Here is a 222,323-nt window from a genome sequence, read left to right as displayed (position 1 = left end):
GTCCGCGGGCGCATTGCCCAGCCAGATGCCCATCAGCGCGTTGAAGAATTCGGGCTCCTTGAAAGGCTCGCCCTGCGGCTCGCCCTTGACGGTGATCACGGTGCCGGTGCCCGGAATCCAGTCGATCATGAACTGGTCGCCCGCGCGCAGCTTCTTGTGCTCCGAGAAGATCTGGCTCATGCGCAGCACGCCCGGGATGAGCTTGGAGAACGCGGCCTTGTCCATGTTGTCCTCCATGCCGCGCGAGAACAGCTTGCCCAGCTCGGTGGAGTCGATCTCGCGCAGCATGGTGATGCTCACGCGCTTGGGGCCCTTGAGGGCTGCGACTTCCTGCGGCGACTGCGCCTTCTTCTCCAGGTACAGGCCCGCGGTGTACACCTTGAACACGGCCTTGTAGCGCACGCCTGCGCCATTGAGCTGCAGCGTGCTGCCACTCACGGTCGCGGTCTCCGCGTACTTCACGTCGGCCACGGTCACGGGCTGGGCGATCGCGCTGGCCGCCAGTACCCAGGCAGCCAATGTCACCGCGCAACGCTTGCAGAACTTCATGCGCAACTCCTAAAAAAGAACGGTCGTTCGTTTCAAATTGTTGCTGTGCTCGGCTTTTGCCGCAACAGGGTTTTCGATTGGTTGCGGCGTTGTAGGGAGGCCCGTCGAAAATGGATCGGCAAAAAACCTTTGCTACACTTTGGCCCATGTTCATTCACCACGTGTTCATCACAGGTTGCAGCGACCGGGGAGCCTGGCCCTGGCGTCCGCCTGTCTGCCTGAACGCCTGATGGCACCTGGGCTCTTGCCCCAGCGTGCACCCGTGGCCCTCGCCCTGCAGCCTGCAGCGGCAGGCCGACCGAATGGACCGTAGCGCCCCGTTGACCTATTTGCTTGCTCACAAAGCCGGGACACGCGCTGCGAAATGCTGGGAGCTCTCCCCGTGATCACAGAACTTGAATTCAAAAGCCTGGCCGGCGAAGGCTACAACCGCATTCCGCTCATGGCCGAAGCCTTTGCGGACCTCGAAACCCCTCTTTCCCTGTACCTGAAGCTCGCGCACAGCAAGGACGGCGGCAAGCACAGCTTCCTGCTCGAATCCGTGGTGGGCGGCGAGCGCTTCGGGCGCTACAGCTTCATCGGCCTGCCGGCGCGCACGCTGCTGCGCGCCAGCGGCTTCGGCGCCAATGCCAAGACCGAGGTCGTGACCGACGGACAGGTGGTGGAGTCCGCCGCGGGCAACCCGCTCGACTTCATCGAGGCCTACCAAAAGCGCTTCAAGGTGGCCCTGCGCCCCGGCCTGCCGCGCTTTTGCGGCGGCCTGGCCGGCTACTTCGGCTACGACGCGGTGCGCTACATCGAAAAGAAGCTCGAAGACACCTGCCCGCCCGACACGCTGGGCTGCCCCGACATCCTGCTGCTGCAGTGCGAAGAACTCGCCGTCATCGACAACCTGTCGGGCAAGCTCTACCTCATCGTCTACGCCGACCCGGCCCAGCCGGAGGCGTATTCCAAGGCCAAGAAGCGCCTGCGCGACCTCAAGGAGCAGCTCAAGTATTCGGTGAGCGCGCCCATCGTCAAGCCCACCGAAAGCCACCCCGCGCAGCGCGACTTCTCCAAGGCCGACTACCTCGCCGCCGTGGACCGTGCCAAGGAGCTGATCGCCGCGGGCGATTTCATGCAGGTGCAAGTCGGCCAACGCATCCACAAGCGCTACACCGAAAGCCCGCTCTCCCTGTACCGCGCGCTGCGTTCGCTGAACCCGTCGCCGTACATGTACTTCTACGACTTCGGCGACTTCCATGTGGTGGGCGCCAGCCCCGAGATCCTGGTGCGCCAGGAGAACACGCCCGACGGCCAGAAGGTCACCATCCGCCCGCTGGCCGGCACCCGGCCCCGCGGTGCCACGCTGGAGAAGGACAAGGCTGCCGAGGTCGAGCTCATCAACGACCCCAAGGAGCGCGCCGAGCATGTGATGCTGATCGACCTGGCGCGCAACGACATCGGCCGCATCGCCAAGACCGGCACCGTGAAGGTGACCGAGGCTTTTGCCATCGAGCGCTACAGCCATGTGATGCACATCGTGAGCAACGTGGAAGGCATCCTCAACGACGGCATGACGGCCATCGACGTGCTCAAGGCCACCTTCCCGGCCGGCACGCTCACCGGCGCGCCCAAGGTGCATGCGATGGAACTCATCGACCAGCTCGAGCCCACCAAGCGCGGCCTGTACGGCGGCGCCTGCGGCTACCTGAGCTACGCGGGCGACATGGACGTGGCCATCGCGATCCGCACCGGCATCATCAAGAACGGCACGCTCTACGTGCAGGCGGCGGCCGGCGTGGTGGCCGACTCGGTGCCCGAGCTGGAATGGAAGGAAACCGAGCACAAGGCCCGCGCCCTGCTGCGCGCGGCAGAACTCGTCGAGGAGGGGCTGGAATGAGCAACGCGACCCATACCGCCGACGCAGGCACCGACGTCACGGCGCAGGCCATCGGCAAGGTGCAGCACTGCACCACCATGGCCGAGGTGCGTGCGCGCATCGACGCGCTCGACGACGTGCTCGTGCCCTTGCTCGTGGAGCGCAGCGGCTACATGACGCAGGCCGCGCGCATCAAGCAGAGCGACGCCCAGGTGCGCGACGTGGCCCGCATCGAGGCCATCGTGCGCCGCGTGCGCGCCGCGGCCCAGGCCGAAGGCGGCCAACCCGACCTGATCGAAGCCATCTACCGCGGCATCATGGAAGCCTCCATTGCCTACGAACACCGCGAGTTCGCGCGCCTGCGCGCCGGGCACGCCAGCGACGCGGCCGCACCACAGACCGCAGGGAGCGCAGCATGAAACTCTTGATGGTCGACAACTACGACAGCTTCACCTACAACATCGTGCAGTATTTCGGCGAACTGGGTGCCGAGGTCGAGGTGTTCCGCAACGACGAGATCACCCTCGAAGGCATCGCGCAGCGCGCCCCCGACCGCCTGGTGATCTCCCCCGGCCCGTGCTCGCCCGCCGAGGCCGGCATCTCGGTGGCGGCGATCCAGCACTTCGCGGGCAAGCTGCCCATCCTGGGTGTGTGCCTGGGCCACCAGAGCATCGGCGCAGCGTTCGGCGGCACCATCGTCCGTGCGCAAGAGCTGATGCACGGCAAGACCAGCGTCATCACCACCACGCAGCAGGGCGTGTTCGCGGGCCTGCCCGAAAAATTCACGGTCAACCGCTACCACTCGCTGGCCATCGAGCGCGCCGCGTGCCCCGACGTGCTGCAGGTCACTGCCTGGACGGATGACGGCGAGATCATGGGCGTGCGCCACAAGGAGCTGGCCATCCAGGGCGTGCAGTTCCACCCCGAGAGCATCCTCACCGAACACGGCCACGCGATGCTGAAGAACTTCCTGGAGCAGCGCGCATGATCATCGAAACGCACCAGTTGCTCATGTTCATCGCGGCCGGCTGGCTGCTCAACCTCACGCCCGGCCCCGACGTGCTCTACATCGTCTCCAACGCGCTGCGCTCCGGCACACGTGCTGGCATCGTGGCGGGCCTGGGGATCACCGCCGGGTGCTTCGTGCACATCTTTGCCGCTGCGGTGGGCGTGGGCGCGCTGCTGGCCGCATCGGCCACGGCGTTCACCGTGCTCAAGTGGGTGGGTGCGGCTTACCTGCTGTGGATGGGCGTGCGCATGCTGTTCTCCAAGGCATCGGGCGACGGCGGCAGCGGTGCGGCGATTGCCGCAGCCCAGGCGGCCCCGGCTGTTCCAGTCTCGCTGCGCAGCATTTTCATGGGCGGCTTCTGGACCAACGTGCTCAACCCCAAGGTCGCCATCTTCTTCCTGGCTTTCGTGCCACAGTTCATTGCGCCGGGCACGGACAACAAGGCGCTGGCCTTCGTGCTGCTGGGGGTGCTGTTCAACGTGAATGCCATCCCTGTGAACACGGCCTGGGCGCTGGCGGCGGGCTGGATGGCGCGCCGCGTGGGCGCGGTGCAGCGCGGCATGCACTGGCTCGACCGCGTCGCGGGTGCGATGTTCATCGGCTTCGGCCTCAAGCTGGCGTTCTCAGACCGCCCGGCGCCCTGAAAACCTAGAGACGGAGACCTCTTCCCATGTCCATCACCCCTCAGGAAGCGCTGCAGCGCACCATCGAGCACCGCGAAATCTTCCATGACGAGATGCTGCACCTGATGCGCATGATCATGAGCGGCGAGCTGTCGCCCGTCATGACCGCGGCCATCGTCACCGGCCTGCGCGTGAAGAAGGAAACCATCGGCGAGATCACGGCGGCCGCGCAGGTCATGCGCGAGTTCTCCTCCAAGGTCCACGTGCCGGACAGCAAGCACCTGGTGGACATTGTGGGCACGGGCGGTGACGGCGCCAACACCTTCAACATCTCCACCTGCTCCATGTTCGTGGCGGCGGCGGCCGGTGCCAAGGTCAGCAAGCACGGCGGGCGTGGCGTCTCCAGCAAGAGCGGCAGTGCCGACGTGATGGAGGCGCTGGGCATCCACATCAACCTCAAGCCCGAGCAGATCGCGCAGTGCATCGCAGAGGTGGGCATCGGCTTCATGTTCGCACCCAATCACCACCCGGCCATGAAGAACGTGGCCCCGGTGCGCAAGGAGCTGGGCGTGCGCACCATCTTCAACATCCTGGGCCCGCTGACCAACCCGGCGGGCGCGCCCAACATCCTGATGGGCGTGTTCCACCCCGACCTCGTGGGCATCCAGGTGCGCGCGCTGCAGCGCCTGGGCGCCGAACACGCCATGGTGGTCTACGGCCGCGACGGCATGGACGAAGTCAGCCTGGGCGCGGCCACCCTGGTGGGCGAGCTGAAGAACGGCCAGATCACCGAGTACGAAATCCACCCCGAGGACTTCGGCATGTCGATGTCCAGCAACCGCGCCTTGAAGGTCGAATCCCCCGAGCAGTCGCGCGAGATGCTGATCGGCGTGCTCAAGGGCGAACCCGGCGCCGCGCAGGACATCGTCTGCCTGAACGCGGGCGTGGCGCTGTATGCGGCCAACGTGGTCGACTCGGTGCCCGCAGGTCTGGCCAAAGCGCGGGCCGCGGTCGCCTCCGGCGCAGCGCTGGCCAAGCTTGAGCAGATGGTCACGCGCACGCATGCGCTTGCGATGTAAACGCGTCGGTTTTCTGATCGATAGTGGTGAATGAGCGCGGTTGAACGACCCTTGCCCCGCCAACGCACTTTTGAGGCGTGGGCGACTGCTGTGCAACAGCAATCCCGGGTGTGGCTGCCTCTTGAGCTTCCAGGTCAGAACCGGGCTTTGGTTGTGTTTTCCGCCTTGGTCCCTTTGGGCTCGTCACTCTGGCTCTTGATGCTCATGTCGGTAGAGGTGCCGTGGAAATGGGCGCTAGTGTCGGGACTGGTCGTTGGATGCGTATTTGGCGGTGCATTTTTTGCGTCGAGACGTGCTCAGCGGCGCCGTGAAAGCTGCGGATGGGCGGTCGATTTTCAACAGCGCAAGTTCAACCCGGTTGGGCTGCCGGAGTTGTCCCCGATCGAGGTCGGGCCTGACTACAGTCTGGGTTGCTACCCAGGTGGCGGTGGCGATGATCAGGGAATGTCTTTCCAGTTGGAACTTCGTCATGCGCGTAAAGGGCCTGTGGCTTCACTCACCGTGATCCACATGCGCCGCTGTGGTCCGGCAGAACTGAGAGTTCTTGATCGGTGCTTGAGCCACATGGCAGAGAGGCTTGGCATACGGCGATCGGGCGCGCCGCTGTCGGTGCAACACCACCCCACGCGAACCGTTCGCAAATGACCATGCACCGGCGCGCCTCAAAACTCTGCTTGCGGATCGCCGCTCTTGTTTCTTAAATTTTTGAAGGTTCAATTCATGTCCGACATCCTCAACAAGATCGTGGCCGTCAAGCACGAAGAAGTCGCCGCGGCCAAGAAGCGCATGCCGCTGGACGCCGTGCGCGCCGATGCCGAGAGCCGTGTGCTCACGCGCGACTTCGAAGGCGCGCTGCGCGCCAAGATCGCCAAGGGCCAGGCGGCGGTGATTGCCGAGGTCAAGAAGGCCAGCCCCAGCAAGGGCGTGCTGCGCGCCGACTTCATCCCCGCCGACATCGCGCAGAGCTATGCCGACGGCGACGGCCAGGTGAGCGCGGCCTGCCTGTCGGTGCTGACGGACAAGCAGTTCTTTCAGGGCAGCGTGGATTACTTGAAGCAGGCGCGTGCCAGTTGCCAGCTGCCGGTGCTGCGCAAGGACTTCATGGTCGATGCGTACCAGATCTACGAGTCGCGGGCGATGGGCGCCGACGCCATCTTGCTGATCGCGGCCAGCCTGGACGACGCCCAGATGGCCGATTTCGAGGCCATCGCGCGCAGCCTGGACATGGCGGTGCTGGTGGAGGTGCATGACGGCGCCGAGCTGCAGCGCGCGCTCAAGCTCAAGACGCCGCTGGTGGGCATCAACAACCGCAACCTGCGCACCTTCGAAGTCACGCTGGACACCACCCTGGGCCTGCTCAAGGACGTGCCTGCGGACCGGCTGCTGGTCACCGAGTCCGGCATCCTGAAGCCCGACGACGTGAAGCGCATGCGCGATGCCGGCGTGCACGCGTTTTTGGTGGGCGAGGCGTTCATGCGCGCGCCGGAGCCGGGTGAAGCGCTGGCACGGCTGTTCGCCTGATTCTACGTTTGCTCCAGATTTGATAGCTTGTTGCGCTTGTCCATCAAGCGGTAGAGGCCTTTTTGACCATGAATGACGCCGCTGCGAACCCCACCCAACTGCAGACCGCCGACCCCGCGGACTGGCCTGTAGCACCCGGCTGGCAGCCGCTGGTCGATGACTTCTTTGCCGGCGCGCGCGGCCAGTCGCTGCTGGCGTTTCTGCAGTCGCGGCTTGATGCGGGTGCGGTGATCTTCCCACCCCGCCCGCTGCGCGCGCTGGAGCTCACACCGCCGGACGAGGTGCGCGTGGTCATCCTGGGCCAGGACCCGTACCACGGCCGCGGACAGGCCGAGGGGCTCGCGTTCTCGGTGGCGCCGGGCGTGCGCCTGCCGCCCTCTCTGCAGAACATCTTCAAGGAAATGCAGCGCGACCTGGGCGTGGCCTTCCCACCGTTCCCGCAGCCCGGCGGCAGCCTGGTGAAGTGGGCAAAAAACGGCGTGCTGCTGCTCAACACCGGCCTCACGGTGGAAGAGGGCCAGCCCGCTAGCCACGCCGGCAAGGGCTGGGAAGCGCTGACCGACGCAGTCATCCGCCACGTGGCCGAGGGCGAGCGGCCGGTGGTGTTCATGCTCTGGGGCTCGCACGCGCAATCCAAGCGCGCCCTGATCCCCCAGGACCGCGGGCACCTGCTGCTCATGTCCAACCACCCCTCGCCGCTGTCCGCCCTGCGCCCGCCCGTGCCCTTCATCGGCAATGGGCACTTCGGCCAGGCGCGGGACTTCCGGGCGCAGCACGGCTATTGAGGGGCCGGGCAGCGCACCGCCCTCAAAGGCCCCGCGCACGGGTTTGTGCGGGCGACTCGCCGTAGCGCTCGCGATAGAACGCCGAGAAACTGCTGGCCGTGGCAAAACCGCAGCCCAGCGCAATCTGCGCGATGCTTTGCGCGCTGCCCTGCAGCAGCAGCCTGCGGGCATGGTCCAGCCGCTGATCGCGCAGCCACTGCATCGGCGACTGGCCGAAGCGGCTCTGAAACGCGTACTGCAGGGCCCTGACCGACAGGCCCCCCAGCTCGGCCAGCCCGCCGATGGTGAACCGGGCCCCCGGGTCGGCCAGCATGGCATCGCACACCCTGTCGATGGCGCGCCGCTCCCGCAGGCTGCCCGCGCGCGGCAGCGGGGGGGCGGCGGTCAGCCAGTCGGGCCTGAACAGCAGGACCAGCTGGCGGTACACGAAGTCCTGGAACCCGAGCTGGTGCAGAAGGTGGATGTGGTCCGCGTGCAGGTTGATGGTGGCGCCGATGTGGCGCGCCAGCGCCTCCAGGGACGGCCCGGTCGCCGCGGTGAGAAAGCGCGCGTGGCCGCAGTCCAGGTCCACCGGGTGGTCGGGCTCCAGCCCCCGCAGCGCCCGCGCCGCCGCGTGCAGCGCCTGCGGATCGATCTGCATCATGAGCACGTTCTGGTCCTGGCCGACAGCCTCCTGCGGGCCGGAGCCCACCGGAACGAACAGGCACCGGGTGCCGTTCAACTCCAGCGTGCGGTTCTGGATGCGCAGCCGGTTGTTCCCTTGCAGCTGGAAGGCGACGGACGTGCGCGTGTTGTCGGACACGGACACCCGCAGCGATGTGAACGACGCAGCCATCACCGACATGCCGGGCAGCAGGATGGACGCGGTCCGCCCCGCAAAGCTCCCGTCGCGCGGCTTGGCATCGCAGTCCTGCAGCCGGGGCCACAGCGGCAGCACGGCGGCTCCGAATGCGGCCGGGGCGGAGAACGTCACGCAACGGTCGTCGCCGAAGAGCAAGGGGGTGGTACTGGCGTGTGAGGCAGGGAGCAATACCGCTGAATGCAAGAGGGTCGGTGCGTGAAGAGGCAGTGCCTGGGGTGTCAGGCCCGGTCCTCGGGCTTCGCAGTGTACCGCCGAGCTGCGCAGTCAACAGCGCCCAACGCACACGCATGATCACACTTTTGCGTTAAACGCGCAGGCAATTGCGCGAATCGTGTATACGCACGGGTAACCCCTTACGGACAATCCCGCAAGGCCGGGGGCACCGGCAGCCCCCGCGCAGCGCGCAGAGCACCCCCGCTGCGCTGCCGTCAACCCGGAAAAGGAAACGTCGTCGTGCAATGGTTCAAGAAACTCACGGTGGGAAGCAAGCTGATCGGAGGCTTCCTCACTGTCGCGGCCATCGGCGCGCTGATCGGTGGCAACGGCATCCAGAAGTCTTCGCAGATCAATGACCTCGCCCAGCTGATGTACGAGCGCGAGATCGCCGGCATGCTGCACGCCACCGAAGCCAACATCAGCCTCATCGCCGCGGGGCGGTCCATGCGCAGTGCGGTGCTGTCGGCCACCGAGCAGGAGCGCGCAAGGCACCTGCAGTCCGTCACGCGCCGCCTGACGCTCGCGCAGAGCGAGCTGGAGAGTTCCACCCAGTATTTCGTGAGCGACGCCGGGAAGGCGCTGGCGCGTGATGCCGGCACGGCGCTGCGTGCCTATGCCAGCGGACTGGACCAGGTGGCCGTGCTGCTGCAAGGCGAGGAGCTGAACAGCACCCGCGCCTCCATCGACAAGATGCAGGCCGTTCGCCCCCTGGCGGACCAGGCCGACGATCTGCTGGGCCAGCTGGTCGAGCGCAAGCGCGGCGACGCGAAGGCGTTGAACCAGGAAACCGATGCGATCTACGGCCACATCCGCGTGCTGCTGATCACGCTGACGGCCGGTGGTGTGCTGGTGGGCTTGTTCGTGGGCATTGCCCTGACCCGCAGCCTCACGCGGTCCCTGGGGGGCGAACCCGCGGATGTGGCGCACGCCGCCAACGCGATTGCCGCCGGCAATCTGTCGCTGCCGATCGATACCTCGCGCGCCGGTGCCGGCAGCGTGGTGGCGGCGATGCACGGCATGCAGCGCTCCCTGCGCGAGGTGGTCGGAACCGTGCGCGAGGCCAGCGACAGCATCGCCACGGGCGCGAGCCAGATTGCGGTGGGCAACACCGACCTGTCCCAGCGCACCGAAGAGCAGGCCAGCAACCTGGAAGAAACCGCCGCGTCGATGGAAGAGCTGACCAGCACGGTGCAAAGCAGCGCCGACGCTTCCCGCCAGGCGGCCGACCTGGCGCGCACCGCCAGCGCTGCGGCCCAGGACGGCGGCCGGGTGGTGGGGCAGGTCGTGACCACGATGCAGGAGATCAACGCCTCCTCCCAGCGCATCTCCGACATCATCGGCGTCATCGACGGCATCGCGTTCCAGACCAACATCCTTGCGCTCAACGCCGCGGTGGAAGCGGCCCGGGCCGGCGAGCAGGGGCGCGGCTTCGCCGTGGTGGCGGGGGAAGTGCGCAGCCTGGCGCAAAAGAGCGCGCTGGCGGCCAAGGAGATCAAGGGCCTGATCCACGACAGCGTGGGCCGGGTGGAGAAAGGCAGCCAGCTGGTCAACGATGCCGGCCAGGTGATGGGCACGCTGGTCACCCAGGTGCGCAGCGTGGCCGACCTGATCGGCGAGATCACCTCGGCGACGCAGGAGCAGACCGCGGGCATTGGCCAGATCAACGAAGCGGTGATCCAGCTGGACACCGTGACGCAGCAGAACGCCGCCCTGGTGGAAGAAGCCGCCGCGGCCGCGGACAGCCTGAACCACCAGGCACAGCAACTGGTGCAGGCCGTCGCCGTCTTCGACCTGGGCGATGGCGCGCCACGCGCCGCCGCCACGTCAGGGCACACGGTGCCTGCGGCGCCGCTGCGCACGGCTGCGGCCCTGCCGCGCACGCAGCAGCGCGAGGCCTCGCAGCCCGCGGTGGGCGCCGGCAGTGGGCGGGTCGCGCTGGCGGGAGACGCCTGGAAGCAGTTCTGATGGAGCTGGAGGGCTCGGTGGCGCGCGTGCCGGCTGGGTGCCGCTGCGCACCGCGGGCATGGAGACGGAAAGCGGCCCCATGCTGAAAAGGATTTCCGTGGAGCAGGCCGCGCCTGGCATGTTCGTTCACGCACTGGATGCGCCCTGGGTCTCCCATCCGTTCTGGTGCAGCCGGTTCACCCTGCACAGCGCAGACGACGTGCGGTCCCTGCGCCAGAGCGGCGTCGCGCATTGCTGGATCGATGTGTCGCGGGGCGCGGATGTCGCCGCCGGTGCTGCGCCCGGGGCTGAACTGCCCAGCACCCCCGCACAGCCCGGCCCGGTCGCCGTGCCGGTGGACAGGCCGCGCGCCGCACGGCCTGCCGGGGCCTCGGCCGGCGCCGACCCCCGGCGCGCCGAGCGGTTGGCGGCGCAGGCGCGCGATGCGGTCCGGGCGCTGTTCGTGCAGGCCCGCGCAGGGCAGGCGATCTGCCTGGACCACAGCCTGGCCATCGTGGACGAACTGGCGGCCCTGGTGGCCAGCCAGCCGGGCGCCCTGGTCGGCCTGGCGCGGTTGAAGAGCAAGGACGACTACACGTTCGCCCATTCCGTGGCCGTGTGCACGCTGATGATCGCCCTGGCCCGGCAGATCGGCATGGGGCCGGACCAGGTGAGGGAGGCCGGCATGTGCGGCCTGCTGCACGACGTGGGCAAGCTGCTGGTGCCCCGGCACATCCTGGACAAGCCGGGCAAGCTTACGCCTGAAGAATTCGGTGTGATGCAAAGGCATCCCCAGCAGGGCGTCGACATCCTGCGGCGCGGCGGCCATGTGCCGGACACGGTGATCGACGTCTGCCTGCACCACCACGAGAAGCTCGACGGCAGCGGCTACCCGCACGGCCTTGCCCGAGGGCAGATCAGCCTGCTGGCACGCATGGCGGCCGTTTGCGACGTGTACGACGCGGTCACCTCCGAGCGGGCCTACAAGAACGCCTGGGACCCGGCGATGGCCCTGGCCCGGATGGCGCAGTGGGAGGGGCACTTCGACCCCTCGGTGCTGCATGCCTTCGTGCGGGTCGTCGGCATCTATCCGGTGGGCTCGCTCGTGCGCCTGGCGTCCGACCGCCTGGCCGTCGTGGTCGAGCACAACCCGGGCGCGCTGACCGCCCCCAAGGTGAAAGTGTTCTTTTCGCTGCGCTCCCGACTGCACACCGAGCAGCGGGTGGTGGACCTGTCCCGGCCTGGCGAGGCGGACCACATCGTCGCGCGGGAAGACCCGCACGCCAGCGGGTTCCCGCGGCTGGCGCATCTGTGGCAGCCGCACTGACGCGGCGGCGCGCCGGGCGCCCGGCGGATGCCTCTTGCGGCCCTCACCAGCGCCCCGGCAGCCGCTCCTTGAGCAGATCCAGAAACGCCTGCACGGCCACCGGCAGGCTGCGGCCGGCCAGGGTCTGCACCTCCAGGTCGCGCAGGTCCATGCCGGCGTCGCTGATGGGCACGGCCACCACGGCGCCGGCGGCCACCAGGTGGCGCGCAGCGATCTCGCTGGCCACCGACAGCCCGCCGCCGTGTGCCACGAAGTTGAGCACCGTCTTGGCGTGGTTGCTGATGAGCACCGCTTCGAGCTGCAGGCCCTGGCGGCTGCAGACGATGTCGATCATCTGGCGCACCGTGGTCTCGGCCGGTGGCAGGGCCAGGGGGTAGGCGGCCATCTGCGCCAGCGTGACGCTGGCCGCGCCCGCCAGCGCATGGCCGGGCGGCACGAGCGCCAGCACCGGGGCGTTTTGCCGGTAGGCCACCTCGATGTCCTTGTGCGGCGCGCGGCTGAAGCACAGGCCGATGTCGGCCGCGCCGCTGCGCACGGCGTCGGGCACCTGGGCGGTGGGCAGCGAGATCACGCTGAACTGGATGCCGGTGTGCGTGCGCTGGAACTCCACGCACAGGCGCGGCACGAGCTCGTTGGCAAACGCGTCCGATGTGGCCAGGCGCACCTGCCCCGCACGCAGGCCCTGCAGCGCACCGATCTCGCCCAGCGCGCGCTCGGCGTCCAGCACCGTGCGCCGGGCGTGCACGGCCAAGATCTCGCCCGCGGCGGTCAGTACCATGCCGCGCGGGTGCCGGTCGAACAGCGGCGTGCCCAGCTGCGCCTCCAGCCCTGCGATCTGGCGGCTCAACGCCGAGGCGGCCACGTGCAGGCGGGCCGATGCCTCGGTGAGCGAGCCGCTGTGCGCCACCTCCAGGAAGTAGCGCAGGGCGGTGTCTTGCAGAAGCTGGGGGCGCATGGGGCAACGAGCGGGTATGGGGTTTGCAGTGTTTTGCCGTTGGGCAGCCCAAAGTATGAAGTGGTTTGCCGCCGCGGCAAAGCTGCTTGCCTATTTGGCGTTGGTACTGCGGGCGCGGGCTTTCTAAGATGGTTGGCAGGTCATCAATGCGTGTGCTGTGCAGCCGCCGGTCTTGCCTGGGTGCCTGCCATCTGCCACCTGAGACCTGTGTGTGCGGCACTGTGCGCCTTCCCCCTTTCTTCTGGAGTACCTGTATGCGTCTTTTTCCGTGGAGCCGTCGTGTTCTGTGCCTGGCCGGGCTGATGGTGTGGGGCGCAAGCGCACAGGCGCAGGCCGCGTGGCCCGACAAGCCCGTGCGCGTGATCGTGCCGTTTCCGGCCAGCGGGGCGACCGACCTGGTCGCGCGCGTGGTCACCCAGCGCGTGGCGGCCGACCTGGGCCAGCAGATGGTGGTGGACAACAAGCCCGGCGCGGGCGGCACCATCGGCACGGCCGAAGCCGCCAAGGCCGCGCCGGACGGCTACACGCTGCTGCTCACCACCAGCAGCACGCACGCCATCTCGCCCCACCTGATGCCGCGCCTGGCATACGACCCGCGCAAGGACTTCACGCCGGTGGTCCACGTGGCCGACGCGCCCAGCGTGCTGCTGGTGACCAACTCCCTGCCCGTCAAGAACGTGGCCGAGCTGATCGCCTACGGCAAGGCCCATCCCGGCAAGCTCAACTACGCCACCAGCGGCAACGGCACCATCGTGCACCTGAACACGGCGGCCTTCAGCGCGCAGGCTGGCGTGGAGATGACGCACATCCCCTACAAGGGCACGGCGCTGGCCATTCCGGACCTGATCGCCGGGCAGACCCATGTGCTGTTCGATTCGCTGCCCACGGGCATGCCGCACGCCAAGGCCGGCCGCCTGCGCGCCCTGGCCGTGACCAGCGAAAAGCGCAGCACGCTGGCGCCGGAGCTGCCCACGCTGGCCGAGTCCGGCCTGCCCGGGTATTCGTCGGTGACCTGGTTCGGCGTGTACCTGCCCGCAGGCGCACCACCCGCGCTGGTCGACAAGGTGCACAAGGCCTTTGCCAAGGCCGTGCAGGCGCCCGAAGTGGCCGAGAGCCTGGCCAAGCTGGGCGTGGAGCCCGCTGCGCCGCGCACGCCCGCGCAGTTCGGTGCGATGGTGCAGGCCGACAGCAACCGCTGGGCGACGGTGATTCGGCAGCACAAAATCACGGTGGAGTGACATCTCCCCGATACCCGTTTGCCGTCAAACAACGACAGAACCGTTCACGCCGAGCCTGTCGAAGCACCGCGCACGGCTTCGACAGGCTCAGCCCGAACTGCTTGGGCAGGAGCCGCCTTCGGCCCCTCGCCCGAGAGAACGACACCCTCGGTGCGGGGCGGGCCCTCCTCGGTGCCTCTCGCTTTGCGCCGCGCCAGTTTCAAGCGCCGCGAACCCTTGCGGGCAACCCATTCAGAACGCCATGAATAACCCAACCCTCGACTGGTCTCTTCCCTACGCCTCCCACCGCAGCGCCGTGATGGGACGCAATGTGGTCTCCACCTCGCAGCCGCTGGCCGCGCAGGCGGGGCTGCGCATGCTGCTGGCGGGCGGCAACGCGGTGGATGCCGCCATCGCCGCCGCCATGGCGCTCACCGTGGTCGAGCCCACGGGTTGCGGCATCGGCAGCGACGGCTTTGCCATCGTGTGGGACGGCAAGGAACTGCACGGCCTCAATGCCTCGGGCCGCTCGCCGGCCGCGTGGTCGCCGGAGTATTTTGAGAAGCTGGGCGGCATCCCCGAGACGGGGTGGAACGCGGTCACCGTGCCGGGCGCCGTCTCGGCCTGGGTGGCATTGTCCAGGCGCCTGGGCAAGCTGCCCTTCGCACAGCTGGCGCAACCCGCCATCGACTACGCGCGCCATGGTTTTCCGGTGTCGCCCACCATCGCCCGCCTGTGGGCGCTGGGCGGTGCCAAGCTGGGCGCGCAGCCCGGTTTCGCCGAATGCTTTCTGCCAGGTGGCCGTGCGCCGCAGGCGGGCGAGATCTTCCGCAGCGAGGCGCATGCCCGCACGCTGGAGCTGATCGCCGAGACGCAGGGCGAGGCCTTCTACCGCGGCGTCATCGCCGAGCGCATGGTGGCCCATGCGCAGGCCCACGGCGGCGCGATGACGCTCGAAGACCTGGCCTCCCACCAGGCGGACTGGGTGGGCACCATCGAGCAGCGCTTCGGCGACTCGGTGATCCACGAGATCCCGCCCAACGGCCAGGGCATTGCTGCGCTGATGGCGCTGGGCATGCTCGACGCGCACGGTGTCGGCAAGCATCCGCTCGACAGCGTCGAGACCGTGCACGCGAGCATCGAGGCCATGAAGCTCGCGCTGGCCGACCTGGACCAGTACAACGCCGACATCGATGCGATGCCGGTCACTCCCCGCGACCTGCTGCAGGCCGACTACCTGCGCAGCCGCGCGGCTCTCATCGACCCCGAGCGTGCCGGCGACCCCGGCCACGGCGCGCCGCGGCCGGGCGGCACGGTGTACCTGGCCGCGGCCGATGCGTCCGGCATGATGGTCTCGTTCATCCAGTCCAACTACATGGGGTTCGGCTCGGGCGTGGTGGTGCCGGGCACGGGCATCAGCCTGCAGAACCGGGGCCACGGCTTCAACCTCAGGCCCGGCCACGCCAACGAAGTGGGCCCGCGCAAGCGCCCTTCGCACACCATCATCCCGGCGTTTGCGATGCACGCGGACGGCACGCCGCAGATGGCCTTTGGCGTGATGGGCGGCCCCATGCAGAGCCAGGGCCACACCCAGATGGCGCTGCGCGTGCTGCGCTACGGCCAGAACCCCCAGGCCGCCGCCGACGCGCCCCGCTGGCGCGTGACCGGCGGCAAGGGCGTGGCCGTGGAGCCCGCGTTCGACCCCGCTGTGGTGGCCGCGCTGCGCGCGCGGGGCCACGAGGTCACGGTGGAAGAGGGCAACGGCGTGTTCGCCTTCGGCGGCGCGCAACTCGTGCTGCGCGAGGGCGGGCACTACATCGCCGGCTCCGACCCGCGCAAGGACGGGCACGCGGTCGCTTTCTGACCACCGGCCCTGGCGCGCAGGCGGCGGGGGCGCAGGCCGTCCACGGCCGCGGCGCGCGGGTCAGCCCGCTGCGCAGTCCGGAAAGCGCTTTTGCAACTCGGCCGCCGGCATGGTCTCGGCCACGTCGATGTTGCGCACGAGGGGGATGTACTCGCCCGGGTCGGTGAAGCGCATCAGGGTGCTCACCACCTGGTTCCTCGGGCCGTTCTTCATCTGGCAGCCGGCCAGCTCCAGGCCCAGGCTCAGTTCCCGCGGCCCGTCGTCGGCGGCCTTCCAGGCCAGCGCCTTGTCGCGCAGCGCCTGCAGGCGCGGCAGGGCGGCAGGCTCGATGCGCCAGACCTGCACCACGGTATGGATGGACTCGTACGGCGCCAGCGGGCTGCGTTCCGCGGTGCTGCGCAGTTCCTGCAGCGGCAGCTTTTCTTCCAGGCGTTCCACCGTGTCGCGGCCACCGGGCAGGCGCACCTTGCGCGACACGCCCACCGACAGCACCAGCGACTGACCGTGCAGCCGCAGGCTCGGGCTGTGCACCACGGCTGCGCGCAGCGCCGCGGGGTCCAGGGTTTCGATCTGCAGCTGGCGCAGCTTCCAGAGCGACGACACCGGCACGCTGCCGCATGCGGCGAGCAGCCCCGCGGCGCACACAGCCAGCAGCAAGGGTCTGCTCCACAGTGCCCGGCGGCTGCCGGAAAAAGCTGAGTGGGCAGCGCGCAGCAGTGCGGGTGCGGGCTCAGGGTTGCTCGGGGAAGACAGGGATCCGGGTTGCATGGGGCAATAATTACTGTAAAACGGCATGTTATTATTGTTTTACAGAAAACTCCAGGTGCCCAGATGCCTCATTCCTTTGCTTTGCAGCGCTCATCGGTCCACAGCACCGCCTTTCGGCGGCTGGCCTGGGGGCTGCTCGTGGCCAGCTGGGCCTGTGCGCTGGTGTCCATCGGGCTATCGTTGGCGCGCTGGGCCGCCATCGGGCACGCGATGGATTGGGGGCGCTGGCTGCCTGTGACCGTGGTGCCTGCGCAGGCCATGGTGGCGGGCGTGGTCGCCCCGGCAACGATGGACACGGCCTGGCGCTGGCTGGGCGTGGCGCTGGAGTGCATACCCGGCCTGGCCCTGTTGTACACCGTGCTGTGCGTGCACCGCATCTGCCGCGCCTTCTTGCGCGGCGAGGTGTTCGGCCCGGAGGTCGTGCGCGGTTTCAGGGGCGTGGGCTGGGGCTTTCTGGCGATGTTCGTGGCGTCGCTGGTCTACCAGGTCGGCGTCTCGGCGCTGCTGTCGTGGCTCGCGTCGGGGCAAAAGGGCGGTATGGTCGTGCTGGGCGTGAGCTCGTTCGAGATGAGTGTGGTGGTGGTCGGGCTGATGATGCTGCTGCTGGCCCACGTGCTCGCCGAGGGCAGCCGCCTGAAGGCCGAATCCGATGCGTTTGTCTGAAAACAGGTTCCGAGAGCGACTGCCACACCATGACGATTGTTGTCACCCTGGATGAGATGCTGGTACGCCGCAAGGTCAAGTCGCGCGATCTGGCGGCCCACGTGGGCATCACCGAGGCCAACCTGTCCTTGCTCAAGAGCGGCAAGGTCAAGGGCGTGCGCTTCGAGACACTGTCGGCCATCTGCGAGTACCTGCAGTGTCAGCCCGGCGACCTGCTGGCGTGGGTGGACAGCGGCGGCGATGGCGCCGACGACGGCGCGGTGCAAGAAGGCGTGTAAGTGCGCCAGTGGGGCTGGGGTGCCGCTCCCGTCAGCCGGCGCAGGCGCGTGGCGGTGGCCGTGCTGGCCTCCGTGCTGCTGCACGGCGTCATCCTGACCGCGTGGAATCTGCCAAGCAGCCGCATCTTCCCGTCGCCACCAGCGCCGCCATCCGCATCACCGCGACAGGCGATGGAGGTGCAGTGGATCACGCCTGCCGAGGTGCTGCAGCCCGCCACGGCGGTGCGCGAGCCGGAGCGTGCGCAGGCTCGCCCCCAGGGTTCCGTTCCCGCATCTGCATCGCGGCCGGTGCGTGCGGCAGAGCGCCCCCGCAGCGCCAACGCGCCCGCCGAGGCAGTGACCGGCACGGTCATCGGCAGCCCGCCACCCGCCGTGCAGCAGCCCCCTGCACAGGCCGCGACTGCCGCAGCGCCAGCGCCGCAGCTGCCTGCGTCCGACAGCCGGATGGCCGATGCCCCGCTGCGCTGGAGCCCCGACGCCGTGGGCCGTGCCGACCGCCAGGAGCGCGAATGGCAGCGTCGCCACGGTGAGGTTCCGGCGGCGCAACGGGCGGCCGGCGCAGGCGCAGGTGCTGCCATGCCTTGGGGTGGCGCGGTTGCGACCCGTGAATGGCGTGGGGGCGATGGGTCGCGCGTGGCGCAGGTGCAGGGCCTGGGCGGCAGCAGTTACTGCGTGCGGTTGCCATCGGCCAATCGCCTGCCCGATGTGGGCGCCGCACCGCGCGTGGCGCCCGTCACCAACTGCCCTTGATCCCGCCGATTGCCCTGGGGCCGCCGGGCCGCATCGCCGGTCAGCGCGCAGGCGTGCGCTCCAGCAGCATCGCGTCGCCGTAGCTGAAGAAGCGGTACTTCTGTGCGATGGCGTGGCGGTACAGGCCCATCACATGCGCGTAGCCGGCAAAGGCGCTCACCAGCATCATCAGCGTGCTCTTGGGCAGGTGGAAGTTGGTGATCAGCACGTCCACCACCTGAAAGGCAAACCCCGGCGTGATGAAGATGCTGGTGTCGCCCGACGCCTGGCCCGAGCGGGCCCATGATTCGAGCGTGCGCACCGTGGTCGTGCCCACCGCCACCACGCGGCCGCCGCGCTGGCGGCAGCGCTCCAGCGCGGCCAGCGTGGCGTGCGGCACCTCGTACCACTCGCTGTGCATCTGGTGCTCGGCCAGGTTCTCGGTCTTTACCGGCTGGAAGGTGCCGGCGCCCACGTGCAGCGTGACGCTGGCGCGCTCGATGCCGCGCGCCGCCAGGTCGTCCAGCACGCCGTCGTCGAAGTGCAGCGCGGCCGTGGGCGCGGCCACGGCGCCGGGGTTGCGGGCGAACACGGTCTGGTAGCGCTGGGTGTCCTCGGCTTCGTCGGGGTCGTGGTCGGCGTTCTGCTGGCGCTCGATGTAGGGCGGCAGCGGCAGGTGGCCGTGGCGCTCCATCAGCTCCCAGGGCGATTCGCCCGCGGGGCCCTGCAGCGCAAAGCGGAACAGCGGGCCGTCATCATGGGGCCAGCGCGACAGCAGCGTGGCGTCGAAGCCGCCGCCGTGGCGCCCGCCGGCCATGTGCACGGTGCTGCCGGGCAGGGGCTTCTTGCTGACCTTCATGTGGGCGACGACTTCATTGCCCGGGTTGTCGGCTTCGGCGGGCAGCACGCGCTCTATCAGCAGCTCCAGCTTGCCGCCGCTGGCCTTCTCGCCAAAGATGCGCGCCTTGACCACGCGCGTGTCGTTGAACACCAGCAGGTCGCCCGCGCGCAGCAGGCCGGGCAGGTCGCGGAAGATGCGGTCGGCAGGCTCGATGGCGCGGCCGTCGAGCAGGCGCGATGCGCTGCGCTCTGCGGCGGGGTGCTGGGCGATAAGTTCGGGGGGCAGCGAGAAGTCGAAGTCGCTGAGGGTGTAGGCGCGCGGCGCGCCGGGGTCGATGTCGGTCATGGTGCTTGAGGGCCGGACGGGCCCGTGCCAAGAAAGGCGGAGGTCAGGGGAAGAAAGGGTGCGATTGTCCCACGCGGCCTCCTGCATTACGCGCCACGGGCCGTGCCGGAGCGCGATGCGCCCGAGCGGGCCTGGCGGCCCGGGACCGGGGAAAAGACGCCCGCCTTCAGGCGCTGGCCACGGTAACCGTGGTAGCCTTTTTGATTCGATTGCTTCGTTCGCACCACCCCGCTCCATGCCTGCCGCTGCCCCCCGCGTTCCCCTGAGCCCCAAAGCCGCTGCAGCGCCTGCTGGCGCGGCCAAAGGCGGCGCGTCGGTAGCGCAGAAGGCGATGCACAAGCTGGGCCTCCAGCGCGACATCGACCTGGCGCTGCACCTGCCCCTGCGCTACGAGGACGAGACCCGCATCACCCCGCTGGCCAACGCGCGCGACGGCCAGATGGTGCAGGTCGAAGCCACCGTGATCGCCAGCGAGGTACAGCTGCGGCCGCGCCGCCAGCTGCTGGTGCAGGTCGAGGACGACACCGGCACCTGCGAACTGCGCTTCTTCAGCTTCTACCCCTCGCACCAGAAGACCCTGTCGGTGGGCGCGCGCCTGCGCATCCGCGGCGAGGTCAAGGGCGGCTTCTGGGGCCGGCAGATGCTGCACCCGGCGTTTCGGCTGGCGGGCGGCGAGCTGCCAGCCGCGCTCACGCCCGTCTACCCCACCACGGCCGGCCTGCCGCAGCCCTACCTGCGCCGCGCGGTGGTCGGTGCGCTGGCCCGGGTGGACCTGTCGGACACGCTGCCCCCTGGCACCGAGCCGCCGTATGCGCGGTTCAATAGCCAAAATGGCCTCCCGCGCTTGTTCAGCCTGCGCGAGGCGCTCACTTTTTTGCATCACCCCACGCCGGACGTGGCGATGTCCACGCTGGAAGACCACAGCCACCCGGCCTGGCAGCGGCTCAAGGTGGAGGAGCTGCTGGCCCAGCAGCTGTCGCAGCAGCAATCGCGCCGCGCGCGGGACATGCTGCGTGCGCCCGTGCTGCACGTGCGTCGGCCCACCGATGGTGCGCTGCCGCTGCACGAGCAACTGATGGCCGTGCTGCCCTTCAGCCTGACCGCCGCGCAGCGCCGCGTGGGCGAGGAGATCGCGGCCGACCTGGCGCGCCAGGTGCCCATGCACCGGCTGCTGCAGGGCGACGTGGGCTCGGGCAAGACCGTGGTCTCCGCCTTGGCCGCGTGCCTGGCCATGGACGCGGGCTGGCAGTGCGCGCTGATGGCGCCCACCGAAATTCTGGCCGAGCAGCATTTCGCCAAGATGATCGGCTGGCTCGAACCGCTGCTGGCCGCGCGCGGCCGCAAGGTGGCCTGGCTGGTGGGCGGGCAAAAGAAGAAGGACCGCACCGCCATGCTCGCGCTGGTCGAGAGCGGCGAGGCCGCGCTGGTGGTGGGCACCCACGCCGTGATCCAGGATCAGGTGCGGTTCAAGAACCTGGCGCTGGCCATCATCGACGAGCAGCACCGCTTTGGCGTCGCGCAGCGGCTGGCGCTGCGGCAAAAGCTGGCCGAGCACGGCATGGAGCCGCACATGCTGATGATGAGCGCCACGCCCATCCCGCGCACGCTGGCCATGAGCTACTACGCCGACCTCGACGTCTCGGTGATCGACGAGCTGCCTCCGGGCCGCACGCCCATCGTCACCAAGCTGATTGCCGACAGCCGCAAGGACGAAGTCATCGAGCGCATCGGCGCCCAGGTGCAGGCCGGCCGGCAGGTGTACTGGGTGTGCCCGCTGATCGAGGAAAGCGAGGCGCTGGACCTGAGTAACGCCACGGCCACGCACGCCGACCTGAGCGAAGCCTTGCCAGGCTGCATGGTCGGCCTGCTGCACTCGCGCATGCCCACCGCCGAGAAAAAGGCGGTGATGGCGCTGTTCACCAGCGGCCAGATGGGCGTGCTGGTCAGCACCACCGTGATCGAGGTGGGGGTGGACGTGCCCAATGCCTCGCTCATGGTCATCGAGCATGCCGAGCGTTTCGGCCTGTCGCAACTGCACCAGCTGCGCGGCCGCGTGGGCCGCGGCGCGGCGGCGTCCGCCTGCGTGCTGCTGTATGCCACCAACGACAGCGGCCGCGTGGGCGAGACCGCCAAGGAGCGCCTGCGCGCCATGGCCGAGACCAACGACGGCTTCGAGATCGCCCGCCGCGACCTGGAGATCCGCGGCCCCGGCGAGTTCCTGGGCGCGCGCCAGTCGGGCGACGCGCTGCTGCGCTTTGCCGACCTGGCCACCGACACCGTGCTGCTCGACTGGGCCCGCGAGCTGGCGCCGGTCATGCTGGACCGCTACCCGGACCTGGCGGCGAAACACGTGGCGCGCTGGTTGGGTGGAAAATCGGACTATCTGAAGGCATGAAGATGGCATTCCCCCGAAGCCGCCACGGGCAGGGGACTGCCATTCACCCCCAGCCCAGGAACAGACCATGACCCTGACCGAACTCAAATACATCGTCGCCGTGGCGCGCGAGAAGCACTTTGGCCATGCGGCCGATGCCTGCTATGTCTCGCAGCCCACGCTGTCGGTGGCGATCAAGAAGCTGGAGGAAGAGCTCGATGTGAAGCTCTTCGAGCGCAGCGCGGGCGAGGTATCGGTCACGCCGCTGGGCGAGGAGATCGTGCGCCAAGCGCAGAGCGTGCTGGAGCAGGCCGCGGCCATCAAGGAGATCGCCAAGCGCGGCAAGGACCCGCTGGCGGGCCCGCTGACCCTGGGCGTGATCTACACCATCGGGCCCTACCTGCTGCCCGACCTGGTGCGCCAGGCCATCGGCCGCTCGCCCCAGATGCCGCTGATGCTGCAGGAGAACTTCACCGTCAAGCTGCTGGAGATGCTGCGCACCGGCGAGATCGACTGCGCCATCCTCGCCGAGCCGTTCCCCGACACCGGGCTGGCCATGGCGCCGCTGTACGACGAGCCCTTCATGGCGGCCGTACCCAGTTCGCACCCGCTGGCGGCCAAGAAGTCCGTCACCGCCGCCGAGCTCAAGAGCGAGACCATGCTGCTGCTGGGCTCGGGCCACTGCTTTCGCGACCATGTGCTCGAGGTCTGCCCCGAGTTCGCGCGCTTTTCCAGCAACGCCGAGGGCATCCGCAAGTCGTTCGAGGGCTCGTCGCTCGAGACCATCAAGCACATGGTGGCGGCAGGCATGGGCGTGACGCTGGTGCCGCGCCTGTCGGTGCCGCGCGATGCGCTGCTCACGGTGTCGCGCCGCCGCAAGAGCGACGAAACCTACGTGCGCTACCTGCCCATCCGCGAGGAGGACGGCGGCCCGCCGCCCATGCGCCGCGTGGTGCTGGCCTGGCGGCGCAGCTTCACCCGCTACGAGGCGATTGCCGCGCTGCGCAACGCGGTGTACGCGTGCGAGTTGCCGGGCGTCAAGCGGCTGTCCTGAACATCGCTTCGACGGCTGTTTCGATCGCCGCCTGAGCAGGGCGGCAAGGGCTACACTTTCGCCCCGCATGGCGTGCAGTCTTTCAGGGGCCCGCCACGGGCGGCGACAACGCGCTGCCCGGACTGCAGGCCGAGCGACAGGCGGCCCGCAGGCGCCGTGCGCACTCCACAACCCAAGGAAAACAAGCAATGAAGAAGATTCTGATGGCCGCCAGCCTGGCCGTGGGCCTGGCCGCGTGCACCAGCATGCCCACCAACGCACCCTCGGCGGGCACGGTCAAGAAGGCCGACATGGACCGCCTGGTGGCCGTGCTGCCCGCTGCAGCGCAAGGCAGCTTCACCGAGTTCCTGGCCCAGGCCGCGCGCGAGAACGCGCTGCTGCGCGCCAGCGTGGCGGCCTATGCGGCCAAACAGCCGCTGGCGGGCGATGACCTGGTCAACATCAGCCGGCTGCTGGGCCTGTACAACCGCCTGCACAACCAGGCCGCGGTGATCGACGCCACGGCGAAGATGGTGGCCATCCCCACGGTGCGCGCCGACAAGGTGCCGCCGCACGAGGACAAGAACATCATCGCCTTCGGCGCGCTGGTCGAGGGCATGGCCCGCGACTTCGGCCTGGTGTACCGCAACGTGGACAACCGCATCTTCGAAGTGAAGCTGCCCGGCAGCAGCAGTGAGGAGTTCGGCATCCTCACCCACGCCGACGTGGTGCCCGTGGTGGCCGACGAATGGGTGCTGGACGACGGCACGCGCCTGGACCCCTTCAAGCTCACCCGCGTGGGCGGCAACCTGTACGGCCGCGGCTCCATCGACGACAAGGGCTCCATCGCTGCCGTGCTGTACGCCATGAAGGCCGTGAAGGAAAGCGGCCTGCCGCTGTCGCGCACCATCCGCCTCATGATCGAGACGACCGAAGAGACCGGTGGCGACGCGATGAAGTACTACCGCGCCAAGACCGCGCTGCCCGAGTACAACATCGTGCTGGACAGCAAGTACCCCGCCGTGGTGGCCGAAAAGGGCTCCGGCGCGCTGCGCGCCTCGTTCGCGCTGGGGCCGGCGGCCGGTGCCGGTGCCACCGCCATCACCGCCATGGCAGGGGCCGCATCGACCAATGCCGTGCCGCAGACCGCCACGGCCAGGCTGCAAGGCGGCAACACCGCCGATGTGGCGGCGCGCCTGAACGCTGCCAAGGCTGCGTTCGTCGAGAAGTACAAGCCGCAGGGTGGCCCCTTCAGCATCGACGTCACGCAGGACGGCGCCGCCGTGCAGGTCAAGGTCACCGGCGCATCGGCCCACGGCTCGCGCCCTGAAGAAGGCGTGAACCCGCTGCCGCGCCTGGCGCTGTTCCTCAAGGAGTCCGGCGTCGCGCTGGCCCCCAACGGTTACGCGCAGGCCGTGCGCTACCTCACCGACCTGTATGGCACCGACTACCTGGGCCGCACGCTGGGCCTGGCGTATGCCGACGACTTCATGGGCCCACTCACCATGTCGCCCAACCTCGTGCGCGAGAAGGATGGCCAGGTCGATGTGCTCGTGAACGTGCGCATGCCCCGCGGCAGCACGCCCGAGGCGCTCTCGCAGGCCACCTCGGCCAGGATCAAGGCCTGGGGCACCCAGGCCGGCGTGGCGGTGGAGGTGGACCACCAACAGGGCAACTGGATGGCCCGCGACCCCAAGGGCGCCTGGCTCTCCACGTTGCTCAACACCTTCGGCGACACCACGGGCCTCGAAGCCAAGCCCGTGCCCACGGCCGGCAGCACCACGGCCAAGCTCATGCCCAACGCCATCAACTTCGGCCCCGCCATGCCCGGCAAGAAGTACACGGCGCACAACGCCAAGGAGTTCAAGGAAGTGGTGGACCTGGACGCGGACATGCAGATGTTCACCGAGATGCTCGTGCGCATCGGGAATTTGAGCCAGATGCAGTGATGGCTTTGGCGCCTGCGCTAAAGTGATCCGTCAGCCGCCGTGCGCTGCAGCTCCGGGCCCACCGGGGCCGCAGCGCACGGCGGATTCCATCGATTGACCCTCATCCAACGAAGGAGCTCCCCATGGCCAAGGCCCCCAAGACCGCCACACCTGCCACCACCGCCCCCCGCATCAATATCGGCATCAGCGACAAGGACCGCGCCGCCATCGCGCAGGGCCTCTCGCGCCTGCTGGCGGACACCTACACGCTGTACCTGACCACGCACAACTTCCACTGGAACGTGACGGGCCCGATGTTCAACACGCTGCACACCATGTTCATGGCGCAGTACACCGAGCTGTGGAACGCGGTCGACCCGGTCGCCGAGCGCATCCGCTCGCTGGGCCACGTGGCCCCCGGCTCGTACGCCGAATTCGGCAAGCTGGCCACCGTGCCCGACGCGCCCAGCCAGCCGCCCAAGGCGCTGGAGATGGTGCGCATCCTGGTCGAAGGCCATGAGGCTGTGGCCCGCACCGCGCGCAGCCTGTTCCCGCTGGCCGACAAGGCCAGCGACGAGCCCACCGCCGACCTGCTGACCCAGCGCCTCACGGTGCACGAGCAGACCGCGTGGATGCTGCGCTCGCTGCTGGAAGAATGAGAGCCGGGTAAGTAAGCCACCGCTTCGGTGGCAGCCCAGGGCCGCCGCTCCGGTGCACCGGAGCGGCCATCCCGCCTGCCGGGGGACGTCTGCAAAGTGCGTTTTGTCCTACAGAACGTGTGAGCAGTTGTACGGATGATGCGAGTTTTGATCATGCTGCCCATCGCGGCGGTGTGGCGGCTGGACCAACCCGGTGATCTATGCGAATCCTGTACGTTGAAGACAACCCCGAGCTGCGCGAAACCATCGGCATGCTGATGGAAGGCGACGGCCAGACGGTGACCTCGTGCGCCACGGCCGAAGAGGCGCTGGCGCTTGATGCCGAGGACCCCTTCGACCTGCTCGTCTCCGACGTCAGCCTGCCCGGCATGTCGGGCACGGACCTGGCCCGCAAGGTGCTGGCCGTGGACCCGCAGCGCTGGGTGGTGCTGTGCACCGGCTACGAGCTGGGCGACTATGCCTCCGCCTGGGGCCCGAACGTGCGCACGCTGCTCAAGCCCTTCGAGCTGGAAGACCTGGAGAGCCTGCTGGACTCCATCCGCGCTGCAGTCCACCGCACCGCGGCCTGACAGGCACTTCGGCGCCGCCCGCCGCCCGGACCCCGCGCCTTCGCTCTGAGCCCTGTCCCCGAGCCTTCGCCCTGAGCCGGCCTGTACCGCAGCAGTACAGGCCACCCCGACCCCCACACCTTCCCGTCCCTGTCGAGCCCCCGCCGGGTTGGCCTTGGGCCTGCGCCCGCGCTACGCCAGCCTGTCTCCCGGCCTGTCCGCCCGCCGGTCGGCGGCAGGGCAGGGCGCCACCCGCGGCAGCTCCACCCGAAAGCGCGTGGTGCCGTCCTGCGAGGACGCATGGATATGCCCGCCGTGCGCCCGCACGATCTGGTGGGCGATGAACAGGCCCAGGCCCAGCCCCTGATGGCGCCCGGGCGCGCGCTCCCGCCCGCGGAACGGGTCGAACAGATGGGGCAGGAGGTCGGGCGCGATGGTGCCGCCGTTGGCCACCTCCAGCACCAGCGTGTCGGCCAGGCGACCGTCCAGCAGCACCTGCACCGGCTCGCCTTCCGCCCCGTGGTGCACGGCATTGCCGACCAGGTTGGTCACCACCTGGCACAGCCGCTCGCCGTCCCACGTGCCTGACAGGTCCCCCTGCAGCGTGGACGCGATGGTGCGGTCCGGGTGGCCGGTCTGGATTTCACCCAGGACGCGCTGCACCAGCACCTGCATGTCGGTCGGGCCGGGCTGAAGGCCCAGCCCGCCGGCTTGGCGGATGCGGGTGACGTCCAGCAGGTCCTCGATCATGCCGGCCATGCGCTGGCTGCTGCCGAGCACGCGGTCCGCCATGGCTTCGATCTTGTCCGGCTCGGGTTGGCGCTTGAGCAGGGTGGCCGCCGCCGTGATCGACATCAGCGGGGTGCGCAGGTCGTGGCTCAGCACGGCCATGAACATCTCGTTGATGCGCAGCGCCTGGGTGCGTTCGTGCAGCTCGTGGGCCAGCGCCTGCTTGCGCCGGTGCAGGTCGAAGAACACCTGGGCCTTGGTGGCGAGCATGTGCGGGTCGATGGGCTTGTACAGAAAGTCCACCGCCCCGGTTTCGTAGCCCCGGAACTGCCAGTTCTGCTCGCGCGAACCGGCGGTCATGAAGATCAGCGGGATGTGCCGCGTGCGTTCGCTGCCGCGCATCAGCTCGGCCAGTTCGAACCCGTTCATCTCGGGCATCTGCACGTCCAGCAGCGCCAGGGCCACGTCGCTGTGGCTGAGCAGCAGCTCCAGCGCCTCGGGGCCCGACTGGGCCTTCAGGATCTCGATGCCTTCGCGCTGCTGCAGCAGGGCTTCGAGCGCGATCAGGTTCTCCTGCACGTCATCGACCAGCAGGCACTTGATGCGCTCGGTGGGCGCAGGCGGGGGGGGCGATGTCAGGGGGTTCATCGGGCGGTCCGGGTACATCATCGTCACAGCAGGCTTTGTTGGTGCAGTTGCGCAAGCAATGCTGCGATGCCCGCGGGGGGCAGGGTGTGGTCTACGGGCGTGCTGGCCAGCGCGGCCAGGGGCATCGCCGGCATGGGGGCGCTGGCCGGGTCCTGCACGATGGCCAGGCCGCCGGCCGAGCGGATGGCCGCCAGGCCCCGCGCGCCGTCTTCGTTGGCGCCCGACAGCAGGATGCCCACCAGGCGCGGGCCGTACAGGTCGGCGGCGGACTCGAACAGCACATCGATGGAGGGCCGCGAGAAGTGCACCGGTGCATCCACCGACAGCGACAGGCGTGGCCCCTCGTCCAGCAGCAGATGGTAGTCCGGCGGCGCGAAGTACACGTTGCCGGGCTGCAGCTCGTCCTTGTCCCCGGCCTCCTGCAATGGCAGGGCGCAGCGCTGGCGGAAGATGTCCGCCAGCAGGCTGCGCCGGTCGCGCGGCAGGTGCAGCACCACCACCAGGGGGGCCTGCAGCGTGGCCGGCAGGGCCGGCAGCAGGGCCACGAGGGCTTCGACGCCACCCGAGGAGCCGCCCACCACGATGGCGTCGTAGGCGGGGCGGGGGGCGGCCGCCGCAGCGGTGGTCGCGGCGCTCACAGGCCGGCCTTCTTGCGGTAGATGCGGTCTTCGAGCACGAAGTCGTCGAACGCCGGGGCCTCCGCCGAAAAGCGCAGCGACTCCTTGGAGCCCAGGCCCAGAAAGCCCCGGTGGCACAACGCCTCGCGAAACAGCCCGAGCGCGCGGTTTTGCAGGTCGCGCTCGAAGTAGATCAGCACGTTGCGGCAGGACACCAGGTGCACCTCGGCGAACACGCTGTCGGTGGCCAGGCTGTGGTCCGAGAACACCACATGTTCGCGCAGCGACTTGTCGAACACCACGCGGCCATAGCGCGCGGTGTAGTAGTCCGACAGCGAGCTGCGCGCGCCCGAGCGTGCGTGGTTCTCGGTGAACGCCGCCACACGCGCGAGGTCGAACACGCCGGATTCGGCCAGGCGCAGCGCGTGCGGGTTGATGTCGGTGGCGTAGATCAGGGTGCGGTCCAGCAGGCCTTCTTCCTGCAGCAGGATGGCCAGCGAGTACACCTCTTCGCCCGCGCTGCAGCCGGCCACCCAGACCTTGAGCGAGGGGTAGGTGCGCAGCAGCGGCACCACTTCTTCGCGCAGCGAGCGGAAGTACGTGGGGTCGCGGAACATGTCGCTCACCTGCACGGTGAGGTACTCCAGCAGCGCCGGGAACACGTGGGGCTCGTGCAGCACGCGGTCCTGCAGCTGCGACAGGGTCTTGCACTGGAACTCGATCAGCGCCGTGGTCAGCCGGCGCTTGAGCGATGCCGGCGAGTACCCCCGGAAGTCGTAGTGGTAGCGGTGGTAGATCGCATCGATCAGCAGGTGCTGCTCGATGTCTGCGGTCTTCGCTTTCTTCAAGAGGGACATGGGCCGGGCTGGGGTGCTCGCTGGGTGGGTTACTTGGGCATCCAGACGCGCACGAGCGACAGGAGTTTTTCCACATCCAGCGGCTTGGCGATGTAGTCGTTGGCGCCGGCGGCCAGGCACTTTTCCTGATCGTCCTTCATGGCCTTGGCGGTCAGCGCGATGATGGGCAGGCGGCGCCATGCGGGGCGGTTGCGGATCTCGCGCATGGCGGTGTAGCCGTCCATCTCCGGCATCATGATGTCCATCAGCACCAGGTCCACCGCAGGGCCGCTGGCGTCGGCGCGTTCCAGCGCCTCCAGTGCCTCGATGCCGTTGCGGGCAATCTGCAGCTTGATGCCCGTGGGCTCCAGGATGCTCGAGAGCGCGAACACGTTGCGCACGTCGTCTTCCACCACCAGCACATTGCGGCCTTCCAGCGCCGTCTCGCGGCTGCGCGCGGACTGCAGCATCTGGCGGTGCTCCGCCGACAGCTCGGACTCGACCTGGTGCAGGAACAGCGTGACCTCGTCGAGCAGCCGCTCGGGCGAGCGGGCGTCCTTGACGATGATGGATTTGGAGAAGCGCCGCAGCTGCTGCTCCTCGTCGCGCGACAGTGCGCGGCCGGTGTAGACGATGACGGGCGGGAACGACACGCCGTCCTGCTCGGTCATCTGCTGCAGCAGCTCGAAGCCGGTGAGGTCGGGCAGGTTCAGGTCCATCACCATGCAGTCGAAGGTGGAGCCGCGCAGGTGGTCCAGCGCCACCCCGGCGGTGCCGGCGCAGACGATCTCCACGTCGTCGCGGCTCAAGAGGTGGCGCACGCTCTCGCGCTGGCGCTCGTCGTCTTCCACCACCAGCACGCGGCGCAGGTTCTGGGTGAACTTGGCCTCCAGGCGCTGCAGGGCCTGCACGAGCTCGTCGCGCTTGACGGGCTTGAGCGCGTAGCCCACGGCGCCGCGGCCCATGGCCTCCTGCGAATAGTCCGCCACCGACACCACGTGCACGGGGATGTGCCGCGTGACCGGGTTGCGCTTGAGCTGGTCGAGCACGCCCAGGCCGGAGAAGTCGGGCAGGTTCACGTCCAGCACGATGGCGCTGGGCAGCAGCTGCGCGGCCATGGCCAGGCCGTCCGCCGCGTTGAAGGCCATGTGGCTCTCGAAGTCCATTTCACGGGCCAGGTCGCACAGGATGTTGGCGAAGCGCTCGTCGTCTTCCACGACGAGGATGCTGCGGGCACTCGCGCGCAGGGGCGCTGCGGCGCCGGTGGCGGCCGCCTGAGGCGCTGCGATGGCGCCCAGCGCCTGGGCCACGCCCGCCAGTTGGGGCGCGGTCGGTGCCAGGGCCGCGGGCGTCGCCATGGGGGCGGTGTGTGCGGCATGGGCGGGTTGTGCGGTGTACGGAGTGCCCGCAGCCGCTGCCGCATCTGCCTGCAGCGCTGCCAGCCGCGCCGGCAGCGTCAATGTGAACACGCTGCCTTCGCCAGGCGTGCTCTCGACCGAGATCGCGCCGCCCAGCAGCTGCGCCAGGTCGCGCGAGATCGACAGGCCCAGCCCCGTGCCGCCGTACTTGCGGTGGGTGCTGCCGTCGGCCTGGCGGAAGGCTTCGAAAATCAGCTCCTGCTGGTGCGCGGGGATGCCGATGCCCGTGTCCCGCACCGCAAACACCACCGTATCCCCCGTGCCGCGCGACACCTGCAGGGTGATGGAGCCTTTTTCGGTGAACTTGAGCGCGTTGGACAGCAGGTTCTTGAGCACCTGGCCCAGGCGCAGCGGGTCGGTCTCCATCGTGGGCACGTCCGCGGCCACGGTGGCCGACAGTGCCAGGCCCTTCTCCTGGGCCAGCAGGCGCAGCGGCTCCACCAGCGCCTGCACCGCCTTGCCCACCTGCACGGTCTCGACCGACACGGTGGCCTGGCCGGCCTCGATCTTGGCCAGGTCGAGGATGTCGTTGATCAGCGCCAGCAGGTCGTTGCCCGCGGAGTAGATGGTCTGGGCGTACTTCACCTGGTCGCCGGAGAGGTTGCCGGGCTTGTTGTCGGCCAAGAGCTTGGCGAGGATGAGCGTGGAGTTCAGCGGGGTGCGCAGCTCGTGGCTCATGTTGGCCAGGAACTCGCTCTTGTACTGGCTGGCCGTTTCCAGCTCGCGCGCCTTGTCGGTCAGGGCGCTCTGGGCGCGCAGCATCTGTTCGCGCTGGTATTCCAGCTGCTGGGTCTGCTCTTCCAGGTGGGCGTTGGTCTGCTCCAGCTCGGTCTGCTGCACCTCCATCTGCGCCTGCGACTCCTGCAGGATGCGGCTTTGCTGCTCCAGCTCTTCGTTGTTCACGCGCAGCTCTTCCTGCTGCGTCTGCAGTTCCTCGGACTGGCGCTGTGTTTCCTCCAGCAGCGCTTCCAGCCGGGTGCGGTCCGCGCCGGAGCGGATGGCGATGGCCAGCATCTCGGAGGCACGCTCCATCAGGCTGCGCTCGGCATCGTCCAGCGCGCGGTAGAAGCCCAGCTCGATCACGGCATACACCTTGCCGTTTTCCACCGCGGGGGCCACCAGCAGCTCGGCCGGGCTCGATTGGCCCGTGCTGGACGACACCAGCAAGTGGGTGGAAGGCACGTCGCGCACGTGCAGCAGTGTGCGGGTGCGCGCTGCCTCGCCCACCAGGCCTTCGTTGGCCAGCAGCGTCTGGGTGAGCCGCTCGCGCGGCAGCGCATAGCCGCCGAACAGCGAGAACCCGCCGCCGGACTCGGCCACGTAGCCTGCGCCCACGTTGGCCTTGAGGTAGCCGGCCAGGTACTCCAGGGCCAGCTTGCCGATGTCTTCCAGCCGGTGGTCGCCCTGCAGGCGCTGGCCCAGGCCGGTCAGGCCGGCGGACACCCACGACTGCCGCGACTTGGAGCGGTATTCCCGCGAGGTCATGGCGGCCGAGGCGCAGATCAGCGCCAGCAGCACGATCGAGCCGCCCCACGAGTAGTAGGCCGACATCGTCGCAGCATCCACCCAGGCCTGGCGGCGGGATTCCAGTTGCTGGCTCTGCAGGGTGAACAGGTCGGACGAGAGGTCGCGCACCCGGTCCATCAGATTCTTGCCCGCGTCGGTGCGCACCAGGGCCATGGCGGCGTCCCGGTTGCCGCCTTTGTACAGTTCGACGGTTTCGTTCAGCTCGCGCAGCTTCTGCCGCGTGAGGTCGTCGATCTGCGTCACCATGCGGCGGTGGATCGGGTCGTCGTTGGTGCTGGCCTTGAGGGCCGTCATCTGCCGGTCCAGCGACGTCAATGCCAGTTGGTAGGGCTGCAGGTAGCTCACCTCGCCTGTCAGCAGGAAGCCGCGCTGGCCGGTTTCGGCGTCCTTGAGCGCGGAGTTGAACAAATTGAGCTGGCGCATCGCCAGCGTGGTGCGGTCCATGGCCGCCACGGCGTCGCCGCGCATTTCGGACGCGCGGAAGTTGACCAGGGCAATGACCAGGGTGGCCAGTGCGGCCACGACGAAGCCCGCCATCAGCGTGCGGGGGATGGCAAAGCGTGTGGTGGCCTGTGTACTGGAGGATCTGGGCATGCGGTGCAGGTCCTTAGGGGTGGTGTGACCCGGGGACTTTACCGGGTTTGCAACGCTTGTTACAGGGAGAGCCCTGCCGGGGTGCGGCCAATCGGCGCTCACCGCTCAGGCCCGGACCCGGGTGCGGCCGGCCAGCCGGCTGCTACATTCGCACAGCCCGCGCCCCCGGCAGGCTGATCCTGCCCCCGTTGTGCCCCCGCTGTGCCGCCTGGTGCCGCGTTCCAGCCCTTTCTTTCGCATCTGCCTGCCGCATGTCCACCGTCGCCCCCCGCAGCCGCTTCGCCCTGTACCTCGACCTCATCCGCTGGGACCGCCCCGCCGGCTGGCTGGTGTGCCTGTGGCCCACGCTGTCCGCGTTGTGGATCGCGGCCGACGGCTTTCCGGGCTGGCACCTGCTTGCGGTGTTCGTGCTGGGCACCATCCTCATGCGCAGCGCTGGCTGCTGCGTGAACGATGTGGCCGACCGCGACTTCGACAAGCACGTCAAGCGCACCGCGCAGCGCCCCGTGACCACCGGCGCCGTGTCGGTGAAGGAGGCCCTGGGGCTGGGCGCCGTGCTGGCGCTGCTGGCGTTCGGCCTGGTGCTCACCACCAACGCGGCGGCCATTGCCTGGTCGGTGCCCGCGCTGCTGGTGGCCATCGCCTACCCTTTCACCAAGCGCATCATCTCCATGCCGCAGGCGGTGCTGGGCATCGCCTTCAACTTCGGCATCGTGATCGCTTTCGCCGCCGTGCAGGGCACCGTGCCCGCCGTGGCATGGTGGATGTGGCTGGGCAACCTGTGCTGGGTGCTGGCCTACGACACCGAATACGCCATGGTCGATCGCGACGACGACCTCAAGATCGGCATCAAGACATCGGCCATCACCCTGGGCCGACGGGATGTGCCGGCGATCGTGGCCTTCTACCTGGCTTTCCTGGCTATTTGGGTCCTGGCGCTGGCCCCGTATGCGCTAGGTGCTATTTTTTATATAGCAATCGCCGCCGCGCTCGCCCAGGTGGCCTGGCACTGGAGCCTGATCCGCCACCGCACCCGCGAGGGCTGCTTCAAGGCCTTTCGGGTGAACCACTGGCTGGGCGCCACGGTGTTTGCAGGCATCGCGGGCAGCTACCTGGTGCGCCAGTAAACTGGCGTCCGCCGATCCATCCCCCTGTCCCCAGATCCAACATGAGATACGCATGGCCACCTCTCCCTTGACTGCGACTGTGATTGGCGGCAACGCGGTGGTACCGCAGGCTGCCGCGGCCTGGCCCGCGACCGGGCCAGATGCCACCGGAGCGCTGGTGCTCCCCGCCCACTTTCCCGTCGCCCTGAATGCCGAGCAGCAGCAACAGGTGCAGCAAAGCCTGTCGCAGGTGGACTTTCTGGCCATGCCCACCCGCGAGGTCGTCACGCTGGGGGCGGACATCGAGACGGCCCTGCACCGCACGCTCGACGGCTTTCTGGCGCGCATCGACCAGGGCAGCGACCCGAAGATCTTCAAGCTCATCGCCAGCCTCAAGGAGGCGGTCGACAAGGAAGACCTGCCGGCCCTGGCCCGCAAGATCACCCACCCCGAGCCCAGCCTGCTCTCACGCATCGGCGGCCTGTTCAGCAAGGCCGCGGCGGCCAAGGCGCTGGCCGCCGTGTGGGAGGAAACCCGCCGCCTGGCCCAGGGCAAGACGAAGACGCTGGTCGACGTGGTGCAGAAGATGGATGTCGAACTGCGCCAGGAGCAGCAAAAGCTCGACGGCGAGATCCGCGCGCTGGAGCGGCTCAAGGACGCCTACCGGGGCCGCTACAGCGACTTCGCCGTGGTGGTGGCCTTCCTGTCCGTGTTCCTGGTGCGCTCGCGCGAGCTGGTGGCGCAGGCGGAGCAGGCCGTGCAGCCGGGCGATGCGCAAGCATCCGTGCGCCTGAGCGAGCTCAAGGACAAGCTGCAGGCGCTGGAGTCGCGCGCGCTGGCGCTGGAGGGCACGCTGAGCCGCCTGCCGGCCGACCAGCTCGTGATCCGCCAGCTGCAGAACGCCGCCATCGCCACGCTGCAAGAGACCACCACCACCGCATCGAGCCGCTTCGCCAGCATCAAGATGACGCTGCTGACCCTGCACGGCGCGCTGGTCACCCAGTCGGTACAGCAGCTGGCCGACCACGGCGCGGCGCTGGACCAGAACCTTGCGGGTGTGCGCTCGGTGCTGATGAAGGACGTGGTGACCAAGGCCGCCAACGCCCCGGGCGACAACCGCCTGGCCCAGGCGCAGCAGCTGCAGGCGATCGTCGCCGATACCGCCCAACTGGTGGGCGTGGTGGAGCAGGCCCGCGCCGACAACCAGCAGAAATTCGCGCAGGCCCGCGAGATGTTCGCCCAGGCCCGCCAGGACATGCTGGCCGTGGGCCAGCAGCTGCGCCCCGACCAGCCCCTGAAGTATTGACCCGGCGCAGCTGACCCTTCAACAGATCCAACGTCCAAAAACCCGACATGGCCCTCGAACTCAAACTCTCCAAACCCGGCGACGCCGCCCCCAAACTGTCGCTGAACCTCGCCAAGCCCGCGCGCTTCACCGTGGAGCTGTACTGGGATTCCGCGCACGACCTGGACACCCACGCGCTGCTGGCCACCAATGGCGGCGGCGGTGCCAAGGTGACCAGCTTCGACCAGGTGCTGAGCACCTACAACGCCAAGAAGACCAACCCCCAAGGCGTGCTGACCACGCACGCCGACGGCTCGTTCTCCACCCCGGAAGGCGGCATCACCCATTCGGGCGACGCGCGCACGGGCGTGAACCTGGACGTGGACGAAACCCTGTCCATCGACGGCAGCAAGATCCCGGCCGGCGTGAACGAGATCCCGATCTTCGTGACCATCCACGCTGCCGGGGCGGCCAATTTCTCGTCGGTGAAGAATGCCGGCATCCGCATCAAGAACGACCAGGGGCTGGTGCTGGGCGAGTACCTGCTGTCCAATGAGTTCGGCCCCTTCAATGCCGTGCAGATGGGCAGCCTGCTGCTGGAAGGCAGCGGTTGGCACTACCTGGCCGCGGGCAGCGGCTTCAACGGCGATTTCAACTTCATCCTGTCGCACTTTTCCTGACATGCCGTGAGTGGCCCTCGCCAGGCCCGCCACCGCCGCGTTGCCTGCACTGGATGAAGCCCAAGGTCATCACCCACACGCCCGCCACCCCGCCACCCGGCGCCCCGTCTGCCCAGGGGCCGCAGGATGCGGGCGGCGGCCGCGTGCTGCGCGCCACGGTGATCGCGTCCGGCGCACCCGGCGCACCCGCTGCAGCGCCGGCAATGCCTGCACCGGGGGGGCTCTCCGCAGCGCCCACCACCGTCGTGTCCCCGCCAGGCAGTGCCGCCGTGGGCCGCAGGGCGCCGCCTTCGGTGGTGCCCGGCACCATCCGGCGGGGGGTGGATGTCAGCCTGCGCCAGTTGTCCGAGCGGTTTCCCGGCGCGCGGCCCGAAGTGCTGCAGCAGGCCGAGCGCCTGCTGCAGGACACGGTCATCGATACCTTGAGCGCAGCGCAGGCCGCGCGCTGGGGCGACGAGGCGCAGCGCCACTATGGCGCGCTGGTCGATGCGTCCTTGCAGATCATCCATTCCGACACGCTGCAGGCCAGCCTGCGCCACATGGCCCGGCTGCACGCCCTGCTGGAGGTGGTGGCCGAAAAATGGCAGGCCCCCGCCAAATCCTCGTTGCGCTTTTGGAAGAGCGATGCCGGACCCGGCCAGGTGCTGCAGGCCAGCCAGGGCGAGCTGGCGCAGCTGCGGCAGCACCTGTCGCAGGCCCTGCCGGCCTTGCGCACGCTGCAGTCCGAGCTGCAAGCCATCTCGGGGGAGCTCGCCCCCTTGGCGCTGCGGCTCGATGCGCTGAGCCTGGCGGCGCACTACCTGGCCGATGCGGTGAGCGCCGGGCCGGGCACCGACGCCGACCCGCGCGCCTACGCCCTGGTGCAACGCGCCAGCGCGTTGGCGCAGACGGTGCTGCACATCCACAGCGGCATGGTGCTGCGCCAGGGCAGCCAGCACCACCTGGACGCATTGATCCACCGCATTCAGGACACCGTACTGATGGCCTTGCCCGCCTGGATGGAAAAGGTGACGCTGGCCACCCAGTCGCGCCCATTGAACGACACCGAGCGCTACGCGCTCGCCCAACAGCTGCAAGGCCTTCTGGGCCTGCTTCACATCTCCTGACTTCACGGACCCCACACATGGCGTTGACCCTGGACCTGAACAAATCGCAGCAAGCCCTCGTGCTGAACCTGGCCAAAGCGGGCGTGAGCGACCCACCCAAGGTGGACGTCGCCTTCGTGATGGACGTGTCCGGGTCCTTCGACGATGAACACCGCCAGGGCGTCACCAACGACCTGCTCACGCGGCTGATCCCCTGGGCTGCGCTGTTCGACCCCGACCAGAAGATGGAGGTCTACACCTTCTCCAACGGCCCCCGCAACGTGCACCACGCGGCCGACGTGAGCGCCCGCAACTACGCGGGCTACGTGCAGCGCGAAATCATCGGCTGCCCGGGCTACCAGGGCGGCACCGACTATTCGTACGTGCTGGAGCGCGTGCTGGCCGACTTTGGCTGGGCGCCCGCTGCGGCCCGGCCCCAAGGCTTCTTCGCCAGGCTGCTGGGCGCCAGCGCTGCCGCGGCGCCCGCCGTCGCGCCGCGCCAGACGCTGATCTTCTTCGTGACCGACGGCGAAAGCTCCGACGAAGCCAAGACCACCGCGCTGCTCAAGGCCTCGCAAGCCCGGGGTGATGGCGTGTACTTCCACTTCCTGGGGGTGAGCAACCAGTCGGCGAAGTTTCCGTACATCGAGCGCCTGGGCGAGCAGTTCGGCAACGTGGGCTTCACCGCCGTCAACCAGGTGCGCAGCTGGGTGAAGCAGCCGGACGACGCCATCAACCAGGCGCTCATCAGCGACGAACTGGTGGCCTGGCTGAAGGGCGGCCGCGCCTGAGCGTCCGGTGCCCCTGAGCGCGCGGGCCGGTGTGCGATGGCCTGCGGACTGACGACCACGCTGGGTCGCCGCGGTGGAAAGTGTTGCATCCCGGCCGACGGGGTTGTAAGAGTTGTGACAGGGCTGGCCCATGGCCTGGGCGCTCCTGAGAATCTGGCCCGGGCCGGTTCAGGCCCCGCCACCCGAAGGCGAGGAACCAGGCCCTGAAATGCCTGGCGGCCAAGGGGTGGTGAATCTCTGCGCTGCGGGCCTGTGCCTGCGGCGTGTCACTCCAAAGACTCCAGGCTTGCATGAAGAATAAAACACACACTTTGCGCGCTCTGCGTTTCCTGTCGGCCGGTGCGGCCCTGTCGTGCCTTGTCGCGCCAGTGCTCGCGGCGGACTACAGCCCTTACCCCAAGGCCGGGGTGTACGAGGCAAGCGACGGCAGCTTCGAACGCCTGCTCACCGTCAAGCCCAACGGCAAATTCACGCTGGAGGTGGCTGAAAAAGGCAAACCCGGCAACCTGCGCAGTGGCTCGGGCGAAGGCAGGCTGGCCGATGCGCCGGGCGGCTGGACCTTCAGCGAAGGCCGCTGCACCATGACCTTGAAACGTGCCGCCGGCGGCATGCAGATGCGGGTGGAGGCCTGCGCCAGCGCCTGGGGCGATGTGCCGTTCGATGGCAAATACGCTTACCAGGGCGAGGAAGCCTCGGCACCAGTGGCCAAGGCAGGCCCGGCCCGCAGCGCACCGCCTGCCGCGGCGCCTGCCATGGCTGCGGCCCCTGCTGCGGCGCCCGCAACCCCGGGTGCCGCCGGCGCACCGGCGGCACCCAGCGCGGGCCTGCCGTCGCGCAAGGCGCTGAGCCAGCAGTGGACCCAGCTGTCGTCCGACACCGTGGCCGGAGGCAAAAGCGCCCGGTTCTGGGCCCAGCCCGCGCCCGGCGCTGCGGCCGGCCCGGGGCTCGAGCATTTCACCGCCGCCGGTTTTGTGATCGATGTCGGCACCGCGTACGACCGCCTGTCCGCCGCAGACATGGCCAAGCCGCCGCTCCAGCTGGTGCAGGTTCCGCTGCCGCCCGTCACGGCCAAGGAAGGGCTGGAGTTCGAGGTGGAGTGCCGCTACGGCAAGGCCGACAAGGCGGTGGCCATCAACGTCAGCAGCGTGGGCAAGGGCCAGCAGGTGACGCGCAAGCGTGCCAGCGCCTGGATGCTGGACGCCAATCTGCAGGCGGTGGAGATCAAGCCTGCGAGCAAGGCCAAGTGCCCGCAGGCCCAGGCCGGCTACTGAGGCTTCACGCGGGTTCGTATTTAGTCATCCATATCCGACACCGTTCGGGCTGAGCCCTTCGATGTGCTCAGGACAGGCTTGTCGAAGCCTTGCGCAGCGCTTCGACAGGCTCAGCGTGAACGGTCTTGTATGGATGAAAGCTGTAGGTATCAGTCCCGGCTTGGGAGCCAGGCGGCAGCGCCTGCCGCCCCAGCGCTCAGCCGCCGAACTCGTTGCCCAGCTCGTCCGCCCGCTGGCGGGCCGCTTCCATCGCGCGCTCGAACGCGGGGCCGACGCCAGCCGCTTCCATCGACTGCAGCGCCGCATAGGTGGTGCCGCCCTTGGAGGTGACGCGCTGGCGCAGCACGGCCGGGGGCTCGTCGGACCGGCGGGCGAGCTCTGACGCGCCGACGAAGGTGCCCACGGCCAGCTGGTGCGCCTGCGCTTCGCTCAGGCCCATGGCGGTGCCGGCGCGGGTCATGGCTTCGAGGAAGTAAAAGACGTAGGCGGGGCCCGAACCCGACAGGGCGGTGACGGCGTCGAGCTGCTTTTCGTTATCGACCCACAGGAACTCGCCGGTGGAGGCCATGATGGCTTCGACCTGGGCGCGCTCGTCGGCACTGACGGCGGCGCGGGCGTACAGCGCGCTCATGCCTTTGCCCACCAGCGCGGGCGTGTTGGGCATGGTGCGCACGATGCGCTCGCTGGAGAGCCACTGGGCGATGCTGTCCGAGCGGATGCCGGCGGCCACGCTCAGGTGCAGGGCACTCTGCGTGTGGGCCTTGGCCTCGCCTGCGGCGTCCTTGAAGGTCTGCGGCTTGACGGCCCACACCACGATGCTGGCGCGCTGCAGGGCCGGGCCCGATGCAGGCTGCGCGGCCAGGCCGTAGTTCTGCAGCAGCGCCGCGCGCGTGGGTTCGAAGGGCTCCACCACCTCGATCTGGCCGACCGGGTGGCCCTGGCGGATCAGCCCGCCGATGATGGCGCTGGCCATGTTGCCGCCGCCGATGAAGGCGATGGTGGGCAGGGCGGTGGAGGAGGGGGAGGGCGCGGCGGTGTTCAGGCTCATGGTGGTAGCAAGGTGGCTGCAAGGTGGCGACAACTGGGGCGATGATGGTAGCGCCCGCCCGGCTGCACCCTGCAGGTTTTAGCAAAATGGGGCGCTACCGCTTGCCCTGTCTCATAGTTTGCTATTGTTTTTGTAGTATTGCTGCGCAGGGGGATGTTCCGGGCTCATTCAGCGGTCGTCTGGCGCACCGCGTGCTCCCACTTCGCCATCAGTTCTTGCGCGCGGGCATTGCCCAGCGTGGGCACGAAGCGCCGGTCGGCGCGCCACAGCTTCGACAGCTCCGCCGTGCTGCTGTAGACCCCGCAGGACAGGCCCGCCAGGTACGCGGCACCCAGCGCCGTGGTCTCGATGACGGCAGGGCGCACCACCGGTATGCCCAGCAGGTCGGCCTGGAACTGCATCAGCAAGTCGTTCACGCAGGCGCCGCCGTCCACGCGCAGCTCGCTCACCGGCGCGCCGCCGGCGGCGGTGGCGTCGCGGCTCATGCCCTGCAGCAGGGCGGCGCTCTGGTAGGCGATGCTCTCCAGCGCCGCGCGGGCGATGTGGGCGATGGTGGTGCCGCGGGTGAGGCCGGTGATGGTGCCGCGCGCCTCGGGCTTCCAATAGGGCGCGCCCAGGCCGGTGAAGGCCGGCACCATCATCACGCCGCCCGAGTCGGGAACGCTCTCGGCCAGGGACTGCACCTCGCTGCTCGACGGAATGGCGCGCAGGCCGTCACGCAGCCACTGCACCACAGCGCCGCCGACGAAGACGCTGCCTTCCATCGCGAACTCGGGCGTGGCCGATGCCTGCGCTGCACTGGTGGTGAGCAGTCCGTTCTGGCTGGTCTGGAATTTCTGGCCGGTGTGCATCAGCATGAAGCAGCCCGTGCCGTAGGTGTTCTTGGCCATGCCCGCCGTGAAGCACGCCTGGCCGAACAGCGCGCTTTGCTGGTCGCCCGCCACGCCACCGATGCGGATGCCGTGGCCCAGCAGGTCGGGCGCGATGTCGCCGAAGTGCGAGCTCGATGGCTGCACCTGCGGCATCAAGGATTTGGGGATGCGCAGCAGGGCCAGCAGCTCATCGTCCCACTGATTGGTGTGCACGTTGAACAGCATGGTGCGCGAGGCGTTGCTCACGTCCGTCACATGCACCTGGCCGTGGGTCAGCTGCCAGATCAGCCAGCTGTCCACCGTGCCGAAGGCCAGCTCGCCGCGCTCGGCCGCATCGCGCGCGCCGGGCACGTGGTCCAGCAGCCACTGCAGCTTGGTGCCCGAGAAGTACGCATCGACGAGCAGGCCGGTCTTGGCCTGGATGGTGCCCGCGTGGCCCTGTTCGCGCAGTTGCGCGCAGGCCGGTTCGGCGCGGCGGTCCTGCCACACGATGGCGTGGTGCACGGGCTTGCCGGTTTGGCGGTTCCACAGCACCGTGGTCTCGCGCTGGTTGGTGATGCCCACGGCGCGCACGGCGTCGGCCGCGATGCCCGCCTTGGCCAGCGCGTCCCGCGCGGTGGCCAGCTGCGTGCGCCAGATCTCCAGCGGGTCGTGTTCCACCCAGCCGGGCTGCGGGTAGATCTGCGGCAGCTCCACCTGCGCCTGCGCCACGATGTGGCCGCCTTCGTCGAAGACGATGCTGCGGGAGCTGGAGGTGCCTTGGTCGAGTGCGAGCAGGTAGGTCATGGCGGGCAAGGATAAGTCAGCAGCGCACTGCCGCAAAGGGGTGGCGGGGGCTTGCGTTCAACTCATGAAGACCGTTCGGACTGAGCCTGCCGAAGCCTTGCGCAGCGTTTCGACAGGCTCAGCGTGAACGGTTGGTTGCTGGGTTGAAAGCAATGGGTGAGACCGGGTCAGGCCGCGACCGTGCACAGCACCTCTGCATCCTGCAGCAGTGCCGGAAACGGCTCCGGCGGCGGCGCGTCGGTGAACAGGCGGTCGATCTGGTTCAGCGTGGCCAGTTGCACCATGGCCGGGCGGTTGAACTTGCTCTGGTCGGCCGCCAGCCAGACCTCGCGCGACTGGGCAATGATGGTCTGCGCCACCTTCACCTCGCGGTAGTCGAAGTCGCGCAGCGAGCCGTCGGGCTCCACGCCCGAGATGCCGATGAGCGCGATGTCCACCCGGAACTGGCGGATGAAGTCCACCGCCGCCTCGCCCACGATGCCGCGGTCGCGGGTGCGCACCACGCCGCCGGCCACGATGACCTCGCACTCGGGGTTGCCGCTCAGGATGGCCGCCACGTTCAGGTTGTTGGTGATCACGCGCAGGCCGCGGTGGTGCAGCAGCGCCTTGGCGATGGCTTCGGTCGTGGTGCCGATGTTCAGGATCAGCGAGCAGTCGTTGGGCACCTGGGCTGCCACGGCGCGCGCGATGCGTGCCTTGCCCTCGGCGTGCAGGGTCTCGCGCTGGGTGTGGGCCAGGTTCTCCACGGTGGAGCTGGGCACGCGCACGCCGCCATGAAAGCGCGTGAGCAGGCCCGATTCGGCCAGGCGCTGCACGTCGCGGCGCACCGTCTGCAGCGTCACGCCCAGGGTGTCGGCCAGTTGTTCCACGGTGGCGGACTTGCGCGCGCGGACTTCTTCGAGGAGCAGCAGTTGTCGGGGGTTCGTATTCACGCGGTTGGGGCGGGCAGAGTGTGTGGATACTTTAAATCGAACAAAAAGGAACCTGTTAAGGGTAAACCTTGATTCAATACGATCATAAAAGAACAAAAATGAACACAATCGAAACCGAGAGGGCTTGCTGTGGCTGGTGCGCAGCGGCACAGGATTTCCGCAGAACAAAGGCCCTGGAGGCCACTACAACAGAAAGGTTGCGTGATGCAGCTGGCACTGGACAGCATCAGCAAGAAGGTAGGACCGCAGACCTGGCTGTATGACATGAGCCTGGCGCTGCACAGCGGCGCCGTCACGGTGCTGCTGGGCGCCACGCAGGCAGGCAAGACGAGCCTGATGCGCATCATGGCGGGCCTGGACACGCCCACCGCCGGCCGCGTGACGGTCGATGGCGTGGACGTGACGGGCACCCCGGTGCGCGAGCGCAATGTCGCCATGGTTTATCAGCAGTTCATCAACTACCCGTCGATGAAGGTGGCCGCCAACATCGCCTCGCCGCTCAAGCTGCGCGGCGAAAAGAACATCGATGCCCGGGTGCGCGAGATTGCCAGCCGCCTGCACATCGACATGTTCTTGGACCGCTACCCGGCCGAGCTGTCGGGCGGCCAGCAGCAGCGCGTGGCGCTGGCGCGTGCCCTGGCCAAGGGCGCGCCCCTGATGCTGCTGGACGAGCCCTTGGTCAACCTGGATTACAAACTGCGCGAGGAACTGCGTGAAGAGCTGACCCAGTTGTTCGCCGCCGGCCAGTCCACCGTGGTCTATGCCACCACCGAGCCGGGCGAGGCGCTGCTGCTGGGCGGCTACACCGCCGTGCTGGACGAGGGCGAGCTGCTGCAGTACGGCCCCACGGCCGAGGTGTTCCACGCGCCCAACTCGCTGCGCGTGGCCCGTGCCTTCAGCGACCCGCCGATGAACCTCATGGCCGCGTCGGCCACGGCCCAGGGCGTGCGCCTGCAGGGCGGTGCCGAGTTCGCCGTGCCGCTGCCGCAGGGCCTGGCCGCTGCCGGCCTCACGGTGGGCGTGCGGGCCAGCGCGCTGCGTGTGCACGCCCGGCCCGGCGATGTGAGCGTGGGCGGCGTGGTGGAGCTGGCCGAGATTTCAGGCTCCGACACCTTTGTGCATGCGTCCACCCCGTGGGGTGACCTGGTGGCGCAGCTCACCGGCGTGCATTACTTTGAATTGGGCGCGGCCGTCACCCTGCACCTGGACCCTGCGCAGGTCTACGTGTTCGGTGCCGACGGCCGGCTGGCCTGGGCGCCTGCGGCGCGGCACTTGGCACAAGGAGGCCGCTGACATGGCACGCATCAGTCTGGACCTGGCGCATTCGTACAAGCCCCACCCGCAGCAGGACAGCGACTACGCGCTGATGCCGCTCAAGATGGAGTTCGAGGACGGTGGCGCCTACGCGCTGCTCGGCCCCTCGGGCTGCGGTAAGACCACCATGCTCAACATCATGTCGGGCCTGCTGGTGCCGTCGCACGGCAAGGTGCTGTTCGACGGCCGCGACGTGACGCGCGCCAGCCCGCAAGAGCGCAACATCGCCCAGGTGTTCCAGTTCCCCGTCATCTACGACACCATGACGGTGGCCGAGAACCTGGCCTTCCCGCTGCGCAACCGCAAGGTGCCCGAGGCGCAGATCCAGCAGCGCGTGGGCGCGATCGCCGAGATGCTGGAGATGAGCGGCCAGCTCAACCAGCGCGCGGCGGGCCTCGCGGCGGACGCCAAGCAGAAGATCTCCCTGGGCCGCGGCCTGGTGCGCTCGGACGTGGCGGCCGTGCTGTTCGACGAGCCGCTCACGGTGATCGACCCGCACCTCAAATGGCAGCTGCGGCGCAAGCTCAAGCAGATTCACCACGAGCTCAAGCTCACGCTGATCTACGTGACGCACGACCAGGTCGAGGCGCTCACGTTTGCCGACCAGGTGGTGGTGATGACGCGCGGCAAGGCGGTGCAGGTGGGCTCGGCCGATGCGCTGTTCGAGCGGCCTGCGCACGTGTTCGTGGGCCACTTCATCGGCTCGCCGGGCATGAACTTCTTGCCGGCGCACAGCGACGGCGCCAACCTGTCGGTGGCTGGGCACGCCCTGGCGGGCGCCGCGGGCCGCACGCTGCCCGAAGGCGCCTTGCAGGTCGGCATTCGGCCCGAGTACCTGGCACTGGCCCAGCCGCTGCAGGCCGGCGCGCTGCCCTGCACCGTGGTGCAGGTGCAGGACATCGGCACCTACCTGATGCTGACCGCCAAGGTGGGCGAGCACACGCTCAAGGCGCGCTTTGCGCCCGAGGCCCGGCTGCCATCGGCCGGCGACGCAGTGTGGCTGCAGGTGCTGGGTGCACACACTTGCTTCTATCAGAACGAACAGCTGCTGACCGCGGAGGTCGCTCCATGAGCGCCGCCCGGCCGCCCGAAGGCGCTCAGCACCGCAGTGCGCAGCGCGGAGGTTTCCAATGAGCAATACCACCAAACCCGTGAACCAGAAGGCCTGGTTCCTGATCCTGCCGGTGATCTTGTGCGTGGCCTTCTCGGCCATCCTGCCGCTGATGACGGTGGTGAACTACTCGGTGCAGGACATCATCTCGCCCGAGCGCCGCGTCTTCGTGGGCACGGAGTGGTTCGTGCAGGTGATGCGCGACGAAGAGCTGCACGCCGCGCTGCTGCGCCAGCTGACCTTCTCGCTGGCGGTGCTGGCGGTGGAGATTCCGCTCGGGATCATGCTGGCGCTGTCCATGCCCGCGCAGGGCTGGAAGTCGTCCGCCGTGCTGGTGGTGGTGGCGCTGTCGCTGCTGATCCCCTGGAACGTGGTGGGCACCATCTGGCAGATCTATGGCCGTGCCGACATCGGGCTCATGGGTCGCCTGCTGCAACAGGCGGGCATCGAGTACAGCTACACCGGCAACGCCACCCACGCCTGGCTCACCGTGCTGCTGATGGACGTGTGGCACTGGACGCCGCTGGTGGCGCTGCTGGCCTTTGCCGGGCTGCGCTCCATACCGGATGCGTACTACCAGGCCGCGCGCATCGACGGCGCGAGCAAGTTCGCGGTGTTCCGCTACATCCAGCTGCCCAAGATGCGGGGCGTGCTCATGATCGCGGTGCTGCTGCGCTTCATGGACAGCTTCATGATCTACACCGAGCCCTTCGTGCTGACGGGCGGCGGGCCGGGCAATGCGACCACGTTCCTGAGCCAGTACCTCACGACCAAGGCCGTGGGCCAGTTCGACCTGGGGCCTGCCGCAGCGTTCTCGCTGATCTATTTCTTCATCATCCTGCTGCTGTGCTTCATCCTCTACAACTGGATGCAGCGCGTCGGCACCGCCAGCAACGAAGGAGCCGGCCATGAATGAAAAGCGCTTTCAGAAGCGGTCGGTCTTCCTGGTCCTGTACCTGGCGTTCGCGGTGCTGCCCATCTACTGGATGGTCAACATGAGCTTCAAGACGAACGCGGAGATCCTCTCGACGTTCTCGTTCTTCCCGCAGCACTTCACGTGGGACAACTACAAGACCATCTTCACCGACGAGTCCTGGTACTCGGGCTACATCAACAGCCTGATCTACGTGGCCATCAACACGGTGATCTCGCTCACCGTGGCGCTGCCGGCGGCCTATGCGTTCAGCCGCTACCAGTTCCTGGGCGACAAGCATGTGTTCTTCTGGCTGCTGACCAACCGCATGACGCCGCCCGCGGTGTTTCTGCTGCCGTTCTTTCAGCTGTACACCACGGTAGGGCTCATGGACACGCACCTGGCCGTGGCCCTGGCGCACCTGTTGTTCAACGTGCCGCTGGCGGTGTGGATCCTGGAGGGCTTCATGAGCGGCATCCCGCGCGAGATTGACGAGACGGCGTACATCGACGGCTACAGCTTTCCGCGCTTCTTCATGACGGTGTTCCTGCCGCTGATCAAGGCCGGCGTGGGCGTGGCGGCGTTCTTCTGCTTCATGTTCAGCTGGGTGGAGCTGCTGCTGGCCCGCACGCTGACCAGCGTGAACGCCAAGCCCATCGTGGCCACCATGACGCGCACCGTGAGCGCCAGTGGCATGGACTGGGCGACGCTCGCCGCCGCCGGCGTGCTGACCATCGTGCCCGGCGCCATCGTGATCTGGTTCGTGCGCCACTACATCGCCAAGGGCTTTGCGATGGGCCGCGTTTGACGAGAGAGGGAGCAAAACGATGAACCACACCAATTCGCCGCAGAGTGCGCAGACTGCCCCAGACCAGCAGCAGCGGTGGAACGGGCTTCGCCCGGCCACCCGCTGCGTCCCCCTGGGGGGAAGCGCCGCAGGCGCTCAGGGGGGTGCCCATGTTTGACTGGATGGCCTGGACGCTGCCCGTGGCAGTGTTCTTTACATGCATCGTGCTGATGCTGGTGGGCATGACGGTGTGGGAGCTCAAGTCGCCCACGTCGATGCGCAAAGGTTTTTTGCCGCTGGAAACCACGCGCGGCGACCGGCTCTTCATCGGGCTGCTGTCGGCGGCCTACGTGAACCTGATCTTTGTCGGCATCAGCGGCAAGCTTGTCCAGTGGTTCAGCCTGTCGGCCGAACCGTCGGTGTGGATCAGCTTCGTGCTGTCGATGGCGCTGCTGGCGCTGATCCTGCGCAAGGGCTGAGCCGCCGACACGGCCACCCATCCGTAGATTCCCGTTGCGCGGCTCAACCCTTCCCCGGAGCTGCGCGACCCTTGCATCCAAAGGGGAGATGACTATGAGGAGACAGGCACTATGAAGACGCGGTACACAGCGCTGGCACTGGCAGTGGCGGTCATGACGGGGCAGTCCGCCCTGGCGGGTGAGGCGGAAGCCAAGAAATGGATCGACAGCGAGTTCCAGCCGTCCACGCTGAGCAAAGACCAGCAGATGGCCGAGATGAAGTGGTTCATCGAAGCCGCCAAGAAGCTGCAGGCCAAGGGCGTGAAGGAAATCTCGGTGGTGTCCGAGACCATCACCACCCACGAGTACGAATCCAAGACGCTGGCCAAGGCGTTCGAGGAAATCACCGGCATCAAGGTCAAGCACGACCTGATCCAGGAAGGCGACGTGGTCGAGAAGCTGCAGACTTCGATGCAGTCCGGCAAGTCGATCTATGACGGCTGGATCTCGGACTCGGACCTGATCGGCACGCACTACCGCTACGGCAAGATGATGAACCTGACCGACTACATGGCCGGTACGGGCAAGGAATGGACCAACCCGGGCCTGGATCTCAAGGACTTCATCGGCACCAAGTTCACCACGGCGCCCGACGGCAAGCTCTACCAGCTGCCCGACCAGCAGTTCGCCAACCTGTACTGGTTCCGTGCTGACCTGTTCGACCGCAAGGACATCAAGGACAAATTCAAGGCCAAGTACGGCTACGACCTGGGCGTGCCGCTCAACTGGAGCGCGTATGAGGACATCGCCGAGTTCTTCACCAACGACGTGAAGAACATCGACGGCAAGGCCATCTACGGCCACATGGACTACGGCAAGAAGGACCCGTCCCTCGGCTGGCGCTTCACGGATGCCTGGCTGTCCATGGCCGGCACGGCCGACATCGGCGCGCCCAACGGCCTGCCGATCGACGAGTGGGGCATCCGCGTGGCCGACGACAAGTGCACCCCGGTGGGCGCCTCGGTGGCCCGCGGCGGCGCGACCAACTCGCCCGCCGCCGTCTACGCGCTGGCCAAGTATGTGGACTGGATGAAGAAGTACGCGCCCAAGGAAGCCACGGGCATGACCTTCGGCGAAGCCGGCCCCGTGCCCGCCCAGGGCCAGATCGCGCAGCAGATCTTCTGGTACACCGCCTTCACGGCCGACATGGTCAAGCCCGGCCTGCCCGTGGTGAACGCCGACGGCACGCCCAAGTGGCGCATGGCCCCCGGCCCGAACGGCCCGTACTGGAAGCAGGGCATGCAAAACGGCTACCAGGACGTGGGTTCGTGGTCGTTCTTCAACGGCCATGACGCCAACAAGACGGCGGCGGCCTGGCTGTACGCCCAGTTCGTGACGGCCAAGACCACCTCGCTCAAGAAGACCCTGGTGGGCCTGACCCCGATCCGCGAGTCCGACATCCAGTCCAAGGCCATGACCGACGCCGCCCCCAAGCTGGGTGGCCTGGTGGAGTTCTACCGCAGCCCCGCCCGCGTGGCATGGTCGCCCACCGGCACCAACGTGCCCGACTACCCCAAGCTGGCCCAGCTGTGGTGGAAGAACGTGGCCCAGGCCGTCACGGGTGAAAAGACGCCCCAGGGCGCCATGGACACGCTGGCCGACGAGATGGACCAGGTGATGGCACGCCTGGAGCGCGCGGGCATGGCCCATTGCGCGCCCAAGCTCAACCCCAAGGGTGACCCCAACAAGTGGCTGAGCGACAAGCAGGCCCCCTGGAAGAAGCTGGCGAACGAAAAGCCCAAGGGCGAAACCATCGCCTACGACAAGCTGCTGCAGGCCTGGAAGGACGGCAAGGCCCGCTGATCCGGCTCTCCTGCCGCCGCACTGCGCTGTAGTGCGGCGGTCTTCACCGGCAGCCGGAGCCCACAAGGCCCCCGGCTGCCCTTTTTACTGGCGCGGGAGCATTCCGGCCGCCTCGCGGTGCGCTGTGAATCTCTCCCCGATACGTCAAGAATTTAAGGGTTAACCCTTAAATTTTGTCCCACCCATGGACAATCGCCCTATGACCACCGCTTCTGCTTCCGCTCCCCTTGCTACCCGGCGTGCCGATCTTCTGGCGCGCCTCGCCCAGCCCCATCAATATGACCTGGCCGTGATCGGCGGGGGGGCGACGGGCCTGGGGGTGGCGCTGGATGCGGCAGCGCGGGGTTTCAGCGTGGTCCTGGTGGACTCGCACGACTTTGCCAAAGGCACGTCGTCGCGCGCGACCAAGCTGGTGCACGGCGGCGTCCGCTACCTGGCGCAGGGCAACATCGCCCTGGTGCGCGAGGCCCTGCACGAGCGCACCACGCTCTTGAACAATGCGCCGCACCTGGCGCAGCCGCTGCCGTTCGTGATGCCGTCCTACCGTTTCTGGGAGACGCCGTTCTATGGCATCGGCCTCATGATGTACGACGCCCTGGCCGGCAAGGCGGGCCTGGGCGCCACGCAGTTCCTGGGGCGCGACCGCACGCTGGCGTGCCTTCCGACCGCCCGCACCGAGGGGCTCAAGGGCGGCGTGAAATACTGGGACGGGCAGTTCGACGACGCCCGGCTCGCGCTGGCGCTGGCGCGCACGGCCGCCAGCCGCGGGGCTCTGCTGGTCAACTACTGCCCGGCGCGTTCGCTGATCCACGAAGACGGCAAGGTGGCTGGCTTCGTCTGCGAAGACTCCGAGTCGGGCCAGCCATTCACGGTGCGCGCGCGCGCGGTGGTCAACGCCACGGGTGTGTGGGTGGACGCCCTGCGCCAGATGGACGGCGAGGCCATCGGCCGGCCGGTCAAGCCCATCGTCGCCCCCAGCCAGGGTGTGCACATCGTGGTGGACCGGGAGTTCCTGCCGTCCGACCACGCCCTGATGGTGCCCAAGACCGCAGACGGGCGCGTGCTGTTCGCCGTGCCGTGGCTGGGTAAGCTCATCCTGGGCACCACCGACAGCCCCCGCCAGGACATCGTGCGCGAGCCCCTGCCTTTCCGGGAGGAAGTCCAGTTCATCCTGCAGGAATCGGCCCGCTACCTGACCCGTGCCCCCCAACTGGCCGACATCCGGAGCATCTGGGTCGGCCTGCGCCCGTTGGTCAAACCCCAGGACGACGACGGCGACAACACCAAGAGCCTGAGCCGCGAGCACACGGTGTTGACCAGCCGCACCGGCCTGGTGACGGTGACCGGTGGCAAATGGACGACCTACCGCGCCATGGCGGAAGATGTGTTGCAAAAATGCTTCACCGCCGGGCTGCTGGCGGAAAAGCCCGCCGGGGTGACCAACCACCTGCCGCTGGTGGGCACGCCGACCACGCCCGTGCGGCACCGGATCAGCGACGCGCAAGGCCTGCACTCCTATGGCAGCGATGCGGCCGCCGTGCAGGCGCTGCCCGGCGCCGACGTGGACCTGGGCCAGGGCCTCACCGCCGCGATGGTGCGGTTTGCCGCCCGCAACGAATACGCGCGCACGGTCGAGGACGTGCTGGCCCGGCGCTCGCGCCTTTTGTTCCTGGACGCGCGCCGCGCCATCGAGCTCGCGCCTGCCGTGGCGCAGATCCTGCGCGAAGAGCTGGGCACCGATCCGGGGCTGGACGCCTTTGTGGCGCTGGCGCAGCAGTATCTGCATGCGCCGGTGTGATAGGGCCCTTGACTCCCTGGAATTGTTTTGCAATAATCGAGGGCTTCGCGTTTCCTACGTGAAGTTTCTGCCCAGCGGGAAGTGCTGCAAATGGTTTGCGGTGCGGACGACGGGCCCAAGACTGACTGGCTGATCTGCAGCCCTTGAGAAGTTCTCTGGGGCCGTGGTCTTCTGGTGCAAGTTGGGAATATTGAAATGATCCAGACAGAATCTCGGTTAGAGGTTGCCGACAATACCGGCGCCAAGTCCGTCCTTTGCATCAAGGTGCTGGGTGGCTCGAAGCGTCGCTATGCAAGCGTTGGCGACATCATCAAGGTGAGCATCAAGGAAGCCGCTCCGCGTGGCCGCGTCAAAAAAGGCGAGGTTTACAGCGCAGTGGTGGTTCGTACCGCAAAGGGCATCCGCCGCGGTGATGGCTCGCTCGTCAAATTCGACGGCAACGCAGCAGTGTTGCTGAATGCAAAGTTGGAGCCTATCGGCACCCGCATCTTTGGACCCGTGACGCGTGAACTGCGTACCGAAAAGTTCATGAAGATCGTGTCCCTGGCTCCTGAAGTTCTCTAAGGACGCGCCATGAACAAGATTCGCAAGGGCGACGAAGTCATCGTGCTGACCGGGCGCGACAAGGGCAAGCGCGGCACTGTGTCGCTGCGCAAGGACGACTCGTATCTCGTCATCGACGGCATCAACCTCGTCAAGAAGCACGCCAAGCCGAACCCCATGAAGGGTACGACGGGCGGCATCGTTGAAAAGGCCATGCCGATTCACCAGTCCAACGTGGCCATCTTCAATGCTGCCACCGGCAAGGCTGATCGCGTGGGCATCAAGTTGCAAGCTGACGGTTCGCGCGTTCGCGTGTTCAAGTCCAGCGGCGCTGAAATCAAGGCGGCCTAAGGGGTAAACATGGCACGACTCCAAGAAATCTACCGCGACAAGATCGCTCCCGAACTGACCAAGCAGTTCGGTTACACCTCGCCGATGCAGGTTCCCCGTCTGACCAAGATCACGCTCAACATGGGTGTGAGCGAGGCAGTCTCGGACAAGAAGGTGATGGACAACGCTGTGGCTGACCTGACCAAGATTGCTGGTCAAAAGCCCGTCGTCACCAAGGCCAAGAAGGCTATCGCCGGTTTCAAGATCCGCGAAGGCCAGGCCATCGGTTGCATGGTCACGTTGCGTGGCGTGCAGATGTATGAGTTCCTGGACCGTTTCGTGACCGTGGCTCTGCCCCGCGTCCGTGACTTCCGTGGTATCTCCGGTCGCGCTTTCGACGGCCGTGGCAACTACAACATCGGCGTCAAGGAACAGATCATTTTCCCTGAAATCGAGTACGACAAGGTGGATGCCTTGCGTGGTCTCAATATCAGCATCACCACGACGGCCAAGTCCGACGAAGAAGCCAAGGCGCTTCTCGCTGGTTTCCGTTTCCCGTTCAAGAACTGAGGCGAAGCATGGCTAAAGTAGCTTTGATCCAGCGCGAACTGAAGCGCGAAAAATTGGCTGCCAAGTACGCAACCAAGTATGCGGAACTGAAGGCAATCGCCGGCGATTCCAAGCGTAGCGACGAAGAGCGCGATGCAGCCCGTCTGGGCCTGCAAAAGCTCCCCCGCAACGCCAACCCCACGCGCCAGCGCAACCGTTGCGAAATCACCGGTCGTCCACGTGGAACCTTCCGTCAATTCGGTCTGGCTCGCGCCAAGATCCGCGAACTGGCTTTTGCAGGCGACATCCCCGGTGTCACCAAGGCCAGCTGGTAAGCAGGCAGGAGAGATACAACATGAGCATGAGTGATCCCATCGCTGACTTGCTGACCCGCATCCGCAATGCACAAATGGTCTCCAAGGCCACGGTGCTGGTACCTTCTTCCAAAGTGAAGGTTGCCATCGCCCAGGTGCTGAAGGACGAAGGTTACATCGACGGCTTCCAGGTCAAGACCGAAGCCGGCAAGTCGGAACTCGAAATTGCCCTGAAGTACTACGCAGGCCGTCCAGTGATTGAGCGCATCGAGCGCGTCAGCCGCCCTGGTCTGCGTGTCTATAAAGGCCGTGATTCCATTCCACAAGTCATGAACGGTCTGGGTGTGGCAATTGTCACGACGCCCAAGGGCGTGATGACCGATCGCAAGGCGCGCGCTACCGGTGTCGGTGGCGAAGTGCTCTGCTACGTGGCCTAACCCGCGGCATTGAGGAGAAAACTGAAATGTCCCGAGTAGGAAAAATGCCCGTGACCATCCCCGCTGGCGTGGATGTGTCCGTGAAAGAAGACCAGATCTCTGTCAAGGGTTCTGGCGGTACCCTGTCGCTTGCACAAAACGTGCTGGTGAAGGTGTCGAACAACGAAGGCAAGCTCAGCTTCGAGCCCGCCAACGATTCCCGCGAAGCCAATGCCATGAGCGGCACGATTCGCCAGTTGGTCAACAACATGGTGGTCGGCGTCAGCAAGGGCTTTGAAAAGAAGCTCAGCCTGATCGGCGTGGGCTACAAGGCTGCAGCGTCCGGTTCCAAGCTGAACCTGGCTGTGGGCTATTCGCATCCGGTCAACATCGAAATGCCCGCCGGCATCACGGTGGCTACCCCGACTCCCACGGAAGTGGTGATCAAGGGTGCCGACCGCCAGCGCGTCGGCCAGATCGCTGCTGAGATCCGTGCTGTTCGTCCACCCGAGCCCTACAAGGGCAAGGGCATCCGCTATGCGGACGAAAAAGTCACGATCAAAGAGACCAAGAAGAAATAAGGAGCTGCAACATGTTGACCAAGAAAGAGCAGCGTCTTCGTCGTTCGCGTCAGACCCGCATCCGCATTGCACAGCAAGGCGTGGCGCGTCTCACGGTGAACCGCACGAACCTCCATATCTATGCCAGCGTCATCTCTGGCGACGGCAGCAAGGTGTTGGCCAGCGCCTCCACCGCAGAAGCCGATGTGCGCAAGGAACTCGGTGGTTCGGGCAAGGGTGGCAATGCCGCCGCAGCCACGGCCATCGGCAAGCGCATTGCTGAAAAAGCAAAGGCAGCTGGCGTCGAGAAGGTTGCATTTGATCGCTCAGGCTTTGCCTACCACGGTCGCGTCAAGGCTTTGGCCGACGCAGCCCGTGAAGCCGGCCTGCAGTTCTAAGCGGAGCGGAATACAAAATGGCTAAATTTCAACCCAAGGTGCAGAGCGAAGGCCAGGACGACGGTCTGCGCGAGAAGATGATCGCGGTCAACCGCGTGACCAAAGTCGTGAAGGGTGGCCGTATTCTCGGTTTCGCTGCACTGACTGTGGTCGGCGACGGTGACGGCCGCGTCGGCATGGGCAAGGGCAAGTCCAAGGAAGTGCCTGCTGCCGTGCAAAAGGCGATGGAAGAGTGCCGCCGCAACCTGATGAAGGTTGCACTCAAGAGCGGCACCATTCACCACTCGGTGAAGGGCCATCACGGCGCAGCGTCGGTGGAACTCCACCCAGCACCCAAGGGTACCGGCATCATCGCTGGCGGCCCCATGCGCGCTGTTTTCGAAGTTGTGGGCATCACCGACATCGTGGCCAAGAGCCATGGTTCGTCGAACCCCTACAACATGGTTCGCGCCACCTTTGATGCGCTCGTCAAGTCGACCACCCCGTCGAGCGTGGCGGCCAAGCGCGGCAAAACGGTCGAAGACATCTTCGCCTGATAGGAAGCTGGAAATGACTACGCAACAAACCGTCAAGATTCAACTGGTGCGCAGCCCTATTGGCACCAAGGAATCGCACCGCGCCACCGTCCGTGGCCTGGGCCTGCGCAAGCTCAACAGCGTGAGCGAACTGCAGGACTCGCCCGAAGTGCGCGGCATGATTAACAAGATCAGCTATCTGGTCAAAGTCCTCTGAGAGATAGATCATGGAACTCAATAGCATCAAGCCCGCAGACGGCGCCAAGCATGCCAAGCGCCGCGTAGGCCGTGGTATCGGCTCCGGCCTGGGCAAGACCGCTGGCCGTGGTCACAAGGGTCAAAAGTCGCGCTCCGGTGGCTACCACAAGGTTGGCTTCGAAGGCGGTCAAATGCCTCTGCAACGTCGCTTGCCCAAGCGCGGCTTCAAGTCGCACCTGCTCAAGTTCAATGCAGAAGTCACGCTGACGGCGCTCGACCAACTCGGCCTGGCCGAAGTGGACGTGCTGGCCCTCAAGCAAGCTGGCCTGATCGGCGAGCTGGCCAAGGTGGTCAAGGTCATCAAGAGCGGTTCGCTCACGAAGGCTGTCAAGCTCAATGGCGTCGGCGCCACGGCAGGTGCCAAGGCAGCTATCGAAGCTGCCGGCGGCAGCGTCGCCTGAGTTTGACTTCGAAGGAAGGCATCTGTGGCTACTAGCGCGGCTCAAATCGCAAAGACCGGCAAGTTCGGCGACCTGCGTCGTCGTCTGGTTTTTCTGTTGATGGCGCTGGTCGTGTACCGCATCGGGGCTCATATCCCGGTGCCTGGTATCGATCCAGCCCAACTCCAGCAGCTGTTCAGTGGCCAGCAAGGCGGGATCCTGAACCTGTTCAACATGTTCTCGGGTGGCGCGCTGTCGCGTTTCACGGTCTTTGCTCTGGGGATCATGCCGTACATCTCGGCGTCGATCATCATGCAGCTGATGGGCTACGTGGTGCCAGCCTTCGAGCAGTTGAAGAAGGAAGGCGAAGCAGGTCGCCGCAAGATCACGCAGTACACCCGTTACGGCACGCTGGGTCTGGCTCTGTTCCAGTCGCTCGGTATTGCTGTGGCGCTGGAAAGCTCTGCTGGCCTGGTGATCAGCCCTGGCTTCGGCTTTCGCCTGACGGCGGTGGTCAGCCTGACAGCTGGAACGATGTTCCTGATGTGGCTGGGTGAGCAGATCACCGAGCGTGGTCTTGGCAACGGGATCTCGATCCTGATCTTCGCCGGCATCGCTGCCGGGCTGCCAAGCTCCATCGGTGGTCTTCTGGAACTGGTCCGTACGGGTGCGATGAGCATCCTGGCTGCGATCTTCATCGTCATCGTCGTGGGTCTCGTGACTTACTTCGTGGTGTTTGTGGAGCGTGGTCAACGCAAGATCCTCGTGAACTATGCGCGCCGGCAAGTGGGGAACAAGGTGTATGGCGGTCAGTCGTCGCACCTGCCCCTGAAGCTGAACATGGCGGGTGTGATTCCTCCGATCTTCGCGTCGTCGATCATCCTGCTGCCCGCCACGGTGGTGAACTGGTTCAGTGCTGGTGAGTCGATGCGCTGGCTGAAGGACATTTCTGGTGCGCTGACCCCTGGCCAGCCCATCTATGTGATGTTCTACGCCGCGGCCATCGTCTTCTTCTGCTTCTTCTACACGGCCCTGGTGTTCAACAGCCGCGAGACTGCAGACAACCTGAAGAAGAGCGGTGCGTTCATTCCAGGCATTCGCCCGGGTGAGCAGACTGCGCGCTACATCGACAAGATCCTGGTTCGCCTGACGCTGGCGGGTGCGGTGTACATCACCTTCGTGTGCCTGCTGCCGGAGTTCCTGATCTTGAAGTACAACGTGCCGTTCTATTTCGGTGGAACGTCGCTGCTGATCATCGTGGTGGTGACCATGGATTTCATGGCCCAGGTACAGAACTACATGATGTCGCAGCAATATGAATCACTGCTCAAGAAAGCCAATTTCAAAGGCAACGCGGGCGGTTGAGGATGAGGAAGGCAGGGATCGCACCGCGATGCACTGCCTGCAAGCTGGATATCGGTTACGTCGACGCCCCACGATTTTGCGGGCACAAATTGTGTTCCGTGCAAAGCAGCCGGGACGGATGGAAAAGTTTTAGGAGAATGCAATGAGAGTTTCGGCTTCGGTCAAAAAAATCTGCCGCAACTGCAAGATCATCCGCCGCAAGGGTGTGGTGCGCGTGATCTGCACGGACCTGCGTCACAAGCAGCGCCAAGGTTGATTGGAAAGTATTAGAGGACGCATATGGCACGTATCGCTGGCATTAACATTCCGCCGCACAAGCACGCGGAAATCGGTTTGACCTCCATTTTTGGTATCGGTCGCACCCGCGCTCGCAAGATCTGCGAAGCAACTGGTATCGCTTACTCCAAGAAGATCAAAGATCTGACGGACAGCGATCTGGAAAAAATTCGTGAGCAAATCGAACAGTTCACCATCGAAGGTGACCTGCGCCGCGAAACGACGATGAACATCAAGCGTTTGATGGACATCGGCTGCTATCGTGGCTTCCGCCACCGCCGCGGTCTGCCAATGCGTGGTCAGCGCACCCGTACCAATGCCCGCACCCGCAAGGGTCCGCGCAAGGGCGCAGCTGCACTGAAGAAATAAAGAGATTGAAAGATCATCATGGCTAAGTCTCCTGCCAATAACGCAGCCCAGCGCGTCCGCAAGAAGGTTCGCAAGAACGTTTCCGACGGCATTGCCCACGTGCACGCTTCGTTCAACAACACCATCATCACGATCACCGATCGCCAGGGCAATGCCCTGTCGTGGGCATCGTCCGGTGGCCAAGGTTTCAAGGGCTCGCGCAAGTCCACCCCGTTCGCTGCCCAGGTGGCATCGGAAGTGGCCGGCCGCGCTGCCATCGACCAAGGCATCAAGAACCTCGACGTCGAAATCAAGGGTCCTGGTCCTGGTCGTGAATCCTCGGTGCGCGCTCTGGGCGCACTGGGCATCCGCATCACGTCGATCTCCGACGTGACCCCGGTGCCCCACAACGGTTGCCGCCCTCAAAAGCGTCGCCGTATCTAATCTCTCTAAGCCCACCGCCGCCTGTGAACGCGCAAGCGCCTCAGGCGGCTCCCGCAATGGTTTGCGGTAGATGACACAAAGGAAGCTCAAGTGGCACGTTACCTCGGCCCCAAGGCCAAACTCTCCCGCCGTGAAGGCACGGACCTGTTCCTCAAGAGCGCACGCCGCTCGATCGCCGACAAGTCCAAGTTCGACTCCAAGCCAGGTCAGCACGGCCGTACCTCCGGTGCGCGCACGTCCGACTACGGCCTGCAACTGCGTGAAAAGCAGAAGGTCAAGCGCATGTACGGCGTGCTGGAAAAGCAATTCCGCCGCTACTTCGAAGCCGCTGACGGCAAGAAGGGCAACACCGGCGCCAACCTGCTGTTCCTCCTGGAATCGCGTCTGGACAATGTGGTGTACCGCATGGGTTTCGGCTCGACCCGCGCTGAAGCGCGTCAGCTGGTGTCCCACAAGGCGATCACCGTGAACGGCAAGTCCGTGAACATCGCGTCCTACCTCGTGAAGGCTGGCGACGTGGTGGCCGTGCGTGAAAAGTCCAAGAAGCAAGCGCGTATCGTCGAAGCCCTGCAACTGGCGGCCCAAGTCGGCATGCCTGCATGGGTGGAAGTGAATGCCGACAAGGCAGAAGGCATCTTCAAGAAGGCGCCTGACCGTGATGAGTTCGGTGCCGACATCAACGAATCGCTGATCGTTGAGTTGTACTCGCGCTAATCGGTCGAGTCAGTAATTCAAGAAAACCGTCCCTGAACCGCGAGGCATCGCGGTTTAGGCGCTTCACCAGCCTTACCGGTGTAACGAGCTGGGGGTATTGAGAGGAAGTCTGAATGCAAACCAATTTGCTGAAACCCAAGGCTATCAATGTCGAGCAGCTTGGCCACAACCGTGCCAAGGTCGCGCTGGAGCCGTTCGAGCGTGGCTACGGCCACACGCTGGGCAACGCCATCCGGCGCGTCCTGCTCTCGTCCATGGTGGGTTACGCAGCGACGGAAGTCACCATTGCAGGCGTTCTGCACGAGTACTCGTCCATCGATGGCGTTCAGGAAGATGTGGTCAACATCCTCTTGAACCTCAAGGGCGTGGTGTTCAAGCTGCACAACCGCGATGAAGTCACGCTGAGCCTGCGCAAGGACGGCGAGGGCGTCGTGACGGCCCGTGATATCCAGACCCCCCACGACGTCGAAATCGTGAACCCTGACCATGTCATCGCCAACCTGTCGCAAGGCGGCAAGCTGGACATGCAGATCAAGGTGGAAAAGGGCCGTGGCTACGTTCCCGGCAGCCTGCGCCGCTATGCGGACGAGTCGACCAAGTCGATCGGCCGCATCGTGCTGGATGCTTCGTTCTCGCCCGTCAAGCGCGTGAGCTACACCGTGGAAAGCGCTCGCGTGGAGCAGCGTACCGACCTGGACAAGCTGGTCGTCGAGATCGAAACCAATGGTGCCATCACTGCCGAAGACGCAGTGCGCGCATCGGCCAAGATCCTGGTGGAACAGCTGGCTGTGTTCGCACAGCTGGAAGGTGGCGAGCTGGCTGCGTTCGACGCACCTGCAGGCCCACGCGGCAATGCCACGTTCGATCCGATCCTGCTGCGCCCTGTGGACGAGCTGGAACTGACCGTGCGTTCTGCCAACTGCCTGAAGGCCGAGAACATCTACTACATCGGTGACCTGATCCAGCGCACCGAGAACGAGCTGCTCAAGACGCCTAACCTGGGTCGCAAGTCGCTGAACGAAATCAAGGAAGTGCTGGCCTCCCGCGGCCTGACGCTCGGCATGAAGCTTGAGAACTGGCCACCAGCCGGTCTGGACAAGCGCTGATCAGCCGCTATAATCCTGGGTTCCCCGAACAGGGGAGCCCGGTTTCCAAGTCCTCCGCAAGGGGGACTTTTTGTTCCCTGACAGGCAAGCGGCCAAGCGGCTGAACTGCCAAAAAGGGAACAGTGCCTCGGGAAGTACCTGACACGGCTGCCCGATTTAATTACATAGACAGTAGAAGGAAAGCACCATGCGCCACGGACACGGACTCCGCAAACTCAATCGCACCAGCTCGCACCGCCTTGCGATGCTGCAGAACATGATGAACTCGATCATCGAGCACGAGGCCATCAAGACCACGGTGCCCAAGGCCAAGGAACTGCGCCGCGTGATCGAGCCCATGATCACCCTGGCCAAGGTCGACACCGTCGCCAACCGCCGCCTGGCGTTCAACCGCCTGCGCGACCGTGACAGCGTCACCAAGCTGTTCAACGAACTGGGCCCCCGCTTCAACGCACGTCCCGGTGGCTACACCCGCATTCTGAAGATGGGCTTCCGCGTGGGCGACAATGCGCCCATGGCCCTGGTCGAATTGGTCGACCGCGCAGCAGAAACCGAAAATAATTCGGCAGCAGCTGAATAATAGGGTATAATTTATTTCTTACCGCGCGATGGAGCAGTCTGGTAGCTCGTTGGGCTCATAACCCAAAGGTCGGAGGTTCAAATCCTTCTCGCGCAACCAAATATTGGCTGATTCAGTCAGTCAAAGCAAAACGCCCACAGCAATGTGGGCGTTTTTGTTTTTGGGCTTGCTATCGGTGCCCGGTTGGCTGCGCAACGTTGGCGCAGGAAGTGCCTGGCTGCTGAGCTGGCTTGAGCGATTCCTTCCTGGCTGACGGTGTAGCGGGTAGCTGGCTGGCTGGCTGGCTGACTGTGCGGTCAATTGTTGGGTTGGCCGCGCTTGCAAGCCACACCCAGCCTCGCGGGTCGCTGAGATACGTCGCGGCCACTTTGTGTGGTCTACATGCGGCGCGGCGCCGTAGCTTGGCAGCGCTGCCAAGCTCACCAAGACGGTGTTTCCGACCTGCGTACGGTTCCCAGCGACGCGCCCACCCGCATTTCATTTCCCAAACAGATCCGCCTTCGCCGCCTTGGTGATGGCCGCCACGCAGGGGTGCGTGATGCGCCGCTCCACCGAGATCGCAAAGAATTCCTCCACCAGTTCGCTCGATCGGCCGATCACCTCGACGCCGAATTGCGCCGTGGTCTCGTCGTCCAGCACGGTGGGGGAGGTGAACACGCCACGGCCTTCGCGGCCGAACGCGTTCATGAGGGCGCTGTCGTCGAACTCGCCCACCAGGCGCGGCTGCAGCTGGTATTTGTTGAACCAGTGGTCCAGCTGCTGGCGCACCGAGGACATGGGGCCCTGGATCAGCATGGGCGCGCCCTGCAGGCATTGCGGGAAGTCGCCCTGCAGTTCTGCCCGCAGGCCCGGAGCGCACAGAAAACTCATGCCGCTGGTGCCCAACGGGTGGTTGAACGCCTTCACGCCGATCTTCCTGGACACAGGTTCGTCGGCCAGAACCAGGTCGAGCTTGTGCAGGCTCAACTGGGCGATCAGCTCCGGGAACTTGCCCTCCTGACAGGTCATGTGCACCTGCTGCGGCATGCCGAGCGCCGGCTCCAGCAGGTGATAAGCCACCGACTTGGCGATGGAGTCGGCCACGCCCACCCGAAACTCCAGCGGCTTGGCCTGGCCGCGGGACAGTCGCACCGATTTTTCCAGCTCTTCGCCCAGTGCAAAGATCTGCTCGGCGTAGCCCAGCGCCACGCGCCCTTCGCTGGTGAGCTCCAGCCCGCGGCCGCGCTTGCGGAACAGGTCGTGCCCCAGCCATTCCTCCAGCTGCTTGATCTGCCCCGATAGCGTCTGCGGGGTGGTGTGCAGCTGCTCGCCGGCGCGCATCACACCGCCCGCCTTGGCCACCGTCCAGAAGTAGCGCAGGTGCTTTAAGTTCATGTGGCGTCCTATGCTTCGAAAAAACCGATGTATTTGAATCGATAAAACGAATATACGCGAAGTGTCAAACTGACTACATTGAACGCTTGGCCCCATTCCGTGGCGACTGCCCGGCTTGGAACTGTCGTGTTCACACAAGGAGTACAACGATGCGAATCACTACCCGAGGACAACTTGCGGTGTCGGCGATGACCGACCTCGCGCTGCGCCAGAAGATTCGCCCGGTGGCGCTGTCGACGATCAGCGCCCGCCAGGGCACCTCGCTGTCGTACCTGGAGCAACTGTTCAGCGCCCTGCGCCGCGCGGGGCTGGTGGACAGCACGCGCGGTCCCGGTGGCGGCTACACGCTGGCCCGGCGCGCCGACCAGGTGTCCGTGGCCGAGATCATCCTGGCGGTCGAGAACCTCAAGGCCGATGACCTGCAGAACCTCGGTGCCGGCCAGGCGGCGCAGGTGAAGTCGATGACGGGCGACCTGTGGTCCACCTTCAACGCACGGGTGATGGACTATCTGCAGTCCGTGACCTTGCAGGACCTGGTGGCCCAGCAGATCGAAAAGGGTGTGGTGGCGGAAGAGGCCGCAGTCCCCGCGGCCGCTCCCCGCCCCAAGCTGAGTGCCAAGCCGCGCCCGCTGATGGCACGGGTGGGTGTGCCCAACTCGGTGTTCGCGCTCGGGACCATCCCGCTGCTGCAGCGCCGCTGACCTCACGGCCCTGTCGACAATGCAGCCTGACGGCGTGCGCCGTCAGCAGGGCATGCGGGCAGGGGAGGGGTCCCCAAGGCTGGCAGGGCGTCGAGGCAGCAGGCAGCTGCTGCCGGGACGGCCGTACCCGCCGGAAGGCAGTTGCAGTACCCCTGGGGAGCGCCGCGCCGTGCGCAGCGTGGTGCCCGCGCTGGCCCCTGCGAGCGCCAGCAAGCGCCAACGAGCGCCGAGCGGTGCGAAGGACGCGCGGGCGGCAAAGAGGGGATTGGGAGCGCTGGCGCGCAGGACGTGCCGGCAGCACGCTCCCGGCCGGGGCAGCGTGCGACTCAGGCCGCGTAGACCTCGTCCAGCGACCGGAACCCCTTCATCTCGATGGGATTGCCGCTGGGGTCGTGAAAGAACATCGTCCACTGCTCGCCGGGCTGGCCTTCGAACCGCACCTGGGGCTCCAGCGTGAAGGCGGTGCCTGCGGCCTTCAGCCGGCCGGCCAGCGCATGCCAGTCGGGCAGCTCCAGGATGGCGCCGAAGTGCGGCATGGGCACCAGGTGGTCGCCCACATGGCCGGTGCGGGCGCTGGTGAACGGCTCGCCCAGGTGCAGGGAGATCTGGTGCCCGAAGAAATCGAAGTCCACCCAGGTGTCGGTGCTTCGGCCTTCCTGGCACCCCAGCACACCACCGTAAAAGCGGCGTGCGGCGTCGAGGTCGGTGACGTGAAAAGCAAGATGAAAAAGGCTGCGCATGACGGCAGGATAGCAGCGCGGCAGCACAGGGAGCGGACACAGCGGCGCACCGGCACGGCCTGATCCGGCTGCTTCTCGGCGCCCCAACTGGTCCGGGCCTGCGCGGGGCACCGCAGTTCGCCTCCTGCGACCCACCGCGTGCCACGGCATGCCACCACGCCACAATGCTCCATCTTCCCCACCGCACTTTGCTGCGCCCACTGCCATGCCCAACGCATCGCCCGACTATCAGCGTTATGAAACCCTGCGCATCACGCGCCGCGGCCAGGACGGCGCCGTGCTGGACATTCAAATGCGTGCGCTCAATGGCAAGCTGCCCACCGCAGGGCATGTGGGCCACCGGGAGCTGTGCGAGATCTGGCGCGATGTGAACGACGACGACAGCGTGCGCTGCGCGGTTTTGCGTGGCGAGGGCGCGGGCTTTTCGGGCGGCGGCGACCTGGCCATGGTGCAGGACATGACCGAGGACTTCGGGGTGCGCTGCCGCATCTGGAAGGAGGCGCGCGACCTCGTCTACAACATCGTGCACTGCGACAAGCCCATCGTCTCGGCCATCCACGGGCCTGCCGTGGGCGCGGGCCTGGTGGCAGGCCTGCTGGCCGATATCTCCATCGCGGCCAAGGGCGCGAAGATCGTGGACGGCCACACCCGGCTGGGCGTGGCGGCCGGCGACCATGCGGCGATCGTGTGGCCTCTGCTGTGCAGCATGGCCAAGGCCAAGTACTACCTGCTGCTGTGCGACCCGGTGAGCGGCGAGGAGGCCGAGCGCATCGGCCTCGTCTCGCTGGCCGTGGACGAGCCCGACCTACTGCCGCGCGCCTACGAGGTGGCCGACCGCCTGGCCGCGGGCTCGCAGACCGCCATCCGCTGGACCAAGCACGCGCTCAACCAGTGGCTGCGCCAGGCGGGCCCGATGTTCGAAACCTCGCTGGCCCTGGAGTTCATTGGCTTCGGCGGCCCCGACGCCCGCGAAGGCGTCGCTGCCCTGCGCGAAAAGCGCGCTCCCAAGTTCTGACCCACCAGCTGCGCGCGGCGCCCAGTGCCCGCGCCCCTGCCGTCCCGTCCGGCTCATTGCCTGGGCCCCGTGCGACTGGCGCAGCCCCATGCCAGTGTCACCGTGGAACCGGCTTTGCCGGGCCACCGGTGGCGTCCCCTCCGGGGGAAGCCGCGCAGCGGCTCAGGGGGGCTTCACTTCCTCGCGAGCATCTCCGCCGTGTTGGTCTTGCGATCGGCGTTGACGCGCTGCACGTGCGGGCGCTCGGCCATGCGGGTGAGGTACTCGCGCACCGGCAGGTCGGCCAGGTAGTCGCGGCCGTAGATGATCTTGGTGGCCGAGCTCACCAGCGGCAGGTGCACGATGGCGGCGCAGTCGGCCAGGGTGAAGGTGTCGCCGCCCACGTAGGGGCTGAACTGGGCCAGCTGGGCAAACGCGGCGATGTTCTTCGTGAGCTGCGCACCGACCTTTTCGCGCGCGGCCTCGCTCACGGTGCCGCCGAAAAAGGCCTGCGGATACAGGTTGCGCGCCACCAGCTCCAGGTGCAGCTCCAGAAAGGTGATCAGCTCGCGCACCTTGGCAGCGGCCAGCGGGTCGGCCGGGATCAGCGGGTGTTCGGGGTGGGCCGACTCGATGTAGTCTGCGATCACCGCCGATTCGCACAGCGTGCCGTGCGGCGTGCGCAGGTAGGGCACCTTGCCCAGGGGCGACGCGCTCCGGTCGGTCTCGCCGACCCAGGCCAGCTCCTCGGTGAAGGGCAGGCCTTTTTCGAGCAGGGCGAGTTTGACCTTGTTGTAGTAGTTGCTGGCCGAAAAGCCGCAGAGCGTGAGCATGGTGGTGTCTCCGTTGTTGTCGTTGAAGGGGGCGGCAGGCAGGCGCCAGGCCGGATCGTAGGCCCCGCCCGCCAGGGCGCCCGTCGCCCAGATGACCTCCGTCAAGGCCGCGGCAGGTGCGGCATCTACAATCGGGCCTCCATGGTGCCGTCCCTGCAAACCCTCCGCAGCCTTCGCTGGCTCGCCCGCTGTGTGCTGGCGTGGTTTGTGGTGTCCATCGGGGTGGCGGTGGCGTCGCCGCTGGTCAGCCCGCAGGCCATGGAGCTGATCTGCTCGGGCTCGGGCGCGATCAAGCTGCTGGTCAAGACCGACGACGGCGTGCAGGAAGTGACGAGCCACGCGCTCGACTGCCCGCTGTGCGCCCATGTCGGTGCACCGCCGCCCGCCACGCAGGCCCCGCTGCCGGTCGTTCATCCTCTGGCGCACGCCCTGCGCCCCATCCCCGCCGCGCACATCGCTGCGCGCACCGCCGCGCCGCTGCCGCCGCGCGGGCCGCCTGCATTCTCCTGATTTGCTATTAATTCAATAGCTGCTGGCGCTTGTCCATCAAGCGGTAGCAGCCTGTTTGGCTTGTATTTCAGGAGTTTCCATGCGCAAAAGCCGCAGGGTGCTGGCCGTGGCCGGTGCCTTTCCTCTCGCCCTGTTCGGGGCTGCGCCCGCGCAGGCCCAGGCCGCCGACGGCGCGCCCGTCAAGGAGTTGGGCGTCGTCACCATCACCGGCGGCCAGCCCACTTCGCTGCCCACGCAGATCCCCACCACCATCGAAGGCGTGACGCGCGAGCAGATCGAGCATTCGATCAACGCCACCGACAGCGAAGACGCGCTCAAGTACCTGCCCAGCCTGCTGGTGCGCAAGCGCTACATCGGCGACTACAACCACGCCGTGCTGTCCACGCGCGCCTCGGGCACGGGCAACCCGGCGCGGTCCATGGTGTTTGCCGACGGCATCCTGCTCAGCAACTACCTGGGCAACGGCCCCACCAACGCGCCGCGCTGGATGCTGGTCACGCCCGAGGAGATCGAGCGGGTGGACGTGCTCTACGGTCCGTTTTCCGCCGCGTATGCCGGCAACTCGGTGGGCGCGGTGGTGGACTACGTGACGCGCATGCCCACCCGGTTCGAGGCGCACGGCAAGGTCAGCGTGCAGCACCAGCCGTTCGACCTGTACAACACCAGCGCCAGCTACGGCGGCCAGCAGGCCAGTGCCTCGGTGGGCAACAAGAACGGCGACTGGTCGTGGTTCCTCAACTTCAGCAAGACCGACAGCGAAGGCCAGCCGCTCACCTTCCCCACGCGCCTGGTCTCTGCAGGCGCGCCGGGCAATGCGGGCACACCGGTCACCGGCGCCGTATCGGGCAACAACCGCAGCAACCAGCCGTGGTACCTGCTGGGCACCGCCACGCAGTACCGCACGCAGCAGGACCACATCAAGGCCAAGCTCGCCTACGACCTCTCGCCCACGGTGCGCGCGGCCTACACCTTCGGCTGGTGGCACAACGAGTCCGAAGGCCGCCCCGCCAGCTACCTGCGCGATGCGGGCGGCAACGCGGTCTACAGCGGCAGCGTGAACATCAACGGCCGCTCGTTCATGCTCATGCCGAGCGACTTCAATGTGTCCAACGAGGCGCTCACGCACTTCATGCACGGCCTGTCGGTCAAGAGCCGCACGCAGGGCGTGTTCGACTGGGAGGTCGCCGCCAGCCGCTACGACTACCACCAGGACACGCTGCGCGCAGCCACCGTGGCCCTGCCCGCCGCACTGAACGGCGGCGCGGGCCGCATCGTCGACGGCAAGGGCACCGGCTGGACCACGCTGGCCGCCAAGGGCACGTGGCGGCCCGACGGCGTGCAGGGCGCGCACATCGTGGACTTCGGCCTGCAGCGCGACAGCTACCAGTTGCGCAGCGTCGAGAACGCGACCACGGACTGGATCAGCGGCACCGCCGGTGCGCGCAACCAGGCGTTCAACGGCGACACGCAGCTGATCGGCCTGTGGGCGCAGGACACCTGGAAGATCGCGCCCCGGTGGAAGGCCGTGCTGGGCGCGCGCGCCGAGCGCTGGAGCGCCAGCCACGGGCAGACGGCCAATGCCAGCACGGTGCTGGGCCACCCCGAGCGCACCGAGAACTACCTCTCGCCCAAGGCCGCCGTGGCCTACCAGGCCAGCGCGCAGTGGGTGCTCAAGGCCTCCACCGGCCGCGCGGTGCGCATGCCCACGGTGTCCGAGCTCTACCAGGGCGGCATCAGCGGCAGCGGGGTGCTGGTCAACAACGACCCGAACCTCAGGCCCGAAAAGTCCTGGACCACCGAGCTGACCGCCGAGCGCGACCTGGCCGGCTGGGGCGGCGAGGGCCTGCTGCGCCTCACCGCGTTCTTCGAGCGCACGCGCGACGCGCTGTACTCGCAGACCAACGTGCTCGTCACCCCCAACGTGACCAACGTGCAGAACGTGGACGCCATCCGCACCAAAGGCCTGGAAGCGTCCTACCAGGCCGCCAACGTGTTCGTGCGCGGGCTGGACATCGGCAGCAGCCTGACCTGGACCGACTCCAAGATCACCCGCAACGACAAGTTCCCGGCCAGCGTCGGCAAGTGGCAACCGCGCATCCCCGCGTGGCGCGCCAGCGCCGTGGCCACCTACCGGCCAGACGCCACCTGGTCGTACACCCTGGGCGCGCGCTACAGCGGCAAGCAGTACGGCACGCTGGACAACACCGACACCAACGGCTTTGCCTACCAGGGCACCAGCCGCTACTTCACCACCGATGTGCGCGTGCGCTACCAGGTCAGCCACCAGGTGAGCGTGGCGGTGGGCATCGACAACCTCAACAACTACCGGTACTGGAACTTCCACCCGTATCCGCAGCGGACGTACATGGCTGAACTGAAGGTCACCCCCTGAGAAAGAAAGGTTACGGAAATGAATGTGAATACTATGAAAAAAATAGCTGCTGGCGCTTTATGGATCAGCGGTAGCGCCCTTTTTGTGCCTGCATCCGCCCACGTGGTGCTCGAATACCAGGTGGCCCCGGCCGCCAGCAGCTACAAGGCGACCTTCAAGGTGGGCCATGGCTGCGGCGCGGCGCCCACGCGGCAGATCGTGGTGGACATTCCGGCCGGCATGCGCAGCGCGCGGCCCATGCCCAAGCCGGGCTGGGCGCTGGACGTGCAGCGTGACAAGCTGGCCCAGCCCTACACCAGCCACGGCCGCAGCGTCACCGAAGACGTGGTGCGCATCACCTGGACCGCGAAGACGCCGGACGACGTGCTGCCAAGCGCGCACTACGACGAGTTCGTGCTGGTCGCCACCACGCCCGAGCAGGCGGGCACCGTGTACTGGCCCGTGCGCCAGGTCTGCACCGAAGGCCGCAGCGACTGGACCGAGGTGCCAAAGCTCGGCCAGAAGCTGTCGGACCTGAAGTCCCCTGCGGCCGCACTGGAGATTCTTCCCGGCGGCAGCGCGGGTGGCCACAATCACTGACAGTGGCCGCGTTCCTCATCTTTGCCTCTAGCAATCTCTCTTCTTGCCACGCCGCACCGCGCGTGGCGCTGCACCTTTTCTGAACTGAAGGACAACACACCATGACATCCACACGCTTTCACACCGCCGCCCGGGCCTGCATCCTGGCTGCCACGCTCGCTGGCGCCCATGCCTGGGCGCAGACCGCTGCCGCCGTCAAGGTCGAGGGTGCCTGGGCCCGCGCCAGCGTGCAGGGCCAAAAGGGCACCGGCGCCTTCATGCAGCTGACCGCCAAGGACGGCGCCCGCCTGGTGCGCGCCGAGTCGCCCGCCGCGGGCGTGACCGAAGTGCACGAAATGAAGATGGAGGGCGACGTGATGAAGATGCGCGCCGTCCCGTCGCTCGACCTGCCCGCAGGCAAGACGGTGGAGCTCAAGCCCGGCGGCTACCACGTCATGCTGCTCGACCTGAAGGCCCCGCTGGCCAAGGACAGCACCGTGCCCATCACCCTGGTGTTCCAGGACGCCAAGGGCGCCGAAAGCCAGCTGAACCTGAGCGTGCCCGTGGGCACGTCGGCACCGGGCGCCGCGCCTGCGGCGCACGGGCACAAGCACTGACCGGCGCAACGCACCGCGGCCGCCCATCGTGCGGCGGCTTCAGGCCGCGCACGCGGCGCGATAGCCCGGCGCGCCCCCCGGAAAAGACCGTACGCCCGCAGGGCAGGCATTGGAGTAAGCTGTGCCTCCACCACAGAATCACCCAGTCCCCACCTCTTGCGGAGCGGCCATGAGCGACACATCCAACTTCGGTTTCGGCAAATTCGTCCCCGGTTTCGACTTTCTGCAAAGCCTGGCCAAGGGCGCGTCGAGCAGCATTCCCCAACTGCCCAACCTCTCCAACTGGGTGGCCCCCACCATCAGCGTGGAAGAGCTGGAAAAGCGCATCGATGAACTCAAGGCGGTGCAGTTCTGGCTGGAGCAGAACTCGCGCGCGCTGGCCGCCACCATCCAGGCGCTGGAAGTGCAGAAGATGACCCTGGCCACGCTCAAGGGCATGAACTTCAGCATGGGCGACGTGGCCAATGCCTTCAAGCTCAAGACCGCCGACACCGTGATGAGCGGCGTGCAGAAGGCCGCCGGCACCGTGAGCGGCGCAGCCGACGCCGTGGCAGGTGCCGCAGCCCGCGTGGCCAGCCGTGCTGCCGAAGCGCAGGCCGATGAGGCCGATGACGCCGAAGAAGCCCAAGAGGAAGACGACGCCCCCGCCGCGGCCTCCAAGTCCAAGGCTGGCAAGGCTGACAAATCCAAGCCCGCAAGCGCCGAGCCCAATGTGGTCGACCCCATGCAATGGTGGGGCGCGCTTACCAGCCAGTTCCAGCAGATCGCCACCAACGCGATGAAGGATGCGGCCAAGCAGACCGCCATCGACACCACCAAGAACATGGCCACCGGCCTGGCCAAGGAGGCGTTCAAGACGGCCTCCGGCATGGCCAGCCAATTCGCGGCCAAGGGCATGCAGACGGTGCAGGGGGCGGGTAAGCGCGCGTCTGCCCCGCGTGCCGCCAAGAAGAAGGCCGCTGCCCCCGCCAAATCCGCGCCGCGCAAGGCCGCTGCCAAGCCCGCCGCCAAGAAATCCACCGCCCGCGCCAGCGCCTCGCCGCGCAAGCGCGCGGGCTGACGGGGCCGGGCGCGGCGGGTGCAACGAACCCGCTCGCCGGCTGGCCTGCCCCCAGAGAGACCATGATGAAACTATTTCCCTCCGGCCATGCCACACACCCGCAGTGGCGCATGGCCGCCGCGCTGGTGCTGGCCCAGCTGCGCGCCCAGATGGCGCTGCCCGGCTACGCGCCGGCACCCACGCTGGGCCTGCTGTACATCACCGACCACTACGCCGACGAGGCGCAGGCGCTGCTCGACTACCTGAGCGGCGAGCTGCCCGAGGTCACCGACTGGAGCGGCACGGTGGGCGTGGGCGTGTCGGCCAACAACGCCGAATACTTCGACGAGCCTGCGCTGTCGGTCATGCTGCTGGACGTGCCGGCAGACCAGTACCGCGTGTTCTCGGGCGTGGCGCCCCTGCCCACGCACCCGCCGCATGCGGCCGGCGGATTCACCGCGCACACGGCCCTGGTCCACGCCGACGGCCACACGCCCGAGCTGGCCGAGCTGATCCACGAGGTGGCCGAGCGCACCGACACGGGCTACCTCTTTGGCGGGCTGACTGCCAGCCGCAGCGCCAGCGTGCAGTTCGCGGTCGGCGGCAACGGCAACCTGGCGGGGCAGGGCGCGGCCACGGGCGTGTTCGACGGCGGCTTGTCGGGCGTGGCCTTCGGGCCCGGCGTGGCGCTGGTCTCGCGCGTCACCCAGGGCTGCCAGCCGGTGGGTGCGCTGCGCGCGGTCACTGCTGCGCAGGAGAACGTGGTGCTCGAGCTCGACGGCGAGCCCGCGCTCGACGTGCTGCTGGACACGCTGGAAGTCTCGCTGGAGGGCGACCCGCAGCCCGCGCTGCGCAAGGTGCGCGCCACGCTGGCCGGCCTGGTCAACGCGGGCGAGCAGCCGCAGGGCCAGCGCCGCACGGGCCACTTCGGCACCGACACGCGCGTGCGCCACATCGTGGGGCTCGACGGCTCGCGCCGGGGCGTGGCCCTGGCCGACCGCGTGGAGACGGGCATGCACCTGGCGTTCTGCCAGCGCAATGTGGCCGCCGCCCGCGCCGACCTCATGCGCATCTGCGCCGAGATCCGCGAAGAGCTGGAGCCCGAGGAACTGGAGCCGCTGCACGTGGTGTCGGACGCCGACAGCGACACGCAGCCCGCGTCGCTGGCGCCCAGCGCGGCCACGGGCCCGGCGCCCAAGCCCGGCCAGCGCATCTGCGGCGCCGTCTACGTGAGCTGCTCGGGCCGCGGAGGTCCGCATTTCGGCGGGCCCAGCGCCGAGCTGCAGATCGTGCGCCACGCGCTGGGCGACGTGCCGCTGGTGGGCTTTTTTGCCGGCGGCGAGATCGCGCACCACCACCTGTATGGCTACACCGGTGTGCTGACGGTGTTCGTGGGGGACTAGGGCGGCAGGCGCGCCGGGCGCAAGCTCCGCAGGCCCCAAAGAAAAAGGCGACCCTCGGGTCGCCTTCGCCATGGCTACGCGCTGCGGCGCATCAACCCGCGGGCAGGCCTTCGGGTTCGTCCCGCTCTTCGTCGGTGAGCTTGGTGGCCAGGATCTTGTCGATGGTCTTGCCGTCCATGTCCACCACCTCGAGCTTCCAGTTCTCCCACTGCACCGTGTCGGTCACCTTGGGCAGGCGGCCCGTGAGCAGCATGATCATGCCGCTCAGCGTGTGGTAGCGGCCGCGCTCTTCTTCGGGCACGGTGTCCAGGTTCAGGCGGTCCTTGAGCTCGGGCACGGGGATGTGGCCGTCCAGCAGCCAGCTGCCGTCGTCGCGCTGCAGCGCCCAGGACGTTTCCGGGTCGCGCGGCTGGAACTCGCCGGTGATGGCCTCGATCAGGTCCTGCAGCGTGACGATGCCCTGCACCTCGCCGTACTCGTCGATCACGAACGCCATGTGCACGTCCTGCAGCCGGAAGTTGTCCAGCAGCTCCATGCCGGTGATGGTCTCGGGCACGTACAGCGCCGTCTGCAGCGGCTGGTCGGCCAGGCTCTGCTGGCGGTCACGCAGCGCGCGCGACAGCCACTGGCGCGCGTTGATCACGCCCACGATGTTGTCCATGCCGCCACGCACCACCGGGAAGCGCGCGTGGTCCGATTCCTCGATGCGCGCCAGGTTCTCCTCGAACGTCGCTTCGATGTCCAGGCACACCACATCGCCGCGCGGCAGCATCAGCGAGCCGATCTGGCGGTCGTCCAGCCGGAACACGTTGCGCACCATGGTGTGCTCGTGCGACTCGATCACACCGGCCGTCGTGCCCTCCACCAGCATGGCGTGGATCTCTTCCTCGGTCACCGGGCTGCCGCTGGTTTCCTTCACGCCCAACAGGCGCAGCAGCGTGCGCGTGGAAGTGGACAGCAGCAGCACGAACGGCTTGGTCGCCAGCGCCAGGAAGTTGATGGGCCGCGCCACCAGGCGGGCAAAGGTCTCGGGGTAAGACTGGCCGATGCGCTTGGGCACCAGTTCACCCACCACGATCGAGAAGTACGTGATCAGCACCACCACCAGGCCGGTGGCGGCATAGTTGCCGTAGGGCTGGGGCATGCCCAGCGAATACAGCCACGACGCCAGCGGCGCGGCCAGCGCGGCCTCGCCCACGATACCGTTGAGCACGCCGATGGACGTGATGCCGATCTGGATGGTGGAGAGAAAACGCGTGGGGTCTTCACCCAGCTTCACGGCGGCGGCGGCGCCGCTATCGCCCTCGTCTATCAGCTTTTGCAGCCGGGCCTTGCGTGCGGTGACCAGGGCGATCTCCGACATGGCAAACAGGCCGTTGAGAAAGATGAGGGCGAACAGTATTGCTATTTCCATACAAAGGGCGCCTTGCGCGCCCTTGGGTGTTGAGAAGCTGACGATTGTAGGGACACAACCGGTGACACCCCGGAGATGGTGGGGCAGGGCCGTGGGGAATTGGCCCGGTGCTTGGTGTGCCGGCGCCGGTGCAGCGGCTCGCAGCCAAGGGTTCGAGGCGCTGCGCCGGGGCTAGCCGCCCTCGGTGGGCAGCCCGTTTTCATCCCACTCCGGCAGGCCGCCGCGCAGCCAGTACACCGAGGTGAAGCCCTTGCCCGCCGCCACCTTGGCGGCCTTGTACGACTTCCAGCACTCGGCGCCGTTGCAGGCAAAGATCACCGGTTTGCCCTTGTCCAGCTGCGGGACCTTGTCCAGTGCGGCAAAGTCGTCCTGCGCGGCGTTGAAGGCCACGTCCTTGAGGCTTTTTTCCACATAGGCTGCAAACACCGCGCCGCGGATGCGCTTGGCCTTGTATTCCTTTTCGGTGCGGGTGTCGACCAGCGTGGCACCGCGCGCCAGCAGGTCGCGCGCCTCCTTGGCGCTCACGCGGTTCACGCCCGGCAGGCTGCTGGGCGTGAACAGGCCCAGCTCGGCCAGGCGCTTGTATTCGGTGCCCTCGGGCCGCACCGCCACGGCCGGCAGGCCTGCGGTGGTGGACGAGGTGCCGAACCACTGCGCCAGCTTGTTGCGCGTCTCGGCGGGCAGGTCCTTCTTCACGACCACCGAGAAGCCGCCGGGCACCGGCTGCGAGGTGGCGAGCACGCGGGCCGTCTTGGGGTGGGCGGCCGACCATTCGGCCCATTCGTCCTCGCGCACCACGGTCGCGTCGGCGGAGCCCAGGGTCAGCGCGGTCAGGCCCGCCTGCGGGAATTTTTCGTACTGCACGCTGCGCAGGTCCTGGAACGACAAGCCCGCCTCGTTGAGCATGCCGCGCGCCATGTAGGTGTAGACCGAGTCCTGCTGCGGCAGGTACAGGCGGCGGCCCTTCATGGCCGCCACGGCGTCGACCTGCTGCACGCCCACCAGCAGGTACTTGTCGGATTTTTGCGTGGCACCCACCAGCTCGTAGCCGCGCTGCAGCGCCGACGCGGCCACCTGGGGCGGCCCGATGAAGATGTCGAAGCCCGCACTGCGCGTGGCGCGCATCACATCGGACAGGTCTTCGCTGGTGGTCACCGTGACGGCCTGGCCGGCGGCCTTGGCCAGCCCGGACTCGGCCGCGCTGCGCAGGATGGTGTTCGCCGCCTTCTTGGCGGTGGGCTCCACGGCCACCAGTGCCGTGAGCTGCGCCTGGGCGCCGAATGCAGCGGTGGCCAGCAGCCAGGCCGCACAGAGCTTGCTGGTCCCGATCGATCTTCGCCCGTGGTTCATGGCGCCCTCTCCTTTCCTTGGAAAGGCCAATATGCCTCAGGCCATCTTGGGATGCACGAATGTTTCCATATGCTTATTACTATTACATCTTTTGACAATGTATCGGATGGCTGGGGTGGGGTTTCGGCGCACAGAATGCGGCTTCCATCCGCAAAGGCCCGCAGCAGGAGGCGTGCGCTCCCCGCCATGTGTGTTGCTGTTTGTGTTGTTCGACTTACAACTTCCCGGAGACCGAACCCATGAAAGATTCCATGACCCTTCCGCGCCGGCACCTGCTGGCCGGGAGTGCCGCCGCCTTGAGTGCACTGGGCCTTGCCGGCTGGAGCGGGCGTGCCGCGGCCCAGGCTGCGGCCCCCAAGCCCTTGCCGGCTTACGCGGGGTGGAAGTCTTCCGACGCGTTGATCGTACACAGCAGCAGCACGCTGGAGACCAAGCGCTCCGCGTTCGGCACCAGCGTGATCACGCCGTCGAACCAGCTGTACGTGCGCAACAACCTGCCCGCGCCCGACGCGGCCATCCTGAACGACCGCGACGCCTGGACCGTGGCCTTTGAAGGGGTGAAGAACCCGCGCAGCCTCACGCTGGCCGAGCTCAAGACCCTGGGCGTGGAGACCGTGGCCACCGTGCTGCAGTGCTCGGGCAACGGGCGCGGCTTCTTCCCCAGTAAGCCCAGCGGCACGCCCTGGGCCGTGGGCGCTGCAGGCTGCGTGGTGTGGAGCGGCGTGCCGCTGCGCAACGTGGTGGCCGCCCTGGGCGGGCTGGCCGATGGCGCGGTGTACCTCACCGGCACGGGCGGCGAGAAGCTGCCCGAGGGCGTGGACCCGCTGTCGGTGGTGGTGGAGCGATCGGTGCCCGTCAAGGCGACCGAAGACGCGCTGCTGGCCTGGGAGATGAACGGAGAGCCCATCTCGCTGGCCCACGGCGGCCCGCTGCGGCTGGTGGTGCCGGGCTACCAGGGCGTGAACAACATCAAGTACGTGCAGCGCGTGGCGTTCACCAGCGCCCAGTCGCAGGCACGCATCATGTCGCACGGCTACCGCATGTCGCCCCCCGGCACCAAGGCCGCGCCCGACCAGCCCTCGGTGTGGGAGATGGGCGTGAAGTCCTGGATCAACGGCCCGCTGCCCGAGAAGGGCACGCTCAAGGCCGGGCTGGTGCAGGTGCACGGCGTGGCCTTCGGCGGCACGCAGGCCGTCAAGGGCGTGGAAGTGTCGGTGGACGGCGGCAAGACCTGGCAGGCCGCGCGCCTCATCGGCCCCGACCTGGGCAAGTTCGCCTGGCGCCAGTTCGTGCTGCCCGTGCAACTGGGCGCGGGCACCCATGTGCTGGCCAGCCGCGCCACCGACGCGGCGGGCACGGTGCAGGCCGAGCAGCGCGACGAGAACGTGGGCGGCTACAACAACGCCAGCTGGCGCGACCACGCCGTGACCATCACGGCAGCATGATGGGGCGCCTGTTTGCGACGCTGGCTGTAGCCTTGCCCTTAGGGCTGGGGGCGGGCGCCGGCTGGGCCGCCGATGCCGCCGAGCTGGCGCGCGGCAAGGAGCTCTTCACCAAGATCCAGCCCGCCTGCGCCGTGTGTCACACGCTGCAGGCCGCGGGTGCCGAAGGCCAGGTGGGCCCGGTGCTCGACGAGCTCAAGCCCGATGCGCCGCGGGTGCTGCGGGCCTTGAAGGCGGGCATCGGTGTCATGCCTTCGTATGCCGAGCGCATGAGCGAGAAGGACATGAAGGCGGTGGCGAGCTTCGTGGCGCACGCCACCGGGGCTGCCAAGTAGACGAGGCGCGTTGGCATTCGGTTGCCGCCCTCGGTGCTTCTTCGCCGCCGTGCAGGACTGCCGCGCGGCCTGAACGGGCCGCGCGCCGTGGTGATCCTGTGCTCAGGCCGTGGTGCGCGACGGCAGCAGCGCCGCAGGGCGCGGGCTGCGCTCCAGTCCCTGAAAGTCGAAGTCCACCTGCGGCACCCGCCCGCTCACGATGTCGGCCAGCGCCTGGCCCGAGCCGCAGGCGTGCGTCCAGCCCAGCGTGCCGTGGCCGGTGTTGAGGAACAGGTTGGCGAGCTTCGTCTTGCCGATCAGCGGCACGTTGCTCGGCGTGGCGGGGCGCAGGCCGGTCCAGAACTGCGCCTGGCTGGCGTCGCCCGCACCGGGAAAAAGCTGCTCCACGCGCCGCACGATGGCGTCGCAGCGAACTTGGTTCAGGTGGCGGTCGTAGCCGTTCAACTCCGCCGTGCCTGCGATGCGCAGCCGGTCGCCCTGCGCGCTGGTGTAGCGCGAGAACACGAGCTTGAACTCGTCGTCCGTCAGGCTCACCTGGTGGGCCCGGGCCGCGTCCTTCACCGGCATGGTCACCGAATAGCCCTTGGCCGGGTAGATCGGCAGGCGAATGCCCAGCGGCTGCGCGAGCAGCGGGCTGAACGAGCCCATGGCCAGCACGAAGGCATCGCCCTGCACGCGCTCGAAGCGGCCCTCGGGCGTGGTCACCTCCACATGGTCGATGCGCCCCCCGGCCTCGCGCAGCGCGGTGATGTGGTGGCCCAGCCGGAACTGCACGCCCGCCGCCTCGCAGAGGGCGGCCAGCGCGCGCGTGAACTGGTTCGCGTCGCCCGATTCATCCTCGGCGGTGAAGGTGGCGCCCGCCAGCTGTGGGCGGATATGGGCCAGGGCCGGCTCGATGCGCACCGCCTCGTCGGCGCTGATGACCTGGCGCTCGCAGCCCAGGGCGCGCATCTGCTCGGCGGGGGCCAGGGCGCCGTCGAACTCCTTGGCATTGGTATAGAAGTGCAGGATGCCCTGCGTGCGCTGGTCGTACTGGAGTCCGGTGGCCGCGCGCAGTTGCTGCAGCACGCTGCGGCTGTAGGTGCCCAGGCTCACGATCTGCTCGATGTTGTGGCGCGTGCGCGCCGGCGTGCAGTTGCGCAGAAAGGCCAGGCCCCAGAGCCACTGGCGCATGTCGGCGCGCAGGCGGAACAGCAGCGGCGCGTCTTCCTGGCCCAGCCACTGCAGCACCTTGAGCGGTGCGCTCGGGTTGGCCCAGGGCTCGGCGTGGCTCACCGAGATCTGCCCGCCGTTGGCAAAGCTGGTCTCGGCGCCGGGCGCGCCCTGGCGGTCGATGACGGTCACGTCGTGGCCGAGTTGCGAGAGGAAGTAAGCCGAAGTCACGCCGAGCAAGCCGGCGCCAAGAACGATCACGCGCATGGTTCAGAACCTTTTGAAGGTCTACCGCCTGCCAGGCGTGCGCTACCAGCTATGAATTCAATAGCAATGCAGCTGGCGCACGTCTGCCAGGCTGCCGCTCCCCCTGTCCTTGGTACCTGAGAGATTCACCGCCGCGCCCACATGGCGTGCGGTTTGCTCCTTCGGTGCGCCACCACGCCGATAAGGGGTGGGGCGGCTCTCCAGACGGCTTTGATGAATGTGCAGTACGGGACCTGAGCGTGTATGGGAGTTTGCGCCTTCGGTGCAGCAGCGGGTGGTGCCCGCCGTGCTCTCCTGCTGGGCGGATTCTAGGGGGCGTACTGCACCCGTGGCCGCGCCGCAAGCGCTAATGCACCGCAACGTTTGCTGATGCAACGGGCCGCTGAAGCCGGCCCGCAGCGGTTCAGACGCCCTGCGGGAAGACGGCCTCGCCCAGGTTGAGCATGAGGCGGTTGGCCCAGGCGAACAGGGCGCTCGCGTGCAGCGCATCCAGGATCTCCAGGTCCGACAAGCCCGCCGCACGCAGTGGCTGCAGGTGCTGTGCTCCAAAGCTGCCGGGGCTGCGGGTGAGCGCCAGCGCGGCCTGCACGATGGCGCGCTCGCGGGCGTTGGTGCCGGCCTGGTCGGGGTCGGCAAAGATCTGCGCCATCACGTCGTTGCGCCGCGCCAGCTGCTCGAAGCGCTGGGCGTGCACCGAGGCGCAGTACACGCAGCCATTGGCGCGAGACACCGCCGTGCTGGCCACCTCGCGCTCAGCGCGGGAGAGGCCGCCAGGCGCGTACATGATGGCGTTGAAGGCCTGCGAGCGCTCCGACAGCACACGGGCGTGGTGCACCAGCAGCAGGTAGAAGTCCGAGCTGCGCGCCTTGGGGTGGCTCAGGTCCAGCACGGCCTGCTGCTCGGGCGTGGCGGTGGCGGGGTCCACCACGGGCAGCCAGGCGGCCCAGCCCAGCGTCTCGCTGGTGTAGCCGTTCAGGCGCAGCGGCTCGCCGGGGGCGGGCAGGTTGGCGGGGTGTACGAAAGGGGCTGCGTCAGCGGCTGCAGATGGGGCCGGCGCTGCAGGCGCATCGCCTTCGCCACCGAGCGCGTCCAGGGCCGCCACGCCCGCCACCAAGCGCAGCTGGTACGTGACGAAGCCGATGAGCTGCGCCAGCAGCACCGTGTCCGGCACCGACAGGCCGGCGGCGGGCAGGGCCAGCAGGGCGGCGCGGTCGCTGCGGTCCGGGTGGGTGGCGAGCGTGCGGGTGAACTGCGCCACCGCCTGCAGGCGCGCATCGGTGGGGGTGCTGCCGGGGTGCTGCAGCAATTCCTGCAGTGGCTGCGAGAGCACGGTGTGGGCGGTGCTTTTCAGCACCTGGTCGCGGTAGTGCGCTGCCAGCAGGGGCATGCCGCTGGCCTCGGCGATATCGCTGGCTACCCACAGGCGCTCGGTATGGCTCAGCGTGCCGGACAGGTCGGCGCTGAACAGGGCGTCGTAGCAGCCCTGCGTGGCCACGGCCACCTTGTCGCGCGCATGGCGCGTGGCGAACGCGGGCCGCTCGGGGGAGAGGGCAAGCAGGGTGTCGATGGTGTCTTGGCTGGACGTGGTTGGATTGGTGTCAGAGGTGGTGGTCATGGGGTGTGCAATCCAGAAGAGGAGGCCGCGCGCAGGCGGCCGGGCGCGTCAGGCGCGGTCGGGTTGGGGCAGGGGCTGAGCGTTCAGCGCGACGTGGGGCTGGGCCTGCAGCTGCTCGACGCGCTGCGCCGTATCAGCCACCGTCCATTCGTCGCCCACCAGTTCGGGCTCGGCATAGGCCTGCAGGTTGGCAAAGTGCTGCTCGATGTCTTCGCGGTAGAACAGGCTGGCCAGCCCCTGCGCCAGCCGCCGCGCGCCGTCGCTGATGGCCGGTATGTCGCCCGACACGGTGCCGTGCGACAGCGCCGCGGGGTAGCAAAAGCAGTGGATGCGTTCCAGGCCCGGGCAGTTGCCAGGCTGCTTTTGCTGGAACTCGAACACCGGGCCCAGGTCGGGCGAGTCGGCCAGCTCCTGGTCTTCATCGCCCGGTGCGGGCTGGTAGCGGGCGCTCCAGGCGCGCACGTGCGGCGCGATGTGCGCGAACTCGGGCTTTTGCAGCCAGTCGATGGCAAAGCCGGTGGAGACGATGAGGAAGTCGAGCACGAAGGTGCCGCGGGGCGTGGCCACGCGCAGGGTGCTGCCCTGCTGCTCCACACGCTCTACCGGGCAGCCCAGGTGGAAGTGCGCATTGGGGTGGCGCGACACACGCAGCGTGCTGCCGTGCGGCGGCGGCACCTGCTGCACGTTGATGTAGTGGCGCAGGCGCCATTTCCAGGCATCGGGCAGGTCGTAGTGGCCGTGGGTGAGCCCCGGCACGCCCGAGCCCTTGGACTTGTTGATGCGGGGCAGATGGGTGCGGCGCACCAGCAGGTCGACGCTGGCGGCGCCGCTCTCGAGCGCCGTGGCCGCGCTGTCCATGGCGGATGAACCCGCGCCCACCACACCCACGCGCAGGCCGCGCAGCGTGGCGTAATCGAGCACGTCCGACGAATGCGCCCAGCGGCTGCGGTCCACGCCCTGCATGAAGGCCGGGATCTGCGGGCCGCCCAGGCCGTCGCGGCCGGTGGCCAGCACCACGCGGCGCGCCAGCCAGGTGGCGGCGCCCTCGGGGCTGTGCACATCCACCTCGACCAGCGCATCGGCCCGCGGGCGCAGGGCGGTGACGGCGTGCTCGTTGCGCACGTCGGCCCCGGTCACGCGGCGGTACCAGCGCAGGTAGTCCATCCACTGCAGGCGCGGGATCTTGTCGAGTGCAGCCCAGGCGGCACGCCCCCATTGCGCTTCGAACCAGGCACGAAAGGTCAGGCTGGGCAGGCCCAGCGCGGGGCCCGTCAGCTCCTTGGGCGAGCGCAGGGTTTCCATGCGCGCGGTGGTGGCCCAGGGGCCTTCATGGTCGCGCGGCGCGCGGTCGAGCAGCACGGCGCGGATGCCCAGCTGCGCCAGCGCGGCAGAGGCCGCCAGGCCCGCCTGGCCCGCGCCGATGATGAGCACATCGACCACGGCCTGGCGCGCGTGGCTGCGCGGCGGCACCCAGCTGCGCGCGGGCCAGCCCAGTGTGGAGAGGTCGTCCTTCAGGCGCTGCTCCAGCGCAGCCAGGCCGGTGCTGGCTGGGGAGGGGTGGTTGGTTTCTTCGTTCAGTGGCATGGAGTCAAAGGTTTGCCAGCGGCGGTGGTGCCGCGGTGCGAAGCCAGCAGTTCAGTCGATGCTGATTTTCGCGTCCTTCACCACCTGCGCCCATTTGTTGCGGTCGGCGTGCACCGTCTGGCGGAACTGCTCGGGTGTTTCGATGCGCACCGTGTTGCCGTTGGCCTCGAAGCGGGCGCGCACGTCGGGCAGCTCCAGCACTTCGCGCACGGCGGTGTTGAGCTTCTTCACGATGGCCGCGTCCGTGCCCTTGGGCGCGAAGATGCCGAACCAGATCGAGCTGTCGAAGCCCTTGGTGCCCGGCAGCCCGCTCGATGCGATGGTCGGCACCTCCTTCACGGCGTTCACCGGCTTGGCGGTGGTCACGCCCAGCAGGCGCACCTTGTCGGCCTTGTAGTGTGGCAGCACCGTCTGCACCTGGTTCATGATGCAGCAGGTCTCGCCCCGCACCACCGACGCGATGGCCTCGGGCCCACCCTTGTAGGGCACGTGCACCATGTTCAGGCCCAGGCGGGCGTTGAACTCGGCAAACGCCATGTGCGTGCCCGCGCCGTTGCCGGTGGACGCAAAGTTGTACTTGCCCGGGTTGGCCTTGACCAGGTCCACGAACTCCTTGAGCGTCTTCACGTCGATGACCGTGGGGTTGATGGTCAGCACGTTCGACACGTCGATCAACGGCGCCACGGGCACGAAGTCCTCTTCCACGTCGAACGGCAGCTTCTTGTACAGCGCGGCGTTGCTGCCGTGCGTGGCCGCGGTGCCAAAGGCGAAGGTGTAGCCGTCGGGCTTGGCGCGGGCCACGTATTCGCTGGCGATGTTGCCGGCCGCGCCGGACTTGTAGTCGATGATGACCGGCTGGCCCAGGCGCTGGGCCAGGGGCTCCTGCACGGAGCGGGCGATCACGTCCACGCCCGAGCCGGCCGGGAAGCCGAGGATCAGCGTGATGGGTTGCTGGGGCCAGGTGGCGGGGCCGGCGGCGTGCACTGCCGTGGCGGCGAGCCACGAAGCGCAGGCGAGCGCGACGGCTGGAATCCAGCGGAGAGAGGGCAGGGCGCGCATGGAGAAATCCTTCAATGGGTGTGCAGCAGGGATGCGCTATTGTGGGAAATCCAACATGTGCGACGTCGTATATGCATATGGCCGCCCCGTGCAGGGCCGCGTTGCCGTGCCGTTGAAAACGCAACAGCGCGGCGTGCCAGGCACGCCGCGCTGCGGAGGCTGCGATCAGCCGGTCGGTGGATCAGCGGATCAGCGGATCAACGATCCGTCGTCCATCAATTGCGGCGCGGGTTGTCGGGCTGCTGGTCGCGGCGGTTGGAGACGCCGTCTCCATCACGGTCGCGATCATGGCGGTTGGAGACGCCGTCGCCGTCCCGGTCCCAGCCACCGCGCTGGAATTCCCAGCGGCCATCGCGTTCAGCCCAGTGCGGCTGGCGGTATTGGTGGCCGGCGCGGGCCTGGACCCAGTGGCCCCGCACCCATTGGTAGCGGTTGCCGCGCCACTCCCAGTGGCCTTCTTCCCAGACCTGGCCACGGCGAGGGCGTGGCACGGCTTCACGGCGTGGGGGCGGTGGCGCTGGGATGACCTGGTAGGTCTGCGTGGGCGTGTACCCGCGGTCTGTCTGCACGATGACGGTGCCCGGCTGCGCAGCCTGTGCAAAGGCAAGGGGCATCAGCGCTGCGAAGGCCAGCGATGCGGCGGTCAAGGTGTGGCGATGGTTCATTGTCTACTCCTGGTGGCTGGCGTGCCCGCTGCTGCACGGTGGCAGCTTGAAAACGGGGCACGCAGCATTCGGCATGAAGCCGGAGGCCGGGCCGGGGTGGCGCATGGCGCTAGCCCCGGGCCGGTTCGTGGTGCAGATCAGTTGCGGTACGGGTTGTCAGGGCGGCGGTCGTGGCGGTTCGGGACGCCGTCACCGTCGCGGTCCCAGCCGCCGCGGCGCATTTCCCAACGGCCGTCGCGCTCCACCCAGCGGGGTTCACGGTAGGCGTAGCCGGGGCGGGCCTTCACCCAGTAACCCTGCATCCACACGTGGCGGTTGCCACGCCATTCCCAGTGGCCGGGCACCCATGCCATGCCGCGGCGGGGGTGCGGTACGGCTTCGTGGCGGGGTGGTGGTGGGGGGCCGTACTGGACCAGGACGGGCGCGCCTTGGACCACGACGGGCGCACCTGAGTGGTACTGGTGCTGCCCCGATTGAATGACAACGGTGGCACTGTTTTGTGCTTGCGCCACCGTTGCGGCGCCCAGCGACAGCAGGGCGATGGAAACAGCGGCGAGTGCATGACGGGCCATGACGATCTCCTCAAAATGATTCTTTGCAGAACCGAGGACTCGATGGTGATCATCCTGCGTCAAGCCGGTGTAGGGGATTTGCGAAGTCTTGTGAAGTTGTGTTTCCTGCCCGGCTGTACGCCCCCGCAAATGTGAACTCCGTCACGGTTCACCCTGGGTGCAGTGCAGCAAACGGCCCCCTGCACCTGTCTTCACCTGTCTTGACCCCTCAGCGCCACCACACGAGCGCGGACACCGCCATCAACGGCACCCATGCCGGATGCCTGCCGCGCGTGGCGTAGAACACCAGCAATCCGCTGGCCAGCGTGGCCACGCCCGCCACATCGGCCACCCATGCGGCCAGTGCGGCATCGGTCCACGGCATGCTGCCCAGGCGCCAGAGCAGCGCGCTCAGGGCCAGGCCCAGCACGGTGGTCAGGTGCCAGGTGGCCCACAGGATCCGGACCTGCGGCTCGCGCAGCACCGGCCGGCCCGCGGTGGGCACCACGCCCTGCGTGCGCAGCCCGCGGAACACCAGGATTTCGCCCAGCACAGCGTGGGCCAGTGCCACCACGGCCAGCACCGCGGCGGCAAGCAGGAAGAGGGGGTTCATGGCGCGGCCTTTCCTGAATCTCGGCGGTCCGGCGTGAAAGCGGTGGGCCGCGCTGCGCACAGCGCCAACGCGGGCGGCAGCACCAGCCAGAAGCCCGACGGCGGCATCAGCACGATGCCCAGCACCGCCAGCGCCAGCAAGCCCACGCCCAGCGGGCGCTGCGTGGCGGCGGCGGCTGCGCCGCCATGGCGTTCCAGTTGCAGCACGACCCAGGCCAGCAGTGCGAACAGAAGGCCGAACAGCACGAACCACACCACGGCGCCGATCTGCGGGTCGTGGCGGACGCTGGCCAGCACGCCGCGCCGCACGATTTCGCGCAGGGGCTCGGTGAACACCACGAGCGCATAGCCCATGTGCAGGGCCGCCACGGCCAGCAGCCATGGGCCCTTCCAGCGGTCGCGCAGCGGGGTTGGCAGGGGGCGGTCAGCGGCGAGGTGTGTCATGGGCGTGGCGGGTGGTGAGGGCGTGGCGGTGAACCCAGGGGTTGGTGGTGCAAACCTGCGCGCCCAGGCGCGTGAGCAGGTGCATCAGCCCCATCCACAGGCGCTCGAACGACGGCATCTCGGGCGGCACGCCCGCCATGTGGCGGCCGAGCACGCGTTGCTGTTCGGCGTTGGGCAGGGGCGGCGGCTGCTTGTGGCGGAAGTCGAAGACCTCGGCAGTGAAGGGCTCCAGCTGCCAGTCCTGCATCCCTGCGAGCAGCGGCATGGTGGTGCTGAACTCCTGTGCACTCAGGCCACTGCCGACCAGCCCCAGCGACTGGTAGGCCTGCAGCGCCTGCAGGTCCCGCGCGGCGCTGGCAGGCTGCAGCAGCGCCGACCAGGCCTGCAGCACGCCGGCGCGAAATGCGGGTGACAGCGCGCGTGTGCAGCCGAAGTCCAGCACGCCCAGGTGGCAGTCGCCATCGCCCACCGGCAGGAAGAGAAAGTTGCCCGGGTGCGGGTCGGCGTGCACGCGGCCCAGCGCAAAGATGCAGTGCAGGTACCAGTCCCACAGCCGCTGCCCGGCCTGGTTGCGCTGCGCCTGCGTGGGGCCGGTGGCCAGCCAGGCATCGAGGTGCAGGCCGGGCAGATGCTGCTGCGTGAGCACCTGGGCGCGCGTGTGCGACGCGATGGGCCGCGCCATCGCCACGCCGGGCCACGCGGCGTGCTCGGCGAACCAGGCCAGCTCTTCGGCCTCCTGGAGGTAGTCGACCTCGCGCAGCAGCGTGGCCTCGATCTCGTCCATCACGCTGTCCACGATGGGCGCAGCGGGCAGGGGCATGTCGGTGTGCGCCAGTGCCCTGAGCGCGGTGCGCATCAGCTGCATGTCGCTGGCAATGGTGGCGGCGATGCCCGGGTACTGCACCTTCACCGCCACCGCCCCGTGGCCCGCCAGCTGGGCGTGGTGCACCTGGCCCAGGCTGGCCGCGGCAAACGCCGTGGGCTCGAATTGGTCGAACAGCGCCTCGGGCTCCTGCCCGAACGCCTGGCGGAACACGCGGCCCACCAGCGCGCGGTTCAGCGGCAGCGCCTGGTGCTGGCCGCGCGCCAGCTCGCGGCGCACGCCGTCGGGCAGCAGGCCCGGGTGCATGCTCAGCATCTGCGACACCTTGAGGGCGGTGCCGCGCAGCTGGCCCAGCGCGCCGAAGAGGATGCGGCCCAGCGCGGCCTCGTGGTCGGCCTGCACCTGCTCGGACGGCGTGCGCACGCTGTGCCCGATGCGCGCCAGGCCGATGCGCGCCGCCGCCACGCTGGTGATGGCGCCGCGCGCCAGGCGGCTGGTGCGGGGCGGGGTGTTGCGGGCCATGTCAGTGCCCGGTGTGTGTGGGTACGGCCGCCACGCGACGCAGCATGCTCCGCACGATGGCGCAGTGGAACGGCGTGATGACCGCCATGTAGGCATGGCCCAGCGTGTTGTGGATGTGCACCACGGTGCTGAGCACCAGCATGGGCTGCCCGGCCACGAGCCGCTTGCACAGCGACACCTGCACATCGAGGTGCTTGTCGTCCTGGCCCATCACCACCTCGCGCTCGCCCAGGTGGCGCAGGATGAAGATGCCCACGCGGTCGCCCTGGCGGTAGCTGGCGGCGTTGTGGGGATCGGCGTGCGGGTCGCTGCGCTGGTTGTGCACATCGTGCAGCTGGCCCACGTCTTTGAGGCCGACCAGCCGCACCAGCCGGTTGCGCAGCGCCATGAGCGCGCGCGTCCAGTGGGGCGTGCGCGCCACCACATCGAGCCAGGCCTGCAGTGCGCTGGCGTCGGGGTGCGGGTCGGCGGTCTGGTACGCGTCGGCGTATTGCGCACCGGGCAGGGTGGTGTGGATCACGGTGCCCTCGGGCAGGGGCACCGCGTGCACGGTTCGCAGGATGGCGGCGCTCATGGCGCGGCCTTGCGGGTGCGGCGGACTGGGGCGGCGGCGGTTGCTGGGGCAGCATCTGCCGGGGTGGCTGCCGCGGATGACGGGCCACCGGCCTTTGTGCGCGCCTTGCGGGGCTTCGGCCCGGCAGCCGCCCCGGGTGGGGGCGGCGCTGCAGGGGCCGTGGCAGGTGCGCGGCGCACGGGCACGGTCCCCATGTCGTCGAGTGTCTGCTGCGCGGCGCGCAGCACGCCCACCAGCCCGCTGCCGCGCTGCATGAAGCGCGCCATCTGGCTGCGCAGCACGAAGCCGCCCAGCTGCAGCGCGCGGCTGACCAGGCCCGTGCGCAGCGTGAGCACCAGCACGCCCAGCGACAGGTCCACCAGCTGCGTGGTGTCGGCAAAGCCGTCGGACTCGTCGGCCAGCCAGTAGGCCACCACACCGCCCAGGTAGTCGGTGTACAACCCGCCCGCCAGGCCCTTGAAGTCGCAGGGCTCGATCTCGCCGCTGGCCTCCGCGGCCTCGAGGAAGCTCGCCACCGCATCGCGCAGCGCGGCACGGGCCGGCAGGGGCTCGGCCATCAGCGCCAGCGGCGAGCGCCGGGCCACCTTGTGCATCTCGGCCACGAACTCGCGGTCGGCCAGCAGGCGCTCCAGCACCGCGTCCGTCAGGCGCTGCAGCTTTTCCTGCAGGCTGTAGCTCGCGAACCCGGGCGCTTGCAGCGTGTCGGCCAGCGACGCATGCACCACCTCGTCCAGGTACCCCAGCACGATGCGGTCCTTGGTGGGGAAGTACTTGTAGATCGTGGCGTCGCCAATGCCGGCAGCGCGGGCGATGTCCTTCATCGTCGTGCCGTCGAACCCCTGGCGGGTCATCAGGTCCACCGCGCTGGCCACGATCTGGCGGCGCGTGGCGTCTTGCTGCTGGCGGGTGGTTTTCATTTGCTATCTTTAAATTTGTCAAATTGACGATTTAAAGAATAGTGGATTCACATTAAAGAGTCAACAGCGCCAGAAATGGGCATCCAGTGCTGTCAGAACCAGCGTTTTGAGCATCGTTTTGCCCTCTACCGCCGACTGGTAAAGCGCAAGAAGCTATTAAAAATATAGCAAACGTAGTGTCTGACCCGTGCTCCCCGCCGTGCGACGCTCACTACCCCCAGAAACCGGTGCGCCCCCACGCCAATCCACCCGTGGAACCGGCTTTGCCGGGCCACCGGGTGCGTCCCCCCTCGGGGCAAGCGGCGCAGCCGCTCAGGGGGACTACCAATCCTTCCCGTGGAACCGGCTTCGCCGGGCCACCGGGTGCGTCCCCCTTTGGGGAAAGACGCGCAGCGGCTCAGGGGGCAACCCTTCACGGGGGCAGCCGCCTCATGCTCGTGAACGCCTCGAACTCCCAGCTGCGCATCGCCAGCAGCAGCGTGTAGCCCTCCAGCTCGCGCGGCGGCAGCTTCTGGTCGGCCAGGTGCTGCTGCGCAAAGTCCTGCGCCACGCGCTGCATGCGCTCCATGAACGCGGGCGCCAGGCCCCGGCTGATGGTGCCGTGCACCAGCAGCACGCCTTCGCCCGAGCCGTCGAAGCCGCCCGCGAAGTAGTCGAGCAGCGCGTGCTCGCGAAAGTAGTTCATCACCGGGCCGTGGGGCCGCCAGCGGAAGGTCTTGGCGAGCTTGAGGCGGTAGCGGTTCAGCGGCCGCAGCTCGATGATGCCGATGCGGTCGAGCTGCGCCAGGTACTTGATGCCATCGGCTTCCGACAGGCGGTAGGTGGTGGTCACCTGCTCCAGCGTCCACTGGCTGAGCACGCAGATCGCCATCAGCAGCAGCTTCTTGTCGGCCACCACGGCGCGCTCCTGCTCCTGCGTCAGTTCCTTGAGCAGGGGCTGGCTCTCGGCCACGCGGCGCGCCAGGTCGGCAAAGTCCAGCGCCAGCGCGCGGCAGATGGCGTCGATGCGCGACAGGGGCATGTCGCCCTTGGCCAGCATGCGCTTGACGCTGGATTCGGCCATGCCCAGGGCCACGGCCAGGTCGGCGTAGGTCATCTGGGCGCTCTTGAGTTCTTTCTTCAGGGCGGTGACGAGGTCGGCAGTGGTGCTCATGGGTGGGGTCCTCCGGGGTATCGATTATCAATACCCGCGGTGGTCGAAGTGGCGCCTTGCGCGACTTTGGGGTGGGTAACGAGGGCCGGGCTCCCGACACTGCGCTCCATCTCGTTCATCCAACCCCTGAAAGACGGTCCCGCATGTCCCCCTCCTACCTGTCATCCCCCGCGCGCAGGCCCGGCCTGTCGCGCACCGAAGCGGCCCTGCTAGGGCTTGCCATGCTGCTGGCGGCGCTGGCGCTGTTCGGCCCGGTGCTGCCCGCCAGCGTGCACCAGCACGACTTTGCCGACCAGCGCCTGCTGTGGGGCATCCCTTGCGCGCTCGATGTGCTGAGCAACCTGCCGTTCGCCGCCGCCGGCGTGTGGGGCCTGTGGTGGCTGCGCGGTGTGGAGCGGCGCGCCATCGACGGCGCCTCCCGCGCTGGTGCGCACCTGTTCTTCGCCGGCCTGGGGTTCACCGCCATCGGCTCCACGCTGTACCACCTGTGGCCCAACGATGCGGGCCTGCTGTGGGACCGGCTGGGCATGGTGCTGCCGTTCGCGGGGCTGCTGGGCCTGGCCGCTGCGGGCCGGGTGAGCGGCCGCGCTGGCTGGGCCGCGATGGGCGCCGTGCTGCTGGCGGGGCCCGCGGCGGTGCTGTGGTGGGCGCACACCGCCAACCTGCTGCCCTGGGCCGTGGTGCAGTTGGGCGGCATGCTGGTCGTGCTGGTGCTGGCCGTGCTGCCCCGGCGCGCGGGCACGCTGCCGGTGCACCTGGGGGCCGTGATCGCGATGTACGGGCTGGCCAAGCTCTTCGAAGCGGCAGACCACGCGGTGTTCGACGCCACGGCGCAGTGGGTGTCGGGCCACAGCCTCAAGCACGTGCTGGCGGCAGGCGCCGCGTGGCCGGTGCTGATGGCGGTGGAGGCTTTGCGCCACAAAGCAACGCCCGACACCATGTTCATCATCCGCACCGGGCAGAATGGCGCCCACACCGTGGGTGTCGCGCGCATTGTGCGCGCCGGTCCCTACCAGAACACGGCCACTGCCCCTGTCGCCGCGACAGGCGCAGCGGCCACCGCCGATCCATCGGCTACGAGGAGAAACGCATGACCCCCGCCGAGACCACCGCATCGAGCGTGCCCGCCGCGCAGGCCCCAGGCCACGCCGCCCACGGGCAACATGGTCATGAGGACCCGAACCAGTTCGCGCTGCTGCGCCAGCGGCGTTTCGCCCCGTTCTTCTGGACGCAGTTCTCCGGCGCGGCCAACGACAACCTCTTCAAGTTCGCCTTCACCGTGATGGTGACCTACCAGCTCAGCGTGGGCTGGCTGCCGCCGGCGATGGCGGGGCTGGTGATCGGCGCGTTGTTCATCCTGCCGTTCCTGCTGTTCTCGGCCACGTCGGGCCAGCTGACCGACAAGTACGACAAGACGAAGATGATCCGCTTCGTGAAGAACCTGGAGATCGCCATCATGCTCGTGGCGGCCGCCGGGTTCGTCGCGGGCAACGTGCCCATCCTGCTGCTGTGCACCTTCCTGATGGGCGTGCACTCCACGCTGTTCGGGCCGGTCAAGTTCGCCTACATGCCCCAGGTGCTGAGCGAGCGCGAGCTCACCGGCGGCAACGGCATGGTCGAAATGGGCACCTTCGTGGCCATCTTGCTGGGCAACGTGGCGGGCGGCCTGCTGGTGGCGCTGCCCGGCATCGGCCACACCACGGTGGCCATCGCCTGTGTGGCGCTGGCGCTGGTGGGGCGGGTGGTGGCGCAGTTCATCCCGTCGGTGCCGGCCACCGACCCGGGCCTCACCATCAACTGGAACCCTTTCACCGAAACCTGGCGCAACCTGCAGCTGGCGCGGCAGAACGTCGTGGTGTTCCGCTCGCTCTTGGGCATCAGCTGGATGTGGTTCTTCGGTGCGGTGTTCCTGAGCCAATTTCCGAGCCTGGCCAAGGAGGTGCTGCACGGCAACGAGCAGGTGGCATCGCTGCTCTTGGTGGTGTTCTCCATCGGCATCGGCATCGGCTCGCTGCTGTGCGAGGTGCTCTCGCGCCGCCATGTCGAGATCGGCCTGGTGCCGCTCGGGGCCATCGGCATGAGCGTGTTCTCCATCGACCTGTACTTCGCGTCGCGCAGCCTGCCTGCGTCCGAGATCATGGGCCTGGCCACCTTCCTGTCGCAAAGCCAGCACTGGCGCGTGATGATCGACCTGGCGCTGCTGAGCCTGTTCGCCGGCCTGTACAGCGTGCCCATGTACGCGCTGATCCAGATGCGCAGCCAGCCCACGCACCGCGCGCGCATCATCGCGGCCAACAACATCCTGAATGCGCTGTTCATGATCGGCAGCTCGCTGATCGCCGGGGCCCTGCTGGGCGCGGGCTTCACGGTGCCGCAGATCTTCCTCTTCACCGGCCTGGCCAACGCGGTGGTGGCGTTCTACATCTTCATGCTGGTGCCCGAGTACCTGCTGCGCTTCGTGGCCTGGGTCTCGTCGCGCTTCGTGTACCGCTTCAAGGTGCAGGGCGACCAGCACCTGCCCACCACCGGCGCGGCCATCCTGGCGTGCAACCACGTAAGCTTCATCGACGCGGTGCTGCTCATGGCCGCCAGCCCGCGCCCCATCTATTTCGTGATGGACCACCGCATCTTCCGCGTGCCGGTGCTGGGCTGGCTGTTCCGCCTGGCCAAGGCGATCCCGATCGCGCCGTACAAGGAAGACCCCGCGACCTACGACGCGGCCTTCGAGCGCGCGGCCCAGGTGCTGCGCGAGGGCGACTTGCTGGCCATCTTCCCCGAAGGCGGCATCACCAAGGACGGCCAGCTGCAGGAGTTCAAGGGCGGCATCATGAAGATCATCGAACGTGCGCGCGAAGAAGGCGTCGAGGCGCCCGTGATCCCCATGGCGCTGATCAACCTGTGGGGCTCGTACTTCAGCCGCATCGAAAAAGGCGGCGCCATGGTGCGGCCGTTCCGCCGCGGGTTCTACAGCCGCGTGGGCTTGAATGTCGGCGCGCCGATTGCTGCGCGCGACGTGCAGCCGGCCACGCTGCGCGAGCAGGTGGCGCGCCTGCTCTGAGCCTGGTTTGCTGTCAACGGCCCGCGCCCACGGTGGGTACGCGCGCCGCGGTCCCGCTCACTCCGCCTTGATGTTCGCGCGCTGAGCAATCGCCCGCATGCGCGGCAGCTCGTCCTCGATCTGCGCCTGCACCGCGTCGCCGCTGGCATAGGCCTGCTCCAGCCCGCTGGCGATGAGCTTGCTGCGGATCTCGGCATCGGCCATGGTCTCGGCCAGCGCCTTGCCCAGCTTGGCCTTGGCATCGGCAGGCAGGCCGCGCGGCGCCACCACCGCCAGCCACGAATCCGCAGCAAAGCCCGCAAAGCCGCTTTCGGCCACCGTGGGCACATCGGGCAGCTGCGTGGCCCGCGTGGCGCCCGTGACCACGATGGGCTTGATCTTGCCGCCCTTGAGCTGCGGCAATGCGGCGGCCACCGTGTCGATGGTGAACGGGATCTGCCCGCCGATCAAATCGCTCATGGCGGGCGCGCTGCCGCGGTAGGGCACGTGCATCAGCTTCACGCCGGTGGCCGACCACATCAGCTCGGCTGCGAAATGGCCGGTGGTGCCGCTGCCGAACGAGCCGTACGAGAACTTGTCCGGCGCGCGGTTCACCGCGGCGACCAGCTGCTTCAGGTTGATCACCGGTACATCGCGGTGGGCCAGCAGGATGAGCGGCACGCGCGCCACCATGCCGATGGGCTCGAAGCTCTTGACCGGGTCGTAGGGCAGCTTGTTGTTGAGGGCGGGGTTGACGGTGAAGGTGGAGCCCGAGCTGATCAGCAGCGTGTAGCCGTCCGCCGGGGCATTGGCCACGAACGATGCGCCCACGATGGTGCCCGCGCCCGCCTTGTTCTCGATCACCACCGCCTGGCCCAGGCGTTCGCCCAGCTTCTTGCTGATGAGCCGGCCCACGATGTCCACCGCGCCGCCGGGCGGGAAGGGCACGATGAGCTGGACGGGTTTGGCGGGGTAGCCGTCGGCGCGGGCCAGCGGCGATAGACCCAGGCCTGCGGTGGCTGCGATCGCAGCAAGGGACAGGGCGACGCCAGTGCGTCGCGTCAGAGGCAAGCGGTTCATTCGGCGATCCTTCGGATGAGGGCTGGTTGTGTTCAGCCGTTGCTACCTGCGGACAGGGTCCAGGATGCGCCAGTCTTCGTTTCGCTCTGGCGGCCCGCCAGGGCCTGTCGCTACCACGGAAGTTCGGTCAGCCGCCATGGACCCGGGAAGGCCCGATGCCATGGCGGCGGGACCCGGCGGCGTGCACGGGTCTGAGGAAACGCAAAGGAAAAAAGGCGGAGGTGCTCAGATCACGGAGAGCCCGGCCAGCCGGCACAGGCGCTGCTGGTCGGTCTCCTCGCGCGGCGCGTCAGCCGTTGCGAAAAAGAAAGCTGTAGGCGTTGAGCGCCGGCACCCCTCCCAGGTGCGCGTACAGAACGCGAGAGCCTTCGGGGAATTCGCCCTTGCGCACCATGTCGATCATGCCGTGCATGGACTTGCCTTCGTACACCGGGTCGGTGAGCATGCCTTCCTGGCGAGCGCACAGGCGGATGGCTTCGAGCGTGCCCTCGTTGGGCAGGCCGTATTCCGGGCCGCCGTAGCGCGTGTCCAGCACCACGTCCTCGGCTGTGATCTCCTGGCCCAGCTCCACCAGCTTGGCCGTGTTCTGCGCGATGCGCAGCACCTGGGCATGGGTCTTTTCGGGCTTGGCCGATGCGTCGATGCCGATCACCTTGCGCGCCCGGCCGTCGGCCGCAAAGCCCACCACCATGCCGGCCTGCGTGCTGCCCGTGACCGAGCACACGACGATGTAGTCGAACTGGAAGCCCAGCTCTTTTTCCTGCTGGCGCACTTCTTCGGCAAAGCCCACGAAGCCCAGGCCGCCGTACGGGTGCTCGGAGCAGCCGGCCGGGATGGGGAAGGGCTTGCCGCCGGCCTTCTTCACGTCTTCCATGGCCTGCTCCCAGCTGGGGCGGATGCCGATGTCGAAGCCCGCGGCATCCAGGCGCACGTCGGCGCCCATGATGCGGCTCATCTCGATGTTGCCCACGCGGTCGTACACCGCGTCGGAGTAGTTGACCCAGTTCTCCTGCACCAGCACGCACTTCATGCCCAGGTGCGCGGCCACGGCGGCCACCTGGCGCGTCTGGTTGGACTGGATGCCGCCGATGGAGACCAGCGTGTCGTAGCCGCCCGCAATCGCCTCGGGGATGAGGTATTCGAGCTTGCGCGTCTTGTTGCCGCCGAAGGCCAGGCCCGAGTTGCAGTCCTCGCGCTTGGCATACAGGTGCACCTTGCCGCCCAGGTGGGCCGACAGGCGCGGCAGCGCGGTGATGGGCGAGGGCCCGAAGGTGAGCGGATGGCGGGCGAATTTCTGCAGGTTCATGGCGGTTTCCTCAAGCGGTGATGGGGCGCAGACCGGGGCGTCTGCCGTGCATCCATCGTAGGAAAACACGCACCTAACGGGGTTGTGAACTCTGCGTGAAATTTGGCGTTTCGATGCTGGTCAATGAATAATGGATGATGGAAATTTTGGTGATGAGCAAATGAGCGCAACAAAAGTTCGTGCAAAGAATGTGGATGCCACGGAGGAAACGCTGGAGGCCCTGGACCGCACCGACAAGGCCATCCTGCGGCTGCTGCAGCGCGACGCATCGCTGTCGAACGTGGCGCTGGCCGCCAAGGTGCACCTGAGCCCGCCCGCCTGCCTGCGCCGTGTGGAGCGGCTCAAGCGCCTGGGGCTCATCGACAAGGTCGTGGCGCTGCTCAGCCCGCGCGCGGTGGGCGCGGGCATGCTGGTGATGATCGGCGTGGTGCTGGACCGCTCCACGCCCGACTCGTTCGCGGCGTTCGAGAAGGCCGCGGCCAAGGTGTCCGGCTGCATGGAATGCCATGTGGTCACCGGCGAGTTCGACTACTTCATGCTGGTGCGCACGCGCGACAACGACAGCTTCAACCGCCTGCACGCCGAGCAGTTGCTGTACCTGCCGGGCGTGCGCCAGGTGCGCTCGTTCATGGTGCTGCGCAATGTGCTGTCGACGACGGAGTTACCGCTGGCGGTGTGATTCGCCAACTCGCGCTGCCAGAGTGCTCCCCCCAAAAAGCAATACCGTTCGGGCTGAGCCTGTCGAAACCTAGCGCGGCGCTTCGACAGGCTCAGCGTGAACGGGTAGTGGTGTTCTGGGATTTTTGCGGCAATCGGAAGGCCTCAGCGCGCTGACTCCCGCGCACGCCCCGTCAGCCGGTCCCACACCGCCCCACCGAACACATTCACCGCCAGCCCGGCCATCAGCAGCCCCGCGCCCGCAAAGTGCACGGGTTGCAGCGCCTCGCCAAACACCAGCCAGCCCGTGGTCAGCCCCACCACCGGCACCAGCAGCGTGAAGGGTGCCACGCGGTTCACGGGGTAGCGCGACATGAGGTACGTCCACAGCCCGAAGCCCAGCAGCGTGGAGATCCACGCGATGTACGCCACTGCGGCCATCGACTTCCAAGACAGGTGCTGCACGGCCGCCAGCACCGCGCCGGGCCCGTCGATCCACAGCGACAGCGCCACGAAGGGCAGGGGCGCCACCAGGCTGGACCACACGATGAAGGCGAACTGGTTCATCGGCCCATGCCGGCCCACGGCGCGCGTCACGATATTGCCGCAGCCCCACATCGCCGCCGCCGCCACGGTGAGCGCAAACCCCGCCAGTGGCATGGACGCGCCGTGCGCGCTGCCGATCAGCACCAGCCCCACGGCCGCCAGCGCCAGGCCCGCCACCTGGTTGCCGTGCCACGGCTCGCGCAGCCACCATGCGGCCAGCAGCAGGGTGAAGAACGACTGCGCCTGCAGCACCAGCGACGCCAGGCCTGAGGGCATGCCGATGTGGATGGCGGTGAACAGCAGCGCGAACTGGGCCACGGCCATCGTCATGCCGTACAGCAGGTACAGGCGCAGCGGCACCTTGGGCGGCCGCACGAACAGCAACGCCGGGAAGGCCGCCAGCAGGTAGCGCAATGCGCCCAGCAGCATGGGCGGGATGTCGGCCACGCCCACCTTGATGACGGCGAAGTTGAGGCCCCAGACCACGATGACGAGCAGTGCGAGGCAGAGGTCGCGGGGGCGCAGGGTGGAGGTGTTCATGGTGGCGAAGCAGCGGCAGCAGGACTGGCCGGAATTGTCGGCCAGCCGCAGGGCGCGCGCCGGGCGTGGCGGGCCGGGCTTCGGTCAGAAACGGACAGCCGGTGCCACTGCGCCGGCGGCGCAATCCATCAGCCGGCTTCGACCTCGAAGCTCAGCCCCGCGTTCGCCTGCAGCCGCTTCATCAGCGCATCGCCCATGGCCGGGGCTGTGGTCCAGATGCCGCCGGGGGTGCCTGTGGCGTCCTGCAGCAGGCACACGGCGGCCTCGGCGATCATCTTGGAGGTGGAGCCGTAGCCCGGGTCGCGGTCGCCCTTCACGCCCACGCGCAGGGTGTTGCCTGCCGCGTCGGTGCCGAGGAACAGCACGTCGTAGAAGCCCGCATCGCGCTCTTCGCGCGAGGGGCCTTCGCCGGGCTTGGGGCCCTTGTCGGAGCCGAGCGACTTGTCGCTCGCCACGGCGTTGGCGATGGCTTCGCCCTGCTCGCCGGTGCCGGTGATCAGCATCTCGTCGTAGACAAAGTCGGCGCCATAGGCGTGCTGCAGCAGGAAGTTGGAGCGGTGCACGTTGCGCGTGTTGATCGCGGCCATCACGAAGGGGGCGACCCACACCCCCTCACCGCCCGGGCCTGCCAGGGCCTCGTCCACCATGGGCTTGTGGCCGGTGGGCTGGCGCGGGCCTTCGAAGCCGGGCGTGAGCGAGAACGGGTTCTTGAGCAGGTCCAGCACGGCGGGGTTGCCGGCGGCGGCGGCCATGGTCGCCTTCAGGCTGGCGGCGGTGCCGCCCGAGAACGTGCCCTTCATCTTGCGCACCCGGCCGCGCACGCGCGGTGCGGGGTGGCCGAAGCGCTGGCCGAATTCCTTTTGCAGCAGGAACACGCCCAGGTCGAACGGGATGGAGTCGAACCCGCACGAGAACACGATGCGCGCGCCGCTGGCTTGGGCGGCGGCTTCGTGCGCGTCGATCATCTGGCGCATCCAGGCGGGCTCGCCACACAGGTCCACATAGTCCACGCCGGCCGCGGCGCAGGCGGCCACGAGTTCGTTGCCGTACAGCTGGTAGGGGCCCACGGTGGTCAGCACCAGGCGGGTCTGGGCCATCAGGGCCTGCAGGCTGGCGGGGTCGGTGCTGTCGGTCACGATCAGCGGGGTGTCCGCAGGGGCGCCGACTTCGTCGCGCACGGCGGCCAGCTTGTCGGCGCTGCGCCCGCCCATGGCCCAGCGCAGGCCGCTGCCGGCGGGGTAGCGCTGCAGCAGGTATTCGACGACGAGGCGGCCGGTGAAGCCGGTGGCGCCGTGGACGACGATGTCAAAGGGTTTGGCGGTGGTCATGGGGCGGTCTCCGTGCGGGCGTTGCAGCAGTCAAAGGCTGCGATTGTCAAAGACAAGCCGGTGCAATCCTGTCGCCCAGGTGCCCCGGTCCATGCGATGAAAGTATCGCCATTCGATACCGACGAGCCGGGCAGCCGCCACTGGCGCAACCCGTTGGCGGCGGTGGCGGGCCGGCGCGGCACTATCCGCTGCGTGTTCAACCACGGCCCTTTCAGGCCACCCCACTTGTATGTCGTCTTCTTCCACCCTCATCCAGCGTGACACCCGTGCATGGCAGCTCCAGGTGTGGGTCTCGTTCGGCATCGCCGTGTTCCTGTGCGCCGTGGGGCTGGCCTGGCTGCCGGGCGAGCAGCTGGAGCAGGCGTTCATGGTGATGGGCTATGTGTTCTGCCTCTCGGCCGCGTTCGTGCTGGCCAAGTTCGTGCGGGACAACGAGAGCGCCGCGCGGCGCGGCGCGGGCGACACACCGATGTGGAAGCTGGTGGTCTGGGGCGGCTTCGTGGTGGCCATGGGCCTCACCGGATGGGGCCTGTTCGGCATGGAGATCAACGTGACCTACAAGGCCTTTCTGGGCGTGAGCTGGCTGTACCTGATCACCACCGCGTTCACGCTGGCCAAGATGCTGCGCGACCGCCACGAGGCGGACCTGCTCGAAGCGCGCCTGCAAGGCCGCCGCGAAGCGGCCGCAGCACATCCTGCTACGTCTGGTAACAACGCCAGCTGAGTTTCCGGCGTCCGCCATGAAGCCATGGCGGATGCTCGGAGGTTGCCCTGAAAAATCCGGTGCTGCCGCGCTACTGCGCAGCACCTTCCGCAAGGAGTGAAACCATGAAGATATTGCCCAAGATCCTGACCCTTGCCCTGGCCGCCGGCCTGCTGTGCACGCTGGCTGCCCTGCCCGCACGGGCGCAGAGCGAGGCCTCGGCCGCGCTGTCGCTGCTGCCCATCGCGTCGGTGGTGGGCACGGCCTCGGTGGCGTCTGCCGCCGCTGGCGCGGTCGTGACGGTGCCCGCGGCCCTGTCGGTCGCCGGTGCGGTGCTGACGGTGAAGACGGTGGAGGCATCGGCCACCGGCACGGTGTACCTGCTGGAGCGCGCATCGGACGGCGCCCGGGTCAGCGTCGAGGTGGCGGGCCGCGGCGTGGGCGCATCCGCGCACGCCGTGGGCACCGTGGTGACCTGCAGCGTGATCGGCACGGGTGTGGTGCTGTCGGTGGCGGGCGAGGCGATCGCCTTCGTGCCCAACGCCATCGGCCGTGCGCTGCTGCACAACGAGCGTCTGTAAGGGCTCCGCCATGAATATGCAGCTGATGACCGTGACGACCCCTGCGCAGGCCCGCGTGCGCTCTTCTTTCAACCCCGCCGTGCTCGGCCTGGCCCTGGTGGCGGGCGCGGCCTTGCTGGCTGCGCCTGCGGCCCACGCAGGCCGCTCCTGCGAGGCCGCCAAGCCCGTGCCGGCCAAGGTGATCGAGCGCGGCATGCAGCTGGCCCAGCAGACCTCGGCCGCGCTGGATGCGGAGCATGCGAAGTCCGGCGCGCAGGTGGTGGTGCTCGGCCGCGCGGGGCAGGACCTCTCCAAGTACGGCCTGCGCTATTCGCACCTGGGCTGGGCCTACAAGACGCCCGAGGGCCCCTGGCGCGTGGCCCACAAGCTCAACGAATGCGGCACGGCCGTGGGTTATCTGTACCGCCAGGGGCTGGGCGAGTTCTTCCTGGACGACCTGTGGCGCTACGAGGCCGTCTACGCCGTGCCCACGCCCGAGGTGCAGCAGCGCCTGCTGGCCGTGCTGCTGGACACCGCCCGCACCAAGACGCTGCAGCACCCGCCCTACAGCATGGTCAGCTACGCGTGGGGCCGCAAGTACCAGCAGTCCAACCAGTGGGCGCTGGAGACCCTGGCCGTGGCCATGGAGCCCGCCACGGTGCGCAGCCGCGAGCAGGCGCAGGCCTGGCTGCAGTTCAAGGGCTACGAGCCCACCACGCTCAAGCTGGGGCCGCTCACCCGCATGGGCGGGCGCGTGGGCTCGGCCAACATCGCGTTCGACGACCACCCCAGCGACAAGCGCTTCTCGGACCGCATCGAGACCGTCACTGTCGATTCGGTGCTGGCGTGGCTGCAGCGTGCGCAGCTGGCATCGGCCCCGGTGACCATCAAGAATTGAATGAAAAGTGCTGCTACCGCTTGATGGTAAAGCGCTGGCAGCTATCAAAAAAGAAGCATTGCGCTTCAGGCACCCGTGAGGAGCAAACGACCATGAGCAAATCCCTGCGACTGTCGGAGAAGTGGTTTCGCCGCGGACTGTGGCTGGTGGCGGTGGTGTTCGCCAGCTTCCTGATCGGGCTGGGCGGCACCATCGTGGGCGACCTGCCCAAGGTCGAGACGCCGCTGCTGGTGGACGACTTCCTCGACCGCGCCGCCGCCGAGAAGCTGCGCGCGCAGGTCAAGGAGGCGCGCCAGGCCGAGCAGGATGCGCAGACCGCGCTGGAGCAGGCGCAGCTGCAGCGCAGCAAGGCCCGCAGCGAGACCCAGGCCGCGCGCGAGACGTTCAACAACTGGCTCGCCACCCGCTCCGCCACGCAGCGCGCCGACCAGGACCCCGAGGTCATCGCCCGCACCCAGGCGCTCGTTGGGCTCAAGCTCGCAGAACGCACCACGCAGCAGGCCGTGGAGCGGCAACAGCAGGCCGCGCTGGATGCGCGCCAGGGGGCCGCAGCCACGCAGGAGCGCCTGAACGCGATGGAGGCCGAGGGCTACGTGAAGCTCGAGGCCGAGCGCCGCAAGGTCGACTTGCGCGTGTTCCTGTACCGCCTGGCGCTCACCTTGCCGCTGCTGGTGATTGCCGGCTGGCTGTTCGCCAAAAAGCGCAAGGGCACCTACTGGCCGTTCGTGTGGGGCTTCATTTTCTTCGCGCTGTTCGCGTTCTTCGTGGAGCTGGTGCCCTACCTGCCGAGCTACGGCGGCTATGTGCGCTACGTGGTGGGCATCGGCGTGACGGCGCTGGTGGGGCGCTACGCCATCCTGGCGCTCAACCGCTACCTGGAGCGCCAGAAGCTGGCCGAGGCCCTGCCCGACCAGGAGCGCCGCAAGGAGCTGAGCTACGACGTCGCCCTGGCCCGCCTGGCCAAGAGCGTGTGCCCCGGCTGCGAGCGGCCGGTGGACCTGAAGAACGAGACGATCGATTTCTGCCCCCACTGCGGCATCGGCCTGTTCGACCGCTGCGGCACCTGCAGCACGCGCAAGAGTGCGTTTGCGAGGTTCTGCCACGCGTGCGGGACAGGGGCAGGGGTCAAGCTGGCGCGCGATGACTGAGCGGGCCCCCGCGTGACCGCCGTGCAGGGGCTGCGCCGCCGACAACTGCTGGGCACGCTGGGCGCACTGGCCGCCGCAGGCCTTGGCAGTGCTGCGTGGCCAGTGGCGCCCCACAGCGCGCCCGGTGTGCTGGTGGAGAACGTGAGCCGCCTGTACGCCGTGCGCGTGTCGCGGGTGGTGGTACCCACAGGCTTGCAGGACGTGGTGCGGGCAGTGAGGCAATGGCCCGGCGCAGTGGCCGTGGGGGGCGCGCGCTACAGCATGGGCGGGCAGGTGGGTGTCGAGGGCGGGCTGCATGTCGACATGCGGCGCATGAATGCGCTGGTGTGGCTCGACACCAGCGCCCGCAAGGTGCGTGTGCAGGCCGGCATGCGCTGGCGCGATGTACAGGACCACCTGGACCCCCACGACCTGGCGGTGCGCACCATGCAGAGCTACGCGAACTTCACGGTGGGCGGGTCGGTGTCGGTGAACGTGCATGGCCGCTATGTGGGGCATGGGCCGATCGGCGCGTCCGTGCGGGCCCTGCAGATCGTGCTGGCCAGCGGCGAGGTGCGCGAGGCCAGCCGCCTGCAGCACCCCGACCTGTTCCGCGCTGCCCTGGGCGGATACGGTGGGCTGGGCGTGATCACCGAAGTGGAGCTGGACCTGGATGCCAATACCGCCATGGAGCGCACCGTGGCCCACGTGGCCCTGGAGGACTACCGAGGCTTCTTTGCCGCCAAGGTGGCCGCGAACCCGCAGGCCGTGATGCACAACGCAGACCTGCTGCCCCCGGCCTTCGACCGCGCCACCGCCGTGACCTGGGCCCGCACCGACAAGCCCGTGACCGTGCCCGACCGGCTGGTGCCGCGCGGGCTGCCCTACACGCTGGACAAAAGCGTGATCTGGGCGGTGACGGAGCTGCCGGGAGGCCACCAGCTGCAGCACAAGGTGGTGCGCCCGGCGCTGCTGCGTGGGCAGCCGGTGGTGTGGCGCAACCATGAGGCGAGCCTGGATGCCGCCTCGCTCGAGCCCGCGAGCCGCGCGCAGTCCACCTACGTGCTGCAGGAGTACTTCGTGCCCGTGGCCCAGTTCGCCACCTTCACGCGGGGCCTGGCCCGCATCCTGGCGCAGCACGGGGCGCAGGTGCTCAACATCTCGGTGCGCCACGCGCCGCCCGACCCCGATGCCGTCATGGCCTGGGCGCGCGAGGAAGTGTTTTCATGGGTGCTGTACTACAAGCAGGGCACCAGCCCCGAGGCCTGTGAAGCAGTGGCCGTGTGGACGCGTGCGCTGATCGACTGGGCGCTGCAGCACGGCGGCACCTACTACCTGCCCTACCAGCGCCATGCCACACAGGCACAGTTCGCGGCAGCGTACCCGCAGGCCGACCGGTTTCGCGCCATCAAGGCGTTGTGGGACCCGGAAGGGCGGATGACCAACATGCTGTGGAAGCAGTATCTGTAGCCTGAGGCCGCGCGGTTGCCGTTGCCGTTGTCCGAAGTGTCTGGAGTGTCTGGAGTGGTCGTCAGCGTGGCGGCCGCCCAGCCTGCATGCCCCGCACAGCAACCGGGCGCAGGCGCTCTGGACCTAGCCGACCGCCACCCGGTTGCGCCCCTCGGCCTTGGCCCGGTACAGCGCCGTGTCTGCCGCCAGCAGCAGCACCTCCAGGTCGGCGTCCCCGCCCATGGTGGAGCTGTGCACCAGCCCGATGCTGACCGTGGCGTGCGGCTGCGTTCCGGGGCCGGTGCCGAAGTGCTGCTGCTGCACCGCAGAGCGCATACGCTCGGCCATGGCCTGCGCCTCGCCGGGCGATACGCCGGGCAGCACCACCGCGAACTCCTCGCCGCCCATGCGGCCCAGCAGGTCCTGGGGGCGCAGTGTGTCCGCCAGGGTCCTGGCGATGCCGATGAGCAGCTGGTCCCCGGCGCCGTGTCCGTGCTGGTCGTTGACCTGCTTGAAGTGGTCGACGTCGAGCATCATCACGGCTGCACCGGCGCACCCGCGCTGGTGGCGTGCCAGCAGGCGCTCGCCCTGCTTGAGCAGCGCGCGGCGCGCCAGCACGCCCGTGAGGTCGTCGTGGCGCACGGCGTGGTCCAGCCGGCGCAAGGCCTGGGCGCGGGCCGCGCTGGCGCAGGCCACGGCCAGTGGCCCCAGGGCCAGCAGCGTGACGCCCACGCGCAGCGAGAACACATCGCTGGCGTGCGCCGGCGTGAAGTTGAGCACCCCGGTCGCGACACCCGCCATGGTCCACAGGCACACCACCAGCGACAGCAGGCTGGCGGTGAAGGTGCTGTAGCTCAGGGCGCACCACAGCAGCCCGGGCACCACGAAGGCCAGCATGCCGGGCCCGCCGATCACGGTGCGGACGCCCTCGGCCAGCAGCAGCGAGCTCACCGGCGCCACGCGCCAGAACAGCGAGCCGCCCGATGCACCCTGGGGGGGTGGGGGCGGGTCGTCGGCGCGCGGGGCTGCCAGCACCACGGGGAGGATGAGCATGTAGTTCATGAGCTCGGTGCTGAACCACAGCGACAGCAGGTCGTACCACGGAGCGTTGAAGTACACCGGCGCGGCGCCGCAGCCCGCCAGGGCGCCCACGGTGCTGGCCGCCAGGGCCGCCAGCAGCAGGTACAGGGCCGACACGGTGCGCCGCAGGCGCAGGGTGTTCTCGTCCAGCCGGCGCAGCACCAGCCAGCCGGCGGTGGCACTGAGCAGGTTGGCCGCGTTGAGCCACAGCGCCATGCCCCACTGGCTTCCCGTGATCAGGTCGGCCGCGACATAGCCCAGCCCGGCGGCGATCCACGCGGGTGGCCGCGCCAGGGTGGGGTAGCGCACCAGCAGGCCCAGCAGCAGGGCATTGGCGGGCCAGAAGGCCGACAGGAAGCCGATGGGCCGCGCGAAGATGCCCACCAGGCAGGCCGCAAACACCAGCATGCCCAGGCCGGACCAGACAAGCGGCGGTGCCAGGGGCCGGTAGGGGGCAAGGGTGCGGAGCATGCGTGGAGTGGGAGGGGCCGGCAAGGACGACAGCGTCCCCTCGATTGTCTCTGTCGGCGGCCTCGCAGGCCATTTCGCTGCACCTATCAGAAACTTCTGTTGACATTCTCCAACAAAATGTAACGAAGGCGGTGGGAGCCCGCAGGCCGTCGCTGGGCTGTGCTAAGCGCACTGCCCAGCGACGCTGTCAGCGGGTCTTGGGTGTTGGAGGCCGTGCCGTGCCAGGGACGTCCCGGCCCTGGGCGCGCGCGGTGCTACCGCCTGCGCCAGCGCTGCACCCAGTGGCGCCGCACCACCCGCGCCATGCGCCAGGCCCAGGATGCGCGGGCGCGCTCCAGCACACGGTGCTTGAAGCTGATCCAGTGCGTGTACGCCCAGGCAAACCACCGCAGCTGCATGAGCGCAGGCTGGGTGAGCGTGAACAGGCGCGCGACCACGGCCGTGCCCACCACCTTGGCCAGCGCGATCACCAGCATGCCCAGCACCACATGCCCGCGCCCCATGGCCCAGAGCGCGAGCAGCTTGACGGGCAGCAGCAGCGCCGTGGGCAGTGCGAACAGCGCCACCGCCGCCCAGGGCGGCAGGGAGCGCACCCAGCCTTCGATCCAGCGCAGCCCCGGCCAGCGGCCGATGCGCGCCAGCAGTTGCTGCAGCGGCACCCAGCCCCATTCCTCGAACAGGATGATCAGCGCCAGCAGGCCGCTGGCAAGGCCCGCCATCGCGCGGCCGGGCCAGCGCAGCAGTTGGTGCAGCAGGTTGTGAATGATGTGGCCTCCAGCCTGGGCGCTTCGACCCTGGCAGCGATGGTGGGTGATGGATCGCGAATGGGCGCATCAGCGGCCAGTGGCCGCCTTGACGCCCCCGGACCCGCGGACGGTCTCTGGACAGGCAGCATACCGCTCTGTGTGCGGTGCGGATGGCGCGGTGGGCGTGGGCCGCTGCCGGCGCTGAAGTATCCGTCGGCGATACCCGAGGGCCCGTGCCACGCCACCGCCCCTGGAATGTCGCTCGCCCGCCGTGCGGTGCGCGAATCATCGGCGCCACAAGCATGTGCTTGGGTCTCAAGGAGCCTTATGGGCTTGCTGTCTTTGCCTTCGATCCGCCGCCGCGCCCTGACCGGCCTGGTCCTGTCCGCGTCCGTGGCGGCCCTCAGTGGTTGCTACGTGGCGCCCATGCAGCCCGCGCCGGTCCCTGTGGTGGTGCAGGCACCGGCACCACCGGCGCCTCTCACGCTGGCCGTGCGTCTGTATCCCGCCAACGATCAGGCGACCGCACTCGGTGTGGTGCACGCGGTGGTGACCAACGATCTGCATGGCCGGGGGACCTTCCAGGCCACGATCCAGGGGGAGTCGTTCATGGGTGAAGCCACGCGCAAGGCCGGCTCCTCCCGCGAGGGGCTTGCCAGCGGCGCGGGCAGCCGGGGCAGTTACCTCAGTTGCCAGTACGCGATGAACTCGTCCACGCTGGGCATGGGCTCGTGCCGCCTGTCCAGCGGCGCGCTGTTCACCATGCACGTGGGCGGCTGACGCCGCACGCGCTCAAGGGGCGGGCTGCCCGGCGGCTGCGACGTCGGTGTCTCGCTCGCCCCCTTTGAGATGCCCCACGTACTGCAGCGCCTGCTTGATCTGCACCGACGGCACATCGCCTTCGCGCATGTGCAGCAGATCGGCAGGGCTCACCATCAGCGCAGAGGCATCGGTCAGCGGCAGCCGGGCCGCGCGGTAGGCCTCCAGCACGAGCTGCGAGCAGAAGAAGCGGTCGTTGCGGGCCGCTCCCAGCTGGATGGCCGCCATGCCGCGCAGGCACGCGTCGCGCACCACGCCCGGCACCAGCGGCAGTTCGCAGTAGGCGCGTTGCAGCGTGAAAGGCGCCTGCAGCACGATGCCGGCGGTGTTGTACTTCTTGCCGTCCTGTGCCTGGGCAAAAGACCGGAGAGCATCGGCGTGCGCATCGGTCATGCCGGGGTGGCGGAAGGCGACGATGGTGGCTTCGTCGGCGATGAAATCGGCCGTGCTGCGGATGCGGATGCCCGAGCCCACGGCTTCGATGACCTGGTCGTCGCCCAGGTACAGCGCCGCATGGCTCACCGGCGACAGCGTGGCCATGCGGATGCCCAGCGAACTGATGCCGTGGGTGGCCGACAGGATGATGTCGCCCGCCCGCAAATCGCTGCCGCCGATGGCCTGTCCGCCATTGGCGGGCGTGAGGAGCAGGCGGTTTTGCACCTGAAGCGTCGGCAGGCCGTTGTCGGGATCACGGTCGATGCGCGTGGCGCAGCCGCCCAGGACCAGGACGACCGCGAGCGCAGCACCCAGCCGACAGCCTGCGAAGGCGCTGCGGCCGGGGTGCGGGCGCGCCGTGGCGCCGTTTGTGCTGTCGCGTGTGGGGAGGGTCGTCATGGGTGGAGGCGGTCGGTGGTGGGGCTCAGACGCCCCGCGCCCGCTCGGTCTTGAACAGCGCACGGAACTGCGCGAAGGCGCCGGCGTCCAGCGACTCGCGCACTTCGCGCATGAGGTTCAGGTAGTAGTGCAGGTTGTGCACGGTGGTGAGCATGGGGCCGAGCATTTCGCCGCAGCGGTCCAGGTGGTGCAGGTAGGCGCGGCTGAAACCCTCGCGGCCGCCCTGATCCCACGACACGCCCGAGCTGCCCGCGCAGGCGTAGCAGGTGCAGCTGGTGTCCAGCGGCTGGTGGTCCGCCTTGTGGCGCGCGTTGCGGATCTTGAGGTCGCCATAGCGGGTGAAGATGGTGCCGTTGCGTGCATTGCGCGTGGGCATCACGCAGTCGAACATGTCCACGCCGTCGGCCACGCCCTGCACCAGGTCTTCGGGCGTGCCCACGCCCATCAGGTAGCGGGGCTTGTTGGCGGGCAGCCGGTGCGGCGTGTGCGCCATGATGTCCAGCATCTCGTCCTTGGGCTCGCCCACGCTCACGCCGCCCACCGCGTAGCCGGGGAAGTCCATCTCGACCAGGCGCTCGAGCGATTCCTGGCGCAGGTGCTTGAACATGCCGCCCTGCACGATGCCGAAGAGCGCGTTGGGGTTGTTCAGGCGGTGGAACTCGTCGTGGCTGCGCTGGGCCCAGCGCAGGCTCATCTCCATGCTCTTGCGGGCTTCGGCCTCGGTGGTGAGGTGGCCCTTGGTCTCGTAGGGCGTGCACTCGTCGAGCTGCATCACGATGTCGGAGTTGAGCGTGGTCTGGATCTGCATGCTCACCTCGGGCGACATGAAGAGCTTGTCGCCGTTGACCGGGCTGGCGAACGTCACGCCTTCTTCGGTGATCTTGCGCATCGCGCCCAGGCTCCACACCTGAAAGCCGCCCGAATCGGTGAGGATGGGCTTGTCCCATTTCTCGAAGCCGTGCAGCCCGCCGAAGCTCTGCATCACATCGAGGCCGGGGCGCATCCACAGGTGGAAGGTGTTGCCCAGGATGATTTGCGCGCCCATGTCGTGCAGGCTGCGCGGCATCACGCCCTTGACGGTGCCATAGGTGCCCACGGGCATGAAGATGGGGGTCTGCACCACGCCATGGTTGAGAGTGAGCGTGCCGCGGCGTGCTTGGCTGGAGGGGTCGGTCTTGAGAAGGTCAAACTGCAGCATGATGGGCCGTATTGTCCCAGACGGCCCGGGGCGCTCTGCCGCAGCGGCGCGGCCCTCGCAAGCTACGGAGGTTTCAGCGGTCTTTCATGGGGGGGCAGACGCCCCATCGGCACGCAGGGACAAGGGCTGGCGCTGGCGCGGTGCGTGGCTACACTGATCCGTGACACGCGGACAACCCGCTCAAAGGAGACCTTCATGCTCAAGATCCTGATCGCCGTGGATGGCTCGGAACTCTCTCTGGACGGTGTGCACCATGCCCTCTCGCTGGTGCGCCAGGGCCTGCAGGCCAGCGTGGTGCTGGCCCATGTGCAGGAGCCCGCCACGCTGTATGAACTGGTGACCACGCGCGACCCCGACCTCATCGCCGCCGCCAGCCTGGAGGCGGGCGAGCACCTGATGGCCCCGGCGCGCGCGCTGCTCGACGCGGCGGGGGTGCAGTACGAGACCGATGTGGGCGTGGGCGATGTCGCCCATACGCTGGTGGACATGATCGAACGCTCGGGCTGCGACATGGTGGTCATCGGCGCCAAGGGGCAGGGCGCCATCACCACCGCGCTGCTGGGATCGGTGTCGCAGGAGGTGGCCCATGCGAGCCCCGTGCCCGTGACCATCGTGAAGCACACCGACGTGCTGGAGGCGGTGGACGGCGATCTGGTGGAAGACGCCGAGGCTTGAGGCCTCGCAGTTCCCGCGCCGGCGGGAGCCGCACTGCCGGCATGCACCCTGCGCGCCGCAGGTCGGCAGAAACGACAAGGGCCGCGTGCAGCGGCCCTGGGCGGGGTGGTGGGGCAGAGAGCCGGCGCAGGTCTCAGGCAGCCTTGCGGAACGGCTCCGAAGGCCGCTGCAGCTTGCCGTGCGGCAGCGTGGCCAGGCGGGTGAACATGCGGCGGCAATAACCGCTGATCCACAGACACTTGTTGAGCTCGTCCACCGGCAGCGGGCCCGACACCACGACGATGTCGTTGGCGGCCTCCTGGGCACCGGCGGCACGCAGGCGGCGGCGGGTGTTGTTGGCCCAGGACTGGATGCGCGTGGGGCTGCCGTGCTGGTGCACCTCGCCGGTGTGCACATCGAATGCAATAGCGACGGTGTCGGTCTTGAGCTTGAACCTGCGCTCACCCGTGACGGCACTGGGCGCGTCGCGCATGTCGTACAGGTAGTAGCTGCCTGCCTTGAGCTGGTATTGCATGTCCATGGGTGTTCCTCTCTGTCGGCATTTTCGAGGGTGCACACGCAGGGCAGTGGTCCGTAAAACGGCAGAAAAGCCGCCCTTATCGCAGGCTGCGGCGGCCACCATGCCAGCGTCGGTGCGCGTGCGATTGTGGCGGCGCGCCGGCAGCATGGCGCAAAACTTGAGGGAGTTCTGGTAACGAGTTGTGATGGATATCTACGCCGACATGCGGGCCAGCGGTATTGCGACAGTGGCACCGGAGCCGCTCACTCGCACAACGAGCGCGGCGTACAAAACTGACGCTGCCCATGCGCGGGACGGCAAGCCAAGGTCCGCCCCGCAGCGAGGGCGTCGTCCCCCTTCCCGAATGGCGCAGCCATTCGAGAGAAGGGGTGAAGGCGCGCAAGCGCCTCAGGGGGATGAACTCTAGAAATCCACCAGGCTCACACCGACGCTGAACACGGTGCGCTTGCGGTTGTAGTCGATCATGCTGTCGCCGTAGCCGCTGAACAGTGCGGTGTGCAGGCGCAGGTTGCTCTTGCCGCCCAGGGTCGAGCCCACAGCCTGCAGCCATTCCAGGCGCACGGAGCCGCGGTCGGTGCTGGACAGCGAATGGCGCACCGTGGCGGACAGGGTGTTGTCCTTGTTGATGTTCCAGAACGCCGACAGCTCGCCACGGCCGATGTAGTCGGCGATGCCCGGGTTGTCGTCGCTGCCCGAGCTTTCAGGGATGCGCTTCCAGATGCGGGCGTTCACGCTCACGCTGTTGGACAGCTCCAGGCCCGTCATCATGTACACGCGGTTCCAGCTGCGCGACAGGGGCTTGCTCTGGCCGTTGGACTGGTGCACCAGCCCCACGCCGCTGTAGCGCCACTTCCAGCCGAATGGCAGCTCGGCCGTGGTGGGGTAGACGTACATGACTTCGGGTTCGTGGTCGGTGGCGCGGAAGGGGCGCGAGATCTCGGGCGTGAACAGTTGCCAGTACGACTGCTGGGTGTAGCCGAACCACACCGAGTCCTTGAGCGTGGGATGGCCCTGCGTGAGCAGACCCTGCGCGACCTTGGTGCGCACCGACAGCTGGATGCGGTTCTCGGCGCGGCGGTAGGGCGTCGATTCGGTGGCCGAATGGTCCGCCGCGTCCGATGTGGGCTGGCGGTTGACGTTGCTGCCCGCCACCACCGACAGCGTGATCGGCCGGTAGCCGCGGAAGCGGAAGGTGCCGCAGTCGGTGCCCGACTCCAGTTCCCAGAAGCGCGACAGGTCGCTGTATTGCGCGTCGCGGCAGCCGTCGGTGCGGGCCACGTCGATGATGCGGGTGGCAGGCAGGGTGGTGTCCACGGGTGGTGGCACGGCGGAGGCGTCGGCGGAGCCGCCGGCCGAGGCCCCGGGCGCCTTCCAGGTCTGCTCGGCGGCCAATTGGTCGAAGCAGGCGAGGCGGGCCTGGTTGTCGGTGGACAGCGCAGCGCAGCGGCGCCAGCCGGCGTCGGCACCCGCCGCAGCACCGGCAGTTGCCGCGGGTGCGGCCTGCGCGAAGGCTGCGCCAGCCGGAGCCAGCGTGGCCAGCACCAGCGCCGCAGTGTGGTGCAGTGCCCAGCGCCCCGATGCGGGGGCGTCGGCCTGTGAAGCACGCCAGGTGCTGCGCAGCGGGCTGCTGGAGCCCAGGTGTGGGTGTGGGCGATGTTCCATGTTCCGCATATGTCCTTGCCGCAACCTCCGCCCGCCACCCGGCCTGTCCGGGGGCACTGACGTGGGTGCCGTTGATCGAATCCATCCAGTGTGAGAACAGGTTCTCAGGTTGCCGCTGCCGGCAGGCCCGCTTGCGGCCACCGTGCTGCAGTCGCGCTGCACGGTACCACGCACGCCTTGTGCCAGCTTTCTTGTGCCAGCTTTTGCCGCAGCAGCCTTTTGCGCCCTGCCGCTCTGGTCTGCGGCAGATGCATTCCTGGCTGCCGCAGGCTCAAAAAACGCGCGCCAACGGGCTGGCTGGGTGCGCGGTTCTGGCTCGTGGCTGCTGGTCAGGCCGCGCTGGATTGTGGTGTGCCTGGGCTGCTGGCGCTTGTAGGATAAGCGCTGATAGCTATCAAAAGCAAAGCGCCCGTGCCGCCGCGTGCCGCTGTGTGGGCCTGCCGCAACAGGCGGTGGTGAGGGCTCGCTTCGGTGCCCGGCCTCTCACTGCGCGGGCGGGGTGCTGTCGGCCAGGGCTTTCTTGGCGGCGAACTCGGCGCGCAGTGCCTTGAGCTTTTCGCGCGGGTCTTCGCGCACCGTGGCCTTGTCCAGTCCCATTTCGGCGATGAACCGGCTGGGCTGGGCCGACACCATCTCCCGGCCCTTCTTGCGCTTCTTGGTCCAGCTCACGGCCAGGGTGCGCTGGGCGCGGGTGATGCCCACGTACATCAGGCGGCGCTCTTCCTGCAGGCGCTGCAGCGTGTCGTCGCTCACCTTTTGCTGGCGGCCTTCGTCGTCGTCGAGCTTGAAGGGCAGCATGCCCTCGGTCACGCCCACCAGCACCACGTGCGGCCACTCCAGCCCCTTGCTGGCGTGCAGGGTCGACAGCGTGACCATGTCCTGGTCCTTCTCGCGCTCGCTGATGGTGGACAGCAGCGCGATGGTCTGCGACACCTCCAGCAGGCTCTTGGTTTCCTTGGCCACCACGGCGCCGGCGGTGTCGTCGATCTGGCCGCCCGCACGTTGGGCCATCCAGTCGCAGAACTCCATCACGTTGCTCCAGCGCGCGGCCGCCACCTTCTCGCTGTCTTCGTTGTCGTACAGGTGCTGCTCGTAGCCGATTTCTTTCAGCCAGTCGTTCAGGAAGGTGCGCGATTCCTCGGCCCCGTGCACGCGCCGTGCGCTGTACTCCAGGTAGTTGATGTAGCGGCCGAACTCGTGCAGGCCGTCCATGGCGCGCTTGGGCACGGCCGCCGGCAGCATGCCGTTGAACAGCGCGCCGAACATGCTTTGCTTGTGCTGCGTGGCAAATGCGCCCAGGGCCGCCAGCGTGGTGTGGCCGATGCCGCGCTTGGGGGTGGTGATGGCGCGCAAAAACGCTGGATCGTCATCGTTGTTGATCCACAGGCGGAACCACGCGCAAAGGTCCTTGATTTCCGCCCGGTCGAAGAAGCTCGTGCCGCCCGAGACCTTGTACGGAATGTTGGCCTTGCGCAGCGCCTTTTCGAACGGCTTGGCCTGGTGGTTGGCGCGGTACAGCAGCGCGAAGTTCTTCCAGTCCGGCGGCGGGTTGCTGGCCGCACGCAGGCTCTGGATGCGCGCCACGGCGCGGTCGGCCTCGTGCTCCTCGTTGTCCGCGTCCACCACGCGCACGGGCTCGCCCTCGCCCAGTTCGCTGAACAGCGTCTTGGGAAACAGCTTGGGGTTGGGCCCGATCACGTTGTTGGCGGCGCGCAGGATGGCGCTGGTGGAGCGGTAGTTCTGCTCCAGCTTGATGACCTTGAGGTGGGGGAAGTCCACCGGCAGCTTTTTCAGGTTGTCGAGCGTGGCGCCGCGCCAACCGTAGATGGACTGGTCGTCGTCGCCCACGGCCGTGAAGTGCCCGTTTGCGCCCACCAGCAGCTTCAAGAGCTCGTACTGCGTGGCATTGGTGTCCTGGTACTCGTCCACCAGCACGTGGCCGAGCGACGCCTGCCACTTGGCGCGCACTTCGGGGAAGTCGCGCAACAGGCGCAGCGGCATGCCGATCAGGTCGTCGAAGTCCACGCTCTGGTAGGCCGCCAGGCGCTCCTCGTAGCGCGCCATGAGCGTGGCGATGATGCGTTCGTTGTCGTCCGCCGCCTGGGCCAGCGCCTCTGCGGAGGTCAGGCCCATGTTCTTCCATTTGCTGATGACCCACTGCCATTGGCGGGCCGTGGCCATGTCGGTGGTGCCGCCCGAGGCTTCCTTCAGGATGCCCGTCACGTCGTCGGCATCCAGGATGCTGAACTGGGGCTTGAGGCCCAGCACCGAGCCGTCCTCGCGGACCATGCGCACGCCCAGGGCGTGGAAGGTGCAGATCAGCACGTCCTTGGCGCGCCGGCCGATCAGGTGCTGCGCGCGCTCGCGCATTTCGGACGCCGCCTTGTTCGTGAAGGTGATGGCCGCGATGCGCTTGGGCTCCATGCCCTTTTCGATCATGTGGGCGATCTTCTGGGTGATCACCCGCGTCTTGCCGGAGCCCGCACCGGCCAGCACCAGGCACGCGCCATCGGTGTAGTGGACAGCCTGAAGCTGGGCGAGATTGAGACCGAACGACATGGGGAGGGAGGGGGGGGCGAAGAAAAACCAGGAGAAGGGGGCACGGGGGCCGCCGCGGGGCTGGGCCTCGCAATGCGCAGGCCAGGGGCGCAATGATACCGGCCGTCCCGGGAGGGCGGGGCCGTCGCCGCGGCTGACACGGCCCTGACGGGCAGCCGCGCCCGGGCACGCCAGGCCTGCTGGCTGCGGGAAACCCCGCTAGGGCGCGCCTGCACACAATTTGATACTGGCGCGGCAGCTCCATCCACCGATCAGATCACGAGCCCACACCATGACCCCCTCTGCATCGACCCCTGCGCGTCTGCTCGTGCCCCTGCCTTTTGCCCCGCGCACCAGTGCTCGCACGCGCACCAGTGCCTCGCGTGCCCTGTACCTGCTGATGACCGCCTGTGCCCTGCTGGCGGGGGCCTTCCTGGCGCAGCCCGCCCGGGCCCAGGCGCAGGGCGGCAACAGCGCTGCGGTGCGCATCGGGGTGGTGGGGCCTTTCACCGGGCCGTCGGCGGACTTTGGCGTGCCCATGCTCAACGGCATCAAGCTCGCGGTGGACGAGATCAACGCGGTGGGCGGCTACCTGGGCCGGCCGCTGGAGCTGGTGGTCAAGGACGACGCCGCCAACCCCGACCAGGGCCGCAAGGTGTCGCAGGAGCTGCTGGCCGACAAAGTCGTCGCCACCATCGGCTTTTGCAACACCGGCGTGGCGATGAAGGCCATCGACCTGTTCCAGGACGCCAAGAGCCCGCTGATCGTGCCGTGCTCCACCGGCACGGCGGTGACGACCAAGTACCCGGCTGCCGACAGCTACATCTTCCGCGTGCAGGCCCGCGACGCGCTGCAGGCTCCGTTCATGGTGGACGACATCGTCAAGCGCGGCTGGGACAAGGTGGCCATCTTTGCCGACAAGACGGGCTACGGCGAGGGTGGCTACAACGACGTGGTGGCGGCCCTGGCCGCCAGGAACCTCAAGCCCGTGCACGTGGCGCGGTTCGACCTGGGCGTGAAGGACCTCACGGCGGACCTCACCGCCGCCCGCGCAGCGGGTGCCAACGTGGTCTACAGCTACACGGTAGGGCCGGAGAACGCGACCATTGCCAACGGCAAGAAGGCCATGGGCTGGAAGGTGCCCCAGGTGGGCGCCTGGCCGCTGTCCTTCCCGTTCTTCCTCGAAGGGGCCAAGGACGCCGCCGAGGGCGCGCTCATGGTGCAGACCTTCATCGCCGAGCCCAGCAACGAGCGCCGCGCCTCGTTCCTGTCGAGCTACACCCGCAAGTACCAGGGCAAGGTGGCGGTGCCGATGGCAGCGGCCAACGCGTACGACGCCACGTATTTGCTGATGTACTCTTTCCTCGGCATCCGCGACGGCAATCTGTCCGGCCAGGCGGTCAAGGATTCGCTGGAGGGCAAGATGAAGACTTACTACGGCGTCGTCGCCACCTACGACAAGCCTTTCAGCCTGCAGGACAAGGATGCCATCACGCGCAACATGCTGGTGATCGGAATGGTCAAGAACGGCGCCATCACCTTCGCCTACCCCGAGGACGCCAAGCGCAACCTGATCATCCAGCGCAAGCAGTAAGAGCGGCTCACAAAACGCTTCTGGCGTCGTTGCCGCGTCTTGTCGTAGTACTTACTGGTACTGCCTGCGACGCAGTGCCTGGCCAGAACCGCTTCGCCGCGCGTGATGGCACCCGCCTGACTTTGCGCTGACCACCGCGCGGGCGCCCGGCACGGCTGCGCGGCCCAGCACGGACAATATCCCCCGTGCTCTCCGTCCTTCTCATCACCTTCCCCTTCTTCGCATTGGTGCTGTGCGGCTACCTGGCCGCGCGGCGCGGCGTGCTGCCGCAGCCGGCCATCCCGGGGCTCAACGCCTTCGTGCTGTACTTCGCGCTGCCCTGCATGCTGTACCGCTTTGGCGCCAGCACGCCCATCGGCCAGTTGCTCGACCCCGCCGTGGCGGGCGTGTACGTGCTGTGCGCGCTGGTGATGGTGGGGGCTGCGGTGGCGCTCACGCGCAAGGCGCACATCGGCTGGAACGACGCGGCCTTTGGGGCGCTGGTGGCCGCCTTTCCGAACACCGGCTTCATGGGCGTGCCACTCCTGGTGGCGCTGCTGGGCGCGCAGAGTGCGGGCCCCGCCATCGTGACCATCGTGGTGGACATGGTCGTCACCAGCTCGCTGTGCATCGCGCTGTCGCGCCTGGATGGCGCGGGCACCCACGGTGTGGGCGTGGCGCTGCGCAGCGCCTTCCGGGGCATGGCGACCAACCCCATGCCCTGGTCGATAGCGCTGGGTGCGCTGGCCTCGGCCTTGCACTTTCAGTTGCCCGGCCCGGTGGACAAGACCATCGCCATGCTGGCCGACGCGGCCTCGCCCGTGGCGCTGTTCACCATCGGCGCGGTGCTGGCGCGCTCGCAGATGAACCAGCACGAACAGGTGCCCCCGCGCGACTACGTGCCCCTGGCGCTGGCCAAGCTGCTGGTGCACCCGCTGTTGGTGTGGGCTGTGGGCACGGCGGCCATCGCACTGGGCGTGCCGCTCACGCCGTTCGCGCTCTCGGTGCTGGTGCTGCTGGCCGCGCTGCCCAGCGCCAGCAATGTCTCGCTGCTGGCCGAGAAGTTCGGCGCCAACAACGGGCGCGTGGCGCGAATCATCCTGGTGTCGACGGCGCTCGCGTTTCTCAGCTTTTCGGCTGCGGTGGCGCTACTGACCTGAATGCTATTGTTTGTATAGCTGCTTGCGTAGGCGGGGTGAGCGGGAGGGGCAGATTTTTCTATCAATAGGCTTTGCAGGCCTGGCTTACCGATGCAACCAGCGCCTCGCGTGCGTGGTGCATCGCATACATGGCCCCTACCCAGACCAATCCTTCCAAAAAGAGGTCAACGAAAAAGTCCGGCCTGTAGATGCGCGTGACACTGGTGTACACCGCCTTGAGCACGATCAGCATGGGCGCTGCCAGCGACGCGGTATATGCCACGGCCTTCCAGCCTTGAAGATAGGTGCCGATCGGAACCGTCGGATGGCATCGGATGACTGCACCGTGGCGTTGCCAGTCGCCGTAGGCCTCCCACAGCATCATCGCGTTCAGAAAGCTGAAAACCGCCATCGGCACCAGGCAGAAAAGGACCAGGTTCGCATCAAGGGTGTTCCAGCTGGCATCGTCGGCCCGCTCGGCCTTCTGCTCAGGGCTTTCGTCGCGGCGCATGCCTTCGGTGCTGATCACTTCTTCGGCCGTATCCACCGCCAGGTCCAGCCATTGGATCCATGTGCGCACACGGGGTTGCTGGCCCAGGGCGGCGGCGTAGACACAGGTGTCGTCGACACACACCTGTTTGTCGGGGGTGATGTGGCTGCCGGGCAGGTACCAGTCGTCGGATTGGCGCGGTAGCCAGACTACAAACACCGTGGTGGTGACGTAGGTGCTCTGGACCATTCCCGTGGGCTGGTGGTCCAGTTCGATGGCCATCCAGTCGTAGCCTCGGTGCTGCCCCTTCACGATCCATTGAGGCCGAGTGCCTGTCAGGCCGAGCCGCTCCCACAGTGGCGCCGAAAAATTGTCCAGCAGGCCCCTGGGCGGCTTCTCCTTGACGGCCATCTACAGGTGCTCCAGGTCGGCATCGTCCTGCGCGGTGCGCCTGGACTGCAAAGCCACGGGGATGGTGAGGGCGATGCACAGCAGCAGGTTCCACGGACCAGGCATACCGTACACAGCCCAGCCCGCACCGATCACTGCCAGCACGATGGCCATGCGAAGCCATGACAGGCCTTCGCACAATCTGAGGGAATATCCGAGGACCAGATAGATCACGGCCAACATCAGCGGCCAGCCGAAGATGCTGTAGATCAACAGCACGGCGAGACCGGTGCCCTTGGCTTTCATGAACCACGATGCCCAGATCCAGTTGGTTGCCAGCGTGGACACCGCGACGGCGATGGTGGTCCACAGAGGGGAGAGAAGGGTGGTGTAGAGCTTCATGGGAGCCGGCGGCGAATATCGTCCGGAGTATGTACCGTGGTGATGCCCTGGAGTGTGGCGGCCAATGCGCCACCGCCGCAGGCTTTCAGGGGCCGGCCAGCTCGGTGCTACTCGCGGTAGCGCAGAACGATACGCTTTGACGTTGTTCGATCTGTGAGTGAAGGCGCCCCTTCTGGCCCGGCATCCGTCGATGCCTGCATCCCCTGTTTGCTTTCGCCTGTCCTCGTATCAGGGCACTGCTGGCTTGCGCCCCACCAGGTAGCTCACCCCGTCGGGGCCGTAGAACTCCGAATGCGGTTCGTGGGCCTGTAGATGGAACACATCGCCCACGCAGTACAGCCGGTCCGACCCTGCGGTCACGATGCGGATCTCGCCCGACAGGATGAGCGCCTTGGCCTCGAACGGGTGCGTGTGGTCGTCCAGCCTGCCATCAGGCTCGCGTGTGACGGTGACTGGGCGCTCGAAGCCTTCATCGGCCAGGGCGCGGGTGAACGTATCGGTGTGGTCCATCGATGTCTCTTGTCTGTGTGGTGAGGCTCCAGTGTAGGCAGTCGAGGGGCCGTCGCACAACGCTGCGGTGCGTGTCTGCCGGAGCGTTGGTCAATCCGGCGCCGGGCCCTGGCTTTGCAGAAATCCTTGCAGGAACGCATCGACATGCTGCAGCGGGTGCGGCCCGCGCTCGGGGATGGTGCCGGCCAGTTGCAGGGCTCTTTGCAACTGGTCGTCCAGCTTTTGGCGCCAGCGTCCTCGTCGGTCCAGGATGTCGGCCACGGCCTGCGCGGTGGTCGCTTGCGTTGTGGCCGCAGCGGCGTCCTGGCCCAGCAGCATGGCGCCTGCCAGGTCGGGGTCGTAGTCGCTGGCCAGCAGCAGGGCGGTGCCGGTCTCGTACAGGCGGTCCATGTTGCCCGCCTCTGCATAGCGGCGCGTGATCAGCAGAAAGTCTGTGGCGTCCTTGGCGGTGTCCAAATGCCGGTCGCGCCATGCGATCAGCTTGAGCACCGCCAGCGACGGCAGCGAAGCCACGCGCACCACCAAGGCTCCGTCCAGCTCCACTTCGACGGCGGCGCGGTGAGCTTCGGCAAAGCCCGCGACGTTCATCACCACCGCATGCTCCGGCGGCCAGGCGATGGTGGCCTGCGAGCTTGCCACGGCGCCGAAGGGCAGCAGGTCGAGCGGAACGCCGTGGGGCATGTCTGCCGGGCGGTACATCAGCCGGTGGGCCACGCCAGGCTGTGGGTGGAAGCTGCCTTGTGATAGCAACCGGTCCTTGATGGCGCTGAAGGCGGCCCAGTCGGTCAGGTGCAGGCCCAGGTCCACGTCGCGCGTGGCGCGGCCCGTGTTTTGGCCGTGCACATGCCACAGCATCAGGTCGCGGGCCAGCGCGCCGCCGACGAAGAAGTCGATGCCCAGGCTGTGCGCTGCGGTGCTGGCCTGCTGCAGGATTTCGCGCAGCAGCGGGTCGATAGGGCGCTCAGGCGATGTCTCGAGCATCGCGGCCGGTGTCCAGATACTGCGCGCGGATGCGCTGGGCGGTGTCGATGTTGCGCGGGTCGGCACTGGCCATCAGGTCTGCGTAGACGAGCAGTGGCGGCACCGTGGCGCTCGCAGCGTCGGCCTCTTCGGCCAGGGGCCAGAAGGTGTCGAGCACTTCGATGGCGCCGGTGGGGTCGGGGCGCAACCGGTGTTTCAGGATCAGCGCTTCGGGCTTGGCGGTGTAGATAGTCGATTGCTCGGGCTCGAGATACCCGGTCAGGTGGTGGGCCGCGACTTCGCCGCCCCACACGGCCTGTTGCGTGCGCAAGTCCACGCCTTTCCACCAGTCTGCGGCTGGCGCTGCGAAGCGCCGGGCGTGCAACCGGGGACGCAGTTTGACCGGAAAGTGCGTGGCCCACTCTTCCTGCAACGCTCCGGGCGCCAGCAGGCGGCGCGGCTCGGTCGGCGCCAGGTGCCCGCGTGCCTGCAGGTCGGCCAGCACGTCCCCCACGGTGCCCAGCGCCACGTCGGCGGCGGCCGCGATGTCGCGGTAGGTTCCGGTGGCGAGGGCCGGCCGGGTCAGCAGCGCAAAGACGATGCGCAGCCCGGCTGGTGTGAGCGACTTGAACCGCCCCACTGGCCGCGCGCTCTCGGGGCGGGGCTTGCCGGTCACGTACACGAAGCATCCCGGTACGTCGAGGTAGGCGTTGCCTGCCGCATCGATGAAGTTCAGTCCCAGGCTGCGGCATTGCCGGGCGGCCTCGGTGGTGACGAACGGCGCGACCAGCACCGTCGGCTCGCGCCGCAGGCGGGCCCTGGCCTGGAGCGTGCCCAGTGTGTGGAAACGGTCGACGGCCTTGATCTCGGCCGCAAAGCGGACGGGCTGAGCCTGGGGCGTGATCACGTCCAGCCAGGCATCGGGCGATGCGTCGCCGGGGGCTTCTTCCCTGACCTGGTGGATGGCAGCCCGCTCCATGCGCACCCCTGTTTCTGCTTGGAGTGCGGCGATGGCGTCGCTCAGGGTCGTCTGGGTGTTCATGTTTTTAAAGTGTTCACGCAGTGTGAACATCGAGAATAACTGAACGCATTGTTTTGTTCAATATATTTTCCTGTTCGTGAAACGTGAACAAAACATAAAAATGAACAATCAGATCACCAGCGGATCCACATCCACCAGCCATCGCACCAACCCCTTATGTTCCGGTGCGCTGCGCGTGACCTGAAGCACGGGCTGCCAAGCGGCCAGAAACCGCTGCAGGGCGGCGCGGCTGCTGCTTTCCATCAGCATCTGGGCGCGCTCCACGTTGGCCACGCGCTGGATGGTGAGCGGCACGGGCGGGAACAGCGTCACGGCCTCCAGCCCCGGCAGGGCGGCTGCGTGGGCCGCAGCCGTGGCGGCGGTCAGAAAGCCCTGCGCGATCTCCTGCGTGCGGGCATCGGCGCGCACCAGGGCCTGGAAGGCGAACGGCGGCATGGCGGCTTCTTCGCGCTCCTGGAGCTGCTGGGCGGCAAAGGCCGGGTAGTCGTGGGTGCGCAGCGCCTCGTACACCGGGTGCTGCGGGTGAAAGCTCTGCACCCACATCTCGCACTGCGTGCCCTGGGCGGCCATGTAGGCCGCGTCACGCCCCGCGCGGCCGGCGGCCTGCATGAGCAGGGCGAACAGGCGCTCGGGGGCCCGGAAGTCACTGGAAAACAGCGCACCGTCGGGCTGCACAGCCGCCACCAACGTGATGCGCCGAAAGTCATGCCCCTTGGCGATCATCTGCGTGCCCACCAGCACATCCACCTCGCCCGAATGCACCTGGGCCAGCTGCGCTTCGAGCGAGCCTTTTGCCTTGGTGGTGTCGGCGTCGATGCGGGCGATGCGGGCGGGGGTGCGGTCGGGCCGCAGCACCTCGGACAGCAGGTCGCCGAGCTGTTCTTCAAGCTGCTCGGTGCCCCGGCCCATGGAATGGATGTCCGGGCTGCCGCAGGTGGGGCAGGCGCGGGGCACGCGCACCGTGTAGCCGCAGTGGTGGCAGCGCAGGGTGCGGTCGGCCTTGTGGAAGACCTGGTGCGCGCTGCAGTGCGGGCAGTCGCTCTTCCAGCCGCAGTCGGCGCAGTGCAGCACGGGCGCGTAGCCCCGGCGGTTGAGCAGCACCATGCTCTGCTCCCCGCGCGCCACGCGCTCGGTGATGGCGGCCAGCAGCGGCGCGCTGAAGATGGCGCGGCGCGGCTGCTGGTTCATGTCCACGCGGCGCACCCGGGCCGGGGCGCCCGCGCCCCCATCTGTCCCTGCGCCGGCGCCGATCCGGCTGGGCATGGCCAGGCGCACGTAGCGTCCGCCTTCGGGGTCCTCCGCCGTGGGCGGGCGGCTGGCGTGCCAGGTCTCCAGCGACGGCGTGGCCGAGCCCAGCAGCACCTTGGCGCCTTGCTCGCGCCCGCGCCAGATGGCCAGGTCGCGCGCCGAGTAGCGGGCGCCCTCCTGCTGCTTGTAGCTGGGGTCGTGCTCCTCGTCCACGACGATGATCTTCAGGCCCGGCAGGCTGGCGAACACCGCCATGCGCGTGCCCAGCACGATGCGGGCAACACCGCTGTGCGCGGCCAGCCAGCTCTTGAGGCGCTGCGGGTTGGTCATGCCGCTGTGCAGCGACACCACCGCCTGGCTGCCAAAGCGCGGCGCAAAGCGGGAGGTAAAGCGCTCTTCGAGCTGCGGGGTGAGGTTGATCTCGGGCACCATCACCAGCGCCTGGGCCGTGGGGTCGGCCTCCAGCGCCTCCTGCACGCAGCGCAGGTAGACCTCGGTCTTGCCGCTGCCGGTGCTGCCGAACAGCAAAAACGGGCCGGATTCGGATGAAATTCGGGCCCTGGCGCTTTCCTGCTCTGCGGTGAGTGCTATGGTTTCAATAGCGTTGGCGGCGTCGCCGCCTGCCGTGCTCTTGGCCGGGCGCCGCAGCCGCCGCGCCAGTTGATCGGGCTGCAGGTCGCGCAGTTGCGGCGGCAGGGCTGCGAGGGCCACCTCGCCCAGGGCGCGCTGGTAGTAGCGCGCCGCAAAGGCGACCAGCCGGCGCCAGGGCAGGCCCAGGGGTTCCACACCCTCCAGCACCCCCGCAATCGAGCGCATCGCCGCGCCTTCGGGCAGCTCTCCGGTCGCATCCTGCGCGTCCCACACCACGCCCAGCACCTCCCGCTTGCCCAGGGGCACCCGCACCAGCGTGCCAGGCGGCAAGGGCCGCTCGCTGGCATAGCTGAGCAGGTCCCCCACGCCGCTATGGGACGGCGTGTGCAGCGCGACATGGACGATGGTGGAAGGGATGGTCACGGGTGTTGGACAGTTACACGTGCTTGTGCAGGCGATGTAGAGGTTTGACGGCTAAGTGCTTGATTTGCTGTGGGTGGGGAGTAATCCCGACTTTCTGTGGATAACTTTGTTGACATCCTGCCTGGACGCCCCGCCAAGCCGCATGAATACTGGCCCGGAACACATTGCCCACAAAATTGGCAGCTCGAAAAAATCGTTATGAATCAATCATCTGAAGAATTTTGACCGCATTTTCTGTGCTATGGCCCGGCTACTGCGCAATGCTGCGCCGCATCAAGATTTGTGTGCATAAGTCGAACATCGATCCGGCGTCAAGCCCCGGAACAGCCCCATTTTTGTGCTAGCGGCGGTGGCGCATGCTCGACGTTTTGTGCGGTTTGGCCTGCAAGTGCTTGATTTGACTGGGAATTTGTAAGAAATCCAGAATTTCTGTGGATAACTTTGTTGATATCCCCTGTGTTTGCCTCGCAAGCCCTTGAAACGCCGTGCTTTCGGTGGATTGCCTGCAAAAAATGCAACGCAGTGCATTCCTTTGAAATCAATGACTTACGTGGCGGTTGAGAATCTTTTCGCTTTTTCTCGCACGCCTGGCCGTAGCGTGCAGGGGGTGCGTGCGCTGCTCCAGTTTTGTGCATAAGTAGCGCCTGGCCCCGCTGGATGCCCGGCTTGGGGGCAGGGCGGCGCCCAGCAGGTCGCCGCCGAAGCACCGCCGGGCAGGCTAGCCCTGCCGCTGCGCGCGCGAGTGGCTGTGCACGGCCTCGACCAGGGCCGACACATGCTCGGGCGGGGTGAACTGGCTGATGCCGTGGCCCAGGTTGAAGATGTGCGTGGGGCCGGTGGTGGTGCGGTCGGTGTGGGGCTTGCCAAAGCTGTCCAGCACGTGGCGCACCTGGGTGGCGATTTGCGCGGGGGGCGCAAACAGCACGTTCGGGTCGATGTTGCCCTGCAGCGCCTTGCCGGGGCCGCCCGCCTGGCCGCCGACGATGGCGCGGGCATGGCCCAGGTTGGCCGTCCAGTCCAGGCCCAGCACTTCGCAGTCCAGGTCCTTCATGTCCGGCAACCAGATGCCGCCGCCCTTGGTGAAGACGATGCGCGGCACGTCGGTGCCGTCCACGCCGGTGCGCTTGAGCTGTGCCAGCACCCGTTTCGTGTACGCCAGGCTGAACTCCTGGAAGGCGCCGTCGGCCAGTACGCCGCCCCAGCTGTCGAACACCATCACGGCCTGGGCGCCCGCGTCGATCTGGGCATTGAGGTAGGCGGCCACGCTGTCGGCGTTGATGGCCAGGATGCGGTGCATCAGGTCGGGCCGCGCGTACATCAGGCTCTTGACCATTCGATAGTCGTCGCTGCCCTTGCCCTCGACCATGTAGCAGGCCAGCGTCCAGGGGCTGCCCGAGAAGCCGATCAGCGGCACGCGGCCGTTCAGGGCCTTGCGGATGCTGGTGACTGCGTCGAACACATAGCGCAGCTTGTCCATGTCGGGCACGGCCAGTTGTTCCACAGCGGCCTCGTCGCGCACCACCTTGGCAAAGCGCGGGCCTTCGCCCTCGGCGAACGACAGGCCCAGGCCCATGGCGTCGGGCACGGTGAGGATGTCGCTGAACAGGATGGCCGCATCGAGCGGAAAACGCTCCAGGGGCTGCAGCGTGACCTCGGTGGCGTAGTCCACATTGGTGGCCAGCCCCATGAAGCTGCCCGCCTTGGCACGCGTGGCCTTGTACTCCGGCAGATAGCGCCCCGCCTGGCGCATGAGCCACAAGGGCGTGTAGTCGGTGGCCTGGCGGCGGCAGGCACGCAGGAAGGTGTCGTTGGAGAGGGGGGCAAAGCTCATCCTGCAATTGTCGCAGGGTGGACGGAAAGGCCCGGCACAGTGTGCTGCGGCTGACGCTGGCGCGCCCCAGGCCAGCGCCACGGTGGATCCGGCTTTGCCGGTCCACGGGTGGCGTCGCCCTCGGGGGAAGACGCGAAGCGGCTCAGGGGGAAGCTATCTTTCAGCGATGTAGTGCGACATGCGTACTACTTCGCCGGGCGCCAGGAAGGCGCGCACCTCGGTTTCCAGCGCCTGGTCGGCCATGGTGGCGCGGGCGCGCTGGTGCAGGTAGTCGGCCCAGGACTCGACGATGAACCGCTCCACATAGCGCGATGGCTCGCCCAGGTCCTTGTACACGCGCCAGAAGGTGGCGCCGTCGCGGCGGCGCGGGGCCTTCATGCGGCTGATGGTGTCCAGGAACTCGGCGTCCGTGCCGGGCGCGATGCGGTAGCCCACCTCCACGGCGACCGGGCCGGCCTCGGGCAGGGGCTCGGCCTCGATGAAGAGTTCGTCCCAGGGCGTGGCCTGCGTCACCTCGTGCAGCGCGCCCATGCGCAGCGGCATGGGCCGTGCCAGCAGCAGCCCGGCCCCCATGAGCGCGGCGGCCGTGTACAGCGTGGGGGCCAGGCCCACGATGTCCGACGCCGCCCCCCAGAAGGCCGAGCCCATCGCAAACGCACCTAGCGCCGCCACCATGTGCATGGCCACCGCGCGCGAGCGCACCCACTGCGGCGCGCTGGCCTGGGTGGCAGTGTTGAAGGTGGACATGGCCGACATCCACGCCGCACCCGCGAACAGCATGGCGATGTACACCACCCACGCGATCTTGGTCATGGCGGCGACCAGCATGGCCGCGGCAAACACCACGCCGCCCACGCCCACGATGATCTCCATGCCAAAGCGCGCGCGCAGCCGCCCGAGCACCAGACCCACCGCCACGGCGCCGGTGCCCAGGCACCCCATCAGCAGGCCGAAGCCCGGCGCCCCGGTGCCCAGGCGCTGGGCGATGACGGGCAGCAGCGCCCACAGGGCCGAGCCCGCGGCGCTGAATGCCATCACGCGCACCAGCTGGGCCAGGATGATGCGCGAGTGCCAGGCAAAGCGCAGGCCGCTCAGCGTGCCGCCCCACAGGCGTTCGGCGGGCAGCTTGGAGGGCGGGTGGGCCTTGGGCGGCCAGCGGCGGATCGACTCCCACATCACCAGCGTGGTGGTCACGGTGACGGCAAACACCCACCCTGCGCCCAGTTGGGCAAACACCAGCCCCGCCAGCGTGGGCCCGATGGCGCGCGCGGCGTTGTAGGCAATGCTCACGGCGGTGATGGCCTGCGGCCATTCGTCGCGCGGCACCGGGTCGATGACCGACGAGTTCCACGCGGGCGTCAGCACCGCCGTGCAGCAGCCGCAGATGAACACTAGGAACAGCACCGACGCCGGCCCGCCCCAGCCACCCAGCACCAGCAGCGTGAGCAGCGCGCTGGCCCCCACCTGCGCCAGCAGCGCGCCCGAGATCAGGCGCCGCCGGTCCGTCGTGTCGGCCAGCACGCCCGCCGGCAGCGCCAGCAGGAACATCGGCATGAACACCGCCGTCTGCACCAGCGCCGCCAGGAACGAGGAGCCCGTGAGCTCCACCATCAGCCAGGCCGCGGCCATGGTCTGCATGCCGCTGCCGATGAAGAACACGCCACCGCAGACCCACAGGCCCCGGAATGCTGGTTGGCGCAAGGGGCTCCACAGAGAGGTTGATGGCTGCGACATGAATGGAGGGTGGGGCGGTGGGTGTGGGCAGGCCGGGGTCGGCCGCGGGTTCGTCGTGGTGCGGTCGTCTATCGTCGTGGGGTGCGCTCAGCAGCTTGTGGCCGCGAGCCCCGCTCTGGAGGATATCGCCGGTTCCCTGTTTTGGGGCGGTGCCGCGCGCATCTCCTTCAATCTGTGTGCCGCCCGCCGCGCAGCCGGTAGGTGCGCGGCACGTCGGTGCGGGTGGCGACCAGCGCCTCGGCGCGCTGCTGCATGTCGGCCAGGGCCTGGTCCAGGCTCTGCACGGCGTGCGCGTCCAGCCCGGCCAGCAGCTCCTGGTTGAGCGCCTTGACCTGCGGGAACAGCCCATCGTGCACCGCCTGCCCGGAAGGCGTGAGCGACAGCACGGCCTGGCGGCGGTCGCCCGGCATGGCCTCGCGGATGAGCAGCTTCTTGGCCAGCAGCGAGGTGATGGCGCGCGAGGTGCGGGCCCGGTCCAGCCCCAGGCGCAGGGCCAGCTCCGCCGGCGGCAGGCCAGGGTGCTGCGCCAGCACCATCAGCAGGCCCCATTCGCGCCGGGTGATGCCGTAACCGCCTTCGCACAGCCGCACCACCAGGCTGCCAGCCACCGCCAGAAGGCGGTTCAGGCGGTACATCAGCAGGTCGTGGGCCACCAGCGGGTCGGCCAGCCGGCTGGCCGCTGGCGTGGCCGGGGAGGGCGCGGGCATCAGGGTATCTCCGGGCATGAATTGATTAGATCAATCGATTGTGGGCCCAATACAGTGGGCCGCGCGGCGATGCTCTTTCGCGCGCTGCCTGCCTGCCCTTTGACACTGCCACCGCCCCTGCCTGGAGACCCGACCATGCGAAAACCCCTCGCCCTCGTGCTGACCGCCGCGCTCGCCCTGTGCGCCACCCTGGCCCAGGCGCAGGACACGCCCTTGCGCATCGTGGTCGGCTACGCCCCCGGCGGCGCGACCGACCGCGTGGCCCGCATCGTGGCCGACAAGCTGGGCTCCAAGCTCGGCACGCCCGTCATCGTGGAGAACAAGACCGGCGCGGGCGGCCGCCTCTCGGCCCAGGCTGTGAAGGCCGCGCCCGCCAACCAGCCCATGCTGCTGCTGGCCAACCCCGCCGTCATGCTGGTGGCGCCCCTGGTGTTCCCCGACGCGGGCTACGACCCCGAGCGCGACTTCCGCCCCGTGAGCCATGTCAACAGCTACGAGTTCGGCGTGGCCGTGGCCAGCGCCGTGCCGGTCAAGGAACTGCCGCACCTGATGGCCTGGCTGCGCGCCAACCCCGACAAGGCCAACTTCGGCGTGCCGGCCACGGGCAGCCTGCCGCACTTCTTCGGCCTGATGGTGGGCGATGCCGCCAAGGTGCGCGCCGAGGTGGTGGGCTATCGCGGGTCCGCCCCGCTGCTCAACGACCTGCTGGGCGGCCAGGTGCCGGTGGCGTTCGACACCTTCGACACCCTGCTGCCCCAGCACGAGGCCGGCAAGATCCGCATCCTGGCCGTGTCGAGCGCCAAGCGCAGCCCGCTGGACCCCAAGATCCCCACCTTCAAGGAAAGCGGCATGGACCTGGCCGCCACCGGCTGGAACACCTTCTTCGCCCCGATGAGCATGCCCAAGGCCCAGGCCGAACGCCTGGCCGGGCTGATCGTGGAGGTGATGAAGGACCCGGACACCCAGCGCAAATTCGAGGCGGCCAAGATGGAGCCGGTGGTGGCGACCATGGCGCAGACCGAAGCGATGCTCAAGGCGTACCGCGCGCAGTGGGCGCCGGTGGTGCAGCGCTCGGGCTTCAAGCCTTGAGGGAACTGCGCTTCCGCCAAGCGCCAAACGTCAAACGCCGCGCACCACACACCACCACCAACCGTTCACGCTGAGCCTGTCGAAGCGCCGCGCAAGGCTTCGACAGGCTCAGCCCGAACGGTATTGACGATATCGCCGAGCGCTACCGACAAGCTCCCACATACACCCCGCCTCTGCCACCACCTTCGCCGCCACCTCCCAACACCATTTACCCGTTCACGCTGAGCTTGTCGAAGCGCTGCGCAAGGCTTCGACAAGCTCAGCCCGAACGGTCGGTGTGGTGGCAGTAAATGGATTGCGACCCGACAACCCGGTACAGCCCCATGCCCCAACGCCCCAACATCATCTTCATCGTCGCCGACGACCTCGGCTATGCCGACCTGGGCTGCTACGGCGGGCGCGACGCGAGCTTCGGTGCCGTGTCGCCCGTGCTCGACGGCCTGGCCGCCCGCGGCCTGAAGCTCACGCAGGGCTACTCCAATTCACCGGTCTGCTCGCCCACGCGCTTTGCGCTGATGACCGCGCGCTACCAGTACCGCCTGCGCGGCGCGGCCGAGGAACCCATCAACAGCAAGAGCCGCGGCAGCACCACGCTGGGCCTGCCGCCCGATCACCCCACGCTGCCGTCGCTGCTGCGCGCAGCGGGCTACCGCACGGCGCTGATGGGCAAGTGGCACCTGGGCTACCCGCCCGCATTCGGGCCGCTGCGCTCGGGCTATGAAGAGTTCTTCGGCCCCATGTCGGGCGGGGTGGACTACTTCACGCACTGCAGCTCGGGCGGCCAGCACGACCTGTACCTGGGCGACGAGGAAAAGCAGCAGGACGGCTACCTCACCGACCTCATCACCGACCACGCGCTCGACTACGTGGAGCGCAGGGCGCCAGGCGCGCAGGCCGGCACGCCGTTCTTCCTGAGCCTGCACTACACGGCGCCCCACTGGCCGTGGGAGACGCGTGACGACGAGGCGCTGGCGCAAGAGGTCAAGGGCAACCTGTTCCACCTGCACGGCGGCAACATCGACACCTACCGCCGCATGATCCACCACATGGACGAAGGCATCGGCCGCATCATGTCCGCGCTGCAGCGGCACGGCATCGACCGCGACACGCTGGTCGTCTTCACCAGCGACAACGGCGGCGAGCGCTTCTCGGACAGCTGGCCCCTGGTCGGCGGCAAGATGGACCTGACCGAAGGCGGCATCCGCGTGCCCTGGATCGCCCACTGGCCCGCCGTGATCGCGCCGGGCAGCGTGAGCCCGCAGACCTGCATGACCATGGACTGGTCCGCCACCATGCTCGATGCGGCGGGCGCGACACCGCACGCCGACTACCCGCTCGACGGCCGCTCGCTGATGCCGCTGCTGCGCGACCCGTCGGTGCTGGACGACCCAGCGCTGTTCTGGCGCATGAACCACCGCGGCCAGCGCGCCATGCGCCAGGGCGACTGGAAGTACCTGCGGGTGGACGGCAACGATTACCTGTTCAACCTGGCCCAGGACGAGCGCGAGCGCGCCAACCGCGCGCCGGTGGAACCGGAGCGTTTGCAGTCCATGCGCGCGGCGTGGGAGGCGTGGAATGCGTCGATGCCTGCGATTCCCGAAGACGCGACGGTGAGCCTGGGTTATTCGGTCAAGGACATGCCGGGGAGGTAATCCCCCTGAGTCGCTGCGCGCCTCGGTGGCACTGGGATGGGGGCGCGCCAGTTTTGGCAGCCGGAGCGCCGTTCAACCAACATCCGTTCGGGCTGAGCCTGTCGAAGCCTTGCACGAACTGCGCAATCTTGAAGCCCATGGCCGCTCCCGCCGAGTTGGCCGAAGGGCGGCCCCTTCCAGGCCCTGGCTTCGACGCGCTCACCCCAACCGGATGGGGCGATGCGGGTGAAATGTTTTTTAAGCGTTTCAGGCCCCTACCGCTTGATAGGCAAGCGCCACCAGCTATTGATTCAATAGCGTCCCGCTCTTCCCCGCCTCCAGCAGCCGCGTGAGCAGCGGGTGCATCACCTTGCGGGCGCTGTAGATCAGGTGGAACTGCTCCTGCACATCCGGCGTGGTGCCCACCTGCACCAGGCCGTGGGTGTGTGCCAGGTGCTCGCCCAGCGACACGGGGGCAGGCATCACGCCCATGCCGGTGGCGGCAAAGGTGCTCAGGAGGGCGCTGTCCTCGAACTCGCCGGCGATGCGCGGGCGGATGCGCTCGCGCTCCAGCCAGTGGTCGATGCGGGCGCGCATGGCGGCGTGGTCGGTGGGCAGCAGCACGGGCACCACGGCCAGGCTGTGCGGGAAGTCCGTGGCCGCAGCCTCGGCCCAAAGCGGCGGGGCGTACCAGGCGATGGCGCTTGTGCCCAGCAGTTGGCTGGTGGTGCGCAGCGCGCGGTTGGGCGGGGCGGCGCGGTCGGCCAGCACCGCGTCGAGCTTGTGCAGCGCCAGCTCCCCCAGCAGCGGCTGGAACTCGCCCTCGTGGCACAGCAGGCGCAGGTGGGGTTCGTCCAGCACGGGGGTCAGCAGCCGGTGCACGGCCAGCTTGGCGATGCCGTCGGAGATGCCCAGGTTCAGCCGCAGCGTCTGGCCGGTGGCGGCCTCGCGCACGCGCACGGGCAGCAGCTCGCCCAGGGCAAAGATGTGGTCCGCCTCGTGCAGCGCGGCCACGCCCGCGTCGGTGAGCACCAGGTTGCGGCCCTCGGAGCGCAGCAGGCTCACGCCCAGGGCCTTTTCCAGCTCGCGCACCTGGGCGCTGATGGTCTGCACGGCCATGTCCAGCCGCTCGGCGGCGCGCGCGATGCCGCCCTCCTTGGCCACCACCCAGAAGTAGAAAAGATGGCGGTAGTTGAAGCTCTGGCTCATGGGGTTTCCTGGGAGAAATCGCAAAGGTTCGTAAAAACCGAACCAATGGTATCAATATGACAGGTTTTTAAGAATCTCTTGCGTCCCTACAGTGCGGGCTGTTGTCGGGTGGGGCGCCCGGCAGACGAACCAATTCCCTTCGGAGCAAAGATTCATGGAAACAATAGGAACCTGGTGGATGTGGGCGGGATTCGCCGTCTTCGTGGTCGTCGCCATCGGCGTCGACCTTCTGGTGATGGAGCGCCAGGGGGCGCACAAGGTCACGATGAAAGAGGCGCTGCGCTGGAGCCTGCTGTGGTTCTCGCTGGCCTTCGTGTTCGTGGCCATCCTGTGGTGGTACCTCGACAGCAGCCAGGGCCGCGAGGTGGCCAACACGGTGTCGATGCAGTTCATCACCGGCTACCTGGTGGAAAAGAGCTTGTCGATCGACAACATCTTCGTCTTCCTGATGCTGTTCAGCTACTTCGCCGTGCCGCCGCAGTACCAAAAGCGCGCGCTCATCATCGGCATCATCGGCGCCATCGTGCTGCGCACGCTGCTGATCCTGGCGGGCGCCTGGCTGCTGGCCACCTTCCACTGGCTGCTGTACGTGTTCGGCGCGTTCCTCGTCGTCACCGGTGCCAAGATGTGGTTCGCTGCAGGCCAGGAGCCTGACATCGCGACCAACCCGGTGCTCAAGTTCCTCAAGAAGCGCATCCGCATCACCGACCAGTTCGACGGCGAGAAGCTCTCCACGCTGGTCAACGGCGTGAAGCACTACACCCCGCTGTTCGTGGTGCTGGTGCTCATCGGCACCACCGACATCATCTTCGCGGTCGACAGCATCCCTGCCATCTTCGCGATCACCAACGACCCGTTCATCGTGCTCACGGCCAACATCTTCGCCATCCTGGGCCTGCGTGCGCTGTACTTCCTGCTGGCCGACCTGGCGGACCGCTTCCACCTGCTGGCCTACGGCCTGGCGCTGGTGCTGATCTTCATCGGTGGCAAGATGCTGCTCATCGACCTGGTCAAGATCCCGATCGGCTACGCCCTGCTGGTGACGGCCGGCCTGATCGCAGGCTCCATCTTCCTGTCGCTGCGCAGCTCGGGTGGCAACACCCAGCAGCCTGCGCCAGCCCTGCCACCCAAGGACTGACCGGAAGGAAGCGCACACCATGGAACTGCTGGACTCTGTACTGTTGTTTCTCCTGGGCGGCCTCGTCGCCGCCACCGTCATCGCCCACCGGGCGGGCAACGAGAAGCGCGATGTGCGCCTGCTGATGGGGCTGTCGGCCCTGTGCGGCGCGGGCACGGCAGCCGCCTTCGCCTGGAACTGACCGCGCGATGATGTCCATGCTGTGCTCCCTGCGCCGCTGGCTGCGCGGCCTGGAACCGCGGGCCCGCACCCACCTGGACCGCAGCTGGCTGGCCAGCCTGCGGCCCTGGCTGGAGCAGCGCGCGCTGTTCCGCTTTCAGCGCGAGCCGCTGGCGCGCGGTGTGGCAGCGGGCATGTTCTGCGGGCTCATCCCCGGGCCGCTGCAGATCCCGGGCACGCTGGTGGTGTGCGCCGGGATTCGCGGCAACGTGGTGGCCGGGTCTGTGGCCACCTTCTATACCAACCCGTTCACCACCGTGCCGCTGTATGCGCTGGCGTTCTACCTGGGGTCGCTGGTGATGCCCGGCACGCAAACCCTGCCGCCGTGGAGCAGCGTCGCACCGGGCGGCGATTTCTCGGTGCAGGCGATGGCGGCGTGGATCCAGGCCCTGGGCACGCCGCTGCTCGTCGGCCTGCCCACACTGGGGCTGTTGCTCGCGGCGCTGGGTTATGCCGCGGTGCAACTGATGTGGCTGGCCCCTGCTTTGCAGCGCAAGCGCCGCCTGGCACGCTGCCGATCAGCCGCTGCGTAACGGGCGAATCGGCGCTGCCCACTTTCCGAAGCGCGAGGCTCGGCAGATCCTGAAGTCCACAGGCTGCCAAACCGGCGCGCCGCCATCGCCAGTGCCACCGCGGAACCGGCTTCGCCGGGCCGCTGGAGGCGTCCCCTTGAGGGGGAAGCGGCGCAGCCGCTCAGGGGGCTCAATCAGTGGGGTTAGTCAAGCTTTACGCCCACCTTGGTGATGACCCGGCCCCACTTCTCCCGCTCGGCACGCGCAAAGCTGCCCATCTGCGCCGCGGTACCAGGCATCGGCTCCACGCCCAGAGCCTGCAGGCGCGCCTTGGTGCGCGTGTCGGCCAGCGCGGCCTGCAGGGCCTTGCTGAAGTTCGCCACCACCTCGGGCGGCGTGCCGGTGGGCGCGACCACGCCTTGCCAGGCATAGCCCTCGAAACCCTGCAGTCCCTGCTCTGCGATGGTGGCCACATCGGGCATGGTGCCCACACGCTGCGGGCTGGCCACGCCGATGGCCCGGACCTTGCCGGTCGCGAGGAAGGGGTACACCGTGGCGCTGTCGATCCACATCGCGGGCACCTGGCCGCCGATCACGTCCTGGATGGCCGGGGCGGCGCCGCGGTAGGGCACGTGCGTGAGCTTGAGGCCGCTTTGCTCGCGGAACAATTCGCCCACCAGGTGGTGCGGGCTGCCCGGCCCGGCGGACGCCCAGTTCACCCCATCCGGCAGGCCCTTGGCCCAGGCCATGAACTCCTTCAAGTTCTTGGCGGGCACGTTGTTGGACACCACGAGGAACATGGGGAAGCGCACCAGCAGCCCCACGGGCTGGAAGTCCTTCTCGGCGTTGTAGCCGAGCTTGCTGAACAGGAACGGGTTGGCCGCCAGCGTGGCGAAGTCGGCCGAGAAGATGAGGTTGCCGTAGTCCTTGTGGCGCGCACTGTATTCGGCCGCGATGTTGGTGCCCGCGCCGGGTTTGTTGTTGATGATGATGGGGCGGCCCAGCGTGGTCGACATCGACTCGGCAATCGTGCGCGCCACGATGTCGGAGCCGCCGCCGGCCGCATAGCCCACCACCCATTCGAGCGGCTTGGTGTCTTGGGCCGTGGCGGGCAGGGCCAGCGTGGTGAGTGCCAGGGCACCGAGGGTGGCGAGGAAGTGTTTGCGCAGCATGGTTTTGTCTCCGGGTTGTTGTGATGCGGTCGGGGCAGAGGCCGCAGTGCACCGTCTTTGCGATGCTGCTGCGGCCGGGGGAAACGGTGCGGATGTGTCGCTGTACGGGGCGGGCCGGCGTTCAGGCCATGGCGTGCGTAGGCAGGACCGGTGTGATGGCTTGGTGGTCTGCCTCGGTGGGTGTTGCGGTTGGCGTTGCGGTGGCCGTGGCCGTCTTCAGGCCTGCCGCGCCGCGTGCCAGCCGCAGCGCGTCGCACAGCGTGGCGTGGTCGCCGATGTGGTTGGCCAGCAGCAGCACCAGGCGTGCGTTCATGGCGTGGCTGTCGGGGGTGGACAGGCCCTGGTGGGCGTTGATCAGCGCTTCGTAGAAATCGTCGCAGGCCTGCAGGTGGGGCTGGGTGTTGAGCATGGTCGGGGGCTCCGTGGTGTCAGGCGTGGGCGGCCGTGGCGCGGGCCAGGGCGGCGCGCACGGCGGCTTCAGTGGGTGCACGCCAGCGCGCGCACACGTGCTGGTCGGGGCGCACCAGGTAGGCGGTGTGGGGGAGGGCGTCCAGGCGCTGCGCGGCCAGGCCCTCGCTGTCCTGCACCTCCACGCCGATCTGCAGCACCTGCACCTGCGGCACTTCGAACGCCCAGCCAGGCGCCGCGCCAAAGACGATGAGTGTGAACTGCGGCCCCAGCGCGCGCAGCAGCCAGGTGGGCTGGCCCTGCCGCGTCAACGGCGCGTCCAGCAGCACGGCGCCCGGCACCTGCGGGCCCGCGAAGGCGTCGGTGTCGGGCGTGTTCAAGGGCGACGCATGCAGCGTGGCCGGCACCGACAGGCGCCCGCTGTTGACGATGCGCCGTGCAAACGCATGGTCGCGGGCCAGGTGCAGTGCGGCGTCGCGAAACAGCCGGCTGATCTCGCTCTTGGGCGTGATGAAGTCGGTGGCGCGTGTGGAGTTGGCGATGTTCTCGTCGGCCGCATATTCGCGCTCGGGGCCGTAGGTGGCCACCAGTGCAGCGCTGGCCCGGCCTTGCAGTACCCAGTCGAGCTTCCAGGCCAGGTTCTCCGCGTCCTGCACGCCGCTGTTGGCGCCGCGTGCGCCGAAGGGCGAGACACCGTGCGCGCTGTCGCCCACAAAAATCACGCGGCCGTGCACGAAGCGGTCCATGCGCAGGCAGGCAAAGGTGTAGACGCTGGCCCAGTCCAGCTCGAACTGCGCGTGGGGACCCAGCAGCGCCTGCACGCGGGGCAGGATGTTCTCGGGCTTCTTTTCTTCCTCGGGGTCGGCGTCCCACCCCAGCTGGAAGTCGATGCGCCACACGTTGTCGGGCTGGCGGTGCAGCAGCACGCTCTGGCCGGGGTGGAACGGCGGGTCGAACCAGAACCACCGCTCGGTCGGAAACTCCGCATCGCCTGCGAGCTTCACGTCGGCGATGAGAAAGCGGTCCTTGAAGATGCGGCCCTTGGCTTCCAGGCCCATGGCCTGCCGCAGGGGCGAACGTGAGCCGTCGCACGCGGCCACCCACTGCGCGCCGATGCGGTAGTCGCCCTCGGGCGTGTCGACGGTCAGCAGGGCGCCGTCGCCGTGCTGCTCCACGGCGGTGACCCGGTTGTGCCAGCGGATGTCGATGCCCGGCAGCTGCAGCGCCCGCTCCACCAGGTAGGCCTCGGCGTAGTACTGCTGCAGGTTGATGAAGGCCGGCCGCTCGTGGCCGGCCTCGGGCAGCAGGTTGAACTCGTACAGCTGCTCGTCCTGCAGGAAGACCTTGCCCACGTTCCACGACACGCCCTTGTCCACCATGCGCTGGCCCACGCCCAGGCGGTCCCAGATCTCCAGCGTGCGCTTGGCAAAGCAGATGGCGCGCGAGCCGGTGGAGAGCTTGTGGTCGTTGTCCAGCACCACCACGCGCTGCCCGCGCTGCGCCAGGTCGATGGCGAGCGACAGGCCCACGGGGCCCGCACCCACGATGACCACGGGGTGCTGCGCGGGCGTGGGGCTGTCCTGGTCGGGCGAGCGCACGTAGCCGAATTCGAGGGCCTGCACCTCGGCGCCGCTGGCGTGGAAGGCCTCGGGAGGGATGTCTCTGGGGTTCATGGCGTCATGACCTTTGTGTCTTGGATCGAACCGGGCGCTGCTCTGGGAACGGACCTGTGCAACTGGCGCAGCCCCTCAGCGAGCGACGCCAAGCCGGGGCTGCCCCGCAGCGAGGGCGTCGTCCCCCTTCCCGCAGCGCGCAGCGGTGCGAGAGGAGGGGGAAGGCGCGCAGCGCCTCAGGGTGTTGTTCTCTATTCAACCTTCCAGGGACTTCCACATCTGCACATCCCGCTCGGCCGTCCAGATGCGCGGGTCCGGGTACTGCGTGGCTTCGTCGTAGGCGCGGGTCACGTCGAACGGCATGCAGTGGTTGAAGATCACCCAGTGGCCGTACTTGGGTTGCAGTTTCGCGAACGTGGCCTCGTACACCTTGCGCAGGTCTTCGCCCTGGGCGGCGCTGGCTTTCACGCTCTCGTACAGGTCGCTGATGAAGGCGCGCGTGCCGGCCAGCCCGGCCTGCACCTGGTCGGGCGTCTGCAGCGCGGCGCCGCGGCCGGGCACCAGCTTTTCGGGCTTCATGGCCGCGATGTTGTCGAGCGTCTGCGGCCAGTCCTGGAAGTACGCGTCGCCCGCATACGGGGTGGCGTCGAACTCCACCAGGTCGCCGCTGAAGAGGATCTTTTCCTGCGGCAGCCAGGCCACGGTGTCGCCCTTGGTGTGGCCGCGGCCCAGCTGCAGGATCTGCACCTCCAGCGTGCCCAGCCACAGCGTCATCTTCTTGTTGAAGGTCATCGTGGGCCAGGTCAGGCCGTCCGGCACGCTCTCCACGTTCTGGAACAGGCGCGGGAAGCGGCCGATCTCGCTGTCCTTGTCGAACTGGCCGCGCTCGACGATCAAATCGCGCGTGTCCTCGCTGGCAATGATGTGCTCCGCCCCATAGGCACTCGCGCCCAGCACGCGCACCGCGTGGTAGTGGGACAGCAGCACGTACTTGATGGGTTTGTCGGTCACCTCGCGGATGCGGCGGATCACGTCCTGCGCCATCACGGGCGTGGCCTGGGTGTCGATCACCATCACGGCGTCGTCGCCAATGATGATGCCGGTGTTGGGGTCGCCCTCGGCCGTATAGGCGTACGCATGGTCGGAAAGCTTGTCGAAGCTCACCTTCTTGACGTCCAGGTCGGCGGCGGAGGCAAAGGTCTTGGTGGTCATGGTGTGAAATTCGTTATGGGTGAATGCGTTTATCTAAACGGAATGTTTTGATGTTAGGCAATAAATTCGCCAATGTCTAACGCATTCGCTTAGGTGAAAACCCGGAGATCCATGCGCCAGCGCTTGCCGTGGACAATCGCAGCCATGCCTTCCGCCCCCATCGACCCGCCCCGCCCCGACGACGAAGACGACACCAGCCCGCGCACGCCACGCGGCATTCAGAGTGTGGAAGTGGGCGGGCAACTGCTCAAGGTGCTGGCCCGCACCGGCCGCCGCATGGCGCTCAAGGACCTGGCCCGCGCCGCCGAGATGACGCCCGCCAAGGCGCACCCGTACCTGGTGAGCTTCGGCAAGCTGGGCCTCATCGAGCAGGACGCCGTGAGCGGCCACTACGGCCTGGGCCCGCTGGCCATGCAGCTGGGCCTGATCAGCCTGCAGCAGGTGGACCCGGTGCGCCTGGCCATCGCCGAGCTGCCCGCGCTGGCCCAGCGCATCGGCTACACCGTGTCGGCCTCGGTCTGGGGCGACAACGGGCCCACCATCATCCGCGTGGAAGAAGGCCCCACCGCGGTGTACGTGGCCATGCGCCATGGCACCACCGCGTCGGTGCGCCACACGGCCACGGGCAAGGTGTTCGCGGCTTTCGGCCCGCGCGAGCGTGCCGCTGCTGCGTTGGCGGCCGAGGGGTTTGCAGGGGCACTGGACGAACCGGCGTTCGCCGCCGAGCTGGAGTTGGTGCGCGCGCACCAGGTGGCGCAGGTGACCGATCAGTTGTTGCCCGGCATCAGCGCGCTGGCCACCCCGGTGTTCGACGGGTTCGGCCAGCTGGTGCTGTGCCTGGCGGTGATCGGACCCAGTGCCACGCTGCAGACCGGGCCGGGCAGCGCGTCGGCGCAGCATCTGCGCGAGGCGGCGCGGAGTTTGTCGCAGAGGCTGGGGGCTGCTGTAACTGGCTAAAAAATATTATTCTCTTTGAATTTAAATTGCCACATCAACCGAGCGGAGGACTGGCGTAAGAAGGCAGTAATTGGCGGATGGCCGTAACTGTGTAAATGTTGGCGGAATGGGCAGTGCGTTCTGTTTGACCTGTGCCTAAACTCTGGCCCTCAATTCAGAGGGTGAGAATGGTGCCACCAAAGAAGAATCCCAGTAAGGTTTCAAAAACAATCATAGTCAATTTATCGCTCCAGACCGTTGAGGCGATGGAGGGCTTGAAAAGGGTCTTTGTTTTTGACTGCGTGACTGGAGACGAAAGTCATCCGACCGACCGTGGGACTTTTAAAATATACGAGAAAAGCAAAATTTACAGAAGCCGCACTTACAACGTGCAAATGAACTACGCCATGTTCTTTACCAGTGATAAGAAAGCATTTCATCAATACCACGGTGCAGTGCCGCTATCCGTGGTTCGCGCAGCGAGGGGCAAGTTGGGCGAATGGTTTGGCTCGCATGGGTGCGTAAGATTGTTAGAAAACGATGCCAGGTCTCTGTTTGACTGGGCTCCAAAAGGCACTATGGTGCATGTTTTCTAATGAAAAAAGCCTTTGTCTATTCAGCTTTGCTTTTTTTCGGCTTTGCCTTTGGGGCGGGTTCCATGGTCTTCTATTCTGCAATGTGGCCGGGCGGATATCCCGGGGTTGGCGACATGGAAGTTTTGAATTTCGAAAGATCTCCCGGGCTGGTGTACTACTTCAAAAGTGATCGCATTTCACTGGTGGCGCACCGAGCTAACAACGATGATCCCTTTTATCTGCATGTTGTTGCCAATGGCAAGTCCAAACATTGCCTCGGCAGCCCGGATCTGGGCGGCTTCATTGAGCAAATGTCCTCCCTCAAGCCCAAAAAATTGGTCGAGGCCAAGGACATGACGACCCTATTCCCTATATTCCTGGGTCGAATAGAAATGCTGGACGGCACAGTCAATATCAGCAACGAGCCCGTCTTGTTCTTTTCGTCAAAAGATGGCGAGCGGATCGCCGCTCAGTACATGGACGTGAGAGGCGAAGTGGAAACGTCCAAAGACCTGTTCAAAGCACTGGAGGCGGGGTGCTCGAAGCTGGCCATGCATTGATGAATCCAGCTTGGACTCTGAAGCCTGTCGATTCGTCCGGCGGCGCCTACGACTTGTACTTGATGCTGCACCCATACGGCTGCGTCGTCGCCGCAGAAATCGGTTTGCCCGCCAACGCTTCCGACAGCCCCACCTTCACATAGTTGGTGGCCTTCTCGATGTCGGCCGGGCGGGCCGAGGGGATGCTGTCGATGCCGCCCGCGTACACCAGCACGCCCTGCGGGTTGACGATGTACATGTGCGGTGTGGTGCGTGCGCCGTAGCTCTTGCCCACGGTGCCTTCCTCGTCCATGAGCACCGCGGTGGGCTGGGCCTTGCGTTCGGTGAGCCAGGCCGTGAGCCGGGCCGGCTCCAGGTAGTCGCTGCTGGCCTTCTCGGTGGAGTTGACGGCCAGCCACACCACGTTCTTGCCGGTGGCGTCCTTTTGCGTGGCGGGCATGTTGCCGCTGTCGTAGTGCTTGCGCACGAAGGGGCAGCCCGGGTTGGTCCACTCCAGCACCACATGCTTGCCCTTGAAGTCCGACAGCTTCACGGTCTTGCCGGTGGCGTCCTTGAGCGTGAAGTCGGGGGCGGGCTGGCCCACGGTGGTGGCGGCCTGCGCGGCGCCGGTGGCGAACAGCGCGGCGGCAGAGGCAATCAGCGTACGGCGAAGCAACTTCATGGCGGAATCTCCTTCGGTAGATGGCTAAGGTGAACAACGACAACACGACGAACAACGCGCCGCACGGAACCCAGCGCAGCCTCGTGGCCGCGCTCTTCATTGCCTTTACAGCTGGGCGATGGTGGCGCGCACCTCCTGCACGCTCAGCACTTCGGTCAGCACCACGGGCGCCTTGCCGGCCCGGTAGAACACGTACACCGGCACGCCGTTGCGCCCCAGCTGGGCCAGCGCGGCGGTGATGGCCGGGTCGCGGCGTGTCCAGTCGGCGCGCAGCAGGGCCACGTTCTTGGCGGACAGGTCGGCCAGCACGTTGCTATCGGCCAGCGTCGTCTTCTTGTTGTACTGGCAGGTCACGCACCAGGCCGCGGTGAAGTCCACGAACACGGGGCGGCCGCTGGCCACGATCTGCTCGGCCGCGCCGGGCGCCCAGGCCTGCCACTGGGGCCCGCCAGCGCTGGTGGACTGCGCAGTGGGAGCGGCCGACACGTTGGTGATGTGCGGCCCGAACGACCAGGCCAGCAGCGCGAACGCGGCGACCGACACCGTGGCCATCCAGCGGCGTGCGCGGCCCGCCAGCGACAGCGACCAGGCCACCAGGCCCACGCCCACCAGCAATATAAGCAGCGCGCCCGCGCCGTCGATGCCGCTTTGCTGCCCCAGCACCCACACCAGCCACACCACGGTGGCAAACATGGGGAAGGCCATGAACTTGCGGAAGGTGTCCATCCACGCGCCGGGGCGGGGCAGGGCCCGAGCCACGGCGGGGATGAAGCTCGCGGCCAGATACGGCAGCGCCAGGCCCAGGCCCAGCACCGCGAACACCGCGAGCGCCTGGGGCACCGGCAGCGTGGCCGTGAGACCCATCGACGCACCCATGAACGGCGCGGTGCAGGGCGAGGCCACGGCCACGGCCAGCACGCCCGTCAGAAAGCTGTCGGCCACCGGGTGGCGCGCCTGCAGGCTGGCCACCGACGACGGCAGAAAGTGCCCGAACTCGAACACCCCCGCCAGGTTCAGCCCGATCACCGTGAACAGCGCGGCAAGTGCGGCCACCACCGCGGGCGACTGCAGCTGAAAGCCCCAGCCCACCGCCTCGCCCGCAGCGCGCAGGCCCAGCATGAGCGCGCCCAGCAGCACGAAGGACAGAACGACCCCCGCCGTGTACGCCAGGCCGCTCAGGCGGTGCGCGCGGCGGTCCTGCGCGTGCTGGGTAAAGCCCACGACCTTGATCGCCAGCACCGGAAACACGCAGGGCATGAGGTTGAGGATGAGGCCGCCCAGCAAGGCCCCCAGCAGCGCGGCCGACAGGGTGAGGGTGGAGGCGCCGGAGCCCGCCAGCGGCGCTCCTCCCGCGCCGCCTGCGGCCTGGGCTGCCTGCGCCGCATTGGCCTTGAGCGCGGCGTCCAGCGCGGGTGAGACGCTGGCCACCGCCGCGCCCTGCGGCCAGGTGCCCAGCACCTTGAGTTCTGCGCGGTAGCCGGTGCGGGTGTCGGGGCGCGTGCCGTGGGCGGCTGCGCCTTGCTCCGCAGCCCGTTCGGCCAGCACGACGGGCATCAGGCTGGGGCTGCTGCTGCGCTGGGCGGCCAGCGGAATTTTTGCCGTCCACACGCTGCCGTTCCAGGCCTGCGTCCACTGCGCTGCGTTCTCGATGACTTCGCTGGTTTCCGGGAACAAATCCAGGGTCTTGCCGCGCAGCGCCACCGGCAGGCCGTGCACGCTGACCTGCAGCGCGTTGCCGTCGGCGATCTGCGCCTGGCTGTCCGGCACGATGCCGTTGGTGCCCGCCAGCACCGGCTGGGGCTGCGCCTTGGCCGCCGCCTCGAACGCGGCGCCGTTGAGCGCCGTGGTGCTGCGCAGGGGCAATTGCAGGGTGAACTCGCCCTCTTCGGGAATGCACTCCTTGCGGCACACCAGCCAGGAGGCGCGCAGCTGGATGATGGCGTCCTTGGCGAGCGGGCCGGCGGCAAAGGTGCTGGCCACCGTGACGGGCACGGGCAGCAGCACCGTGCCTTCATAACCGTAGTTGGCCAGCGTGCCGATGGGGATCTTCCTGGGCAGCGGCCAGGCGATCTCGCCCGCGTCCAGCCCGGCGGGCAGCGTCCAGGCCAGGTCGGTGGGCAGGCCGGAATCGCCCGGGTTCTTCCAGTAGGTGTGCCACTCGGGCTGGTGGGTGATCTGCAGCCCCAGCCACAGCGGCTGCCCCGGCGCCACGCCCTGGGGCGCATGGGCCATCAGCTCGGCCCGGACGTACGGCGTGGTGACCACGCTGGTCCCCTGGCCTGTCGTTTTGGGGCTGAATTGGGCGTTGGCGCTTGTCCAGAAAGCGCTGGCAGCTATCAAAAGCAGAGTAACTGCAAGGCGGTTGAGCAGGCGTGAAGGCATGGTTGCAGTGTGGGAGCGGGCGCGGCGCCGTTGGTTCCGGCCCGCTCCGTCGATTCCGGTGGTCCGCCATTGTGCGCGGGGCAGCCCGGCCGTTGAAAATCGGCGCGCCACGGCCCCGATGTGCTGGGGGGATGTAATCCCCGGTCATCCCCCTTCCAACCGGCGCTGGGCCACCGCCAGTGCACCCGTGGATCTGGCTGCGCCGGTCCACCGGGTGCGTCCCCTTGGGGGGAAGCCGCGCAGCGGTTCAGCGGACTACCGAGCCTCGAGGCTCAGATCCGCCCGCGGCGTCCACTTGTCGGGCTGGTTGCCCGACTTGGGCGCCGCCACGAAGAGCCGCTCGGCCGGCAGCTTCTGCGCCACCAGATAGCTGCGGATCGCCTGGCCGCGGTCGTGGGCCAGGTCGGCCGCCATGGCCTCGGTGGCGCTCTGGTTGGCCAGCAGCAGGGCTTCCATCTCGGGCACGGTGAGCTCCTTGGCCAGGCCGACCAGGTTGCGCGGCTTGGCCATGTCGGCGCGGCGGTACACCTCCTTGAGCAGGGCGGGGTATTCGGCGGCCGACACCGGGCTGCTGTCGGCAGGGTTGGCGCGGCGCTTTTCGGCCAGCACCTGTTGCTGCAGGCGCTCGCGCTGCAGGCCTTCGCGCTCGTCCTTCAGGCTGGCCATGCCGGTCACGGTGATCTTGAGCGCTGGCCGGTCGACCAGGGCCTTCACCACCTTGTCCAGGTTCTGCTTCGCATCCGCCGAGAGCGCAGCGCTGCCGGGCGCAAAAGCCACGTGGCTCATCTCGCTGCCGCCGCCGAAGGCATTGGCCAGCAGGCTGAACGGAGCAGTCAGCGCCTTGCCGATGAGGTTGACGATGACCCGGCCGATGACCGGCCCCAGGCGGAACTGCGGGTCGTTCAGCGAGCCGCTGATGGGCAGGTCCAGGTCGATCACGCCGTCGCGGTCGGCCAGCAGCGCCACGGCCAGCTTCACCGGCAGGCTGTTGGGGGCGCCCTGCACCGGCTCGCCAAAGGTCAGCTGGTTGAGCACCAGCCGGTTGCTGGCCGTGAGCTGGCCGCTGGGCAGCACCTTGTAGTTCACGTCCATGCTGAGCTTGCCGCGCTCGATGCCGTGGCCGGCGTACTTCACGGCGTAGGGCGTGAGCGGCGGCAGCTCCAGGTCGCGCACCTTGCCCACGATGTCGAGCGCCAGCGGCTTGGCCAGCGGGTTGAGCTTGCCGGTGATCTCCAGCGACGCCGAGCCTTCCGCCCGGCCGCGCAGTTCGAGGTCCGCCAGCACGGGCTCGCCGCCGGGCGTCTCGGACGAGAAGGCGCTCAGCTTGCCGGTCAGCTCCGACAGGTCGGCGGAGTAGTTGGGCTTGATGAAAAAGTCCGAGAACAGCACCTTGCCGTTGACCAGGCTCACCGGCCCGAACTGCACCACAGGTGCCAGCGGGTCGGCCTTGGCGACGGCAGCGCTGGCGGGTGTGCTGGCAGCGGCTGCTGACGCGGCGGCAGGCCCGCTGGCCGAGGCTGCGGCGGTGGCCGCATTCGCTGCACTGGCCGCGTTGGCTGCCTGCGCCTCGGCGGGCGTCTTGGCGATGTCGGTCAGGTTGATGCGGCCCGCCTCGTTCACCGTGATGCGCGCGAAGAAGTCCACCAGGCTGGTCTCCTTGACCTCCACGCGCGGCGCGGTGCCTGGCGCGGTGGCCACGGACAGGCCGCGCAGGTTCAGGCTCTTCCAGGCCAGCAGCTCCTCGCCCACCTGGGCTTCGGTCTTGGGCGTGGAGGCGGCGGTGCTGTTGGCCGTGAGCTCATCGATGGCGGCATCGCCCGCCAGGCGCAGGCTGGGGCCCTTGTCGCCCAGTGCCAGTGCAACCTGGCCCTTGAAGCCCACATCGGCCCGCAGCAGCTCCACCGACAGCTGGCTGGCCAGGTAGCCATCCAGCGCATGCAGCGGCACCCGCGCCAGGTCGAGCTTGCCCTGTGCTGCCAGCGGCTGCAGGGCCAGCGTGCCCTGGTAGTCGATCTTGCCGGCCTCGGGTTTGCCGTTGCCTTTGCGGGGTGCGGCAGCGCGTGCGGACAGTTGGAACGCCTCGGGCTTGCTGCCGTCGCTGGCCAGGTTCTTGGCGGTGATGTTCAGTGCCGACAGGTCCAGCGCCACAGGGCGGGCCTGGGCGTTGTCGGCGAACGTGACGGTGCCGCCTTCCACCGCGAGGTCGGCCACGCGCAGCTTCCAGGGCGCAGGGGTGGAGGTGCTGGCGCTGGTGGCGTTCGTGGTGGCGGTACTCGTGCTGTTGCTGCTGCTGCCACTGCCACTGCCACTGCTACTGCTACTGCTACTGCCACTGCTGTCGACGGCCGGTGTCGGCGCGGGGCTGGCGGCCTTCGTCCAGCGCTCGAACATCCACCGCCCGTCCGTGCCGCGCTCCACCGCCGCCAGGGGTTGGGACAGGGTCAGCCTGGCCAGCGTGGCCGTGCGCGCATCCAGCGGCACCTGCACGCCTTCGACCGCCAGCTTGGTCAGGCCCGCCACCGTGGTGCGGCCCTGCTTCACGGCCAGTTGCTCCAGCGCCAGCGGGCCGGCGGTCAGCGTCACGCCCGTGGCACCGGCCTGCGCCGCCTTGGCGCCGGGCGCCTCCCACGCCACGCCCAGGTCGCCGGTGATCAGGCCTGCCACGGTGGGCTCCAGCACCTGCGCCAGGTAAGGCGCGGCCAGTTGCAGCGACAGCGCCTGCGCCGACGCGTTCACCTGCGCCTTCTGGTCGGTGGCCTCGCCGGTGAACTGCAAGCCGCCGTCCTGCAGCTTGAGCCCGCCCTTGAAGCTGAAGGGCTTGACGAGCGGCAGCGCCAGGTCCGCCATGTCGAGCGTGAAGTCCGTGGCCTGCAGCGTGGCGGCGGGCCGGGTGCCTTGGTCCGACCACCGCACGGTGCCGCCGCGCACCGCGGCGCGGTCCACGCGCACGGCCCAGGCGGGTCGTGCGGCGGCTGGCTTGCTGACAGCCTTGCTGGCACCAGCGCGTGGCGCAGAGGCCGCCTGGCTTGCACTGGGGGATGGCGCAGAAGCTGCGGCGCTGGCGGTGGTCTCGGATGCCGACGCCGTCGATGCCGACGGCTCTGCTGCCGATGTGGGGCCGGTGGTCGTCGATGCTGTCTGCGCGCTGGTGGCTGCCGGGCTCGGCGCCAGCTGCGCCCAATTGATCCGGCCCGACGCATCGCGCGCCGCCGTCACCACGGGCGCGGTCAGCTCCACCTGGCTCAGGTGCACCACCTGCTCCAGCGGGCGCACATCGGCCATGTCCACCTTCAGTCGCTCGTACGACAGCAGGTCGCCGCCCTGGCGGTCGGTCAGCCGCACATCGCGCGCCTGCACGGTGCCGGTCAGCTTCACGGACATGCGCGGCGCCTGCTCGAAGGCCACCTTCACGTCCACATCCAGCGTGGCGTCCTGCACCTTGACCGGCAGGCTGGCGGGCAGGTAGCCCAGGTAGGGGGGCAACCGCAGGCCGTCCAGGCGAATGCTCGCATCACCCCGGCCCGTCTGCGCAAACGGCGTGCCCGCTGCCGACGAGTCGAAGCGGCTGCCGTTGAGTGCAAAGGAGAGGTGGGGCTCGACCTTGACCTCGTGCTGCGTGGACAGTGTGCTGATGAACGGCACCTTCAGCGCCAGGTCCCGCACCTCGTGCGTCTTGCCCACGCTCTGGTCGTTGAAGTCGATGCTGCCGCCCGTCAACGCCAGGTTGTAGAGCGCCAGGCGCGCCGGGCCGCTGTCGGGCTCGCCCGTGGGCGCTGTGACCTTGGCGATGATGTCGTCCACGTCGTACCGGCCGTCGCTCAGGTGCGTGACACGCAGCACCGGGTTCTCGACGGTGAAGGCGTCCACCACCGGCGCGAAGCGCAGCAGCGACTGCAGCTCGCCATCCACATACACGCGGCCGATGGTGAGCTGCGGCGGCGCGCCCGCAGCGCCCGCCACGGCGATATCGCGCAGCGCGAGTTCCAGCGTCCAGGGTTTGAAATCGATGGCGCCCACGGTGACCGCACGGCCCAGTTGCGCGGTGGCCGCACGCTCCAGCGGGCCCTTGAGCAGCGGCGGCACGGCCAGCCAGGCCACCGCCCACACGCCGATCAACCCCGCCAGCGTGCAGGCCGCAGGGCGGAACCAGCGGTGCTGGCGGATGGAAGCGAGAGAGGCGGGGCGCAGGGCAGGCGGCATGGCGGCAGATTCAGGGGGCGCCGCGGCCCAGGCAGAGGCCTGGAAGGCAAGACAGACAACAGGCAATACAGCCGCGCGCGTGGGTCGCTATTGTCCCTGTTGTGCAAAAGCCTGGGTAAGCCATTGCAACGAAGGCGCGGGCCCGGTTCACGATTGTTGACGTTGGGCCTTCTCGCGCTTCGAATCCCTCTGCACCGCGCAGCGGGGGCAACGGGTGCTGTGCTTCTGGAGCAGCCTCACCGGGCGTGCTTCTGGCGTGGCCTCACTGGGCGAAGCCCAGCACCACCCTGCGGGTGGTGGCGCTCTTCTTCTCGATCTTGGTGACCACGATGGCGCCGATCTCTGCCGTGTTGGCCACGTGCGTGCCGCCGCAGGGCTGCAGGTCGATCAGCGGTGTGCCGCCGTCACCGCCGTCACCCCCGATGCGGATGGTGCGGATGCGCCCCGTGCCGCGCGGTGGCTGCACGCTCATGCTCTTGACCAGCGTGGGGTTGGCGTCCAGCTCCTCGTCGCTGATCGAGGCCACGGTCAGCGGGTGCGCGGCAGCCACCAGCGTCGCGATGGCGGCGGTCAGTTGGTCCTTGTCCAGCGGGTCGGTCATCGCAAAGTCCAGCCGCGCATAGTCGGGCGTGATCGAGCAGCCGTTGACCAACTGCGGCACCACATGGCACAGCAGATGCGACGTGGTGTGCAGCCGCATCATGCGGTGGCGGCGCTCCCAGTCGATGCGGGCGGTGACCGCAGTGCCAGCCGCCAGCTGCGCCAGGCGGTCTTCCTGCCCGGGGGCTGGAACATGCACGATGTCGCTGGTCGGCTTGCCCTCGGCGTCCTTGCCCTTGCGGGTGTCGGCAATCGCGATCTCGGTGCCATCCGCCAGCACCAGCACGCCGCTGTCCCCGGCCTGGCCGCCGCCCAGGGGGTAGAACACGGTCTGGTCCAGCACGATGCCAGCATCGGTGATGGCGGTGATGTGGGCGCTGCATTCGCGCAGGTAGGCGTCTTGTCGAAAGAGGTCGTGGGTCATGGGTGCAATGGTAGCGCCGGGGCCCCACCACGGCCCCCGCGCGGCTACCATGGCGGGCATGACTGCCGCTGCCGCTCCCCTATCCGCCATGCCGCCACTGCCCTCGCGTTTCTGGGCCGACCTCTCGACACGCGACTTCGCGCAGCTGAAAGCCTCCGGCCAGGCCGCGCACACCGTGGCCGTGCTGCCCGTGGCCGCCATCGAGCAGCACGGGCCGCACCTGCCGCTGTCGGTGGATGCCACCCTGCTGCAGGGCGTGATCGACGCCGCGCTGCCGCAGCTGCCCGCCGACCTGCCGGTGCTGTTTTTGCCGCCGCAGAACGTGGGGCTGAGTCCGGAGCACATCCGCTTTCCCGGGACGCTCACGCTGTCGCCCGCTACCGTGATCGCGCTGTGGACGGAGATCGGCGAATGCGTGGCGCGCGCCGGCATCCGGAAGCTGCTGCTCTTCAACGGCCACGGCGGCCAGGTCAGCGTGATGGACATCGTGGCGCGCGAGCTGCGCACCCGCTGCGACCTTATCGTCTACAGCGCCAGCTGGTTCAGCCTGCCGCTGCCCGATGCAGTGGCCGGGCAATTCAGCGCGCAGGAGCACCGCTTCGGCATCCATGCGGGGGAGATCGAGACGTCGATGATGCTGCACCTGGCGCCTGGCACCGTGCACATGGAGCATGCGCGGGACTTCCGCTCCACCTCGCAGGACCGGTCGGAACAGTACGCCATTCTGGGCAACGGCAAGAGCGCCAAGCTGGGCTGGCAGATGCAGGACTACCACCCCGCCGGCGCGGTGGGCAATGCTGCGGCCGCCTCTGCGGACAAGGGACAGGCCGTGGTGGCGGCTGCGGCGCAGCAGCTCGTGGCGCTGCTGCAGGAGGTGTATGCGCTTCCCCTGTCAACGCTGGTGGACGAGGTGGGCGCGCCCTAGCTGTGGTGACAGGACGGCCGCGCAGGCACTCATGGCGTCTGTTCGCTGCGCACGTCGGGCAGATGGTAGGGAGCGTGCGAGTGCCCCGCTACGCCAAGCGCCACGGCGGGTTCTTGCGGTTGTCACCGGCCCGAAACAGGCAGATCACATTGCCGGACGGGTCCGCCAAGCGTGCTTCGCGCCAAAGCCAAGGCTCGTCTTTGGGGAGCTGTGTGAACTGGAATCCCGCGGCTTGCAAAGCCGCCACCCTCACGTCGAGGTCGGCGCATTCAAAGTACACGACAACGCCCGTCTCACGTGGGCCCCCATGGTCTGCGTGCAGCGAGAACGTAGCGTCGCCCTCCGGGCACTCGAAGCGGGCGTACCGGGGTGGAGCGTGAACGATCAGCAGAAAGCCCATGTGGCGATAGAACGCCACAGCTTCGTCGAGGTCCGCGACAGGCAACGTGATCTGGTTGAGATTCATGAGAGATTTTCTTTTTTCTGCCCCTGTTTGCGCCAAGGTATCTGACAGGGCATGGAATGGGTCACCAAAAGCTGGGGTTGTCCGGGTTCCACCGCGCTGAGCACGCGCGACATGAGTTGCACATGTCGCGCGATGTCGTTGCAGCGCAGAGGCTTTATGAGTCTTTGGGCCTTGCGCCCTTAGCGCCTGTCAGCTTCAACCTTGTGCTGGTTCCCAAGTCTCTCGGGCTGGGCGAGGTCTTTTTCCGCGCCTCAGCAAAAGCAGACGTACAGCCACCCCCAGCACACCCACAGCCAACATGCTGGCCACGATGGGCCGGTCCAGCACGAGTGGCAACCATTCACCCCGGCTCAGCAGCAACGCTCGCCTCAGGTTTTCTTCCAGCATGGCAGATGCAGACAGGCCGACCAGCAGGGGCACGACGGGGCAGTCGAGTTGCAAGAAAAGCATGCCCAAGGCCGCCAGCGCTACACAGGGCCACAGCAGGTCGGGCGTCAACCCATACCATGCCAGCAGCCCTGCACACCACGCTGTCGCGAAAGGGCCCGTCCAGGCCGGGCGCTGCAGCCATCCCGCGGTGGCAATGAAAGCGCCTGAAGCAGGCCAAAAGCCCAGGCAAAGATACACCGTGCTCCAGAGCCTTGTGCTTCGGGGGGGCGCATTGGAATGCGGTGGCGGCGGTGGGGCGTCCGGTCTGGGGATGAGGTGTTGCGCGATGTGGGGAACGAGCAGTGCGAAAATCCCCAGGCAGGCCACAACCACGGACGGGTCTTCGTGCAGCAGTGCAAGACCTGTCATACCGCGCAGGTCACCGGCTGGGTCTTGTCCTTGGGTGCCGAGCAACAGGCCCAGCACTGCCATACCGCTGGAGCGGGGCAGTGGCTGTGGCGCAGCCAGGCAGACCCCCATCAGCAGCAGGGTCAAGGTGGCCGCATATTCTGCAGATCCGAACCGAAAAGCAATGTCTGCCCAGGTCATGCGGGTCGCCTCTCCGCGATATGTTGGAGGAGGTTGTCGTGGCAGGTCGCTGTGAGCATGGGGCGAGATTCTCGCACCGGGGTGCCGCCCGCCGGGAGCATGAAAGGCCGCACCGGCGGCTACACCAACTCCCGCAGCACCATCGTCACCACCCGCTCCTGCCCGCTGGCACCGCGCAGGCGCAGCGCAACGGACGTGCCCGGCTCGCCCGCCAGCTGGGTGCGCAGCCAGATCGCATCGGTGGCTGCAAGTTCACGCCCCTGCACGGCCAGCAGTGATTCGCCCCGGCGCACGCCCGCTTGCTCGGCCGGGCTGCCGCCCACCACGTCCAGCACATCGAACCGCTCGCCCGTCCACCGTGCCACCAGGCCGCTGCGGGGGCCGGCAAAGGGCTCGGCCAGGGCGGCCTGGGGCTCCAGATACAGCGCACCGCCCGCCGCATCGATGGTGACGGCGAAGCGCTGCCACAGTGCGCCCCCCAGGTTGCCCATCCAGGCGTCGCTGCCGAACAGCCCGCCCGTGGCGAGAGACAGGTGCACCGGCACGCGCGGCAGTTGCCAGGGCCCGATGTCGAACGTGGGAAGGCGCGCCACATCCGCCCAGGTGGTGCCGCCCACGCTCACGCCGGTGAGCATGCGCACCGAGGGCTGCAGCGCGGCGCGCAGGCCCAGCCGCTCCACCACCGGGCGAAACAGCGTCACGGCCCCGGCGTCGCCCGTGTCGACAGAAAACCAGCCTGCCTGCCCGGCTGCGGTGGCTTGCACCAGCATCTTGCCGCCCGGCAGCACCCGCAGCGGGAGCAGCACGGCTGCAGGCGATGGGGCAAGACGGCCGGGTGCGGCCAGCGTGGCCTGCGCGCGGCCGTAGTCCAGGCGCACCGAGAAGGCGCGCCAGAACGTGGCGCCCAGGATGCCGTCGTAGTCGAACTCGACTGGCATGGGCACGACGAACGCAACTTCGCGCTTGAGGTGCAGCGCTTCTCCCACGGCAAGGTCATCCACCACCGTCCAGGGAACGGGCTCGTCGGAGGCTTCGGCGCCCGAGCTGGGCACCCGCTCGGTGGACAGGCGCAGGCCCAGCAGCTGTGCGGTGCGGGGCGTGAGCACGTTGTGGTCCGCGCCCGTGTCGAGCAAGAACCGCAGGGGCTGCCCGTTGACGCGCACGGCCAGCGACACATGGGTTTGCCGGCGCTCCAGGGGCACGGTGAAGGGGCCGGGCGGCGGCACCACCTCCGCCTCTGCGCCCAGGCCCAGCGATCCGCCGCAGCCATTCAAGCCCGCCAGCGGAAAAGAAGACACCGCCAGGGCACGGCCCAGGACTTCGCGACGGCGCATGGCAACTCCCGTTGTTTGAGAGTTGCTATTAAACAGTAAAAAATTATTGTTTTACAGAAATTTATTGCAAGTCCGCGCAATGCTCAGGCGTGCGTGATCCAGTCCAGGTGCGGGCCTTCATTCAAATGCGGCAGGGTGTTGAACGTCTGCATCATCAGCCGCTTGGGCGCGATCGAGAACTCCGTCACTGCGCTGTTGCGGATGCGCATGTTGAGCGCAATGGTGACCTCGGGCGCTGTGCCCAGCACCTCGCCCACCGCAGCAGAAATGGGCCCGCCGCTGCTCACCATCAGCACGTTCTGGCCCGCATGGTGGTGGCGCACATGGTCCAGCGTGGCGCGGATGCCGGCCGAGAAATCGTTCCAGCTGGGCATGCCCTGCGGGCTGATGACGCCGGCCATCCATTGCGCCAGCGCGTCGCACAGGATGCGAAAGTGCTGGCGGTACTTCTCGGGGGTATCGGCAGGGCCCAGGGGCTGGGGGTGGATGGCGGCGATCAGCGCATGGCTGTCGTACTCATTGAGGGCCGGCAGCTGCAGCGCCTCGGGTGCGGTCTGCAGGCCTTGGGCAATGCCCTCCAGCGTCTGCGTGTGGCGGCGCAGCGTGCCGGTGATGACGGCGTCGAACACCAGGCCGCGCGCACGCCAGTACTCGCCCAGGCGCACCGCCTGCTCGCGCCCGCGCGGGCTCAACTGGTCGTAGTCATCGGCGCCAAACGAGGCCTGGCCATGGCGCACGAGGTAGAGGGTTCCCATGCGGCGGATTGTGGCCAGGATGACAGCAGTGGTTTGTTACCTAAGCGACAAGGCTGTCGGTGCGATGGCTGTTTGGCGTCTTGCGCATATTCGGTGGGTTACCGGCATCTCAACACCAGCCATCCCGTTGCTGGTTATCGAAAAAAGCGTCTTGCACAGGATGCTGGAAAAGCGTTGATGGCATCCGATGGCGGGACGCCGAAGTCCTCCAATGGCAATCGCTTGAATGCCGGCCAGTCGGACGCCGCAATGTTGAGTTCGCCGCTGCCACAGAAAGCCCGCAGTCGGGGTGGGCTCAGGTCGCAGCGGATGTCTGAGAAGATGCATCGTTGGCCTGCTGACACGCCAAGCGCGGGCACAGCGTGCTCCGCGACGATCACGAAGCTCAGGTCCTGGTTGGCTTGCAGGGGCGTGGGCTGTGTCTGTTTCCACAGGAAGATGGCGGCGCTTGGAATGACAAGCACGCACGCCATCCACACCATTGCGGAAGTCCGCAGGCGGCGAGGGCCGTCGCCGCGGGTCATCAGTCCGCAACCGATCAGGATGAAGGCCACAAAGAGACATCCAATGAAAGCCAGCAATTGCATCGTATTGCAGCCGCTGTCGCAGTCGCCGGAGCGAAAAGCACTCAGGATGAAGTAGCCGCTGACCAGGCTGGCAATGGCCGCGGCAATGAGGAGCCGGGCGAGGCTGCGAACGGAGACGCGCATCAGGCAAAAGGCCAAAAAACGACTGACCTGGAATTCTCCAGGTCTGAGTAGACAGAAGGTATGCGGGCAATGCCGATGGTGAAACGGGCGAAGGTTTGCCAGGATGGCGTCAATCGGTCCATGTTCCACAGGTCGATATGGTCGCCGGTGGGTTGTCTCTCACCTGCGCGAAGCCAATAGTCCTGAAAGAAGACGATGCCTTTCCTGGCTGCAAGGTTCTTTTGAAACCCTTTTCCCGAGAACTGCAGAGGCTCCGGGCAGCCTGGGAAAGGCCTTGTTTTCAGCCAGTTTGCCAACTCCTGAGCCCTCAAGACCATCCCGTTGGCTCTGGGCCCGAATTGGCAGCGTGGGCCTTTGAAGGTCACAAAATGGACACCTGATCTTTCAAGGGCCATGCCAACGCGAATAGCGCATTGGTTATCGTAGGCCTTGGTTCGGGTCGTGGGGTTGACGCAGGGATCCTTGCTGGGATAGTGGCCCCAAAGCGCATCGAATGAGACGGGGGTGAGGGGGTTGGCTCTGGATGTCTTGGGGTCTGCCATGGATGGAAAGTGCTCAGTGGAAGGTCGCGGTGCTGCGTCCAGGAATTGCAGCACCGACCGACTGAAATGAGCCCCCAAATTGCAGGCATTCAGCGCTGTTTAATGGCGAAGAACTTCCCCGAACATGGGCGCATCCACATTGCCCCCCGTCAACGCCAGCCCCACGACCTTCCCCGTCAATGCACCGCGCTCCTGCAGCGCCGCCGCCAGCGCCGCAGCACCCGCCCCTTCGGCCACGTTGTGCGTGTCCGTAAAGATCGCGCGCATGGCTGCGGCCACCTCGGCGTCGCTCACCTGCACGATGTGGTCGATGTGCGGCGCGATGATGGACAAGGCCTCGGCGTCGGCCACGCGGCAGGCCATGCCGTCGGCCAGGTGCGTGGTCACGGGCGCCTCGACCACGCGGCCGGCGGCCAGCGAGTCGGCGTAGGTGGTGGCGTGGCTGCTGACCACGCCCACCACGCGCACGCCGTGGCCCAGCGCCAGCTTGGCGGCAATGGCCGAGCAGGCACCCGAGCCCTGGCCGATGGGCACGTAGGCCACGTCCATCTGCGGCACGGCGCGCAGGAATTCCCACCAGTAGGTGCTCACGCCGCGCAGCAGGTCGGGGTGGAAGCTGGGCACCATGTGTGCGCCGCGCTCGGCGGCCAGCTGGATCGCGAATTCGCGCGCTTCCTGAAAATCCGCGCCGTGCTCGATGAGCGTGACGCCCAGGGCGCGCATGGCGGCGTTCTTCTCGACCGAGTTGCCCTGTGGCACGACGATGGTGCAGGCCACGCCATGGCTGCGCGCGGCCCAGCCCATGCTCTGGCCGTGGTTGCCGCGCGTGGCGCTGATCACTTCGCGGGGCATGGCACCACGCTGTGCGAGCTGGTCGAAGTAGGTGAGGCCGCCGCGGATCTTGAAGGCGCCGACGGGTGTGTGGTTCTCATGCTTGAGCCAGCAGTCGGTGCCCAGGCGTTCGCTCAGCAGGCCCCAGCGGTACTGCGGCGTGGGCGGGAAGTCGCGGTACACCACCTGTGCGGCGGCTTCGATGTCGGCCAGGGTGGGCAGCAGCGCGGTGGCGGGGTCGAGGCGGGCGTTCATGCGGCGGCTTTCTTTTCGGTGAGGAGTCGGAGTGCGAGCAGGCCGAGCACCGTGCCCATGAAGTAGCGCTGTGCCCGCATCCACGCGGCGTTGCGATTGAGGAACACGGCCACGCGCGCGGCGCACAGGATGAGCAGTGCGTTGACGACCGCGCTGGTGGCGATCTGCACGCTGCCGAGCGTCAGGCTCTGCAGCAGCAGCTGCCCGCGCTCGGGGTGCAAAAACTGCGGGAAGAACGACAGGTAGAACATGGCGACCTTGGGGTTCAAGAGGTTGGTCATGAAGCCCATGAGGAACAGCGTGCGGGGGCCGTCGTGCGGCAGGCTGCGGGCCTCGAAGGGCGCGGCGCCGCCGGGCTTGACGGCCTGCCAGGCCATCCACAGCAGGTAGGCGGCGCCGGCGTAGCGGATGGCGTCGAAGGCCAGCGGCACGGCGGCCAGCAGTGCGGTCAGGCCCAGTGCTGCCGCCAGCAGGTGCACCAGAAAACCCAGCACCACACCGCCCAGCGAGACCAGCCCTGCACGCGGCCCCTGCGTGAGGCTGCGCGAGACGCAATAGACCATGTTGGGCCCGGGCGTGAGCACCAGCACCAGCGCGGCCAGTGCAAAGATCAGCAGTTCCTGTGCAGAAAAGAGCATCGTGGTTACTCCGGTGTGAATGACGATACGGCGACCGGTCCGCGTGGCGTGGCCAGTTGCGCCGTGAGGCGGGGGGCGCCACCTGCGGCGATCGCTACCTGCGCTGCCACGCCGATCGCCTCGCACGCCGCCTGCAGCGTGGCCGCCTGCGGGTGCTGCAGCGCCAGCGATTGCAACTGCACGCCACTGGCGGGCAGGCTGTCGCACGGGTGCACGGGGCCCCACTGGATGAGCGTGGGCAGGCAGCCGTCCATCAGGCGCAGGCCGTCTTCGCGCACGGTGATCTGCCACTGCAGCAGGCCCTGTGCGGTGGGGCGGCTGGCGGCGATGATCTCGCCGCGGTCCAGGTCCTGCGCGGCCAGGGCGGCGCACCGGTCCTCGACGTCAGGCACCGCGGCCACCCAGTGGATGAGTTGCGGCCCGTGTTCGGCCACCTGCTGCTGCAGCGTGGCATCGTCCATGTCGAACCACCGCCTGGCGCTTTCGGGTCTTGCGCTGGCAGCTCCTGGATTGATAGCAATCACCTCCAGGTAGGCGCGCGGGTGCGCCGGGCTGGAGACATTGAGGATGCGGTTGTGCGTGCCCATCAGCGGGTGCTCGCCACCCGCCGTGGGGGTGATGCCCAGCGTGCGTTCGCACCAGGCCACGCCCGACGCCAGGTCCGCGGCCAGCACGACCAGGTGGTCCACGCACGCGGCCGGGGTGGTGCCCGGTGCCGTGCCTGCGGGGGCGCTCACAGCAGCACCTCGCCCGACACGCAGGTGACCGAGCTGCCGCCGACCCAGATGGTGTCGCCGTCCTGCTGCACGAACACGCGCCCCGCGCGGGCCAGGCACGTGCCCTGGCTGGCCACGTACTGCGCGGGGGCCAGGCCCGCGCCGATGAGCCACTGGGCCAGCGCGGCGTTGAGGCTGCCGGTCACCGGGTCTTCGGCCAGACCGTTGTTGCCGGGGAAGAACGCGCGCACTTCGAAGGCGATGCCCTCGGCGTCCGTGCTGCCGATCACACCCACCTTGCCGCGCGGGCCGACCACGCCCACATCGAGCTTGCCCAGGATGCTCGCATCCGGCTTGAGCGCCAGCACCTGCTCGCTGCTGCGCAGCATCACGCCGCGCCAGTTGGGGCCGTTGTCGCACCAGGCGTGGTGCAGGATGTCGCTGCGCGCCACGCCCAGGCCGCGGGCGATCAGGGCCACGTCGTCTTCCGCCAGCGGGCCGCTCTTGATGAGCGCAGGCGCTGCGAACGCCAGGCGCTCGCCGTCCTGCCGCAGCGTGACCAGGCCCACGCCGCATTCCTGCACCACGGTGCCCGCCACCTGCGGCTGGCCGCCGGCCTGCAGCCAGGCGTGGCAACTGCCCAGCGTGGGGTGGCCGGCAAACGGCAGCTCGCGCCCCGGGCAGAAGATGCGCACGCGGTAGTCGGCACCGGCCGCCCGGCCTTCGGGCGTGGGCGGCAGCAAAAAGGTGGCTTCCGACAGGTTGGTCCAGTTGGTGAACTCCTGCATGGCCTCGGTGGTCAGGCCGGTGCCATCGAGCACCACGGCCAGGGGGTTGCCGCGGTAGGGCTGGTCGGTGAAGACGTCGACTTGCTTGAAAGGGCGCTGGTGCATGGTGCTCAAAGTCCTGGTGTCGATGGGTGATGAAAAAAATGGAAGAGGGGGCAGAGGACGGAAACGCCGGGGGCGCGACCGGCACTCTCGCGGCGTTGCTGCTGTGGGTTCGGTCGGCCCTTGGGGCCGGGTGGATCAACCGCTGGGGAGCGGGGCGATGGACAGTGAATTCACAGCAGCACGGTCCCTTCGATGCAGGTGACGGCCTGGCCGCCGACCCAGATCTGCCCGGCATCGTCCTGTCGAATGTTCACGCGCCCGGCGCGCCCCAGGCATTCGCCCTGGGCCACGAGGTAGCTTCGCGGTGCCAGGCCGTCCGCGATCAGCCACTCCGCCAGGCTGGCGTTCAGCGTGCCGGTGACCGGGTCCTCCGGGTTGCCCATGGGCGCGGCAAAGGCGCGCACCACGGCGCCGGGCTGGCGCGTGTCGCTGGCCTGCGGGCCGACGTGGATCACGCCCACGTCCTGGCCCAGGTCCTTGAGGCGCGCATGGTCGGGTGTGAGGCCGAGCACCGTCTGGGCGCTGTCGAGCAGCAGGCCCAGCCACACCGGGCCGTTGTCCAGCATCTGCGCGCCGCGGATCTGCTGCGGGCGCACGCCCAGGGCGCTGGCAACCAGCGGCACCAGTGCCGGGCTGGGCGCGCTGCGCGTCAAGGGCGGCGCGGCAAAGGCCAGCGTGCTGCCGCTGTGCTCCACGCGCACCAGGCCCAGCGCCGATTCCTGCATCACCATGCCTGCCACGCGCGGTGCGTGGCCAGCCTGCAGCCAGGCGTGGCAGGTGCCCAGCGTAGGGTGGCCGGCAAACGGCAGTTCGCCATTGGGGCTGAAGATGCGCACCCGGTAGTCCGCGCCCGCCGCACGCCCCGCCTCGGTGGGGGGCAGCAGGAAGGTCGTCTCCGACAGGTTGGTCCAGGCGGCGAAGCGGCGCATGTCGCTGTCGCTCAGGTCCAGCGCATCCAGCACCACCGCGACGGGGTTGCCATAGCCGGGCTGGTCGCTGAACACGTCGATCTGCTTGAAGGGGCGCTGGTGCATGGGGTGTGCGCTCAGGACAGGGGTTGGTCGAGAACGCCGAGTGCGCCGGTGCGGCTGCTCACAGCCTGGTACCATCGCTCCAGGTGCGGCCGCGCAGGACGCTCCTGCGGCAGGCCCCACCAGCGGTGGATCTCGCAGCCCACGGGGATGTCGGCCATGGTGAAGCGCTCGCCGGCCATGAAGGGCTGGCGCGCCAGGTGGGCGTCCAGCATCGCCATGAGCGGCTCGGTCACGGCCACCGATGCGGCAATGAGCGCGTCATTGCGCTGAGCGGCGGGTGTGCGCACCCACTGCAGGAAGGCATCGCGCCCGGCGGGGTTCAGCGTGGTCTGCTGCCAGTCCATCCACTGCTCGGCCACGAAGCGCGCGGGCAGGTCTTCGGGGTACAGGTTGCCCAGCGAATGCCGGGCGCACAGGTAGCGCACGATGGTGTTGGACTCCCACAGCACCGCGCCCGTGTCCTCGTCCTCGACCAGCGGCACCAGGCCGTTCGGGTTCAAGGCCAGATAGCGGGGCTCGCGCACGATGCCGAACTGTCCGCCCGCATCGGTGCGCTGCACCGACGGCAGGCCCAGCTCCTGCACGGCCCACACCACCTTGCGCACGTTGATGGACGACATGCGTCCCCAGAGCCGCAGCATGTGTCAGCCCTTGGCCTGCGCCGCCAGCTGGTCTTTGATCGCACCTGCCAGCGCCGCGATGCCGGTGGCGATCTGCTCCACGCTGGAGGTCACGAACGACAGGCGCAGCGTGCGCTGGTCGGCGTTGTCGGCATAGAAGGCAGCGCCGGGCACGAAGGCCACGTTGCGCTCCACGGCCTTGGGCAGCAACTCCACCGCGCTCATGCCGTCGGGCAGGCGCACCCACAGGAACATGCCGCCGTCCGGGCGGTTCCAGTGCACGTCCAGGCCCTGCATCTCCTTCGTCAGCGCAGCCAGCATGGCTTCGCACTGCTGCTTGTACAGCGCGCGGATGGTGGGCACGTGGCGGTCCAGGAAGTTGCCCTTCATCACCTCGGCCACCAGGCGCTGGTTGTAGCCGGGGGTGTGCAGGTCGGCTGCCTGCTTGGCCTGCAGCAGCTTGGGGTACACCGCCTTGGGGGCCACGACGAAGCCCAGGCGCAGGCCGGGGGCCAGCACCTTGGAGAACGAGCCCATGTAGATGCAGCCATCGGGGTTGCGGGCCGTGAGCGGTGCGGGCGGCGGGTTGTCGAACCACAGGTCGCCGTAGGGGTTGTCTTCGACCAGGGGCAGGTTCAGCTCGGCCGCGGCCTTCACCAGTTCGGCGCGGCGCGCATCGCTCATGGTGCGGCCGGTGGGGTTCTGGAAGTTGGGCAGCACATACAGGAAGCGGGCCTTGTCGGCACCGGCGCCCACCTTGGCCTTGAGGTCGTCGACCAGCACGCCTTCATCGTCGCTGGCCACGGACACCACGGTGGGCTCCATGGGCGTGAAGGCCTGCAGGGCGCCCAGGTAGGTGGGTGTTTCGACCAGCACGCGGCTGCCTTCGTCGATGAGCACCTTGGCGATCAAATCCAGCGCCTGCTGCGAGCCGGTGGTGATCAGCACCTGGTCGGCATCCACGTCCCAGGGCAGGAAGTCGGCGATGGCCTGGCGCAGCGGGGCATAACCTTCGCTGGCGGCGTACTGCAGCGCGGCGGGGCCGTCGTTGGCCAGCACGGCGGCCGAGGCTTCGGCAAAGGCCGAGACCGGGAAGGTCTTGGGCGAGGGCAGGCCGCCCGCCAGGCTGATGATGCCGGGCTTCTCGGTGACCTTGAGGATCTCGCGGATGACCGAAGGGTTCATGCGCTCGGCGCGGCGCGCCAGGGTCCAGGTGCCGGTGGTGGGAAGGTCGTTCAGTTTCACTGTTGTTCTCCTTTGGGCAGCCTCGCAGCGGCCGCCCAGGTTGCTAGGTCGTCTTCAAAAAATCAGTCAGTCCACGATGAACAGCGTGGCCCCGTTCGGCGCGGTGGAACGGTGTGGTTCCGCATTGTCCGCCACCTGGTAGCTCATGCCGGGGGTCAGCGTGAAGGTGCGGCCGTCTTCCAGCTCGGTGTGCAATTCTCCGCTCAGGCACAGCAGCACGTGGCCCTTCACGCACCAGTGGTCCGACACATAGCCCGGCGTGTATTCGACCATGCGCACGCGCAGGTCGCCGAGCTGCTGGGTGCGCCAGAACGCCTGGCCGGCCTGCGCGCTCTTTTCCTCGCGGGGCAGGGCCGACCAGTCGGTGGTGGCGAACGGGATGTTGTGCATCTGCATCTTCTGGGCTCCTTCAAACGCGCCGCGGCCTGGATCGCGGCGCACAGGGGGTGCTGGCGGTCATGCGGCGGCTCCCTGGTGGACGGGCATCTTCTTGCCCACAAAAACGGTGGCGATCACGGCCAGTGCGAAGCAGGCGGTCATCAGGTCCAGCCGCTCGCCCAGCAGCGGCACGGCGAACAGCAGGCTCAAAAAGGGCTGCACCAGCTGGATCTGGCTGACCCGCACGGCGCCCAGCGCCAGCGCGCGGTACCAGGCAAAGAAGCCGATCCACATCGAGAACAGCGCCACGTAGGCAAAGCCCGTCCAGGCCATTGTGCTGACCGCGCCAGGCACGGCGGGTGCGAACCAACAGGCCACCGGCAGTGTGAGCGGCAGGCTCAAGGCCAGCACCCAGCAGATCGCCTGCTCGGCGCCCAGGCTGGGCGTGAGGCGCGCACCGCCGATGTAGCCGAAGGCGCCCGTGGTCATCGCGATGATGAGGTAGATGTTGGCCGCGCCCAGGTAGAAGCCGCCCGCACGCCAGGCCATGAAGCCCAGCACCAGGCCGCTGCCCACCACCGCGCACACCCAGAAGCCCGCCGAGGGCCGCTGGCGGTACCACAGCGCGCCCAGCACCGCCGTGGACAAGGGCAGCAGCGCCGTGACCACCGCGCCGTGCGTGCTGGGCACGTGGCGCAGCGCCAGCGCCAGGAACAGCGGGAACCCGACGATCACGCCGAACGCGGTCACGCCCAGCAGGGGCCATTCCGCGCGGCGCGGCACGTTCAGTTGCCCCCGGCCGCGTTGCCACGCGAGATACGCCACGGACAGCAGCCCGGCCACCGCAGCACGGCCGAAGGTGACGAACCATGGCGACAGCTGCGGTGCGTCCACCGGGCCCACGGCCAGGCGCGTCATCGGCAGCGTGGCCGCGAACAAAGTCACGCCCACCAGGCCCCAGACCAATGCTTCGCGTTCCTGGGCGTGGTTCATAGGGTGAGCATCCACACGGCGGTGATCACCAGCACCAGGGCCAGGGCGCGGTTGAACCAGAGCAGGCGGGTGCCCTGGGCCAGCCACTGGCGCAGCAGCGAGCCGACCAGGGCGTACACGAAATTGCTGGCGAAGGCGAACAGCATCATCACCACGCAGATGATCGCCAGGCGCTCGCCCGGGTTGGCGGCCGGCTGCCCGGCCGCGTTGACCACCCAGCCCGCGCTGAGCGTGAGCGCCAGCATCCAGGCCTTGATGTTCACGAACTGCAAGCCCACGCCCTGCCAGAAGGTCACGTTCAGGCGGGCACTGTCCACTTCGGCCAGTTGGCCGGCACGGCTGAGCTTGTAGGCGAGCCACAGCATGTAGGCCACGCCCAGCAGCGTGACGCCCCAGCGCAGGGCGGGCACGCCGGTGATCAGTGCGCCCAGCCCCAGGCCGCTGGCGAGCATGAGCAGCGTCCATCCCGTGGGCACCGCAAAGCAAAAGCGCAGCGCGCGCCGCAGGCCCAGGTTGGCCGCGAGGGCCGTGGACAGCGTGGTGTTGGGCCCCGGCGAGAAGCTCATCGCGGTGCAGAACAGCAGCAGGGCAGTCAGTTCGGGGGCGCTCATGGTGCGGGAGGGGCGGTGTTCCGGGTGGGGAAACTTGTCAACGATCAGGCTTCAATGTAATCTTGTGCGTCAGTACACAACCAATACAGTTAAGCAACGCAGTTCGCAATCTGTATTGGCCGCGATAACAGTACACAAGCGCCCTGCAAGCCCACCGCAGGAACTGCGCATGCACACCGCAAGGACCCCGCCATGCTGATGAAAACCACCACCCAGTCGCTGACCGAGCAGCTGTCGGCGCGCTTTGGCGAGCGCATCCGCAACCGGCTGCTGGCACCGGGCGCGCGCCTGCCGTCGGTGCGTCAGTGTGCGCAGCAGCACGGCGTGAGCCCGTCGACCGTGGTCGCGGCGTACGACCAATTGCTCGCGCAGGGCCTGGTGGAGGCGCGCAAGAACCGCGGGTTCTTCGTGCGCGAAATGGCCACGGGCCTGGCCGAGCGCGCGCCCGAGGACGAGGCCGACACCCCCGAGGCCGAGCGCGGCATGGGCAACTGGAGCACCGCCCACTGGTTTGCGGCCCGCAGCGCCGGGCGCGGCGCTGCGCGCGGGGCGCCGCCGGTCAATGCCACGGCGCTGATCCGCGGCATGTTCCACAAGATCAGCGACAAGCCCCAGCCCGGCATGGGCGTGTTCCCGCCCGACTGGCTCGAATCGACCTTCATGCCCGCGGCCGTGCGCAAGGTGACCAGCACCCGCGCGCTGAACGACTTTTCGCTGCAGTACGGCGAGCCGCTGGGCGACACGGGGCTGCGCAGGGTGCTGTCCAAGAAGCTCGCCACGCTGAACGTGCATGCCGCGCCCGAGAACATCATCACCACCGTGGGCGCGACGCACGCGCTCGACATCGTGAGCCGCACGCTGCTGCGTCCGGGCGACCCGGTGATGGTGGAGGAGCCCGGCTGGGCCGTGGAGTTTGCGCGGCTGGCGGCCCTGGGCATGCACATCCTGCCCGTGCCGCGCCGCGCCGACGGGCCCGACCTGGAGGTCATGGCCCGGTACTGCGAGGTGCACCAGCCCAAGCTGTATGTGAGCGTGAGCGTGTTCCACAACCCCACGGGCTACTGCCTGTCGCCGGGCAGCGCGCACCGCATCCTGCAGTTGGCCAACCAGCACAACTTCCACATCGTCGAGGACGACACCTACAGCCACATCGCACCCGAGCACGCGACGCGCCTCACCGCGCTCGACGGCCTGCAGCGCACCATCTACGTGAGCGGCTTCGCCAAGATCCTCGCGCCCAACTGGCGCATCGGCTTTCTGGCCGCGCCGTCGTCACTCATCGAGCAACTGCTGGACACCAAGCTGCTGGCCACGCTGACCACGCCCGCGCTGCTGGAAAAAGCGCTGGCGCTGTGCATCGAACAGGGCCAGCTGCGCCGCCACGCGGAGCGCATCCGCACCCGCCTGGACGCCGCCCGCGCACGCAGCGTGAAGCTGGCGCTGGGCGCCGGATGCACCTTCGCCGCCGAGCCTGTGGGCCTGTTCGGCTGGGTGGAGACCGGCGTGGACACCGACGCGCTTGCGCAGCGCATGCTGGACGAGGGCTACCTGCTGGCGCCCGGCGCGCTGTTCCATGCCGAGCGCAAGCCGAGCACGCTCATGCGCATCAATTTTGCGACCACGCAGGAGGCGGCTTTCTGGAAGACGTTTGCGCGCGTGCGCGATGAGCAGGGGCGTTGAGCCGGTAGAGAGGGCTGGCGCGAGGCCCCATCGCACCACCAACGAGTTGCGAAGCCGGAACCCGAAACCCGGAACCCAGCCTGCGTGTGCATGGGCGCTGCCACGGCCAGTACCACCGAGAATGCGGCTTTGCCGGGCACCGGTGGCGTCACCTTCGGGGGATGGCGCGAAGCGGCGCAGACGGGAAAGTTATTTCCTCTCGACTTCCAGGTCTGCCAGCACCCGCAGCAGCGCGCGGTTGACTTCTTCCAGGTCCATCTCATAGGTCTCGCACAGCTGGCGGATGGCGCTCGCGTCGTCGGTCTCCAGCGCGCAGGCCATCTGCAGGCCCGCGGCGTAGGGGCCGGTGTGCAGCACGGTGGCGTCGTAGATGCGTTCGGACAGCGGCAGGCGGCGCAGGATGGTGCCCAGCGGCTCGCCCATCAGGTCGTCGATCTGCGACAGCAGGCCGCACAGATAGATCTCGCGGCGCAGGTCGTTCTCGATGCCGGCGTCCAGCAGGTGGGCGGTGAGCTCGGCGCGCATCACCATGGATTCGCGCACCGGGTTCATGTTGGGGTCGGTGCTGGCGTGCGGCAGCTGGTCGGACAGCCAGCGCTTGATGGAGCCGTAGCCCATCATCACCAGGCCCCGGCGCAGCGAGTCGATGCCCGTGCGCAGGCCGAGCGCGGCCGAGTTGGTGTAGACCATGAAGCGGTAGGCCAGCAGCGGGTCCTCGCCCATGATGGCTTCGAAGGTCTCGAGCGACTGCTCCGCGTCGATGGCCTTCATGAGCTTGAAGATCACTGCGTGCGACGGCTGCTGCGGGTGGTGGCGCAGGCTGTAGAGCACGTCCTCGGCGGGCCAGCCGGCCAGCGCCATGGCGTTGTGCTCGTCCAGGCAGCGCTCCATCAGCGCGCGGCTGGCGATGCCTTCGTACATCTGCCCGGCGAGGATGGGCGGGCCGGAGCGCGCGCCCGCGGCGCCGGGGCGGCCGGGGGCCGGGGGCTTCAGGGCTGCCACCGCGTCTTCGGGCCGCAGGCTCAGCAGGCTGTTGTCAAAGCACTGGGCCACATCGGGCTCGGGCAGCTTGCCCAGCTCGCCGCGCCACACCAGCCGCAGGCCGCGCTGGTGGGCTGCCTTCACGCGGGTGTAGATGGCCGAGTCGGCGAGCCATTCGCCGCGCACCTCGATCCACGGAGCGCCGCGCGGCGCGTGTTCGAGCATGTCGCACAGCAACTGGCGGTTCTGGGGCGACAGCAGGATGGGCGGGGAGCTGGCGGACCACAGCTCCTGCAGCGTGCGCAGCAAATGCGCGGCGTCGACCACCACCGATGCATCGTTGTGGGCATAGAGCTGGATTCCCGCGAGCTTGCGGGCCCGGCTCCACAGGGGGCGGTAGCCCAGAATCAGGCTGCCAAGGACAGATTGGACCATGTGCTCTCAGGCGTTGTCTCGTGGGGTCCGTTCCCCGGCTGGGGGCGCAGTGAGCCGTGGGCAGACCCGCGTTAGCTGATGAAGTTGAACAGGGACAGTTTCTGAACCTGCGCGTAGGACTTGAGGGCGGCCTCGTAGCCCACCTGCTGGTTCTGGAAGTCCGAGATCCCCTGGATCATATCGAGATCCTCCGCCCGCGACCGGTCGCCTTCGAGCTGCACGGAGCGTTTCTCCTGGTCGCCGGTGATGCGGTCCGCGCGGTTGAGCAGCTCGCCCGCATAGCCGCGCATGTTGTGGATGCGTTCGAGGCCGATGTCCATGTTGCCCAGCGCCTGGCCCACGGCCTGCGCCGCCGCATTGCTGTCCGGCGCGTTGCGGATGTCGCGGATCGCGGCGTCCATGGTGCTGAACATGCTGGGGCTGGGCTGCAGCGTGATGGTGTCGCCGTTGGCCGGCGTGCCCTTGATGTCGAAGGTCAACCCGGGGATGCCGGCGACCGTGACGTTCATGGGCTTGTCCGACGGGAAATCGGGCACCGTCACCGGGGCCGACACGGCACCCGTGGTGGTGTTGGTGATGGTGTAGGTGGCCGTGGTGGTGCCGGCCGTGGCGCCGGGCCCGACCGCGCTGAAAGCGATCGAGTAGTTGTCGCCCGTCACCAGGCTCGCGTCCACGGGCTTGATGGCCGTGGTGTTGAGGAAGCGGCTGCTCGGGATGGTGCTCACGCCGGCCGTGTACACGCCGTCGCGCTGCGGGTCGAACATGAAGGCGGCTTCGCCGTCGAGTGTGCCGGGGATGGTCACGCCGGAGCTGGCAGCCTGGCCGGGCAGGCCGTTGAAGTTGTAGTCGGGCGAACTGCTCAGGGGTCCGAGGAACGGCGCCAGCGCGCTGCCCAGTGCGCCGAGCAGCGGGATGCCGTTGGTGTCCTTGCGGTTGGCCACCTCCACCAGCTGCTCGCGCAGTCCCTGCAGCTGGTTGGCGATGGTGGCGCGGTCGTTGGGGGTCAGGGCGGCGCTGCCGGCGTTCACCACCAGTTCGCGGAAGTTCTGCACCAGGTCGACCGCATCGCCCAGCGCGGACTCGGCCTGCGCGACGGCGTTGCGCTGGGTTTCCAGCGCGCGCTGCTCGGTCTGGATGCGGGCCAGGCGGTTGATGGCGCGTTCGGCCTGCGCGGCCGACACGGGGTCGTCGCTCGCGCGCACCACGCGTTTGCCGGAGGTGAGGTTCTCCTGCAGGTTGGACAGGTTGGTCTGCCGCGTGCCCAGGTTGCGCAGGGCGTTGTCGTACATGTTGGCGGTGCCAATGCGGTAGATGCTGCTGCTCATGGGAGGCTCCTAGCTCTGTGCGGTGCGGGCATCAGCGGCCCAGGCCCTGGATCAGCGAGTCGAAGATGTTCTGCGCGATCTGGATCATTTTGGACGATGCCTGGTAGGCCTGCTGGTACTGGATCAGGCGGGCGGCCTCTTCGTCCAGGTTCACGCCCGAGATCGCAGTGCGGTCGCGCTCCAGGTTGGAGGCGATGGTGGTGGACAGCTCGGCCGCGAACAGCGAGCTCTGCGTGCGGGTGCCCACCTGCGCGATGGCGCCGGCGTAGCCGTCGGAGAGCGTGGATTCGTCGAACATCTTCACGTCGCGCAGGCCCATCAGCGCGCTGGCGTTGCCCGAGTTGCGGGTGAAGGTGTCGCCGTACTGCGGGTCCGACGCATTGCCGATGACCACCGTGTCGCCCGTGTTGGGCGTGCCCTGCAGCTTGATCTCCCAGCCGTTGATGCTGATGGGTGCGCCCGGGGTGTAGGGCTGCGCGGTGGCCACGGTGGTGGGCGGCGCGGTGCCGCGGTTGAGCACGTCGTACGTGGTGGGCGGGCCGGCGGTGAACTGCAGCTGGATGCCGCCCAGGATGGGGGGCACGGCGGCAGGGTTGGCGTTGGGCGGCAGCACCAGCCCGGGCGGGTTGGGCAGGCCGGTGGCCTTGAGGCCCGCCAGCTGCATGGTGCCGCCGTTGGACGTGCCCATGGCGGCGTTGACCGGGTTGGCCACGGCCAGGTCGCGCGGCGAATACACCAGCGCCTGGATGTTGCTGGCGGCCGTGCTGAACGGCTTGAACAGCATGCGCTCGCCCGGGTTGCCCGGCGTGGTCAGGTTGAAGTTGAGCCCGTCGATCTGCAGCGTGGCCAGGTTGGCGGCGCTGGTGAATGCGGTGGACTTGCCGTCCGACAGGCGCACCACCTGGCCAGCGGTGCCGGTGGTGAAACGTATCTCGTAGTCCGATGCGGCGAACTGCGTGGGGCCGGTGAAGGAGACGGTGCCCACGCCCGCGCCGTTGGTGTGGCCGGGCATGCTGGCGGGCAGCGAGAACAGGTCCTTGCCCAGCGCGCCGTCGAGCGTGAGGCCCAGGTTGTGCTGGTCGTTCATCGTCGTGCCGATGGCCATCGCCATGCGGCCCAGCAGGTTGCGGCCTTCCGCCAGGTCGGTGTTGTTGAAGCGCAGCAGGCCCGACATGGAGCCGCCGCCCAGCACGTTCTCGTCCATCTCGATGGCGGGCGAGCCGGGGCGGTTGAAGAACAGCTTGATCTGACCGCTGCCCGGGAAGGCGGTGGCGTCGTCCACCGAGAGGCTGGTGGCGGTGGTGCCCAGCACCAGCGGCTGGCTGCCGGCCACGAACAGGCCCACGGTGCCGTCGTCGGCCGGGATCTGCGTGGTCTGGATGTACTGGTTGATGTCGCGGATGACCTGGTCGCGCTGGTCCAGCAGGTCGTTGGGTGTCTGGCCGTTGCCCTTGGCGCGGGCGATCTGCTCGTTGATGCTGGCCATTTGCTTGGCCAGGCTGTTCACCGCGGTGACGCTGCTGCCCAGCTGCTCGCTGACGGTGTACTGGATCTCGTTGAGCCGGTCGGCGGCCGAGCGCATGCGTGCGGCGGTTTCGTCCATGCGGGTGAGGACCACCGTGCGGGCGGTGATGTCGGTGGGGGCGCTCACCACGTCGGAGAACGCGTTCATCATGTCGTTGATGGCCGCGCCCAGGCCGGCGGTGCCTCCGCTGAAGACCTCCTGCAGCTGGCGCAGGCGCTCGGCGCGCACGATGTCGGCCGATTGCACCGAGCCGGCCGTGGCCGACTGGCGCGTGAGCAGCTCGCTCTGGTTGCGCAGGATGGTCTGCACGTCCACGCCCTGGCCGATGTAGCCGCCACCGGTGAACTGGCCCTGCACCGTCTGCAGCACCACGGTCTGGCGCGAATAGCCGGGCGTGTTGACGTTGGCGATGTTGTGGCCTGCGGTCTGCAGGGCGACCTGGTTGGCCAGCAGTGCGCGGGCGCCGACGTTGAGCAGGCTCATGGCTTACCTCGCGTTCTCATGCCTGGGCACGTTGAGTGCGCAGCGCGCTGTTGATGGCGCCGCTGAGCTTCTTGGCGTAGTCCGGGTCCGTCGCGTACCCGGCCTTTTGCAGCTCGGCGGCGTAGGCCACGGCCGAGCCGGTCTTGGCGGTGGCCTGGGCCTTTTCGTAGCGGGGGTTGTCGTTGATCAGTCGTGCGTAGTCGCGGAACGAATCCTCGTACGAGTCGTAGGCGCGGAACTTGGCCGTCACCTTCTGGGGCTTGCCGTTGATGAATTCGGTGGTCGTGATCTCGGCGACCTTGCCCGTCCAGCCCTTGCCGGCCTTGATGCCGAACAGGTTGAACGAGTTGGAGCCGTCCTTGTGGCGGATCTCGCTCTTGCCCCAGCCGGTTTCATGGCCGGCCTGGCCGAGCATGAAGCTCGCCGGTATGCCGCTGTCCTGGGCCACGCGCTCCGCCGTGCCCGAGAGGTGCTGCACGAAGCCTTCGCGGCCCTTGGGCGCCTGCATGGTGGCCTCTGCGGGCGCGCTGCCCGAAGCCGCGGCAGCGCCGGGCAGGGAGCGCTGCAGGCTCAGCGTGGACGGTACGGAGAAGGTGGTGTCGGCCCCGCCCATCTGGCGCGACAGCTGGCGCGCGATGGCTTCGGACAGGCCGCCCTGCATGCCGGCCATGTTCACCGACAGCTGCTGGTCCAGCATGTCCTGGCCGAGGTTGGCCTGCTCGCCTTCCATCAGGCCGGACTTCATCGTCGCGTCGCGCATGCTCTTGATCAGCTCGCGCATGAACAGCGATTCGAACTGCTTGGCCACCTCGCGCGTGGTCTGCGCGTTGTTGGCCGTGCCCGCGTCGTATTTGAGCGAGTTCAGCGAGCGGATGTCCACCGCCAGCGCGTTCGACGTGCTGGCGGTGCTACCGGAGGAGGGCAGGGTCATGGCCATGGTCAAGCTCCTTGGCGCGGTGTCTCTTGTCCGTTGCGCGTCGCACAGGCACGGCCCAGGCCAGCGACCGCCGCAGAACTGGCTGTGCCAGGCTGCTGGCGGTGTCCCCCTGGGGGGAAGACGCGAAGCGGCTCAGGGGGGGTCATATGACTTCCAGTTCGGCGTTCAGGGCGCCGGCGGCCTTGATGGCCTGCAGGATGGCCAGCAGGTCGCCGGGCGTGGCGCCCAGCGTGTTCAGCGCCTTGACCACGTCTGCCAACTGGGGCGACGGGGGCATCTGGATGATGTTGCCCGGCTCCTGGTTGATGCGGATGTCGCTTTGCTGCGCCACCACGGTCTGCCCTTGCGAGAGCGGGTTGGGCTGGCTGATGACGGGCGTGGAGCTGATGGTGATCGACAGGTTGCCGTGCGCGATGGCGCAGGGGCCCAGGGTGACCGCCTGGTTGAGCACCACGGAGCCGGTGCGGGCATTGATGACCACCTTGGCGGCCGGTGTCATGGCTTCGAGCTGCAGCTCTTCGAGGTCGGCGATGAAGCCGACGCGGGCGCCCGGGTCGATGGGGGCGCGCACCTGCACCGTGCGGCCGTCCAGCGCCGTGGCCAGGCCGTTGCCCAGCTTGGTATTGATGGCCTGCGCCACGCGGCGGGCCACCTGGAAGTCGGAGGCGTTGAGCCCCAGGTTGATGGTGGCACCCTCGTTCAGCGGCGTGGGCACCGCCCGCTCGACCTGCGCGCCCTGCGGCACGCGACCGGCGCTCAGGTGGTTGATCTGGACCTTGCTGCCGCCGGCGGAGGCACCTGCGCCACCGACGACCACGTTGCCCTGGGCCAGCGCGTAGATCTCGCCGTCGGCACCGCGCAGGGGCGTGACGATGAGAGTGCCGCCCTTGAGCGACTTGGCGTTGCCCATGGAAGACACGTTGATGTCGATCATCTGCCCGGGCTGCGCAAACGCGGGCAGCTGCGCCGTGACGATCACCGCCGCCACGTTCTTGAGCTGCAGTTGATTGGCCGAGCCGGGCGGCAGACTGATGCCCATCTGCTGCAGGTAGTTCGACATCGCCTGCGTGGTGTAGGGCATCTGCGTGGTCTGGTCGCCGGTGCCGTCCAGGCCCACGATCAGGCCGTAGCCCGTCAACTGGTTGCTGCGCACGCCTTGCACCGCGGCCACTTCCTTGATGCGCAGCGCATGGGCGGGCAGCGCCACACCAGCAGCCACAAAGGCCAGCAGCAGCCATAGCGCGCGCGCAGAGCGTGGCAGGAGGGAATGGGACAAGGCTTTCATGGCATCGATTGTGGTCGGCCCCGCCAGGAACTAAAACCCAAAAAGAAGCAGGTTCACCGGCTTATTGCGTGCGTTCCCGGATGGGTGGGGAACGGCCAGCGGCGCGCGGAAATCCAGGCAGGCGCCGGTGCCGCGCGAGGGGGCTGGATATGAATAAAAATAGCCTCTACCGCTTGATGGATAAGCGCCAGTAGCTATGAATTATGTAGCAACGATGCTATGGGAGCACCAAAGCGCCCAGACGTACGAAGTCCCCATGCCCCCGGGATTGGAGCCCGGGCGCGTCCAGAAACAACGCTCGTAAAAACTGGCGCGCCCCAGGCGAGGGCCGCCGCGCAAGGGCCGCCCCGCCGCGCTGGCGGCGTCCCCCTCCCGGAGCGCGCAGCGCGTAGAGAGAGGGGGAAGGCGCGCAGCGCCTCAGGGGGTGGAACTCTAGAACGGCGTGATGGTATTGAAGATCCGGTTCATCCACCCCATGGCCTGGGCTTCGTTCTGCGCCCCGCGGCCGCGCGACTCGACGCGCACGTTGGCCACCTGGGTGGAATTCACGATGCTGCCGGGCTGCAGGGCGCGCGGATCGATGGTGCCGGAGAAGCGCAGCACATCCACGTTCTGGTTCACGCCGATCTGCTTTTCGCCCGTCACGACCAGGTGGCCGTTGGGCAGCACGTCCACCACGGTGGCGGTGATCGAGCCGGTGAAGGTGTTGGCGCTTTCCGTGCCGCCCTTGCCGGAGAAGGTGTTCTCCGAGCCCGCGCCCAGCGTGGTCACGTCGCTGAGCGACTTCTTCACGAAGGGCAGGTTGGTGATGCCGGCCTTGGCTTCGGAGGTGCGGTCCACCGTGGACGACGACTTCTGGCTGGCCGTCACGTTCTCCACGATCATGATCGTCACGTTGTCGCCCACCAGGCGCGCGCGGCGGTCTTCGAACGCAGGCCGGTAGCTGGCGTTGTGGAACAGGCTGCCGGTCACCGGCGCTGGTGTGCGCTGCACTGCGGCGATGGGCGGCGGCGTGGTGGGCAGGATGTCCACGGGCGGGGGCGGCGACATGGTGGCGCAGCCGGTGAGCACCAGCGCACCGAGGGCGGCGGGCAGGGCGAGAAGGCGGTTGAACTGCAGCATGGCAAAGGCTCCTGTCGTCATCGTCATCGTCATCGTCATCGTCATCGTCATCGTCACAGCTGTGCGAGCTTGGCCAGCATCTGGTCGGAGGTCTGGATGGCCTTGGAATTCATTTCGTAGGCGCGCTGGGTCTGGATCATGGTCACCAGTTCTTCCACCACGTTCACGTTGGAGGCTTCCAGAAAGCCCTGCTTCAGGATGCCCAGGCCGTTGGTGCCGGGCGTGCCCTGCTGGGGCTGGCCCGAGGCGGCGGATTCCTTGAACAGGTTCTGGCCGATGGGCTCCAGGCCCGCCGGGTTGATGAATGCGGCCATCGCCAGGTTGCCCAGGGGCTGGGGCTGGGTGTTGCCCTGCACGGTGGCGGACACCACGCCGTCGGCGCTGATGGTGATGCTGGTGGCGTTGGCGGGCACGGTGATGCCGTTGGCCACGGGCAGGCCGCTGGAGGTGACCATGCGGCCCTGCGCATCGACCTGGAACGAGCCGTCGCGGGTGTAGCCGATGGTGCCGTCGGGCATGGTCACTTCGAAGAAGCCGTTGCCGTTGATGGCCACATCCAGGTTGTTCTTCGACTCCTGCAGGCTGCCCTGCACGAAGTTGCGGCTGGKGGCCACGGTGCGCACGCCCAGGCCCAGGTGCAGGCCGGTGGGCAGCTGGTTCTGCTCGGTGGTGGCGGCGCCCACCTGGCGCAGGTTCTGGTAGATCAGGTCTTCGAACACCGCGTTGTTGCGCTTGTAGCCGGTGGTGGAGACGTTGGCCAGGTTGTGCGAGATGACGTCGAGCTGGGTCTGCTGGGCAGACATGCCGGTCTTGGCGATCCAGAGGGAGTTGATCATGGTGCTTCCTTATGGCTTGGCGGCGGTCAGAGCCGCTTCAGCCGTTCATGCTCAGCAACTGGCTGGCGGTCTTGTCGTTGGCCTCGGCGGTCTGCAAGAGGCGCATCTGCTGCTCGAACTGGCGCGATGCGGCAATCATTCCGACCATGCTCTCCACCGGGTTCACGTTGGAGCCTTCGAGCGCGCCGGACAGCATGCGGGCATTGGCGTCGTTGGGCAGGGGGTCGCCCGACGCGGCGCGAAACAGCCCGTCGTCGCCGCGCTTGAGCGGGTCTTCCGCCGTGGGCGTGGCCAGCTTCAGGCGGCCGATGTTCTGCGCGGCCTGGCCTGCGATCTTGGCGGTGATGGTGCCGTCGCTGCCCAGCGAGACATCGGCCCCGGGTGGCACGTCGATGGGCGCGCCGCCGTCGGACAGCACGGGCAGCCCGGTGGGCGTGAGCAGCTGGCCCGTGGCCGAGACTTCGAAGCTGCCCGCGCGGGTGTAGGCCTCGGTGCCATCCAGACCCTGCACCGCGAACCAGGCGTTGCCGGCGGCCATGGCATCGAGGTTGCGGCCCGTGCGCTGCACCGGGCCGGGGGTGTTCACGTAGCCCGAGGTGGCTTCCAGCGCGAAGACGCGGGTCTTGGAGCCGTCGCCCTGCATGGGCACCGAGCGGAAGGTGGACATCTCCGCGCGAAAACCCTGCGTGGACGCGTTGGCCAGGTTGTTGGACAGCACGGACTGCCGGTGGGCGGCCGCGTTGGCGCCTGTCATCGAGGTGTAGATGATGCGGTCCATAGGTGCTTTCCGAAGTCCAGTGCAGGGTCAGTGGCGGGTGATCAGGTCGATCAGGTCGATCAGCGCAAATTCACCAGGGTGGACATCACCTGGTCTTGCGTCTTGATCGTCTGCGCGTTGGCCTGGTAGGCCCGCTGCGCGGTCATCATGTTCACGAGCTCTGCGGTCAGGTCGACGTTGGAGTCTTCCAGGGCCCCCGAGCGCAGCGAGCCGAAGTTGCCGTCCGTCGCGGTGCCCGCCACCGGCTGGCCGGATTCGAACGTGGCCACCCAGTTGTTGCCGCCCACCGAGGCCAGGCCCTGCGTATTGCGGAAGCTCGACAGGGCGACCTGGCCTTCGGCACGGGTCACGCCGTTGGAGTAACGGGTCATGATCATCCCGTTGTTCTCGATGTTGATGCCGGTGAGCTCGCCCGTGGTGTAGCCGTCCTGGCTGAGGTTGGACACCGCGAACTTGTTGCCGCTCTGGGACACCTTGTCGAGGCCCACGTCCACGGTGAAGGTGGGCAGGTTGTTGGGGTTCGGTGGCGTGGGGTTGACGGTCAGCGGCAGCGAGAAGCCGGTGGCGGGCGGCGTGGCGGCGGGGCCGGTGATGGCGCCGTTGTTGTCGAACGTGATCTGGCCGATCGGCGTGGCCACCACCGGCGGCACGGCCGTGGGGTCGTCGAGCGCGTCGTACACGTCCCAGGTGTTGTCGGTCGCGGTCTTCTGGAAGTACAGGTTGACCGGCTTGGGCACGCCCTGGCTGTCGAACACGTTGATCGACGTGCCGTAGGTGGCGCGCGGCGTGGCCGGAACGGGCGGCGTGGCGGCCGGGTCGCCGGCAGCGTCGGTGGCGGTGGCCGGCAGGTTGAACGCGGCGGTGATCTTGGTGGTCTGCTTGGCCGGAATCGGCTCGGCCGTGGGGAAGACCATCGGGATCGGGTCGGTGCCCGACCGCAGGCCGGTGGTCGGGTCCACCGGGTAGCCCATCACCTTGGCGTTGTCGTTGGTGATCATGTTGCCTTCCTTGTCCAGCTTGAAGTTGCCGGAGCGGGTGTAGGCAGGCGTGCCATCGGGCATGGTCAGCGTGAAGAAGCCGTTGCCGTTGATGGCTACATCGAGGCTGTTGCCGGTGATCGTGAGGTTGCCCTGCGTGAACTGCTGCGACACCGCGGCGACTTCCACACCGATGCCGGCGTTGGTGCCACCGGCCGAGCCGATCGCCGACGCGACCATCTCGGCGAACTCGGCCCGCGAGGCCTTGAAGCCCACGGTGTTGGAGTTGGCGATGTTGTGCCCGATGACATCGAGGTTTTTGCTGGCGGCGTTCAAGCCCGACAGGCCTTGCTGGAAACTCATGGTGTTCTCCTATGGACGCGAAGAAAAAGAGGGGGGACGGGCCGGCGTTACACCAGGGCCTTGATCTGGCTGTAGCTGATGGACTTGCCGTTGGCCAGGGTCAGCATGAGCTGGCCGTCCTCGGCGCCCGCAGCCGTGACCTTGGACAGCGCCAGCGGCGTGCTCGACAGCTTGGCCGAGCCATTGACGGCGCTGACGCGGAACTGCAGCGCGTCGGTTGCGCCGGTGTACTTGCTGGCGTCCCACTCGAAGGTGTGGCGGCCTGCGCCCTTGGCGCCCAGGTCGATCGTGTCCACCACCTGGCCACCGGCGGTGGTGACCTCGATCTTCACGTTCGTGGCGGCCGAGGGCAGCTCGAAGCCGCCCTTGCCGACCTTGTCGGCCACGGCGATGGTCGAGCCCTCGGTCATCACGTTGCGGCCGATGAGCGTGGTGCCCTGCATGACCTGCAGCGAGTTGAACTGCTCGGACATGCTCTGCATGGTCTGGTTGAGCTGCTGGATGCCGGTGACGGTGTTGATCTGCGCGATCTGCGACGTCATCTGGGCGTTGTCCAGCGGGTTCATCGGGTCCTGGTTGTTCAGCTGCGCGACGAGCAGCTTGAGGAACCGGTCCTGCGCGGCCGCCGGGTCGGTGGCGGCGTTCGCCTTGGTGCCGCCGGTCGCGTCGGTGACCGTGGGTGCGCTGGTGGTGGAGTTGAGGATCATGGTGGCGTCCTAGGGTTACTGGCCCATCTGCAGGGTCTTGAGGAGCAGCGACTTGGCCGTGTTCATGACCTCGACGTTGTTCTGGTAGGAGCGGGAGGCGGAGATCATGTTGACCATCTCCTCCACGGCGTTGACGTTGGAGTGCGTGACGTAGCCCTGCTCGTCGGCGGACGGGTGGCTCGGGTCGTGCACCTTGCGGCCAGGGGTGTTGCTTTCGTTGATGCCCGTCACGCGCACGCCGGCCGAGCTGTCCGCGCCCATGGGCTCCGTCTGGAACATCACCTGGCGGGCCTTGTAGGCCTTGCCGTCGGGGCCGGCCACCGCATCGACGTTGGCCAGGTTGCTGGCCACCACGTTGAGCCGTTGCGACTGCGCACTGACGGCGCTGCCCGACACATTGAAGATGGAGAACATGGACATGGGGTGACTCGCTTTCTGCGCTCGGTGCGGGGGGGGCGTCTGCTTATTGGCCCTGGATGGCGCTGAGCATGGTTTTGGCGTTGCCGTTGATGAACCGCAGCGTGGCTTCGTAGCGCACGGCGTTGTCGACGAAATTGGCGCGTTCGCGGTCCAGGTCGACCGTGTTGTTGTCCAGCGCGGGTTGGGTCTGCACCGCATAGCCCAGCGTGCCTTTGGCGCCCAGCTCGCCGCTCATGCGGCTGGTGGGCAGGGGCATGTGGCGCGCGTCGGTGGTGCCGGCGGTGCCCACGGAACCCGCGGTGAGCCGGGTGGTGAAGCCCGAGCCGGTGCCCGTGCTGCTCTCGCCCGTGGCTTCTTTCAGCGCTTCGCTGAACTTGAAGTCGCGCGCCACGTAGCCGGGGGTGTCCGAATTCGCAATGTTGCTGGCGATGGCACGCTGGCGCTCGGAACGCAGGATCAGTGCGTTGCCGTGGAAGTCCAGCCGGTTGGTCATCTTGTCGAGCATGTTTGCCTCGGGCCCTGGAGTGCAAAGACGCCGGTCCAGGGGGTTTTCCGGCGTGGCTCGATTGTGGAGAGCGTGGGTTTTTTCTAAAGCGCGAAGAACGCGGAAATGGGCGCGCAGTTTCGGGTTTTGCACCGGCCGGGCCTGCCTATAGTTCCAGTCGTGAAATAGTCTTTGCCGCCCTCTGCGGGAAGACCCGTGAAGACTCGCGAAGACCCCCCGCGATGCCCAGGAGGCCCCCATGCCATCGACACCGTCCCCCCGCTTTCCCTCCCTTTCATTCGCCGCCCTGCACCCGGTGCCGGCACGGCCTGCGCGCTCCGCCCTGCGGGGCGCCCTGGCCGCTGCGGTGCTGCTGGGCGCGGCGCTGTGCTCCGTGGGCTCGGCCCGCGCCCAGGCGGCGGCAGATCCTGCGGCGGACCTGGGGCCGCTGACCCAGCGCTGGCTGGACGATGCCCTCACGCGCAACCAGCCCGCCGGCTTGCCGCTGCGCATGGAAGTGAGCGTGGGCTCGCTGGATTCCCGGCTGCGGCTGGCGCCCTGTGCGCGGGTCGAGCCCTATCTGCCGGTGGGCTCGCGCCTGTGGGGGCGCACGCGCCTGGGGCTGCGGTGCGTGGAAGGCCAGACGGCCTGGAACGTGTATCTTCCGGTTACAGTCAAGGCCTTCGGCCCCGCGTGGGTGCTGACCAGCGCCGTGGCGCCGGGCGCCGTCCTGACCGCTGCCGACGCGACCGAGGCGGAAGTAGACTGGGCGGCGGAGTCCGCCCCGGTCATGGCCAACCCGGACCTGTGGGTGGGGCAGATTGCGGCGCGCCAGCTGGTGCCCGGGCAGGCGCTGCGCCAAAGCATGGTGCGTGCCCCCAACCTGTTTCGCGCAGGCGCCCAGGTGAAGGTGGTGGCCCAGGGGCCGGGTTATGCGGTCACGTCCGCGGGCCAGGCCATGTCGGCGGGGTCGGTGGGGCAGATTGTCCGTATCCGCATGGACAATGGCCGAATAGTCAGTGGCACCGTGAGCGAAAACGGGACAATCGATGTCACTCTTTGATGACCGGACCGCGATAAATCGCTAAAGTCCCCGCCAAATGGGTCGAAAACATTGCTACTGTGCCCCACATCGAACGGGGTGGTGGAGAGAGCGATGAAGATTGGTCAAAAACCGGAACTCCCGGGCGGGTTGCCGCAGACAGGGCTTGCCAAGCAAGCCAAGCCGCCGGCAACCGCTGCGGAAGGAGCCACGAAAGACGCACTGACGGCGTCGGCCGTCGGCGTGCCCGTCACGGTGTCGACCGCGGCCCGTGCCCTCGACCAGACGGCCCGCACCACGGCCGATTTCGATGCCAGCAAGGTGAAGGCCGTGCGCACGGCGATCGAAAAAGGCACGTTCTCGGTGGATGCCGAAGCCATTGCCGACAAGATGCTCTCCAACGCCCAGGAGATCCTGTCCCGCTCGCGCGGTTGAACCCCACCACGAACGCCGGGGTTCAACGAGCGCACTGAACATCACTTGGCATACCAGCACGGTTCATCGCACAATGCACCATGTCGCTGGAAGAATCCCTCTCGGCTGTTGAACAGCTGATCGAAAAAGTCTCCGCCGCGCTCCTGGCGGCAGATCCCCAAACCCTGGAAAAGCACAGCATCGCCCTGCGGGACGCAGCGGCGCAGTTTACCTATGCGCTGGAGCAGTCCGCGCAGCGCGGCCTGCCCCTGCCTGCACAATTGAAAAAACGGGTGGACGCCATCAGCGACAGGCTGGCCAACCACCGCGACGGCCTCGCGCGCCTGTCCGCCAACGCCGACCGCCAGGTCGCCAGCATGATCCCCCAGGCCGGCACCCCCGCCACCTACGGCGACGGCCGCGCCGCCCAGCCCGGCAAGGCTGGCGTGGCACGCATCTACAAATCCGCGGGTTGAGTCGAGCCGTAACTCAAACAAGATAGCTGCCCGCGCTTGCTGCGCCTGCGTTTGAACGGAAAAAACGGTTGAATCCAACGCCAGCCAAGCGCCAGCAGCTATTTTATCGATAGCAAACCGGTGTCCAGTACGTGGGAGTTCGGCGTTGCGCACTGCCCGTAGATGCGGTCGCAGCCCAAATACCAGTGCCACCGTGGATCTGGCTCCGCCAGTCCAGGGGTGGCGTCCCCCCAGGGGGAAGCGGCGCAGCCGCTCAGGGGGGAGCGGCTAGTGCGCCCTCATCTTCGCCCGCAGCCGGGCGATGGACTGGCTGTGCAGCTGGCACACCCGTGACTCGGTCACGCCCAGCACGGCCGCGATCTCCTTGAGATTCATGTCGTGCTCGTAGTACATGCCCATGATGTGCTGCTCGCGCTCGGGCAGGCTCTTGATGGCGTTGACCAGGGACACCTTGAGCCGCTGGTCGCGCAGCATCTCCATGGGGTCGGCGTCGCCGTCCGCCACGTGGCGGTCGAGGAAACCGTCGTCGTCCTCGTTGTGGGTCATGTCCTCCAGGTACACCAGCTGGGTGCCCCGGACCTTGCCCAGCAGGGTCTGGTACTCGGGCAGTTCCATGCCCATTTCGTCGGCGATCTCGGATTCGAGCGGGCTGCGGCCGAGCTTTTGCTCCAGGCGGTGCACCGCGTGCTCGATGTCTTTCTGGCTCTTGCGCGAGCTGCGGCTCATCCAGTCGCCCTCGCGCAGCTCGTCGAGCATGGCGCCGCGGATGCGCTGGGTGGCAAAGGTCTCGAACTGCACGCCCTGCGCCACCTCGTAGCGCGACAGCGCCTCCGCCAGGCCCATCATGCCGACCTGGATCAGGTCGTCCAGCTCCACATTGGGGGGCAGCTTGGCGATCATGTGGTGCGCGATCCTGCGAACCAGCGGAACATGCTGGCGGATCATCGCGTCACGATCGAGCTGGCCTTTGGCGGTGTACATCTGATCAGTGGCTCCGAGCAAAGAAATGCGCAGGCATGCCTGTCGGACTGTGGTGCGGGAGCGCGGTCATCGATTCACTGATAGTGCCCGCATTTTCCAGCAGTTGCAAGGCCAGGCGCTGCAGGTCCTGCGGGCTTTGCGTGGCGATGGTCGTGGTGCGCACGGGGCCGCACAGGTGCTGTTCGGCGCACTCCTGCAGGGTCTGCAGGGCGCCCTGGGTCTTTCTGCGCTCGGCGGCGGTGTTGCCGTGCAGCAGGCCGGCCACCATGCAGGGCAGGCCGGTGTGCACCGCGATCTGCTTGAGGCTCTTGTAGCTCTTGAGCACGCCCGCGGCATCGTTGCCCATCACGACGAGCGGAATGGTCGCCGTGTGCGTGAGCAATGGGCCGAGCGTGGACGCGGGCGCGTGCAGCACCATCAGGCCATACGTCCTGAAGTACGGCAGCAGGCCGTGCAGCGGCGCGGTCTCGTTGGCCTGGGCGCGGCGGGCCGCGAGCTGCAGGCCCTTGGCGGCCGGTATCACGGCCAGCGACGAGGCCGCGGCGCCCATGTTCAGGTGCGCGCCGTCGTTCCACGGCGCCTGCTGCAGCAGGTGCAGCAAGCCGGGGCTGTCGTCGGTCTCGTGCGCCGTGCCGTCCAGCACCACGACCTGGTGGCCCAGGCGCTGCAGGATGGCGCAGACCTGCCACAGGGCTTCGAGGCCCGTGCCGGCGTTGTCCTGGCTGGCGACCGCCACCACGCGCAGTTCGGACTGCGGCGTGAAGCTGTGCAGGCTTGCCCCCTGGTGGAATCCGATATCAAGCATCGACCAGCCCTCGCTCGTTGATGCCGTCCGGCGAGTGCGAGAAGAAGAAGTTCAGGTCGCTGGCCTTGGGGTCGAACGCCGACTTCACCGGTGCGCGCATCGAGGTGTTGATGAGCTTGTGGGCATCGGCGCGCTCCCAGTCCTCGGGCACGCGCTGGCCGTTGGTCACGCCGCGCAGCACCATCTGGTGGCGGATGAGCGCGTCGATCGCGGGGCCGAGTTTGACGGCTTCGTCCACCTTGGACAGGATGGCCTGCTGCGAGCCGTCGGTCTTGAAGGCGGTGAGCACGTCGTCCAGCGTGTCGCCATGGCAGCCGGCGTTGAGCACCAGCAGGCGGTTGACGTGCGGCAGGTCCAGCACGTCGAGCATGTCGCGCTTGCGCGGGTCGCGCGGGGCGACGCCGGTAGTGTCGATGAGCACCATCTTCTTGCCCGACAGCAGGCCCAGCAGGTCCTGCAGCGCGGCGCGGTCGTGGGCCAGGTGGGCCACGATGCCCAGCATGCGGCCGTAGGTGCGCAGCTGTTCGTGGGCGCCCACGCGGTAGGTGTCCAGCGTGATCAGGCCGACGCTGCCGGGGCCGTGGATGCGGGCGCACATGGCCGCGAGCTTGGCGGTGGTGGTGGTCTTGCCCACGCCGGTGGAGCCCACCAGCGCGAAGATGCCGCCCTGCTCATACAGCGGGGTCTCGGCCAGGTCGGTCTTGAGGTTGCGCTCCAGCACTTCCATCAGCCAGCGCACCGATTCGGCGGCCGACAGCTCTTCGGGCATGCGCTCCAGCACCGCGCGGGCCAGCGAGGGCGAGTAGCCGGCGCGGATCATCTTGAGCATCAGGTTGGACTGGATGGGGTTCTGGCGCGCCTGCCCCAGCCACGCCAGCGTGTTGAAGCGGTCTTCGATCAGGTCCTTCATCGCGTGCAGCTCGGTCATCACGCTTTGCTGGTTGGCGGCGGACTGCACGGCGTGGCTCACGGCGGGCTCGGGGCGGCGGCGGGGCTGCTCGGGCGGCAGGTCCATGGGGATGCTGCGCAGCGGGTTGTGGCGCGCCACGGCCGGTGCGCTGCTGATGCGCTCGCGCTCGGGCGCTTCGTCACGGCTGCGCTCGGACAGGGTGGGCGGGTCCGACGGGCCGTTCAGCGCTTCGTGGCGGCGGCGCAGCATGCGTTCGCGCACATAGTCCTGGAAGGACAGCGTGCTCATCGCGAGCTGCTCGGTGTCTTCTTCCACGGGGTTGCGGTTCATGGCCGACAGCGCGGACAGGGTGGCCTGGCTGTGGCTTGCGCCCTGGCTGGCGCGCTGCGGTGCGCTGCGGGGGGGCGTGGGCGCCAGCAGGGGCGGGTTGGAGGACGGCGACGCGCCGCCGCCCGCACCGCTGCCATCCAGGGCCGAGAGCGTGTCCTCGGCCGTGGCCACCACCTCGACGCCATTGGCCGTGGGGCGGTTGGACAGGATCAGGGTGCCGTCACCAAAGGCCATGCGTGCTTTGGCCAGAGCTTCCCGGGACGTGGGGGCGGTAAAGCGTTTGATGTTCATGCTGATGCACCTCTAAGGATCGGCCCAATGCGGATGGTGTGGGTCTCGGGGATTTCACTGTGCGCCAGCACCTGCAGGCGGGGCGCGACGCGGCGCACCAGGCGGGAGATGGCATTGCGGATCTGGTCGGGCACCAGCAGGCAGGCTGGCAGGCCCATTTCTTCCTGCTTGAGGGCCACTTCGGCGGCCTTCTGGGTCAGGATGTCGGCGACGCCGGGGTCCAGGGCCGGGCCGGCGGCATTGCCCAGGGCCTGCACCAGGAGGCGCTCCAGGCCCGGCTCGATGGCGATGACGTTGAGCTCGCGCGTCGGGCCGTAGATCTGCTGGACGATGGCGGGCGACAGTGCAATGCGCACGCGGCGGGCCAGCTCGACGGGGTCGCTGATGCCGCCGGCGAACTCGGCCAGCGTTTCGATGATGGTGCGGATATCGCGGATGTGCACAGATTCCTCCAGCAGCAGCTGGAGGACTTTCTGGAACGTTGCGATGGAGACCATTTTGGGGACCACTTCTTCGATGAGCTTGGGGGCCAGCTTGGCCACGTGTTCCACCAGTTGCTGCGTTTCCGTGCGACTGAGGAGCTTGGCGGCTTGCACTTGCATCAAGTGTGACAAATGGGTGGCCATCACGGTTTCGGAATCAACGACCGTAAAACCTGCCATTTGTGCGGCTTCCTTCTGGCGGTCGTCGATCCAGTGCGCGGGCAGGCCGAACGCGGGGTCGGTCGTGGGGGTGCCGATCAGCGGCGTGGTGATGCCGCCGGGGTTGATGGCCAGGAACATGCCGGGGAAGGCTTCGCCTTCGCCCACCACCACGCCGCGCAGGGTGATGCGGTAGCCGCTGGGCTTGAGTTCCAGGTTGTCGCGCACGTGCACGGCCGGCGGCAGGAAGCCGACCTCCTGCGCGAACTTGCGGCGCACGCCCTTGATGCGGGTGAGCAAATCGCCCTGGCGGCTCTTGTCCACCAGGCTGATCAGGCGGTAGCCCAGCTCCAGGCCCAGCAGGTCCACGGGCTGCAGGTCGTCCCAGGTGGCTTCGCCGTCGGCCACGGGGGCGGGCGGGGCCTCGACTTCGGGCGGCACCTTCTGGCGCTCGTACAGCAGCCAGGCGCCGTAGGCCATCATGCCCCCCATGGTCAGGAACACCAGGTGCGGCATGCCGGGGATCATGCCCAGCAGCAGCAAGATGGCGGCCGTCACGCCCACCACGCGGGGCGACATGAACAGCTGCGCCACGATCTGGCGGCCCATGTCCTGGTCCTTGCCCACGCGCGAGATCACCATCGCGGCGGCCACCGAGATCAGCAGCCCGGGGATCTGCGCCACCAGCGCATCGCCCACGGCCAGCAGGATGTAGCTGTCGGCCGCCTGCCCGGCCGACAGGCCGTGCTGGAGCATGCCGATGGCAAAGCCGCCGACGATGTTGATCAGCAAGATCAGGATGCCGGCGACGGCGTCTCCGCGCACGAACTTGGATGCACCGTCCATGGAGCCGAAGAAGTTCGCTTCTTCCGCGACCTCGGCGCGCCGGCGCTTGGCTTCCTTTTCGTCGATCATCCCGGCGTTCAGGTCGGCGTCCACCGCCATCTGCTTGCCCGGCATGGCGTCGAGCGCAAAGCGGGCTGACACTTCGGCAATGCGCTCCGCGCCCTTGGTGATCACCACGAAGTTGATCACCACCAGGATGGCGAACACGATCAGGCCCACGGCGAAATTGCCGCCGATCAGAAAGTGCCCGAAGGCCTCGATCACCGCACCGGCCGCGCCGGGGCCGGTGTGGCCTTCCAGCAGCACGACCCGGGTGGAGGCCACGTTGAGCGACAGGCGCATCAGCGTCGTCAGCAGCAAGACGGCGGGGAATGCCGCGAAATCCAGCGGGCGCAGCATGTACGCCGCCACCATCATCACCATCAGGGCGACGGCGATGTTCAGCGTGAAGAATGCGTCCAGCAGCCACGGCGGGATCGGGAGCACCATCAGCGCCAGGATGGCGACCACCAGCAGCGGCGCCGACATGCCTTGAAGGGCGCTCGAGTGGTTGCCCGCCCAGAGCCGGACAGACTTTACAGAGGTATTCATACGGCGGTGCCTTGCACGGTGGTGCGGTTCAGCGGATCAAGCTCTGGCGGAACGAAGGGCTCGTCCAGGCTGTCGGGCATGCGGCCTTCGCCGCGCAGCGCGGCCTTGAGGCGGTACACATAGGCCAGCACCTGGGCCACGGCGGTATACAGCGTGGCGGGGATGGCCTGGTCGAGCTCGGCGTGGGCATACAGCGCGCGGGCCAGCATGGGCGACTGCAGCACGGGCACGTTGTGCTCCTTGGCCACGTCGCGGATCCGCAGGGCGATGAGGTCGGTGCCGCGCGCGATCACCTGGGGGGCGGCCATGGTCTTTTCGTCGTACTTGAGCGCCACGGCGTAGTGGGTGGGGTTCATGACCACGAAGTCGGCCTTGGGCACGGCGCCGACGCTGGCGCGTTCGGCGATCTCGCGCTGCTTCTGGCGGATGTGGCCCTTGATATGGGGGTTGCCGTCCGACTCCTTGTGCTCCTGCTTGATTTCCTCGTGCGACATCTTCAGGCGCGCCTTGAAGAAGTAGGCCTGCAGCGGAACGTCCACCAGCGCCGCCAGGAACACGACCAGCAGCAGCAGGCTCATGCCGGAGGTCAGCCAGTCGGCCAGCTGGCGGATGGCCATGGGCGAGGGCTGCAGCACCAGCATGGCGACCGTGTCGATGCTGTTGCCCATGAACTTCCAGGCCACGTAGCTCAGGATCACGGTCATCAGCACCATCTTGGCCACGTTGGCCATCTGCTGCTTGGAAAAGAGGTTGGCTACGCCCGAGATCGGGTTCAGGCGGTTGAACTGGGGCGAGATGGGCTTGCTGCTCATGATCCAGCCGCCCGCGCCGATGGCGCTGATCAGGGCCGCGCCGCTGGTGAGGATGGCGAACACCGCGCTGGCGATGATGCCGATGATCACCATGTCCGACAGCCGCTTGAGCATGGTGCCGGGCGCCATCACGATGGCGGAGTTGAACGCCAGCTGGCGGCTCATGGCCAGCTGCATGTGCTCCATCAGCGCCGGGGCCAGGAGCAGCATGCAACCGGCGCCGGCACCCAGGATCGCCAGGTGCGAGAGGTCGCGCGAGCGCGCACCCTGGCCGTCTTCGCGCGCTTTTTGCAGTTTGCGCTCTGACGCGGGTAGGTTTTTCTCTTGGCTGGATTCCATGATGGCATGACGGCTGGTGCCATGCCATTGTCGTGAGCGACCCGGAAATCTAAAGGTGGATAAGGGGGCGTCGATGCCCGCTTTTCCGTGCCGCGAGGCCTTTGCAGGCCTCCTGGGCGCCAGCGCGACCAGCTACAGGCGCGCCCTCCGAAACCGGCGCGTCCGAAGCCAGCGCACCCGTGCAACTGGCTTTGCCAGGCCACTGGGTGCGCCCCCCGCAGAGGGACGCCGCCGAAGGCGACTCAGGGGGAGGTCAGAACCCGAGGCTGGCGAGCAGGTCGTCCACCTGCGACTGGTCGGTGACCACGTCCGGCGTGTTTTCGGGGTCGACCACCGGGCCCTGCAGGTGCGCGGGCTTGGCCTCGACGGCGGGCACCTGGGCATTGGGCGGCGCCGTCTGGATGAGCAGCTGCACCAGCTGCTCTTCGATGTTGGCCGCCAGGTTCACCACGCGCGCGATCACCTGGCCGGTGAGGTCGTGGAAGTCCTGGGCCATCATGATTTCGGTGAGGTGGGTGTCCGCTTCCTTGGTCACCCGCTCCACGTCGGTCAGGAAGTTCATGATCTCTCCCTTGGCCACGGCGGCCACGGGGTCCTTGACCAGGGACGTCACCACCCGGCGCGTTTCCGCCGCGATGTAGTCGTGCTGGGCCTTGGCCTGCTCCACGCGGTTGAGCACCTTTTCCGCCGCTTCGCCGGTCAGGCGGGCGATGTAGGACAGGCGGCTTTGCGCGTCGGGCAGCTCGCCCATGGAGCCGCGCAGCTTGTCGGCGTAGCCCAGTTCGTTGAGCGAGTCGTGCAGTTGCCGGGTCAGCAGGCCGATCTTCTGATGGACTTCGGCGGGCTGTTGGCTGTGGTCCGGTGTGGCGTCCATGATGTCATAGCCCCATCTTCTTGAGAATCAAGGTCACCTTTTCTTCCAGCGTGGCCTTGGTAAAGGGCTTGACGATGTAGCCTGCTGCGCCACCCTGGGCTGCGGCCACGATGTCTTCCTTGCGGGCTTCGGCGGTGACCATGAGGACGGGCAAGTGCTTGAGCTTGTCGTCCTTCTTGATCTCCGCCAGCAACTGGAACCCGTTCATGTTGGGCATGTTGATGTCGGTGACCACGAAGTCGAACTTGCTGTTGCGCAGCTTGTTCAGCGCGGCAACGCCATCCTCGGCTTCATCGGCATCGGCAAAACCGCTTTCCTTGAGCAGGTTGCGCACGATGCGCCGCATGGTGGAGAAGTCGTCAACAATCAAAAAACGAAGGGCTGTGGTCACGTGGGACCCTTTCGGTCGGAAGTATCTGTAAGTATTGTCATGGGCGGCAGCGTTGGTGACAAGTCGTAACCGTCATCTGCCTGGGGGGGGATTTTCCCGCTTTTCATTCAACAGTTCTGTGGAAGTGATTTCGGGGATCCCTTTACCCATGAGACGTTCTTCGGCTTCGCGGGTCAGCACCGTGATGGTGATGCGCCGGTTGGCGGGAGCGCGCGGGTTTTTTGGCTCCAGCAGATCGCTGGCCGCCAGGCCCACCACACGTCCCAGTTTAGCGTCTGGCATGCCGGCCGAGACCAATTCGCGCCGCGACGCGTTGGCCCGGTCGGCCGACAGCTCCCAGTTGCTGTAGCCGCGGTCGCTGTTGCCATACGGCACGGCATCGGTGTGGCCGGCCAGGCTGATGCGGTTTTCGACGCTGTTCAGGGCGGCGCCGATTTCGCGCAGAATTTCGCGCATGTAGGGTTTCACCAACGCACTGCCGCTGTCGAACATGGGGCGGTTCTGGTCGTCGATGATCTGGATCTGCAGGCCGTCGGGGGTGATGTCGATACGGATCTGCGACTTGTATTCGTTCAGGCGCGGGTTTTCGGTGATGAGCGCGTCGATCTTGGCCTCCAGGGCCTTGATGCGGTCCAGGTCCTGCTTGGCGCGCTCGGCCCGGGCGGCGTCGATGCTCATGCGGCGCTGTTTGGCCTCTTCCACGTCGGAGCGGCGCACCTGGCCGTGCACCTTGGCCAAGTCGTTGCCGCCGCCAGGAATCACGCTGGAGCTGTTGCCCGAGCCGTCGCCCCCGGTCATGGCGACTTTGAGCGGCGAAGAAAAGTACGCCGCGATCCCCTGCAGCTCGCCCTTGGCGGTGGAGCCCAGCAGCCACATCAGCAAAAAGAACGCCATCATCGCCGTCACGAAGTCGGCGTACGCGATCTTCCAGGCGCCGCCATGCACCGCATGGCCGCCTTTCTTGATGCGCTTGATGATGATGGGCTGGAGCTTCTTTTCTGCCATGGCGCTCGGGAATCAGGGGAGGGGGCGTGCCGCTCCTGCTACTTCTTGCCTTTCACATGCCCTTCGAGCTCGGAGAAGCTCGGGCGGACGTTGGAGAACAGCACCTTGCGGCCGAACTCGATGGCCGTGGCGGGGTTGTAGCCCTGCATGCTGGCCAGCAGTGTGGACTTGATGCACAGCAGTTCCTTGGCGGCGTCCTCGGTCTTTTGCTCGACCAGGCCGCCCAGGGGCTCGACCACGCCGTAGGCCAGCAAGATCCCGAGGAACGTACCCACCAGCGCCGAGCCGATCATGCCGCCCAGCACCGACGGCGGCTGGCCCACCGAGCCCATGGTGTTCACCACGCCCAGCACGGCGGCCACGATGCCGAAGGCGGGCAGGGCGCCGGCCAGCCGGGCCAGCGCGGCCACGGGGGCGTGCGCCTCCTGGTGGTGGGTGTCGATCTCGCTGTCCATCAGCGCCTCGATCTCGTGGGAATTAAGGTTGCCCGACACCATCATGCGCAGGTAGTCGGTGGTGAACTCGATCACGTGGTGGTCGCTGCCCACCGTGGGGTATTTCTTGAAGATCTCGGATTCATGGGGCGCCTCGACATCCTTTTCGATCGCCATCAGGCCTTCCTTGCGGGCCTTTTGCAGGATGTCGTAGAGCATCGCCATGAGCTCCATATAGCGCTCCTTGGTGTACTTGGAGCCCTTGAGTGCCATCGGAATGGCGGCCATGGTTGCCTTGATCACCTTGGGCTGGTTGTTCACCACGAAGGCGCCCAGGGCGCCGCCCAGGATGGTGATGATCTCGAAGGGCAGCGCCTTCAGGATCACGCTGATGTTTCCCCCGTGCACGATGTACACGCCGAAGATGCAGCCGAGGCAGACGACGTAACCGATGATGACAAACATGCTGTGGACGTGTTGGGCGGCAACTGCGATGAGGCCGGGAACGGCGGATGGGGCACGGCGGCTGGCGGTGCAGCTTACCGAAGGTTACTGCAAATGTATCGGATTGAAGAGCGCCAAATGGCATCAAGAGAGCGGAGATCACAGGGCTTCTTGGGGAAATGGCGCTGCAACGCAACGGCGCCATGGGTGCGATGGGCGGAAATGTGTAACAGCGCAGAGATGCCGCCGCCCGGTCACGCTGCGGCCCGGCACGCCGCCGGCCGGCCACAAGAAGGCGGCGTCGGCGCGGCCCATGCAGAGGCTGGGCGATGGAAGGCCACTGCTCCCGGGCGCGGCGAAGGACAGCAGGGCATGGCGGCGTCCCTGCATGGCATTGCGGCTGCAGATTGGAGTCAAACATGCCTGCGCCGCTCTTCTGGCAAGCGCCAGTAGCTATCTATTTAATAGCATTTGCCAGGGCGGGCGCACCGCACGCCTGCCGCGCGGCGGCATCAATCGCTGCATTTGGGGCGCTTTTGCGCGCCCACTGGGCCTTTTGGCGCCGCGGGGGCTGCACTATGCTGCGGGCATGAAAGCCGTACTGCTCGCGGGGGGACTGGGAACCCGCATCTCGGAAGAGTCGCACCTGCGCCCCAAGCCCATGATCGAGATCGGTGGGCGGCCCATCCTTTGGCACATCATGAAGATGTATGCCGCCCATGGTGTGAACGACTTCATCATCTGCCTGGGCTACAAGGGCTACGTCATCAAGGAATACTTCGCCAACTACTTCCTGCACATGTCCGACGTGACCTTCGACATGGCCAACAACCGCATGGAAGTGCACCACCGCCACGCCGAGCCCTGGCGCGTGACCCTGGTGGACACCGGCGAAAGCACGCTGACCGGCGGGCGCCTCAAGCGCGTGGGTGAATACCTCGAGCCCGACGAGCCCTTCTGCTTCACCTACGGCGACGGCGTGGCCGACATCGACATGCCCGCCCAGTTCGCCTTTCACCGCGCGCACGGCAAGCTGGCCACCGTCACCGCCGTGCTGCCCCCCGGCCGCTATGGCGCGCTGATGCGCGACGGCGACCGGGTCGAAGGCTTCGTCGAAAAGCCGCGGGGCGACGGCGGCTGGATCAACGGCGGGTTCTTCGTACTGTCCCCGCGGGTGCTCAGCCGCATCGAGGGCGATGCCACCCCCTGGGAGGCCGAGCCCATGGACACCCTGGCGCGCGACGGCGAGCTGATGGCCTACGAGCACCACGGCTTCTGGCAGCCCATGGACACGCTGCGCGAGAAGAACCTGCTCGAAGACCTGTGGCAAAGCGGCCAGGCGCCCTGGAAGCGCTGGTGATGGCGGCAGTCCCGACGACGACAACCCCAAGGCAGCAGCACCATGCGTCCTGATCCCGACTTCTGGCGCGGCAAGCGCGTGTTGCTGACGGGCCACACCGGCTTCAAGGGCGCGTGGCTGGCCCTGTGGCTGCAGCGCCTGGGCGCACAGGTCACCGGCGTGGCCCTGCCGCCCCCGGCCGACCCCAACCTGTTCACGCTGGCGCGGGTGGACGAGCGCATGGACAGCCATTTCTGCGACGTGTGCAACCCCCAGGCCCTGGCGATGCGCATCCGCGCCGCGCGGCCCGACGTGGTGCTGCACCTGGCCGCGCAGGCGCTGGTGCGCGCAAGCTATGCCGACCCGCTGGCCACCTTGGCCACCAACATCATGGGCACGGCCCACGTGCTCGATGCCCTGCGCGGCCTGCCCGAGGCGCGCGTGGCCCTGGTCGTCACCACCGACAAGGTCTACCGCAACCGCGAATGGGCCTACCCCTATCGCGAGGACGACCCGCTGGGCGGGCACGACCCCTACAGCGCCAGCAAGGCCGCGGCCGAACTGGTCACCGCCAGCTACCGCGACGCCTTTTTGGCACCGCAGGGCGTGGCCGTGGCCACGGCCCGGGCGGGCAACGTGATCGGCGGCGGCGACTGGGCGCAGGACCGCCTGCTGCCCGACGCCGTGCGCGCCTGGGAAAAGGGCGAGACGCTGCACATCCGCCGCCCGGACGCCACGCGCCCCTGGCAGCATGTGCTCGAACCCCTGGCCGCCTACCTGCGGCTGGCGCAGCGCCTGTGGGATGCCCCGTCGCTGGCGGGCCCCTACAACTTCGGGCCGCTGCCGCACGAGGCCGCCAGCGTCAAAAATGTGATCGAAATGGCCTCTGGCGCTTATCCAACCAGCGCCGTAAGCTATGAAAATGATAGTGATGGCCCGCACGAGGCCGGCTGGCTGGCGCTGGAAACCGCCCACGCCCGCCAGGCACTGGGCGTGGCGCCGCGCTGGGCGCTGACCACGTCCGTCGCCCGCACCATGAACTGGTACCGCCAGCAGCACGGCGGCGCCGATGCCCGCACGCTGTGCCTGGCCGACATCGCCGCCTGGGAGGCGCAGGCGTGAGCCGCCTTGGCCGCACACCCTTGCCCCTGGCCGGGCTGTTCCGCATAGAGCGGCAGCCGCTGGCCGACGAGCGCGGCTTCTTCGCCCGCCTGTTCTGCGCGGACGAACTGGCCGCCGCCGGCTGGACGCATCCCATCGCGCAGATCAACCACAGCCACACGGCGCGCGCCGGCACCGTGCGCGGCCTGCACTACCAGCGGCCGCCGCATGCCGAGATGAAGCTCGTCACCTGCCTGCGTGGCGAGGTGCTGGACGTGGCCGTGGACCTGCGCCACGGCTCGCCCACCTTCTTGCAGTGGCATGCCGAGCGCCTGTCGGCGGACAACGGCACCGCGCTGCTCATCCCGCCGGGCTTTGCGCACGGCTTTCAGGCCCTGACCGACCAGGCCGAGCTGCTGTACTGCCACTCGGCCGCCCATGTGCAAGGGGCCGAGGCGGGCCTGAACCCGCTGGACCCGCGCCTGGCCATCGCCTGGCCGTTGCCGCCCGCGGGCCTGTCGCCGCGCGACGCCAGCCAGCCCTGGCTGACCGACGGGCCCGGCCCCGAATTCGAAGGAGTGCGCCTGTGAAGTGCCGACACTGCGGCAGCCCGCTGCAACTGCCGTTCCTGGACCTGGGCAGCGCGCCCCCGTCCAACGCCTACCTGCCCGAGGCCGCGCTGCGCGCGCCCGAGACCTGGTTCCCGCTGCGCGTGCTGGTGTGCGAGACCTGCTGGCTGGTGCAGACCGAAGACCACGCCGGGCGCGAGGCGCTGTTCACCGACGACTACGCGTACTTCAGCTCGTTCTCGTCGTCCTGGCTGGCCCATGCCGATGCGTACGTCGGCGCGATGCGCGAGCGCCTGGCGCTGAATGCCGACAGCTGCGTGGTCGAGGTCGCCTCCAACGACGGCTATCTGCTGCAGTACGTGCAGGCCGCGGGCATCCCCTGCTACGGCGTGGAGCCCACGGCCAGCACCGCAGCCGCCGCCCGCGCCAAAGGCATCGAGGTGGTCGAGCGCTTCTTCGGCGTGGCCCTGGCCGACGAGCTGGCCGCCGCCGGCCGCCAAGCCGACCTGATCGCCGCGAACAACGTGCTGGCGCACGTGCCCGACATCAACGACTTCGTAGGTGGTTTTACCCGACTGCTCAAGCCCCACGGCGTGGCCACGTTCGAGTTTCCGCACCTGCTGCGCATGGTGCAGGGCTGCCAGTTCGACACCGCCTACCACGAGCACTACTCCTACCTGTCGCTCACCGCCGTGCAGCGCATCTTCGCGGCCAACGGCCTTGTGGTGCTGGACGTGCAGGAGCTGCCCACCCACGGCGGCAGCCTGCGCGTGTTCGCGGGCCGGGCCGACGCGGCCGGCCACCCGCAGGCCACGGCCGAGGGCGCCAGCCATGTGCGGCAGGTGCTGGCCACCGAGGCCGCTGCAGGGCTGCTGGGTGCCGATTTTTATGGCGATTTCCAGGCCCAGGCCTTGCGCATCAAGCGCGAGCTGCTCACTTTTTTATTGCAATGCCAGGCCGATGGCATCACCGTGGGTGCCTATGGCGCAGCCGCCAAGGGCAACACCCTGCTCAACTTCGCGGGTGTGCGGCCCGATTTGCTGGCCTACGTGGTGGACAAGAACCCCGCCAAGCAAGGCCAGTACCTGCCCGGCAGCCGCATCCCGGTGGTGAGCGAGGCGCACCTGCACGCCCACCGGCCCCAGCGCGTGCTGATCCTGCCGTGGAACCTGCGGGACGAAGTCAGCGCGCAGCTGAGCGGCATACGGGCATGGGGAGGGCAGTTCGTCACGGCCGTTCCCCGCCTGGAAGTCTGGTAGCCGCCTCACGCGCTCCCTGCGCATCCGCGACGCAAAGCAACGCACCCGCCACGCCCCATCTGAACCGTACACAACCGAAGGAGACCACCATGATCCCAATGTTCAAGCCCTTGATCGAACAGGAAGAAATCGATGCCAGCCGAGAGTCGCTGGAGCTGGGATGGCTCGGCATGGGCAGCTACGTGTCGGGTTTCGAGAAAAAGGTGAAAGAGATCCTGCAGGCCCCGGACCGCCATGTGGCCGCGGTGAGCACCGGCACTGCGGGCCTGCACATCGCGCTGCTGCTCGCAGGCGTGGGCCCGGGTGACGAGGTGATCGTGTCGGCCTTCAACTGCTCGGCCGACTACCAGGCCATCACCTGGGTGGGGGCGGACATCGTGTTCTGCGACTGCACCGACGACACGCTGGAGCTGGACCTCGCCAAGGCCGAGTCCCTGGTGGGGCCGCGCACCAAGGCCATCATCGTGATGGACTACGACTGCATCATCAGCAACCACGAGGAGATTGCCGCGTTTGCAGAACGCCACAAACTGCGCGTCATCCACGACGCGGCCCACTCGTTCGGCTCCAGCTACAAGGGGCGCATGGTCGGCAGCTTTTCGGACATCTGCGTGTTCAGCCACGACCCGGTCAAGACCGTGACCTGCCTGGACGGCGGCACCGTGGTCGTGCGCACCGAAGAGGAGCTTCGCCGCGTGCACGAACTGCGCCTGCTCGGCATGCAGCAGCCTGCCGAGGTGATGTACCAGAACAAGCGCGCCTGGACGTTCGACGTCGAGCGGGTGGGCTTTCGCTACCACATGCTCAACATGCACGCCGCGATCGGCCTGGCCCAGCTGGGCAAGCTCGACGTGATCAAGTCGAGCCGCCAGGCGGCATCGCGCCGCTACAACGAAAAGCTGCAGGGCATCGCACAGGTGCGCACGCCCGCGACCGACTTTGCCGATGTGAACCCGTTCCTGTACTACATCCGGGTGCCGGCGGAGCACCGCGATGCGCTGCGCGACTTTCTGAAGGCCAATGGCGCCGACACGGGCATCCACTGGCAGCCGGGCCATTGGTTCTCGCTGTGGAAGGACTGCCGCGCCGGCGACCTGTCCGTGACGGACAGCGTGGGCAAAGGCATTCTCTCGCTGCCCCTGCACTCGCGCATGTCGCTGGACACGGTGGACGCCGTGGCCGAGCAGGTGCGCCGCTATTTCGAGCAAGCCTGACGAACGGGGGGCGGCCATGCAAGCACCCACTCCTGGACAGCAGCTTTTCGCTGCGATCAAGCAGACGGCCCGCGCTGGCGAGCCTGGGCTGGTGCTGCCGGTGGGGCAACCGCTGGCGGCGGTCGTGCGGCCCATCGCCACCGTGCCCGGGCACACCGATGCCCTGGACGCGCAGCTGCTGACGGACTGGCGCAATCGCCACGTCAAATCCTTCCTGACCGAATTCGTCTCCACCCCCGAGCGCACGGCGGCCTGGCTGGCCGGTGCGGTCCATGGCAACCCGGGCAAGATGCTGTTCATGGTGGAGACCCTGGACGGCGCGCGTGTGGGGCATGTGGGCCTGGGCTTCATCGACTGGCAGCGGGGGTACGGCGAGGCCGATGCCATCGTGAGCGGAGGCGCGTCGCCCCCGGGGTTGATGAAGGCCTCGCTGCTGGTGCTCATGCGCTGGGCCCGCGACGCGCTGGGGCTGCAGACCCTGGCGGTGCGGGTGCGGTCGGACAACCCCGCGGTCGAGTTCTACCGCAAGGTGGGTTTTCAGGAATACCAGCGCGTGCCCATCGTCGCGACCAACGTGCCGGGTGGCGTGGACTGGAACGAAGACCCCGCGGCGGTCGGCGCGCCGGCCAGCCTGGTGTACATGCAATTGCAGCTGCCCGCGGCCTGAATGACTGACCGATTGACCGATTGACTGATTGACTGATTAAGCGGCTGCGGCGCACCGCCTTGGGAGACTCCACCATGGACATCTTGCGGATGGACCGCGACCGGTTGCTGCGCTACGTGGTGCAGCAGCTGCACAACACCCTGCCCGACGACTTCGACCCGCGCCCCGACATCGATGCGCACCTGGACGAGGCGCTGCACCGGCTGCACACGTGCATCAATGCCGTGCGGCCCTGGCGGCAGGACTGCTTCGACCCGCTGCACTCCACGCAGTACTGCAGCTTTCTGTACTTTCTGGCGCACACCATCTGGCGCAGCACCGGCAACGCCGACACGCCCACGCGGCTCTTCTTGCTGAACAAGGCGCTGAACGGCATCGATCTCTTTTATGAAATCGAGCTGCCGCCGGTGTTCTTCATCGGCCATTCCGTCGGCATCGTCTTTGCCAAGGCCACCTACGGCAACTACCTGGTGATCTACCAGAACTCCACGGTGGGCAAGAACCACGGCGTGGCGCCGGTGCTGGGAGAGGGGGTCGTGATGTACCCCGGCACCGCCATCATCGGCGGCTGCCAGGTGGGCGATGCCACGGTGCTGTCGCAGGGCACGAGCCTGGTCAACACCAGCACGCCGGGGCACTGCACCGTGTACCCGGCCGACGCCGGCAAGGTGAGCTTCAAGCCCACCCGGCGCGACGCCTTGCAGGACATCTTCCGGCTCTGACGCGACCACGGCGACGGCGACGGCGAACGTACGCGCGTCGTCTGTCAATCAACTCATCGGTCAGCCGGCCGCGACGCCCATCCCCATCGCCTGCGTGGCGTGCTGCAGGTAGGTCACCGCAAACTCGGTGTGTCCATGGGCATGCTCCACCTCGGCCAGGCAGGCCAGGGCCACAGGGTCGTGTGGCACGGCGCTGAGCACCAGCTCCGCCAGTTCCGTCACGGCCACCCAGTGGCGGCCCGTGACACCTTGCGCCGGTCCCGGCGCCGCAGGCGTTGGGGGCGCCGCCTTGGCTTTTTCCACCAGGTCCTGCAGGAGCTGGTGGGCTTCGTGCAGGCTCACCCGGTGGCCGGGCTTCAGGCCCACGCCGGGCACGGGGGGCTGCGTCCACTCCTGCGGATACTGCTGCACCCAGGCCTGGATGGCCTGCTCCTGCGCCTCGGGGTCGTCCGGGTGTTCGGCCCGGGCCAGCCACTGCAGCCACATGACCCGCAGGCCCTCGCCGAAGCACTGGTTGTACAGGTCCTCGCGCATCAGGGGTGAGTTCTCCGTCTCGCCGCGCAGGCTGAGCCGCAGGTCGTTGAGCGCCGGCACGTCGGCCGCCAGGCCCGCCGCGATGCGCACGTAGTCGTCCGGCGTCTCGGCCAGCCACTCGGTGCGGCCCAGGTAGGTGAGCATGCCCACGCCCATGCGGCTCTTGAAGCTCTCGCCCACCATGGAAACGATGGGCACGCCCATCCACAGCACGTCGAAGGTGGTGGTGCCGCCGGTCAGCGGAAACGGGTCCAGCGCGATGTCGATGCGGTGGTAGGTGAGGTACTGGTTGTCGTGGCTGAGTGCCACCAGGTCTACGCGCGCCGGGGGCAGGCCCAGCCGCTCGCACCGGTCGCGGTAGGCCTGCGCGAACTCGGGGCGGTCGAGGTTCTTGCCTTCGATCAGCAATCGGGAATCAGGCACGGCCGCAAGAATCCTGCCCCACAGCGCCAGCACCTCGTCCGTGAGCTTGCCCAGGTTGTTGCAGCTGCCGAAGGTGACGAAGCCGTTGCTCACCGCGGGTGATGCGCGCACCTGGTAGCGGGGCTGGTAGCGCCACAGGGGGTTGCGGCTCATGGGCCGGTAGCAGGCGAACAGCGTCGGCAACCGGTAGAGGTGCTCGGTGTATTGCGTCTCGGCCCCGGGCGGGTCGGTGATCTCGTCGGAGAATTTGTAGTCGACCGCCTCCAGGCCGGTCGTGGCCGGAAACCCGAGCCAGGACACCTGGACGGGGGCGGGCTTGTGGGCCAGGGCCAGCAGCCCGTTGTTGCCAGTATGGCCGGCCAGGTCGATCAGGATGTCGATGCCCTGCGCGTGGATGGCCTTCGCTTGCTGCTCCGGCGTGAACCCGGCCAGCCGCACGAAATGGTCGACATGGCGCTCCACGCGGTCCGTGACATGGTCGGAGCGGGGGAACAGGAAGAAGGCATAGACCTCGAATTGCCGCCGGTCGAGCTGTGCCAGCAGGCCTTCCACCGAGTACATCACCGCGTGCACCCGGAAGTCGGGCGACAGGAACCCGATCTTCAGGCGCCGCCACGGCGGGCCGCGGTGCGCGTCGAAATGGGGCCACTCGGGCCGCAGCGGGGGCTCGAACACGCTGCCGAAGTGCCGCGCCGCCACCGACAGCTGCGACGCATCCACCTGGGGGTCCGCCAGCATGAACAGCAGCCGGTTGGTGTAGTTGCCCGGGTCGTTGGGGCGCAGCGCGATGGCTTTCTCGCAGTCGTGGACGGCCTCGCGCACCTGGCCCAGCTCGCGCCGGTGGATGGCGCTCTGCATCAGGGCCGCCACCTGGTCGTGGAGCGTGTCCGCCAGCCTGGCGGCTTCCTGGCTGGCGGCAAAACCCTTGTCATGCAGGTTGATCAGGTAGCAGCACTCGGCCAGCTTGATCCAGGCGATGGCCTGCAGGGGGCGCAGGGCGCACACCTTCTCCAGCAGCGGCAGGGCGTCGATGTTGTAGGCGTGCTCGATCAGGATGTTGGCGTAGTTGACGAGCAACTCGGCATCGTCCGGCCAGTAGATCCGCGCCTGCTTGTAGGCCTTGAGCGCGCCATCGAAGTCGCGCTCTTTGTTCAGCGAGAAGCCCAGCAGGCGGTGCGCGGTGAGGTGTCGCCCGTTCTTGCGCAGCGTCTGGCGGCACAGGCGGGTGAGGAGCGGCCAGTCAGCGGCGGTGAGCGCCGCACGCAGGCGGGCGTCGTCCTGTTCGGTGTGTTTGGGTTGCACGTTGCGGCCGATCTCCGGGCAAAGGGGCTTCAATGGGGCAGTGTGCCACGCACAAAGGCAAAGGGGCCCGTCGGGGCCCCTTTGTCGTCGTCATCGTTCCACCACCTGAGGGGCTGGCACCAGGCTGCTGGTGAATTACTTGAGCAGCGAGAGCACGCCCTGCGGGATCTGGTTGGCCTGGGCCACCATGGCGGTGCCGGCCTGTTGCAGGATCTGGGCGCGCGAGAGGTTGGCGGTTTCCGCGGCGAAGTCCGCGTCCTGGATGCGGCTGCGCGAGGCGGAGAGGTTCTCCGACGTGATCTGCAGGCTGGCAATGCTGGTCTCGAAGCGCGACTGCATGGCGCCCAGCTTGGCGCGTTCGCCGCTGATGAAGGCCAGGGCCGAGTCCACGGTCTTCAGGGCATCGGTCGCGTTGGTGAAGGTGGTCACATCCAGGTTGGCCACCGTGTGCAGCGACGAGCCGCCGTTGTCCAGCTGGTTGCTGGCCGAGGTCAGGGCGAACGACTTTTCGGAGTCGAGCGTGATGTAGCCACCGGTGGAGACGTTCTCTGCCGTGGTGTCGGCAGTCAGCGTGCGGGCCGTGCCGTTGCTGGCGCCGGCGGCGTCGTAGCCCGTCACGGTGACAGCGGCCGCGTTGGCGTTGGCGGTGTCGCCGATCACGATGTCATTGCCGGTCGCGTTGGTCAGGATGATCTGCGTGCCGTCCGAGCTCAGCGAGGCGTTGATGCCCGTCTTGGCCGATTGCTCATTGATGGCCGACACCGCGGGCGACAGGCGGTCGGTGCCGGTGGCGGACGTCAGCGTGAACGACACGGTGCGGGCGGCCCCGATGTTGTCGCCTTCCAGCGTCAGCGAGTACGAACCGGCCGATGCCATGCCGGCCAGGCGCACTTCGGTGCGGGCCGTGGCGGTGACGCCGGTGGTGGACTGCAGGGAGTTGATCTGGTCGGCCGTGGCCTTGGCGGTGGCGTTGGAGGCCACCGTCATGGTGCCGGTGCCCAGATAGCCGCTGATGGACACAGCGCCGCTGGTCACGCCGTTGGAGACGGCCGTGGTGCCGCTGACCGGCGCCTGCGCGCCGATGCCGGAACCGTTGGAGGCGATGTTCTGGTTGTTGCCGTACACGCTGGTGCGCAGGTTGGCGGTGGCCGCCACAATGGTCTGGTTGGCGTTGGCACCGACCTGGAACTGCTGCGTACCAAATGTGCCGTCCAGCAATTTCTGGCCGTTGAATTCGGTGGTTTGCGAAATCCGGTCAAGTTCTGCCACCAATTGGCCGACTTCCTGTTGCAGGGCCTGGCGGTCGCCGGCACTGTTGGACGCGTTGGCCGACTGGACGGCCAGTTCACGCACCCGCTGCAGGATGTTGCCGGCGGAGCCCATGGCGCCTTCGGCCACCTGGGCGAGAGAAATCCCGTCGTTCGCATTGCGAACAGCCTGGTTCAGGCCACGGATCTGGCTGGTAAAGCGCTCGGAAATCGCCAGGCCCGCCGCGTCGTCCTTGGCGCTGTTGATGCGCAAGCCCGACGAGAGGCGTTGGATGGCGGTGTTCAGCGAGGCCTGGCTGGTGCCCAGATTGCGCTGCGCGGTGAGCGAGCTGATGTTGGTATTGATGGTTGCTGCCATGGCGAAACTCCTTAACGTCGCAAGACGGATCTGTTTGCCGGTTCAAGCGCACCCGTCCGGCTGTCAATGAGGGAACGATGGACGAATTGTGGAGACGCCACTTTTTGGCGTTGGGGAGATAAGCGGCAAAAAAGTCGCACAACTTGTGCGTTTGACCCTCAAGTTTTCCGGCGGCGACCCGAAAACATTTGCAACGGTCCGTAAGCGGCCCGCCGTTCACCAGAGGCTAAGGAGCGCTGGAGAACCCAGGAGGCCAGCGTGGTGCTGGCGACCCCGGCCGGCGGCAACGCCATATTCAGTCAGTTCTTTCTGGAGATTTGCAATGGCTTCCACCATCAATACCAACATCGCCTCGCTCACCGCTCAGCGCAACCTCGGCACCAGCCAAACCTCGCTGAACACGTCCATCCAACGCCTGTCCTCGGGCCTGCGCATCAACAGCGCCAAGGACGACGCGGCTGGCCTCGCGATTTCCGAGCGTTTCACCAGCCAGATCCGCGGCCTGAACCAAGCGGTTCGCAATGCCAACGACGGTATCTCCCTGGCGCAGACCGCTGAAGGCGCACTGAAGGCTTCGGGCGACATCCTGCAACGTGTGCGTGAACTGGCTGTGCAATCGGCCAACGCCTCCAACAGCGCTGGCGACCGCCAGGCCCTGCAACAGGAAGTGGGCCAACTGGTTTCCGAACTGGACCGCATCTCGCAAACCACCGAATTCAACGGCGCCAAGCTGCTGGACGGCTCGTTCGGTACGCAACAGTTCCAAGTGGGCGCCAACGCCAACCAGACCATCGTGGCTGCCACCGCCAACCTGCGCACCAGCGTGTACGGCAACAACCAGAACGTGGCCTCCAACGGCTCCGGCATCGGCGCACAAGCCCCTGCCAGCGGCACGACGGCTGTGAACAACGGCGTGACCAGCGGCGCTGTGTCCATCAGCGGCTACCTGGGCACCGGCAGCCTGACCGTGGCGTCCAGCGCCACCGCCAAGGCCACGGCCGACCAGATCAACGGTATCAAGGCCAGCACTGGCGTGACCGCCACGGCCCGCACCGAAGTGCGCCTGGGCGGCATGGCATCGACCGGCTCCTACTCGCTGACCCTGGAAGGCGACAACGCCGGCGCACCCCGCACCGTGTCGTTCACGCTGACGTCCGCCACCGGCACCGACCGCCTGTCGGCCGCTGTGTCCGCCATCAACGACCAGACCGCCAAGACCGGTATCAATGCGTCGCTGAGCTCCGACGGCACGCAAGTGATCCTGACCAACGCCACCGGCAATGACATCGTGGTGGGCGACACCGCCAATGCCAACGCTGCCGCCGTGACGGTGACGGGCTACGACGCTGCCGGCGCCAGCAACGGCACCGCCCGCACGCTGACGGCCGACACCACGGCAGAAAACGTGTCCACCGGCGGTTACATCACGCTGGACTCGGAAAAGTCCTTCGCCATCACCTCGGCCAGCAACCAGCTGGACGCAGGCGGCTCGGCACTGCAAACGGTGGCCAACCTGGACGTGACCACGTTCGGCAACGCCACCAACGCCCTGAAGACCGTGGACTCCGCCCTGGCCTTCATCAACGGCGAACGCGCCAAGCTCGGTGCTCTGCAATCGCGCTTCGAAACCTCGATCAGCAACCTGCAAGTGACGTCGGAAAACCTGTCTTCTTCGCGCAGCCGCATCCTGGATGCCGACTTCGCCGCAGAAACGGCCAACCTGTCGCGCTCGCAGATCCTGCAACAGGCCGGCACGGCGATGGTGGCCCAGGCCAACCAGCTGCCACAGGGTGTGTTGGCCCTGCTGCGTTAAGCGGCGGGTAGGGCGGTCGGGGCGTTGCAGCGCCCCGGCGGGACCAGGCGGCGGCAGATTTCTGTCGCCGCCATTTGGCTTTTTGGCGGCAGATTGCTTCGCTGCCATCGGGCACTTCAAGCCAGCGGGTGCCAGGACCGCTGGATAAGACGGGTTTCCTGGTGTGAATACGGACGATGCTGGCGGCCATTCGGCGCCATAATTTCCGTTGGACCAGTTCAGGAGGTTGTTATGGCCACGATTTCATCCGTAGGTGTCGGCACGAATGGGCTGAATGTCAAAGACATCATTTCCAAGTTGGTCGAACTGGAAAAAGCGCCACTGACCAAGCTGGGTGTCGAGGCCGCCACGGTCAAGACCAAAATTTCCGCCTTCGGCCAGATCAAGTCGATGGTGTCCACGCTGCAGGATGCCGCGAGCAAGCTGACCAGCGTGACGGGCTGGAATGGTGTCTCCACCACCTCGTCCGATTCCAAATTCGTATCCGCCACCGCTGTCGGTGGCACCTTGCCCACCACGTTCAGCGTGGAGGTGCAGAGCCTGGCCAAGGCCCAGGCCACCGCCTCCGCGGCACTGCTGCCGGTCGGCGGTGCGCTGGGCGCCGGTACGCTGCGCCTGGAGCTGGGCAAGTGGAGCGTCTCTCCGGCGTCTTTCACGCCCGGGTCCGGCCAGCCGGTCGATATCACCGTCAGTGCGAGCGACAAGCTGTCCGACGTGGCCAGCAAGATCAATGGCTCCAATGCGGGCGTGACGGCGTCGATCCTCACGGACGCCTCGGGCGAGCGTCTGCTGCTGCGCAGCAAGAGCACGGGCGAGGAGTTCGGCTTTCGCCTGAGCGTGATGGAAGGCGCCGACACCGATCCGCTGAGCGCGGGCAACACCGATGCCTCGGGCCTGTCGCGCCTGGTGGCCGGCTCCACCGTGACGGCCGTGGCCGCCGACGCCAAGGCGACGGTGAACGGCATTGCCGTGTCGTCCGCGACGAACACCTTCGCGTCCACGGTGTCCGGCGTGACCTTCAAGGCCGAGCAGGTCACCACCGCGCCGATCGACATCACCGTGGGCAAGGACCAGTCGGCGATCCAGTCCAACATCGACGGCTTCGTGAAGGCGTACAACGCCATCAACGAACTGCTGCAAGATGCGACCAAGTACGACGCCAAGACCAAGTCGGCCGGCCTGCTGCAGGGCGACTCCACGACCGTGGCGCTGCAGAACTCGCTGCGCAACGCGATCCAGTCGGTCACCACGGGCGGCGGCGCCTTCCAGCGCCTGGCCGATGTGGGCATCACCCAGCAGCTGGGCGGCAACCTGGCGGTGGACACCACCAAGCTGAACAAGGCACTGTCCGAAAATCCGGACGATGTGAAGAACCTGTTTCGCAATACCGGCGGCGGCGCGGCGGACGGCATTGCCGTGCAGCTCAAGGCGCTGACCACCAACCTGCTGTCCAACGACGGATTCTTCAAATCCAAGGACGACACGCTGCAGCTGAACCTCAAGCGCAACTCGCAGGACCAGACCCGCGTGAGCGAGAAGGTCGACTCCTTCGAGAAGCGGATCACGCGGCGCTACAACGCGCTCGATACCCAGCTGAGCAGCTTGAACGGCCTGAACACCTATATCTCGCAGCAGGTGGCCGCCTGGAACAAATCGACGGGCTAAAGAGGCTTCAGTTTTTCTGGCGCAGGCCGATAACTCAAGTAATACCTCGGAAGGATTGTCAGCATGTTCAGCGCCTACAGCCCTCGTGCAGCCAACGCTTATCAGCGCATCAATGTGGAGACCAGCATGCACACGATGGACCAGCACCAGCTGGTCGCATTGCTGTATGAAGGTGTCCTCAACGCCATCGCCACCGCGCGGGGCTCCCTGGCCCGTGGCGACGTGCTGGGCAAGGTCAACGCCATCGGCAAGGCGGTGCGGATCCTCGAAGAAGGACTGAGCACGTCGCTGGACAAGGTGGACGGCGGTGAGCTGGCCGAAAACCTCGGTGCGCTGTACGACTACTGCATGCGCCGCCTGATCCTGGCCAACGCCCGCAACGACGACGCCATCATGCTGGAAGTGATGCGCCTGATCGAACCCGTGGCCCAGGGCTGGGGCGAGATCAAGAAAACCGGCGCGGCTTCCGCGTCTCCCGCCAATTCCCCTGCCGCTGGCCAGCCCGTGCTGGTGGAGGCTTGAGTCATGTCCCACATGCTGATTGATTACTACAAGGCGATTGAAGACAGCAGTGCCAAGATGCTGGAGGCTGCCAAGCTCAAGGACTGGGACGGCGTGGTGCGCTACGAAGGCGCCTGTGCCGTGCTGATCGAGCAACTGCGCTTCAAGTCGCAAGAGCACGAGCTGCTCCCCGAGCACCGCCGCGAAAAAAGCCGCATCATGCAGCGCATCCTGCGCAACGACGCCCAGATCCGCTGCCTGGCAGAACCCTGGCTCGCCCAGTTCGAACACCTGTTCGAAGGCCAGCCGCAGATGATGCACTGAGCCCTGCGCTGAAGCCCAAGACAAAGCCGACCCTACGAGGTCGGCTTTTTCATGGGCCAAATAGGGTGCTACCGCTTGTCTATAAAGCGCAAGCAGCTATCAAATTAAGAGCGATTGGCTCCTGACTCCTGGCGAGAAGGCTCCACGGGCAACGAAGTCCCCCATACCAAGAGCGTAGCGTGTATTTTGGGAGGTAAAAAGTGCCCGCAGCGCTTATCCAACCAGCGCAAGCAGCTACGAAATCAGGAGTAGGCCCCCACGGTTCGATACCGGCGCGGCCCCCGCGAGAGATGCCCAGCAAGGGCCGCCCCGCAGCGAGGGCATCGTCCCCTTGCCCACAGCGCGCAGCGCTGTGAGAGCGAGGGGACGGCGCGCAGCGCCTCAGGGGAGTGCCCCTGCTATACCTGCATGTTCATGATGTCGGTATACGCCTGCACCATGCGGTTGCGCACGTGCAGCGTGGCCTGAAAGCCGATCTGCGCCTTCTGGATGGCCACCATGGTCTCTTCCAGGCTGACCGAGGGGTTTTCCATCTGCACTTCGGTCTGCAGGTTGGACGACTTGTTCTGTGCGGCGCTGACCGACTGCAGCGCGCCCTTGAGCGCGCCCGAGAAACCCACGTCGTTGGCGTCGTTTTGCGGCGCTGCAGCACGGCGCGCCACGCCTGCGCCCGTCAGGGGGGCGGTAGAGCTGGAGATGCGAAGGTCCATGGCTGTGGTTCCGTGGGGAATAGGGGTATGCTGCGTATCCTAGCCATCGCGCCGGGGTTCATCGCTGGGAATTGATGGCCAAACGCGCGGCTTATTCAGCGAACATTTCGGAGGCGGGACCGAATAATCGACCCCACGCTTTGGTCCCTCGTCGGGCCTTCCTTACTGGAACGCAAGATGTCTGCAGTTGCTGAAATACCCCTCAATCCTCCCGCCAGCCCGAACTGGCTGCAGCGGCTGTCCACGCTGGACAGGGCCAAGCGCATGCGGCTGGGCGTGGGTGTGGCGCTGCTGGTCGCGGTGGCCATTGCTGCGATCGTGCTGGGCCGCCAGCCCGACTACCGGGTGCTGTTCGCCAACCTGAGCGACAAGGATGGCGGCGCCATCGTCGCCCAGCTGTCGCAGATGAACGTGCCCTACAAGTACGCGGACGGTGGCGGCGCCATCCTGATCCCGTCGGACCGCGTGCACGACGTGCGCCTGCGCCTGGCCACCCAGGGCCTGCCCAAGGGCTCGGTGACGGGTTTCGAGCTCATGGAGTCCAGCAAGTTCGGCATGACCCAGTTCCAGGAGCGCCTGAACTTCCAGCGCGGGCTGGAGGGCGAGCTGACCCGCTCCATCCAGGCGCTGTCCTCGGTGCAGGGTGCCCGCGTGCACTTGGCGCTGCCCAATCAGAATGGTTTCTTCCGCGAGCAGCAAAAGCCGTCGGCATCGGTGCTGGTCAGCCTGCACCCCGGCCGCATCCTGGACCGGGCCCAGCTGGCGGGCATCGTGCACCTGGTGGCGTCCAGCGTGCCCGAGCTGTCGCCCTCGGCCGTGAGCGTGCTCGACGACACCGGCAAGCTGCTGTCGCAGTCGCCAGACGGCGGCGGCACGGGCACCGAGGTCAATGCGCAGCAACTGCTGCACGTGCAGCAGCTCGAGCAGCAGTACACCCGCCGCATCATGGACATCCTGGAGCCCGTGGTCGGCCGCAACAACGTGAAGGCGCAGGTGACGGCCGAAGTGGACTTCACGCAGACCGAGTCCACGTCCGAGCAGTTCCGTCCCAACCAGACCCCCGATTCCACCGCCATCCGCAGCCAGCAGGTGCTCGAGAGCAAGGGCAGCGCCAACAAGACCGCCACGGGCGTGCCCGGTGCTGTGTCGAACCAGCCACCGGCCCCGACCACAGCGCCCGTCAATGGCGCCAACCCTGCACCCACAGCCGGCAATAGCCAGCAGGGCACCGAAGAGCAGACCAGCAAGCGCGAGTCGACCACGAACTTCGAGGTGGACAAGACCGTGCGCGTCACCCGCGGCAGCACCGGCAACGTCAAGCGCCTGAGCGCCGCCGTGGTGGTGAACTACCAGACGGCCGAGGACAAGGGCAAGCCGATCACCAAGGCGCTGACACCCGAGCAGCTCGAGCAGATGACCGCCCTGGTGCGCGAGACCATCGGCTTCAACAAGGAGCGCGGCGACTCGGTCAACCTCATGAACACGCCGTTCCTGGTCGACGCCACCCCGGTCAACGACACCCCGCTGTGGAAGCAGCCCGAGGTGATCGACCTGGCCAAGACCTTTGCCTGGCCGGTGGGTGCCGTGCTGTTCGCGGCCCTGGTGCTGCTGGGACTGGTGCGCCCTGCGCTCAAGAGCGGCACTGCCGCCAAGCCCCAGCCCGTCGCTGCGGCCGGTGGCCAGCTCGATGCGCTGGAGTCGGAGACGCCCGAGCGCCCCGCGCTGCCGGCGCCGAACAAGAAGGACGAGGTGCTGCCTGCAACGCCCGAGCAGTTGCGCCTGGACGATGCACGCGTGCTGGCCAAGGAAAATCCTGTGGCCGTCGCCAACATCCTGAAGTCGTGGCTCAACGGCGACCCCGCCTGATAAACCCATTCATTCCGGACGACCACCATGGACGAGCAAGGACTCAACGACGCCGCCATCATGCTGATGTCCCTCGGCGAAGAAGAGGCTGCCGAGGTCTTCAAGCACTTCTCGCCCAAGGAGGTGCAAAAGCTGGGCGAGACGATCGCCCGCATGCGGTCGGTCTCGCGCGAGAAGGTCGACCAGGTCATCAACAAGTTCTCCAACGCCGCGTCCGCGCAGAGCCTGCTGGTGTCCGACACCGGCAACTACGTGCGGGCCGTGCTCAAGCGCGCCCTGGGCGACGACAAGGCCGGGCTGCTCATCGACCGGATCCTGCAGGGCGGCGACGTTTCGGGCATCGAAAGCCTCAAGTGGATGGACCCGCTGTCCGTGGCCGAACTGCTGCGCAACGAGCATCCGCAGATCGTGGCGGCGATCCTGGTGCACCTGGACAGCGACCAGGCATCGGGCATCCTCATGCACCTCACGGACCGCCAGCGCAGTGAAATCCTGCTGCGCGTGGCCACGCTGGAGGGCATCCAGCCCACGGCGCTCAAGGACCTGAACGAGGTGCTGTTCAAGGTGCTGGCCGGCGGCGACAAGATCCGCAAGAGCTCGCTGGGCGGCGTCAAGGCCGCGGCTGAGATCATCAACCTGCTGGGCGGCAACATGGACGCCGTCGTGCTCGAATCGATCCGCGGATACGACCCGGACCTCGCCCAGAAGATCATGGACAAGATGTTCGTGTTCGAGGACGTGCTCAAGCTCGACGACAAGGCGATCCAGACCGTGCTCAAGGAAGTGGCGTCCGAGACGCTCATCGTCGCGCTCAAGGGTGCGGTGCCCGAGCTGCGCGAGAAGTTCCTGTCCAACATGTCCTCGCGTGCGTCCGAAGCCATGCGCGAAGACCTCGAGTCGCGCGGCCCCATGCGCCTGTCCGAGGTCGAGGCGCAGCAAAAGGAAATCCTGAAGACCGTGCGTCGCCTGTCCGACGAAGGCCAGATCGTGATCGGAGGCGGTGGTGATGATGCATTCGTCTAGCCGCTCGTACTCCCGCTTCATCCCCAGCGAAGAGGTGGGCGACTTCACCCAATGGAAGTTCGGTGCCGTGGATGGCTCCGACCTGCTCGAGCCCGAGCCCGCCGAAGCGGTGGCGGAGCTGCCGCCCGAGGTGGACGAAGCGGCCCAGCAGGCCCTCGTCCAGCAAGCGTGCGACGATGCCTATGCCGAAGGGTTCGCGCAAGCCCAGGCCGAGACGGCACTCGAGTGGCAGCGCCGCATGGACGCCTACATCGCGCAGCAGGGCGCGGAGACCGCCCAGCGGCTCAAGGGCGTGGAGCAGGCGTTCGACGCGAGCCTGATCGACATGCAGCAGCAGATGGCGCAGCAACTGCTGGAGCTGGCCTGCGACATCGCACGCCAGGTGGTGCGGCAAGAGCTTTCGGTCAACCCCAGCGCACTGCAGCCCGTGGTGCGCGAAGCGGTGAACATGCTCGTCACGGAGGGCCGCCCGGCCATGGTCCGCCTGAACCCTGCCGACATGCAGGCAATCGAGCAGCCGCTGCGCGAAGACCTGGACGGGCCGGGCGTGAAGTGGGTGGCGGATGCCGCCGTGGCGCCTGGCGGCTGCGTGGTCGAGTCCGCCGGCACCGTGGTGGACGGCAGCCTGGACAAGCGCTGGCAGCGGGCCATTGCGGCGCTGGGCCTGCAGTCGCCGTGGCAGGAGCCGGAGAGCCAGCAGGAGAAGGAGGGCGGCGATGAGCGTTGACGCTCCTTCTGCCTGGACGCGGTTCATGGACGACGCGCGCGAGCGCGTGGCCGAGCCGGCGCCCCTGGAGACCCGTGGCACGCTCACGCGCCTGACGGGCCTGGTGCTGGAGGCTGTCGGCATCCGCGTGCCGGTGGGCTCCCAGTGCATGGTGCAGATGCCCGGGCATGAACCGGTGCTGGCCGAAGTGGTGGGCTTTTCTGCCGACCGCGCCTTCCTGATGCCGGCGGGCGACATCCATGGGCTCTCCAGCGGCGCGAGCGTGGTGCCTGCGGCCCCCTATGTGCCCATTCCCCGCCTGGGCGAGCCGGCACGCGTCATCCAGCGCGCCGGCGTGCTGCGCCTGCCGATGGGCGAAGGCCTGCTGGGGCGGGTGGTGGATTCGCAAGGATTGCCGCTGGACCATGGCGGGCCCGTGCAGGACGTGGTGGCCGAGCCCATGGGCCGCCGCCAGATCAACGCCATGGACCGCGACCCCGTGCGCGAGTCGCTGGACACCGGCGTGCGCGCCATCAATGCGCTGCTGACCGTGGGGCGCGGCCAGCGGCTGGGGCTGTTTGCCGGCTCCGGCGTGGGCAAGAGCGTGCTGCTGGGCATGATGGCCCGCTACACCCGCGCCGACGTGATCGTGGTGGGGCTGATCGGCGAGCGGGGCCGCGAGGTCAAGGAATTCGTTGAGGACATCCTGGGCGAAGACGGCCGCGCACGCTCGGTCGTGGTGGCCGCTCCGGCGGATGCGCCGCCGCTGCTGCGCATGCAGGGCGCGGCCTACGCAACCGCCGTGGCCGAGCATTTTCGGGACAAGGGCAAGCATGTGCTGCTGCTCATGGATTCGCTCACGCGCTATGCCATGGCCCAGCGGGAGATCGCGCTGGCCATCGGCGAGCCGCCGGCCACCAAAGGCTACCCGCCATCGTGCTTTGCCAAGCTGCCCCAGCTGGTGGAGCGCAGCGGCAACGGCCTGCACGGCGTGGGCTCCATCACCGCGTTCTACACCGTGCTGTCGGAGGGCGACGACCAGCAGGACCCGATTGCCGATGCCGCCCGGGCCATTCTGGACGGCCACATCGTGCTGTCGCGCGCGCTGGCCGAGACGGGGCACTTCCCGGCCATCGACATCGAGCAGTCCGCATCGCGCGTGATGCACAACGTCGTGTCGCGCGACCACTTCGACCTGGCCCGGCGGTTCCGGGCCGTGTATTCGCGCTACCAGAAGAGCCGCGACCTGGTGCAGGTGGGCGCGTACATGAGCGGATCGGACCCGGCGCTGGACGAGGCCATCCGCCTGCAGCCGGAGATGGCCGCCTTCTTGCAGCAGGACATGTTCGAGGCCGCCTCCATGGACGAGAGCGTCGGCGGCATGGCGTCGGTGCTGGACCGTTGACCGCATTGCGCCATCACCCTGCGTAGCCCACCATGTCCAACCTCCACTCCCTCGCCGTGGCCATCGACGTTGCCGAGCGCAAGCGTGACGACGCCCGCAAGGTGCTGCAGGACACGCTGGCGGCGCAGCAGGCCGCGCGCGCGCAACTGGACCAGCTGGAAGATTACGCCCGCGAGACCGAAGCACGCTGGGGCATGAAGGCCGACACGGCCATGCAGCCGGAGGTGATGTACCACCACTACCAGTTCATGGACCGTCTGGGCCATGCCGCGGGCATGCAGACGGGCGTGGTGGGGGACCACGCAGGCCGGGTGGAGGCCGCGCGGCGCGCCTTGCTGGACGCCGAACTGCGGCTCGCCAGCCTGCGCAAAGTCATCGACAAGCGCCGCCACGACCTGGAGCTTGCGCAGACACGAAGAGATCAGAAACAGACCGACGAGCGGGCCGCGCTGCAGTACAGCAGCGCGAGCCGCAGTTCGGTGGGCCAGGAGTAGCAAGCATGGAACCGACAAAAATTTCTTCACCGCAAGGCACGCAGCCGGCCCACGCTGCACGGCCCCGGTCTGCCGCGCAGGGGACCGACACCACGGACGCCGCAGGCTCGGGCGGGTTCCTGGCGCTGCTGGCTGCGCTGGGGGATGGGCCGCTGGAAGGGGCTCCGCTGGGAACGGTGGGCGCGGACCAGGACGCCACCGCCTTGCTGCCTGACGCAGGCAAGGAGGCGGTCGATGCTGCCGCGATGGCGGCGTGGCAGGGCTTGCTGGGGGGGCCATCGGCCCAAGGACACGCCGCCAGCGACACGGCAAGCCTTGCAGCCGCGGACGCCGTGCTGGGGGGGGGCGGGCGCGCCAATCCGCTGGCGGGTGCGCTGACGGGTGCAGACGGCGTCCCCCAAGGCCTGGTCGCTGAAACCACGATGCTGGACACCTCCGGTGACCTCAAGGGAGGCCAGCAGCCAGGTGCGGCGCCTGGGTTCGGGCGGGCGTTCTCGCGCATGCAGAGCAATGCGCTGGCGCAGAAGACGGAATCCATCGAATCCCTGGGCAGCCGGTCGGCGGCGGTCGACGGCGGCAAGCTGCAACTGTCGCCACAGGCCTTCACGCCCACGGTCGCAGCCGCCTTCCATGCCGTGGGCGAGCGCGTGACCGGCGCCGCGGCGGGCGAGCGTTCCACTGCCGGTACGCCAGGCCTCGGGGCTTGGGAGGCGGGTGCGCCGGCCGTCGATGGCCTGCTCGCGGCCACCGCGTCCGCGCGCAGCGCAGAGTCCTCGGGGGGCCGTGCGGGTGACGGACAGCAGGGTGCGACCACATGGGGCGACGGCATGTCGACCGGTGGACCGCAGGAGGCGGGCGCCGTCGATGGCACCGTGTTCACCGACCCGGCCCAGGCCGGTCTGGAAGAGCAGGTGGCGGACCAGGTGGCTTACTGGGTCCACCAGAAAACACAAAACGCCGAACTCACGCTCACCCGTGATGGGCAGCCGGTCGAGGTGTCCGTGTCGCTCTCGGGCAACGAAGCCCACGTGTCCTTCCGCAGCGACCAGGCGCAGACCCGTGACATGCTGGACCGCAGCATGGCGCAGTTGAGCGACCTGCTGCGCAGCGAGGGCCTGGTGCTGTCGGGCATGTCGGTCGGCACATCGGCCGGCCAGGGCGCGGGCTCGGGCTCGGGTGAACAGCAGCGCCAGCGAGAGGGCGCCCGCCAGGGGCAGGTGATCTCCACTGCGCCAGCGGGCACGGCATCGCTGCAGCGCAGCGGCGGCTCGCCGGAGCGCGCGGTCGACATCTTCGTGTAGGGCGCTAGCGCGCGCCTGGGGCCGGGCGCTGGCCGCCCGCCGCGCCCGGGTCTGGCCGCGGGGCAGGGGGAGCGTGCTGAATGCCATGGTTTATGGCTTTTATTCTGGCTATTATTGGTTGCCTCTTCGCCCAATAATGGGCCATCCAGCTTTGCCCGCCCCCTGATGGCGCAGGCGCGGCTTGCTCACTACCGCAAGGAACCCGCATCGTGTCAGCCAATACCCCCGCAGCAGCACCTCCGGCCAAAAGCAAGAAGATGCTGATCATCATCATCGGCGTGGTGGTGGCCGTGCTGGTGATCGGTGGCGGTGCTGCGGCGTGGTTCATCTCCAGCCGGTCGCACGCCGATGCCGAGGACGGCGAAGAAAAGGTCGCCCACAAGGAAAAAGAGACGCCCAAGGTCGCGCCCACTTTTTTGCCGCTGGAGAACATGGTGGTCAACCTGGCCGACCCTGGCGGCGACCGGTTCGCGCAGATCGGCATCACCCTGGAAGTGGACGATGCGAAGACCGCCGAGCAGGTCAAGCAGTACCTGCCGTCCATCCGCAGCGGCATCCTCATGCTGGTGTCGCAGCGCACATCCAGCGAACTGCTGCAGCGCGAGGGCAAGGAAAAGCTGGCGACCGATGTGTTGCGCGAAGTCTCGCGGCCCCTGGGCTACTCGGTGCCCACCGAGCGTGAACGCGAACGAGAGCGCGCCCGCGAGAAGGGGTCCGCCGATGATGAGGAAGAGCGCCCCGCGCGCCGCCGGGCGGAGCCGCGCAACCCAGTGCGCCGCGTGCTTTTTTCCAACTTCATCATCCAATGACACGCGCAAGGACCAGCCGTCATGAGTGATTCGTTTCTTTCGCAGGAAGAGGTCGACGCCCTACTGGAGGGGGTGACGGGCGAAAGCCAGAAGTCGGTCGAGGAAGTGGCCGAGGCGGGCTCCGTCCGCACCTACGACATCTCCAGCCAGGAGCGCATCGTCCGCGGCCGCATGCCGACGATGGAAATCGTCAACGAGCGGTTCGCGCGCAACTTCCGCATCGGCCTGTTCAACTTCATCCGCCGCAGCCCCGAGATTTCGGTGGGCACGGTGTCGGTGCAGCGCTACAGCGCATTCCTGCGCGAGCTGGCGGTGCCCACCAACTTCAACATCGTGGCCATCCGCCCGCTGCGCGGCAGCGGGCTGATCGTGTGCGAGCCCTCCCTGGTGTTCGGCATCATCGACACGCTGTACGGCGGCGTGGGCAAGTTCCAGACGCGGATCGAAGGGCGGGATTTCTCGCCCACGGAGCAACGGGTCATCAACCGGCTGGTCGAAGTGATCTGCACGGAATACAAGAAGGCCTGGCAGGGCATCTACCCGCTGGAGCTCGAATACCAGCGCTCGGAAATGCAGCCGCAGTTCGCCAACATCGCCACGCCCAGCGAAATCGTGGTGTCCACGGCGTTCCAGCTGGAAATCGGCGACCTCTCCGGCGCGATCCACATCTGCATGCCGTATGCCACGCTGGAGCCCATCCGCGATGTGCTGTATTCGTCCACGCAGGGCGACTCCATCGAGGTGGACCGCCGCTGGGTGCGGGTGCTGACACGCGAGATCCAGGCGGCCGAGGTGACCCTGGTGGCAGAGCTGGCGAAAGCCGATGCCACCGTGGAGCAATTGCTGGCCATGAAGCCCGGCGATTTCATCGAACTCGACCGTGAGCCGCGCATCCGTGCGTCGATCGGCGGAGTTCCAATTTTTGAATGCCAGTACGGAACCCACAATTCCAAGTACGCCATTCGCATTGAAGAGTGCCTGCGTAGTTCGGACATGAGCTGGCTGGGAGAAAAAGATGGCAACTGAAGAAGACAACAAGGACGCGGCCGCGGAAGACCCGTTTGCGGGTTGGGCCGAGGCGCTGGAAGAGCAAAAGAGCACGGACGCCAAGCCGACCGATGGCGAGCAGGGCGGGCCCCTGTCGGGTGAGCCCGTGCGGCCTTTCTCCGGGGCCGGTGGTGGCGGCGATACCGTCAACGACATCAACATGGTGCTGGACATCCCGGTGCAGCTGTCGGTGGAGCTGGGCCGCACCAAGGTGCCGATCAAATACATCCTGCAGCTGGCGCAGGGCTCGGTCGTCGAATTGGATGCGCTGGCCGGCGAGCCCATGGATGTGCTGGTCAATGGCTACCTCATCGCGCAAGGCGAGGTGGTCGTCGTGAACGACAAGTTCGGTATCCGCCTGACCGATGTGGTGACGCCTTCCGAGCGCTTGCGCCGTGTCAGCCGTGGATAGCAGCGGCATGACCCAGACCTTGCTGGTCGTGGTGCTCTTCGTGGGCGCCATGGCTTGCCTGCCGTGGCTGGTCAAGCGCTTGCAGCAGCGCCACGCTGCCAGCTCGATGGCTGCAGGCACCGCGTCCCGCGTGTTGTCGGTGGTGGCGGTGGGGCCGCAGCAGCGCGTGGTCACGGTGGAGGTGGGGCCCGAACATGCGCGCACCTGGCTGGTGCTGGGCGTGACCGCCCAGAACGTGAGCTGCCTGCATGTGTTGCCAAGCGCTCCTGCCGCCGTGGGCCAGGGTGTGCCGGCGGGGGGCGCGAGCCCCGTCGCCGGGACCGTGCGCACGGACAACTCGTTTGCACAGGAAGTCGCGATGGCGGTGGCGGGCACCGGGAAGCCGCCCCATGGTTGACAGGCTTGCGTTGCGCCGCCTGGTGGCCATCGGGGGCATCGGGGCTCTGGGCATGTCGCTGCACGGCCCGGCGCTGGCGCAGGCTGCCGGTGGCGCGTTGCCGCTGGTCGTGGGCAGCGGCCCGGCAGGCACGAGTTATTCCGTGCCCATCCAGACGCTGCTGTTCTTCACGGCCCTGTCCTTCCTGCCCGCGGTCCTGCTCATGATGACCGGCTTCACGCGCATCGTGATCGTGCTGTCGCTGTTGCGGCAGGCGCTGGGTACGCAGTCGGCGCCGCCCAATCAGGTCATCATCGGGCTGTCGCTGTTCCTGACGTTCTTCGTCATGGGGCCCACGCTCGACCGGGTGTACCAGGACGCCTACGTGCCGTACACCACCAACGCCATCACCTTCGAGCAGGCGCTGGAGAAGGCCGAGGCGCCCATGCGCAGCTTCATGCTCAAGCAGACCCGGCAGTCCGACTTTGCGCTCTTTTCACGCCTGGCCCGCCTGGACCCCAAGGTCACGGCCGAGACGGCGCCGTTGCGCGTGCTGGTGCCGGCGTTTGTCACCAGTGAGCTGAAGTCGGCGTTTCAAATCGGCTTCATGATCTTCATCCCGTTTCTGGTGATCGACATGGTGGTGTCCAGCATCCTCATGTCGCTGGGCATGATGATGCTGTCGCCCGTGCTGGTCGCGCTGCCGTTCAAACTCATGCTGTTCGTGCTGGCCGATGGCTGGAACCTGCTGATCGGGTCGCTGGCGGCCAGCTTCGTACCCTGAAGGAGCCTGCAATGACCTCGCAAATGGTGCTGACCATCGGGCGCGATGCCCTGACGCTGCTGCTGATGATCTCCATGCCCGTGCTTGGCGTGGTGATGGCGGTCGGTCTGGTGGTGAGCATTTTCCAGGCCGTCACGCAGATCCATGAAGCCACGCTGGCGTTCGTGCCCAAGCTGATCGCCGCGATGGTGGTGTTTGCCATTGCCGGTCCCTGGATGATCAGCACGCTGGTGGACTTCATTCGCCGGACGATCGAGTCCATCCCGTCGGTGATCGGCTAGGCGCCAGCCTGTGCCCCTGGTACGGAGCGACGCCGGGCCCTTGCCTTCTTTGCCCGCTGAGGACTGCGCGTGATCACTTTCTCGGAAGCCCAGCTGATGGCGTGGCTGTCGCCCATCCTGTGGCCCTTTCTGCGGGTCCTGGCCGTGTTCTCGGTCGCACCGGTGTTCTCCATGCGCGTCATTCCTATGCGGGTGAAGGTGGGCCTGGCGTTCCTGGTGGCGCTGTGCGCGCAGGGGGTGCTGGGCGAGCAGCCGGTCATCAGCGTCAATGGGCGCGAAGCGATGGCGGCTGTGGCTCAGCAGGTGATCGTGGGGCTGGCCATCGGCTTTGCGATCCGGCTCGTGTTTGCCGCGGTGGAACTGGCGGGCGAACTCATCGGCCTGCAGATGGGGCTCAATTTCGCGTCGTTCTTCGACCCATCGTCCAACACCCAGATCAGCGCCGTGGCGCGGTTCTTCGGACACATGTCGTTGCTGCTCTTCGTGGTGATCAACGGGCACCTGCTGATCCTCATGGCCGTGGTGAAGAGCTTCGAGCGGTTCCCGGTCAACGGGAACTTCATGCAGGCGCTGGGCCAGATGCGGGTGCATGAGCTGGGCGCATCGCTGTTCTCGAGCGCGCTGTGGATTGCGCTGCCCATGATTGCGCTGCTGCTCTTCGTCAACCTGACGCTGGGCATCATTTCCCGGGTGGCCCCGCAGATGAACATCTATTCGGTGGGTTTCCCGGTCACGCTGACGGTCGGGATGCTGGGCATCGTGGCGACGCTGCCTTTGCTGGAGCAGCCCGTGCTGGCACTGATGCAGCAGGCAGTCGATCTGTTCGCCCGTTAGGTGGCGGCGCCGGGCGCGCTACACCAGTCCGTTGCGGATGGCGTAGACCGTCAGCTCCGCGTTGTTGGAGAGCTTGAGTTTTTCGAGCACGCGAGAGCGGTAGACGCTCACGGTCTTGGGGCTCAGCATCAGCTCTTCGGCAATGTCCGAAAGGCGCCTGCCGGACGCGATCTTGACCAGGGTCTGCAACTCGCGTTCGGACAGCGTCGTGTGGGGCAGCTCGGGCGTCGGCTGCGCCAGGCTGTCCGCCAGCATCTGGGCCACCTCTGCCGTGAGGTACTTGCGGCCCTGCATGACGGTGCGCACGGCGGCGATCAACTCGACCGGATCGCCCGCCTTGTTGGCATAGCCTTGCGCCCCCGCTTTCAGGCAGCGCAGCGCATACTGGTCCTCGGGGTACATCGACACCACCAGGACCTTGATGGCCGAGTGGGTTTCGCGCAGGCTGGTGAGCACCTCCAGGCCGCTGCGGCCCGGCATGTTCAAGTCCAGCAGCAGCACATCGCAGGTGGCCGTGCGCAGCACGTCCCTGAGCTCGGAGTAGCCCCCGGCCTCACCAGTGACCTCGATGTCGGGCGCGTCGGCCAGTGTGTCGCGAATCCCGCGCCGCAGCACGGCATGGTCATCACACAGGACCACATGAATCACTGAGCATCTCCAGAATCGGGTGGTATGGCCTGTGATGTTAGCGGTATGGACAGGATCACGGACGTTCCATGGCCCGGCCGGCTGCTGATATCGAGCCACCCGCCCACGGTGCGCGCACGCTCGTGCAGGCCCTTGAGGCCGAAGGCCTTGGGCTTGTCGCGCATCTGCGCATCGATGCCGCGCCCGTCGTCGGTGACTTCGAGGGTAAGCACCTCTTCCCTGTCCGACAGCTCGATGTGGACCTTGCGGGGGTGGGCGTGTTTGGAAATGTTGGTCAGGGCTTCTTGCGCGGTGCGGTAGGCCACCAGCTGGATCTCGGGCGTGGTGTGCAGGGTGTCGCTGCTGCTGACCACCCGGGCCGGGACGCCCGTGCGGCGCTCGAAACCGTCGGCCAGCCACTGCACCGCGGCCACCAAGCCTTGCTCGAGGATCGGAGGGCGCAAATTCATCATGATGCGCTGGCTGGCCCCGATGGCGTGCTGCAGCATGTCGGCCGCCGATGCGGCGTGCTCCTGCATGGCCGGATCGGCGCTGTGGCGTCCGATCCACGCCACATCAAAGCGCACGGCTGTCAGTGCGCCGCCGATGTCGTCGTGGATCTCGCGGGCGATGGAGGCCCGCTCCTGCTCGATCGACAGTTGCAGGTGCTCGGTGAGGTCCGCCAGGCGGCGTTCGGAGGCGGCCAGGTCCGCGACCGCCTGTTCGCGGGCCCGGCGTGCTTCGTGCACTTCCAGCGTCCGCGCAATCACATGGGGCAGGCGCTGCAGATCGTCTTTGAGCAGGTAGTCGGCAATGCCCAGACGCATGGCATCGACCGCAGCGGCTTCGCCAATGGCTCCCGACAGCAGCACAAAGGGGGGGTGTTGCGGCTTTTGCGCCACATGCGACCAGGCGTCCAGTGCGGTGAACCCGGGCAGGCGGTAATCTGCCAGGATGATGTCAAAAGGCTGCTGATCGGTGGCCTTTTGAAACTCGGGGAGCGTATCTACCCTCTGGAGGTGGCATTGGAGACCGGAGCGCCGCAAGATCCTGGCCGTGAGGTCGTGATCCGTCAGTGAATCTTCAAGATGCAGGATGTTCAGGGTCTGGTCTGATGCTATGGTGACCATAGGGGCGCTATCATAGGATACAAATTGGAACAAACAAGGGTGTTTGTCCGGTTGGGGCGGTTTCAGCGTACGCGTCCAATGGGGCGATAACGCCGCGGTGCGTGCACCGGTTTTGGCTGCTGTACGTGTATCGTAGTCCTGTGTTTTTTGCGTGCTGTGCTGCTGCGTGCTGCGATGGAGAAACGATGCAATCTACGCTAACAACCTCTGGAGGACCTGCTGTCCAGGTTCCCGTCATGGTGGCGGCGGAGTTGCAAGACTCCTTGCTGGTCGTCATGCATGACCTCCACCGGCTGGAGGGACTGCTGAGCCATGCCACCGACAACCTCATGGAGCGCTTTGGCGAGGCCAATGCCGTGCTGACCGATGAGACCGTGGCCCACTCACCGGAATTGGTGGCGGCGCGGGCTGCGTTGCGCAATGCAGTGACCGAGCTTCAGTTCCAGGACATGGCGTCCCAATTGATCTGGCACACCACCAAGGTGCTCCAAGGATGCGCTTTCAGGCTGGCCTCGGAGGCCATGGGCCACGAGGACGGAGAGGAAGCGGCGCCCTTTGCCGAAATGGCGCCGGACCGTCCGAACCCGGTCACGCAGAGCGAGATGGATGCAGGTTCGGTGGACCTGTTCTGACCTTTACACCGCTGGTTAACCTATATATTCAAGTCAGTTGGAGCCATACATGCAATCGATCCTTGCCGTAGATGATTCACCCTCCATGCGGAAAATGGTGTCGTTCACCCTGACGGGTGCCGGCTATCACGTTGTGGAGGCGGTGGATGGGCAGGATGCCCTGGAAAAGGCCGAGAGCCACGACATCGATCTCGTGCTGGCCGACCAGAACATGCCGCGGCTCGATGGCATTGGCCTGACCCGCAAACTGCGCGAAAACCCGAAATTCAAGACCATTCCCATTCTGATCCTGACCACCGAGTCCAGCGACCAGATGAAACAGGCAGGGCGCACTGCGGGTGCGACGGGCTGGCTGGTCAAGCCCTTTGATCCCAATCGCCTGATCGAAGTCATCCAGAAAGTGATCCGCTGAGCCGACCCGGCCCGGATCACCCAGTACACAGCAGGAGCCTACGATGGCGGATACCTACCAAGAAGGATCGGGCGGGGGCGCTGACTTCGACCTGAGCCAGTTCTATCAGATCTTCTTTGAAGAGGCCGGGGAGAACCTGGACCAGATGGAGCACATGCTCCTCAACCTGGATCTGGTCAATGCCAATGACGAGGAACTCAACGGCATCTTCCGTTGCGCCCACTCGATCAAGGGTGGCTCTGCCACCTTCGGTTTTTCCGATGTGGCGGAACTGACGCACCAGATGGAGTCGCTGCTGGACCGGCTGCGCCGCCACGAATTGCAGCCGATCCCGCAGATGGTGGACGTACTGCTCGAATCTGCCGACGCCTCGCGCAGCCTGCTGGCCCGCCATCAGGCGGGTGGGCAGGGCGAGGCGGTGTCCACCGCATCGCTGGTGCGCCGGATCAGCGACCTGGCCGCAGGGCAGGTGCCTGGCGACGCTCCCGCCGCTGCGGCACCGCCACCCCCCCCGCCGCCACCCGCGCCCGCACCGGCCGCCGTGGCTCCGGCGCCTGCACCCAAGGCGGCCACGCCTGCGGTGGCAGGGCAGGCGCGCAAGCTCGAAATCCAGATCGGCCCGCTGGAGCGTCTGCAGCAGGCGGACGCCATCAAGGAACTGTTCCGCGATATTCCCGGGCTCGGCGCGATCCAGGACCTCGAAACGGCCCAGCCGAACACCCGCCTGTTCGCCGTGGAGACCACCTCCACCAACGACGACCTGCTGGACCTGTTCGCATTCCATGTCTCAAAGGAGCAGGTGGTCATCCGTGATGCGGCCGCGCCGGACAGCGCGCAGCCCGCGGCAGATGACGAAGAAGTCCTGGTGGCTGTGGATGGATCGGGCGCAGAGGCCCCCTACGGCTTCTTCAACGACGCGCCCGGCGCACCTTCGGACGCCCCCCAGGCCGCGGCGCAGGCACCCGTGCCCGCCAAGGCTGCTGCGCCCAAGGCCGCCGAGCCCAAGGCTGCCATGCAGGCGCAAATGGAGTCCACCACCATCCGCGTGGACGTCAAGAAGGTCGACCAGCTCATCAACCTGGTGGGCGAGCTGGTGATCACGCAGGCCATGCTGGCCCAGAACAGCCGTGGCCTGGATGCGGGTGCCTACCAGCAGTTGCTGGCAGGCCTGGCCGATCTGGACCGCAACACGCGCGATCTGCAGGAATCGGTCATGTCGATCCGCATGATCCCCATGTCCATCGTGTTCAGCCGGTTCCCGCGCATGCTGCGCGACCTGGCCAACAAGCTGGGCAAGAAGGTGGAGCTGGTCACGCTGGGTGAAGCGACCGAACTGGACAAGGGCTTGGTGGAGAAGATCACCGATCCGCTGACCCACCTGGTGCGCAACAGCTGCGACCACGGCATCGAAATGCCGGCGGACCGCCTGGCCAAGGGCAAGTCGGAGCACGGAACCATCACCTTGTCGGCCTCCCACCAGGGCGGCTCCATCGTGATCGAGGTGCGCGACGACGGGCGCGGGCTGTCGCGCGAGAAGATCCTGAAGAAGGCGCAGGAGCGCGGCCTGGACGTGTCCGAGCAGATGAGCGATGCCGAGGTGTGGCAACTGATCTTCGCGCCGGGCTTCTCCACGGCCGACGAGGTCACCGACGTGTCCGGCCGCGGTGTCGGCATGGACGTGGTCAAGCGCAATATCGCCGCCTTGAACGGTTCGGTCGAGATCGATTCCGCCGAAGGCTACGGCATGAAGGTTTCCGTTCGCCTGCCGCTGACGCTGGCCATCATGGACGGCATGTCGGTCGGGGTGAGCGACGAGGTCTACATTCTGCCGCTGTCGTCGGTGGTCGAGTCCTTCCAGGTCAACGCGGACGATGTGAGCACCGTGGCCCAAGGCTCCCAGCTGGTGAAGGTGCGCGACGAGTACATGCCGGTGATCGCGCTGGAGAAGATCTTCCAGGTGCCGCGTTTCGATCCCAACAAGTCCAGCAACATCATGGTGGTGGTGGAGGCCGATGGCAGCCGTGTGGCCTTGCTGGTGGATGAGCTTCTGGGCCAGCACCAGGTGGTGGTCAAGAACCTGGAATCGAACTACCGCAAGGTGCCCAACGTGTCTGGCGCGACCATTCTGGGCGATGGCACGGTGGCCCTGATTCTGGATACAGGCGGTCTGGTGCGCAGGGCGCGCCACTAGTTTCAAGCGATTCGAGCGCGCCAGCCCGCAGCGGGCGGCGCGGCTTAAAAAGGAGTGTGCACCATGAGTGTGATTGGAAAGACAGCAGAAGCGGTGCCAACCGGTACGCGGGAATACCTCACGTTCCGTCTCGATCAGGAAGAGTACGGCATCGACATCCTCAAAGTGCAGGAAATCCGTGGCTACGAGCCGCCGACGCGGATTGCGAACGCGCCCAGCTTCATCAAGGGCGTGGTCAACCTGCGCGGCACCATCGTGCCCATCGTGGACATGCGCATCAAGTTCAATTGCGCGCAGGCCGACTACAACAGCTTCACCGTGGTCATCATCCTGAATCTGCGCAACCGCGTGGTCGGGATCGTGGTGGACTCCGTGAGCGACGTGATGGAGCTGACGCCTGAAAGCATCCGTTCCGCACCCGACATCGAGAGCGCGATCGACGCCAGCTGCATCCTGGGCCTGGGCTCGGTCGGCGAACGCATGCTGATCCTGCTGGACATCGAGAAACTCATGTCCGGCCTGGACATGGGGCTGGTGGCCGCCAACGAATAAGGCATACCGGCATGGACTGGCGATGCCGGCCCGGTGCCGGCTCGCCACTGTGGCTTGTAGATCTCTTGGAGTGAACAGAACTTCCCGTCGGATGATCAATATGGCCCAACCCATCAGCGCATCAGCTTCAGCCCGATCCCCAGCGTCACGGGCGGAGCCCGCCATGGCCGCCGCGCCATCGGGGCCTTTGGCGCAAGGGCGGGAGTTCGTCTGGACCAATGCCGATTTTGCCCGGGTGCAAGCCCTGATCTACCAGCGCGCCGGCATCAGCTTGCACGACGGCAAGCACGCGATGGTGTACAGCCGCCTGTCCCGCCGTCTGCGGGACACGGGCCACTCGAGTTTTCACGACTACCTGGGTTGGCTGGAGACGCACGATGGGCCTGAATGGCAGGAATTCATCAATGCGCTCACCACCAACCTCACGGCCTTTTTTCGCGAGCAGCACCATTTCGAAATCTTTGCCTCGCACCTGCGAGGCAAGCCGGGCACCAACTGGCGCGTCTGGTGCAATGCTGCGTCCACGGGCGAGGAGCCGTATTCCATCGTCATGACCGCTTTCGAAGCGCTGGGGGCCAATGGTTCGTTCAAGCTCACGGCCAGCGACATCGATTCGCGGGTGCTGGCGACCGCGGCGCAGGGCGTGTACCGGCTGGACGGCCTCAAGGGCCTGAGCCCGGAGCGCCTGCAGAAGTTCTTTCTTCGCGGCAAGGCCGGCAACACGGGCATGGTGCGGGCCAAGCCCGAGCTGCGCCGCGCCATCGACTTCATGAGTGTGAATCTGATCCGCGACGACTGGCCGTTCAAGGAACCATTCGACGTGGTCTTCTGCCGCAACGTCATGATCTACTTTGATGCACCCACGCAGCGGCGCGTGCTGGAGAGAATCCACCGGGTGCTCAAGCCCGGCGGCATGCTGTTCGTGGGCCACGCGGAGAACTTCAGTGAGTCCCGAGACCTGTTTACGCTGCGTGGCAAGACGGTGTACGAGCGCCGTTGACCTGTCCATGTTGTCGCACCGCACCTAGCACCATGACCAACATTCAAGCAGGATCATCCCCCTCTCTGGCAGCCGCCGCGGGCGGCTCGGCGGAGCGGCGGCGCGCACCGCGCATTGCACCGCTGAGCGCGGACATCTATTCAGCCGGAAATGCACCCGCCCGGGAGTCGTCGCTCCAGGACCTCAAGGCACGTTCGCGCAAGCCGGGCGAGGCCTCGTTCTTCTATCTGGACCACCACTTCCAGCACAACGCGGTCAAGGTCCTGCCCGGAGAGTACTTCGTTGCCGACGAAAACATGGTCATCATGACGGTCCTGGGCTCGTGCATCGCCGCCTGCCTGTGGGACAGCCGTGCGCGCATCGGCGGCATGAACCATTTCATGCTGCCCGACGGCGATGTGGCGGATGCATCGGGTCGCTATGGCTCGTACGCCATGGAACTGCTCATCAACGAGATGATGAAGCAGGGTGCCCGGCGGGAGACCATGCAGGCCAAGATCTTCGGTGGCGCGCAGGTCATGCACAACTTCACCACGATGAACGTGGGCGAGCGCAACACCAATTTTGTTCTGAATTATCTGCACACCGAGCGCATTCCCATCGTCTCCGAAGACGTGCTGGACATCTACCCGCGCAAGGTGGTCTTCTTTCCCGTGACCGGGAAAGCCATGGTCAAGCGACTGGCACATGCCCATCCGGAGGCTCTGGTGGCCCAGGAAGTCAAGGGCAATGCCGCCAACGTGGCCAAGACCACTTCCGGCGGCTCTGTGGATCTGTTTTAAAGAAAGCGTGAGTGAATGAGCAGGAAAATCCGGGTGATCGTGGTGGACGATTCGGCACTGGTCCGGAGTCTGCTGTCCGAGATCATCAACCGGCAGCGGGACATGGAGTGCATCGGCACCGCGAATGACCCTTTGATCGCACGCGAGATGATCCGCGAGCTCAATCCCGATGTCATCACGCTGGACGTCGAGATGCCCCGCATGGACGGCATCGATTTTCTCGGCCGCCTGATGCGGCTGCGCCCGATGCCGGTCGTGATGATCTCGACGCTGACCGAGCGCGGTGCCGAGGTGACGATGAAGGCGCTGGAACTGGGCGCCGTCGACTTCGTGGCCAAGCCGCGTGTCGGCCTGGCCAGCGGGCTCAATGATCTGGCGTCGTTGATTGTGGAGAAGATCCGCGTCGCAGCGGTCGCACAGGTGCGCCGGGCCCCGGCCCGGGAGGCCGCGGTGCCGGGCCATGCCGGCAGTGCTGTGGCGCCACCGTCGTCGTCATCGGCCCTGCTGGGCCGGTTGTCGACCGAGAAGCTGATCTGCATCGGCGCGTCGACCGGCGGTACCGAGGCGATCAAGGAAGTGCTGGTGCACATGCCCGCCGACTCCCCGGCGATCGTGATCACGCAGCACATGCCGCCGGGTTTCACCACGAGCTTTGCCGCGCGCCTGAACGGCCTGTGCCAGATCACGGTGAAAGAGGCGGTCAACGGCGAGCGCATCCTGCCTGGCCATGCCTACATTGCACCGGGCGGGACGCAGTTCCATGTCGCGCGCAGTGGTGCCAACTATGTGGCGGTGGTGGACGACGGCCCGCCGGTGAACCGGCACAAGCCTTCGGTCGAGGTGTTGTTCAAGTCTGCCGCCGCGGTGGTGGGGCGCAATGCGTTCGGCATCATGCTCACCGGCATGGGCAACGACGGCGCCGCCGCCATGCGGGAGATGAAAGACGCGGGCAGCTACAACTATGTGCAGGACGAAGCGACCTGCATCGTGTTCGGCATGCCGCGCGAGGCCATCGCCCACGGCGCCGCGGACGAGGTGCTGCCGCTGGGGCAGATCGCGCCCGCATTGATCAGCCGCCTGCGCGGGGCGACCGACCGGCTGCACCACCGCATCTGAGCGATGGCCGGGGCGCTGCCTGCGGAGCCCTGGCGCAGTTCTTGGGGCACTGCGCCGCTCCGGGAGCCCCCGGGCATGCATCACGCGGACAAAGCCGTCCAGCGCTCCAGCGCTTCCATCAGTTCATCGTCTATCTCGCCCGACCGCACGCCCATGGCCGCAGCGCGGGCAGGGTCAGTGCTGTACAGGCGCCCATCTGCCAGTCCGTCCTGCAGCGTCTTTTGTTCTGCTTCCAGCGCAGCGATGCGGGCAGGCAGCTGTTCGAGCTCGCGCTGCTCCTTGTAGCTGAGCTTCTTCCTGGGTGCTGCCGCAGGCTCGCCGGAAGCGCGCTGGGCCGGATTCTTGTCGGGACTTTCGCTGTCGGCCTTGGCGGCTGTGGCCGCCGACGCCGCTGCGGAAGCGTTCAACGCGCGGCTGCGTTTGGATTGCAGCAGCCAGTCCTGAACCCCGCCCTCGTATTCGCGCCAGAGGCCGTCGCCTTCAAAGGCAATGGTGCTGGTGACGACGTTGTCCAGGAAGGTTCTGTCGTGGCTGACCAGGAACACGGTGCCGTCGTAGTTCTCCAGCAGTTCTTCCAGCAGATCCAGGGTGTCGATGTCCAGGTCGTTGGTCGGCTCGTCGAGCACCAGCACATTGGCGGGGCGCGCGAACAGCCGCGCCAGCAGGAGGCGGTTGCGCTCCCCGCCAGACAGCGAACGCACGGGCGAGTGGGCGCGCGCAGGAGAGAACAGGAAGTCGCTCAGGTAGCTCTTCACGTGCTTGCGCTGGTTGCCGATCTCGATCCATTCACTGCCAGGGCTGATGAAATCCTCCAGCGTCGCGTCCAGGTTGATGGCGTGCCGCATCTGGTCAAAGTAGGCGACCTGCAGGTTGGCACCCTGGCGGATGGTGCCCTTGTCGGGCTGCAATTCACCGAGGATCAACTTGAGCAAGGTCGTCTTGCCAGCGCCGTTCGGGCCGATCAGGCCCACCTTGTCGCCCCGCAGGATGGTGCCCGTGAAGCCCCGCACGATGGCCCGTTCGCCGAACGACTTGCTCACATCCGTGAGTTCGGCAACGATCTTCCCTTGGTAGCCGTTGGAGCCGCCTGAAGCAACGTCCATCCGCACGCTGCCCACGACATCCCGGCGGGCTTCCCGCTTCGAGCGCAATTGTTCCAGCCGGCTGATGCGGCTCTGGCTGCGTGTGCGCCGCGCTTCCACCCCTCTGCGGATCCAGACTTCTTCCTGTGCCAGAAGCTTGTCGGCCTTGGCGGCAATGACCGCCTCCTGGGCCAGTTGCTCTTCCTTCTGCAGCAGGTACTGCGCGAAATTGCCAGGATAGGAACGCAGTTGCCCCCGGTCCAGTTCCACGATGCGCGTCGCCACCCGGTCCAGGAACGAGCGGTCGTGGGTGATCGTGACCACGCTGCCGGGGAAGTCGATCAGCAGTTCTTCCAGCCACTCGATCGAATCCAGGTCCAGGTGGTTGGTAGGTTCGTCCAGCAGCAACACATCAGGGCGCGCCACCAAGGCTTGCGCCAGGGCCACCCGCTTCTTGGTACCGCCGGACAGCGTGCCAACCACGGCGTCCGGGTCCAGGTGCAGGCGTTGCAGCGTTTCTTCCACGCGTTGCTCCCAGTTCCAGGCATCGTAGGCCTCGATCTCGGACTGCAGGGCATCCAGGTCCAGCCCTTCGGCGCCTGAAAGGTACTGGTCCCGGATCGCAATGACACGCTGCAGCCCTTCGGAGGCGGCCTTGAAGATGGTGGCGGACGGGTCCAGCGAGGGCTCCTGCGCCACGAACGCAATGCGCACGCCTTGCTGCACTTGCAGCGAGCCATCGTCTGGTTTGGCCATGCCACCCAGAATCTTCAACATGGAAGACTTGCCTGCGCCATTGCGGCCGATGAGACCGACGCGCTCCGCCGTTTCGAGAGAAAAGCCGGCGTGATCCAGCAGTGCGACGTGCCCAAAAGCAAGTTGGGCGTCGAGTAGGGTGATAAGTGCCATAGGGGCACGATTATCGGTGGAGGGCGCGTTGCCTTACTTCGTCCCGTGTTGCGGGCGTGCGGTCCTGGCCTCGCGGAGCCTCTGCTGGAGACATCCCGGCGCATTGCGCCCCCCAGGGACTGCTCGACGCCTCTATATAAGAAGCAGTGCCAGCTCGGCCTTTGAAAGATCACGCCGATGGCGCAAATTCTTCGCGGTTCTTGCGACGACCTCCAAATCGGTGCTATAGTCGAGGGCTTCGCTACTGAGACGGCTGCTGCAGATTGCAGGAGATGTTGAAGTTCAGGAGGTTGGTTGGTGATGAAGACTTCTGGTCGTTGTTSGGGCGGCACAGGCCCGTAGCGAACCATCAGTGCG

The 222,323-nt window shown here is 67.5% G+C and carries 216 protein-coding genes, 1 tRNA gene and 1 riboswitch (1 of these 218 running past the window's edge); of the genes, 116 read left to right on the top strand and 101 right to left on the bottom strand.

Going from position 1 to position 222,323, the window contains the following annotated elements:
* Window positions 1-549: the 5' portion of a chalcone isomerase family protein gene (locus ASG27_RS21200; protein ID WP_056172460.1), read on the bottom strand. The gene continues 42 nt to the left of window position 1, outside the view; only the first 549 of its 591 coding nucleotides appear in the window; it begins with the start codon at window positions 547-549; its stop codon lies off the left edge, out of view.
* A 382-nt stretch (window positions 550-931) separates the two neighbouring features.
* Here ASG27_RS21200 and trpE point away from each other — a divergent pair, with 382 nt between their 5' ends.
* The 7 genes from trpE to ASG27_RS21165 all read left to right on the top strand — a co-directional run bounded on the left by trpE (window position 932) and on the right by ASG27_RS21165 (window position 7,427).
* Entirely contained in the window at window positions 932-2,431 is a 1,500-nt protein-coding gene (gene trpE / locus ASG27_RS21195; RefSeq protein WP_056420642.1) for an anthranilate synthase component I, read from the top strand.
* On the top strand, window positions 2,428-2,829 hold the full coding sequence (locus tag ASG27_RS21190; protein WP_056420435.1) for a chorismate mutase: 402 nt from the start codon (window positions 2,428-2,430) through the stop codon (window positions 2,827-2,829). The genes trpE and ASG27_RS21190 overlap by 4 nt, the downstream gene beginning before the upstream one ends.
* Window positions 2,826-3,398 carry an aminodeoxychorismate/anthranilate synthase component II gene (locus ASG27_RS21185; protein ID WP_056420432.1) on the top strand — a complete coding sequence of 191 codons (573 nt, stop codon included), beginning with the start codon at window positions 2,826-2,828 and terminating at the stop codon, window positions 3,396-3,398. The genes ASG27_RS21190 and ASG27_RS21185 overlap by 4 nt, the downstream gene beginning before the upstream one ends.
* A complete protein-coding gene (locus tag ASG27_RS21180; protein ID WP_200912462.1) occupies window positions 3,395-4,063 on the top strand; it encodes a LysE family translocator in 669 nt (222 codons plus the stop codon). Before ASG27_RS21185 ends, ASG27_RS21180 begins: the two co-directional genes overlap by 4 nt.
* A gap of 26 nt (window positions 4,064-4,089) precedes the next feature.
* Window positions 4,090-5,121 (top strand): anthranilate phosphoribosyltransferase, encoded by a 1,032-nt coding sequence (gene trpD, locus ASG27_RS21175; RefSeq protein ID WP_056420429.1) that lies wholly within the window; start codon window positions 4,090-4,092, stop codon window positions 5,119-5,121.
* A 720-nt stretch (window positions 5,122-5,841) separates the two neighbouring features.
* Window positions 5,842-6,642, top strand: a complete 801-nt coding sequence (trpC, locus tag ASG27_RS21170; RefSeq protein WP_056420426.1) for an indole-3-glycerol phosphate synthase TrpC — start codon at window positions 5,842-5,844, stop codon at window positions 6,640-6,642.
* Between the two features lie 68 nt (window positions 6,643-6,710).
* On the top strand, window positions 6,711-7,427 hold the full coding sequence (locus tag ASG27_RS21165; RefSeq protein WP_056420423.1) for a uracil-DNA glycosylase: 717 nt from the start codon (window positions 6,711-6,713) through the stop codon (window positions 7,425-7,427).
* A gap of 22 nt (window positions 7,428-7,449) precedes the next feature.
* Here ASG27_RS21165 and ASG27_RS21160 read toward each other — a convergent pair whose 3' ends face one another.
* Window positions 7,450-8,400 carry an AraC family transcriptional regulator gene (locus ASG27_RS21160; protein WP_156370845.1) on the bottom strand — a complete coding sequence of 317 codons (951 nt, stop codon included), beginning with the start codon at window positions 8,398-8,400 and terminating at the stop codon, window positions 7,450-7,452.
* Window positions 8,401-8,742: 342 nt separating this feature from the next.
* Here ASG27_RS21160 and ASG27_RS27915 point away from each other — a divergent pair, with 342 nt between their 5' ends.
* Both ASG27_RS27915 and ASG27_RS21150 read left to right on the top strand, forming a co-directional pair.
* The gene (locus ASG27_RS27915; RefSeq protein WP_082486051.1) at window positions 8,743-10,470 is read left to right on the top strand and encodes a methyl-accepting chemotaxis protein; all 1,728 of its coding nucleotides are present in this window, start codon (window positions 8,743-8,745) and stop codon (window positions 10,468-10,470) included.
* 79 nt (window positions 10,471-10,549) lie between these two features.
* Entirely contained in the window at window positions 10,550-11,776 is a 1,227-nt protein-coding gene (locus ASG27_RS21150; RefSeq protein WP_082486059.1) for an HD-GYP domain-containing protein, read from the top strand.
* 43 nt (window positions 11,777-11,819) lie between these two features.
* Here the strand turns inward: ASG27_RS21150 and ASG27_RS21145 are convergent, their stop codons facing one another.
* Entirely contained in the window at window positions 11,820-12,731 is a 912-nt protein-coding gene (locus tag ASG27_RS21145; protein ID WP_056420417.1) for a LysR family transcriptional regulator, read from the bottom strand.
* A 254-nt stretch (window positions 12,732-12,985) separates the two neighbouring features.
* Here ASG27_RS21145 and ASG27_RS21140 point away from each other — a divergent pair, with 254 nt between their 5' ends.
* Together ASG27_RS21140 and ASG27_RS21135 are read left to right on the top strand one after the other, a co-directional pair.
* Window positions 12,986-13,969 carry a Bug family tripartite tricarboxylate transporter substrate binding protein gene (locus tag ASG27_RS21140; protein ID WP_056420415.1) on the top strand — a complete coding sequence of 328 codons (984 nt, stop codon included), beginning with the start codon at window positions 12,986-12,988 and terminating at the stop codon, window positions 13,967-13,969.
* A gap of 241 nt (window positions 13,970-14,210) precedes the next feature.
* Window positions 14,211-15,812, top strand: coding sequence for a gamma-glutamyltransferase family protein (locus ASG27_RS21135; protein ID WP_056420412.1), 1,602 nt, complete (start codon window positions 14,211-14,213; stop codon window positions 15,810-15,812).
* A gap of 60 nt (window positions 15,813-15,872) precedes the next feature.
* Here ASG27_RS21135 and ASG27_RS21130 read toward each other — a convergent pair whose 3' ends face one another.
* Window positions 15,873-16,469 (bottom strand): hypothetical protein, encoded by a 597-nt coding sequence (locus ASG27_RS21130; protein ID WP_056420408.1) that lies wholly within the window; start codon window positions 16,467-16,469, stop codon window positions 15,873-15,875.
* A gap of 174 nt (window positions 16,470-16,643) precedes the next feature.
* Between ASG27_RS21130 and ASG27_RS21125 the strand changes: the two genes are divergently transcribed.
* From ASG27_RS21125 to ASG27_RS21115, 3 genes are read left to right on the top strand one after another with little or no spacing between them, the layout of a single operon-like run.
* Complete coding sequence (locus ASG27_RS21125) at window positions 16,644-17,243, top strand: DUF2975 domain-containing protein (protein ID WP_235504098.1); 600 nt, start codon at window positions 16,644-16,646, stop codon at window positions 17,241-17,243.
* Window positions 17,244-17,272: 29 nt separating this feature from the next.
* Window positions 17,273-17,521, top strand: coding sequence for a helix-turn-helix domain-containing protein (locus ASG27_RS21120; RefSeq protein WP_056172504.1), 249 nt, complete (start codon window positions 17,273-17,275; stop codon window positions 17,519-17,521).
* Window positions 17,522-18,271: a hypothetical protein gene (locus ASG27_RS21115; protein WP_056423185.1), complete on the top strand. Its 750-nt coding sequence runs from the start codon at window positions 17,522-17,524 to the stop codon at window positions 18,269-18,271.
* A gap of 40 nt (window positions 18,272-18,311) precedes the next feature.
* On the opposite strand, the gene queA is transcribed toward ASG27_RS21115, so the two are convergent.
* Window positions 18,312-19,436, bottom strand: a complete 1,125-nt coding sequence (queA, locus tag ASG27_RS21110) for a tRNA preQ1(34) S-adenosylmethionine ribosyltransferase-isomerase QueA (RefSeq protein ID WP_056420400.1) — start codon at window positions 19,434-19,436, stop codon at window positions 18,312-18,314.
* A 235-nt stretch (window positions 19,437-19,671) separates the two neighbouring features.
* Here queA and recG point away from each other — a divergent pair, with 235 nt between their 5' ends.
* The 5 genes from recG to ASG27_RS21085 all read left to right on the top strand — a co-directional run bounded on the left by recG (window position 19,672) and on the right by ASG27_RS21085 (window position 25,999).
* The gene (gene recG, locus ASG27_RS21105) at window positions 19,672-21,831 is read left to right on the top strand and encodes an ATP-dependent DNA helicase RecG (protein ID WP_056420397.1); all 2,160 of its coding nucleotides are present in this window, start codon (window positions 19,672-19,674) and stop codon (window positions 21,829-21,831) included.
* Between the two features lie 67 nt (window positions 21,832-21,898).
* Entirely contained in the window at window positions 21,899-22,864 is a 966-nt protein-coding gene (locus ASG27_RS21100; protein ID WP_056420394.1) for a LysR substrate-binding domain-containing protein, read from the top strand.
* Window positions 22,865-23,052: 188 nt separating this feature from the next.
* Entirely contained in the window at window positions 23,053-24,792 is a 1,740-nt protein-coding gene (locus ASG27_RS21095) for a dipeptidase (RefSeq protein ID WP_082486050.1), read from the top strand.
* A gap of 122 nt (window positions 24,793-24,914) precedes the next feature.
* Window positions 24,915-25,430 carry a Dps family protein gene (locus tag ASG27_RS21090; RefSeq protein WP_056420391.1) on the top strand — a complete coding sequence of 172 codons (516 nt, stop codon included), beginning with the start codon at window positions 24,915-24,917 and terminating at the stop codon, window positions 25,428-25,430.
* A 200-nt stretch (window positions 25,431-25,630) separates the two neighbouring features.
* The gene (locus ASG27_RS21085; protein WP_056420388.1) at window positions 25,631-25,999 is read left to right on the top strand and encodes a response regulator; all 369 of its coding nucleotides are present in this window, start codon (window positions 25,631-25,633) and stop codon (window positions 25,997-25,999) included.
* A gap of 171 nt (window positions 26,000-26,170) precedes the next feature.
* Here ASG27_RS21085 and ASG27_RS21080 read toward each other — a convergent pair whose 3' ends face one another.
* Genes ASG27_RS21080 through ASG27_RS21065 form a run of 4 tightly spaced genes read right to left on the bottom strand, consistent with a single transcriptional unit; the run spans window position 26,171 to window position 32,347 of the window.
* Window positions 26,171-27,355, bottom strand: a complete 1,185-nt coding sequence (locus ASG27_RS21080) for a hybrid sensor histidine kinase/response regulator (protein WP_156370843.1) — start codon at window positions 27,353-27,355, stop codon at window positions 26,171-26,173.
* Between the two features lie 23 nt (window positions 27,356-27,378).
* Entirely contained in the window at window positions 27,379-27,993 is a 615-nt protein-coding gene (locus ASG27_RS21075; protein WP_056420382.1) for a chemotaxis protein CheB, read from the bottom strand.
* Entirely contained in the window at window positions 27,990-28,829 is an 840-nt protein-coding gene (locus tag ASG27_RS21070; RefSeq protein WP_056420379.1) for a CheR family methyltransferase, read from the bottom strand. Before ASG27_RS21070 ends, ASG27_RS21075 begins: the two co-directional genes overlap by 4 nt.
* Before the next feature lie 29 nt (window positions 28,830-28,858).
* Entirely contained in the window at window positions 28,859-32,347 is a 3,489-nt protein-coding gene (locus ASG27_RS21065; RefSeq protein ID WP_056420376.1) for a response regulator, read from the bottom strand.
* Window positions 32,348-32,598: 251 nt separating this feature from the next.
* On the opposite strand from ASG27_RS21065, the gene ubiA reads away from it, so the two are divergent.
* The 6 genes from ubiA to ASG27_RS21035 all read left to right on the top strand — a co-directional run bounded on the left by ubiA (window position 32,599) and on the right by ASG27_RS21035 (window position 38,565).
* Window positions 32,599-33,474, top strand: a complete 876-nt coding sequence (gene ubiA, locus ASG27_RS21060; RefSeq protein ID WP_056420371.1) for a 4-hydroxybenzoate octaprenyltransferase — start codon at window positions 32,599-32,601, stop codon at window positions 33,472-33,474.
* Window positions 33,475-33,526: 52 nt separating this feature from the next.
* Window positions 33,527-34,759, top strand: a complete 1,233-nt coding sequence (locus ASG27_RS21055; protein ID WP_156370841.1) for a hypothetical protein — start codon at window positions 33,527-33,529, stop codon at window positions 34,757-34,759.
* 47 nt (window positions 34,760-34,806) lie between these two features.
* Window positions 34,807-35,418 (top strand): TerD family protein, encoded by a 612-nt coding sequence (locus tag ASG27_RS21050; protein ID WP_056420365.1) that lies wholly within the window; start codon window positions 34,807-34,809, stop codon window positions 35,416-35,418.
* Between the two features lie 53 nt (window positions 35,419-35,471).
* Window positions 35,472-36,524 carry a hypothetical protein gene (locus tag ASG27_RS27180; RefSeq protein WP_056420362.1) on the top strand — a complete coding sequence of 351 codons (1,053 nt, stop codon included), beginning with the start codon at window positions 35,472-35,474 and terminating at the stop codon, window positions 36,522-36,524.
* Window positions 36,525-36,541: 17 nt separating this feature from the next.
* Window positions 36,542-37,294, top strand: coding sequence for a VWA domain-containing protein (locus ASG27_RS27175; RefSeq protein ID WP_056420361.1), 753 nt, complete (start codon window positions 36,542-36,544; stop codon window positions 37,292-37,294).
* Between the two features lie 311 nt (window positions 37,295-37,605).
* Window positions 37,606-38,565, top strand: a complete 960-nt coding sequence (locus tag ASG27_RS21035) for a hypothetical protein (RefSeq protein ID WP_235504097.1) — start codon at window positions 37,606-37,608, stop codon at window positions 38,563-38,565.
* Between the two features lie 196 nt (window positions 38,566-38,761).
* Here ASG27_RS21035 and proC read toward each other — a convergent pair whose 3' ends face one another.
* The 3 genes from proC to ASG27_RS21020 all read right to left on the bottom strand — a co-directional run bounded on the left by proC (window position 38,762) and on the right by ASG27_RS21020 (window position 42,203).
* Complete coding sequence (proC, locus tag ASG27_RS21030) at window positions 38,762-39,613, bottom strand: pyrroline-5-carboxylate reductase (protein WP_056420356.1); 852 nt, start codon at window positions 39,611-39,613, stop codon at window positions 38,762-38,764.
* Window positions 39,614-39,777: 164 nt separating this feature from the next.
* Complete coding sequence (gene glpK, locus ASG27_RS21025) at window positions 39,778-41,271, bottom strand: glycerol kinase GlpK (RefSeq protein WP_056420353.1); 1,494 nt, start codon at window positions 41,269-41,271, stop codon at window positions 39,778-39,780.
* A 167-nt stretch (window positions 41,272-41,438) separates the two neighbouring features.
* The gene (locus tag ASG27_RS21020) at window positions 41,439-42,203 is read right to left on the bottom strand and encodes a DeoR/GlpR family DNA-binding transcription regulator (RefSeq protein WP_056420346.1); all 765 of its coding nucleotides are present in this window, start codon (window positions 42,201-42,203) and stop codon (window positions 41,439-41,441) included.
* Between the two features lie 204 nt (window positions 42,204-42,407).
* Here ASG27_RS21020 and ASG27_RS21015 point away from each other — a divergent pair, with 204 nt between their 5' ends.
* The 25 genes from ASG27_RS21015 (at window position 42,408) to ASG27_RS20895 (ending at window position 59,642) form a co-directional block, all read left to right on the top strand.
* On the top strand, window positions 42,408-43,496 hold the full coding sequence (locus ASG27_RS21015) for an ABC transporter ATP-binding protein (RefSeq protein WP_056420342.1): 1,089 nt from the start codon (window positions 42,408-42,410) through the stop codon (window positions 43,494-43,496).
* 1 nt (window position 43,497) lies between these two features.
* Window positions 43,498-44,589, top strand: coding sequence for an ABC transporter ATP-binding protein (locus ASG27_RS21010; protein WP_056420629.1), 1,092 nt, complete (start codon window positions 43,498-43,500; stop codon window positions 44,587-44,589).
* A gap of 58 nt (window positions 44,590-44,647) precedes the next feature.
* Entirely contained in the window at window positions 44,648-45,544 is an 897-nt protein-coding gene (locus tag ASG27_RS21005) for a carbohydrate ABC transporter permease (RefSeq protein ID WP_056420339.1), read from the top strand.
* On the top strand, window positions 45,537-46,349 hold the full coding sequence (locus ASG27_RS21000) for a carbohydrate ABC transporter permease (RefSeq protein ID WP_056420338.1): 813 nt from the start codon (window positions 45,537-45,539) through the stop codon (window positions 46,347-46,349). Before ASG27_RS21005 ends, ASG27_RS21000 begins: the two co-directional genes overlap by 8 nt.
* Before the next feature lie 149 nt (window positions 46,350-46,498).
* Entirely contained in the window at window positions 46,499-46,807 is a 309-nt protein-coding gene (locus ASG27_RS20995) for a DUF2160 domain-containing protein (protein ID WP_056172550.1), read from the top strand.
* 111 nt (window positions 46,808-46,918) lie between these two features.
* A complete protein-coding gene (locus ASG27_RS20990; RefSeq protein ID WP_056420334.1) occupies window positions 46,919-48,649 on the top strand; it encodes an ABC transporter substrate-binding protein in 1,731 nt (576 codons plus the stop codon).
* Window positions 48,650-48,848: 199 nt separating this feature from the next.
* A complete protein-coding gene (locus ASG27_RS20985; protein WP_056420331.1) occupies window positions 48,849-50,447 on the top strand; it encodes a glycerol-3-phosphate dehydrogenase/oxidase in 1,599 nt (532 codons plus the stop codon).
* A 195-nt stretch (window positions 50,448-50,642) separates the two neighbouring features.
* Entirely contained in the window at window positions 50,643-51,011 is a 369-nt protein-coding gene (rplN, locus tag ASG27_RS20980; RefSeq protein WP_007861702.1) for a 50S ribosomal protein L14, read from the top strand.
* 9 nt (window positions 51,012-51,020) lie between these two features.
* Window positions 51,021-51,341 (top strand): 50S ribosomal protein L24, encoded by a 321-nt coding sequence (gene rplX / locus ASG27_RS20975; protein WP_056420326.1) that lies wholly within the window; start codon window positions 51,021-51,023, stop codon window positions 51,339-51,341.
* A gap of 9 nt (window positions 51,342-51,350) precedes the next feature.
* Window positions 51,351-51,890, top strand: coding sequence for a 50S ribosomal protein L5 (rplE, locus tag ASG27_RS20970; protein ID WP_005793632.1), 540 nt, complete (start codon window positions 51,351-51,353; stop codon window positions 51,888-51,890).
* A gap of 8 nt (window positions 51,891-51,898) precedes the next feature.
* The gene (rpsN, locus tag ASG27_RS20965; protein ID WP_056420323.1) at window positions 51,899-52,204 is read left to right on the top strand and encodes a 30S ribosomal protein S14; all 306 of its coding nucleotides are present in this window, start codon (window positions 51,899-51,901) and stop codon (window positions 52,202-52,204) included.
* A 20-nt stretch (window positions 52,205-52,224) separates the two neighbouring features.
* Complete coding sequence (gene rpsH / locus ASG27_RS20960) at window positions 52,225-52,620, top strand: 30S ribosomal protein S8 (protein ID WP_056420320.1); 396 nt, start codon at window positions 52,225-52,227, stop codon at window positions 52,618-52,620.
* Window positions 52,621-52,646: 26 nt separating this feature from the next.
* Window positions 52,647-53,180 carry a 50S ribosomal protein L6 gene (rplF, locus tag ASG27_RS20955; protein ID WP_056420316.1) on the top strand — a complete coding sequence of 178 codons (534 nt, stop codon included), beginning with the start codon at window positions 52,647-52,649 and terminating at the stop codon, window positions 53,178-53,180.
* Between the two features lie 11 nt (window positions 53,181-53,191).
* On the top strand, window positions 53,192-53,557 hold the full coding sequence (gene rplR / locus ASG27_RS20950) for a 50S ribosomal protein L18 (RefSeq protein WP_007861721.1): 366 nt from the start codon (window positions 53,192-53,194) through the stop codon (window positions 53,555-53,557).
* A gap of 17 nt (window positions 53,558-53,574) precedes the next feature.
* A complete protein-coding gene (rpsE, locus tag ASG27_RS20945; RefSeq protein ID WP_056420312.1) occupies window positions 53,575-54,093 on the top strand; it encodes a 30S ribosomal protein S5 in 519 nt (172 codons plus the stop codon).
* A gap of 13 nt (window positions 54,094-54,106) precedes the next feature.
* Window positions 54,107-54,289, top strand: coding sequence for a 50S ribosomal protein L30 (gene rpmD, locus ASG27_RS20940; protein WP_007861725.1), 183 nt, complete (start codon window positions 54,107-54,109; stop codon window positions 54,287-54,289).
* A 10-nt stretch (window positions 54,290-54,299) separates the two neighbouring features.
* On the top strand, window positions 54,300-54,731 hold the full coding sequence (rplO, locus tag ASG27_RS20935; protein ID WP_056420309.1) for a 50S ribosomal protein L15: 432 nt from the start codon (window positions 54,300-54,302) through the stop codon (window positions 54,729-54,731).
* A 24-nt stretch (window positions 54,732-54,755) separates the two neighbouring features.
* Window positions 54,756-56,075: a preprotein translocase subunit SecY gene (secY, locus tag ASG27_RS20930; protein ID WP_056420306.1), complete on the top strand. Its 1,320-nt coding sequence runs from the start codon at window positions 54,756-54,758 to the stop codon at window positions 56,073-56,075.
* Window positions 56,076-56,217: 142 nt separating this feature from the next.
* The gene (rpmJ, locus tag ASG27_RS20925) at window positions 56,218-56,331 is read left to right on the top strand and encodes a 50S ribosomal protein L36 (protein WP_005793651.1); all 114 of its coding nucleotides are present in this window, start codon (window positions 56,218-56,220) and stop codon (window positions 56,329-56,331) included.
* A 23-nt stretch (window positions 56,332-56,354) separates the two neighbouring features.
* Window positions 56,355-56,720, top strand: a complete 366-nt coding sequence (rpsM, locus tag ASG27_RS20920; RefSeq protein WP_035206424.1) for a 30S ribosomal protein S13 — start codon at window positions 56,355-56,357, stop codon at window positions 56,718-56,720.
* 18 nt (window positions 56,721-56,738) lie between these two features.
* Entirely contained in the window at window positions 56,739-57,143 is a 405-nt protein-coding gene (rpsK, locus tag ASG27_RS20915; RefSeq protein WP_005793662.1) for a 30S ribosomal protein S11, read from the top strand.
* A gap of 90 nt (window positions 57,144-57,233) precedes the next feature.
* Entirely contained in the window at window positions 57,234-57,857 is a 624-nt protein-coding gene (gene rpsD, locus ASG27_RS20910) for a 30S ribosomal protein S4 (protein ID WP_056420303.1), read from the top strand.
* Between the two features lie 113 nt (window positions 57,858-57,970).
* Entirely contained in the window at window positions 57,971-58,963 is a 993-nt protein-coding gene (locus ASG27_RS20905; protein ID WP_056420300.1) for a DNA-directed RNA polymerase subunit alpha, read from the top strand.
* Between the two features lie 187 nt (window positions 58,964-59,150).
* On the top strand, window positions 59,151-59,543 hold the full coding sequence (rplQ, locus tag ASG27_RS20900; RefSeq protein WP_056420297.1) for a 50S ribosomal protein L17: 393 nt from the start codon (window positions 59,151-59,153) through the stop codon (window positions 59,541-59,543).
* Window positions 59,544-59,565: 22 nt separating this feature from the next.
* Window positions 59,566-59,642 (top strand) — tRNA-Met (locus ASG27_RS20895).
* A 378-nt stretch (window positions 59,643-60,020) separates the two neighbouring features.
* Here the strand turns inward: ASG27_RS20895 and nhaR are convergent.
* A complete protein-coding gene (gene nhaR / locus ASG27_RS20890) occupies window positions 60,021-60,917 on the bottom strand; it encodes a transcriptional activator NhaR (protein ID WP_056420294.1) in 897 nt (298 codons plus the stop codon).
* A gap of 149 nt (window positions 60,918-61,066) precedes the next feature.
* Here nhaR and ASG27_RS20885 point away from each other — a divergent pair, with 149 nt between their 5' ends.
* Window positions 61,067-61,618: an Rrf2 family transcriptional regulator gene (locus tag ASG27_RS20885; protein ID WP_056420292.1), complete on the top strand. Its 552-nt coding sequence runs from the start codon at window positions 61,067-61,069 to the stop codon at window positions 61,616-61,618.
* Window positions 61,619-61,944: 326 nt separating this feature from the next.
* Here the strand turns inward: ASG27_RS20885 and ASG27_RS20880 are convergent, their stop codons facing one another.
* A complete protein-coding gene (locus ASG27_RS20880) occupies window positions 61,945-62,358 on the bottom strand; it encodes a VOC family protein (RefSeq protein WP_056420289.1) in 414 nt (137 codons plus the stop codon).
* A gap of 205 nt (window positions 62,359-62,563) precedes the next feature.
* Here ASG27_RS20880 and ASG27_RS20875 point away from each other — a divergent pair, with 205 nt between their 5' ends.
* The gene (locus ASG27_RS20875; RefSeq protein ID WP_056420286.1) at window positions 62,564-63,373 is read left to right on the top strand and encodes an enoyl-CoA hydratase/isomerase family protein; all 810 of its coding nucleotides are present in this window, start codon (window positions 62,564-62,566) and stop codon (window positions 63,371-63,373) included.
* Between the two features lie 173 nt (window positions 63,374-63,546).
* Here ASG27_RS20875 and ASG27_RS20870 read toward each other — a convergent pair whose 3' ends face one another.
* Complete coding sequence (locus ASG27_RS20870; RefSeq protein WP_056420627.1) at window positions 63,547-64,185, bottom strand: glutathione S-transferase; 639 nt, start codon at window positions 64,183-64,185, stop codon at window positions 63,547-63,549.
* A gap of 141 nt (window positions 64,186-64,326) precedes the next feature.
* On the opposite strand from ASG27_RS20870, the gene ASG27_RS20865 reads away from it, so the two are divergent.
* The 6 genes from ASG27_RS20865 (at window position 64,327) to ASG27_RS20840 (ending at window position 70,704) form a co-directional block, all read left to right on the top strand.
* Window positions 64,327-64,695 (top strand): DUF2946 family protein, encoded by a 369-nt coding sequence (locus tag ASG27_RS20865; RefSeq protein ID WP_200912461.1) that lies wholly within the window; start codon window positions 64,327-64,329, stop codon window positions 64,693-64,695.
* A 79-nt stretch (window positions 64,696-64,774) separates the two neighbouring features.
* The gene (locus ASG27_RS20860; protein ID WP_056420284.1) at window positions 64,775-67,087 is read left to right on the top strand and encodes a TonB-dependent receptor; all 2,313 of its coding nucleotides are present in this window, start codon (window positions 64,775-64,777) and stop codon (window positions 67,085-67,087) included.
* 18 nt (window positions 67,088-67,105) lie between these two features.
* Entirely contained in the window at window positions 67,106-67,666 is a 561-nt protein-coding gene (locus ASG27_RS20855) for a YcnI family copper-binding membrane protein (RefSeq protein WP_056420281.1), read from the top strand.
* A 101-nt stretch (window positions 67,667-67,767) separates the two neighbouring features.
* A complete protein-coding gene (locus ASG27_RS20850) occupies window positions 67,768-68,262 on the top strand; it encodes a copper chaperone PCu(A)C (RefSeq protein WP_056420278.1) in 495 nt (164 codons plus the stop codon).
* Window positions 68,263-68,431: 169 nt separating this feature from the next.
* Window positions 68,432-69,322 (top strand): PhaM family polyhydroxyalkanoate granule multifunctional regulatory protein, encoded by an 891-nt coding sequence (locus ASG27_RS20845; protein ID WP_056420275.1) that lies wholly within the window; start codon window positions 68,432-68,434, stop codon window positions 69,320-69,322.
* Between the two features lie 65 nt (window positions 69,323-69,387).
* Window positions 69,388-70,704: an FIST signal transduction protein gene (locus ASG27_RS20840; protein ID WP_056420622.1), complete on the top strand. Its 1,317-nt coding sequence runs from the start codon at window positions 69,388-69,390 to the stop codon at window positions 70,702-70,704.
* 91 nt (window positions 70,705-70,795) lie between these two features.
* Here ASG27_RS20840 and ASG27_RS20835 read toward each other — a convergent pair whose 3' ends face one another.
* A complete protein-coding gene (locus ASG27_RS20835; protein ID WP_056420272.1) occupies window positions 70,796-72,118 on the bottom strand; it encodes a hemolysin family protein in 1,323 nt (440 codons plus the stop codon).
* Window positions 72,119-72,289: 171 nt separating this feature from the next.
* A complete protein-coding gene (locus tag ASG27_RS20830; RefSeq protein WP_082486049.1) occupies window positions 72,290-73,468 on the bottom strand; it encodes a rhodanese-like domain-containing protein in 1,179 nt (392 codons plus the stop codon).
* Window positions 73,469-73,707: 239 nt separating this feature from the next.
* Between ASG27_RS20830 and sorT the strand changes: the two genes are divergently transcribed.
* Together sorT and sorU are read left to right on the top strand one after the other, a co-directional pair.
* A complete protein-coding gene (gene sorT / locus ASG27_RS20825) occupies window positions 73,708-74,913 on the top strand; it encodes a SorT family sulfite dehydrogenase catalytic subunit (protein WP_056420269.1) in 1,206 nt (401 codons plus the stop codon).
* Complete coding sequence (gene sorU / locus ASG27_RS20820; RefSeq protein WP_326938742.1) at window positions 74,910-75,245, top strand: SorU family sulfite dehydrogenase c-type cytochrome subunit; 336 nt, start codon at window positions 74,910-74,912, stop codon at window positions 75,243-75,245. The genes sorT and sorU overlap by 4 nt, the downstream gene beginning before the upstream one ends.
* Before the next feature lie 102 nt (window positions 75,246-75,347).
* On the opposite strand, the gene ASG27_RS20815 is transcribed toward sorU, so the two are convergent.
* The 12 genes from ASG27_RS20815 to ASG27_RS20760 form a co-directional block, all read right to left on the bottom strand.
* Window positions 75,348-76,664, bottom strand: coding sequence for a D-amino acid dehydrogenase (locus tag ASG27_RS20815; protein WP_056420264.1), 1,317 nt, complete (start codon window positions 76,662-76,664; stop codon window positions 75,348-75,350).
* A gap of 93 nt (window positions 76,665-76,757) precedes the next feature.
* A riboswitch (glycine riboswitch) is annotated at window positions 76,758-76,878 on the bottom strand.
* A gap of 189 nt (window positions 76,879-77,067) precedes the next feature.
* Window positions 77,068-78,279, bottom strand: a complete 1,212-nt coding sequence (locus tag ASG27_RS26220) for a CMD domain-containing protein (RefSeq protein WP_082486048.1) — start codon at window positions 78,277-78,279, stop codon at window positions 77,068-77,070.
* A 48-nt stretch (window positions 78,280-78,327) separates the two neighbouring features.
* Window positions 78,328-79,863 (bottom strand): flavin-containing monooxygenase, encoded by a 1,536-nt coding sequence (locus ASG27_RS20805; RefSeq protein ID WP_056420260.1) that lies wholly within the window; start codon window positions 79,861-79,863, stop codon window positions 78,328-78,330.
* 51 nt (window positions 79,864-79,914) lie between these two features.
* The gene (locus ASG27_RS20800; RefSeq protein WP_056420614.1) at window positions 79,915-80,922 is read right to left on the bottom strand and encodes a Bug family tripartite tricarboxylate transporter substrate binding protein; all 1,008 of its coding nucleotides are present in this window, start codon (window positions 80,920-80,922) and stop codon (window positions 79,915-79,917) included.
* Window positions 80,923-81,137: 215 nt separating this feature from the next.
* Window positions 81,138-81,587: a YXWGXW repeat-containing protein gene (locus tag ASG27_RS20795; RefSeq protein WP_056420258.1), complete on the bottom strand. Its 450-nt coding sequence runs from the start codon at window positions 81,585-81,587 to the stop codon at window positions 81,138-81,140.
* A gap of 137 nt (window positions 81,588-81,724) precedes the next feature.
* A complete protein-coding gene (locus ASG27_RS20790) occupies window positions 81,725-82,159 on the bottom strand; it encodes a YXWGXW repeat-containing protein (RefSeq protein ID WP_056420254.1) in 435 nt (144 codons plus the stop codon).
* 208 nt (window positions 82,160-82,367) lie between these two features.
* Window positions 82,368-82,751 (bottom strand): hypothetical protein, encoded by a 384-nt coding sequence (locus ASG27_RS20785; protein WP_056420251.1) that lies wholly within the window; start codon window positions 82,749-82,751, stop codon window positions 82,368-82,370.
* Window positions 82,748-83,194, bottom strand: a complete 447-nt coding sequence (locus tag ASG27_RS20780; protein WP_235504096.1) for a DUF6463 family protein — start codon at window positions 83,192-83,194, stop codon at window positions 82,748-82,750. Before ASG27_RS20780 ends, ASG27_RS20785 begins: the two co-directional genes overlap by 4 nt.
* Window positions 83,175-84,539 carry an ABC1 kinase family protein gene (locus ASG27_RS20775; protein WP_056420249.1) on the bottom strand — a complete coding sequence of 455 codons (1,365 nt, stop codon included), beginning with the start codon at window positions 84,537-84,539 and terminating at the stop codon, window positions 83,175-83,177. The genes ASG27_RS20780 and ASG27_RS20775 overlap by 20 nt, the downstream gene beginning before the upstream one ends.
* A 1-nt stretch (window position 84,540) precedes the next feature.
* Complete coding sequence (locus ASG27_RS20770) at window positions 84,541-85,113, bottom strand: DUF2867 domain-containing protein (protein ID WP_056420246.1); 573 nt, start codon at window positions 85,111-85,113, stop codon at window positions 84,541-84,543.
* Window positions 85,110-86,030, bottom strand: coding sequence for a TetR/AcrR family transcriptional regulator (locus tag ASG27_RS20765; RefSeq protein ID WP_056420243.1), 921 nt, complete (start codon window positions 86,028-86,030; stop codon window positions 85,110-85,112). The genes ASG27_RS20770 and ASG27_RS20765 overlap by 4 nt, the downstream gene beginning before the upstream one ends.
* Window positions 86,031-86,442: 412 nt before the next feature.
* On the bottom strand, window positions 86,443-87,183 hold the full coding sequence (locus ASG27_RS20760; protein WP_056420242.1) for a helix-turn-helix domain-containing protein: 741 nt from the start codon (window positions 87,181-87,183) through the stop codon (window positions 86,443-86,445).
* A gap of 143 nt (window positions 87,184-87,326) precedes the next feature.
* Here ASG27_RS20760 and ASG27_RS20755 point away from each other — a divergent pair, with 143 nt between their 5' ends.
* Window positions 87,327-88,277, top strand: coding sequence for a hypothetical protein (locus ASG27_RS20755; RefSeq protein ID WP_235504095.1), 951 nt, complete (start codon window positions 87,327-87,329; stop codon window positions 88,275-88,277).
* Window positions 88,274-90,241 carry an MFS transporter gene (locus ASG27_RS20750; RefSeq protein WP_056420239.1) on the top strand — a complete coding sequence of 656 codons (1,968 nt, stop codon included), beginning with the start codon at window positions 88,274-88,276 and terminating at the stop codon, window positions 90,239-90,241. Before ASG27_RS20755 ends, ASG27_RS20750 begins: the two co-directional genes overlap by 4 nt.
* Before the next feature lie 57 nt (window positions 90,242-90,298).
* Here ASG27_RS20750 and ASG27_RS20745 read toward each other — a convergent pair whose 3' ends face one another.
* Complete coding sequence (locus ASG27_RS20745) at window positions 90,299-91,300, bottom strand: Bug family tripartite tricarboxylate transporter substrate binding protein (RefSeq protein ID WP_056420236.1); 1,002 nt, start codon at window positions 91,298-91,300, stop codon at window positions 90,299-90,301.
* Between the two features lie 289 nt (window positions 91,301-91,589).
* Window positions 91,590-92,606 (bottom strand): 1-aminocyclopropane-1-carboxylate deaminase, encoded by a 1,017-nt coding sequence (locus tag ASG27_RS20740; RefSeq protein WP_056172646.1) that lies wholly within the window; start codon window positions 92,604-92,606, stop codon window positions 91,590-91,592.
* A gap of 160 nt (window positions 92,607-92,766) precedes the next feature.
* Between ASG27_RS20740 and ASG27_RS20735 the strand changes: the two genes are divergently transcribed.
* Entirely contained in the window at window positions 92,767-93,285 is a 519-nt protein-coding gene (locus ASG27_RS20735) for an Lrp/AsnC family transcriptional regulator (RefSeq protein ID WP_056420232.1), read from the top strand.
* A 143-nt stretch (window positions 93,286-93,428) separates the two neighbouring features.
* Here ASG27_RS20735 and ASG27_RS20730 read toward each other — a convergent pair whose 3' ends face one another.
* On the bottom strand, window positions 93,429-94,334 hold the full coding sequence (locus ASG27_RS20730) for an EamA family transporter (protein ID WP_056420608.1): 906 nt from the start codon (window positions 94,332-94,334) through the stop codon (window positions 93,429-93,431).
* 143 nt (window positions 94,335-94,477) lie between these two features.
* Window positions 94,478-95,677: a saccharopine dehydrogenase family protein gene (locus tag ASG27_RS20725; protein WP_056420230.1), complete on the bottom strand. Its 1,200-nt coding sequence runs from the start codon at window positions 95,675-95,677 to the stop codon at window positions 94,478-94,480.
* 229 nt (window positions 95,678-95,906) lie between these two features.
* Here ASG27_RS20725 and ASG27_RS20720 point away from each other — a divergent pair, with 229 nt between their 5' ends.
* The 5 genes from ASG27_RS20720 to ASG27_RS20700 all read left to right on the top strand — a co-directional run bounded on the left by ASG27_RS20720 (window position 95,907) and on the right by ASG27_RS20700 (window position 100,435).
* A complete protein-coding gene (locus ASG27_RS20720; RefSeq protein WP_056420228.1) occupies window positions 95,907-96,401 on the top strand; it encodes a YiaA/YiaB family inner membrane protein in 495 nt (164 codons plus the stop codon).
* Between the two features lie 104 nt (window positions 96,402-96,505).
* Window positions 96,506-96,961 (top strand): hypothetical protein, encoded by a 456-nt coding sequence (locus tag ASG27_RS20715; RefSeq protein ID WP_056420225.1) that lies wholly within the window; start codon window positions 96,506-96,508, stop codon window positions 96,959-96,961.
* Between the two features lie 10 nt (window positions 96,962-96,971).
* On the top strand, window positions 96,972-97,838 hold the full coding sequence (locus ASG27_RS20710; protein WP_056420223.1) for a DUF2145 domain-containing protein: 867 nt from the start codon (window positions 96,972-96,974) through the stop codon (window positions 97,836-97,838).
* A 92-nt stretch (window positions 97,839-97,930) separates the two neighbouring features.
* On the top strand, window positions 97,931-98,986 hold the full coding sequence (locus tag ASG27_RS20705; protein ID WP_056420220.1) for a serine endopeptidase: 1,056 nt from the start codon (window positions 97,931-97,933) through the stop codon (window positions 98,984-98,986).
* A 12-nt stretch (window positions 98,987-98,998) separates the two neighbouring features.
* The gene (locus ASG27_RS20700; RefSeq protein ID WP_082486046.1) at window positions 98,999-100,435 is read left to right on the top strand and encodes an FAD-binding oxidoreductase; all 1,437 of its coding nucleotides are present in this window, start codon (window positions 98,999-99,001) and stop codon (window positions 100,433-100,435) included.
* 123 nt (window positions 100,436-100,558) lie between these two features.
* Here the strand turns inward: ASG27_RS20700 and ASG27_RS20695 are convergent, their stop codons facing one another.
* Both ASG27_RS20695 and ASG27_RS20690 read right to left on the bottom strand, forming a co-directional pair.
* Window positions 100,559-101,965, bottom strand: coding sequence for a GGDEF domain-containing protein (locus ASG27_RS20695; RefSeq protein WP_056420217.1), 1,407 nt, complete (start codon window positions 101,963-101,965; stop codon window positions 100,559-100,561).
* 254 nt (window positions 101,966-102,219) lie between these two features.
* A complete protein-coding gene (locus ASG27_RS20690) occupies window positions 102,220-102,684 on the bottom strand; it encodes a hypothetical protein (protein ID WP_235504094.1) in 465 nt (154 codons plus the stop codon).
* Between the two features lie 354 nt (window positions 102,685-103,038).
* On the opposite strand from ASG27_RS20690, the gene ASG27_RS20685 reads away from it, so the two are divergent.
* A complete protein-coding gene (locus ASG27_RS20685; protein ID WP_056420213.1) occupies window positions 103,039-103,491 on the top strand; it encodes a hypothetical protein in 453 nt (150 codons plus the stop codon).
* 12 nt (window positions 103,492-103,503) lie between these two features.
* Here the strand turns inward: ASG27_RS20685 and ASG27_RS20680 are convergent, their stop codons facing one another.
* A complete protein-coding gene (locus ASG27_RS20680; protein WP_082486045.1) occupies window positions 103,504-104,364 on the bottom strand; it encodes a YiiX/YebB-like N1pC/P60 family cysteine hydrolase in 861 nt (286 codons plus the stop codon).
* 25 nt (window positions 104,365-104,389) lie between these two features.
* A complete protein-coding gene (gene tgt, locus ASG27_RS20675; protein WP_056420211.1) occupies window positions 104,390-105,562 on the bottom strand; it encodes a tRNA guanosine(34) transglycosylase Tgt in 1,173 nt (390 codons plus the stop codon).
* A 195-nt stretch (window positions 105,563-105,757) separates the two neighbouring features.
* Here tgt and ASG27_RS20670 point away from each other — a divergent pair, with 195 nt between their 5' ends.
* Window positions 105,758-106,237 (top strand): universal stress protein, encoded by a 480-nt coding sequence (locus tag ASG27_RS20670; protein ID WP_056420208.1) that lies wholly within the window; start codon window positions 105,758-105,760, stop codon window positions 106,235-106,237.
* A gap of 133 nt (window positions 106,238-106,370) precedes the next feature.
* Here ASG27_RS20670 and ASG27_RS20665 read toward each other — a convergent pair whose 3' ends face one another.
* The 3 genes from ASG27_RS20665 to ASG27_RS20655 form a co-directional block, all read right to left on the bottom strand.
* The gene (locus ASG27_RS20665; RefSeq protein WP_056420206.1) at window positions 106,371-106,757 is read right to left on the bottom strand and encodes a hypothetical protein; all 387 of its coding nucleotides are present in this window, start codon (window positions 106,755-106,757) and stop codon (window positions 106,371-106,373) included.
* A gap of 402 nt (window positions 106,758-107,159) precedes the next feature.
* Complete coding sequence (locus ASG27_RS20660) at window positions 107,160-108,419, bottom strand: phospholipase A (protein ID WP_056420595.1); 1,260 nt, start codon at window positions 108,417-108,419, stop codon at window positions 107,160-107,162.
* A gap of 483 nt (window positions 108,420-108,902) precedes the next feature.
* Entirely contained in the window at window positions 108,903-110,978 is a 2,076-nt protein-coding gene (locus tag ASG27_RS20655) for an ATP-dependent helicase (RefSeq protein ID WP_056420203.1), read from the bottom strand.
* A gap of 379 nt (window positions 110,979-111,357) precedes the next feature.
* Between ASG27_RS20655 and ASG27_RS20650 the strand changes: the two genes are divergently transcribed.
* Together ASG27_RS20650 and ASG27_RS20645 are read left to right on the top strand one after the other, a co-directional pair.
* Entirely contained in the window at window positions 111,358-112,551 is a 1,194-nt protein-coding gene (locus ASG27_RS20650) for an ABC transporter substrate-binding protein (RefSeq protein ID WP_082486058.1), read from the top strand.
* A gap of 185 nt (window positions 112,552-112,736) precedes the next feature.
* Complete coding sequence (locus ASG27_RS20645; RefSeq protein ID WP_056420200.1) at window positions 112,737-113,690, top strand: AEC family transporter; 954 nt, start codon at window positions 112,737-112,739, stop codon at window positions 113,688-113,690.
* Between the two features lie 61 nt (window positions 113,691-113,751).
* On the opposite strand, the gene ASG27_RS20640 is transcribed toward ASG27_RS20645, so the two are convergent.
* The 9 genes from ASG27_RS20640 to ASG27_RS20600 form a co-directional block, all read right to left on the bottom strand.
* Window positions 113,752-114,570, bottom strand: coding sequence for a hypothetical protein (locus ASG27_RS20640; protein WP_056420197.1), 819 nt, complete (start codon window positions 114,568-114,570; stop codon window positions 113,752-113,754).
* Window positions 114,571-114,951 (bottom strand): hypothetical protein, encoded by a 381-nt coding sequence (locus ASG27_RS20635; protein ID WP_056420195.1) that lies wholly within the window; start codon window positions 114,949-114,951, stop codon window positions 114,571-114,573.
* A gap of 228 nt (window positions 114,952-115,179) precedes the next feature.
* The gene (locus ASG27_RS20630) at window positions 115,180-115,461 is read right to left on the bottom strand and encodes a cupin domain-containing protein (protein WP_056420192.1); all 282 of its coding nucleotides are present in this window, start codon (window positions 115,459-115,461) and stop codon (window positions 115,180-115,182) included.
* A 90-nt stretch (window positions 115,462-115,551) separates the two neighbouring features.
* A complete protein-coding gene (locus tag ASG27_RS20625) occupies window positions 115,552-116,442 on the bottom strand; it encodes a nucleotidyl transferase AbiEii/AbiGii toxin family protein (RefSeq protein WP_056420187.1) in 891 nt (296 codons plus the stop codon).
* Window positions 116,423-117,463 (bottom strand): type IV toxin-antitoxin system AbiEi family antitoxin, encoded by a 1,041-nt coding sequence (locus ASG27_RS20620; RefSeq protein ID WP_056420186.1) that lies wholly within the window; start codon window positions 117,461-117,463, stop codon window positions 116,423-116,425. The genes ASG27_RS20625 and ASG27_RS20620 overlap by 20 nt, the downstream gene beginning before the upstream one ends.
* A 108-nt stretch (window positions 117,464-117,571) precedes the next feature.
* Entirely contained in the window at window positions 117,572-119,725 is a 2,154-nt protein-coding gene (gene priA / locus ASG27_RS20615) for a replication restart helicase PriA (RefSeq protein WP_156370838.1), read from the bottom strand.
* Window positions 119,726-120,443: 718 nt separating this feature from the next.
* Complete coding sequence (gene hemE / locus ASG27_RS20610; RefSeq protein ID WP_056420183.1) at window positions 120,444-121,556, bottom strand: uroporphyrinogen decarboxylase; 1,113 nt, start codon at window positions 121,554-121,556, stop codon at window positions 120,444-120,446.
* A 153-nt stretch (window positions 121,557-121,709) separates the two neighbouring features.
* A complete protein-coding gene (locus ASG27_RS20605; protein WP_056420180.1) occupies window positions 121,710-123,290 on the bottom strand; it encodes an MFS transporter in 1,581 nt (526 codons plus the stop codon).
* Between the two features lie 167 nt (window positions 123,291-123,457).
* Window positions 123,458-124,015: a MarR family winged helix-turn-helix transcriptional regulator gene (locus ASG27_RS20600; protein WP_082486043.1), complete on the bottom strand. Its 558-nt coding sequence runs from the start codon at window positions 124,013-124,015 to the stop codon at window positions 123,458-123,460.
* A gap of 117 nt (window positions 124,016-124,132) precedes the next feature.
* Between ASG27_RS20600 and ASG27_RS20595 the strand changes: the two genes are divergently transcribed.
* Together ASG27_RS20595 and ASG27_RS20590 are read left to right on the top strand one after the other, a co-directional pair.
* A complete protein-coding gene (locus tag ASG27_RS20595; RefSeq protein ID WP_056172719.1) occupies window positions 124,133-125,086 on the top strand; it encodes a tripartite tricarboxylate transporter substrate-binding protein in 954 nt (317 codons plus the stop codon).
* Between the two features lie 323 nt (window positions 125,087-125,409).
* Complete coding sequence (locus ASG27_RS20590) at window positions 125,410-126,738, top strand: sulfatase family protein (protein WP_056420179.1); 1,329 nt, start codon at window positions 125,410-125,412, stop codon at window positions 126,736-126,738.
* Between the two features lie 282 nt (window positions 126,739-127,020).
* Here the strand turns inward: ASG27_RS20590 and ASG27_RS20585 are convergent, their stop codons facing one another.
* Entirely contained in the window at window positions 127,021-127,926 is a 906-nt protein-coding gene (locus tag ASG27_RS20585; RefSeq protein WP_056172723.1) for a LysR family transcriptional regulator, read from the bottom strand.
* Between the two features lie 154 nt (window positions 127,927-128,080).
* On the opposite strand from ASG27_RS20585, the gene ASG27_RS20580 reads away from it, so the two are divergent.
* Genes ASG27_RS20580 through ASG27_RS20575 form a run of 3 tightly spaced genes read left to right on the top strand, consistent with a single transcriptional unit; the run spans window position 128,081 to window position 129,816 of the window.
* The gene (locus ASG27_RS20580; RefSeq protein ID WP_056172726.1) at window positions 128,081-129,064 is read left to right on the top strand and encodes a TerC family protein; all 984 of its coding nucleotides are present in this window, start codon (window positions 128,081-128,083) and stop codon (window positions 129,062-129,064) included.
* Between the two features lie 19 nt (window positions 129,065-129,083).
* Window positions 129,084-129,245, top strand: coding sequence for a hypothetical protein (locus ASG27_RS27340; RefSeq protein WP_200912460.1), 162 nt, complete (start codon window positions 129,084-129,086; stop codon window positions 129,243-129,245).
* A gap of 7 nt (window positions 129,246-129,252) precedes the next feature.
* Entirely contained in the window at window positions 129,253-129,816 is a 564-nt protein-coding gene (locus tag ASG27_RS20575; RefSeq protein ID WP_056420176.1) for a DUF2062 domain-containing protein, read from the top strand.
* Between the two features lie 182 nt (window positions 129,817-129,998).
* Here the strand turns inward: ASG27_RS20575 and ASG27_RS20570 are convergent, their stop codons facing one another.
* From ASG27_RS20570 to ASG27_RS20555, 4 genes are all read right to left on the bottom strand, one after another.
* On the bottom strand, window positions 129,999-130,967 hold the full coding sequence (locus ASG27_RS20570; protein WP_056420173.1) for a Bug family tripartite tricarboxylate transporter substrate binding protein: 969 nt from the start codon (window positions 130,965-130,967) through the stop codon (window positions 129,999-130,001).
* Between the two features lie 121 nt (window positions 130,968-131,088).
* Window positions 131,089-131,376 (bottom strand): DUF2783 domain-containing protein, encoded by a 288-nt coding sequence (locus tag ASG27_RS20565; protein ID WP_056420171.1) that lies wholly within the window; start codon window positions 131,374-131,376, stop codon window positions 131,089-131,091.
* A gap of 19 nt (window positions 131,377-131,395) precedes the next feature.
* On the bottom strand, window positions 131,396-133,048 hold the full coding sequence (locus ASG27_RS20560) for an FAD-dependent oxidoreductase (RefSeq protein ID WP_056420169.1): 1,653 nt from the start codon (window positions 133,046-133,048) through the stop codon (window positions 131,396-131,398).
* 195 nt (window positions 133,049-133,243) lie between these two features.
* Entirely contained in the window at window positions 133,244-134,200 is a 957-nt protein-coding gene (locus tag ASG27_RS20555) for an MBL fold metallo-hydrolase (RefSeq protein ID WP_056420166.1), read from the bottom strand.
* Between the two features lie 144 nt (window positions 134,201-134,344).
* On the opposite strand from ASG27_RS20555, the gene ASG27_RS20550 reads away from it, so the two are divergent.
* The 3 genes from ASG27_RS20550 (at window position 134,345) to ASG27_RS20545 (ending at window position 136,271) form a co-directional block, all read left to right on the top strand.
* Window positions 134,345-135,157, top strand: coding sequence for an IclR family transcriptional regulator (locus ASG27_RS20550; RefSeq protein WP_056420591.1), 813 nt, complete (start codon window positions 134,345-134,347; stop codon window positions 135,155-135,157).
* 167 nt (window positions 135,158-135,324) lie between these two features.
* Window positions 135,325-135,732, top strand: coding sequence for a L,D-transpeptidase (locus tag ASG27_RS26215; RefSeq protein WP_082486042.1), 408 nt, complete (start codon window positions 135,325-135,327; stop codon window positions 135,730-135,732).
* Window positions 135,732-136,271 (top strand): hypothetical protein, encoded by a 540-nt coding sequence (locus ASG27_RS20545; protein ID WP_082486041.1) that lies wholly within the window; start codon window positions 135,732-135,734, stop codon window positions 136,269-136,271. Before ASG27_RS26215 ends, ASG27_RS20545 begins: the two co-directional genes overlap by 1 nt.
* A 46-nt stretch (window positions 136,272-136,317) precedes the next feature.
* Here the strand turns inward: ASG27_RS20545 and ASG27_RS20540 are convergent, their stop codons facing one another.
* The 4 genes from ASG27_RS20540 to ASG27_RS20525 all read right to left on the bottom strand — a co-directional run bounded on the left by ASG27_RS20540 (window position 136,318) and on the right by ASG27_RS20525 (window position 144,538).
* Window positions 136,318-136,932 carry a thioredoxin family protein gene (locus tag ASG27_RS20540; protein ID WP_056420160.1) on the bottom strand — a complete coding sequence of 205 codons (615 nt, stop codon included), beginning with the start codon at window positions 136,930-136,932 and terminating at the stop codon, window positions 136,318-136,320.
* Between the two features lie 105 nt (window positions 136,933-137,037).
* On the bottom strand, window positions 137,038-139,314 hold the full coding sequence (locus ASG27_RS20535) for a protein-disulfide reductase DsbD family protein (RefSeq protein WP_056420156.1): 2,277 nt from the start codon (window positions 139,312-139,314) through the stop codon (window positions 137,038-137,040).
* Between the two features lie 255 nt (window positions 139,315-139,569).
* A complete protein-coding gene (locus tag ASG27_RS20530; protein WP_056420154.1) occupies window positions 139,570-143,514 on the bottom strand; it encodes a DUF748 domain-containing protein in 3,945 nt (1,314 codons plus the stop codon).
* 262 nt (window positions 143,515-143,776) lie between these two features.
* Window positions 143,777-144,538, bottom strand: coding sequence for an alanyl-tRNA editing protein (locus ASG27_RS20525; protein WP_056420150.1), 762 nt, complete (start codon window positions 144,536-144,538; stop codon window positions 143,777-143,779).
* Between the two features lie 58 nt (window positions 144,539-144,596).
* On the opposite strand from ASG27_RS20525, the gene ASG27_RS20520 reads away from it, so the two are divergent.
* Window positions 144,597-145,463: a creatininase family protein gene (locus tag ASG27_RS20520; protein WP_056420147.1), complete on the top strand. Its 867-nt coding sequence runs from the start codon at window positions 144,597-144,599 to the stop codon at window positions 145,461-145,463.
* Window positions 145,464-145,551: 88 nt separating this feature from the next.
* Here the strand turns inward: ASG27_RS20520 and ASG27_RS20515 are convergent, their stop codons facing one another.
* The 16 genes from ASG27_RS20515 to ASG27_RS20450 form a co-directional block, all read right to left on the bottom strand.
* Window positions 145,552-145,929, bottom strand: coding sequence for a VOC family protein (locus ASG27_RS20515; protein WP_056420144.1), 378 nt, complete (start codon window positions 145,927-145,929; stop codon window positions 145,552-145,554).
* Between the two features lie 195 nt (window positions 145,930-146,124).
* A complete protein-coding gene (locus ASG27_RS26995; RefSeq protein ID WP_156370837.1) occupies window positions 146,125-146,907 on the bottom strand; it encodes a tripartite tricarboxylate transporter permease in 783 nt (260 codons plus the stop codon).
* Window positions 146,908-147,026: 119 nt separating this feature from the next.
* On the bottom strand, window positions 147,027-148,241 hold the full coding sequence (locus ASG27_RS20510; protein WP_056420142.1) for an aspartyl protease family protein: 1,215 nt from the start codon (window positions 148,239-148,241) through the stop codon (window positions 147,027-147,029).
* A gap of 83 nt (window positions 148,242-148,324) precedes the next feature.
* Window positions 148,325-148,996 (bottom strand): histidine phosphatase family protein, encoded by a 672-nt coding sequence (locus ASG27_RS20505; protein WP_056420139.1) that lies wholly within the window; start codon window positions 148,994-148,996, stop codon window positions 148,325-148,327.
* A 134-nt stretch (window positions 148,997-149,130) separates the two neighbouring features.
* On the bottom strand, window positions 149,131-149,706 hold the full coding sequence (locus ASG27_RS20500) for a hypothetical protein (protein ID WP_056420136.1): 576 nt from the start codon (window positions 149,704-149,706) through the stop codon (window positions 149,131-149,133).
* A complete protein-coding gene (locus ASG27_RS26210; RefSeq protein WP_082486040.1) occupies window positions 149,706-150,248 on the bottom strand; it encodes a type VI secretion system amidase effector protein Tae4 in 543 nt (180 codons plus the stop codon). Before ASG27_RS26210 ends, ASG27_RS20500 begins: the two co-directional genes overlap by 1 nt.
* A gap of 99 nt (window positions 150,249-150,347) precedes the next feature.
* The gene (locus tag ASG27_RS20495) at window positions 150,348-151,334 is read right to left on the bottom strand and encodes a threonine dehydratase (protein WP_056420133.1); all 987 of its coding nucleotides are present in this window, start codon (window positions 151,332-151,334) and stop codon (window positions 150,348-150,350) included.
* Window positions 151,331-151,972, bottom strand: coding sequence for a LysE family translocator (locus tag ASG27_RS20490; protein ID WP_056420131.1), 642 nt, complete (start codon window positions 151,970-151,972; stop codon window positions 151,331-151,333). The genes ASG27_RS20495 and ASG27_RS20490 overlap by 4 nt, the downstream gene beginning before the upstream one ends.
* Window positions 151,973-151,977: 5 nt before the next feature.
* Entirely contained in the window at window positions 151,978-152,709 is a 732-nt protein-coding gene (locus tag ASG27_RS20485; protein ID WP_235504092.1) for a VOC family protein, read from the bottom strand.
* The gene (locus ASG27_RS20480) at window positions 152,706-153,581 is read right to left on the bottom strand and encodes a PhzF family phenazine biosynthesis protein (protein ID WP_056420586.1); all 876 of its coding nucleotides are present in this window, start codon (window positions 153,579-153,581) and stop codon (window positions 152,706-152,708) included. The genes ASG27_RS20485 and ASG27_RS20480 overlap by 4 nt, the downstream gene beginning before the upstream one ends.
* A 170-nt stretch (window positions 153,582-153,751) precedes the next feature.
* Complete coding sequence (locus ASG27_RS20475) at window positions 153,752-154,615, bottom strand: PhzF family phenazine biosynthesis protein (RefSeq protein WP_056420128.1); 864 nt, start codon at window positions 154,613-154,615, stop codon at window positions 153,752-153,754.
* 11 nt (window positions 154,616-154,626) lie between these two features.
* Window positions 154,627-155,256: a glutathione S-transferase gene (locus ASG27_RS20470; protein WP_056420126.1), complete on the bottom strand. Its 630-nt coding sequence runs from the start codon at window positions 155,254-155,256 to the stop codon at window positions 154,627-154,629.
* A 3-nt stretch (window positions 155,257-155,259) separates the two neighbouring features.
* Complete coding sequence (locus ASG27_RS20465) at window positions 155,260-156,480, bottom strand: aminotransferase-like domain-containing protein (protein ID WP_200912459.1); 1,221 nt, start codon at window positions 156,478-156,480, stop codon at window positions 155,260-155,262.
* 66 nt (window positions 156,481-156,546) lie between these two features.
* Complete coding sequence (locus ASG27_RS20460; protein WP_056420580.1) at window positions 156,547-156,876, bottom strand: DHCW motif cupin fold protein; 330 nt, start codon at window positions 156,874-156,876, stop codon at window positions 156,547-156,549.
* Window positions 156,877-156,936: 60 nt separating this feature from the next.
* Window positions 156,937-157,851 (bottom strand): DMT family transporter, encoded by a 915-nt coding sequence (locus tag ASG27_RS20455; RefSeq protein WP_056420123.1) that lies wholly within the window; start codon window positions 157,849-157,851, stop codon window positions 156,937-156,939.
* Complete coding sequence (locus tag ASG27_RS20450) at window positions 157,848-158,462, bottom strand: LysE family translocator (protein WP_056420118.1); 615 nt, start codon at window positions 158,460-158,462, stop codon at window positions 157,848-157,850. Before ASG27_RS20450 ends, ASG27_RS20455 begins: the two co-directional genes overlap by 4 nt.
* Before the next feature lie 192 nt (window positions 158,463-158,654).
* On the opposite strand from ASG27_RS20450, the gene ASG27_RS20445 reads away from it, so the two are divergent.
* Entirely contained in the window at window positions 158,655-160,142 is a 1,488-nt protein-coding gene (locus tag ASG27_RS20445) for an aminotransferase-like domain-containing protein (protein ID WP_056420115.1), read from the top strand.
* 189 nt (window positions 160,143-160,331) lie between these two features.
* Here the strand turns inward: ASG27_RS20445 and ASG27_RS20440 are convergent, their stop codons facing one another.
* The 12 genes from ASG27_RS20440 to flgB form a co-directional block, all read right to left on the bottom strand.
* Window positions 160,332-161,558 carry an HDOD domain-containing protein gene (locus ASG27_RS20440; RefSeq protein WP_056420112.1) on the bottom strand — a complete coding sequence of 409 codons (1,227 nt, stop codon included), beginning with the start codon at window positions 161,556-161,558 and terminating at the stop codon, window positions 160,332-160,334.
* Between the two features lie 71 nt (window positions 161,559-161,629).
* A complete protein-coding gene (gene flgL / locus ASG27_RS20435) occupies window positions 161,630-162,883 on the bottom strand; it encodes a flagellar hook-associated protein FlgL (protein ID WP_056420110.1) in 1,254 nt (417 codons plus the stop codon).
* Window positions 162,884-162,914: 31 nt separating this feature from the next.
* Entirely contained in the window at window positions 162,915-164,891 is a 1,977-nt protein-coding gene (flgK, locus tag ASG27_RS20430) for a flagellar hook-associated protein FlgK (RefSeq protein WP_056420108.1), read from the bottom strand.
* Window positions 164,892-164,907: 16 nt separating this feature from the next.
* The gene (flgJ, locus tag ASG27_RS20425; protein ID WP_056420106.1) at window positions 164,908-165,828 is read right to left on the bottom strand and encodes a flagellar assembly peptidoglycan hydrolase FlgJ; all 921 of its coding nucleotides are present in this window, start codon (window positions 165,826-165,828) and stop codon (window positions 164,908-164,910) included.
* A gap of 142 nt (window positions 165,829-165,970) precedes the next feature.
* Window positions 165,971-167,113 carry a flagellar basal body P-ring protein FlgI gene (locus ASG27_RS20420; RefSeq protein WP_056420103.1) on the bottom strand — a complete coding sequence of 381 codons (1,143 nt, stop codon included), beginning with the start codon at window positions 167,111-167,113 and terminating at the stop codon, window positions 165,971-165,973.
* 432 nt (window positions 167,114-167,545) lie between these two features.
* Window positions 167,546-168,235, bottom strand: a complete 690-nt coding sequence (locus ASG27_RS20415; protein ID WP_056420100.1) for a flagellar basal body L-ring protein FlgH — start codon at window positions 168,233-168,235, stop codon at window positions 167,546-167,548.
* A 53-nt stretch (window positions 168,236-168,288) separates the two neighbouring features.
* Window positions 168,289-169,071: a flagellar basal-body rod protein FlgG gene (gene flgG, locus ASG27_RS20410; RefSeq protein ID WP_056423173.1), complete on the bottom strand. Its 783-nt coding sequence runs from the start codon at window positions 169,069-169,071 to the stop codon at window positions 168,289-168,291.
* A gap of 37 nt (window positions 169,072-169,108) precedes the next feature.
* A complete protein-coding gene (flgF, locus tag ASG27_RS20405; RefSeq protein ID WP_056420094.1) occupies window positions 169,109-169,849 on the bottom strand; it encodes a flagellar basal-body rod protein FlgF in 741 nt (246 codons plus the stop codon).
* 59 nt (window positions 169,850-169,908) lie between these two features.
* Window positions 169,909-171,189 carry a flagellar hook protein FlgE gene (gene flgE, locus ASG27_RS20400; RefSeq protein WP_056420091.1) on the bottom strand — a complete coding sequence of 427 codons (1,281 nt, stop codon included), beginning with the start codon at window positions 171,187-171,189 and terminating at the stop codon, window positions 169,909-169,911.
* A gap of 47 nt (window positions 171,190-171,236) precedes the next feature.
* Complete coding sequence (locus ASG27_RS20395; protein WP_056420088.1) at window positions 171,237-171,896, bottom strand: flagellar hook assembly protein FlgD; 660 nt, start codon at window positions 171,894-171,896, stop codon at window positions 171,237-171,239.
* Between the two features lie 15 nt (window positions 171,897-171,911).
* Window positions 171,912-172,316, bottom strand: coding sequence for a flagellar basal body rod protein FlgC (gene flgC, locus ASG27_RS20390; RefSeq protein WP_056420084.1), 405 nt, complete (start codon window positions 172,314-172,316; stop codon window positions 171,912-171,914).
* Window positions 172,317-172,359: 43 nt separating this feature from the next.
* A complete protein-coding gene (gene flgB, locus ASG27_RS20385; RefSeq protein ID WP_056420080.1) occupies window positions 172,360-172,821 on the bottom strand; it encodes a flagellar basal body rod protein FlgB in 462 nt (153 codons plus the stop codon).
* Between the two features lie 238 nt (window positions 172,822-173,059).
* On the opposite strand from flgB, the gene flgA reads away from it, so the two are divergent.
* From flgA to ASG27_RS20370, 3 genes are all read left to right on the top strand, one after another.
* Window positions 173,060-173,863, top strand: a complete 804-nt coding sequence (gene flgA, locus ASG27_RS20380) for a flagellar basal body P-ring formation chaperone FlgA (protein ID WP_056420076.1) — start codon at window positions 173,060-173,062, stop codon at window positions 173,861-173,863.
* Between the two features lie 93 nt (window positions 173,864-173,956).
* On the top strand, window positions 173,957-174,277 hold the full coding sequence (gene flgM, locus ASG27_RS20375; protein ID WP_056420074.1) for a flagellar biosynthesis anti-sigma factor FlgM: 321 nt from the start codon (window positions 173,957-173,959) through the stop codon (window positions 174,275-174,277).
* Between the two features lie 80 nt (window positions 174,278-174,357).
* Entirely contained in the window at window positions 174,358-174,732 is a 375-nt protein-coding gene (locus ASG27_RS20370) for a hypothetical protein (RefSeq protein ID WP_056420071.1), read from the top strand.
* A 267-nt stretch (window positions 174,733-174,999) separates the two neighbouring features.
* Here ASG27_RS20370 and ASG27_RS20365 read toward each other — a convergent pair whose 3' ends face one another.
* From ASG27_RS20365 to motA, 9 genes are all read right to left on the bottom strand, one after another.
* Entirely contained in the window at window positions 175,000-175,713 is a 714-nt protein-coding gene (locus ASG27_RS20365) for an RNA polymerase sigma factor FliA (protein WP_056420068.1), read from the bottom strand.
* Window positions 175,714-175,717: 4 nt separating this feature from the next.
* Entirely contained in the window at window positions 175,718-176,518 is an 801-nt protein-coding gene (locus ASG27_RS20360; protein WP_056420066.1) for a hypothetical protein, read from the bottom strand.
* Complete coding sequence (gene flhF / locus ASG27_RS20355; RefSeq protein WP_056420063.1) at window positions 176,511-178,049, bottom strand: flagellar biosynthesis protein FlhF; 1,539 nt, start codon at window positions 178,047-178,049, stop codon at window positions 176,511-176,513. Before flhF ends, ASG27_RS20360 begins: the two co-directional genes overlap by 8 nt.
* Window positions 178,046-180,127 carry a flagellar biosynthesis protein FlhA gene (gene flhA / locus ASG27_RS20350; protein ID WP_056420060.1) on the bottom strand — a complete coding sequence of 694 codons (2,082 nt, stop codon included), beginning with the start codon at window positions 180,125-180,127 and terminating at the stop codon, window positions 178,046-178,048. Before flhA ends, flhF begins: the two co-directional genes overlap by 4 nt.
* Entirely contained in the window at window positions 180,124-181,278 is a 1,155-nt protein-coding gene (locus ASG27_RS20345) for an EscU/YscU/HrcU family type III secretion system export apparatus switch protein (protein ID WP_056420057.1), read from the bottom strand. Before ASG27_RS20345 ends, flhA begins: the two co-directional genes overlap by 4 nt.
* A 253-nt stretch (window positions 181,279-181,531) precedes the next feature.
* Window positions 181,532-182,152 (bottom strand): protein phosphatase CheZ, encoded by a 621-nt coding sequence (locus ASG27_RS20340; protein WP_056420054.1) that lies wholly within the window; start codon window positions 182,150-182,152, stop codon window positions 181,532-181,534.
* 4 nt (window positions 182,153-182,156) lie between these two features.
* Window positions 182,157-182,543 carry a chemotaxis response regulator CheY gene (cheY, locus tag ASG27_RS20335; RefSeq protein WP_010466076.1) on the bottom strand — a complete coding sequence of 129 codons (387 nt, stop codon included), beginning with the start codon at window positions 182,541-182,543 and terminating at the stop codon, window positions 182,157-182,159.
* A 72-nt stretch (window positions 182,544-182,615) separates the two neighbouring features.
* On the bottom strand, window positions 182,616-183,548 hold the full coding sequence (motB, locus tag ASG27_RS20330) for a flagellar motor protein MotB (protein WP_056420052.1): 933 nt from the start codon (window positions 183,546-183,548) through the stop codon (window positions 182,616-182,618).
* A 38-nt stretch (window positions 183,549-183,586) separates the two neighbouring features.
* Window positions 183,587-184,447: a flagellar motor stator protein MotA gene (motA, locus tag ASG27_RS20325; protein ID WP_056420049.1), complete on the bottom strand. Its 861-nt coding sequence runs from the start codon at window positions 184,445-184,447 to the stop codon at window positions 183,587-183,589.
* A 568-nt stretch (window positions 184,448-185,015) separates the two neighbouring features.
* On the opposite strand from motA, the gene rfbF reads away from it, so the two are divergent.
* From rfbF to ASG27_RS20290, 7 genes are all read left to right on the top strand, one after another.
* Window positions 185,016-185,786, top strand: coding sequence for a glucose-1-phosphate cytidylyltransferase (gene rfbF / locus ASG27_RS20320; RefSeq protein WP_056173053.1), 771 nt, complete (start codon window positions 185,016-185,018; stop codon window positions 185,784-185,786).
* Between the two features lie 42 nt (window positions 185,787-185,828).
* The gene (rfbG, locus tag ASG27_RS20315) at window positions 185,829-186,887 is read left to right on the top strand and encodes a CDP-glucose 4,6-dehydratase (protein ID WP_056420047.1); all 1,059 of its coding nucleotides are present in this window, start codon (window positions 185,829-185,831) and stop codon (window positions 186,885-186,887) included.
* Window positions 186,884-187,456, top strand: coding sequence for a dTDP-4-dehydrorhamnose 3,5-epimerase family protein (locus ASG27_RS20310; RefSeq protein WP_056420043.1), 573 nt, complete (start codon window positions 186,884-186,886; stop codon window positions 187,454-187,456). Before rfbG ends, ASG27_RS20310 begins: the two co-directional genes overlap by 4 nt.
* Entirely contained in the window at window positions 187,453-188,694 is a 1,242-nt protein-coding gene (locus ASG27_RS20305; protein ID WP_056420039.1) for a class I SAM-dependent methyltransferase, read from the top strand. The genes ASG27_RS20310 and ASG27_RS20305 overlap by 4 nt, the downstream gene beginning before the upstream one ends.
* An 89-nt stretch (window positions 188,695-188,783) precedes the next feature.
* Window positions 188,784-189,908: a DegT/DnrJ/EryC1/StrS family aminotransferase gene (locus tag ASG27_RS20300; protein WP_056420036.1), complete on the top strand. Its 1,125-nt coding sequence runs from the start codon at window positions 188,784-188,786 to the stop codon at window positions 189,906-189,908.
* A 16-nt stretch (window positions 189,909-189,924) separates the two neighbouring features.
* On the top strand, window positions 189,925-190,575 hold the full coding sequence (locus ASG27_RS20295) for a GNAT family N-acetyltransferase (protein ID WP_056420033.1): 651 nt from the start codon (window positions 189,925-189,927) through the stop codon (window positions 190,573-190,575).
* A 74-nt stretch (window positions 190,576-190,649) separates the two neighbouring features.
* The gene (locus tag ASG27_RS20290) at window positions 190,650-191,297 is read left to right on the top strand and encodes a hypothetical protein (protein ID WP_056420030.1); all 648 of its coding nucleotides are present in this window, start codon (window positions 190,650-190,652) and stop codon (window positions 191,295-191,297) included.
* 60 nt (window positions 191,298-191,357) lie between these two features.
* Here ASG27_RS20290 and ASG27_RS20285 read toward each other — a convergent pair whose 3' ends face one another.
* Both ASG27_RS20285 and ASG27_RS20280 read right to left on the bottom strand, forming a co-directional pair.
* Window positions 191,358-193,556, bottom strand: coding sequence for an O-linked N-acetylglucosamine transferase, SPINDLY family protein (locus tag ASG27_RS20285; protein ID WP_056420576.1), 2,199 nt, complete (start codon window positions 193,554-193,556; stop codon window positions 191,358-191,360).
* A 135-nt stretch (window positions 193,557-193,691) separates the two neighbouring features.
* Window positions 193,692-195,182, bottom strand: a complete 1,491-nt coding sequence (locus ASG27_RS20280) for a flagellin N-terminal helical domain-containing protein (RefSeq protein WP_056420029.1) — start codon at window positions 195,180-195,182, stop codon at window positions 193,692-193,694.
* A 322-nt stretch (window positions 195,183-195,504) separates the two neighbouring features.
* On the opposite strand from ASG27_RS20280, the gene ASG27_RS20275 reads away from it, so the two are divergent.
* The 4 genes from ASG27_RS20275 (at window position 195,505) to ASG27_RS20260 (ending at window position 199,485) form a co-directional block, all read left to right on the top strand.
* Complete coding sequence (locus ASG27_RS20275; RefSeq protein ID WP_056420025.1) at window positions 195,505-196,995, top strand: flagellin N-terminal helical domain-containing protein; 1,491 nt, start codon at window positions 195,505-195,507, stop codon at window positions 196,993-196,995.
* Window positions 196,996-197,226: 231 nt separating this feature from the next.
* Window positions 197,227-198,660: a flagellar filament capping protein FliD gene (gene fliD / locus ASG27_RS20270; RefSeq protein WP_056420022.1), complete on the top strand. Its 1,434-nt coding sequence runs from the start codon at window positions 197,227-197,229 to the stop codon at window positions 198,658-198,660.
* Between the two features lie 63 nt (window positions 198,661-198,723).
* Window positions 198,724-199,182: a flagellar export chaperone FliS gene (gene fliS, locus ASG27_RS20265; protein ID WP_056420020.1), complete on the top strand. Its 459-nt coding sequence runs from the start codon at window positions 198,724-198,726 to the stop codon at window positions 199,180-199,182.
* A 3-nt stretch (window positions 199,183-199,185) separates the two neighbouring features.
* Window positions 199,186-199,485 carry a flagellar protein FliT gene (locus tag ASG27_RS20260; RefSeq protein WP_056420017.1) on the top strand — a complete coding sequence of 100 codons (300 nt, stop codon included), beginning with the start codon at window positions 199,186-199,188 and terminating at the stop codon, window positions 199,483-199,485.
* 398 nt (window positions 199,486-199,883) lie between these two features.
* Here ASG27_RS20260 and fliE read toward each other — a convergent pair whose 3' ends face one another.
* Entirely contained in the window at window positions 199,884-200,195 is a 312-nt protein-coding gene (fliE, locus tag ASG27_RS20255) for a flagellar hook-basal body complex protein FliE (protein WP_010466044.1), read from the bottom strand.
* A 177-nt stretch (window positions 200,196-200,372) separates the two neighbouring features.
* Here fliE and fliF point away from each other — a divergent pair, with 177 nt between their 5' ends.
* From fliF to fliR, 13 genes are all read left to right on the top strand, one after another.
* On the top strand, window positions 200,373-202,061 hold the full coding sequence (fliF, locus tag ASG27_RS20250) for a flagellar basal-body MS-ring/collar protein FliF (protein WP_056420015.1): 1,689 nt from the start codon (window positions 200,373-200,375) through the stop codon (window positions 202,059-202,061).
* 27 nt (window positions 202,062-202,088) lie between these two features.
* Complete coding sequence (gene fliG / locus ASG27_RS20245) at window positions 202,089-203,084, top strand: flagellar motor switch protein FliG (protein WP_056420012.1); 996 nt, start codon at window positions 202,089-202,091, stop codon at window positions 203,082-203,084.
* Window positions 203,068-203,811: a FliH/SctL family protein gene (locus ASG27_RS20240; protein ID WP_056420572.1), complete on the top strand. Its 744-nt coding sequence runs from the start codon at window positions 203,068-203,070 to the stop codon at window positions 203,809-203,811. The genes fliG and ASG27_RS20240 overlap by 17 nt, the downstream gene beginning before the upstream one ends.
* Window positions 203,801-205,195, top strand: a complete 1,395-nt coding sequence (gene fliI / locus ASG27_RS20235; RefSeq protein WP_056420010.1) for a flagellar protein export ATPase FliI — start codon at window positions 203,801-203,803, stop codon at window positions 205,193-205,195. Before ASG27_RS20240 ends, fliI begins: the two co-directional genes overlap by 11 nt.
* Window positions 205,196-205,227: 32 nt before the next feature.
* Entirely contained in the window at window positions 205,228-205,689 is a 462-nt protein-coding gene (fliJ, locus tag ASG27_RS20230) for a flagellar export protein FliJ (RefSeq protein WP_056420008.1), read from the top strand.
* A 5-nt stretch (window positions 205,690-205,694) separates the two neighbouring features.
* On the top strand, window positions 205,695-206,990 hold the full coding sequence (locus ASG27_RS27695; protein WP_235504091.1) for a flagellar hook-length control protein FliK: 1,296 nt from the start codon (window positions 205,695-205,697) through the stop codon (window positions 206,988-206,990).
* Between the two features lie 209 nt (window positions 206,991-207,199).
* Window positions 207,200-207,799 carry a flagellar basal body-associated FliL family protein gene (locus ASG27_RS20220; protein ID WP_056420005.1) on the top strand — a complete coding sequence of 200 codons (600 nt, stop codon included), beginning with the start codon at window positions 207,200-207,202 and terminating at the stop codon, window positions 207,797-207,799.
* A 21-nt stretch (window positions 207,800-207,820) separates the two neighbouring features.
* Window positions 207,821-208,825 carry a flagellar motor switch protein FliM gene (gene fliM / locus ASG27_RS20215; protein ID WP_056420001.1) on the top strand — a complete coding sequence of 335 codons (1,005 nt, stop codon included), beginning with the start codon at window positions 207,821-207,823 and terminating at the stop codon, window positions 208,823-208,825.
* Window positions 208,815-209,258, top strand: a complete 444-nt coding sequence (gene fliN, locus ASG27_RS20210; RefSeq protein ID WP_056419998.1) for a flagellar motor switch protein FliN — start codon at window positions 208,815-208,817, stop codon at window positions 209,256-209,258. Before fliM ends, fliN begins: the two co-directional genes overlap by 11 nt.
* Before the next feature lie 7 nt (window positions 209,259-209,265).
* On the top strand, window positions 209,266-209,655 hold the full coding sequence (locus ASG27_RS20205; protein WP_056419995.1) for a FliO/MopB family protein: 390 nt from the start codon (window positions 209,266-209,268) through the stop codon (window positions 209,653-209,655).
* A 52-nt stretch (window positions 209,656-209,707) separates the two neighbouring features.
* Complete coding sequence (gene fliP, locus ASG27_RS20200; RefSeq protein ID WP_235504102.1) at window positions 209,708-210,418, top strand: flagellar type III secretion system pore protein FliP; 711 nt, start codon at window positions 209,708-209,710, stop codon at window positions 210,416-210,418.
* A gap of 11 nt (window positions 210,419-210,429) precedes the next feature.
* On the top strand, window positions 210,430-210,699 hold the full coding sequence (gene fliQ / locus ASG27_RS20195; protein ID WP_056419989.1) for a flagellar biosynthesis protein FliQ: 270 nt from the start codon (window positions 210,430-210,432) through the stop codon (window positions 210,697-210,699).
* A 69-nt stretch (window positions 210,700-210,768) separates the two neighbouring features.
* Window positions 210,769-211,533 (top strand): flagellar biosynthetic protein FliR, encoded by a 765-nt coding sequence (gene fliR, locus ASG27_RS20190; protein WP_056419985.1) that lies wholly within the window; start codon window positions 210,769-210,771, stop codon window positions 211,531-211,533.
* 18 nt (window positions 211,534-211,551) lie between these two features.
* Here fliR and ASG27_RS20185 read toward each other — a convergent pair whose 3' ends face one another.
* Together ASG27_RS20185 and ASG27_RS20180 are read right to left on the bottom strand one after the other, a co-directional pair.
* Window positions 211,552-212,181: a response regulator gene (locus ASG27_RS20185; RefSeq protein ID WP_056172965.1), complete on the bottom strand. Its 630-nt coding sequence runs from the start codon at window positions 212,179-212,181 to the stop codon at window positions 211,552-211,554.
* Window positions 212,178-213,290: a hybrid sensor histidine kinase/response regulator gene (locus ASG27_RS20180; RefSeq protein ID WP_056419983.1), complete on the bottom strand. Its 1,113-nt coding sequence runs from the start codon at window positions 213,288-213,290 to the stop codon at window positions 212,178-212,180. Before ASG27_RS20180 ends, ASG27_RS20185 begins: the two co-directional genes overlap by 4 nt.
* A 185-nt stretch (window positions 213,291-213,475) precedes the next feature.
* Between ASG27_RS20180 and ASG27_RS20175 the strand changes: the two genes are divergently transcribed.
* The 7 genes from ASG27_RS20175 to ASG27_RS20145 all read left to right on the top strand — a co-directional run bounded on the left by ASG27_RS20175 (window position 213,476) and on the right by ASG27_RS20145 (window position 219,975).
* The gene (locus ASG27_RS20175; RefSeq protein ID WP_056172971.1) at window positions 213,476-213,922 is read left to right on the top strand and encodes a hypothetical protein; all 447 of its coding nucleotides are present in this window, start codon (window positions 213,476-213,478) and stop codon (window positions 213,920-213,922) included.
* Between the two features lie 49 nt (window positions 213,923-213,971).
* Window positions 213,972-214,334 (top strand): response regulator, encoded by a 363-nt coding sequence (locus ASG27_RS20170; RefSeq protein ID WP_056173069.1) that lies wholly within the window; start codon window positions 213,972-213,974, stop codon window positions 214,332-214,334.
* Between the two features lie 43 nt (window positions 214,335-214,377).
* Window positions 214,378-216,525 carry a chemotaxis protein CheW gene (locus tag ASG27_RS20165; protein WP_056419980.1) on the top strand — a complete coding sequence of 716 codons (2,148 nt, stop codon included), beginning with the start codon at window positions 214,378-214,380 and terminating at the stop codon, window positions 216,523-216,525.
* A 63-nt stretch (window positions 216,526-216,588) separates the two neighbouring features.
* Entirely contained in the window at window positions 216,589-217,077 is a 489-nt protein-coding gene (locus ASG27_RS20160; RefSeq protein ID WP_056419977.1) for a chemotaxis protein CheW, read from the top strand.
* A 163-nt stretch (window positions 217,078-217,240) separates the two neighbouring features.
* Window positions 217,241-218,077, top strand: a complete 837-nt coding sequence (locus ASG27_RS20155; RefSeq protein ID WP_396505014.1) for a CheR family methyltransferase — start codon at window positions 217,241-217,243, stop codon at window positions 218,075-218,077.
* 32 nt (window positions 218,078-218,109) lie between these two features.
* A complete protein-coding gene (gene cheD, locus ASG27_RS20150; RefSeq protein WP_056419974.1) occupies window positions 218,110-218,859 on the top strand; it encodes a chemoreceptor glutamine deamidase CheD in 750 nt (249 codons plus the stop codon).
* 15 nt (window positions 218,860-218,874) lie between these two features.
* Window positions 218,875-219,975 (top strand): protein-glutamate methylesterase/protein-glutamine glutaminase, encoded by a 1,101-nt coding sequence (locus ASG27_RS20145; RefSeq protein WP_056419970.1) that lies wholly within the window; start codon window positions 218,875-218,877, stop codon window positions 219,973-219,975.
* An 80-nt stretch (window positions 219,976-220,055) separates the two neighbouring features.
* Here ASG27_RS20145 and ASG27_RS20140 read toward each other — a convergent pair whose 3' ends face one another.
* Entirely contained in the window at window positions 220,056-221,966 is a 1,911-nt protein-coding gene (locus ASG27_RS20140; RefSeq protein ID WP_056419966.1) for an ATP-binding cassette domain-containing protein, read from the bottom strand.
* Between the last annotated feature and the right edge of the window lie 357 nt (window positions 221,967-222,323).

Source organism: Acidovorax sp. Leaf191 (genome assembly GCF_001424425.1).
GTDB lineage: Bacteria > Pseudomonadota > Gammaproteobacteria > Burkholderiales > Burkholderiaceae_C > Acidovorax.
The sequence above is the reverse complement of the archived record's forward strand: the minus strand, read 5'-3'. Positions and strand labels throughout refer to the sequence as shown.

What these genes read in the sequence shown, in the direction of transcription:
- ASG27_RS20785 (WP_056420251.1), bottom strand. Translation starts at nt 82,751, where the DNA reads ATGAACCCCCTCTTCCTGCTTGCCGCCGCGGTGCTGGCCGTGGTGGCA.
- ASG27_RS20395 (WP_056420088.1), bottom strand. Translation starts at nt 171,896, where the DNA reads ATGATCCTCAACTCCACCACCAGCGCACCCACGGTCACCGACGCGACC.
- proC (WP_056420356.1), bottom strand. Translation starts at nt 39,613, where the DNA reads ATGAGCCTGAACACCGCCGCGCCCTCCCCCTCCTCCACCGCCCTGCCC.
- fliI (WP_056420010.1), top strand. Translation starts at nt 203,801, where the DNA reads ATGAGCGTTGACGCTCCTTCTGCCTGGACGCGGTTCATGGACGACGCG.
- ASG27_RS20690 (WP_235504094.1), bottom strand. Translation starts at nt 102,684, where the DNA reads ATGGCGGGCCTTGCCAGCGGCCTGCTGGCGCTGATCATCCTGTTCGAG.
- rplQ (WP_056420297.1), top strand. Translation starts at nt 59,151, where the DNA reads ATGCGCCACGGACACGGACTCCGCAAACTCAATCGCACCAGCTCGCAC.
- ASG27_RS20205 (WP_056419995.1), top strand. Translation starts at nt 209,266, where the DNA reads ATGACCCAGACCTTGCTGGTCGTGGTGCTCTTCGTGGGCGCCATGGCT.
- ASG27_RS20545 (WP_082486041.1), top strand. Translation starts at nt 135,732, where the DNA reads ATGAAAAAAGCCTTTGTCTATTCAGCTTTGCTTTTTTTCGGCTTTGCC.
- ASG27_RS20650 (WP_082486058.1), top strand. Translation starts at nt 111,358, where the DNA reads ATGACCGCCTGTGCCCTGCTGGCGGGGGCCTTCCTGGCGCAGCCCGCC.
- rpsE (WP_056420312.1), top strand. Translation starts at nt 53,575, where the DNA reads ATGGCTAAATTTCAACCCAAGGTGCAGAGCGAAGGCCAGGACGACGGT.
- ASG27_RS20880 (WP_056420289.1), bottom strand. Translation starts at nt 62,358, where the DNA reads ATGCGCAGCCTTTTTCATCTTGCTTTTCACGTCACCGACCTCGACGCC.
- ASG27_RS20655 (WP_056420203.1), bottom strand. Translation starts at nt 110,978, where the DNA reads ATGTCGTTCGGTCTCAATCTCGCCCAGCTTCAGGCTGTCCACTACACC.
- ASG27_RS20415 (WP_056420100.1), bottom strand. Translation starts at nt 168,235, where the DNA reads ATGCTGCAGTTCAACCGCCTTCTCGCCCTGCCCGCCGCCCTCGGTGCG.
- ASG27_RS20505 (WP_056420139.1), bottom strand. Translation starts at nt 148,996, where the DNA reads ATGGGAACCCTCTACCTCGTGCGCCATGGCCAGGCCTCGTTTGGCGCC.
- ASG27_RS20450 (WP_056420118.1), bottom strand. Translation starts at nt 158,462, where the DNA reads ATGAGCGCCCCCGAACTGACTGCCCTGCTGCTGTTCTGCACCGCGATG.
- ASG27_RS20685 (WP_056420213.1), top strand. Translation starts at nt 103,039, where the DNA reads ATGGGCTTGCTGTCTTTGCCTTCGATCCGCCGCCGCGCCCTGACCGGC.
- rpmD (WP_007861725.1), top strand. Translation starts at nt 54,107, where the DNA reads ATGACTACGCAACAAACCGTCAAGATTCAACTGGTGCGCAGCCCTATT.
- flgK (WP_056420108.1), bottom strand. Translation starts at nt 164,891, where the DNA reads ATGAGCCTGCTCAACGTCGGCGCCCGCGCACTGCTGGCCAACCAGGTC.
- ASG27_RS20630 (WP_056420192.1), bottom strand. Translation starts at nt 115,461, where the DNA reads ATGGACCACACCGATACGTTCACCCGCGCCCTGGCCGATGAAGGCTTC.
- ASG27_RS21150 (WP_082486059.1), top strand. Translation starts at nt 10,550, where the DNA reads ATGCTGAAAAGGATTTCCGTGGAGCAGGCCGCGCCTGGCATGTTCGTT.
- ASG27_RS21050 (WP_056420365.1), top strand. Translation starts at nt 34,807, where the DNA reads ATGGCCCTCGAACTCAAACTCTCCAAACCCGGCGACGCCGCCCCCAAA.
- ASG27_RS20705 (WP_056420220.1), top strand. Translation starts at nt 97,931, where the DNA reads ATGAGCAAATCCCTGCGACTGTCGGAGAAGTGGTTTCGCCGCGGACTG.
- ASG27_RS20790 (WP_056420254.1), bottom strand. Translation starts at nt 82,159, where the DNA reads ATGGCCCGTCATGCACTCGCCGCTGTTTCCATCGCCCTGCTGTCGCTG.
- ASG27_RS26995 (WP_156370837.1), bottom strand. Translation starts at nt 146,907, where the DNA reads ATGACCTGGGCAGACATTGCTTTTCGGTTCGGATCTGCAGAATATGCG.
- ASG27_RS20815 (WP_056420264.1), bottom strand. Translation starts at nt 76,664, where the DNA reads ATGCGCGTGATCGTTCTTGGCGCCGGCTTGCTCGGCGTGACTTCGGCT.
- fliN (WP_056419998.1), top strand. Translation starts at nt 208,815, where the DNA reads ATGGCAACTGAAGAAGACAACAAGGACGCGGCCGCGGAAGACCCGTTT.
- ASG27_RS20850 (WP_056420278.1), top strand. Translation starts at nt 67,768, where the DNA reads ATGACATCCACACGCTTTCACACCGCCGCCCGGGCCTGCATCCTGGCT.
- ASG27_RS21090 (WP_056420391.1), top strand. Translation starts at nt 24,915, where the DNA reads ATGGCCAAGGCCCCCAAGACCGCCACACCTGCCACCACCGCCCCCCGC.
- flgC (WP_056420084.1), bottom strand. Translation starts at nt 172,316, where the DNA reads ATGTCCATGTTCTCCATCTTCAATGTGTCGGGCAGCGCCGTCAGTGCG.
- rpsK (WP_005793662.1), top strand. Translation starts at nt 56,739, where the DNA reads ATGGCTAAGTCTCCTGCCAATAACGCAGCCCAGCGCGTCCGCAAGAAG.
- ASG27_RS20280 (WP_056420029.1), bottom strand. Translation starts at nt 195,182, where the DNA reads ATGGCAGCAACCATCAATACCAACATCAGCTCGCTCACCGCGCAGCGC.
- ASG27_RS20525 (WP_056420150.1), bottom strand. Translation starts at nt 144,538, where the DNA reads ATGACCCACGACCTCTTTCGACAAGACGCCTACCTGCGCGAATGCAGC.
- fliP (WP_235504102.1), top strand. Translation starts at nt 209,708, where the DNA reads ATGTCGCTGCACGGCCCGGCGCTGGCGCAGGCTGCCGGTGGCGCGTTG.
- ASG27_RS20830 (WP_082486049.1), bottom strand. Translation starts at nt 73,468, where the DNA reads ATGAACCACGGGCGAAGATCGATCGGGACCAGCAAGCTCTGTGCGGCC.
- ASG27_RS20620 (WP_056420186.1), bottom strand. Translation starts at nt 117,463, where the DNA reads ATGAACACCCAGACGACCCTGAGCGACGCCATCGCCGCACTCCAAGCA.
- ASG27_RS20595 (WP_056172719.1), top strand. Translation starts at nt 124,133, where the DNA reads ATGCGAAAACCCCTCGCCCTCGTGCTGACCGCCGCGCTCGCCCTGTGC.
- ASG27_RS20625 (WP_056420187.1), bottom strand. Translation starts at nt 116,442, where the DNA reads ATGCTCGAGACATCGCCTGAGCGCCCTATCGACCCGCTGCTGCGCGAA.
- cheD (WP_056419974.1), top strand. Translation starts at nt 218,110, where the DNA reads ATGACCAACATTCAAGCAGGATCATCCCCCTCTCTGGCAGCCGCCGCG.
- trpC (WP_056420426.1), top strand. Translation starts at nt 5,842, where the DNA reads ATGTCCGACATCCTCAACAAGATCGTGGCCGTCAAGCACGAAGAAGTC.
- ASG27_RS21095 (WP_082486050.1), top strand. Translation starts at nt 23,053, where the DNA reads ATGAAGAAGATTCTGATGGCCGCCAGCCTGGCCGTGGGCCTGGCCGCG.
- ASG27_RS20290 (WP_056420030.1), top strand. Translation starts at nt 190,650, where the DNA reads ATGGACATCTTGCGGATGGACCGCGACCGGTTGCTGCGCTACGTGGTG.
- ASG27_RS20560 (WP_056420169.1), bottom strand. Translation starts at nt 133,048, where the DNA reads ATGAACCCCAGAGACATCCCTCCCGAGGCCTTCCACGCCAGCGGCGCC.
- ASG27_RS20755 (WP_235504095.1), top strand. Translation starts at nt 87,327, where the DNA reads ATGTCCCCCTCCTACCTGTCATCCCCCGCGCGCAGGCCCGGCCTGTCG.
- ASG27_RS20855 (WP_056420281.1), top strand. Translation starts at nt 67,106, where the DNA reads ATGAATGTGAATACTATGAAAAAAATAGCTGCTGGCGCTTTATGGATC.
- ASG27_RS20160 (WP_056419977.1), top strand. Translation starts at nt 216,589, where the DNA reads ATGAGTGTGATTGGAAAGACAGCAGAAGCGGTGCCAACCGGTACGCGG.
- ASG27_RS20510 (WP_056420142.1), bottom strand. Translation starts at nt 148,241, where the DNA reads ATGCGCCGTCGCGAAGTCCTGGGCCGTGCCCTGGCGGTGTCTTCTTTT.
- ASG27_RS20695 (WP_056420217.1), bottom strand. Translation starts at nt 101,965, where the DNA reads ATGCTCCGCACCCTTGCCCCCTACCGGCCCCTGGCACCGCCGCTTGTC.
- ASG27_RS21165 (WP_056420423.1), top strand. Translation starts at nt 6,711, where the DNA reads ATGAATGACGCCGCTGCGAACCCCACCCAACTGCAGACCGCCGACCCC.
- ASG27_RS27180 (WP_056420362.1), top strand. Translation starts at nt 35,472, where the DNA reads ATGAAGCCCAAGGTCATCACCCACACGCCCGCCACCCCGCCACCCGGC.
- ASG27_RS20715 (WP_056420225.1), top strand. Translation starts at nt 96,506, where the DNA reads ATGAAGATATTGCCCAAGATCCTGACCCTTGCCCTGGCCGCCGGCCTG.
- ASG27_RS20865 (WP_200912461.1), top strand. Translation starts at nt 64,327, where the DNA reads ATGGTGCCGTCCCTGCAAACCCTCCGCAGCCTTCGCTGGCTCGCCCGC.
- ASG27_RS21005 (WP_056420339.1), top strand. Translation starts at nt 44,648, where the DNA reads ATGAGCAATACCACCAAACCCGTGAACCAGAAGGCCTGGTTCCTGATC.
- recG (WP_056420397.1), top strand. Translation starts at nt 19,672, where the DNA reads ATGCCTGCCGCTGCCCCCCGCGTTCCCCTGAGCCCCAAAGCCGCTGCA.
- ASG27_RS20800 (WP_056420614.1), bottom strand. Translation starts at nt 80,922, where the DNA reads ATGCGCGCCCTGCCCTCTCTCCGCTGGATTCCAGCCGTCGCGCTCGCC.
- motA (WP_056420049.1), bottom strand. Translation starts at nt 184,447, where the DNA reads ATGTTTGTCATCATCGGTTACGTCGTCTGCCTCGGCTGCATCTTCGGC.
- ASG27_RS20555 (WP_056420166.1), bottom strand. Translation starts at nt 134,200, where the DNA reads ATGACCACCAAGACCTTTGCCTCCGCCGCCGACCTGGACGTCAAGAAG.
- ASG27_RS20720 (WP_056420228.1), top strand. Translation starts at nt 95,907, where the DNA reads ATGTCGTCTTCTTCCACCCTCATCCAGCGTGACACCCGTGCATGGCAG.
- flgM (WP_056420074.1), top strand. Translation starts at nt 173,957, where the DNA reads ATGAAGATTGGTCAAAAACCGGAACTCCCGGGCGGGTTGCCGCAGACA.
- ASG27_RS27340 (WP_200912460.1), top strand. Translation starts at nt 129,084, where the DNA reads ATGGAACTGCTGGACTCTGTACTGTTGTTTCTCCTGGGCGGCCTCGTC.
- ASG27_RS20765 (WP_056420243.1), bottom strand. Translation starts at nt 86,030, where the DNA reads ATGAAAACCACCCGCCAGCAGCAAGACGCCACGCGCCGCCAGATCGTG.
- ASG27_RS20600 (WP_082486043.1), bottom strand. Translation starts at nt 124,015, where the DNA reads ATGCCCGGAGATACCCTGATGCCCGCGCCCTCCCCGGCCACGCCAGCG.
- ASG27_RS20875 (WP_056420286.1), top strand. Translation starts at nt 62,564, where the DNA reads ATGCCCAACGCATCGCCCGACTATCAGCGTTATGAAACCCTGCGCATC.
- ASG27_RS20680 (WP_082486045.1), bottom strand. Translation starts at nt 104,364, where the DNA reads ATGACGACCCTCCCCACACGCGACAGCACAAACGGCGCCACGGCGCGC.
- ASG27_RS20750 (WP_056420239.1), top strand. Translation starts at nt 88,274, where the DNA reads ATGACCCCCGCCGAGACCACCGCATCGAGCGTGCCCGCCGCGCAGGCC.
- ASG27_RS20635 (WP_056420195.1), bottom strand. Translation starts at nt 114,951, where the DNA reads ATGAAGCTCTACACCACCCTTCTCTCCCCTCTGTGGACCACCATCGCC.
- sorT (WP_056420269.1), top strand. Translation starts at nt 73,708, where the DNA reads ATGAAAGATTCCATGACCCTTCCGCGCCGGCACCTGCTGGCCGGGAGT.
- rfbG (WP_056420047.1), top strand. Translation starts at nt 185,829, where the DNA reads ATGCGTCCTGATCCCGACTTCTGGCGCGGCAAGCGCGTGTTGCTGACG.
- ASG27_RS20990 (WP_056420334.1), top strand. Translation starts at nt 46,919, where the DNA reads ATGAAGACGCGGTACACAGCGCTGGCACTGGCAGTGGCGGTCATGACG.
- fliG (WP_056420012.1), top strand. Translation starts at nt 202,089, where the DNA reads ATGGACGAGCAAGGACTCAACGACGCCGCCATCATGCTGATGTCCCTC.
- ASG27_RS21015 (WP_056420342.1), top strand. Translation starts at nt 42,408, where the DNA reads ATGCAGCTGGCACTGGACAGCATCAGCAAGAAGGTAGGACCGCAGACC.
- ASG27_RS20640 (WP_056420197.1), bottom strand. Translation starts at nt 114,570, where the DNA reads ATGGCCGTCAAGGAGAAGCCGCCCAGGGGCCTGCTGGACAATTTTTCG.
- ASG27_RS21120 (WP_056172504.1), top strand. Translation starts at nt 17,273, where the DNA reads ATGACGATTGTTGTCACCCTGGATGAGATGCTGGTACGCCGCAAGGTC.
- ASG27_RS21135 (WP_056420412.1), top strand. Translation starts at nt 14,211, where the DNA reads ATGAATAACCCAACCCTCGACTGGTCTCTTCCCTACGCCTCCCACCGC.
- ASG27_RS20770 (WP_056420246.1), bottom strand. Translation starts at nt 85,113, where the DNA reads ATGAGCGCCGCCATCCTGCGAACCGTGCACGCGGTGCCCCTGCCCGAG.
- rplX (WP_056420326.1), top strand. Translation starts at nt 51,021, where the DNA reads ATGAACAAGATTCGCAAGGGCGACGAAGTCATCGTGCTGACCGGGCGC.
- flgJ (WP_056420106.1), bottom strand. Translation starts at nt 165,828, where the DNA reads ATGGCCATGACCCTGCCCTCCTCCGGTAGCACCGCCAGCACGTCGAAC.
- ASG27_RS20495 (WP_056420133.1), bottom strand. Translation starts at nt 151,334, where the DNA reads ATGAACGCCCGCCTCGACCCCGCCACCGCGCTGCTGCCCACCCTGGCC.
- fliS (WP_056420020.1), top strand. Translation starts at nt 198,724, where the DNA reads ATGTTCAGCGCCTACAGCCCTCGTGCAGCCAACGCTTATCAGCGCATC.
- ASG27_RS20575 (WP_056420176.1), top strand. Translation starts at nt 129,253, where the DNA reads ATGATGTCCATGCTGTGCTCCCTGCGCCGCTGGCTGCGCGGCCTGGAA.
- ASG27_RS27175 (WP_056420361.1), top strand. Translation starts at nt 36,542, where the DNA reads ATGGCGTTGACCCTGGACCTGAACAAATCGCAGCAAGCCCTCGTGCTG.
- ASG27_RS20735 (WP_056420232.1), top strand. Translation starts at nt 92,767, where the DNA reads ATGAGCGCAACAAAAGTTCGTGCAAAGAATGTGGATGCCACGGAGGAA.
- ASG27_RS20590 (WP_056420179.1), top strand. Translation starts at nt 125,410, where the DNA reads ATGCCCCAACGCCCCAACATCATCTTCATCGTCGCCGACGACCTCGGC.
- ASG27_RS21185 (WP_056420432.1), top strand. Translation starts at nt 2,826, where the DNA reads ATGAAACTCTTGATGGTCGACAACTACGACAGCTTCACCTACAACATC.
- ASG27_RS20995 (WP_056172550.1), top strand. Translation starts at nt 46,499, where the DNA reads ATGTTTGACTGGATGGCCTGGACGCTGCCCGTGGCAGTGTTCTTTACA.
- ASG27_RS20760 (WP_056420242.1), bottom strand. Translation starts at nt 87,183, where the DNA reads ATGAGCACCACTGCCGACCTCGTCACCGCCCTGAAGAAAGAACTCAAG.
- ASG27_RS20775 (WP_056420249.1), bottom strand. Translation starts at nt 84,539, where the DNA reads ATGGCCCGCAACACCCCGCCCCGCACCAGCCGCCTGGCGCGCGGCGCC.
- ASG27_RS20835 (WP_056420272.1), bottom strand. Translation starts at nt 72,118, where the DNA reads ATGGAAATAGCAATACTGTTCGCCCTCATCTTTCTCAACGGCCTGTTT.
- ASG27_RS20155 (WP_396505014.1), top strand. Translation starts at nt 217,241, where the DNA reads ATGGCCGCCGCGCCATCGGGGCCTTTGGCGCAAGGGCGGGAGTTCGTC.
- ASG27_RS20500 (WP_056420136.1), bottom strand. Translation starts at nt 149,706, where the DNA reads ATGCGCGTCTCCGTTCGCAGCCTCGCCCGGCTCCTCATTGCCGCGGCC.
- ASG27_RS20725 (WP_056420230.1), bottom strand. Translation starts at nt 95,677, where the DNA reads ATGACCACCGCCAAACCCTTTGACATCGTCGTCCACGGCGCCACCGGC.
- ubiA (WP_056420371.1), top strand. Translation starts at nt 32,599, where the DNA reads ATGTCCACCGTCGCCCCCCGCAGCCGCTTCGCCCTGTACCTCGACCTC.
- ASG27_RS20565 (WP_056420171.1), bottom strand. Translation starts at nt 131,376, where the DNA reads ATGCTCAACACCCAGCCCCACCTGCAGGCCTGCGACGATTTCTACGAA.
- fliD (WP_056420022.1), top strand. Translation starts at nt 197,227, where the DNA reads ATGGCCACGATTTCATCCGTAGGTGTCGGCACGAATGGGCTGAATGTC.
- ASG27_RS20490 (WP_056420131.1), bottom strand. Translation starts at nt 151,972, where the DNA reads ATGCTCTTTTCTGCACAGGAACTGCTGATCTTTGCACTGGCCGCGCTG.
- ASG27_RS21125 (WP_235504098.1), top strand. Translation starts at nt 16,644, where the DNA reads ATGCCTCATTCCTTTGCTTTGCAGCGCTCATCGGTCCACAGCACCGCC.
- rpsN (WP_056420323.1), top strand. Translation starts at nt 51,899, where the DNA reads ATGGCTAAAGTAGCTTTGATCCAGCGCGAACTGAAGCGCGAAAAATTG.
- ASG27_RS20515 (WP_056420144.1), bottom strand. Translation starts at nt 145,929, where the DNA reads ATGAATCTCAACCAGATCACGTTGCCTGTCGCGGACCTCGACGAAGCT.
- flgB (WP_056420080.1), bottom strand. Translation starts at nt 172,821, where the DNA reads ATGCTCGACAAGATGACCAACCGGCTGGACTTCCACGGCAACGCACTG.
- ASG27_RS20665 (WP_056420206.1), bottom strand. Translation starts at nt 106,757, where the DNA reads ATGGACATGCAATACCAGCTCAAGGCAGGCAGCTACTACCTGTACGAC.
- ASG27_RS21070 (WP_056420379.1), bottom strand. Translation starts at nt 28,829, where the DNA reads ATGTCCCTCTTGAAGAAAGCGAAGACCGCAGACATCGAGCAGCACCTG.
- hemE (WP_056420183.1), bottom strand. Translation starts at nt 121,556, where the DNA reads ATGAGCTTTGCCCCCCTCTCCAACGACACCTTCCTGCGTGCCTGCCGC.
- rplE (WP_005793632.1), top strand. Translation starts at nt 51,351, where the DNA reads ATGGCACGACTCCAAGAAATCTACCGCGACAAGATCGCTCCCGAACTG.
- ASG27_RS20885 (WP_056420292.1), top strand. Translation starts at nt 61,067, where the DNA reads ATGCGAATCACTACCCGAGGACAACTTGCGGTGTCGGCGATGACCGAC.
- flhF (WP_056420063.1), bottom strand. Translation starts at nt 178,049, where the DNA reads ATGAACATCAAACGCTTTACCGCCCCCACGTCCCGGGAAGCTCTGGCC.
- ASG27_RS26215 (WP_082486042.1), top strand. Translation starts at nt 135,325, where the DNA reads ATGGTGCCACCAAAGAAGAATCCCAGTAAGGTTTCAAAAACAATCATA.
- flgL (WP_056420110.1), bottom strand. Translation starts at nt 162,883, where the DNA reads ATGAGCAGCAGCATCTACCGCATTGGCACCGCCAACATGTACGACAAC.
- ASG27_RS21085 (WP_056420388.1), top strand. Translation starts at nt 25,631, where the DNA reads ATGCGAATCCTGTACGTTGAAGACAACCCCGAGCTGCGCGAAACCATC.
- ASG27_RS20710 (WP_056420223.1), top strand. Translation starts at nt 96,972, where the DNA reads ATGAATATGCAGCTGATGACCGTGACGACCCCTGCGCAGGCCCGCGTG.
- ASG27_RS20795 (WP_056420258.1), bottom strand. Translation starts at nt 81,587, where the DNA reads ATGAACCATCGCCACACCTTGACCGCCGCATCGCTGGCCTTCGCAGCG.
- ASG27_RS20535 (WP_056420156.1), bottom strand. Translation starts at nt 139,314, where the DNA reads ATGCCTTCACGCCTGCTCAACCGCCTTGCAGTTACTCTGCTTTTGATA.
- ASG27_RS20860 (WP_056420284.1), top strand. Translation starts at nt 64,775, where the DNA reads ATGCGCAAAAGCCGCAGGGTGCTGGCCGTGGCCGGTGCCTTTCCTCTC.
- fliF (WP_056420015.1), top strand. Translation starts at nt 200,373, where the DNA reads ATGTCTGCAGTTGCTGAAATACCCCTCAATCCTCCCGCCAGCCCGAAC.
- ASG27_RS20180 (WP_056419983.1), bottom strand. Translation starts at nt 213,290, where the DNA reads ATGGTCACCATAGCATCAGACCAGACCCTGAACATCCTGCATCTTGAA.
- glpK (WP_056420353.1), bottom strand. Translation starts at nt 41,271, where the DNA reads ATGACCTACCTGCTCGCACTCGACCAAGGCACCTCCAGCTCCCGCAGC.
- ASG27_RS20295 (WP_056420033.1), top strand. Translation starts at nt 189,925, where the DNA reads ATGCAAGCACCCACTCCTGGACAGCAGCTTTTCGCTGCGATCAAGCAG.
- nhaR (WP_056420294.1), bottom strand. Translation starts at nt 60,917, where the DNA reads ATGAACTTAAAGCACCTGCGCTACTTCTGGACGGTGGCCAAGGCGGGC.
- ASG27_RS20570 (WP_056420173.1), bottom strand. Translation starts at nt 130,967, where the DNA reads ATGCTGCGCAAACACTTCCTCGCCACCCTCGGTGCCCTGGCACTCACC.
- ASG27_RS20345 (WP_056420057.1), bottom strand. Translation starts at nt 181,278, where the DNA reads ATGGAATCCAGCCAAGAGAAAAACCTACCCGCGTCAGAGCGCAAACTG.
- trpD (WP_056420429.1), top strand. Translation starts at nt 4,090, where the DNA reads ATGTCCATCACCCCTCAGGAAGCGCTGCAGCGCACCATCGAGCACCGC.
- ASG27_RS21145 (WP_056420417.1), bottom strand. Translation starts at nt 12,731, where the DNA reads ATGCGCCCCCAGCTTCTGCAAGACACCGCCCTGCGCTACTTCCTGGAG.
- ASG27_RS21010 (WP_056420629.1), top strand. Translation starts at nt 43,498, where the DNA reads ATGGCACGCATCAGTCTGGACCTGGCGCATTCGTACAAGCCCCACCCG.
- rplF (WP_056420316.1), top strand. Translation starts at nt 52,647, where the DNA reads ATGTCCCGAGTAGGAAAAATGCCCGTGACCATCCCCGCTGGCGTGGAT.
- ASG27_RS21140 (WP_056420415.1), top strand. Translation starts at nt 12,986, where the DNA reads ATGCGTCTTTTTCCGTGGAGCCGTCGTGTTCTGTGCCTGGCCGGGCTG.
- ASG27_RS20275 (WP_056420025.1), top strand. Translation starts at nt 195,505, where the DNA reads ATGGCTTCCACCATCAATACCAACATCGCCTCGCTCACCGCTCAGCGC.
- ASG27_RS20550 (WP_056420591.1), top strand. Translation starts at nt 134,345, where the DNA reads ATGCCTTCCGCCCCCATCGACCCGCCCCGCCCCGACGACGAAGACGAC.
- ASG27_RS20460 (WP_056420580.1), bottom strand. Translation starts at nt 156,876, where the DNA reads ATGCAGATGCACAACATCCCGTTCGCCACCACCGACTGGTCGGCCCTG.
- ASG27_RS20440 (WP_056420112.1), bottom strand. Translation starts at nt 161,558, where the DNA reads ATGGTCCAATCTGTCCTTGGCAGCCTGATTCTGGGCTACCGCCCCCTG.
- ASG27_RS21100 (WP_056420394.1), top strand. Translation starts at nt 21,899, where the DNA reads ATGACCCTGACCGAACTCAAATACATCGTCGCCGTGGCGCGCGAGAAG.
- ASG27_RS20660 (WP_056420595.1), bottom strand. Translation starts at nt 108,419, where the DNA reads ATGGAACATCGCCCACACCCACACCTGGGCTCCAGCAGCCCGCTGCGC.
- fliM (WP_056420001.1), top strand. Translation starts at nt 207,821, where the DNA reads ATGAGTGATTCGTTTCTTTCGCAGGAAGAGGTCGACGCCCTACTGGAG.
- ASG27_RS21190 (WP_056420435.1), top strand. Translation starts at nt 2,428, where the DNA reads ATGAGCAACGCGACCCATACCGCCGACGCAGGCACCGACGTCACGGCG.
- ASG27_RS20870 (WP_056420627.1), bottom strand. Translation starts at nt 64,185, where the DNA reads ATGCTCACGCTCTGCGGCTTTTCGGCCAGCAACTACTACAACAAGGTC.
- ASG27_RS20985 (WP_056420331.1), top strand. Translation starts at nt 48,849, where the DNA reads ATGACCACCGCTTCTGCTTCCGCTCCCCTTGCTACCCGGCGTGCCGAT.
- ASG27_RS20445 (WP_056420115.1), top strand. Translation starts at nt 158,655, where the DNA reads ATGCTGATGAAAACCACCACCCAGTCGCTGACCGAGCAGCTGTCGGCG.
- flgA (WP_056420076.1), top strand. Translation starts at nt 173,060, where the DNA reads ATGCCATCGACACCGTCCCCCCGCTTTCCCTCCCTTTCATTCGCCGCC.
- ASG27_RS20370 (WP_056420071.1), top strand. Translation starts at nt 174,358, where the DNA reads ATGTCGCTGGAAGAATCCCTCTCGGCTGTTGAACAGCTGATCGAAAAA.
- ASG27_RS20240 (WP_056420572.1), top strand. Translation starts at nt 203,068, where the DNA reads ATGATGCATTCGTCTAGCCGCTCGTACTCCCGCTTCATCCCCAGCGAA.
- ASG27_RS20520 (WP_056420147.1), top strand. Translation starts at nt 144,597, where the DNA reads ATGACTGCCGCTGCCGCTCCCCTATCCGCCATGCCGCCACTGCCCTCG.
- rplO (WP_056420309.1), top strand. Translation starts at nt 54,300, where the DNA reads ATGGAACTCAATAGCATCAAGCCCGCAGACGGCGCCAAGCATGCCAAG.
- ASG27_RS20475 (WP_056420128.1), bottom strand. Translation starts at nt 154,615, where the DNA reads ATGCACCAGCGCCCCTTCAAGCAGATCGACGTGTTCAGCGACCAGCCC.
- rplR (WP_007861721.1), top strand. Translation starts at nt 53,192, where the DNA reads ATGTTGACCAAGAAAGAGCAGCGTCTTCGTCGTTCGCGTCAGACCCGC.
- sorU (WP_326938742.1), top strand. Translation starts at nt 74,910, where the DNA reads ATGATGGGGCGCCTGTTTGCGACGCTGGCTGTAGCCTTGCCCTTAGGG.
- ASG27_RS20740 (WP_056172646.1), bottom strand. Translation starts at nt 92,606, where the DNA reads ATGAACCTGCAGAAATTCGCCCGCCATCCGCTCACCTTCGGGCCCTCG.
- ASG27_RS21065 (WP_056420376.1), bottom strand. Translation starts at nt 32,347, where the DNA reads ATGCCCAGATCCTCCAGTACACAGGCCACCACACGCTTTGCCATCCCC.
- ASG27_RS20170 (WP_056173069.1), top strand. Translation starts at nt 213,972, where the DNA reads ATGCAATCGATCCTTGCCGTAGATGATTCACCCTCCATGCGGAAAATG.
- fliE (WP_010466044.1), bottom strand. Translation starts at nt 200,195, where the DNA reads ATGGACCTTCGCATCTCCAGCTCTACCGCCCCCCTGACGGGCGCAGGC.
- ASG27_RS20165 (WP_056419980.1), top strand. Translation starts at nt 214,378, where the DNA reads ATGGCGGATACCTACCAAGAAGGATCGGGCGGGGGCGCTGACTTCGAC.
- ASG27_RS27695 (WP_235504091.1), top strand. Translation starts at nt 205,695, where the DNA reads ATGGAACCGACAAAAATTTCTTCACCGCAAGGCACGCAGCCGGCCCAC.
- rplN (WP_007861702.1), top strand. Translation starts at nt 50,643, where the DNA reads ATGATCCAGACAGAATCTCGGTTAGAGGTTGCCGACAATACCGGCGCC.
- ASG27_RS20580 (WP_056172726.1), top strand. Translation starts at nt 128,081, where the DNA reads ATGGAAACAATAGGAACCTGGTGGATGTGGGCGGGATTCGCCGTCTTC.
- ASG27_RS20480 (WP_056420586.1), bottom strand. Translation starts at nt 153,581, where the DNA reads ATGCACCAGCGCCCTTTCAAGCAAGTCGACGTCTTCACCGACCAGCCC.
- flgE (WP_056420091.1), bottom strand. Translation starts at nt 171,189, where the DNA reads ATGAGTTTCCAGCAAGGCCTGTCGGGCTTGAACGCCGCCAGCAAAAAC.
- ASG27_RS20140 (WP_056419966.1), bottom strand. Translation starts at nt 221,966, where the DNA reads ATGGCACTTATCACCCTACTCGACGCCCAACTTGCTTTTGGGCACGTC.
- rpmJ (WP_005793651.1), top strand. Translation starts at nt 56,218, where the DNA reads ATGAGAGTTTCGGCTTCGGTCAAAAAAATCTGCCGCAACTGCAAGATC.
- ASG27_RS20470 (WP_056420126.1), bottom strand. Translation starts at nt 155,256, where the DNA reads ATGCTGCGGCTCTGGGGACGCATGTCGTCCATCAACGTGCGCAAGGTG.
- ASG27_RS20420 (WP_056420103.1), bottom strand. Translation starts at nt 167,113, where the DNA reads ATGAAAGCCTTGTCCCATTCCCTCCTGCCACGCTCTGCGCGCGCGCTA.
- ASG27_RS20905 (WP_056420300.1), top strand. Translation starts at nt 57,971, where the DNA reads ATGCAAACCAATTTGCTGAAACCCAAGGCTATCAATGTCGAGCAGCTT.
- ASG27_RS20745 (WP_056420236.1), bottom strand. Translation starts at nt 91,300, where the DNA reads ATGAACCGCTTGCCTCTGACGCGACGCACTGGCGTCGCCCTGTCCCTT.
- fliQ (WP_056419989.1), top strand. Translation starts at nt 210,430, where the DNA reads ATGACCTCGCAAATGGTGCTGACCATCGGGCGCGATGCCCTGACGCTG.
- ASG27_RS20145 (WP_056419970.1), top strand. Translation starts at nt 218,875, where the DNA reads ATGAGCAGGAAAATCCGGGTGATCGTGGTGGACGATTCGGCACTGGTC.
- ASG27_RS20670 (WP_056420208.1), top strand. Translation starts at nt 105,758, where the DNA reads ATGCTCAAGATCCTGATCGCCGTGGATGGCTCGGAACTCTCTCTGGAC.
- ASG27_RS20340 (WP_056420054.1), bottom strand. Translation starts at nt 182,152, where the DNA reads ATGGACGCCACACCGGACCACAGCCAACAGCCCGCCGAAGTCCATCAG.
- ASG27_RS21000 (WP_056420338.1), top strand. Translation starts at nt 45,537, where the DNA reads ATGAATGAAAAGCGCTTTCAGAAGCGGTCGGTCTTCCTGGTCCTGTAC.
- ASG27_RS20585 (WP_056172723.1), bottom strand. Translation starts at nt 127,926, where the DNA reads ATGAGCCAGAGCTTCAACTACCGCCATCTTTTCTACTTCTGGGTGGTG.
- rpsH (WP_056420320.1), top strand. Translation starts at nt 52,225, where the DNA reads ATGAGCATGAGTGATCCCATCGCTGACTTGCTGACCCGCATCCGCAAT.
- flhA (WP_056420060.1), bottom strand. Translation starts at nt 180,127, where the DNA reads ATGAATACCTCTGTAAAGTCTGTCCGGCTCTGGGCGGGCAACCACTCG.
- ASG27_RS20365 (WP_056420068.1), bottom strand. Translation starts at nt 175,713, where the DNA reads ATGTACACCGCCAAAGGCCAGCTCGATCGTGACGCGATGATCCGCCAG.
- fliJ (WP_056420008.1), top strand. Translation starts at nt 205,228, where the DNA reads ATGTCCAACCTCCACTCCCTCGCCGTGGCCATCGACGTTGCCGAGCGC.
- ASG27_RS20175 (WP_056172971.1), top strand. Translation starts at nt 213,476, where the DNA reads ATGCAATCTACGCTAACAACCTCTGGAGGACCTGCTGTCCAGGTTCCC.
- motB (WP_056420052.1), bottom strand. Translation starts at nt 183,548, where the DNA reads ATGGCAGAAAAGAAGCTCCAGCCCATCATCATCAAGCGCATCAAGAAA.
- ASG27_RS21080 (WP_156370843.1), bottom strand. Translation starts at nt 27,355, where the DNA reads ATGAACCCCCTGACATCGCCCCCCCCGCCTGCGCCCACCGAGCGCATC.
- ASG27_RS21055 (WP_156370841.1), top strand. Translation starts at nt 33,527, where the DNA reads ATGGCCACCTCTCCCTTGACTGCGACTGTGATTGGCGGCAACGCGGTG.
- ASG27_RS20455 (WP_056420123.1), bottom strand. Translation starts at nt 157,851, where the DNA reads ATGAACCACGCCCAGGAACGCGAAGCATTGGTCTGGGGCCTGGTGGGC.
- ASG27_RS26210 (WP_082486040.1), bottom strand. Translation starts at nt 150,248, where the DNA reads ATGGCAGACCCCAAGACATCCAGAGCCAACCCCCTCACCCCCGTCTCA.
- flgF (WP_056420094.1), bottom strand. Translation starts at nt 169,849, where the DNA reads ATGGACCGCATCATCTACACCTCGATGACAGGCGCCAACGCGGCCGCC.
- ASG27_RS20605 (WP_056420180.1), bottom strand. Translation starts at nt 123,290, where the DNA reads ATGTCGCAGCCATCAACCTCTCTGTGGAGCCCCTTGCGCCAACCAGCA.
- queA (WP_056420400.1), bottom strand. Translation starts at nt 19,436, where the DNA reads ATGACCGACATCGACCCCGGCGCGCCGCGCGCCTACACCCTCAGCGAC.
- ASG27_RS21180 (WP_200912462.1), top strand. Translation starts at nt 3,395, where the DNA reads ATGATCATCGAAACGCACCAGTTGCTCATGTTCATCGCGGCCGGCTGG.
- rpsM (WP_035206424.1), top strand. Translation starts at nt 56,355, where the DNA reads ATGGCACGTATCGCTGGCATTAACATTCCGCCGCACAAGCACGCGGAA.
- ASG27_RS20300 (WP_056420036.1), top strand. Translation starts at nt 188,784, where the DNA reads ATGATCCCAATGTTCAAGCCCTTGATCGAACAGGAAGAAATCGATGCC.
- ASG27_RS20540 (WP_056420160.1), bottom strand. Translation starts at nt 136,932, where the DNA reads ATGAAGTTGCTTCGCCGTACGCTGATTGCCTCTGCCGCCGCGCTGTTC.
- ASG27_RS20840 (WP_056420622.1), top strand. Translation starts at nt 69,388, where the DNA reads ATGAAACTATTTCCCTCCGGCCATGCCACACACCCGCAGTGGCGCATG.
- ASG27_RS20260 (WP_056420017.1), top strand. Translation starts at nt 199,186, where the DNA reads ATGTCCCACATGCTGATTGATTACTACAAGGCGATTGAAGACAGCAGT.
- tgt (WP_056420211.1), bottom strand. Translation starts at nt 105,562, where the DNA reads ATGCTGCAGTTTGACCTTCTCAAGACCGACCCCTCCAGCCAAGCACGC.
- ASG27_RS26220 (WP_082486048.1), bottom strand. Translation starts at nt 78,279, where the DNA reads ATGACCACCACCTCTGACACCAATCCAACCACGTCCAGCCAAGACACC.
- ASG27_RS20780 (WP_235504096.1), bottom strand. Translation starts at nt 83,194, where the DNA reads ATGACACACCTCGCCGCTGACCGCCCCCTGCCAACCCCGCTGCGCGAC.
- ASG27_RS20360 (WP_056420066.1), bottom strand. Translation starts at nt 176,518, where the DNA reads ATGCTTGATATCGGATTCCACCAGGGGGCAAGCCTGCACAGCTTCACG.
- ASG27_RS20805 (WP_056420260.1), bottom strand. Translation starts at nt 79,863, where the DNA reads ATGCCACTGAACGAAGAAACCAACCACCCCTCCCCAGCCAGCACCGGC.
- ASG27_RS20845 (WP_056420275.1), top strand. Translation starts at nt 68,432, where the DNA reads ATGAGCGACACATCCAACTTCGGTTTCGGCAAATTCGTCCCCGGTTTC.
- rfbF (WP_056173053.1), top strand. Translation starts at nt 185,016, where the DNA reads ATGAAAGCCGTACTGCTCGCGGGGGGACTGGGAACCCGCATCTCGGAA.
- ASG27_RS20530 (WP_056420154.1), bottom strand. Translation starts at nt 143,514, where the DNA reads ATGCCGCCTGCCCTGCGCCCCGCCTCTCTCGCTTCCATCCGCCAGCAC.